Genomic DNA, 230,686 nt, shown 5'->3' with positions numbered 1-230,686 from the left:
ATTGGCAAAGTGCATCAAACCAAATACCCATTAAGAGTAACTCAGTCTGTTTCTACACTAAAACAATTTTTGCAATGTTTATTGTAGATGTCAAGTACCTGACATACTTTTTCTATATCAGCGTCCACCTGCCAAATGCTTTTTCAAGTCAGCAATTAGATTTCTGACTTTCTCCTCTACCTCGTCACTCAATTTATTACGGGCAAATTTTGCTGCTTCATCAGCATAGAGTGTCACATCGGGTACAAGAACAGGATAACGACTTTCTGTTTCTCCTTCATCAAAACCTGTTTGTGTATGTCCATGATCGCGTTCCCAACGTCCTGCCGCTAACCATGACAGCATCTTATCTAGTGTTTTTTGGTAAGTTTGTAAGTTTTGCTTTTCTAAATTAATAGCAACTTCAAGACGAGGAATTAAAAAGTGTCCACTTCCACCAGAATCACCATTAACTATTATTTCATAAGCAGAAGTAGGGGCAGCGTAACACATTAGTACACCTACTTTCTGACATATATAAATAAATGGTGTATAGTCATCTTCTTCTAGTCTATTTTCTTCGCCATTCGCTTTTTTTCTAGCAAGGCGTTGAGCAATAAAAGTTTGCCAGTCCTCTATATCATTTTCATTCAAAGGCTCAGGTTGCTCATCTTTTGAAATGATTATGGGTAATATATCATCTACAAAAGCAATATCTGAAAATCGTCTGAGAACTCGACAGCTTATAAAGTGTTTCTGTTTATTAAACTCACTAGAATGGTTAGCTAAACCTAGAAATAAAAGATGAGATACTGATGTATCGACAAAAGGCGCTTTATAAACATCATCGGCATTAACTATAAATTTACCCTGTTCCTGAATTTTTCTGTTATACAAATACCAAAATACTAAAGGTGATAACCATGAAAGCTCTGGATTTTTTACTGCCGAACCATAAACAATTTCACCAAGAGGATTTAACAGGGTATTATGAATAACTCCAGCAAATTCTGCGATTTGATTACGTACAATATCACCATATAAGCCATCAGCTTCATAGAAGTTAATTCTATGTACAACAGGAAACACACGACCATCTCGAAAAATGAGGGTTACTTTTGGATTAATCTCTAAATCCGGTAAATTACCCATAGGCCGCCATTCAGTAGTTCTGGTTGCAACACGGTAATCTTGATGATATTGACGCAGTTCTAAGGCCGCTGTTTGCGCTCTTTTAAAGGTGTCAGTACCAAGTGTTCGCATTAGATTTGGAGATAGTACTAAACCTTTAGCGGCAGCATTATATTCTTCATATTCCTGTAATCCATCAGGAGAAATATCAAAATCTAAATATTCCTGTTTTGTAGGATTATTGTCATCAACTACCATTGCAGCAGCAGAAGTAGTCACTATGACGGGATCTGGAGGAATAAAGCTACCGGAAGTGTGATTAAGAAAAATTTTTGCTATGGAAGCATCTGTTCCAACTGCTGCTTTATGTTGGTTTACCGGAGGAGTTGTTTCATCGATTAACCTATCACCTATAATTCGATTTTTTAATCTATCTCGTGCTGCTTTTTCATTAAATTGAGCGCGTATTCCATCACGGAAAAAATTTTTGGCTTGTGAAGGTAAGTCTAAAATGCCTTCTATTTCATCTCGTGAACGGTCAAGCCGCCAAAATTTTTGCAAATTGTTTCTTGCCCATGTTAATCTTTCATCTAATCTTCTAACCAAAACTTGAGCTTCTACTGTTTCTGATTTTTGCAATTTACATTCAATTTCTTCCCCTAACTGGTTAAGGTCATTAACTACCCAATGTGCCATGTTGACAACAAGCTCTACAGGGTTTTGTATAGCTATTTCTGATGCGTAATCAATAATTACTTTTGCATAAGTATCAGCTAGTAGATTATTAGCAGCGATTCTTTCTAAAACTGTCCGCCATTGCTTTTGACGTTCCCGTTCTTGTGGATTTATTTGCTCTTTTTCAATTTCTGTTTTAGCTACAAAGTGAGATTTGGCACTATCTACACCTGGTATATCCTGAAAAGGATTTACATATTGAGATACAGTTTTGAGGTTAAAGTATGCATAGGGTGGTTTCCCTCGTCCTTGACCTTGACGCTTGCGCTTGATCAGTTTTTCTCCCTTTACCAGTTGGTTTAAAAGGTTGCGTACACCTCTGGGAGAAATATCACTATCTTTTGCTTGTAAATGGTTGATTATTTCGTCAACCTCTAAACCTTCTGGTTGTTTTAGTAATAAATCTAAAATTTTCTGAGTTAAGATATCCTCTGCTGCCGCCATTTTTTCACTTCCTCTGCAATGTTCGGTGTTGGGGCACCTTCACGAGTTTCGCGTTTACGAATACGTATCTGTGCTGGATGGCGTATTATATCCATACTTGATGACATGATTGCTGTACCTTTTGGTAATTTAGGTATACGAGAAATCATTTCATCGGAAATACCCCCCAAAGTGCCAGATACTAACTTCATGTCATCTGGATCTAGGGCAAAAACTAGACGAGTATTGCAAGTTAATAATACTTGCTTATCCATAGATGCAGGACTTTGAGTAATTAATGTAACTCCAATTGCATCATGTCGAGCAGTACGAATCATCTCTCGGATTACTTGAGTTGATGCTGTTGTCTGTCCTCCTGCTGGTAAGAAAAAGTGCGCTTCATCCAGTACAAAGACAAAAGGTGGAATGCGATCGCGCTTTCTCAATGCTTGCAATAGTCTGACTGATGCCCCAACTATCAAATTTCGTTGCTGTTGGCTCAAATGTCCAACAAAAACATTAGTTATTGGTTGTTGAGCAAATTCCTCTAGCCAAGACTCTGTTCCGCTTGTCAGCAGTGGATTACGCTTGAATACCGTTGATACTTTACGTGCGGCTCTCCCTCCCACTGCTCCTTGTCCAAATTCAGTAGCAGCCCCTTGGATTTCCTCTAATAATTCTTCAATTTGGATATTTACTTTGCCACTTTTTTCTAGACTTTGAAGTGCTTCAGTAAATACAGAATCATAAGCCATAGATACTAATTCTGATTGATCAGATGTGAGATTAGGAACAAAGCCCAAAAACTCACTAAGCCCAATTACTGAGTAAGGAACACGGAAATTTACCCCCGCTCGAAAATTTAGACCCCCCAAATCTTCAGTAGCATGAATTACATCTCCCAAAACATCGAAAGCAATAATAGGTATGCCATGCCTAACTAACTCTTCTATCAAAACGCCTGTGGCATAACTTTTTCCTACACCTGTTTTTCCCACAACTGCCAAGTGTCGGGCGATCGCTTCCATTGGCAAAATAAAATTAGCACTTTTACCACCTGATTCTATTTCACCTAAGTAAAAACCATCTTCTTGCGTGTCAGGAGTATTAAGCAGCTGCGGTATTCTGTCAGCAGGTATTTCATATACTCCCTGACCGGTTTGTGCTAAAAGACTGGGTTCTTTAATAGTGATCTGATGATTACCATCAAGATGTATTTCACCCAAAACCTCAATAGTCATCACACGGGTAACATGTGGAGAGCGATCGCCTGGTCTAGTTTTATCTGAACCTACCTGATATGCCTGATTCTGTTGCAGTGTTGATGGGTTAGCACGAGGGTTATCCTCTGTTCCCTCGATAATACGTCCGTAATGAACTATCTCATCTTTATCTCGTTCGATAACTACGTAAGTTCCCAAAGCTGGCATACGTCCTTCACGTACATGAAAAGGTACTTCGTCAAACGTTGGTGAACCTAAAAATGGAGAGGAAGAGGTTGTTCCTAACCGAACATGATCAGTCAAGGAAAGGGCTTGTTTGATATTACTGCCCATATTTTATCCAAAAATATTTCAATAAATAATTAGTGTAGCAGTTTATTGAAATATTTAATAGCGATCGCACCCACAAACCAAAGGCGATCGCTCCTCTCACTTCATGCTTGCATTATGCTATCATTTTGATAAATTCTACTTTGAGGTAAAGCGATGGCTACCCTTTATGTAAGAAATTTACCTGATGATTTGTATGCAAAGCTGCAAGAGTTAGCGGCATCTGAACACCGTTCCATTAACGCCCAAGTTATAACTCTGTTAGACCAAGCTTTGAAGACTGAAGCACAGCAAGCAGAAGACGAAAAGCGGAAAAATGTCCCAAAACTTCTAGAGGAGATTCGTCTTCGCCGTGAACAGCTACCAGATGATATCGAATGGCCTGATAGCACTGCCATGATTAGAGAAGATCGGGACAGATGACAATTCCTCTTAGATGCGTCGTGGATGCGAGTGTGGCGGTTAAACAATTTATTCCCGATCCGCTAACAGGCAAGGTTAATCAACTGTTTGCTCACCTTACCTATCCCCAGACAGAAATCTTTGTACCTGACCTGTTTTACATTGAGTGTGCAAACGTTTTGTGGAAGTATGCTCGTGCAGGTAGTTACGATGTTTCTCTGATTCAAGGGAATTTAGCTAGTCTCAAAGCTTTTCCGTTGCGTGTTGTCTCCACAGCTGATTTGATGGCGGATGCAGTTGCGATCGCACTAAACTATGGAATCTCCGCCTATGATGGCTCTTATGTTGCACTTTCACAGCAGGTAGGTGCTACTTTGCTGACTCTCAACGGCAAGCTGGTGAAGGCTTTAGCCGCTTCGTCTTACAATGTTTGCTCGTTTAATGACTTCGAGGTTTCGCCGTTGGAGTCAACATAATTACTAATTCGTAATTCGTAATTCAACTATCAAAAATGTCTTTTACTTATAACCGCACGGTTCGCTTTCAAGATACTGATGCTGCTGGGGTAGTTTATTTTGCTAACGTTTTGGGTATTTGCCATGAAGCTTATGAAGAATCTTTAGAAGCATCAAGTATTAATCTCAAAGATTTTTTTACTAATCCGTCTGTGGGCTTTCCCATTGTTCATGCTAATGTTGATTTTTTGCGCCCTATGTTTGTAGGGGACAAGTTACTGATTAGTTTAATTCCCCAAAAGATAGGTGTTGAGAAGTTTGAAATTACTTACGAAATTACTGTGGGCGAGGTAGTAGTTGCTAAGGCTATTACTCGCCATGTTTGTATTGATGTAAGTAGTCGAAGTAAGCAGGAATTGCCTGATGAGATAGTTCAGTGGTTGGAGACGAACCGCAGAGACGCAGAGGACGCAGAGAGAAGAAGATCGAGAGAAGTTATTTGACGGAATTTTGCAGGAATTCTGTGGCGATTTGCTGTAACTGTTGACGGTTAATTTTACCTTGGGAGTTGCGGGGTAAGTTTTGCAGGGGAATCCAATATTTTGGAATTTTAAATTTACTGAGTTTGTCTTTGAGTAGGGTTTGGATTTTTAAGGCAGAGATATCTGATTTTTTGGGAATGTAAATCGCTGTTAAGGCTTGTCCCCAGTGTTTATCTGGAATGCCTATGACACAGATATCAGTAACCATTTGAGTTGATAGGATAGCTGATTCAATCTCTGATGGGTAAATATTTTCGCCACCTGTAATAATTTTGTCGCTGTTACGTCCGACAATATTTAAATGTCCTTGTTCGTCTAAAAAGCCTAAATCATCTACTTGAAAATAAGTTTGATATTCTCTATTTTTAGGATAGTAACCAAGGGCTAAAGATTGAGCATGAATGGTAATATTTCCGATTTGATTGGAATTTAAAATCTCGCCTTGCTGATTGCGAATAGTTACTTTTGCATGGGGAAGGATTTGACCACTGCTAATTTTACCGTTTAGAAAATTATCTGGTTTGAGGGTGGCAATTTGAGAGGCGGTTTCTGTCATGCCATAAGTAGGTGCTAATCGGATGCGATGAAATCTGGCTTTTTCTAGTAGTTCGTTCCATGCTGGCGCACCTCCTAAAAGTACTGTATTAAATTGGGATAGCCATTCAGTTAATTCTGGATTTTGCAGGAGGCGTTGTAACTGTGTTGGTACTAAAGATATGAAAAATTTTGATTGTTTAATATTGAATATTTGACCAGATTCTACTGCTTTGAATGGCAGAATAGCCAGTTTACCTCCGGTGGTGAAAGAGCGGATAAATTGCATTAAACCGCTAACGTGATGTAGCGGTAACACGCAAAAAGAATTGACTTGCTTTAGTTGGAAGTATTCTGTAAATCCTTGTACTGATGCTGTGAGAGTTTCCCAAGTATGAATAGCAAATTTAATCTGTCCCGATGAACCACCTGTTGGAATCATAATCAGTGGGCATGGGGCATTGGGAATTGAGCATTGGTAATTATCGTTATTTCTTATTTCCCATTGCCTATTCCCTATTCCCAAGATAATATTTGGCTGTACTAAATCAAAGGCTTGTTGCCATTCTTGTGTTCCCCAATCGGGGTTACAAAGAAAAACTGGACAATTAGCTGCACAAGCAGCAATAAAACTTGCTAGAAACCTTAATGGTTCACGTTCAGCTAAGATGATTTTTGGTGGTGTTCCACACGCTGATATTTGTGTTAATTCTAAATATAATTCTTCAAATATTTGATTAAATTGATGGCTGTTGTAACCGATAAGCCAATCATTTTGAGCTAGGTTATTAAGAAAGTCTAAAGGTCGTTCCATAAACTTTGAAACCACGTTTCTTCTTGTTCAAAAAAATGGTCGATGCCAAAACCAATTGCTCTGTTGTTTTGGGATAATTCGGCTGCTAGTTGGAGTGCTGCAAGTCTAGCGATCGCAGTTTCAAATACTGATGAGAATACAGTATCAATTTGATGCTGGTGGCAAAACTTTCTCAGGCGAGATGGCGATCCGGCTATCCCAGGCTTGATCACAAAAATCCCTCGCCAACCTTGTTGATAACAGGCAGCGAGTTGCCCAAGTGTGGCGACAGATTCATCTAAAGCGATCGCAGTTTTATAACTCGTACTCAATTCCAACATCTGCTGAAATTGCTCTACAGGTAGCGGCTGTTCGATAAATTCAATTTCTATGGGTAGTTCTGGATTTGCCTTGAGATTGTCGCAAGTCCGCAGCCATAAGTTAGCTTCTTCATAGCTGAGTCCACCGTTGGCATCTAATCGCAGTTTGCTAAAGGCTGGCAAGGTGTATATGAGTGACTCAAAAATTTCTAGCTCATCAGCGATCGCATACACACTAATTTTCCACTTAAATGTGTGATATCCCTGCTGCCACAACGTTTCCCATTCATTTAAAGCCGCTTCCCCAGCTGGTAATAAGGCACTGTAGAAGAGCGAATTAGGAGTTAGGAGTGAGGAGTTAGGGGTTATAAAATTATTTTCTTGATCTCCCTTATCTCCCTCATCCCCGCCACTCTCTACTCCCCACTCCCCACTCCCCCACTCGTAGGCTGACTCAAAGCCAAATTGACAAGCAGGTAAGTCATCTGGGATGGAGAAAATTATCTCGTCTGTGATTTCTCCTCGAAGTTGGCGACAAAAATCTAAGGCTTGTTCTAAAGTTTCGGAACCAAACCAGCTAATGGGGGCAATTTCTCCCCAGCCGATTTTACCTGATTCATCGGTAAGCCGGAGGATAATCCCCTCACGAATATCCCAATTGCCATGATTGGTAGTCAGCGATCGCACAAATCTTCGCTGATATGGACGAAATTCAAATCTGTATGTCACGACGCGAGAATCAAGCTTTATCATAATTGTCATTGGTCTTAGTCATTTAGCTTTTGTCAAGAATCATTAGTTTTTCTCCCTCTGCTCTAATGCCCCATAGTTCTCTACAGGAGGCTGCGCGACTAAGCTACTAGTACAGTACGGTTTAAATAAACCACCGATTCTAAATCAATAAAACTCTTACTCTGTATTCATTTTGACTTTTGACTTCAGCCTTACGGTACTAGTGCCCCATGCCCAAAAAAATGGTTGCTAAAGTATAAATCCCAGTCCAAAAAGCAAGCAAGCCCAGAAATGCACGGCTACGGCGATAAATTTACAGTTACTAACTTTGTCTGGCTGGTTGTGATTTTCTTGCACATGGCGGCATAATTTGACAGCAAAGGGTAAACTCACCCAACTCAATAACGTCCAGGGTGGAGAAATTTGCAATAGTACAAACAACAAAGTAAGGGCATAAATGCTACTAGTAAACCAAATTAAGAGTTGCGCCCCTTTTTGGGTTCCTAGACGGACGATAGGCGATCGCTTACCTGCGGCTATGTCATCCTTAACTTGGTGAAAGTGGGAGCAGAACAAAACTAAGGTTGTGGCAATCCCGACAATCACTGAGGCTGATAAACTTGTCATTGACCAAGTTTGGGTTTGGCTGTAATATGCTGCCTCAACTGCTAAGGGGCCAAAGGCAAAAAAGCAAAGAATCTCGCCTAAACCCTGATATCCTAAGCGAAAGGGAGGCCCTTGGTACGTATAGCCTAAACCGCAGCACAGCAGTATTATACCGATAACAGTTAGGTCTTGTTGCCAAAAGGCGATCGCTAATATGCCCAGCAACCCCAAACCTAAACACAAATTTCCTATCCAAAATATTAATGGCTTATTGTCTGTTAAATTCACCAGAGAATGGTGCTTATTTTTATCAATTCCTGTTTCGGAATCAAAGACATCATTACTGATATTTTCCCAGGCAAGAATTAAAATTGCGGCAGCTACAAAAGTAGAAAATACTGTTCCATTAAATATTTTAGTTTCTGCATAAGCTACTGCTGTTCCTACCCAAATGGGCATAATGGCAACGCTGTACATTGGCGGTTTAATTGCTGCCATCCATAACTTAGTGTTGGGATATAAAATTTGCTTGGTAGTCATCATTTGTGATTAATTAAATAACTGCAATATTACTCACACTTGAGATTTTATGATTTAAAGAGACGCACCGCTACGCGGAAGTCAAAATTAAAAATTCAAAAGTCAAAAAACTTATAATTTGGGCTTTCTAACTCTTGGAATGGTAGCTTTATTTACGTCATACTGTACTAGATATTCATTATCTAAAAACAACTGCTACTTTTACTATGGCTTGTTAACCTTGCGTTGTTAACACTCACCCTCACATTGTAGTCTCAAGCTGAAACTGTCTTATCATGGTTTGAGAACACCACGAACAAGGCAAACCCTACGCTGGTAAAATGGCAACTTAATATGTTACCTGTAGAAATACGACCACGATTAATTACACTTTAGGAAGTTAACTTAAAAAAAATTTACTATAGATCCATGACAGTTTCACCATGTCGTAGCAACTTGTTTGTAGAGCGCAAAGATTTATATCATTTTCTGTTATCAGTCCAAGAAAAGTGCCTCCAAAATAATGGCAAGCAAATTGTCAGTATTACTCAAGAGATCGATTTAGTTGATCCTTTACTTGTATTGGATAAACTAACACAAGCAAATGAAATAAATTTTTACTTTGAGGACAAAGCTAAAGGAGAAGCGATCGCAGCAATTGATTCTGTAGCAAAATTACAGATTGATGGTGCAGATCGTTTTGCTCAGGCTGAATATTTTATCAAATCTTGCCTAAAAAATATAATTAATTTTGGTAACGCTAATCAACCTTTTTCTGGGCCTCACTTTTTTTCTTATTTCAGCTTTTTTGATAAAAATGCCCAAGTAGATTACCCTTTTCCATCTGCTACCATCTTTCTTCCACGTTGGCAAGTAGCTGTGAAAAATCAGCGTTGTATATTAGTAACAAATATAATTATCAATGAAGATGCAAATATTCAAAGGTTGTTGGAAAATGTGCAAAATAAACTTGAATTTATCCAATCTTTAGAATATTACTCTGCTAATATTGATTGTTTTCCAGCAAACTTATATAAAAAATCTGTCACGAATGCTGCCCAATTTAAACGTTCAGTAGTATCTGTTTTAGAAAAGATTCGGTCTAGTCATTTAAGCAAAATTGTATTAGCAGATATATTAGATGTAAAGTCAAGCAACCACTTTGATTTAGTTAAATCATTAAATAATCTTCGACAAAATCATCCTAATTGTTATATTTTCTCTACAAGTAATGGCAAAGGACAAAACTTTATTGGTGCAAGTCCAGAAAGATTAATTAGTATTAATAATCAACAGTTAATCACTGATGCTTTAGCTGGTTCTGCACCACGAAGGTAAAACCCCTGCTGAAGATGCAGCTAATGCCAATCGTTTACTAAATAGTGAAAAAGAAAAGCATGAGCATTCACTAGTGCTTGATTTCATTACACAACGCTTATGCCAGCTAGGTTTATTACCGCAAATATTAGCACCCCGACTGCGACAATTATCTAATATCCAGCATTTATGGACACCAATAAGTGCTATGGTTCCCGCTAACATACATCCATTAAAGATTGTTGGGCAATTGCATCCTACACCAGCCGTTGCTGGTGCAGCACGAGATGTTGCTTGTGCCGAAATTCGTCGTTACGAAAGCTTTGAAAGGGGTTTGTATGCTGCGCCTCTAGGTTGGATAGATTCTCACGGTAACTGTGAGTTTATTGTGGGAATACGTTCAGCATTAATTGATGGCGATCGCGCGAGATTGTATGCTGGTGCTGGTATCGTCGCTGGTTCTGATCCTGACAAGGAGTTTGCAGAGGTGCAACTTAAGCTTCAGGCGTTACTCAAAGCATTAGTTTAAAGTTAACTACTTCAATTTTGATAGTACGGGGTAAAAGTAGCGAAAGTAATATGACACTCGATGTAACGGCAGGAAAGCATGATACGAAAAGGCTACAAAAATAAAATTGCTCTTTGGCCGGATCGCAAGGCTTTTAAGCGATTTACCTTCTGTAATATAGTTAGATTTATTTGTGCCTAACTACTTACACTAAATCTTGATGAGTAAAAGCTTTAGCATTAGCCCCAGCGTAAGTAGCTACAATATGACCATCGCCAGTCATTTGATATTTGTATGTGATTAATCCTTCTAAACCAACGGGGCCACGGGGAGGCATTTGTTGTGTACTAATCCCTACTTCTGCACCGAAACCATAGCGGAAACCATCAGCAAATCGGGTAGAACAATTGTGGAATATATTAGCTGAATTCACCAATCCAAAGAAAGTTTCAACAGAGTTTGAATCTTCAGTAATAATCGCGTCGGTATGACGAGAACCATATTCGTTAATATGCGCGATCGCATCTTCTATAGAGTCTACAATCTTTATCGACAAAATAAAATCGCTATATTCTGTTTGCCAGTCTATGTCTGTTGCCGTTGCAATGTTCGGTAAAATTTTTAAGGTGCGTTTATCACCTCTTAATTCTACATGGCGTTCTTGCAAAGCCTCAGCAACTTTGGGTAAAAATTCGTTAGCAATTGATTGGTGAACTAGCAAAGTTTCAATTGCATTACAAACAGCAGGATATTGGGCTTTGGCATCAACGGTAATTGGAACTGCTTTAGAAAGATCGGCGGCTTTATCTATATAAAGATGACAAATTCCATCGGCGTGACCTAATACCGGAATTCGCGTATTTTCTTGCACAAACCGCACAAAGGAATTAGAACCTCTAGGAATAATTAAATCTACATATTTATCTAACTTCAAAAGTTCTAAAGTTTCTTCTCTGGTTGTCAGCAACTGTACAGCATCAGGGTTAACAGCAGTATGAGATAATCCCTGCTTAATTGCTTTAACTATTGCCTCACAAGAACCTACAGCTTCTTTTCCACATTTGAGGATTACACCGTTTCCTGATTTGATTGCTAAAGAAACAATTTGAATCGCCGCCTCTGGACGGGCTTCAAAAATAATCCCCAAAACACCTAAAGGACAAGTAATTCGCTTGAGAATTAAACCAGTGTCGAGTTCGCGGTGAATCTGCACTTTACCAATTGGATCAGCTAGTTTACCAACATCTCGTACCCCAGCGATCGCATCTCTTAATTTATGTTCATCCAACTGCAAGCGTTTATAAAGTGGTTTGGGAATCCCTTCGGCATTCGCAGCTTCACAATCGGCAACATTTGCTTGTAAAATTTCATCTCTAGCTGATTCTAAAGCTTGAGCGATCGCAACAAGAGCCTGATTTTTTGCCTCAGTGGAGAGAATCGCTAGCTTACTTGCAGCTTGGCGGGTTTGTCCTGCGATCGCAATTAAGGGAGAAGCAATGTTAAAAATAGTCATAGTACAAATCTTTACCTTTTCCTCATCTTATCAATCTGAGGTTATGTTCATCATTCGTCTTCCTCCAATCGGGTGAACCATTTGGGTAATCAGCAATTACCCTGATTGGGTGAAGCAAGACTGGGTGCAAAACATTTATTCTCTAAATATCAAACACAGACAAAAAGGCATTAACTTTACAGCACCAAAAATATTGTAAGTATTATTACGGCTTTTATTTGTAAATCTTAAATATGATTTATGCGTTCCCCAGGCTAGAAAGACATAGTAATGTATGTTTTTCTAGCCTTTTACTTAAGTAAATAATTTATACTCTCATTATTTAATTTTTTACGAAATTGTAGTGACGATCGCTGGAGATATTGAGTATCTATAGATCAAATGCTACTCCTTCACTAGGGAGATCCTATGTCATTGCAATCTGGATTAGATGCCTTAAACCAAAAACGTTATCAAGAAGCGGTTGAATTACTCGAACAATTCTGCCGCGATTCTGTTGAACACAATTCCTCAGATTATCTTTCAGCACAGATGTGGCTGATGAAAGCCTATCAAGCCACAGGCGAAATCGAAAAAGCCAAGGCGCTGTGCCAAAAGTTAATGATGAGTGAAAACCCACAAGCTCGTAGTTGGGCAGAACAAGCTAGTCAATCCTTGCGCCAGCCATCTAATACCAGCCAAAAAGCTAGTCGCGCCGCTACCACTGGGATGAAATTAGCAATGGGGGGTGTGGGTGGTAGTTTAGCATTAGCTTCTGGTGTCACCATGACCTTGCTGTTTGGCATGGTCTTGGCTTTAGGTTTGAGCTTAGTATTTATTTTGGGTAGCGACGATCCACTCCAAGGGCTAGCGATCGCTATTGGTATTACGCTAGTTTTTAATATCGCCGCCTTTTTCCTCTCGCCATTCCTCATGGACTTAACCCAAAGCTGGCTTTACCAAACTCGTTGGGTAGAGTTAGCAGAAGTTGAAACCCTCAGTCCAGAGACAGCTAAAGTTATTCGCCAAGTCTGTGAACAGAAAAAGCTAAAAGCGCCTCGTTTGGGCATCATTAACGACCAAAACCCCACGGCTTTTACTTATGGTTCATTACCAAACAGCGCCCGTTTAGTAGTCAGTCAGGGACTTTTCACATACCTGGATGACGATGAAATTGCTACTGTCTACGCTCACGAACTGGGGCACATAGTCCACTGGGATTTTGCAGTCATGACAGTAGCTTCTACCTTGGTACAAATTTGCTACCTGATTTACAGCACAGCCAGAAGATTTGGGCGTGGTGGCGATAGCAAAATTAAAGATGCGATGCAAACTGCGGGTCTAGTTGCCTACGTGTTTTATATCATTGGTACTTATCTACTGCTGTACCTCTCCCGCACACGGGAATACTTTGCTGACCACTTTGCCGCCGAAAGTACAGGTAATCCCAATGGATTATCCCGCGCTTTGGTGAAGATTGCCTACGGAATATTAGAAGAAGGTTCGCGGACACAAGAACCCAGCCGTTTAATTGAAGGAACTCGCGCCTTGGGTATCTATGACCATAAAGCTGCCGCTTCCACAGGAACTGCTTACCGCATTACATCCGATACTCAAAAAGTTGGTCGCGTCTTTCTGTGGGATATGTTTAACCCTTGGGGCTGGTGGATGGAGTTAAATTCCACCCACCCCTTGACAGGCAAACGAGTTCGTGCATTAAGCAACTATGCCGAACAATTGGGTTTACCGACAGAGTTTGATATGGGGCGAGTGATGGCAGAAGGCAAAACTCTGAGTAAGAGTAGGCTTTACGGCAACTTCTTTTTAGATGTTGTATTGTACGGTGCTGAAACTATAGGTTTCTTCATTGGCTTGGTAATGGGTGTGATTCTGTGGTCAAGTTCCCCAAACACAGGTTTGGTAATTGGTGCGCCACTTATAGGCTTAGGGATCGGAATTGTGGTCAAAGCCTTGGTGATGTTCCCCGACTATAAGCAAGCACCAGAAACCGACATTCTCACCTTAATGTCAGACCCTTACGCCAGTCCGTTGCGTGGACAACCGACAAAACTTGAAGGTCAACTAATTGGTCGTGGCGACGCTGGTTATAAGTTTGGTTCCGACTTAAAAATTCAGGATCGTAGTGGAATGCTTTATTTGCATTACGCCTCACGCTTTGGCCCCATCGGCAATTTCTTGTTTGGAATGAAACGAGTTCAAAGCTTGATTGGTGAACAAGTTGGGGCTGTGGGTTGGTTCCGTCGAGGCGTTGCACCTTGGATGGATTTGATTCAACTCCAGAGTGAAAATGGCACTATTGTCAACAGTTATCATCGCTTTTGGTCATTCATTCTTGGTAGTGGATCGATTATCCTGGGAGTGGTCTTGACTATGTTTTTGAGCCGCTGATAGCTGAGTTTCTAGCTGGCTGTCAAAGCATTTCTCAGTCCATCCAAGCTTTAACAAACTTTGGGGGTTTAAGTCCCCTGCCTCTATAGGCAGCGCGTTTTGTGTCGGGGTCTAAATCCCCGTCACAAAACGTAATTGCGAATTGCGAATTGCGAATTGCGAATTGCGAATTGGTTTAATTTGTTAGGAGGTGGTTAATAACTGCCTCCGTTTTTTTTGGTTACTGATTAGATGTATAAATCTTGGTGTAGAGACGTTGCAATTGCAGCGTCTCTACAAAGCTTACTACTGTAAAACTACTACATCATGACAAAAGTTTTTTGCCACATCTTGCTCTACTTGATTAAAAATCATGAAAACAAATTTATCAAGGCTAAATGGTTTAAGTAAATATTTTTCAAACTCTACATCTGGAATTTGCTCATGAGTACCTGTGGTAGAGGTTGAAGTCACCATGATTGGGATATGATTGCCATTCTCTGCTTCCATTGCATTCAATTTATTTAGCAATGTATAAATACTCTCACCTAAAAACCTTATTTCACAGATCAAGATGTTGGGTATGAACCAACTCAGGATTTCTACAGCTTCTTTTACCGAACCAGCGGTAATCACATTTGCGCTCAGGTCTTGGAGTAAAAATGCGTACAAATCTCTAGTATCGCGATCGTTGTCTACAACAAGTACTTGTACACCTTTGAGTATCCCAATTGTCAAGCAAAAGTCATTGATTAAAATCATAATAAGACCTGCGATTAAGACTTGAAGTGCAAAGTGATCTGAAAAACCCGTAGTCTTAAGGAGACAAGACAACCACATAGGTGAAATAAAAAGTAGCAAACACCCACTTAATGGTTAAAATTATTAGATTTTGCTGTTGTACTATGAGCGAGTGTTGTTTGATTTGCTAAATGAGTTGATTAACTACGACACAAAACGTAGGAAAAATTTTTGATTACTAACTAAAAATAGCTACAAAGAGTTAACTAATAGAACTATTGCCATTCCCTATCCAAAGCAAGCAAATCTCAATAAAGGTATGATGCTCAACCAGACGGCCACTAAAAAACCGCCAAATCGGTTGTCTAGTCTTGAGGTTGACTTCCGCAGATAGATTGTCTTGTGTCCACCCCTTGCGAACAAATGCTCTTTTAGCCTCTTGAATCCCAGTGAGTGATGCTTGGAGCGATCGCTTGACCATAGGACAAAACTCTGCTACTCAAATCATTAATTTGAACTTTTATTAATATCTGCAATCTTATAGCTTTCTCTATGATAATAGCATTTTACTCATTTAAAGTTATACAAAACCCCAGAGTATACTCTTAATTTTTTAAATTTTTGTATCGAAATCCAACGTTATACATTTCAACCTTTTGGTAAGACCTGAATTCAAACACTTATCTGCAATGCTTAAGTAGAATTGGTTAAACAAGTAGTAGAGCTTATACCTCAAAATTATGCAGCCAGTTATATTATCGAAAAATCCCTTTTAGCAGCCTTGATTGCATCAACTAGGGTGCTAAAAAAGCCATCATTAACCGCACTATTAATGGTATCAGCCATTTATTTAACTTGGTTGTGTATAATTTACCAATTCTTTTCAGCATGACACATTAGCGTTAGAAATCATGTTTTAGTAAGCGGTTGATTAGGGTATAAGTTGTATGATTTTAGCCAAAAAATTAAATAATTAAAATATGGCAGAACTTAGGAGTTAGTTAAAAAATATAGTTAGCGAAAATTCAAAATTTTTTATCTGGTTTGCAGTGCATTGCACGATTCGTAACACATCATACACTGTATTAATAATTCTTATTAGCCCTGCAATCAATTGCAAGGCTAATGTAGTATAGGTTTTAGTTATTTCACTTTTTCAAAACTACATTGAAGGAATTTAAATATCCATTAATGGTTTTAACTAATGTCTTCTGCTGTTTTTTTGTAGTTATTGCCATTACTTGATATAGTCTGCCTTCAGCAACATACATTCTACTTTTAGTAATTTTCCCTCCAGAATTGATGTACTCAATTTCTTTGCCAGGATGATTATTGTAACTACGAATATTTCTTTGACTAATTAAATTACTTTTCGTAGTCTTTAAAGCCATATCCCGTGCATTATTCAGTACAGCTTGGGGATCAGTTATTTGACCATAACTATAAGGAAAATCATTGTAAGCAACTATGTATGCTACTTGCTGTTTTGGTGGTTGAGCAACAAATATTTCTAAAGTAATTTCCCCCATGTAAGTTTTTTGATATTGGGTATTTCTATTGGGGTTTCCCGGCATCAAAATAGTAAAGCGTCCATCTGGAGCGGTGTATAATTTCCATTGTGGCTGCACGGGTTGAGAAATCTTTGGTTTGACAACAGCCTTTGGAGGTTTGGGTTGACGCGCTTCCACCAGAACAGAACCACCACAGATAAAGGTGGCAGCGATGAATGGCAACAAAATTTTAACTGTCATAAGTTTTACCTTTCGAGATGCTAATCTCACTGATGATGCTAGCTGTTATAACCTAGCAGCACATAAAGCAGCACCTATTAACCCCACTTGTGGATTGAGGATAATATACACGGGTATTTCTTCCAGGAGGCGGCGCATCCTACCTTTTTGGGTGAAGTTTAATAAGAAACCACTGTTTTGGATTAAGGGCAAGATTTTGGGCGCAATTCCACCAGCGATGTATAAGCCACCATAAGGTAGGAGTTTCAGGGCGAGATTGCCGGCTTCTGCACCATAAGCCTCTATAAATAATTGCAAAGTTTGTTCTGAAAGGCGATCGCTACCTTGCAATGCAGCAGTACCAATGGCAGCACCGGGATCGACGCTTTTTTCTTCCTGTCCCGCTTCTTGTTCCCAAGTTCTGACGATTTGGGCAATGTGTGGTGATTCGGCGGCAAATTTGCGATCGCGCAGAAATTGGTAAATTGCCACAATTCCCATTCCAGAAACCACACGTTCTACAGAAATGCGCTGGATATCATGTTTACCCAACAGGTATCTCAACAGTTGAAACTCGATTTCGTTCCGAGGGGCAAAGTCAGCGTGTCCACCTTCTGAAGGAAAAACTTGATAGTGGTTTCCCTGTCTAATTAAAAATCCTTGTCCTAAGCCAGTACCAGCACCAATAATTCCAATAGGGGCTTCGGGTTGAGATTTGCCAACTTGCAACGTCAGCAAGTCTTGTTTTTCTAAACCTAAAATGCCGTAGCCAACGGCGGCAAAGTCGTTAATCAAAGAAATATGCGGGATACCCAATTCTTCTTCTAGACGTTCGGTATCTAGAAACCAGACTAAATTGGTCAGTTTGGCAGTATTTTTGACAATGGGGCCTGCGATCGCAAAACAAGCCTTTTCTGGTATTGGTGTATCGGCTTTCATCAAAAACTGCTGCACAATTGGTACTAAATCGGGAAAATCAGCACTTTGGTAACTTTCCTGATAAATAGTATGTGTTGATGAGTCTGATGTTTCAACCAATCGCAGAATAGTTTTCGTACCACCGATGTCTCCTGCTAGTAACAAAGTCATAGAACTTATTCGTGAATTAATTACTTTTTTTGTAGGATATAACCAACTTAACAGAAGCTATGAACCCAAATCTCTTTCAGAGGTTTAAGCAAATCGAATAACTTCTTCTATGTGAGTTAAATGGGAAGTATCCCCCGTTAGTTCTAATAACCATTCTGGTTCCTGGCGTACCACTTTTACCAGAGAACATAAAGAAGCCTTAACTTCTGTTTTGGCAATTTCCCCCACTAACCCCATTGCTGCGCCCAACACAGATGCACCATGTGCCACTAGCAGGATATCCTCTGGGAAGAATTCACTAGCTAAACATCTCGCAGTTTGCCCAGAACGTTCTCGCACTTTTTCGTGAGTTTCAGGATATTTAGCGGCGATGCGCGAAGTATAGCTAGTGTCAATTCTGGGGAATAACTTCGCTAAAGCTGGAGTTGACAGTCTTACGGGTTCTTCCGTCATCCAAACTGGATTTAGCCATTCACTCAAACCTGTTTCGAGTTTAATTGGTAACTTGAGCATTTCTGCAACTGCATTTGCCGTTTGTACGGTTCGCAGGAAAGGAGAAGCGAAAATATGGCCAATATTTTCTCCTTTTAATCGTTTAGCTAACTGCTGTGCCTGCACCATACCATCATCAGACAAAGGTGGATCGTAGCGTCGTTCGGCGGTGAGAAACCAATCAGGGTTTACGAAATCGAGGCGGTTAGCGTGTCTTGCTATCCAGACTATTTGACTCATGGGTTTAATGATTCCGGTGAATAGAATTCGCCGCTAAACAAATATAGATATCTGCAAGGAGGGCTGCAAATATTAATATAGGACAAAAATCGTAATAATATTTAATAATAATAAAGATTAGTAAAAGTTATAAATGCAGTCAATGTAGCTTTTCTTAAAGCTTTTTTAGCCATTTTTCTAAAGCTACATCAACTAATCCATTTAGAGAATCATAGTGATCAAATTTATATGTATTAAGTCTTCCACCTCCGATAACAAGAGTAAATTCATTTGCATCAATTTCTAGTAATTGCCTCTCCTCGTATGTTAAAGGTTCCGAGTTATTAAGTTTCTTAGCTATTCTATTTCTATCTTTATGATGTTGGTTCATGCTTTTATATCCTTTATGATCCTTAGAACCTTTATTTGCTACTATTTCATTCATTATTTTTACTCTATTTGAAAGTGTCTTTTTGGATAAATTCATCTTTACACCAATTCCACTTGGTACATATCCCTCTAACAAAGCATTGTCTTGCCAATCTGTCCAAATCCTTGCTCTACTTATGCGATCGCTACTATTATTTTTTAAACCTAACCATAAAAATATAATTGGTACTCCTTTACTATCAAAGTAAAACTCAGCGCAGAATTTACTTGTTTTACTATTACCATTTCCATATCGTAAACTAACAGCAGAAGAAATTTCTTCCATCCGTTTATCAAAATTAAGAACCTTTTGACGAATTTTTAATATTCCTTCTTGTTGTTCAGAAGAGCATTTATCTAGATGATTCAGCAGCCCTCTAGAAGGTGGAGGTATATCTTCATTTCTCTCTCTGTTCTGATGAGGAATTTCTATTTTTAAAATTTTTTCATTATCTAAATCTAAGTTTTTTATCTGGAAGTAATAGTTAAATTCATCTACTAAAATTGTAAATTCAAAAAAATCAATAGATAAATGATGATATTTTTTATCTATATAATTATCTCTATGAAAATTAGGCTTAATTGCTATTAAACCAATAGGTTGCTGATAATCTATTTCGTCTTCTAAAGGTTTTACTTCCTGTAAAGCGTCATAATATCGAGTTAGCTGCTGAACAATATATCTATCTTCAGCATTTTTCAATTCCAACACTACTAACTGTTTATTTTCCCTCAATGCTAAAATGTCGCAAATTTGACCATTAACATAATATTGTCGCTTTAGCGGAATTAACCCGAAAAGTTCCTTTAAATTTGCCCAGACAAAATCTTCTAAATCAGCTTCAGTCGCAAATTTCCAACTATTACCCGTTTTTATTAAATTCACGAAATCCATTATCTCGCTCTGACTTTAGTAAATTACTACCTTTATTATTCCCAAAGCTAGAGAAGAATTTATACAATTGATTACAACTTTAACCATCCAAATAGTTGCCCTACAGTTAATTGTAGATCGCTCACTAAATCGGGAACTGGTAATATTTATTGTTCTGCTTGTAAAAGTTCTGGTTGCTGCTTCGGTGGATAAACTAAAACAGAGCGATCACCTGGATCAATTAACCAACCTAAACGACTACCATGTTTTAAACAATGTAGAATATTTCCGGTTACTTTAGTCTGGCTTTGATCTGGCGAAAGAATCTCAATTGTCCAGTCTGAATATGTGTGAAAAACATTTGCCACCTCTCCACGTTCGTCTAAGGGAATCCGTTCCCAAGCAAACACAGCTATATCAGGGACAATTGAACGTCCGCCAAAAGTACACCGCAATTCTGGAAATGCAAGAGCAATTCTTTGAGGTTTGGTTACAGAATTGATATTACTGACTAGTTCACCCTGAAGAATACTATGTTTTCCCTGTGGCATTGGCTTTTGAATAATTTGACCGTTGATGTATTCTAAGCTAGGCTTTGTTTCTGGTAGTTTTAAAAACTCTTCTAAAGTTAGGGGTTTAGTTGGTGATTTTATCATCTGCTTGTACTTCCTAATTTTTTACATATAACAATCATATATCGTTTAAAATTTTAACTGGGTAAGCACGAATTGCATCATCGACAGTCACAATAATAAGGTCATGCTGCAAAGCTTGACAAATTAGCATTCGGTCAAACGGATCGCGATGGATATTAGGAAGCTTGCTAAGTTGTACAACACTATTCTCTGTTAAAGGAAGACTAGTAATCAAATGCCGCTCACGCTGTATCGGCAGATAAATCTCAGGTGATTGAGGTAAAGGTAATTTGCCTAATTGATACTTGATGGTTGCTTCCCAAATAGAAATTATACTTAGATATACATCATTATCAGTATTACGAATAATCTCTATAAACGTATTTGATAAACGGTGATCGCTACTAATAAACCAGAGGAAAATATGGGTATCTAGTAGGAGTTTCATTTACCCTCAAACTCACTTATAATATTATCTGGCAGTGGCTCATCAAAATCATCGGGTACAATAAACTCTCCTGCACAGAGTCCGAATGGTCTAGAGAGACCAGGTGCTTTTACCGTCGGTTTAATTTCAGCAATTGGCTTTCCACCACGTATAATTACAAGAGTTTCCCCAGCTTCAACGCGCTGAAGGTAGCCTAATAAGTCACGTTTTATTTCATCGACACTAATCCAGTTCATAAGAAATTTATTGGATTATTACTCTACTATAATCATCACCCTAAATAAGCTTTTTTAACTCGTTCATCACTAATCAATTCTGATGCAGCACCCGTTAAAGTAATAGAACCAGCTTCTAAAACATAACCGCGATCGGCAATTTGTAGCGCCAAATTTGCGTTTTGCTCAACTAATAGAATAGTCACGCCTGTAGCCCGGAGATTTTCAATAATAGAGAAGATTTCCCGGACGATCGCAGGTGCTAAACCTAAGCTAGGTTCGTCTAAAAGTAAGAGTTGTGGTTTACTCATTACAGCACGAGCGATCGCTAACATTTGTTGTTCACCACCACTGAGGGTTCCTGCTAGTTGATTGCGTCTTTGTGACAAGCGTGGAAATAGCTCAAATTGGCGTTGAATATCTGCTTTTATCTCTGCTTGATTAGAGCGAATATAAGCACCCAAAAGTAAATTATCCAATACTGTTTGCCGCGCTAATACTCTGCGTCCTTCAGGGCAATGGGCAATACCAAGTTGAACAACTTCGTGAATTTGGCGACGGTTAATATTATGTCCATTATAGATAATTACGCCATTCTTAGGATTAACTACTTTAGATATGGCACGGAGTGTAGTAGTTTTACCCGCACCATTAGCACCAATTAGAGTAACTACCTCGCCTTTTTGAATAATTAAATTAATCTTTTTTAAAGCTTGGATGCCGCCATAATTAACATCAAGTTCTTGAATTTCTAAAATTGTATAGTCTGGTCTGCTATCGGATTTCATCGGCGGCTTACATCCAGAAATGTTGATTCAAAACCTAAGATACATCAATCATACATTTCTTAAAACAGTGCGTAGACATTGCTGCAACTTAAAAACCAACACCAGAATACCGCAATCTTTATGATGTACCATTAATTACTGATAAAGATATCAAGCGTCCTGTGGCAAAAGTAGCAGATATTGGTAGCAAACGACTAATTAATTTAGCTCCCGATGCATGGGTAAAGTGGGTGACACAGCGTCCTGAAGTCATGGCGAAAGAAATTCTTGGCTCTGAGTTTCATTGGATTAGCCGGGAAACAGATGTGTTGGTGAAAGCATACAGTGCTACTCACGGAGATTTTCTGGTACTTAATGAACTACAGTTGCGTTACACGGCACAGATGCCTCTACGGATGAGAGCTTATGCTGCCTTAGCACAAGAACGCTATCAATTGCCAACTTACCCAGTACTGATCAACATTTTACCGCCCCCATCTACCTTAACTATTGTCAATAGTTACGAGCAGGAATTTTTGGGATTACGTGCTATCCAAGATTATCGCGTGATTAATTTGTGGGAAATCGATGCTGAAATAGTTTTTGGGCAACCACTCCCATCCTTATTACCCTTTGTGCCAATCCTGCGAGGAGGGGGAGAAGTATCAGTTGTAAAACGCGCATTGCAGGCGCTACGAGCAGATGCACAATTGAACGAGTTAGAATCATTGCTGGCATTTTTTGCTAGCTTTGTGTTAGATACGCCTTTAGTGCAACAAATCATGAGGTGGGATATGGCAGTATTGCGAGAATCGCCTTGGTATCACGAAATTGAACAAAGAGGTATTCAGCAAGGTATTCAGCAAGGTGTTCAACAGGGTGCGCGACAGCAGTTAATCCGAGTATTGCGACGACGCTTTGGCGAAATTCCCCAAGAGGTAGAAGTAAGGATTGAGGGCGAAAGTGTGGAACAATTAGAGAACTTAATGGATAGCGCGATCGCAGTGAATTCTTTAGACGAATTTGTGAGTATTTTGTCTACATAAATTCATTCATTTCCCAAATAAGCTTCAATTACAGCCGGATCATTTCTAACAACTGCTGGTTCACCCAATGCAATCAATTGCCCAAAATCTAACACCGCAATGCGATCGCACAAACCCATAACCAATGGTACATGGTGTTCTATAAGTATGATCGTCAAATTGAAGCGATCGCGCAGACTACGGATAAATTCACTCAATTGCTGCTTTTCATTGGGGTTCATCCCCGCCGCCGGTTCGTCGAGAAGTAAAATTTGCGGTTGTAATGCCAAAGCGCGGGCAATTTCTAGCCGACGCTGATCGCCGTAAGCGAAGTTTTTAGCTTTTTCGTGGGCGCGATCGCTTAATCCCACCAAATCCAATAAATCTAAAGCTTTATGCTTAGTTTTTAATTCTTCACTAGGCGCTGGTGGTAATCCTAAAACACCTGTAATCATATTACTTTTAGTGTGTAAATGTCGGGCGATTATCACATTTTCTAACGCCGATAATTCCCCAAACAAGCGGATATTTTGAAAGGTACGGGCGATACCTAAAGCAGCAATTTGATGAGGACGTAGTTGGGAAACTTCTGCACCTTGATAAATTAATTTTCCGCTAGAAAGGGGAATAAAAGCAGTAATCAAGTTAAACAGTGTTGTTTTACCAGCACCATTAGGGCCAATCAGTCCAAAAATCTCATGTTTGTTTACACTAAAAGATACATTATTTACTGCCACTAAACCACCAAAGCGGCGAGTCAATGCTCTTGCTTCTAAGACAATACTGCTGTTAGCTTCGGAAATACTATGTGACATTTTTGCATATTATTATGAATATATTACCCATGCAATAACTCTCTAAAACTTTCCTTACTTCGCGCCCTTTGCGTCCTTCGCGGTTCGTTTTTCCATAATTTTCCGTTTTTGAAAAATATCTGGAGTAATTAGCCCTTGAGGGAAAAAGATTGTACCTATTACTATTAGTAAGCCAAAAATAATTAATCTCCCATCGCGCAAAAACTGTGCTAGCCAACTAGGTAAACCACCAGTATCAGCAAGGCTTCGCAGAATCTCTGGTAAAGCAGTAAATACCATACCTCCAACTACCGGCCCTAAAAAACTTCTCGAACCACCAATTAAAACAAAAGTTAAATATATAATACTACTATCAAAAGTACCTTGGCGAGCATTCCAGGTATTAAGAAAGTGAGCGCTAATTGCACCTACCATCCCTGCAAGTATAGCCCCTAACGTAAAGGCTAAAACTTTGTAATAAGTGGGATCAATCCCCATTGCCCCCGCAGCTAATTCATCTTCGCGGATAGCAATAAAAGCCCTTCCCACGCGGATGCGTTCTAAACGGTAAAGCAGCACCATACTAATTAATAGTAATGGCAAAGCAATCCATAAATATTCAAGTTGTGTTTGGAAAGGTTGAGGAATGCCAAAAATTCCGACAGCACCGCCTGTAATGTCTAGATTGAGGGAGACGACACGCAGAACTTCCACAAAAGCGATAGTTGCGATCGCTAAATAAATTCCTCGCAATCTTAATGCTGGAATTCCCACTATTACACCCAATAAACCACAAATTACACCAGCAACTAACATTTCTAATAACAACAATGGAATGGGAAACAGACTACTGCTAGATGTTAAAATTGTTGTAGATAAAATTGCAGCAATATACCCACCTAAAGCATAAAATCCTGGACTAGCTAAAGACAATTGCCCTGTCATTAGGGGTAAGTAAAGCGATAACCCTAGTAGCGCCCCCAATACCATAGAAACAATTAGAGAACCATAAGTAGCAAAAAAGTCAGCCATTTTAATACATTGTGATTAAGCTTTATCAAACTATCACTTTTATCAACTATTAAGCTGTTAATATTTGGTCTGCTGTCAACGCCAGTTCAGGAAAAGTTCGTGACACAATCCGTTCTGAACCTCTAAAATGTGTGCATTGGTATTTACCCTCAGCATCTAATAAAAAAACAAATACAGCCGGAACTTTTGGATTTCCTAAATACTCTCTTAGCCCAATTGCCAAATAATCTACAATCCAATATTCTGTAATACCTAAACGTTGATATTCATCTAATTTATCAATGTAGTCATCTTCCCAATTAGTTGATGTCACTTCTACAGCTAACTGGATGGGTTCTTCGAGGGCAGCATAAGCAGAACGATTTGAGCGCCATTTATCTTTATCTATGACACTTGCATCAGGCTTGCGCCCTTGCTCTATTCGATTAGCAGTTATAGTTTTAAAGACTGCTGTGTTATTAACTACATAATTTAGGTTTTGTCGCTTAATTTCATCATTGAAACCAAACAATAGAAAATTAGCGACATCATCATGATTTCTCGTTACACGCACTTCTACAATTTCTCCATCTACAAGTTCATATAAACCTTCCTCTGGACACTCTTCCAAAAATTGCTCGAAAGTTAGTTTTTGCTTGGTGTATGTTTTCATAATGCTACGTCTCTTTAAACTTTCTGAATAAACCGTCGTCCTAGCAAACCTTGGGGTCTAACTAATAGCATGATAAACAAAATTCCAAAGGCTACCGCGTCTTTATATCCAGAATATTCGGCGGGTACAAATGCCTCCACTAATCCAATTACCAAGCCTCCCAACACTGCGCCGGGAATGCTACCTAAACCACCTAAAACAATTACTGCTAAACCACGCAAACCAAAAGTAATGCCGAAATATGGCCCTGCAATACTAACACTAGAGGCTACTAAAGTTCCTGCTAATCCTGCTAAAAAACTGCTGATGAAGAATGTTAAAATTATAAAGCGATCGCTATTAATTCCTAACAAACTAGCTGTAGTGGGATCTTCTGCGATCGCTTGCATTGCCTTACCATATTTAGTCTGATTGATAAAATAGGTAAGAATTGCCACAATCACAACTGATACAGCAAAAATTACCACCTGAACGCTGCGAATGGGAATTGGATTTTCTGGGCTACCAAAGTTAATCGCAGGCGGCAAATTACCATAAGTATTTGCAGGGTATGTGTAACTTTCTGCGCCTACTAAATACTGGATTAAATTCACAATTACCACTGCTACCCCCAAACTAGAAACAACAGTTAGTAAAGGGTCAGATCCTTGACGGCGTAGAGGTTGAAAAGCAACGCGTTCCATCACAACCCCTACTAATCCCGCCAAGATGCTTCCTAAAATCAAAGATATAGCAAAAGGTAATTTTATCGGTAGGGCTGCATTAGCTAACAAGCCATTAAATCCAAAGTTCCCACCCATAAGTGCGTAAGTGAAGTATGCACCCAAGGTAAAAATCGCGCCATGAGCTAAATTAATGATGCCCAAAATAGAATAAACCAAGGTATATCCTAATGCAAAAATTGCATATACGCTACCAATAGATAACCCATTTAATAATTGCTGCAAAAATAAATTTGTATTCATGTAGCAACTATTTTAAAAATGTAAATTTACCTTGACTTCCGTCTTTTTCCATCTTGATTTGAGCTACATAAAAATCTTTTTGTACAACTTCCCCTATGGGAGTAAAACCAATTTCGCCTAATGGTGTATTATAGGTTCCTGCAAGTATTTGTTTGTTTAACTGCGTCCGTAATTCTGGTAGCTGTAATTTGTTAACTTTGCTATTTTTATCTAAAGATTGGAGTGCTTCGACATAAACTTGCACGGCTGCAAAAGCTTGGGCGCTAAATTGTGGTGGTTCTTTTTTATATTCGTCAATATAGGCTTTACGAAACGCTGCGTTAATTTCGCTTGGATGTTCTGGACTGTAGGCTTGAGCAATCAATACGCCATTACAAAGTGCTTTACAAACTGACAATAAATTTGATGTATTTAAACCATTCCCACCGACAATTAAGCCTTTATAACCAAGTTCCCGCAATTGTCGTACTAAGTTACCGCCATCAGCAGCCAAGCCGGAAATAATTACTAAATCTGGCTTTAAATTAATCGCATTAGTAGCTTGGCTTTGAAAATCTGTATCACTTGTTTGAAACTTTTGTACTGTTACCAATTCCAGCCCTTGATCTTTAACTGTTTGTTGAAATATTTCTGTTTCTGACTTGCTAAATGCATCATTTTGAGCATAGAAAACGGCGACTTTTTTAAGTTGCGGGTTCTGTTTGAGTGCAGCTTTCACCGAATTGGGTGCAACAACAGAAACTGGTGCAGAAACACGAGCAACGTAATCACCAATTTCCGGAATATTTTTAGCAGTATTTGATGGGCCAATAATTGGTACTTTGGCACGTTCGGCAACCGGATCAGCACTGAAGGCTTGCTGTGATAAAGTTGGGCCGACAATACCAATAACTTTATCTTTGTTAATTAGAGTTTGAAAAGCGTTAATTGCCCCTGCTTCATCACCGCTAGTATCTTGAAATACCAATTTAATCGGTGTGCCATTAACACCACCTTTACTATTAAAATACTTTTCTGCAAGTTTAGCTCCAGCGACTTGCTCTTGCCCTAGTAATGCCACGTTACTAGTTTGGGCAACAGCAATACCGATGGGAATAGCACTTGACAATGTACCCGTTGTTGCTGTGGTATTGGTTGCAGTACTATTTGGACTATTAGTTGGAGAACTTGTCACTGTGCTAGTGCCACCACCACAACCTGTTAGTAGCAAAGTGCAAGTTGATAATAATGCTGAAGTCCGAGCGATCGCGTTGTTCATCGTTAGATAATCATGTAGTTATGAGATATTCGGCAAAAGCATCTATCTGCAAACAAAATGACGCAGATTGATACCTTTGCCCGAATTCTATTAAATCATTCTTATTTCACCATGCAAAGACAAATACTCAAAGTCTTTATAAATACAAATTTTTATAATTAGCAATGATCTTATCATTTCCAGGTAAAACTTGGGAATCGTTAAGCGTAAGCGCTGTCAGGTGTCAAATGTTCTAGTCTAACTTAGGTGTCTCAACTCGTCAGCCGATTAGCAGCGAGTATCCAACTAAGTTAATGTATGATTTGTCCAGATTTAAACTGTAAATATAAACAAACTTTTAGCTAAAACTTACTTTGATATAGTTTAATTTGATTAGTGTTGATGTAACAGCTGAGAGTAGCAGTTATATCACACGAAAATTATGAGTTGGAAATGGATATTGTAAAGGTTTGTAACTGTTTTCCGTAACTCTAGAACTGAAACTGATTCCCAATATGTGAGTGATTTCACTGTTCAATATCACTCAAACTGAAAGAAAAATTCAGGAATAAAACTTTACATCTGTCTAAATGTTTCCAACCAAACACAAAGCGGTATTACGGAGGAAGACATTAGATTTTATGAAAAGGAAATTTTCGATTTTAGCAGGCACAACATCGGTAATTTTATCCCTGGTAAGCCAGCCAGTTCTTGCCGTTTGGAATGGGCCTCAGAGTCTGGGAGGTATAGCTACCTCAAATCCTAGTTGTACTTCCTTAGGTACAAATCAGGTTATCTGTGCCGTCCGAGGAACCGATAATGCACTTTATGTGAATCGGTTTAATGGCGGTTCTTGGAGTGGGTATCAGAATCTGGGAGGTATAGCTACCTCAAATCCTAGTTGTACTTCCTTAGGTGCAAGTCAGGCTATCTGTGCCGTCCGAGGCACCGCTAATGCACTTTATGTGAATCGATTTAATGGCAGTTCTTGGAGTGGGTATCAGAATCTAGGAGGTATAGCTACCTCAGATCCTAGTTGTACTCGCTTAGGTACAAATCAGGCTATTTGTGCCGTCCGAGGAACCGATAATGCACTGTTTGTGAATCGGTTTAATGGCAGTTCCTGGAGTGGGTATCAGAGTCTGGGAGGTATAGTCACCTCAAATCCTAGTTGTACTTCTTTAGGTACAAGTCAGGCTATCTGTGCCGGTCTAGGAACTGATAATGGACTTTATGTGAATCGGTTTAATGGCAGTTCCTGGAGTGGGTATCAGAATCTGGGAGGTATAGCCACCTCAGATCCTAGCTGTAGTTCCTTAGGTGCAAGTGAGGCTATATGTACTGTCCGAGGAACCGATAATGCACTATTTGTGAATCGATTTAATGGCAGTTCTTGGAGTGGGTATCAGAGTCTGGGAGGTATAGTCACCTCAAATCCTAGTTGTACTTCTTTCGGTACAAGTCAGGCTATCTGTGCCGGTCTCGGAACTGATAATGCACTATTTGTGAATCGATTTAATGGCAGTTCCTGGAGTGGGTATCAGAGTCTGGGAGGTATATACACCTCAGATCCTAGTTGTACTCGCTTAGGTACAAGTCAAGTTATCTGTGCCGGTCTCGGAACCAATAATGCACTCTTTGTTAATACTGGCCCATAGTTAGGAATTTTCAGTCCTAGAGTTATAGGGGCGCAAGTCTTTGCGCCCCTATAAATAGACATCTCCAGAAATTAAATATGCATCATCCATAACCCTTGTAGAGACGTAGCACTGCTACGTCTCTACATTCATTTTCGGAGATGTCTAAATATAGAAATAATTATGGGATAATTTATTTTTTGCAAGTCCCTCATTAAGACCCTTTTTCACTACCAGCTAATTCTTTAGGTTCATAGTGACGGCAACCGTTACATGGGCCTTCAGGATTGACAGCACAACGCATATAACCAGATCGGGCATTAAATTTACAGCTGATATCGCCAATCAGATAACCCACCCCTTCTAAATAATAGCGATCGCTTTCAACCGGTCTAAGGTTTTGCTGTCTCTGCACTGGTGGAAAATTCATCGCTGCTTGTCTAAGCCGTAAGCGCGATCGCGCATGGGTTTTGCGGATCGCCCACAGGGAAATCAGGGACGGTAAAAAACCAACGGCAATTACTAAAAGTGTCTTTAACACCTTCTTTTTACCTCTTTTGTGCGCTGATTGATTGTCCCTGATGTTACACTCTGGTTTTACGGAAGTGCAAATATTAGGGCAGTTAACTGTGCCTCTTTGCAAACATAGTTGCTAGCAAAGAGACAATGGCAGTGTTGTATCTAGCAATTTTGAGGAAGAAGTTTTTTCTGCCACTTTAATCAGCATAACTGTTACAACCTCAAGGGTGAGATGCCGTTTAATGTTGATAATTTTAAGATTTGTTGACTAATACCTTTTTGAACAAATTTTTTGTGTCAGTCTTAGCACCACTCTCGTTTTTTCTCTGTTGCTGCGATACTAATCTTTTTTTAGTTTGCTGACGAAGTTGCTGTGCTAACAGTGCGGCTTCCCTTTCGGCTCGGAATAAATCAATTCTTCGCGTTGTCAAAATAAATGATTCGTCCGGCTTTCGTTTCACCCAAGGAACGCAAACTGCAAAATACTGACAAATATCTTTGCATGGCTCCTGATTGAGAGCCGGGTAACGTTTTTGAGTATTCAACGTGTTTGCGATCGCTTTCAACTCGAATATCGCTGCTTCTAACTCTCCTGCCATCTGATTTATGCGTTCGACTTGTGCCTTCAAACGCTCCCGTTCACTAATGTTTTTCTCCTCTTGGGGACGCAGTGGCACTATAGCAGCACTTACAGATGTAGGCTGCACCAGCGATTTCAGCAAAATAGGCTTTTTGTTCGTGTCTTGGATGTTTTTCATACTACCTCAAGTAAGGCTAGCTAACTTGTAAGGCATTTTAGCAGCAATATAGTATTTTTGTACTAATATTCCTGAATCCTTTTTGAATATCGGCCTTTCTTAAGCACCCCCACCATAATATTGATCAACCATTCAAAAATATGTATACTTGACAAATACACCCAATTGGGAGATATTTATTAGCCCGTGGTTCGGCAACGAGAATTTGATACAGACGAAGTTTTAGCGATCGTTATGGATTTGTTCTGGCAACGTGGTTATGCCAACACTTCCATGAAAGATATTGTGCAAGCGACAGGAATCCAGCCTGGAAGCTTATATTCTGCCTTTGGTGACAAAGAGAAGTTGTTTCAGCAAGCATTCAAGAAATACACGCAAGAATTCTTTCGTGCTTCTATGCCACGCCATTGTCCCCCCTTGGAATGTATTCAACAGTGGTTTGAACGTTTGGCGAAAGCGATGATCAACGACTCAAAACATAAGGGTTGTTTGATTATTAACACGGCGATAGAGCGCGAATCCCATTCAGCCAGCACGATCGCCATTATTGAAGATCGTTTAGATGAGATTGAGTCCTTCTTTCGGCAGAATCTGGCTCAGGCAATTCAAAATGGAGATTTGCCGAACTCATTTGCGATCGAAACGAATGCTAAAGCATTATTGGGATTAGTTGTGGGTATGTTAGCAGTTGCCCGAATCCGACGTGATGCTCAAACGCTTAAGAGCATTGCAGCAGGTGCTAATACACTGCTTCAAATAAATTAATTTTGACGTTTTCTCTTGACAATCCTTTTTTTTGGTTTTATCTTGAATGAGTATTCAAATTGAACGAATGTTCAAGAAACACTGCTAATACCTCAGGAGTAAACCAGATGTCCAATTTAGTTGTACATGGCTTTCCAGTGAGTCCTAATGTCCGCTCTGCTCGCATTGCTTTAATCGAGAAAGGAGTTGACTACCACTTCAACGAAATCGGGTTTGACTACTTAGGGACGGACGAATACGCAAAGCTTAACCCGTTTCGGAAGATGCCAGTATTAGAGCAAGGAGATTTCATCCTGTACGAAACTCCAGCAATTTTAGGCTATGTTGATGAAGCATTCGCTGGGCCGTCTTTACAGCCAGTTGATCCAAAAGCACGCGCCCAAGTACGGAAATGGATTGGCATTGCGGCAAATTATTTATATCCAGTCGGTGTAATGCAACTATTCTTGCAGCGAATTATGACTCCCATTATGGGTGGTATAAGTGATGAAATTGTGGTTGCGGACTCAGCAAACATTACTAGTCAGCATTTAGATGTCCTCGAACGTGAGTTGACAACATCATTTCTTGTGGGTGATGCATTGAGCTTGGCTGACATCATAGCTGGGTCAATGGTGTACTACGTCAATATGACCAAAGAAGGATCGGCACTAGTTAAAGCTAGACCCAAAACAGCAGCTTGGTTAGAGACTCTCAGCCAACGCAAGAGTTTTCATCAAACTCTGGCGGGACTGTTGGCAGGAAAGGCACAAAGTTAGATATCAGTGGTAAGCTGATCGCCTTGAAGTTGCATAGTTCGGATTGCTAAAAAGACGCAAAGATGCAATTTGAATGATGATTAGCTTCTCCATAAATTTTGTCAGACCATCTTAATAATTCAAAATTGTTCGTGCAGTCTCTCATAAAGAAGAGAATTTCAGACGGGGATTTAAACCCTGGCTGAAAGTGAAGCTAGGTCTAAATTAATGAGTGTTCGTTCAAATTACCAGAATAATCTGTTATCTAGGAGATTTAAGTAATGCAATTAGAAGGAAAGCATGTGGTTGTGGTTGGTGGTAGCCAGGGGATTGGCTATGAGACAGCGCGACTGGCAAAACAGTCGGGTGCAGAGGTAACAATTGCCAGCCGCTCATTAAGCAAGTTGGAAGAAGCATCTGAGCGATTAGGGAAAGTCTACACTGCTGTAGTAGACATCACCGACGAAGCAGCAGTAAATCGTTTATTTACCACAACAGGGCAGGTTGACCACGTTTATATTTCAGCCGGCAGTTTTGTCGGTGGAAAAATTCTAGATGGCTCTGTTGATCAATTTCGCCCTGCTATTGAAAGCCGTGTGTGGGGAAGTGTTTATGTCATTCGAGCAGCTGTGCCAAAAATGTTTTCTGGCGGCTCGATAACGCTCACTGGTGGCTTATCTACCGATCGCCCAGTTCCCGGTGCTTGGCCAACTGCGGTAGCAACGGCTGCGGCTGAACAAATGTCCCGTGCTTTGTCAATCGAATTAAACCCCATTCGAGTCAATGCTGTTGCCCCTGGTTGGACTGACACTCCTATGTGGGATGCAATTTTTGGGGAAGCCAAGCAAGATGCTTTTCAAGACGTTGCTTCAAAGATTCCAACTAGGCGGTTGGTAACGGCTGAAGAAGTTGCCAGCAGTGTGATTTTTTTAATGACTAATCCCTCGATTACAGGCGAAGTCATTCATATTGATGGTGGACATCGTTATGTGTAGGTCTTTGATTTTGTTTAGTTGAGAGTCACACAAATGCAGTATCGATTACTGGGACGGACGGGTTTATACGTTTCTGAAATCTGCCTTGGTACTATGACCTTCGGCGGTGCTGGCTTCTGGAAAGTTATCGGCGAGTTGGGTGTTGATGCCGCAACAGAACTCGTTAAAACTGCTTTCGATGGAGGCGTGAACTTTTTTGACACAGCAGATGTCTATTCAGAAGGGCAGTCTGAGGTCATTTTAGGAAAGGCACTTCAGCAGTCAGGATTGCCTCGCGATCAAGTAGTTATTGCCACTAAAGTACGTGAACGATTAGGAAACACCCCAAATCAAGTTGGATTATCTCGCCATCATATTCTGAATGGAGTCGAATCGCAGCTTGAAACGTCTCCAGGTAGACTACATCGATCTTTACCAAGTTCATGGTTTCGATCCTGTGACTCCAATTGAAGAAACTCTAAGTGTCCTAGATGATATAATTGCCACTGGTAAAGTGCGCTATATCGGATTATGCAACTTTTCTGCATGGCAGATTATGAAGGCATTAGCGATCGCAGATAAATACCAGTGGCATCGCTTCGAGTCAGTACAAGCATACTATTCTTTAGCTGGTCGTGATTTAGAGCGTGAGATTGTTCCTTTGGCTCAAGATCAACAGTTGAGCGTTTTACCCTGGAGTCCTTTAGCAGGTGGTTTACTGAGTGGTAAATTTAAACGCGAGAAAGACAATCCCACAGGTGCAAGACGCACTACATTTGACTTTCCTCCGGTTGATTTAGAACGAACCTACAAAATTATTGATGCTCTACAGCCGATCGCCCAAAGCCACAATTGCTCAATTGCTCGAATTGCCCTAGCATGGCTACTCAGTCATAACTATGTTACAAGCGTTCTCATTGGCGCGAAGTCTGTAGAACAGTTACAGGATAACTTGATGGCTGCTGAATTAACGCTCACAAAAGACGAACTTTCTGTTATTGATGAGGTTAAGCCGTTTACCCGTAGAGTATCCTCAATGGATGTTAAATTATCAAGCTCAAGAGCGATCGCCTGGAGGGAGTCGTCCAGCCTCATAATTTTGCAAGATGAAAATTCCTGCTGAAGACAGAATTCACAATACCCCAGCAGTCAAGTCAAGGCGAAGAGTCACCGAAAGAATTTAATATCACGCGCGTTTTTAGCTGCCTTAATTTTATCAGAATTTCAATCATCAAACTGCACCGACTATGAACCTGAAAATCTTTGCCTTAGTGCTGGCAACTTTGATGAGCATATCTGCAAAGACAATTGCCCAAACCTGGGATCGGTCTGCCCCTGGAGATTTTCAGGGTCGTTATCTTGTTTCGGTATCAGATGCAGATATGCTGGCTTCTGCCTACGTAGATGGAAAACTTGGATCTCGTGAAGGGAAGGATGCTATAAGTGTAATTCCTCTGACAGGGAAACAGATTCGAGACTTACGTGCTTACGAAACTGAGGCGAGTAATTCTGTCGCTGGGCCACCTGCGGCAGTCGCGGTTACACCCGATGGTCGTTATGCATTAGTAGTTGAAACTTTTGAGCAAAGACCGCCAGGGGATTGGCAAAATCAAACCTTTACCGATCTCAAGCATGGGAAACGCCTTTTGGTGTTTGACTTGAGCAACCCGACTCGACCAACTCAAGTGCAAGAATTAGTGATCGCCGAGCGTCCTACATCTGTTAGCATCAATCGTGATGGTTCCCTTGTATCAGTTACTTTTCATCCCAAAGGATCTGGGGCAAAAACTCCTTTAGCATTGATTCCCCTAAACAACGGAAGACTGGGGCAACCAATTTATCCTTCTGTGTCCCCCTTGCCACAGGGACATGAACTAATCCATACAACTTGGCATCCTACCGAAAATACTTTGGCACTCGTCAATACAAGCGCTGCCGAAATCTCCTTTACCAAGGTCGTGCGTCAGGCTAATAATCTTGAGCTTCAGCCCTGGGGAAATGTAGTAAAAATTGAAAAAGCTCCCTACATTGCCCGATTCACACCAGATGGCCGACATTTAATTGTGAATAATCTCTTCTGGGGAGCAGATGTACAGGGAACTTGGAATGAAGCGCCTCGTGGTAGCGTGGTGAGTATTAGGCTAAAGGCCGACACACAACCCGATGGTAGCCCGCGCCATGCTCTAGTATCACGAGCCATGACAAGTGTCAGTCCTGAAGGATTGACAGTTAGTCCCAACGGTCGATATGTCGTCACGACCAATCTAGAGCGAAGTTATTTACCCTACAACGATAATCGCATCACTTGGTTCTCATCGCTAACATTGATGACTTTAGACCCCCAGACCGGGCAACTCAAGCCGAGTAGCAGATTATCCTTATGATGGAATTTTACCCGAAGCTGCTGTATTTGATGCTTCCAGCCAGTATCTTGCAGTTGTTACCTATGACCATTTTGACGATCGCATCAAAGGTGGCTCTATTGATTTCTGGCGCATTGCTAGCGATCCACTTAATCCACAACCGCAATTGGTACAGACTCGTTATTCTATTCCAGTCACACGGGGGGCACATTCAATGGTGCTAGTTCCGTAGACAAAATACTATACTTCCGTAAGATAAACTCTTTTTAACCTCCCACGAATACCTTTCTCAACATCTTTAAAAAGGCAGGGTGGCTAATGCGAAGAAATAAAAATATCGAATTCTTATTTTTTAATCTGATACCTACTACCAAATAGTTAAAGAAGTACAAAACTTTAAGGCTTATATTTTTCTCTAACGAGAATGAAATAATTCTGACCAATATTTTTTAAAAAAAGTAATTTTTTTAACCTATTACTGACGAAACTTGCATAATATCTTAAACAATATCTGATAAGTTTGTAGCTGTTTAAGATATTAGGATTGCTGTATGTCAGCAAGAGAGTTTCTCAAAGCTAAGTTTGATTCCCTTTATCCTCATCTGAACGAGAGATCGCTACGTCTGTGGGCTGCCGCAGAAGCTATTGCATTCGGTAGAGGTGGAATTACGCAAGTTTCTCAAGCAACAGGTCTATCACCAAAAACGATTCGGGTGGGTATTCGTGAACTTGAAATTGAGCCAGATGCCCAAATCAAACACAGCCAATTTCAAGAGAAAGCTCGATGTAAAGGAGGTGGTAGAAAGCGTCTGCTAGATACTGACCAAACCTTAATTCCAGACTTGGAGACATTAATTAAACCAGTGAGTTGTGAAAATTCAGACCCACCTCTACGTTGGACTTGTGAAAGCACCACAAAAATAGCTGAAAAATTGCGAACCAAGGGTCACGCGATCAGCGCTAGAAAAGTTGCTTCTTTATTATGTCAACTTGGCTACAGTTTACAAAACAACTGTAAAACCAAAGATGGATACTCTAACTGCGATCGGGATGTTCAATTTCAATATATCTATGAGCAAGTGCAAAATTTTCAAGCCCGTGGTCAACTTATAATTTCACTTGATATCAAGAAAAAAGAGGCTGTTGAAAACTATAAAAATGATATAAAAACATATCAATCGGAAAAACAATTTATCAAGGATCAAACTCATTATTTTCCCGAACAAGAACTCTTAAATACTCTTCCGTATGAAGTTGATAATGCGGCTACAAGCCAGGAGTGGGTAAATGTAGGCATTAATAATGACACCGCAGAGGTCACTGTTGAGTCAATTCGTCGGTGGTGGCAAGATATGGGCAAAAAAATCTACAAGGATGCTACAGAGTTGTTGATTACAGCAGACTGTAGTGAGCCTGACAAGTATTGCTTGCAGTTATGGAAGAACCAACTCCAAAAACTTGCTAAGGAAACTGGACTTATGATTCAGTTTGCACATTTTCCACCTGCTACAAGTAAGTGGAACAATATAGAACATCGTATGTTCTGTCTGATTACAGAAAACTGGAGAGGTAAACCACTAACCATTAAAAAAGTAGCAATCAATTTGATAAGTACTGCTAGCATCAATAAAGGAATGATAATTAAAACTCCACCTAATGAAAATAACTATCAGATAGACATGAATATCACTGACCAAAAATTGCCAAAAGTCCGCCTACAAAAGCCTGAATTTTATGATAATTGGAACTACCGATTTTTACCTCAAAACTCTTTGGAATTATCATCTTCCTTAAACAATTGAGATTAATAGGGAATAAAAGGTATATGTATCACAATTAGTTAGAGTTACATAACTAATTAAGTAGGTCGGCGTAAATAATTATCATTGGGATAAGGTACGGAGAAAAGGGAGCATCGCAATTTTGCAAATTTACCAAATTAGAACTAGTCATTGCGAATGGAGCGTATCCCTTCGGGGAAGCAAGCTACGCGGTAGCGTCTCTAAGAGTTGCAGAATGAAGCAATCGCAAAGTCTAGCGGCTGCGATTGCTTCCCTTCATTTCATTACGCTCGCAATGACAAAATATGTTTTTACACATTTGGGATGCTCCCCGGAGAAAAGGGTTTGAGCCTTGTTTACTTTTCTTCTCACAATTTACTTTTATTATGCCGACTAACTTATACAAGTATAACTTTAACCAAGCCTATTCTCTTATACATAAGCGGCGATGTCTTCTAAAGTCGATAGTTTTGCCAAACAAATCTATAGCTCAATAGTAGCTAAGTAGAATCATAGCAAAAGTGCATATATAAAGAATGATGTCGGATTCATAACAAATAGACTTACAGCGTTTCAGTTTTGTGACACTTGAATAGATTTTTTTGATTTTAATTTTATTTTCTATAGGAGTTGATATAAGTCTTACTTTAACAGTCAGTGTCATTTTTAGCAATATAAACCAAATTAGAATCTAAAAATATTCTGCAAATCCCTAATCTGACATCATTTACAAAGGGTAACGAGCCTCTAAAAGAAGTAAGTTATTTATGCGCTATTCTTAATGGTCAAACCCTACTTGAATAGCGATGTTTAGTTATGCTACTGTAATTTTGTAAACATTAGTTTAGCCCTAGTAAACAAATGCTAAACAAGGGGTAAGCGAAAACTACACGGTTAGTATTGCTTATTGCTGTTCCTAACTTAGTTCTTTTTTTTAATCGAAATAGCGCAATTCCATGAAAGCAATTCTTAATTTAGTAGTGTTGCAAAGCTAGTATTTAGTTAACCATTAGCTATTACGAAGCAAAACTTATAAATATTGTTTTATAACTACTAAATTTGTCTATGCCAAGTGGAGCTTCATTATGTTCATTTTTTGTCTGTTACTATCAAAAACTACGCAGATAAAAGCTTCTATATTTTAGTGGCTTAGATGCGTCGTAAATTCTCATAAGTTGCAATAACAATCTATAAGAGGTAGAAGCAAAAGTGGTTAGAAAGCTCACTGTTGGTACTCAAGAAGATGATTCTATTTTATTGATAGCATCAGAAGATAATAATACTGTTATTGCCCTCGCTGGTGATGATGTAATCTCTACTGGGTCTGGGAATGACCTTATCAATGCAGGCAACGGTAATGATATTGTTACTTCTGGACAAGGAAACGACGTTATCAATGCAGGCAACGGTGATGATGTTGTTAGTGGACAAGAAGGTAACGATTTTATAGATGGTGGAGCCGGAGACGACCTCATTGAGGGCGGACTTGGCAACGATATCATCAAATCTGGAACTGGCAACAACAATATCAATGGTGGTTTTGGCGACGATATTATTTATCTTGCAGGACAATTGAACACCGTTTTTGCTGAAGCTGGCAATGACAAGATATTCGGTGGTGATAGCATTGATGCCATTGATGCCGGTGACGGTAACGACATTGTTCTTGCTGGTGCTGGGGATGACTTTTTGACTGGTGAAAGTGGTAACGATAGGCTCTATGGTGAAATTGGTAACGATCTAATAGATGGTGGTAGTGGAGATGACAAACTTTCTGGAGATGTCGGCAATGACCAACTATTCGGAAATGATGGTACAGACTCCCTGAATGGCGGTGCAGGGAATGATTTGCTTGATGGTGGTCAAGGCAATGACCTATTAACGGGTGGCACTGATAATGACACTCTGATTGGTGATAATGGCAATGATGAACTGCAAGGCAATAGTGGAAACGACAAACTGATTGGCGTTAATACTGATATTGGTACATCTAGCTTTGGACAAGGCGAGATTGATGTTCTCACAGGCGGTCAAGGTGCAGATACTTTTGTTTTAGGTGACAAGAACACTGCTTACTACAGTGATGGTAATCCAGGTTCTTTTGGGGATAAAGATTTCGCCATTATCAAAGATTTTCAATCTGGGATTGATACTATCCAACTTAAAGGTTCAGCATCAAATTACTCATTAGTTCGAGCTTTTGGCGATCTTCCAAGTGGGACATCCATATACTACAGTGACAGTTCAAATATTCTTGCTGAACTCATTGGTGTAATTGAAGGACAGACAGTAACAAATTTAAATCTCAATAATACCAGTCAGTTCTCTTTTACAGATACTACACTGACTGGCTCACTCACAAGCATACCCATTAAAAATGCTGGCTTTGAAGAGCCACTATTGGAAGATGGAACCTTTAATATTGCCGATGTGCCTGGTTGGGTGGTTTACGATCCGAAGGGTTTCATACCTGAAAATCCCAACGGAATTGATACTTCCAACTATGATGTGTTAGACCCCAACACTGAATACTTCATTAACGAAGCACCTGAAGGAGAAAATGTTGCTGATATTTATTTAGTTCAACCTCCTGGTAGTGATGGAGTTGTCGGTCTAGCCCAAACACTTGATAGTGTTTTAACAGCCAATACTGAATATACCCTACAGGTAGAAGTAGGTAATATCGGAGGAATTTATATAGGAATTGACTTAAGTGGTTTCCCTGGATATCGTGTGGAATTGCTAGCAGGGGATACGGTTTTGGCATCTGACAATAATAGCGTGTTTATAGCAGATAAAAACCTTTGAAACCTCCACAGTCAAATTCACTGCCACAGAGTCTAATCCTTACTTAGGACAGAATTTAGGAATCCGATTGGTTAATATCCTAGAAGGCCCAGGGCTGGTAGTTAATTTTGATGATGTCCGCTTAACGGCGCAAACGCTACCAGATTTATCTACATCAACTGGAATTAACCTGACCTAATCCTCGTCTGTTATTCCCAAAATTTACACATCAACAAGCTTCGACTCTAATCGTTTGTCTGCTTGTTTTAATGCACAATATGCTCTTTTCGTGCAGTGTAATAAGTCCATCCAGTAATACCAATTCCTGGATATGTACGTATTGACTCTACTGTTAATGCGTGAATCCTAATCCTTTGCAACAACAATTTACAAGAGGTAAAAAGCAGAAATGGCAAGCCAATTTGTTACCGGAACTCAAGAAAACGACTCTATCATACTCATAACCTCAGAGGATGATATCACCGTTATTGCCCTTGGCGGTGATGACATTATCTCGACTGGATCTGGAAACGACTTGATTATTGCAGGTAGTGGGAATGACATTATTCCTTCTCGAGAAGGGGACGACTCTATTGATGCCGGTGATGGTAATGATCTGGTTGATGGGCAAGAAGGTAATGATTTTATAGATGGTGGTGCAGGAAACGATCTTCTAGGAGGTGGGCCTGGCAACGATATTATCAAATCTGGCTCTGGTAACGATACTATAAATGGTGGTTCTGGCAACGACATTATTTATCTTGAAGGTGAAGTGAACGTAGTGTTTGCCGAATCTGACAATGACATCATCTATGGTGGTGATGGTGTTGACCTAATTGATGCTGGCGATGGTGACGACGTTGTTTTTGCTGGTGCTGGGGATGACTTTTTTACTGGTGAAGGTGGTAACGATAGGCTTAATGGTGGAATTGGCAACGATACGATAGTTGGGGGTAGAGGAGACGATCGCCTTTTTGGCGATGTAGGTAACGATATACTCTTTGGAAATGATGGCGTAGACTTTTTAAATGGTGATGCCGGAGATGATAATCTCGATGGTGGTAAAGGCAACGATCTGCTGGCTGGTGGTACTGGTAATGACATTTTGGCTGGTGCTGATGGCAATGATACCCTCGAAGGTGATGGTGGAAGTGACACCTTAAATGGTGGTGCGGGAGCAGACAGACTAATTGGGGTTAATCCCGTTGTTGCTAGTTTTGGCCTTGGAAAGGGTGAGATTGACGTTCTTACAGGCGGTCAAGGAAGAGATACTTTCGTTCTAGGCGATAAGAATGCTGTTTACTACGATAATGGCAATCCATCATCCATTGGAGATCAAGATTTCGCGCTTATCAAAGACTTTCAGTCTGGTTTGGATACTATCGAACTCAAAGGTTCGGCATCAGATTATTTATTGGTTCAATCTTTTGGCAGCCTTCCAAGTGGGACATCTATATACTTTAGTGGCAGTTCAAACATTCTTCCTGAACTTATAGGTTTAATTGAAGGACAAGTGGCTACAAATTTCAATCTCAATAATACTAGCCAATTCTCTTTTGTTTAACCTGATTTGAACAGATTGAAAAAGGTGCAAAAAAGCTGAGACTTTAATAAAATAAAAAAAGGGTGTCTCAGCAATATTCACTGTGGTATTTTGGCTTAATGTAACGGCGTTTTTGTAGCGATCGCATGGAAACTAGTAGTCTTTCAAGAAGTAATTGACGAATAAATTTTCTGTAGAGACGGCGATAAATCGCGTCTTTCTAACCGTCAAAATGAATTTGACAGACTACTAGCGCTAAGAACAAATCTTGAGCGTAAAGTCTGACGCTACATCAACGCCGCAACATTTCAAGATATCTAGTTGGAAGTGATCTTTATGATGGGCTTGATTTAGCAACGCCCTTCTTTTACATTAAAACTATCACATGCTCTTATTTCAAGTGTTTCACACCTTTTGTCAAACTTTCAGATCAGCAACTATTAGAAATTTATTTTTTAAATTGCATAATTTCCGAAATAAGCTCTGATGAATTGGTAGTAGTAAATAACAGAATTTATACAAGTAGATGATTAGTTTTTGAATTTGTATAAATTCTTAAAAAAGCTCTAACAACTTTGTAGTAAATCACAGAACTCATGAATAGCTTTATGCCGGAATCAAAGCTAAATTTAGAGACTTGCGATATTAAGAAAGCAGTTAACATTCTTGGCTTAGAAATTTCTGATAGAGAAGTGGATGAATTAAAATCTGGCAGTAACATTTCACTTAAAAATAGAGATTTAAGTGAGATTGGTTCGGTATTCATCCTTGCAGAAGCTGTTTTAAGAACCAAGCTAGTTAAAGTTAAAAGTGTTAACTTTGACGAATTACAAAAAGTAACAGCAGACTTTTCACAGCACTCTGGCATTCCAATTTACTGTTGGGACTCTGAAACTAGTGGTAAGAGCTGTCTTCTACTAACTCTAGTGGATGGTAAACCTAATATTCGATTGTCAAGTGGGAGGTCAATTTGATACCTGTAAAGTTATCTGCTTTAGGAGTTTACCTACCTACTCAGATCATGACAAACCATGAGATAGCTAAAATCGTGGATACGTCTGATGAGTGGATTCGTACTAGAACTGGGATAGTTGAACGGCGAATAGCTTCTCCTGAAGAAAGCACATCTACTTTAGCAACAGCTGCTGCAAAACAGGTGTTGGATAAACGCGGTATCGAATCATTAGAAGTAGAAATGATTCTAGTCGCAACTATGATGCCTGATACACCATTTCCATCAGTTGCTTGTCAAGTGCAGAATAATATAGGAGCTTGGAATGCCTTTGCTTTTGATATATCTGCGGCCTGTTCAGGATTTGTTTATGGTCTAGAAACAGCAGCACAGTTTATCAAAACTGGTACAGTTCGTAATGCCTTGGTTATAGGGGCAGAAGTTCTTTCCAGATGTATAGATTGGCAAGACCGTTCTACATGTGTGTTGTTTGGAGACGGTGCAGGAGCGGTTTTGCTTGAGTCAGGGCAAGAAGAAAATGGTTTTTTAGCTTCTGTGTTGCGTGCTGATGGTTCAGGTAAACATCTGTTGTATATGCCTGCTGGGGGTACTACGCTTCCAACTTCAATTCAAACTGTTGAAAATAGGCAGCATTTTCTAAAAATGAATGGAGGAGAACTATTTCAGGTTGTAGTACCGATGGTATGCGATACCATCATCGATACCTGCAATAAAGCAAATATTTCTGTTGAAGATATTGAGCTGATTATTCCTCATCAGGCTAACATTCACATTATTGAAGAAGTTGCTGTATATTTGGGAATTTCATTTGAACGTTTCATGTGCAACCTTCATAAATATGGAAATACCTCTGCTGCTTCAATTCCACTTGCTTTGTTTGATGCTGTTCAAGAAGGGAAAATTGTCACAGGCGATTATGTGATGATGGTTGGGTTTGGCGCAGGGCTGACTTGTGGAGCAAGTTTAATTCGCTGGGACAAATCGTTTGTTTGCTAGAGGGTAGTTTACACATCATAAAAATCAAATGTTTATAGAAGACAAAATTTGTGCGTCTTCTGCCCAGTCACCAATTCAAGTAAAAACTGGAATAGATTTTATCTCTATCAAAGATATAAAAGACTTAGCGGATGCACCGATAGGAGTTTGGTTGACAGAACAAGAATGGGAGGATGTTTTAACTCTTTCAAATGAGAATCATCAACTTCAACGATTAGCAGGAAAATTTGCTTGTAAAGAAGCAATTATAAAGGTTTTAGAAGGTGGAATTAGTCAAATTGAACTGGTTGACATAGAAATATTACACAATAGTTCTGGAAAACCAATTGTTTTTTTATATGAAACTGCTCTTCCTTTTTGGCAAAAGATTGCAGCTCATAATTTGGATGTAAGTATTAGCCATGACAAAGATTATGCAATGGCGATCGCAATTGCAATATGTCTGAAAAATTGAAATTTATAGCAGAAAAAATATGTCACACATGGAAGCATTTGTTTTTCAAAATAAGCGTGAGCAAAACCTTGTTGGTGTTGTGCATCACGGGCAAGGAAATAAACCCAGACCGTGTTTAATTGTATGTCATGGATTTGCAGGTACTAAGATTGGTGGAAGTCGGCGCTTTGTGGAATTTTCTCGCTATGCAGTGAAACATAATTTATCAGTATTTAGATTTGATTTTGCAGGTTCAGGTGATAGTGATGGTGATTTAGTAGACCTGACTTTAGATAGAGAATTAGAAGATTTGGAAGCTGCAATTAATTTAGTTAAGAAGATAGATGGTGTTGATCAAAACGCAATTGGATTAGTAGGACATTGCTTAGGTGCAGTAACTGTTATCCGAGAAAGTGCGAGAAATTCAGAGATATATAAGACCGTTGCATGGGCACCATTTACTGATTTGTCAGGCACTGTTATGCGATTGATTGGGGAAGATTCATTTTCTCTTTTAGAAGAGGGTGATGAATCAGAATTTCTTTACCACGGAGAACTTATGACCTGTGGCCCTGAAATTCTCAAGCAATCTTTTGAGCTTGATATGTTAAAAGAGGTTGAGCAAGCTAATCAGCCCTTGTTAATTATTCATGGAACTGAAGATGCAACAGTTCCATTACAAGAGGTAAAGCAATTAGTAGAGCAAGCACAAATGACTTCTAATAAACCACCGAAATTACAGATAATAGAAGGAGCTCATCATTCTTTTCCATTCCATCAACAAGAACTTTTTGAGCTAACAATTGAATGGTTTATTAACTAAATTAGCTCTATTGTTTACTCAAATACTGATTGAAAACTACTAATAGATTTAATAAACTCTCAAAATAGAGAAGGAGAAAAATATGGTTGCAATCAATGAAAAGGACTCTAAACTCGTTTCATTTGATGAATTTTGTAATGCTGTTGCCCAAAGGCTTAACATAGACCAAAATAAGCTTCTTCCTGATGCTTATTGGGTAGATGATGTAGGAATATCTTCCGTGGATATTGTCAAAATTGTGATGCTCATACGGCAAAAATTTGGTGTGAAGATATCTACAACTCAAGCCGGAAGAATTAAAACAGTACAAAATGCTTACCAATTATTGGAATCAGCATTAAATAATAGCTAGAAAAAGATTTTTATATCTTTAAAAGTTACGTCAAACCCTTTAGGTTCAAATATCTTGATATCAATGGAGGTTTCTTTAAGCTATGGAACGATTAACTTCAAATAATTACGCGTTAGTTTTTCCCGGACAAGGTTCTCAATATGTAGGAATGGGATTAGAAATTTCTAAAAAGTTTATCTCAGCAGACAAAGTTTTTGAGACTGCCGAACAAATTACAAATTTAAATATTCGGAATCTCTCATTTTTCGGCTTGGAAGAAAATTTAATGGAAACTTCCATTGCACAACCTTGTTTATTAACAACAAACATAGCTCTGTACAGTGTTTTTCAAGAACATTTTCCTATAAAACCAAAATTTATCTGTGGACATAGTGCTGGAGAATATGCTGCATTGGTTGCTGCTGGCGTACTCTCTTTTGCAGATGCTATACGCTTGATTGAAGTTAGAGGAGCCTTAATGTCAAAAACGCAGGAGGGTGGTATGTTGGCTCTAAAAGGAGTTACATTAAAACAAGCAGAAGAACTATGTAGAGAAAATGTACAACCAAATGGTGTGTTAGTTCCTGCTAACTTGAACTCACCAGAACAAATTGTTATATCCGGTGATAATGCTTCTATAGAAGAAGCTCTTTTTTATGCCTTTGAAAATAATCTAAAAGCTATTCCTTTAGCTGTCTCAGGGGCTTTTCATTCTCCTTTAATGCAAGAAGCTGCACAACAGTTGGCTCATATAGTTCGTAAGTTTCAATTCAATAATGCAACTATACCTGTAATCTCAAATGTTACAGCAGAACCAGTAGTCAAGGGTTATGAATGGAGGCAGTTATCAGAGCAACAAATAACTTCTGCTGTTCATTGGGAGGCTTCGATACGTTATATCCAACAACAAGGAATTGAAATTTTTGTTGAGGTCGGCCCAGGGCAAATTTTGTCTAAGTTAATTAAAAAGATTGTTCCGTCTGCTCTAGTTTTTAGTGTTGAAGACGTTAAATCTTTGCAGAAGACATCGATTGAGTTACAAGAAGTTTTAGAATCGCAACTAGTCTAATTAATCCATTGTAGATATGAGCGATATTTAAGACATTTCTAGCTAAAAATAATCAATAGCTAATCAAGGTAAAAGATTAATGGTTCATGTGCTGGTAACATTAACACCTAATCCTCATGCATCAGAAGCTGCTGAGAATTACAAAAAACGGGCTGTAGCAATTCGTGATGAATATGGAGCAGAAGTAGTTTTACGTATGCACACTAAGGAGCGATTGCTCGGTTCTTTTGAGGAAGAATCTATCCGAATATTAAAGTTCCCCTCAGTTGAGCATATACGAGGATGGTTAACAGATCCACGTTACTTGGAAGTTTTACCATTTCGAGATCAAGCTTATCGCAAAGTAACCATTACTGTCTTAGAAGATTAATATTCTTCAAATATGGCGTTTAGACTTTGTAGCATACTTGATAATCTCGTGATTTTTTAATTGGAAGTTGTCAAGATTATCAAGTTAAAGTTGCAAATCGCCGCAAGATGGCTTAGAGAACTGAATGACACTATCTCATAAACATAATTAGAGGTGAATGATGAATTTAAACACATACGCAGTTATTGGTAGTGGTGCTAGTGGTATTGCTACGGCTTACTATCTACGGCAACGTGGCTTCAATGTTGAATTAATTGAGCAAGATGATGCCATTGGTGGACGCATTCGCCCATTTTTATTAGGAGACAGACCAGTACAGTTAGGAGGAAAAAATATTGGTAGAACATACAATCTTTTTCGAGAGTTTACAACTGCAATGGGGAACAATCCCTATGAGTTTTTTGGGCTTAACTCTTCTCAAGTTCGTAACAATAAATTACTAACTTTAGATAACAGTCGCCGTGTGAAAGCAACCCTAGAATTTTTGAGCCAAGGGACTCCTAAAGATATCTGGCGGTTCTGGAATGTTTGTGGAGCCGTCATGCGAAACCTTCAAAATGGTCTTTTGGGTGGCCCTTACTTCACTGACTTTTGTCAACGTCTAGGAGATAAACCTCTGAGTGAATATTTCAGCCCCAATTTCTGTCAGGTTGTTATCCGACCTATGACCGTTCGGATGAATGGAGCAGAACCAGAAGAAGCTTATGTTGGAAATCTGGGGAGTAATCTCCGCATGGTTCTTGATACTTACGATCAGTTGACTCAAGGAATGCAACCTGTATTGGAACAGTTTGCTAAAACTGGGCCTGTACGATTGAATAGTCGCGTAGAGTCGTTGATGGTTCGCAATGGACGTGTTGTCGGTCTACGATTACGGGATTTATCTGGTGTGCAAGAATTAGAATATGCGGGTGTTATATTGGCAACTCCTGCATCGATATCTTCTAAAATAGTTGCACCTCAAAGCTCTGAGCTAGCTGAAACTTTAGACTCGGTTAACTACTATCCTGTAACTGTAGTTGTAGCAGAGTATGCCCGCGACATTTTTTCAAAGAAAGTAAGAGCTTTAGTATTTAATGACACATATCCTATTAGCAATGCCGGAGCTTACGGTATTAATGAGCGCAACGTTATTCGCTACACCTTTAGTGGTCGTACAGGTCGCCGCTATATGAAGGATGGGGCTACTTCTGAAGAACTGATTCGTTTAGCAGAAGAAGCTCTAAATAAATACATTCCCATTAGCGGATCTGATCGTATCCGATATGTTGCTAAATATCATCCAGTTGGGTTATGTGCATATACTAGCAATTACCCGCAATTTACCACCAATCTAAAAACTCAGCTTTCCCAACTCCCAGGGCTTTATCTAACAGGTGATTACATCAAAGGGGCATCTCTTGAAGCCTGTTTTGAAGCTGGTAAAGCCTGTGCTGATCAAGTAGTTCAATTTGAGGAATTGCAGGTTTCACAAAAATCTGAATTAGCTGCGATTAGCCCTTAGAACACCAATTCACTAATCCTGGAAGTCGATCTTGGGGTCAGCTTGTTGTTATGGACTAACAAAAAATAAATGATTCCAAATGATTTGTAGGAGCGCAAGGTCTTGCGCCCCTACGTACCCTGCGGAACGCTTACGCGATCGCGGAGCCTCCCGCAGGGATGGGATCTTTTTTTAACGAACTTTGGGGGTTTAAGTCCCCTGCCTCTATAGGCAGCGCGTTTTGTGTCGGGGTCTAAATCCCCGTCACAAAACGTAATTGCGAATTGCGAATTGCGAATTGCGAATTGCGAATTGGTTTAACTGTAAGTCCCTTGGCGATCGCATAACGCACAGAAATTAATTATAAAGGTGCATTATGTTACTAATGCACCTTTATAATTACTTATTAATCAACAAATGAAAATACTTAAAAAGTGGGTGACGAGGGAATCGAACCCGCAACCAATAGATTAAGAGTCTACTGCTCTACCGTTGAGCTAGTCACCCACACGAATCACAATCATAGCACAACTTTTGAGAATTTAGCTAGTGCTGCACCCAAAAACGAATTAAAAGGAGAATTTGACGGTGAAGGTGGTTTGACCTGCTGCACTCTGTACATAGATTGAGCCGCCTAAATGTCTGACCATTTTCTGCACTAATGCTAATTCCAGTCCAGTGCCACTATGTTTCCAAGGATCATGCTTGGAAAGATGATAGAAAGGCTCAAAAATCCGTGACAGTTCATCGCGGGTAAGCTCTATTCCAGAATTGGTAATATTAAGCTCTACTGCATCCCCTGTCAGGTGAGCAGAGACTGTGATAGATTCGCCTGCTGGGGTGTACTTGCAGGCATGGTTAAGCAGTTCGGTGACAATCCGCTCTAAATCAGTAATATCTGTTTCCAAAGGCGGCAGCCCATGATCAACTGTTAGATTTAACTGCTGTCGTTGGCAGTTGGTGAGGTCTCGAAAAGACTCGATAATGGGATGAAGCCAGCTTTGAAGGTCAATGGCAATCAATGTTGGGGCAGCGGGTTCGGCTTCAAGATATGTGAGTGTGAGGAGGTCGTTAATTAACTTACTTTCTCGCCCACACTCGTTATGGAGAATCTGCAAGAGTTGCGGAACTATTTCTATCTCTGATGTTTCTGCTGGCGTAAGGACACTTTCGAGTGTTTGCACTGCAAGGCTGATACTTGTTATTGGTGTCCGCAGTTCTTGGGACAGGTTTCTGAGAAATTGGTTTTTGAGCCGATCGCATTTTTCTAATTCTTTTACCTGTGCCTGGTTTTGTTTGTAAAGCTGGGCTTGACGAATGGCGATCGCACATTCATTTGCTACCTGCTGCACTAACTCGATTTCAAACTCATCAAAGCCTTCTTGTGATGGTCTTGTCAACCAAATATTTCCCAAAATCCCTTGAGTATCGAAAATTGGACAAGCCATCTGGGACATAACTAGCAACTTTGGCTGCCATCCCGGCACAATTTCCAAAAATTGCAATGGTTGTTTTTGTAATAACGGCTGATAAATTTCGGGACGGTTGGCAATCTGTCTAGTTAAACCTTGACATTGAGGTAGGTTAATGCTGCACTCGTAGGTAATAGTAACCAGAGTTTGGCAATTGCTGTAGAGTTCGATTTGGCAACGGTCAAGCTTTAGCAACTGTGCTAATTCTTGGGTAACAGTCTGCAAAACCTGAGTTTCATCCAGGCTGTCGCGGATTTGTTCTGTCATGCGTCGCACCAAGGCTTCAAAGTTTCGCACCTGCTGCAACTGATTAATATGCTTCTGTTTCTGTAACTCCATCTTGGCTTTGAGATCCTCAAGCTGCTGATGAAGTTCTGCGTGTTGGATAGCAATGCCGATTTGAGTTGCCAACTGTTTAAGCAAGTCCGTTTCCGTTTGCTGCCATTGACGCCCTTGGTGGTAATGCTGGGCAATTAATAGCCCCCACATATCTTGCTCTTTGAAAATCGGCACGACTAGATTGGCTCTTGTCTGCAAAGATGCCAGAAAATTTATATGGCAAGGATGTAAGTCGAGAGCATCAATATCTTCAATAACTTGAATACAACTTTGTCCGTAGTGTTCTGGATGTTTGCCACTCAAGCCGGGATCGGTGATGTTTTTTCCCAAAACGGGATCGCTTGCAGGTATATTTGATTCGGCAATGATTACTCCATTGCCATCAGCCTCAAAGCGATAAATGAAGACGCGATCGCAATTCAAAAACTGCCGCAGTTCAATTGCTGTCTGATGTACAATTGTCTCTAATTCTACAGATTGGTGAATTCGTCCAGCGATCGCTTCTAGCAGTTGCTCGCGTTCAGCCTGGAATTTGCTCTGTTGTTCTGCTTGCTTAACAGCAGTGATATTACTACTAGTACCAATCAATCGATAAATCTTGGAGTTAGCATCCTTTAGTGGCGTGAGAGTCGTACTCCACCAAGTGGGAATTCCCTGGAATTGCAAACATTGTTCATAAGAGATAGTTGTGCCAAAGCTTACACAGTCAGCATAGTGTTGACGCACCTTAGCAGCGTCGATGGCGGAGAGAATATCTTCTGGTTTTTTGCCCCGAAGATCATCTGAGCGAATGCCTATCCACCGTTCATGAGTGGGATTAAGTGCCACATATCGGAAATCTCCTTCTTTTAGAACATCAACTACAAATATTGATGCCTGCACAGAATCGTACATACTTAGTAGAAACTGTTCGCTACTACTTTTTTCATCTACTTCTGTGCCAAAGAGAATTTGCGGTGGTGATAATTTTGTCAACTCCATAGTTGATTCCACTGGATTTTTATTCATGCGAGAGTCCCACTCTTGTATTACTAACTCTTCTAGGCGCTCTCTTGTAGTTACGCTTGTAGTAGATGTTTAGCGCCTATGGCAAAGTATTGTCAGCTGTTGCTCATCAAAATTTGGATCTTTCTCTACTTCTTGTCAGAAATCTAGGAAAGCTAATAGGAGTCAGCTTAACAAATCCTGCTTTTTGAAGGCGAAAATACATTTGCAGGTGAAGGCAAATTTTCTGAAACTTTTTTTTAATAGTTTTTCAGCATTTTTGCATATATCTAAGTATAAACATCAGTATACATCAATTAAATTTATAATTCTTAATATGGAGAGTAGAAACTTGCGTAGGCGCATCACAATTTGTCAGCATTGATTCCTGTGAGGATGCCAACCAGTAGCCAAGTGACGGCTAATCCCATGACTTCGCCTAAAAATAGCTGCGTTATGCTGTGTAAAATCATCCCCACAGCAGAACCTACGGGGACAGCAATAGCCCAACTTACCGCAGAGACAAATATCCATCGCCACGCTACAGGCTGGGGAATTGCTAACCATTGTGCTAATCCAATCCCCAAGCCGCCAAGACCACCATAAACCGCCCCTGACAAGATTCTCAGGGGAAGAATCTGAGTGCTAGGTACAATCCAACCCACGGCACCAATACCGATCGCAGTGATTATACTCCAACCCAAAAGACTTGACCAAATCCACCTGATACAAAATATAGGTTGTTTGAGAAGGCAACCTTGAGGAAGTGCGATCGCAAATGCGCCAATAGCCGCCTCTACCACTCCAATATCTGGCTTTTCGCCGACTTCAATTAAGAGTAAACTTAATAAAAATCCGCCAAAAGTCGCTAAAGTCCACAGCAATGTAAAGCCAAATCTAAGGTTTTCAGGCGCGAATGACATCAAAGTTTCTTTGGTTGTAATATTCTGACAGTTTTAGCATTAAACATTTCAAAAAAACCTTTGCGTCGCTGTTGCGGTGATTCTGGTACGATGTAACCCCATAGACTCTCCCAATAGAAAAAAGAGATGCCATCAAAATTGCGATCGCGCACTGCTTTAACCTGTTCTCTAACTTGGGCGATTTTCACCGGATTACCTACCGTTCCCGTAGATATACCAATACCCACAGGGATAAGACTTTGAGCCAATTTTACAGGTGGTTGTTCGAGTTGAGCGATAAAAGAGTTTTGATCATTTCGATATACTTGCAAAATCAACTCACTAACTAAACCTTTTTTTACCCAATCTTCCCAATCTTGCAAATAGTATTTGTAGGCAAAAGCTTGATAGTTAGGAGACAAAGATATTTTAACTTTAGGTTTAACTGCCTTGACAGCTTGATAGATTTCTGCCATGAAATCAGTAATTTTGTCTGCCCGCCAACGCATCCATTCTGGGTTAAAAGGGTCGGTAGGGGGGCTTTTGCCTTGATGTTCTTGCTGGTAGAGTTCTATAGTGAAGCGATCGTAGCCGAACTGTACAGGCATCCCAAAATGGTCGTCAAGCTGAATACCATCCACATCGTAATCTCTGACTACTTCTAAAATTAGCCCTTGCATGAACTCTTGCACTTGTGGATGTAAGGGATTCAACCAAGCTTGTTTATTCACCAAAACATTGTCGATTTCTTCCGGTGGAGCGTCTTGAATAGAGTTTATACCTTCTTGTCCAATTGTCAACCAATCAGGATAACGCCTTGCTAATTGTGAATAATGCGGTGTCATGAACCCATATTCAAACCAGGGAATGACTCGCAAATCTTTATTTTTGGCAAGTGTAACTATCTTTGCTAAAACATCCTGTCCACCGTGCATGAAGTTGAGCAAAGGTTGAGTATCCGAACCTGTAGTCATTTTAGCTATAGTACTTTTATAAAAAGTATGCCCTCGGTTCCAGACTACAGGATAAATTGTATTAAAGTTGAGAGCGGATAATTGATTTATAGCACGGTTAATTCCCCAAGGAACAAATAGTACACCACTAGCAACATTAGTGATCCAAACGCCGCGAATTTCTGTAGTTAAAGGTCTTATTTTTTGAGAATAGACTGGCAATGAAGAGGGTGAAAAAACTGTGAAAGCAATTACTAATCCCAAACACAGTAAGTAAAAAATATAACGGCGAACAACCCGATTCATTTGTAATTGTGACCTAGTGCGATCAGAATATATAAGTAAGAATTTAGCACCTAGAAGTCAAAATTTAGAATTTATAAGTAATTGAGAATGATTGGTATATTCATTCATCAAACATTATCCTAATTCTTGAATTATTTTGACTCTTGAATTCTTACATGAATGATAATTTTATGCCAATATATAAATTAATAAATGTACCTTAGCGGACAATTCTCGCTATTTTCAATTAACTTAAACAGTTATACTACTTTAGCCTAAGCCTGTGGTGCTAAGTAGGTAGGCATAATTAAATATAAGATGTCATTGCGAGTGAAACGAAGCAATCCCAGAGACTTTGCGATTGCTTCGTTTTACTCGCAATGACAGAACATATTATATTTATTTACGCCCATTTACTTATATAGTCATTGTAGTGTGTGCTGTGAATTAATTGCCAAAATACTAAGGAATCATCGCCACCTTGATTACCTGTCGCGCCTTCATCTGAGAAAACACCTCTTCTAAATCCTTTAATGACCGCTGTTTACTAATAAGCAACTCAAAGGGATTTTTGCGACTTGCGATAAGTGCAAGTGCCGATCGCACATACTCTGGTGTATTATGAAACACGCCTTTTATAGTTAGTTCGCTATAGTGTAGCTGTTCTGTGTTGACGGTAATGCTGGTATCCCGTGGACATCCACCGAATAAGTTAACTGTTGCACCAGGACGGGCACAGGCGATCGCAGTTTCCCAAACGCTTGGTACACCAGTAGCTTCAATTACCACGTCTGCGCCCCATCCTTGGGTAAGTTCTTTCACCACACTAGGAATGTCTGAGATTTGATGATAATTAAAGGTCTGGGTTGCACCCAATTTTTGACCAATTTCTAGCCTGTGGTTATTACCTCCCCACAGCAAAACCTCAGCTTTCTCACTCAACGCCGCCACAAACATCAGCCCAATCGCCCCATCTCCTAAGACAACTACTTGATCTTTGGGCTTAATATTAGAACGCGCTACACCATGCAACACACAAGCTAGAGGTTCCGTCATGGCTGCCAATTCCCACGGCAACTCATCGGGAATCTGCAACAAATTATGCTGTACTATCGCTGCGGGAATTTTTAAGTATTCCGCAAAAGTCCCATTATTCCAGGTCAAATTTGGACATAAGGAATATTCTTGTCGTTGACAAAAAAAGCACTTCATACAGGGAGCAGAATTATTAGCGACAACGCGATCGCCCACTTGCCAATTTGTCACCCCTGCACCTAAAGCAACAATTCGTCCAGCAGCTTCGTGACCAAACAGCGTTGGCGGTATTAGCATCCTGGCATGACCACCACGCCGCCAGACTTTCAAATCTGTACCACAAGTTGTTGCTGCCCCCACCTGGATCACAACTTCACCAGCTGCCGGAGTGGGGTCAGGAACATCTTCTAGGCGTAAATCTTCTTGTCCATAAAGTAACGCTGCTAACAAAACTTTAAACCTATCAATTAGCTCCATCCGATTTTATCAGTTGGAGCTAATTGATAGGTCTAAATTAAATCAGTATTGATTTTTATCAAACAGAATTCAGGAGTCAGGAGTCAGAATTCAGCAATGTTTTCTGTGCGAGTGGCGGATAGCGTAGCGTTAGCGAGTATTCGAGCGTCGCGTCTGAATAACCGGGTTGAAGACCACCAAATCTACGATTTGGTGGTCTTCAATTCCTGCGCGGTCGGAATCCCCGACTGATAGCGTTCGCTTTTAGCGTCTCTAAGAGTTGCGTTAGCGAGTATTCGAGCGTCGCGTCTTGATTCTGACTCCTGTTAGCGGTAGCGGGGCGTTTAGCCCATTCTGACTTCTGAATTCTTCTTCAAATTATGTCGAAAAACTAGGTATTCACCGCAGCCTGGGGAAGCACTCCGGCGTTCCAGGTATCCACATTCGGCAGGCGAATAGCAGTTAATAGCGGTACTTCTAGTCGGCACGACAGGCAAAACCAATATAGTCCACCATGACGAGCATGACGCAGGAGGGAACCACCGCAGCATGGGCAAGTGTTGGCTCTCGTAGTCATACCAATGTCCTCCTTAAAAAAATTATTGTTTTAAGCTAAGTAAAAAAAACAGTTGATTAAAACTCGATATTAGCTGCATAAATGCGACCATTCGATTTTATGCGGTCTTTAATAATTTGTCTGTAAATAGCTTCATATCCGTTGACAATTTGGCGATCGCTAAACTTGTTCTCCAGATATTTTCAACAGATTTGACGATTGAGTTCCCAAGCTGGTGGAATCATTGCTGCCATTTCTGCACAACTTTTGTGAGAAAGTCTATGGAGTTGTCCTCAATATAATTGAGCTACATGATTATTTTATGAGTAAAGAGCATTTGTACTTACTGTTTTGACATTTAAATTAACCTAACAGGCTACTAAAAGCGCAATAAAGTTTAACAGTAAGGCAAATTTTCTCCCGACAAATCTAACAGACTATCGGCGAAAGCTAACTATCAGCTACACTTGTAAGCTATCGCTAATCTATTAATTCTTGCATCTGTCTTGGGGATCATAATGATGTAGAATATTTTGTAGCAGAACTTACAAAATTGAATATTTTGTAGCTGCAAATACTAAAATCATCAATAGGATCAAGTCATTTAAGCTTTGTTTAAACGTAATTGACAAATGGAACAGAAATTATAAATATTAAGTAATTGTATAATAATTACATAATTTGTAATTAGTAATTTATAGAAAATCTGATAATTAACTAATGAAAATCGCTACTTGGAACGTCAACTCAATTCGCACTCGCCTTGAACAGGTTATCGATTGGTTAAGCCTGAATCCTGTTGATGTTCTCTGCTTGCAAGAAACCAAAGTTGTGGATGCTGAATTTCCGCGATCGTCTTTTGAGCAGTTAGGCTATAACCTTTATATATCAGGACAAAAATCTTATAACGGCGTAGCCCTGATTAGCCGCCAGCCACTCGTAGATGTCAGTAGCGGGTTTAGGGCGATTTTACCAGATTTACACCACGAGTGGGACGAGCAAAAGCGTGTAATTACAGGTGTAATTGATGGTGTTCGGATTGTGAACTTATATGTTCCCAATGGTGCTGCGGTAGGAACTGAGAAATACGACTATAAATTACGCTGGTTGACAGCGCTACACGAGTATTTGCGATTGCTCGTGCTGTCACAACGGGCAATTTGTGTGTGCGGCGACTTCAACATCGCCTTAGAAGACAAAGATATTCACGAGCAAGTGAGTACAGAAAATCACATTATGGCAACAGAAGCAGAGCGCCAAGCTTTACGGGATATTCTGAAACTGGGATTTGCCGATGCTTTTCGCAAATTCACCACAGAAGGCGGAAATTATAGCTGGTGGGATTATCGCTCTGCTGCCTTCCGTCGCAACTTAGGTTGGCGAATTGACTATCACTATCTCACACCTATTTTGTATGAGCGTGCTAAAAGTTGCATTATCGATACCGCACCCAGAAAATTAACCCAACCCAGCGACCATGTACCGGTGATTGTGGAATTTTAAATTATAAATTTTAAATTGGGCATTGGGCATTGGGCATTGGGCATTGGGAAAAAACTTGCTGCAACTTCTTCTTTCTATACTCCCTTATCTCCCTGCCCCATGTCCCATGCCCCATGCCCCATGCCCAATCAATTTAAAGGCTTATATATATCCTCAGAACTGGGATTGAGATAAGGACGCTGCAAATCTATTAGATGTCGCGTAAAGTGTTGGTCAATAACTCCTATCCGTTCCTCCATCGCATTCTTACCTTTTTGCCAAGCTTCTAACAAAGCATTAGCAACGATTTGGCAACGGTTCATCCCAAAACTTTCTTGTGCCGCAAATTTTTGGGTTGGTTCTTCGGCTAAACCTAACCCTGGTGCTAAAAATTTGGTAAATAAGGGAATTTCGGGATGGAAATGGGATTGATTTTCTATATAAACAGCCTGAAGGATTGTGCGGATTGCTGGATAGTCGAGGAGTTCAAAGTACAGTAGCCCCGAATCATAGCGTCCGTATGCACAAGGGTTGTGGAGAACCTGGAAATTAAAGGGAATCGAGGCTGCGTTCAATTGCAGTGTCAAGCTTTCCATGAGAGCGATCGCACCAGATGGCGTAAAGTTAAAGTAGATTCGCCCTGCTCCTAAATCAGCATCTGGGTTACTCTGCTTTTCCTGTCCGACATTACTAACTGCTAAGTAACAGCCATTTTGCAGTCTATTTTTGGGCATCCAGATTGCTACCATATCACCGAGTTTGGTAGATTTTTTGCTGGATTTTAAATGGCACTCTGGCTCAACATAAAGTGTTAAACCGCCTTTAGTCACCGCCATAGTTCCATCAGGTTCTTTTCGCAAGACCTCCCATCGAGGGTCAAAGTAACCTATGCCGTGATTACTGGCGTGTAGCTGCTCGTAAAAGTCCCAATCAATCTCCGAAATGGAATTATCTGCTAAATTATGTTTTGGCGAGTGATTAGTACTATCAGTATTTACCGCTAAAGTACTTTGCAGAGAGCCATTATAATAGATTCCATAGAGAAAATTTCGTAGCAGTAAAGTGAGATACTTCTGTTGTAAATCTTGGGAATTGTGCTGAAATCTCTCGGCTATTTTAGTTGGTAGTGCAAAGGGCTGATAGTTGGGATGGTAAATACAAAAATTGGACTCAATCTGGATATTTTTAGCAATATCAAATAGAGGAGTTAGCGATTGATTGATAGAGTAATTTAGCATTAATCCATTCAGAACTCAAACTTTAACAAAATAGAATTCAGGAGTCAGGAGTCAGGAGTCAGGAGTCAGGAGTCAGGAGTTAGAATTCTCTGTTTTTGTTCCAATTGTTCTTCCCCCTACTACTAGCAACCACGAAGCTGAGTTTTTTCGTAATAAATGCGAAGTAACTGCTGCTCCCTTACAGGCTGAGTAAACTTGTGGATTTTGGCGACAGGATTCAGGATTTCTGACTCTGATATCCCGAAAATAGTCAGTACAGCTTGCTCCGGCATCATGAGTAAACTTTTAGCTACTTGGAGTATACAAATCTCAGTATTATGAAAGTATTTTCGGCAAGTAACCATATCCTGAATTTGATGAATTAGTGCCAGCCCAGCAAATTGCATAACGCGCAAAATAAAGTCACTGCGGTATTCTAAAATCATCGGGAAAGCATTCACATAAGCCCTAACTAGAGCAATAAGTGAAGGTTGTAAAATCTCTAAGGGTGTTAATGCCAAATGTAAAGATTCTTCTAACTCAATGGTGGGGTCTACGACGAGACTATTGAGCCAAATTCCTAAATAGCTTGCTAGCAAAGTTCCTAAATCAAAAGCTGGGTCTCCCCAAGAACAAGCTTCCCAGTCAGTTAGTCGTATTAGGCAATTGTCTAGTTGCTCCCACCTGGAATGAACCAAAATTTTGTTCAATTTCAAGTCGTTGTGAGTCAAGCAACAAGGATTCCAATCATAAGCCAAATCGGCGATCGCAGATTCTAAACTCTCCGATTGCTGGTATAGTAGATAAAATTTCAGTGCATCCGTGGGAACCGTCCCAAAAATCTCCGGCCCAATTGACCCTACCCCTTGCGCCGGATTGTAAAAGCCATAGCGAAACTCTCCTTGAGGAGCAGTTGCCATAAAATCCTTATATTCTCGGCGGTTGTACGTGGCGCGATGGAGTCCTGCCAAAGTACTGCCAATGGCAGTCGCAATTTCTTGTGGACAAATCTCATTGTTGTGATATAATGTCGCAAGTTCTACATATTCATTCAAGTAGTTGCAGACAAGAATGGAATTTTCTTCGTCAAAATGCACGACCAATGGTGCGATTGCTGAAGTATTACCTAGAACTGGAAACTGTTGGAGCAACTGATGAAACAGCCACTCCTGAAACAATTCATGAGGCGCTGCGTCATGATTGTTAACCTTACGTTCTTGTTTAATGAGCAGTTGGCGATTATCTGCTAAAGTCACTAGTAAATTGAAATTGTCCTTAGTATTTCCTGGCAACTCAGATTTGTCTGATGGGCCATCTTCTGAGCTACACAGACCCGCGTCTTGCAGATACTGGATAACGTTATGAGAAGACAGTGATAATACCATGTATTATTTCCTACTTCATTAAATTACTTAAACTTATCTGTGTCGAATTTGCTTGGTATTAACAGTTTTTAGTAGATAGGAACTAGTGCAAGAAGGCAAGAGGCAGAATAAATACAGCTTGTTTCACCGATTTTTTCGCCTTTTTGAACTGGATAGTTATTTCCGCCAAGCTGCACTAATGTGTGAATAACAATAAAGATTTGTACAATCTACTAATATCCCATCTTTTAGCTAAAAACCTGCCAAAGTGGCACCAAGTTTTTTACAATTACTTTAAAATTTGCTCCCAGATACGGTGACATCTTTACACTTTATCAGCATAGTTACTTAGATACATCTAGAGTAATTTGTGTGTTATAGCCGTTTTGATGTAACAAAGAAGCATCCCTAGATGTTTTTTGATGTTCAGTAGTTATCCTCAAAGCAGCGAAGAATTTCAGTAATCCTTCGCGTGACGAAGCATGACATTCAACGCTATTACTTTTATTTATCATCACAAAGCCAAAAAAACCGGACTTTTTAGGCGGTTAATAATTATTTTTTGATTTAATTTTTAGAATTGATGTCTGTAAGCCTTGCTATCAGGTCATTTGTGCTACCTACAAATTGTAGCTGACTATGGGCGATCGCAAACAAAGGCTACATGAGCGCTTCTTATGGAAGTCTACTTTTACCAAGGTTGCAACCGGGCATTTTCAAACATTTAATAGTAAACTACCTACACTGACGCTTCGCGTACAGTGTAGGCTTTTAGTAGCCCTGAACTATCTACACTGAGTTTACAGCACAAACAGTTCGAGCCTCTGGGCGAGTTTACAAGATTCGCCCCAATAGTAGCAATATTCTTTGCTCCGTTTAAATCAGCGTCACCACTCCAAGAACAAGCCTCATTAGTACATCTGAAACGCTTATCAGAACGCAGTCCAATATGTAGGCATTGATGACAAGTAAGACTAGTCCATGCTGGAGGAACAGCAATTACTTCTACTCCAAATTGGATGCCTTTGTATTCCAAAAAAGACCTTAATTGATAGAAAGACCAAGAATTTGAACGCCTACGCTCTGTTTTGTTTCTTGGCTTTTGATTAGTTCTTTCACGAATACCCGTTAAGTCTTCAATTGCCACTGCTGCATTATTTTTTAATGCGTCCTGAATAATGGACTTGCTAATGTTGTGGTTTAGCCATTGTTGAAATCTTCTCTCCTTCCCCGACAACCGTTTCAAAGTCTGTTTTGCTCTGCGGCGAGTAGACCTTGTGCCTTTCGTGGCTTTCCTTTGGAAAGAACTTCTCACTCTAGAAAATCTGTCTCTAATATCGTTAATTTGCTTTCCATCCCACTTATCATTATTGCTAGTTACAGCAATGTCTCTGCGCCCAAAATCAACACCAATTACATTAGTTGACTTGATTAGGGACTTGCAAGAAAATAAAGTACCAGCTAAACAGGGACAATAGTAATATCCCATTTGGGTAATGTTTCAGAACGCTGCCATTGGGGTTGGTATTGTTCTAACTCTTGCGAGAGAACCTTGATTCCTTTGTGATATGTGGTTTGAACCAGATGTACAATGGGAGCAATTCCTTTCCAAGTCATATTGGCGGCCCATTGTGCTGCGGCGGCAACAGAATCTAAAATCGCACCATTCCAATAGTTCTCCAAGGCAGCCCAACACCGCTCTATTGGATTGTACTTGCTATGGTAAGGGGGATAATAAATCAGTCGAATTTTTAAATTAATTGCACAAGACAACTCAACCATGCGTTTGATAAATTGTGTGCGGTTACTGCGAGTAGCGGCACCGCCATCAAGATCAATCACCCACTCATCAAGTTCCAGGTAATTGTGTTGATTCTCATGCCACCAAGCGGTTAAACAATCGACGATAAAATCACTGGTTTCCGCCGACTGACCCAAGTAAATCGATAGCTGGTCATTATGTGTATTGAGAATGCCAAAGGGAACTAAGACTGATGACCACTGTGTATCGTGGTCATCAGCAGCTTTCGCCTCCATTGTCCGAGCTTTACCGCCTCTAGAAAGGTTGCCAATCTTCACCTTAGCTTTAGTATCTATAGACACTCGCAACGATTTGGGGTTTTCATCTGATGCCTGATTCTCCCGGAACACATTCTCGAAAATGGCATCAGTTTGCGGAATCTTTTTCAAGGGTTTCGTTTTTTGTGTTTTTTTAGGCGATACCCTAAGCGATTGAGAATTTCTCCACAAGTTTGACGAGATGGCAATTCGCTCTCGTTATAGCCATGAACACTTACTAATGCTTCTCTTACTGCTCTGGCACTAATGCGGGCATACAGAAAGGTCGATTGAAATTTAGGGTCGGCTTGAGCTTGAGCATCCACCAATGAACGAATATCTGCTTCTAAGTTGGGCAATACCTCAATACTATTGTGTCGTCCCCTTGCCTGATAATTCTCTACACAGACTATCCCCGTCCGCCTTTCATGCAAGCCGAGTTGCACACTCTGGCGATTCCATCCCATAACGGTTTCTGCAATGCGTGCTGAACTATCGAAGTAATCTTCGGTAACTTTTGCCATGAAATCTCGTTTGCGATTGCTAGTCAGTTTCTGTGCTGCATCTTTAAAGGTCGATTTGATGGTGTCGGTGAGCATGAATTGAGGGATTCCCATTCTAGATATTTAAACTAGGCGCGGACAGTTCACCGCTTCTTCTCTTCTAGAATGGCTGGTATTTTATTTTCTTGCAAGTCCCTTAGTGTTGGTGGCTCATCCTTGATTTGGATGTGGATATAGTAGTTACCATCACGATGCTTGCATAGTTGTGCCGATGTTGGCTTTCTGCCTTTTAATTTACCTCTTTGGTAATTACCAGCATCAATTTTGATGTGTTCTCTACCATTCGTCAGAGTTAAGCTAACAGTCCAGTCTTTCTCTCTAAATGAGAAAATTCTGGCATCATAATCAGCCGATGTTGGCTTAAATGTTTTAACTGGCTTGTCTTTTTGTTTGGCAGTTTTGCGATTAGCTCCAACTCTGGCACAAGCACGAACAGCTAAATTTGCGCTTAACCCAAAAAAAGCGCGAATCTCGTTATAAACCAGATTTTGAATAGTCATCTTACTGGTTATTTGAGACTTAACTTTTTCGTTGGCGTAGTTACACGCATCAGCAAAAGCTTTTAGTACCAGTTCGATTTCTTCTGCCTGTCTTTGAGAGGGGTTGAGTTTGCAAACTAGCGTCAATACTTGTTCCATGACTTCGACCTAATCACATGTGAATATAATACATTCAAAATAGTCGTGTTGTACCAAACATTTGTTTGGGAAAAGCTCAACTATCCCTCTCCCTAACTTCGCTGACGCTCAGTATTGGTCAAGGGATGTTTCGCTTTTCCCCCGCAATTCCTCTCAACACTGAAACGGTACTCCGTTTCAGTGTGAGCCTCCTTGCGGAAATAGGTGAATTGGTAGTAAGGGCTGCCACCTCTCTTGCTACCGGCAGCAGCCCCAAGAGCAGCATTTCCAGCCCAGAGGCTAGGAAACGAGGTTTTAAATTTCTCGTAGGGGCATGGCATTGCCATGCCCTTATTAGCATATTTGTATCATTATTAAAGTGAAATAGTATAAGCCGTGCCCATCTGTTTGTGCAGCCGCGACTTTCAGTCATCCTAGTATAAGAGTTGTCTGTCTCTACTCATGTACCTGATTTACACAAAAATCACCATAACTCATCGAGAACGCTGGAAATTCTTAGGCAAGGGTAACAAGTCATAGTAATATAAATGTACTAGTACATTTCAAGACAGAGAAAGTCATGGCATATCAAAAAAAGGAGGGTGATTATTGCTAAAAGATTGATATTACCTAAAAGCCATCATTTGATTCACCATCACCGCTAATGCCAGCACACCTAAAATCGTCATTAATCCTGCTGGCATAAACTTACGTGTCTTTGCTAGTCTAAATGCAAAGAATACTACTAAAGCAGCAGTAACTAACACTGCTAAAGTTGAACCCCAGGTTTGCCCTTGGAGTTGAAAGAAAGCGGCAAGTAGTAGTAATAAACCGCTAATACTACCACTTAGCAGTGAAACTATACTTGTAGCCTGAACGTAACCAATAATGCCACCAACAATCGCTAATATACCGTAGGCAAAAGCAGCAATTATACCTAAATTCATTGTTAAAACCTATGTAGACTTTGACTTTACTGCCAGGGTCAGCAGACAATTTACCATAGCTATTTAGCTATACCACACAGTTGATTGATGGATAATCAAGCGATGCCAATGGCAAGTACTTCCTCATATACAAAGGTTCAACATCTCCAGCGCCAAGCAGCCTCACTTTTACTGTACCAGTCAGTTCTTCAAGGCGAAGTGGGGATAGCATTTCTAGAACTGTTACAAGCTATACGTTACACTGAAGCCGATGCACGGGGTTGTCTCCAAGCCTATGGCAATTACTTCTACGCTTTGGCTGCTAAAAACCAGAACTGGGAAGACTATTTAATTACTCAACTTCTCTTCTGTGAGAATCCCTTTACAAGGCTAGCCCAACAGCGAAAATTTGAAGATTTGTCTCCGGCTTTAATAGCAGCAGTTCAGCATGATTTACAAATACTACAAAATCTCTATGAATGTAGTAGCGCTTCTTTAAGCGAGTGGGTACAAAGCGTTGCTCAGATGCCGATTTCGCCAGTGGTGTGGTATAAAGAGCAAGAATTGGTAGGAGTAGAGACAAAGTTCGCTACATATCTACAAGAGTTAGACAATTGGGGTGATGTTGTAGAAGAGTTAGCAACTTATTATCGGCAATACGGCTCTGGTTTATTTGCAGAATATCGCGCTTTACGCTGGCAAGCTGGCCAGGTTTTATCGGTATTCGGTATTCTGACCCCATAAAGCTGAATGCGCTTGTCGGTTACGAGTCTCAAAGAGATGCTTTGCTAAAAAAATACAGAGTTTTTATTATCAGGAGAGATGGCACTGCACGTATTACTTTACGGTAGCCGTGGTTCAGGCAAATCTTCTTTGGTGAAATCTTTGTTGAATGAGTATAGTAATCGCAACCTCTGCTTGTTGGAAGTGGCAAATCTGATTTAAAAGACTTGCACAAATTGTAGAACATTTACGGGTGTGTCACAAAAATTTATTATCTTTGTCGATGACCTTCCTTTGAAGAAGATGATGACGCTTTTAAAGCCCTCAAGGTGGTTTTAGAAGGTAATTTAACCGCACGGCCGCAAAATGTAGTTGTGTACGCAACTTCTAATCGCCGCCACCTGATTCGGGAGTTTTTTGTGGATAGACCTGCACCCAAGGATAACGAAGAAATCCATGCCTGGGATACGATGCAGGAGAAGCTTTCGTTTAGCGATCGCTTTGGTTTAACCTTGACCTTTGAACCAGCCAATCAGAAAACTTATTTAAAAATTGTACAGCATCTAGCCGCACAAGCTGAAATTAATATTACCCAAGAAGATTTGGAATTTCAAGCATTACAATGGGCAACTCGCCACAACGGTCGGTCTGGACGTACAGCACGGCAGTTTATTGATTTTTTAAAAGCAGATTTAAAACTTTTTCATGCAAATAGCAATACATCCAATACCTAGCATTAACTATTTTACTATGTGTGTTTTAATTACGAATTATTTTAGTGAATCCTCTCTCAATGGGAGACACAAAGAGCAAACGAGCGCCCTTACAAATTAGGATGAGAAATACTTATTCTGATAATTTAAATTCGCTAAAAAATAGCAATATGCAATCAGTAATGATCAGCAATCGACTTATACTAATGATAGTTGCCTTTAGTGTGAGCTTTGGTCTTAGCCTTGTCCCAAGCTGGGATTTTAATAAAGCCTTTCTCACAGGTGTAATCACTGCCGCTACTATGTATACAGCAGCGCTATTCGTAGATAAGCGACGCAGAAATTATGAAATGTTTGTTTTAACTTCTATCCGCAAGCGAATTAAAGATATGGAGGGATTAAAGGCTCGTGTTGTTAGAGAAATAAATCAAATCGAAGAACACCATAATTTATTATATGCTGAATCCCAACAACTGCAAAATCAAGTTACAGAAAGCCGTAATCAAAGGGATAGTCTACATCGAGAACTAAGAACATTTGCAGGACAAAAAAAACAGTTAGAAACTGAAATAAATAGCCTGCAAGCTGAAATTAATAACTTGCAAAAAAATCAAGCAGAATTGAACAATACTTTTTCTGTTCTCACATCAGAAAAACGCCGTTTAGAGTCTAATTGTAATGTATCTCGTGCGGAAATAACCCAGTTGCAAAGTCAAATTTCCGAACTCCAGCAGGAGAAACAAGAAATTGAAAGCAATTTAACCCTTTTAGGCAGACTCAAACCCCAATTAGAAGAAAAACTATACGAACTGCGAATTGCAATTCAAGAGCTAGAAGTTGAGACAACCCAAAAAAATCAATTGCTGATAGCGACAAAAACCGAAAGAGAAAATATCCAAGCTATCCTTAATTCTTCACAAACCCAACTAGCAGAACAAAAAGCCGAATTACAGCAGTTACAAGGGCAAGTTTCGTTATTGCAAGAAGAACGAGACTCCTTGCAAAATCAAGTATGGGAACTACTACAACAAGTAGAAACATTCAATTCAGAGCCTTTGTCTAATAATTTACAAGAAGATGATATTGAATTGTTTCCATTTTCAGAAATACTTGAAACTTCAATAACCGTAGACATTTCTGATTCTCAAACATCGGAAAATCTACCCGAAGAATGGGCTAATTTTCTCGAAAATCTTCCAGGACATGAATTACAAGTATTAAAAGCGATAGTTGAACAAGATAATCCCAAAGGTGCTATTAAAAAAATTGCTGAAGCAAACATTACGATGCCGAATCTATTAATCGATTCTATAAATGAACGGGCAAATGATATTATTGGTGAATTAATAATTAATTCTGATTCGGAAACTCCAGAAGTTTACCCTGAGTACATAACCTATGTAAAAAAAATAATTGCAATTTATGAAGACATTATGGCTAGACATACTTCATCAAATTAAATTATTATTACCGTAGTCAGATTATTAGTAAGGTGAATATTTACCTTACTTACTGCGTTTAGAATTTCAAAGTGAAGTGTAATACATGGCAAAGCTCAAAATCTCGAAAAAAATCTCCACTGCTTTAATCAATTCCCTTGGTGCAGGCGTAGTACCAAGAGTAGGAGTTGAATATATAGCAGTAGGGCGAGAACAAGAACTAAAAAGCCTGTTACAAAATCTCGATGATATTGCAGAAGGTGTTGCAGCATTTCGCTTCATAATTGGTAACTATGGTTCCGGGAAAAGTTTTTTATTACAACTAATCCGTAACCGAGCGATGGAGCAAGGTTTTGTAGTAGCTGATGCTGATTTATCCCCTGAGCGCCGATTAGCTGGAAGCAACCATGAAGGTGTAGCTACCTATCGAGAATTAATGAGCCACCTAGCTACAAAAACTCGTCCTGATGGTGGTGCTTTAGTCTCGATTTTAGAAGGATGGATTAATAAAATTCAACAAGAAGTTGTCAAAGAAACTGAAATGCGTCCGAATGACGATGGTTTTGATGACAAAGTTGAATCGAAAATTAGGGAAGTAGTTCAGTATATTGAAGACTTAGTTCACGGTTTTGATTTTGGTAGCGTGATTATCGCTTATTGGCGTGGCTACCGAATGGATGATGATAATTTAAAAAATGCGGCGATGCGCTGGTTGCGGGGAGAATTTACGACTAAAGTTGAAGCGAAAGCAGCTTTAGGAGTGCGCGTGATTATTGATGATGATAGTTGGTATGACTATATAAAAATGTTTGCGAAATTTGTCGCTGAAATTGGTTATAAAGGACTGTTAATTTTAGTTGACGAAGCCGTACATTTATATCAAATATCGACTACAGTCACGCGGGAAAAGAATTATAATCGACTCCTCGCAATGTTTAACGATACCATGCAATGTAAAGCAGAACATCTTGGCATTGTTGTTGGTGGAACAACTAAATTTTTAGAAGACCCCAAACGCGGACTTTTTGCAGACCAAGCTTGGCAAAGACGCACAAAAGAAAGTCGTTTTGTTGCACAAGCCAATGTTCAGGAACATTTAGGGCCAGTGATTCGGCTAAATCCGTTGAGTGAAGGAGAAATATTGACGCTTCTGCAACGTTTAGCTGAGATTCATGCACTCAATTTTGGGTATGAACAGACTTTGACAAATCGTGAGTTGAAGGAGTTTGTGCAAGAAATTATTAATCGCTTGGGTGCAGAAGCATTACTGACACCAGGGGAAATTGTGCGAGATTTTATGAGTGTGCTGAATATTCTTCACCAAAATCCAGGGATTGTGTTTGGTGAATTAATTCATGGCTCTAAATTTAAACCTACTGCTATGGGTAAGGATGCAGATGTGGATGAAGATGGCGTAGCGGAATTTAGTTTGTAATTAATAATGAAGACACTGAATACAGAAGAACAAGCAGATTGAAAAATTCATCTGTTTTCAGGATTGGTTAAAATAGCTTTGGGTTGATTAGCATTAAATAAAGAAGCAGACAACAGAATAATCGGCTTGTTTGTTTGGTTTTCTCCATAATGAACCATTCCGGCAGATTCAACTAAAGAATCTCCCACTGTAAGCTGTATAGTTTTCCCTTTTTGAAGAATCAATTCTGTGCCGTTAGCTTTCGTTACTTTAGCTTCTCCTTGCACAACAGTATAAGTTAAACTTCCCGCCTCTACTCGTTCAATCTGCATTCCTGGATGAGTATGAGTAGGGAGTTTTGCTTTTGGTGCGATAGTATAGCGTACAAGCTCAAGAATCTGCTTTTTATCTTGAGTAGGATAACCACTCGCTAAAACTTCACGGGTAACAGATTGAGTGTAAGTATTGGGTGAGGAGATTTCTTGGCTCTTAACAACTACACTGCCAAAAGCTAGGATAGCTAATGGGAAAATCAGAGACAGTTTTTTCATATTAAAAGTTTTTTGTTTAGGCAATACCTTTAATTAAATCATTTTGTGTTTAGGTTTAACACTTCTTACCTAAGCGATCGCACCAACGAAATCATCCACTAGCATCCTTTGGGAACAACCGGCTTAAGTTTAATAATGCATCTTCAAATCCAGGAATTGCTACTGACTGATTCGATAAAGAAATCTGTTTGCTGAGATAGCTAAACTTATTTTGAGCATTTTGATACGGCTGGCTATAACGCTCAAGTTGACGAGCCGGCAAATTCACAATCCAGTAATGAGAAATTCCGGCTTCTGCGTACAATGACAGCTTAGTTATTTGGTCGTAATCTATTGTTTTATCCGAAATTTCAATCACTAATAAAATATCTTCGGGATAGGGATGATGAGCGAGATAATCTTCATCTTTTCCTCGTGCAATGACAACATCCGGTTCAGGTTCACTCTGGTTAGGAAGAGTGATCGGATCTTGCCCACGGATGACTACTTCATCACCTAGAAGCCGATCTAATTGACGGCATAGGATAGAACTACAAACTGTATGAGGCGTTCCCTTTGCTGTCATTTGAATCAGTTCCCCTCGAATCAATTCAATATGATTGGCCTCTGTGAGAAATCCGAGTTCAATCAATTGATGGTATTCTGCGATCGTAAATCGCTTAGGTGTCACAATATTCATGAGACATCTTTCCAATAGTACTTGTACACTAGCAGAGATTAAACTGACTGCGTTGTTTACCGCCGCAGGCATCACAATGCTTCAAATTGCTGCCAACAAAGGTACAATGCACGCGGTACGTGAAAACATCCTTTCCATTTGCCGCCTTTGAGGTTCAACAGGACTTCTCCACGCCGATTGAGATAGCCAAACCACTCACCGTATTCTGAATCAGCAAAGTGTGACCAGGCGTAATCGTGCATTTTTTGATACCATTCCCAACACACCTCACGCCCACTCAAGCGATAGCCCATCGCTAATGCAACTAAAGACTCTAGGTGAACCCACCACAGCTTTTGATCCCATTCCAATTGTTGTGGTGGATGACCGTCTGCATCCATAAAGTAATACAACCCCCCGTACTCGCTATCCCAAGCAAAATTCAGGATGTTTAGCACTACATCCACGGCTTGGTTAATAGTTTTGGTGTCGTTTTGGCGACGTGCGATGTCCATGATGAACCACATAGCTTCGATACCGTGACCTGGGTTAATTAGCCTTCCTTCAAAACAATCTATGTGGGAACCGTCAGGGGCAACGTTTTCGTACATTAGTCCCCGTTCTGGGTCGAGAAAATCGGTCATCACTTCGTGGACAGTTTCAGCTAGAACATTCTCTAGGGTTTCTCTTGGCAGCAACCATTCCATTTCTAGAGTCAGGTTAGCTAAAATCATCGGTACAGCCAATGATTTCATCGGGCGTGTGGCGGGATAGGTTTTATTATATTTGCCCTTCGGGTTGTCTTTGCGGCGTAATACGTTGTTATAAGCTTGCATTGCCACATCCTTTGCCCATTCTTCGCCGCTAGCGAGTGCATATTGACTAAATGCCATTGCTGCAAAGCAGTCAGAAAAAATATTGTAAGGCTGAACCAGTGGTTTTCCTTCACGAGTGAGGGCAAAGTACCAGTTACCATCGCTATCTCTGCCATGTTGGGCGAGAAAATTAGCGCCATTGCTAGCAATTTTTAACCAGTTTTCGCGTTTTTCTAACTGGTTGCAAAGCATCGAAAAAGTCCACACTTGGCGGTTTTGCAACCAGATGAATTTGTCGGTATCATAAATTTTGCCGTAGCGATCGAGGCAGGTGAAATAGCCGCCTTGCTGCCAATCGAGAGAATATTTTTCCCAAAATGGAAGGACATCGTTGAGGAGAGCGTTTTTGTAATGTTCAGCGAGCGCTTGAAAATTATACTCCATAAATTTCCTCCTCTTTGCTAAAAGTAACAGCTTAACAGTTATCACATTTTGGCTCTAACATGGAGCGTAGGCGTAGCCCGTCGTAGACATCGCGTCAGTTTTATACAAGATTTTGTCAGCAGCAGGTATACTTCTATCTTGTATCTTGCACCATTCTCAATAACTGTAGGGTAGTTTTTTAGATATGAGGTTGTTATGAGTCAGATTGAACGAGTTGCGATCGTTGGAGGAAACCACGGTAATGAGTTAACAGGAGTACATCTTGTCAAAAAGTTTCAGCAGTATCCAAATTTAATTGATAGATCAAGTTTTGAAACTCTGGCATTACTTGGCAATCTCAAAGCTATTGAAGAAGGCAAACGATACATTGACAAAGATTTAAATCGTTGCTTCACTAATCAAGGTTTACAAAATTCCCAACTCTCAAGTTACGAAGATAAGCGGGCGAAAGCAATCCAACAAATACTGCAACCGCAAAATCAGCCTTTTGTAGATGTAATTGTTGATTTGCATAGCACAACTGCCAACATGGGGTTAAGTCTGATTTTTTGTGATATGCATCCTTTATTACTTCGGTTAGGCGCTTATTTAAGTTCTATCAATCCGATGGTAAAGGTTTTTGTCAATCAACAATCTAGAGAAGGTGGTTTTCTCCGTTCTCTATGCGAATTGGGTTTTGTTATAGAAGTTGGCGCTGTGGCTCAGAATACCTTAAACGCCGAATTATTTCAGCAAACAGAACAGCTTATTTATGCAGTTTTAGATTATTTTGAAGGGTACAACAAAGGTAATATTCCGCAAAAAAATAGCACGCTTACACTCTATGAATACATTGAGACGATCGATTATCCTAGAAGCGATGTCTACGGGGGGTTGCACTTACGCGGGGAGATTCAAGCTATGATTCACCCCCACCTTCAGTTTAAGGATTATGAACCTTTGAATCCAGGCGATCCAATGTTTCTGACTTTTGAAGGAAAAGATATTTTATATGAGGGAGAGTCTACTGTTTATCCTATTTTTATTAATGAAGCAGCTTATTACGAGAAAGGAATTGCGATGTATCTAAGCAAAAAGCAGCAACAAGTAGTTTAATTTATTGCTAAATAAAAAAAAGTAAATCATATTTATGATGCAACCTTTGAGTGCATATTTATCAATTTTGCTCGAAATATAGTTCTCATTATCTAACTGAAAATTAAAGACTAAAACACAGCTTTTTGAGCTTAAGATTAACCTGGTGCTACTGCAATGTACTGAACCAGGTTTCTAAATCTGCGATCGCCTGAAAATCTAACAAAGCTTCACCGAGATTTTCTAATTTTTCTAGAGAGAGGGTTTCAATGCGCGATCGCACCTCTTGGGGTAATTCTCCTACACGGCGAGTTAGCAGTCGGAGAATGAGCGATCGTTCTCGTTGTTCTCCTCGTTGTTCGCCTTCTGCAAGAATTTCTTGATAAATTACTGACTCGCGCATCATACCCTCCCGAAATAATTGTCGAATTAAGTCCTTTTTGTATTTTAACCCCGCTAAGATTTGCGTGTAAGCAGAAATTTCTGGTCGTACTCCTGGCTCAAGTTGATTAACTTGTTCCACAACTCGTTGCAACAAGGTTTGGGGTTGCGTGGTTGCTGCCAGTGGTGCTAACGGTAACAAAGCTGGATCATTGAGAAATAGTTCGGGATTTTCTTCCCATAAGGAAATCACACAGATATTCGTGACGGGTGGTTTCGACACTGAAGACAGTTTCAATTACTGTATTTAGTGCAGGGGGAAGCAATAATACAACAACTTGCGTTATTGGGAGACGATACAACCGATATAACCTTACCCAGTAACTCGAGCATCCGCAGGGGTAGAGGGTGGTGTGGATTCTAGTTTAGTTTGAAATTCCAGGTGTAAAATGCGTCCTTGTAGCTGTAAAAATGTGACATAATCAGCACGAATCGGCTCAATACTCAATTCAGTTTTGAGGACTTTCACACTTGTTTGCGGTGTACCCAAAACCCAACTTGCAAAGGTAACGGGATGTTTTTCAGAAAGTAGTTTGCACAGGTTATCAAAGGACATTGATGAATTATGAATTATTAGAACTTACAGCACGGGTAATGGAAAACGAACCACAGAGGACGCAGAGGACACGGAGAAATAAGAGTTTGGGAGGGTTTTTGCGTAAGTCCTAATTATAAACTTCAGGGTTGACACAATTAGGCAAGCGATCGCCCCTCAATCCCGCAATTAAGTTTGCTATCGCCATTGCTGCCATTTTTGAACGCGTTTGACTGCTGGCACTGCCGATATGAGGTGCAATAATTAGATTGTTTAAGGTCAACAACAGGCTATCGCTGGGAATCGGTTCTGGTTCTTGAGTTTCCCTGAGTCGATGAGTTGCCGATCAATTTGGTCAGTCAGCAGACATAGTAAACCATCTATTTCCTTAACTTTTTCTAGTAAAATTTCGTAGGGAGGGGGTTGGCGTTCTGGCCAAACTTCCACAGTGGTGAGCGATCGCAGTTGCTCTAATTCGATGGGTAAGCGACGAGTAACGAAAACTTTAGCTTGAAGCATAATTATTGAACCTTTTATCTCTTCAAAAAGATATATTACTGGTTCATTTTGTCTTTGCTTCGTCTACGCTGAATATAGATGTTTATCCGTGGTGCTGTAGTACAAATTTATGACTAACTCAACTCCAATGGATGACGAGAAAAAGCTCCCCAAGAAGAAAGGCAAGTCGCTTCCTCCCAAGCTGATTATCTGGCTAGGAAAGTTTATCTGGACGAGTATGTGGCAGATAATGATGTCAAACCTTGCTCCTCGCAATCAGTCGGGAGCATATATTCGTCCTAATAGCCAGTTTCGCAAGTTTATCGGCACAGAATCAGGGAATCCACACCCACCAGCAACGGGGCGCTACAAACTCTATGTTGGGCTGGGCTGTCCTTGGGCACATCGAACTTTGGTTGTGCGATCGCTCAAAAAACTCGAAGCGGTAATATCAGTGGGTATCGTCTCTCCTTCTCCTATTGAAGGCGGTTGGATATTTAACCAAGAAGAAGAAGGTTGTCGCACACTGGCTGAATTTTATCAGAAGGCAGAACCCGGCTACAGTGGACGCTCTACAGTGCCAGTACTATGGGATAACCAAACAAAAGCGATCGTCAATAATGAGAGTTCAGAGATTATCGTCATGCTGAACTCTGAGTTTAACGAGTTCGCCAACAATCCGACGCTAAATCTTTACCCAGAAGAACTTAAAGAGAAAATTGACTGGTGGAATGAAAAGATTTATCACGCGGTAAATAACGGTGTGTATCGTTGCGGCTTTGCCCAAACTCAAGAAGCATACAATCAAGCTTGTAATGAACTGTTCGCAACTCTTGATGAAATTGAGCTTGCATTGCAGACTAACCGTTATCTCTGCGGAGAAAATCTGACACTCGCAGATGTGCGGTTATTCACGACATTATTTCGGTTTGATAGTGCCTACTATGGGCTGTTTAAATGCAATCGGCAGCGAATTCGAGACTATCAGAATCTCGGAGCTTATCTGCGTGACTTGTATCAGCTTCCAGGTGTGGCTGATACTTGCGATGTAGAAACGGTGAAGCGGGATTACTACGGGAATCTATTCCCACTCAATCCCGGCGGAATTATCCCCAATGGGCCAGATATGTCTTATCTTAATCAACCACACGATCGCGATCACATCGGCAAGGTTCAATGCTTCATGAACCAGATTAATCGAGTTGCAATTGTCGGTGGAACTCATGGCAATGAGTTTACAGGAGCCTACCTAATCCAAAAATTTGCCCAGTTTCCTAATTTAATTACAAGATCAAGTTTTGAGACAGTCACCCTATTAGCAAATCCTGATGCTTTTGCTGCCGGCAGGCGATATGTAGAGAAAGACTTAAATCGCTGTTTTCTCAAGCAAGATTTACAAGATCCGGCTCTAAAAACTTACGAAGAATTGCAAGCTAAGTTAATTCAGAATACCCTAGCCTCAAATGGGGATAAACAAGCAGATTTGATTTTAGACTTGCATAGCAGCACAGCTAATATGGGTCCTGACAATTATTTTGGTAAACAGCCATCCCTTAAACTTGAAATTGGCTGCTTATCTGAGCCAAGTTAATCCTTTAGTGAAGATTTATCGCTGCTCTTTTAAATCAGTTGCAGAAAACCCATTTGTAAATTCTCTGTGCGAATTAGGCTTTGCGATCGAGGTTGGCCCGATTGCCCAAGGTATCTTAAAAGCGATGCTGTTCCAACAAACTGAAGAACTTGTTCATACGGTTCTGGACTACCTAGAAAAGTTTAACCAGGGTGAAATATCGTCAAATAAAGAAACGTTGATTCTTTATGACCATTTATCAGTTGTGGACTACCCAACAAAACCGGATGGGACAATCTTTGGGATGATTCATCCAGAACTTCAAGACAAGGATTATCAAGCCTTAAATCCAGGAGATCCAATTTTTATAACCTTTGATGATAAAACAATTATTTATGATGGTGCATCTACCGTTTGGCCTATTTTTATTAATGAGGCAGCTTACTACGAAAAGGGAATTGCCATGTGTTTGACTCAGAGGCAGCAAATAAATTATATAGTATAAAGAAAAATTTTTTGTATAACCACTTTTTATGGTAGATAATGATAAGAATTTAGCATCCAAATCATTAATAACTATATTTAGTGCAATGTCTGCGACGGGCTAGACCTACGTTAAAACTTACTTGTATAAGTTTAAATATGCCTTAGTTATGATATATTGATTACCAATAATTAAGTATCAAGGTAAAAAGTTGTCTAAAAAACTGATTAAGTCAAGATTAAAGGAGCGCTGAAAACCCATTACCTTATTTGCCGGGAACATTTTTTACAAACATGGGACATTAATCTGGGCGATGCCTAAGACAGGCTACGCTTACGGGTGCTGCTTTTAAACTAAGTCTTGATTTTGAACATGAGGAACAGTAAACCTTCTGGCTTAAGGTTTTTCCTATCAGTCGAACGATGAAACTTGACCGATAAAACCCAAATCTAACACTATAATTTCCTTTTAAAATTGTCCAAATACTTAAACTCATAATGAAAACCAAGCAAAAAGGAAACAGACCAATCGCCAGTCTTTCTTTAGACTTGGATAATATTTGGTCTTATTTAAAAAATCAGGGCGCTCCAGGTTGGGAGACTTTTCCCTCTTACCTCGATATCGCAGTACCTCGCTTCCTAGATATTCTCCAACAATGGGATTTGACAATCACAGTATTCATTGTGGGTCAGGATGCAGCCCTAGAAAAGAATACTAAGGCAATACAAGCGATCGCTAACGCCGGTCACGAAATTGGCAATCATTCATTCTATCATGATCCTTGGCTACATCTGTATTCAGAGAATGAAATTGAAGAAGAGGTAGCTCTTGCCGAAAAACATATCAAGCGTGTCACTCATCAACATCCTATGGGCTTCCGGGGGCCAGGATACAGTTTTTCTCCAGCAGTATTGAAAGTTTTAGCACGACGCGGATACGAATATGATGCTTCGACTTTCCCCACATTTTTGGGGGCCTCTAGCACGAGCTTATTATTTAATGACCTGTAAATTGAGCAAGGAAGAACGTAAAAAACGGGAAGCCCTGTTTGGCGGTTTTAAAGAGGGTTTACAACCTTTAAAGCCTTACCAATGGAAGATGGGGAAAGATAAACTGACTGAGATTCCCGTTACTACCATGCCAATTTTCAAGGTGCCAATTCACTTCAGTTACATAATGTATATAAGTACATTTTCTTCAGAATTGGCGTTACTCTATCTGCGAATTGCCCTCTGGCTGTGTAAACTTACACGCGTCCAGCCTTCTTTGCTACTGCATCCTACAGACTTTGTAAGTCAAGAAGATGTGCCAGAACTATCATTCTTTCCTGGTATGAGTGTCCCTACTTACAAAAAGCTGGCAATAGTCAACAAAAGTTTAGAACTTATATCCAGTCAGTTTAATGTTTTGACTGTTGGACAACACGCCAAATTCGTAGGCGGCATCCGTGAACTGCCTGTATTAATACCTCAAAAAAGGTAAAAATATCATTTATTACCAATTACAAGAAGCAAACAAATTAGCGACAATCTCAACTAGTTCTCCTGGAGATACTGGTTTAGATACATGAGTATGAAAGCCAGCTTCCAAAGCGCGAATACGATCCTCGCTATCGTTATAAGCAGTTAAGGCAATAGCTGGAACTTGTCCACCCATATCTGGCTTAAGCGCTCGTATTTTTCGGATAAAAGTGTAGCCATCTTCCCCAGGCATACCTATATCACAAATTAAGACATCAGGTTGCAATTGCGGTAAAACTTCCCGTGCTGCCGGTGCAGATGGAACAGCTACAATGGTCGCTCCATCTGCTTCTAACACTGTAGTAATAAAAAAGCGAATATCATCATCATCTTCAACTACAAGAATATTTAAGCCAGCAAGAGGCAGAAGAGGTTGCATAACAAATTACACTATCTTGTCTAACAACAATGCCGACGTAAAATATAAAATACTGAAAGGTTTCATTTTACTTTAGGTCTAAACCCAACAATCTTGTAGCTAACAATAACTTTCAACTATTTTATATATTATCTCTATCATACATTATATAATGTTAACATTTGTATAGTGTTTGAGAAAGTGTTTGAGAATTTAAAAGATAGATAAGTAAGTAGACGCAATTAAATATAAGATGTCATTGCGATCGCAACGTTCGCGGTAGCGCCTCATAGAGAAGTGAAACGTGGCAATCCCAGTCTTTGCGATTGCAACTTTTAGAGACGCTCCGCAAACACTTCGTACCCTGCGGGAAGACTAACGCCAACGCAATGACGAACTATCTTATATTTATTTAGATGCACCTACTTAATGAAATAGCCCTGAATTTTATCCTAACTGTATTTTGATATTAACCATATTTATAAATAAGTAAATGGGCGTAAATAAATATAATATTTTCCGTCATTGCGAGTGAAGCGAAGCAATCCCAGAGACTTTGCGATTGCTTCGCTTCACTCGCAATGACATCTTATATTTAATCATGCCTACCTACTTAGTCAGGGATAATTTCTAATTATTGATAACCTTGACAAAATTTTTTAAGCTTTGTCTTAAATGCCTTGGGGTTTCAATCTGATTGCAAAAATTTTCGTTAGGCAATAGTTATTAGTGAGTTGTTTAAGTAATATCCAGCAATTAAATTGCATGAAGAAGAATTCAGAAGTCAGAATTCAGGAGTCAGAATAAATCAGTGGGGGATTCAGACCCACCACTGATAGCGTAGCGTTAGCAAATCGTCGAGCGTCTTTAAGACCACCAAATTGAAAATTTAGTGGGGGTTTTAAACCCGTTTATTCATCCACCACTCGTACAGAATTCATACTGAATTCTGACTTCTGATTCCTGAATTCTGTTTAGATAAAAATTATCAGGAATTTTACTGAACCGTCAAGACAATTAATATTACTAATATATAGATAAATATTGTCAGGATGCTGAATATGTCAGATTTATCGCTTCAGTGCCAAAATTTGCGAGAGCAAGTTGAGTCCATATTACAACTTTTACAACAAGAACCAACGCTACGTTCTCAAGATATTACACTCGTACAAACTTCTTTAAGCAAGGCAATTTCTCCGAAGTTTGAGATTGTCTTTGCGGGGGCATTTAGCGCTGGTAAATCAATGCTAATCAATGCACTATTAGAAAGAGAATTACTCTACAGTGCAGAGGGACACGCTACAGGTACAGAATGTAAAATCGAGTATGCAGATATAGATAAAGAACGTGTTGTTTTAACGTTTTTAAGTGAAGTAGAGATTCGAGAACAAGCAGTTTCTTTATGCCAACAACTAGGATTTAAGACAGTACCTAATATTAACCAACCTGATTTAATTAACTTGCTACGTCAAGGTTCTGAAACTATTATTCAGCAGGAGGGTGGTGAGAATAAATCAGAACGTGCAAAACAGGCGAAGGCGTTAATGTTGTTGCTAGAGGGATATATAGCAAACCGCGATCGCATCAACACGGTTAATAATGCTACATATTCAATGGAGCAATTTAACTTTTCTAATCTCAAAGAAGCGGCTGGATATGCGCGTCGTGGTAGCAATAGTGCAGTCTTGAAGCGAATAGAATATTACTGTAATCATCCTTTGTTACAAGATGGTAATGTAATTATTGACACGCCGGGTATAGATGCACCAGTAGAGAAAGATGCACAACTAACTTATACCAAAATTCAACATCTTGATACTTCGGCGGTAGTGTGTGTGCTAAAACCTGCCTCGGCGGGTGACATGACGAAAGAAGAAACACAACTTTTGGAACTAATGCGGGAGAATGGGGGAGTACGCGATCGCGTTTTCTATGTCTTCAATCGCATCGATGAAACTTGGTATAATACTCAGCTACGGCAACGATTAGAGGATTTAATTAGTGGGCAATTTGCCAATTCAAGCAAGGTTTATAAAACCAGTGGATTATTAGGATTTTACGGCAGTCAAATTAAACAGACAAACCAACGAGATAGATTTGGTTTAGATTCTGTTTTCGCAGAAAGTATTAAAGGTTTAGATGGAAAAGAAGAAACACCACAATTTGTCTATGCGTTTAACAACTACTGTGTAAATTCAGGAAAACTGTCTTCTACTAAATTCCGTGTCTCTGTTAACGGCTTTGAAACTCCAAATCAAAATTATGTAAGGATTTTGGGAGATTGGGGAAATGAACTTATAGAAAAGCTAATTCACGATAGTGGCACTGAAGAATTTCGCACCGCAATTACTCGCTATCTTACGGAAGAAAAGCGTCCCCAATTATTTAAAAATCTTGCTGATGATTTGGAAGATGTTTGTATTAACCTGAAGAAACATTATCAGAGTGTCCAACGCAATTTAGATAGTCAACCCCAAGAAATTGAGACGATGAAGGTGCAAGAGTTGCAACGTCTCAATCAGCAACTTCAGCAAATTGGTAGAGACTTTAATGAGCATATCACAGAAGAAGTTAACCAAATAATTAATAATTCTTGTGATGCTTTTGAAGCAGATTTTAAGCAATTGCAATCAAGAATGATTCGCCGTTTAGATGAATTGCTAGATACTTTTTCTGTAGCTTCTGCTTATCAACGTGCAACCATCAGCCATCCCCGTAACGCTACCGCACCTTTAATTGCGATTTTAGTAGAGGCATTTTATTACTTAGCAAATCAATTAGAAGATATTTTGGTTGAATCTTCTCACCAAGTTGTTACAAATTATTTTCAGAGGTTGATTGAAAAGATTCGCAAGTCAGAATATTATCGCCAGTTGTATCGGCTGTTAGATAATGATGGTGGGATTGAACAAGAGATCAGAATGTTAGAAAAAGGAGTTGCTAAAGCATTATTTAGTGCAGCTAGTGTAGAGTGCGATCGCTTCGTAAGAGAAAGCCCCAGATTTTACGATGAAGGCACTTTTTCTATATATCAATTTCGCCAAACTTTATCACAAACTTCTCAAGGTTATGACGCTGAAAGTATCGTAGAAGCAGAACCAGCAATTAGGCAATTATTGAAGCTAGATTTTGAACCAAAAGTTTCCCAAACTATTCGGAAATCGTTCCGTCAAACCATTAATCAAACACTGAAAACTCTTTTGTTACCAATGGCAGAACAGCAAGCAGATGAGATTTTGCAGCAATACCCACAGGCGCGGGCTTATTTAGAGAAAACACTGCAACAAGAAGCTGAAGAAAAAATTGCAACTAATCGCCGACTATTAAGTGTTGTTGAAGAAAATATTGCAGCATATAATTCAGCCGCTTTGAGTATTAATAGTTGTTTACAGTCTATGCATTTATATGACCATCTTTTGCCTGTAATTGGTGATTCGTTGGACACTGATGATAAGTTTGCTAATAATGGATTTGTGATTTCAGATATGGTACAAAAGGTTTAATTTTATATATCGCAATCCTCTTTTGCGAAAATTCGCGGTATCCACATCCCCGACTTCGTAAAAGTTGTCGGGGATATAACTTTTGAGAATACTAATCCCCAACTGAATAGTTATGAATATCAAGCGTCGGCAATTTCTTGCAACGTGTGGGCTGGCTACCTTAGCCACTCAAATACCAACACTTACCGCCCAAGGGAAGCCATCTCTAAACACCATCCGTAAGCCACCCCACCTGCAAGCAGGCGATACCGTAGGATTGATAGCCCCTGCGGGTATTGTTGACGCTAAAGACATTGAAGCAGCACAGAAAGCAGTTTCACAGTTAGGGTTAAAAGTCAAGCTGGGGAAGCATATTTTAGATCGTTACGGCTATTTAGCGGGTAAAGACAGCGATCGCGCCGATGATGTAAACTTGATGTTTAGCGATCGCACCATCAAAGCAATTATCCCCATGCGTGGCGGTTGGGGTTGTAATCGCATTCTACCCCTACTCAAATACACGCTAATCCGCTCCCATCCGAAAATTATCATCGGTTACAGCGATATTACAACGCTGTTGTTGGCAATTAATGCCCGTACTCAGGTGATTACTTTTCATGGGCCAGTTGCTACATCTACCTGGAATCAATTTACAGTCGATTACTTCAAGCGCATCCTATTTAATGCTGAAGCTGTGACTATGCAAAATCTCAACCCTAGCGAAGTGCGGGTGGAGACAATAGCACCGGGAAAGGCGAGAGGTAAACTTGTAGGTGGAAACTTATCAGTTCCTATCAGCGATGGTAGGTTCACCTTACCTACCTTCTTGGAACAAAAGCATCCTGTTTGTAGAAGAAGTTGGCGAGGATGTTTATCGTATAAGATAGGATGCTGACGCAGTTAAAAACTTCTGGGATACTTAATCAAATTGCTGGCTTTATCTTTGGGCAATGCACTAAATGTAGTCTTGGAGATGAACCGTCATTCACATTAATGCAAGTATTGCAACAACACATACTTCCTTTAGGTATTCCTGCTTGGTACGGTTCAATGATTGGTCATATTAAGGATAAATTTACTTTACCAATCGGTGTAGAAGTGGAAATAAATGCCGAACTTGGGACAATACGAATGTTAGAAGCGGGTGTTAGTCTTGTGTAAATGAGGCGGGAGGTTGGAATAAAAAATAGTGGCTCACATTTTATCTAAGCAGTAAATGTCAAAAAGCTAAAACTAGCTAAATCAATACATACAATCAAATCTAGCTAGTTTGATATGCTTATTAACACCTTACACTTAAATCAAATATCCTCACATTGTTAAAGGTTTATTTGCTTAAGTTGTAATACTTGCTCTATCACACTTATAGAAGACAAAATCTATGCCAAAAGATTGATGAGAAGGAAATTTAAAAATGCCTAAATATTATTAAAGTCTTAATAAATTTGCAAATAAATATTTAGCTGTGCCGCTAAGGAGTAATAAATCTAGTTGTAAAGCAAGTGTTGCCAAAATTTATCATAACAAAGTGTAAACTTTAAAACCGCTCTCATTGCAGAAAATCAGGAGATAATTATGGATACCGAATTACAGCAAGATCAGTATGTCAATACTGCTTCCCCAAACCAGATAGAAGCACTTAAAGGTTCAGAGTCTGGAAACTTGGCAATGTTGCCACCCGCCTCGAAAAATGAAGAACAATGGCAAAAAATTGGTAAGCAGATTTCTATATTTTTGGCAAAAATACCTGAGTACACAGGTAGATTTTACCAAGAATACAAATCGCTGATTGTCAGCTTTGCGTTGCTTGTGATAACAGTGACTGCACTAAGGATTTTTCTAGCGGTACTCAACGCCATAAATGATATTCCCCTACTTTCTCCATTTCTCGAATTAATTGGACTTGGTTACACAATTTGGTTTATTTTCCGCTATTTGCTCAAAGATTCCACTCGGCAAGAATTAGCAGCAGAAATTCGCTTGCTTAACAAACAAACTTTAGGCAGAGAATAATCACAGACTTTAAGCTAATTAAAGTATGGTGATATAGTCAACTTCTACATCTATATTCACCAGGTTATGGGAATTAACATTTCCCATAATCCAAATCAAAAGGAAACTAATGTTGCTCTTGATGAAAAATCTCTGGAACACTCAACTACCCAATTAAAAAGATATTATTACTCGTTGCAACTGCGTTGGGAAGGGGGTTAGCTTTTTCCATGACGTAAAAAAGTCATTGTTCAAGTAAAGTTTCGGCAGAAGGCAGATTCTCCCTGCCTCTTGCCCCCCTTGCTAATATCTTGATAGATAGTACGCATTTCTCCTCGCTATGTTACGACTAACAGAAGTAAGCTCCCGCTTGATCATGCTGAAGATGAGATCAAGACCGCCATCCTCAAAAAGCTGCAAATCACGGACGAAGAATTGATCAGCTATTCCATCTTCAAGCGTAGCTATGATGCCCGTAAGAAAGGAGAGATCGCTCTTGTTTATATTCTGGATGTAGAAACGACTCAGGAAACTCATCTACTCAAGCGCCTGAAAAAAGATCCTCATATAATGGTTACGCCAGACATGAGTTATTGCCCAGTGGCACAAGCACCAAGCAATTTGGCGATTCGCCCCATCGTGATTGGTACTGGGCCTTGTGGATTGTTTGCGGGTTTGATGCTGGCGCAAATGGGTTTTTGCCCAATCATTTTAGAACGTGGGAAACAAGTCCGCGATCGCACTGCTGATACTTTTGGCTTTTGGAAGAAAAAATCAGACTTCAACCCCGAATCAAATGCCCAGTTTGGCGAAGGTGGGGCGGGTACATTCTCTGATGGCAAACTCTACAGTCAAGTCAAAGATCCTCAGCATTATGGGCGTAAGGTACTAACCGAACTCGTCAACGCGGGAGCCTCACCAGAAATTCTTTATATTAACAAACCGCATATCGGTACTTTTAAACTGGTGGGAATTGTCCAAAGTATGCGTGCCAAAATTGAATCTCTCGGCGGCGAAATTCGCTTTCAAAGCCGGGTGGAAGATATCAACATCGAAAATGGACAGGTGCAAGGAGTCACCCTCGCCAGTGGGGAATATATCGCTAGCAATCATGTAGTTTTGGCAGTGGGGCACAGCGCCCGCGATACCTTCCAAATGCTATTTGAACGTGGGGTTTACATAGAGCCTAAACCTTTTTCCATCGGCTTTCGGGTCGAACATCCGCAGACTCTCATCGATAAATGTCGTTTCGGCACTCAAGCTGGTCATAAGCTTTTAGGTGCTGCCGATTACAAACTGGTTCACCACTGCCAAAATGGTCGTTCTGTTTATAGTTTCTGTATGTGTCCTGGGGGTTTAGTGGTTGCAGCCGCATCAGAACCGGGGCGACTTGTTACCAATGGGATGAGCCAATACTCTCGCAATGAACGCAATGCCAATAGTGCGATCGTTGTGGGCATCACCCCCGAAGATTATCCGGGAAATGCCTTGGCAGGAATTGACTTTCAACGGCGCTTGGAAGAACGAGCTTTTGAATTAGGCGGCGGAACTTATGAAGCTCCGGGGCAGTTGGTAGGTGACTTTCTCAACCATCGCGCCTCAACTGCATTGGGCACTGTTAAACCGTCTTATACACCTGGGGTACATTTGGGTGATTTGAGTGAGAGTTTACCAGATTATGCGATCGCAGCTATCCGCGAAGCCCTTCCGGCTTTTGAGAAACAAATTAAAGGATTTGCGATGAATGATGCTGTGTTAACTGGGGTAGAAACCCGCACATCATCACCGATTCGGATTAAACGCAATGAGTATTATCAGAGTTTAAATACAGTCGGTCTTTATCCGGCTGGTGAAGGCGCGGGATACGCCGGGGGAATTCTCTCAGCTGGTATCGATGGGATTAAGGTAGCGGAAGCGGTGGCTTTAAGTATTTTGCAAACCTTGACACTCCCCGCGATAAATCGACCGGGATTCTTGGTTCAACGAAACCACTTAATCTAGAGTCCTTGCGTCATCTAGACCATAGGTGGGATTCTCCCCAAGCGTTAACTTTCCGAGTGCCCCTCGGTAGTTGCATTTCTGCAAGTCCTGTTTTACTTGAAACAATTTGTTCCAAAATTCTGAGTCGTCTAGCCCCTATGAATCTTTTACCTACTGCTAGGAGGAAACTAGAAAAATGCAGTAGAACCGCATAGATGAGGCAGTGCGGTCTTGGGGTTTCCCCAAGTAGAGCAACTGCCGTTCAATTATCAAGGTTTAGTGCTTTGTCTTTTGACAGCTAGGTTTTTTAAGTGGTTGATTACCTTTCCACTATTATTAGCATAGTGTACTGGTACACTAATTAATTGAAAGCCGTCCTAGAAGGACGGGGCTTTAAACCCAATTTTTCGGTAAATCACAAAATCTAAGGCAGGGTAGCTCACTGAATGGTTGCTACTCTGCCTTCCTGCGATTAGTTGCTCACCATTAAGTGAGCCACCCGTTCTGCTAAGGCAGCGATAGTCATAGAAGGGTTGCGTCCAACAGCTTGAGGTAAAATTGCCCCATCCGCGACGTAAAGATTTTTGTAGCCAAAGACTTCGCCTTTATGATCGACAACGCCATCTTCAGCAGTTGTGCCCATTTTGCAACCCCCCAGAGGATGCACTGTCAACAAACTACGAAGAACCGACCAGTACAAAGGAATGTAAAGTTTACCCCCGTTAGCTTGGGAAAGTTGCTTTTGCAGATTCAGGATGGCATCAATTGCAGACTTTGAGCGCTGGATATTCCAGTCAAGTTTTAAGTCTGTTTCCCAAGGTTTGAGCCAGTTGCGACCGAGAGAAAGTTTTCCGTCGGCAGCATCAACACCCGCACCTAGCCAAACCATAACATTGCTTAAGGGATTTTTTTCGTCCAGTCCACGTTGCAAATGGTTGCGTAAAGCTAAGGCGAATAGGCTGAATTTGCCAGAATTAACTTTGCTGCTAATGGCATTCAGCAACATATTGGGAAAACCATCATCTTCAATAATAAAACTCTCACCTTCAAAGCTACCGTCGGTAAAGTCCATACCTGCGGTAATAGTTGGGCCAATAGACTGCTTAACCTCAACATCTTTACCGTAAAAGTCGGGGGTCAGAACGTTGGCATTAGCACTCCAATTTTTTACCGAGTTGCTGACTAATTTTAGGTAAAGTGCCGTACTTATCGCGGCTATTTAATAGCAACTCACTAGAACCAAGGGAACCTGCGGCGATGACAACTATTTTGGCCCTCTCTTCACCACGAATTAGTTTGCCGTCTTCGATGCGGTCGAAGATGACGCGATAGCCGCCTTCATCTGGTTGAATATAGCGTACCAAGTGGAGCGATCGCACTTCTGCACCTTTGTTTTCTCCAGCCGGGATATAGTTCAAATCAAGGGTGTTCTTGGCGTGAACATCACACCCTAAATCACAATTACCCAGATGGATACAAGTGCCTTGTTTTTGCCCTTGGGCATTGACAAATTGCCGCGAGTGCTTTTCATTCAAAGGGTCTTCCAGTTGGTAGTTCCAGTCTGAATCGAAGGAGATGGCTAAAGGCATACTTTGGAAGCGATCGCTATACCCCACCTTTTGCGCCGCTTGTTGCATCAATTTTGCCCGTTGGGTATGCTGTCCTGGAGGTATAGGACGCACACCCATCATTTTTCGCACGCGATCGTAGTAAGGCAGCAATTCACTGTAAGTAATTTCCCGTGGCCAGCCTTGCTCAAATCGCGTCGGATTTGCTTCTAAAACCACGCTGGAATAGCACAGAGAACCACCACCAACCCCCGCCCCCTGAGCTACGGCCATCCCCTTAAAGAAACGTAAATCGAGCCAGCCATTATATTTTTGCGGCTGGGTGTGTTCATAAATCCAGGCATCTTTGGCTTGACGTGGGTATTGGTCTTTAGTCCAACGCCGTCCGCGTTCTAACACCAAAACCCGCGCTCCTGATTCAGCCAAACGGCAGGTAACTACTGACCCACCAAAGCCGCTGCCAATAACGATGACATCAAATTGCTGGCTCATATAATTTACTTAATCACTACGGGATCTGCTGGACGGGCAAGGTTATCTCTTTCCGGTACTGGGATGTCGCGGGGAATCCAAAAATGTATCCGTTTATCGCAACCTTCACAGATGGAATAGTCATTGAATTCAATCACACCCAACTTCGTCCACTCTTTTTCGTTGAAGTTTTTAACGTTGATGGTATAAACCAATTTGTGGTCAGGATACTTTTCTAACCGCAGTTCATCGCGGAAGTCTTCTGCATCTATCTTGGCTGTACCTTGTGCCACCCTCAGCATAAATTGGTCTGGGGTGACAACTTTGCTTCCTGGTGCGACACCAAGGGTTGAGATTGGGAATAGCTGACGAAAACCGGGTCTTTTGTCCATCAGTCGGAAAATGATCCGGTTAACTAAGTTAGCTCCAATATCTAAACCGACAGAAGGAAAGTTAGTTAACTCAGTATCAGTAATATGCTTCGTCTTAATACCTGTTAGATAATCGACGGTAACAAAATTGCCTGGTTTTACCTTCTCATTCGGGTTGAGAGTAGGATAAACCTTACCCGCAATCCCAAAGGCGCGGCGATCGCCCCGTTTAATTCCAGCACCAGCAACCGAAAGGCGGGCAAACACTAAACCTTCTGAACCCTTAGCAAAGTAGCCTGTATAAGGGGAATCCTCAGTAATTCGCCAAACACCTGAGCAACAAATACCATTAGCGTGAATTAACTTGTCGTAATAAGGGCGGATATCCCGTTTATCGAACATATTCCGCGCCGAATCGTTGAGAAACTGCAAAAATTTTGTTAGTCCCAGACCCTCGTGATAAGGCAGTGGTTCACCATAAGGGCTACTAAAACCAACTTCTTTAACTTCGTTGTGGGTAGACCCGTCATACTCGAAAACATCTTTATCCGGTGTGGAAACTTGAGGTTTGTTGAGCATAGTCAGTATCAACAATGGGATTTGGAATAAGCACAAAACTAAGTCAATAATCCCGAAGGCAGGATAAATATTGGGGTAAAGAAAGAAAAAGAAGAGAACTCCAGGCGGGCGGGCGAGGGTCGCTAATACGGCGTTGGGAGTGTAACGGTAGGGGTCATTTGCTCCAGGAATGTAGAACAACGACAGCAGAACCACTAACAACCCAGCAAACGAAGTCCATACCGGGTCTTGGCTAGGTCTTTGGTGAAGTAATTCCAGCAACCAATTCGGTGCAAAGATCGCCGGCAAGCCAATCGCCCAATCTTGGATAATACCTAGCCAGACGATGCGGCAAAACCAAACAGCATATTTATTCATAGCTTGGTTATAAAGTTTTCAGATATTCGACTAATGCTTGTTTCTCTTTGGCGGGTAAATCAGTGCCATAGAGATGTCCTTGATTACTATTGCCGGGAACACTAATGTCGTATTTAAAACCTACACGTTGCGCTTCTTCTCCTTCGGAAATAAAGCCAACTTTTTTCTGGTCGTAGACATCAAATCCTCGGTAAAAAGATTGAGGACGATTCTCTGGTTTTTCTAACAAGTCTTGCAAGGATGGCACCGAACCGTTATGGAGATAAGGCGCTCTTAACCAAAGACCATCAAGTGAGACAGATACATAACCATTAGTCTTCCGCAACTCGCTGAAGTCCCAAGGATAACCATCACCAAATTTGTTGTAAGTATCTGCTGCTTGCTGCGTCCACATATCTAGACGGTGGCGGTCAGTTCCCACTTCTTCAACAGGAATCACCTTACCAGTTCTTTCGCCGCCAAATGCGTGACAAGATGCACAAGTGCTGCTAAAAATTCCTTTCCCTTGTGTAGCTAGTTGCTCATCAACTGCAAACGGATATTTAGGAGGTGGTAATTCCGAAATATAATCTTCTACCCGTTGGAGATCCTTTACTGGTAGAGACTCTTTAGTTGCACCGTCACCAATAGCGCCAGTCTGCACTGTTTCTCGCAGCGAAGTTTCTAAACCATCCCAATGCAGGGCAAAGTTTTGGTGTTGCTTCTGATTCCACAAAGGCATCATATCTGAGTTACCAATGGTGTCATCTTTAGGCAACCTTAAAGTAGTGAACTTCACAGGGTTAAACGGGTCAATTCTACCCGGCCCCCAATTGGGGCGAGAATCAGTCCAAGCAAAGTCAGCTTTTTGTTGTAGCAGTCCTTTCTTTGTTTGGGGAATAATTACAAAACGATAAAGCAGGTTTTCCCACCAGGGAAACTCATGGCTATATTTAATTTCATCAAGGATATAGTCAGCTTGAAATCTGGGGTCGCTAGCAGCGTTACCAAGAAAACGAATATAGCCTTGCGAATCAAATTTATTTGAAGGCCCAGCTGCAATGATTGTTGGCTTATCTTTGAGGTTTTCTCGATAAGTAGCATTATGACAAACAGCACAAGTTATGCCAACTCTCGGAAACCCAATGGTTTTTTTAGAAAAACCCACTGGTAGCTCTTTACCTTCTTCCCATGTAATCCCTAAAGAAGTATAACCGCCTGGCCCTGGTAACTTATCGGGAAATATACGCGGTAATACTAACCAAATCCAATACGGCACACCTTGCGCCTGTTCTGTACCAATAGAACCATATTTAAAATGATCCTCTGGTGACTTATAAACTTCGCTAGGCACTTCGCGGAAAAGGTTGTACCATCCCGCATAACCTACAACCCCAAAAAGAAGGACAATAACTACAGCAATTGAGGTGATTATTTTCCCTAATTTTGACTTAAGTATTGCCATAAACTTAGGTTTCTCCTTGCTAAAGTGTCCTTCAAAGTTTTTTCATGTACTCAACAATTGCATCTTTCTCTTCTGGGGAAAGATCAACGCCGTACAAATGACCGTTATTGCTATTACCTGCAAGTTTTGTATCAAACTTGAAGTATTTTTTACCATTTTCTTCGGCAACATCAGAGACAAAGCCAACTTTTGCTCTATCAATAACGTCATAGCCCCGATAGAATTCTTGTGGTCTATTCTCTGGTTTTTCTAACAAATCCCGCAGGGTGGGGACTGAACCATTATGCAAATAAGGGCCGCGTAACCAAACACCATCAAGGGGCATATTTGCATAGCCATTAGTCTTGCGGAAATTCTTAAAGCGCCACGGATAACCCGCGTACAGGGTATTTTGGTTAGAGATGGTTTCATAAGTAAATGAATCTAGGCGATGCCTGTCTGTTCCAATTTCTTGAATCGGAACAACTTTGCCTGTATAAGCACCACCAAAAGCGTGACAGCTAGCGCAATTACTTTCAAAAAGTGGTTTTCCTGTAGCTGCTAAAGTTTCCTTAACTTCATAGGGATATTTTGGTGCTGGTAGTTCCCAAAGCCAATCGGCAATTCGATCAATCCGAGGCAAATCAATCGTTGTCGGTGTGACTCCAGTCCCCAAAGCTGCACTCTTATTGCGTTCATCAACAGAACTATTATTACCATCCCAATGTAACTGCAATCCTTCGCGGGGTTTTTGATTCCAAACTGAGGGGAAATCAGAAGTACCAATCAGTTCATCCTCACGCAATTTATCCATTGGGAAATGGAATTGAATTGCTTTATAAGGATTAAAAGTATCTACTCTACCTGGCCCCCAATCTGGTTGTGTTTCAACAAACTTAAGTCGATATGCCTGATTAATTAGCGCATCTCTAGTTTGGGGAATTGCAATAAAACGATAAAGTAATTTTTCAATGGGATTCAAACCACCACTGATTTTTTCAATTTCTGGTAACATCCGGTTAGCAGTAAAGCGCTCATCCACACCAACTGCTGATAAAAACTTGATATATCCCTGTAAATTAAGCACATTAGCAGGCATTGCTGTAATGACTTGATGTTCGCTATTCGGGGTATCTCTCAGCGTTCCTGTATGACATACAGCACAATTCAACCCAATGCGATCAATAAGAACTCTCCGTTGCGAAAAACCTACAGGCAAATCTTTATCAGGTTCTTTGATAAATCCCAAAGAAGTATAACCTTTAGCAGGTAATTTATCTGGGAATAGTTCTGGTAAAACTTTCCAAATCCAGTAAGGGATGCCATTGATGGGTTCGCTGCCGATTGAACCATATTTAAAGTGGTTTTCAATATCAGCATAATCCACAGGGGAGTTAGAAAAAACAGGCCAAAGAAAAAATGCTGCTACTGCTACAACACCTACAATCACGACCCAAATCCGTCGGAAGACTCCCTTGATTGAGGTCGGTAGTACGGTAGGGTTTGTTTGTTCAGTCATAAAACACTCCCTATATTGTCGAGATTATCTGTAAGCGAAATTGCCAATGTGATGCCCATCGCTTTTTTATTTAGATGAATGTTCAAACTGAGTTGGATGAAAGACTGACATTACTTCTTTCATCATCTCTTCATAGCTATTAAAGCGATCTTGCTCATAACAACCTAAAGGATTCTCAGTTACATTTAATAGGCATTTATTGCAATAAGTACAGGGTTTATCTGCCAGGTCTTTACCTGCTTGAAAAGATTTAACTAAGTCATTATTAGCAATTAGGGTACGAGCCATTGTGACACCATCACAATACTTATCATTAATTGCCTGACGAATATAAGAAGCCTGTTGCAAACCACCAGTACATAGTACGGGAATATTAACGTGCTTTTTAATTTCTTTGGCATCGAGCAAGTTTCTGCCTTGGTTTTCTTCTAGTAATTTCTTAATTTTGGGGTCTTTTACATCATCACCACTAAATGCTTGAGGAGGCAATTGCTTTTTCACGCGGTTCCAGAAAATATTGAAAAGGGGATGTAAAAATGACTTACGAAATATAATATAGTTGCGTGTCGTCTCTACCCCACTCGACAACATGGTGTCATACGTTTTACTAATGACATCAAAATTAAAATCACCAATGGGATTGAGTGGGTGAGGGAATAAGCTACCAGTTGACACATGTACGCCATCAGCCCCAGCTTCTTCTGCCCATTTACAAATTTGGATAGAATCTTCTATGGTGTTACCTGGCTTTTCCCAAAAGGTGACGGCGTTATTATAGTCAACAGCACTAATTTTGAATTGTAGGTGAAAGTCGTTGCCTACTTCTTTGCGGATTGCTCTAATGACATCTAGCAAAAACCGCGCTCGATTCTCTAATGAACCACCATATTCATCTTGGCGGTCATTAATTCCAGAACTGAGGAATTGATTAAAAAGATATCCATTAGCACTATGTAATTCTATTCCATCTAGCCCTGCTTCACGGACACGTCTAGCACCATCGGCAAAGTATTGGATTGTTTCTTTAATTTCTGCTAGTGTCATCGCTTGACACAAAGAGCCGTGGAATGGCTCAGTTTGGCTGGTAGAACTTAACGCTTTTTTTCCTGAGTTTTCGATACCAGCAATATCCTGCTGTCGCCCAGAATGGCTTAACTGCAAGATAAATTTACAGTCGTATTCGTGGACTTTTTCTCCTACTTTTCGCCAAAAAGGAACGGTTTCATCGCTGTGAATTGTGGCGTAATTGGGCATAATTCTTCCCCGGATAGCAACTGGGACAAAGGAAGTAATAATAGCCCCTACACCACCACGAGCAAATTTTTATTCCCAGTTGATTCGGGCTTGAGTACCTGAACCATCGTAGTTATCCCACCTGCCGGAAATACTAGAGCGAAATACCCGATTTTTTACTGTGAGATTACGAAACCTCAATGGTTCAAAGATAATATCGTTTTCCATGTGTTCCTCTGTCTTTAACTTGTTATTTTCAGTAATAAAATTAGGTGGCAGAATTTTTTGTAGCACTAATTGCCTCGCCAGAGACTGATATTTTTATAGTCTCTGGGAGGGAAGTTTTTTATGTCTACAAATCCCCAGTGAAGGTTTTCGGATCAAACGCTAAGTATTAAGTTTTTGTTACTTAGTTTTACTTACCAAGCTTCAACATTGATATTTACCCTTATTGGTTTTTACAGTTATATAAAGACTTTTGCAATTTGTAAAGCTACGGTATTTACACAGAAATTCTTAAAAAAGATGGGGATTTTCGTTTTTTTATCTCTTTTAAAGGTTAAGGCAAGCTTAAAAGAAGCACTTAACAATCTGTTACAAAGATCACCAAATACGTAGGTAACGGATATAACAATAGCAAATTGGTTATTGAACACCATTGTAAATTTACAATTTTTTAATTTTTTGGTTTATAAATGTATAAAAGTTTATTGATGACGTTTTGCGAATTTGTGTAGTAAGTTCATATATAACGAGCCTCAGTAAGGTACATTTTAAATCATCAAAATATCCCAAGACTAAATCTGGAAAATGGGAAATTATTGATGGATTATTAGTGTGCCTCTGCAAACGCGAGGTGCAGTGGATAAGGTTTAGGTCTTACAACTAGAGAGTTTTATGAAAAAGACAAGTCTCATTTTTAAAGGCTGTCTGCTCCTGCTGTTCGTGACTATGTTTATAGTCTGCGGCTTTTATGGAACGGCTACAGCTCTAGCTGATGAGTATAGTGAGACACCTGCGCCCATAAGTAGTCAATACTCCAGTACTGATGTAAATGAATACCCGGATAATTGCGAGGGTATCGGTTATCTCCCAGAGTACACAAAGGAGAATTTGACAGATGCCGAGAAACGGGGCCGTTGCACTTGGTACTTATGGACTGGCGGTAATGCTAAGTACTATCGTGATTTAGCAAAGCGAACGCATGGCAGTGCTGACCTGTTAAAGCTGATTGACTCAAAAGATCATGACGAGCGATTCAAGTTATATGGCGCAATTAACGATCCTGGATGTGAAAAATCCACAGAAAAAGATGAATACGGATTGCGGCTAGATAAATGTAAAGACCCGCTTTCAACTGGCGTTATTGGGTTGCGTAAGTTCCCTAACCCCAATTTCGAACAGGCAAAGTGGAACCCTGATGAGTATTTCAAAACCTCACAAGTTGAGCCTCCTTACTTGATCGGGCAATCTTGTGCCATCTGTCACGTAGCGTTAGATCCTCTAAACCCACCCAAAGACAAGGAACACCCAAAATGGGAAAACCTAGTACCAGCATTGGGTAATCAGTACATCAAAGAAAGCGAATTCTTTGGAAGAAGTATCGCTGACAATAGTTTTGTTAAGCAAGTACTAAAATCTCAGAAACCGGGTACTTCTGATACTTCGCGGATTGCCACCGATCACATCAACAATCCGAATGCAATTAACGCCATTTTTAATTTAGGCGATCGCCCCACATATCCAGAGGTGATGAACGATGGTTCAACCAAGGATGTTAATCATATTCTCAAGGATGGTGCAGACTCTACAGGAGTAGCAACAGCCTCACTACGCGTCTACGTCAACATTGGGATGTGCGGCGATTACTGGACAAGTCTCCACGAGCCTTTATTAGGCAGAACTCCCCAAAAACCTTTTGATATCGAAAAAGCGCGGAAGGAGTGCAAAGACTGGAGAGAGACAGAAGCACGTATGGCTGATGCAGAGTCATTTCTGAAAACCATCGAGCCGATGCACTTGAAAGATGCGCCAGGTGGTGAAGAGTTCTTGACTAAAGACCAAGAAGTTCTCAAACGTGGCAAACTTGTTTTTGCCAGTACTTGTGCTGGTTGCCATTCCAGCAAAAAGCCAACTGCTGAGATTGCTGCTGACCCCGAACAGGCTCAAAAATGGTACGAAGAGTCTGTACTTAGCAGTAATTTCTTAGACCACAACTTCTTGTCTGATGACCAGCGTTATCCGGTAACACTAATTGGTACTAATGCGGCGCGATCGCTAGGGACAAATGCAACCAAGGGGCATATTTGGGATCAGTTCTCCTCGAAGACCTACAAAGAACTACCATCACCAGGTAATTTGACCCTGTATAACCCCTTCGATGAGAAAAAACCCATCGAATTTAAGATACCAAACGGTGGTTTGGGATATTACCGTACACCTTCACTAATAAGTATTTGGGCAACAGCACCACTTCTTCACAACAACACACTAGGACTTTACAACGAAGATCCTTCAGTGAAAGGGCGTGTAGCAGCCTATACGGATGCGATGGAGAAGCTATTGTGGCCTGAAAAGCGTGAAGGAATTATCAGCAGGACAGATCGAGATACCAAATTAGAGCTTCCCCCAGGAGATCCGAATCCGAGATTTAGACTTCCTGTTCCTAAAGGTACGCCTGTGAATTTGCTGGCAAGCATCAATATCAGAGAGGCGATTACATCTCTCAATCTGAGTAACCTTTTCCAAGACTTGAAACCAGGTGGTGGAATTAAAGGTAAGTTGGCACGCGTGCTTTTAAGAGCTAATAAGTCTCCTGACTTCGTTGAAGATGAAGGTCATTATTTTGGCTCGAATCTACCAGATGAAGATAAGAAAGCCTTAATTGAGTTTGTGAAAACTTTCTAATACTAATATGTCGGGGTTCATAATATTTGACCCCGGAATATCCCTCCAAGCTATGCCACTTGCTTGACTTCAAAAGCTACGGTGTACACACAATTTCTATCTAAGACAAATTTTCTTCATACTCTGCACTCGTTCTCAGTTAAATCTGGGAACGAGCAAAAATATTTATTAAATAGTGAGGATATATATGCAGTATTTACCAATCATCTTTGTTCGTGGATATGCAGGTACACAAAAAGACGTTGAGCAAACAGTTAATGATCCATTTTATGGATTCAATAATGGTTCAACCCATATTCGAGTGGATGAGAAGGAAAATCCCCAGAAGTTTTTTTTCGAGAGTCCATTGCTGCGGTTAATGACCGATCATGGTTATCAACCGATTGTTGACAATCAAAATGTGAGCAATCAAATTAAAAGATTGTCTAGCCAACTTCATAAAACTATTTGGATCTACCGATTTTATGATGTAACTACACCTAGTTTTGGTTCTTCAAGTGTAGTCCGGCAAGAGATGGAGGAGATAGCGAGTGGTTTAAGAAAACTGATTCAGAATGTGAAACAAACGACGGGTGCAGCCAAAGTTTACCTTGTGGCGCACTCAATGGGAGGACTTGTTTGCCGCAGCTTGATTCAAAAGATTTATCCAGAAAAAGGTGAGAAAGCCGTCGATCACATTGACAAATTATTTACCTACGCCACACCTCATGGTGGTATTTATTTTGAGGTTGGAAGTGGGATGCTTGAAGAACTCAGAGACAGGTTCCAATTGAATAATTCTGATGACTTTGGGCCTCAACGGATGTACCAGTACTTAACACCTCGTGTCCAACGAAACGATAAGTTACCCGATAAATTTCAGCTAGAAAAACTACAAAGCTTAGATAGTGCATTTTCGCCAAACCGCGTTTTTTCTTTAATCGGCACTAATGCACATGATTATGAAGATGCTTTTGGTCTTGCACGCAAGACTGTGGGGGTAAAAAGTGATGGTCTAGTTCAGATAGATAGAGCTTACGTTGCGGGATCTCATCGTGCTTATGTTCATCGTAGTCATGGTGGACGTTATGGCATATTGAATTCCGAAGAAGGTTATCAAAACCTGCAACGCTTTTTGTTTGGTGATATCCAAGTGAAACTATCTTTGAGCAATGTCCAGTTGAAAGACCGGGACAAGAATTTTTATCAATTGGAAACTAGAATTGCTTTGCGTGGTCTTCCTGTTCCTATATATGAGCAAGCGATCGCTCATTATTGTCCAATCACACAAGAGTTAACTAGAACAGATAAACCTGTTCCTCTATTTACAGCTTTTTTAATACCAAGAAACTCAGCCAGTGATAATAATGTCTGTAGATATGCTCTACGTTTAGCACTACATTCTTTCACAAAACAAGAGACGAATTGGTTGCGTGATAGTCATCTCGACCAAGTACCACTGTGGTCTGACTATCTAATTACTGATGTTGCCGAATCAAATAGCACTTATGAAGCTATATACAGTTGGAATTCCGATGCAAAAGAACCATTAATCAAGTTAAATCCCAATCGAGAATCCAGTTCTGATGTATATGTTGCGTATGTTCCTTTACCTGAACGTGGGCAAAAAGTTTTAGGAACAAATGCGTCAGTTCGCTTGGAAATTTCGCGCTGGCAATAAATGTGATTGTTAAGTACTGTGGAGAGTGCTTGTTATAGTGTAGTCAGTGATTAGTTATAGTTAATTAGTGCTTTTTACTTATTCTGAAGAGAGAATAAGTAAGGTTAAATAGCGTTAGGTTACTAATGACTAATGATTCATAAAACATCTCCGTAAGAGAGGAAAAATTATGCAGAGTAATCGCAAACAAACGGCTCTTATTACTGGTGCATCTGGCGGCATCGGTTATGAATTTGCTAAGTTATTTGCTCAGGATGGTTACAATCTTGTGTTGGTAGCTAGAAGCGTGGACAAGCTGAATAAAATTGCTGATGAATTTAAAAGTAAATTTGGCATTGCTGTCAAAGTTATTTCTAAGGATTTATCTAACCCATCAGCACCACAAGAAATTTTCACTGAGCTAGAACAAACATCTATCATAGTTGATGTGCTGATAAATAATGCTGGGTTTGCTACCTACGGATTATTTCACGAAATTGACCTTAATTCTGAACTGCAATTGCTACAGGTCAATATCTTATGTCTGACACATTTAACCAAGTTATTCCTCAAGGATATGGTTAAGCGGGGGTCTGGAAAAATATTAAATGTGGCTTCGACTGCTGCTTTTCAACCAGGGGCCACTGATGGCAGTTTACTACGCTAGTAAAGCTTATGTTTTATCATTTACGGAAGCGATCGCTAATGAATTAGAAGGTACTGGTGTCTCGGTGACAGCGCTTTGTCCAGGGCCTACAGAATCAGGTTTTCAACAAAGAGCCGCAATGGAAGACTCAAAGCTAGTAAGCGGTCAAAAAATTATGACTGCGGATACAGTAGCCCAAATCGGCTATCGTGGTCTATTAGAAAACAAAACTGTTGTTGTTCCTGGAATTAAAAATAAGCTCCTTGCGGAATCTGTAAGATTTACTCCTAGAAAGCTAGTGACTAAACTAGTGAGAAATATGCAGGAAAGCAAATAATTTACCATAGCAATCCTAAATCAAACGCGCAGAAACAAGATCCCAGACTTCTTTAAGAAGTCCGGGATCTGCGGGTTGCAATTCTCACGAGTCTTTAATTACGAATTACGAATTATTTTAATCCCCCTGTGGATGTTCATCCCACAAGGTTGTCACTTCCCGTAAACTCTGATGATTGCCATTGCCCAAAATCAGATGATCTAGTACGGGAATGCCCAAAAGCTGCGCCCCTGCTAACAACTGACGCGTCAATTCTATATCTTCCTGGCTGGGTTCAAGGTTCCCAGAAGGGTGGTTGTGGGCAACTATTACCCGCGTTGCACCTTGACGAATAACTTCTCGAAAAATATCACGGGGAGAGGCTAGGGTTTCGGTTGCGGTGCCAATAGTAATTACCTGCGTACCCAATAAGCGATTCTTGACATCTAACAGCACCACTGCAAAACGTTCTTGTATCTGCCACATTAAATCTTGGCTGAGGGTAGCAGCAGCAGCAAGGGGGCTATCAATTAATGTGCCATCATTGGGACGAGATTGAAAAGCGCGTTTGCCCAATTCTATTGCTGCTAAGATACTTGTCGCCTTCGCTGGGCCAACACCAGAAATTTGCATCAACTCAGCAGAGCTAACTTCTCGCAGAACTACCAAAGGATCGCGTTGGTGTTTGCCTAATTCGCTCAAAATATATTGTCCCAAACCTACAGCAGATAATTTTCCTGGCCCTTGACCAGTGCCTAGAAGAATTGCGATTAACTCTGCTGTGGCTAAAATTTTGGCACCATGCGTCATTAATCGCTCACGCGGACGCTCATTTGTAGGAAGGTCGGCAATTCTGAGGCAATAGGTCATAGAAAACTAAGAGAATCGTCATCAAAGATGTAACTATCTTTATTTATCCCTTGTTTGCTTTCAAAATCATCTTTATTTGAGAAAATCTTTAACCTTGGTAAGTTTCTATAGCGTTTCTCGCTTACGTAAGGTACATCCATAGGGGCACGGCATATTCCCTACACCTTGCGATATAATTTTGTACCGCATCTGAATGGGAACCGCTTTATAGGTAATTTCATTTGCAACTTTTAAAGGGAATACTAAAAAGATGATTTAGGGCGATCGCTATGTTCGATGATTTATTCAACAATCTCAAAGTTTTTATTGACTCTAAAATTCAATAAGTCGGTAACGAAGCTCAGTGACCACTGTAAACATCGCATAGTATAACAGCACAACACTGCAAGCGATCGCAAACTCGTTAAACCCCTCCATCTTCGTTGATTATTGATAAATTTGCGTTGCTTTCAGCATGTGGTAGGTAATAATTAACTGAGTCAAAGCGAGAGGATAACTTTGCAGTGTTTCTCCAGTTGTACCAGCAATTTTACCCAGTTCGGGATTACTTTCGCGATCGCAAATACTTCGTAAATGGGGCATATCAGAACAAATAATATGCTCTAGCTTATTCACCTGTTCTAAGGTGGCGTGTCCATCAACTTCTAAGACATCCACAGGTTTACTCATATCTCTGTCTAGTCCCAGGCGAATCGCTGAGTCAGAATTACCATAACCAGGGTTTATAATCTGGGTAAAATCTGGGTGGGGAATTGACGGACGTAGTACCAAACGCACATTTAAATGTCCATTGGTTTCATCATCTTCCCCAGTAGGTGGATAAAAACTAATGACTATATCAGACCATTGCCGTTGCGGACGAATAAATTGTGCTGAGTCTGGTTCGCGTTTTTCTAGTTCTGCTATTACCTGTTCAGCACTGTAACCCCGCTTTTGGGTATCCCGCTTGACTTTCCACTTAGTGCGTAGTTCTTCTGGAGGCGCAAGGTAAACTTTCACATCGTAAGAGTCACGGGCAACACGGGTAGAATAACCGAGTAATCCCTCAATAATTACGAATTTATTCGGCGTTGATATACTGCGGTGCTTCAAATGTGCCGGTTTTATGGCTGTAAACTGGTTGTGAGAATTGGCTGTCCTGTGCGTAGCAACGATAAATGTTGCTGCATAATATCTAAGTGGTTGCAGTCCGGGTGGAGAGCGGTGATGCCAATATCTGCACGTTGCTGGCGATCGTAACGGTGATAATCATCTGTGCAAATGAGCGTAACATTTTCTGGGCCGAGTACCTGAGCGATTCCTCGCGTTAGTGTTGTTTTCCCAGCAGCGCTGTCGCCTACAATACAAGAATTATTGGACGGCTCATTATACCTCCCAGAATAAAAGCAAGTTTAGTAATAAAATTTCCCTACAATAGTTTTTATTCTAGAAGGGTTTAGGCAAGTAACTCAAGCAAAGGCTTGGTATGCAATATCTCTACATATCTCTACATATAGAATGTCTCTGTGCTGGTTTATCGAGGAAGGCAGGAGGCAGAGGGCAGGAGGCTGGAGGGAACAAGGCAACACAAGACTTTGGGCTTATTTTAATGCCATTCGTCTATGGGGTTTAGACAAAAGAGGAACGCACGGTATGACAACTCAAACACTAGGACTCGAACAAAACCTCTATGACTATTTACTGTCAGTTTCTCTACGAGAACCAGAGATTTTAACCCAACTAAGACAAGAAACAGCCCAGTATCCAATAGGTAGAATGCAGATTGCTCCCGAACAGGGGCAGTTTATAGCGTTGCTGGTGCAGTTGTTGGGAGCTAAGAAAACTTTGGATATTGGGGTATTTACAGGTTATAGTTCCTTGGTGGTGGCATTGGCGTTACCAAGTGACGGTAAGGTGGTAGCCTGTGATGTGAGTGAAGAATTTACAACGATCGCTCGGCGCTATTGGCAGCAAGCAGGAGTGGCAGAGAAAATTCAATTACACATTGCCCCAGCTTTAGAGACTTTGGATGGGCTATTGGCAACAGGAGAAGCGGAAACATTTGATTTCGCCTTCATCGATGCAGATAAGAGCAACTATGATGGCTATTATGAGCGATCGCTGCAATTAGTGCGTCCGGGAGGATTGATTGCGATCGATAATGTTCTCTGGTCAGGCAGGGTTGCTGATCCCCAAGTGCAAGATAATAGAACTAAAAGAATTCGTGCTTTTAATCAAAAGCTGCATCAAGACGAGCGAGTTAATCTTAGTTTAATAGCGATCGCAGATGGCTTAACTCTGGCGCTGAAGAAGTAATCCCAAATAAATTACCCCAAGCTGAGGCAAAGCCAGCTTAGGGTTTCTACTTGTGGTAGAGAAGATATACTTATAGGTCAGAACTTCACCGTAGTAATTCCTCAACTTGATGTTGGCTCCATAAAGTTCTGTATAAACCCTGTTGTTGCAAAAGTTCCAAGTGATTGCCTACCTGGACAATTTTTCCCTTTTCCATCACAAAAATTCGGTCAGTAGCCGCCGCCGCCGATAATTGGTGCGTAATAAAAACTACTGTTTTTCGTCCAGTACCACCAGAGAGATTTTTGAGGATTTGCGTAGCTGTTTGATTATCTACACTAGAAAGAGCATCATCCAAAATTAACACTGGAGCATTTACCAGCATTGCTCTAGCCAAAGCAGTACGTTGCCGTTGACCGCCAGAAAGAGTAATACCGCGTTCACCAACAAGAGTTTCATATTGTTGGGGGAAATTGTGAATTTCTGATTCAATTTGAGCAAGTTTAGCAACAGATTCTATCTGCTCTTGTTCGCTCACAGGATCGCCGTAGCTGATATTATTTTTGATGGTGGTGCTAAATAAAAAGCTATCTTGAGGAACGTAGGCGATCGCACCTCGTAAATCTGTCAAAGCTATCTTGGTAATATCCACCCCATCTAAAAACAATTGTCCTGACTCAATATCCCAACAAGCGCGGCAAAGCATTGGCCAAAGTAGATTTCCCTGAACCAATCGCCCCAACAATGGCCACGGTTTCTCCCGGAGCAATGGTAAAGTTAATATTTGCTAAAGCTGGAGTCGTGGAACCAGGGTAATTGTAAGTGAGATTTTTAGCTGTCAGTTCTCCTTTAAGTTCAGCCACAGGCAAATGAATTGCATCGGCTGCATCTTTAATTTTCGGTGTGACAGAGAGAATAGATTCAAGGCGATCAATACTAACTTCACCCCGTTGATAGGCAGTAATTGTGAATCCTAAAAAGGCTGTGGGAAAAACTAAACGCTCTACATAAATTAGCAATACTAAAAAGTCGCCAACCTGAAGCGTCCCAGCAGATATCCGCGCCGCCCCTAGCCAGATGATTACCAGTGAACTGACGTTAGCTAGTCCGCCAATAAGCGAAAAAAGTGTATTGCGGATTTTTGCCAATTCCAGGTTAGCAGTCAATAGCTGCTGATTTTTCTTGGAGAAGGCTCGACGCTCGTTTGCTTCTTGAGCGTAGATTTTTATTAAGGCAATGCCACTAATATCCTCCTGAATAAGTTCGCTGATGTCAGAGAGTTGCTCTTGGACTTCTGCTTGTTGTTTGCGTAAGCGATCGCTAAACATACTTACTAACAAGAGCATAAAAGGGTAAACTGCCAGAGAAGATAGTGTGAGTTCCACACTAATCGTCAGCATGACTGGCAGTGTCAAGACGTAAGCAAAGAAGGTATTTGCCAAACTCAAATTGCAAAACCCAACAACCGCATTGATATTATCCACATCACTGGTAGCTCGATTAATCAAATCGCCAGCAGTATTACTAGCAAAATAAGCCGGCTCAAGCTTGAGTAAGTGTTCAAAAATCCGTTGTTTCAGGTCAAATTCCACCTGCCGTCCCACCCCAAATAGCCAAATACGGGATGCCATCCGCATTAGCCACATCGCCGAACTTAGTAATACGATGATCACTACGTCATGTATTATTTGGTTTAAGATGAAGGTTGTGGAGAGTTTGTCAACACTAGCACGAATCAACAAGGGGATATAAACGCCCAGTGCATTGACAGAAAACAAAGCGAGAATGCCTAAAGACGCTTCCCGCCAATGGGGTCGTAAGTAGGCACTGAGTTTAGCGATTCGTCGAGATTTTGCCATTAAAGCAATTTTGCAACTTTATCATCATAGATTAACTGCTAGTCCAAGAAGGCAGCTATTTAGGGGAATGAGGATTGGGGATTGGGAATTAAGGATTGGGTGCTGAATCCCTGTTTAAATTTTCCCAATCTCCAGTTTTTAGTTCAATGAAACCCTTGCAAATTCGTAATTTTGAATTTCGCGCAGTGTTCTCAAAACGTGCATCGCGGTCTTTTTAGTATTTTTTTTACTTTATTACCGCTGAACACGTAAGAACCTGTAAACTTCGGCGAGATAACTTTCCCAAGTTCTTGTTGTCAATAGCAACGTTTCGGCATTCGGTACAAAGTCTTCAAGTCTTAAACCGCGTGTGCGAATATCTTGAGGATTTCCTTGTAATAGATAGGGAGGCACTCTCAAATTATAAGAAAGAATGCTATCTCCCGTCACATCTGAGATGTTCGCTGCGATGGTTTGTTGCCCTGATGCCACCAGTGTCCCAGATATTGGTATAGCAGTTGCTACATAGGTTTCACTTACCATTGCTAGAGGTGCTCTATAAAGGAAATAGGCGACTGCTGGCGTACTTGCCAACAGTAAAATCGTCAGTGCCCAACCTATCAAGTATCCTCCTGGTTTGTCTATCCCGCCTCCTTTGATTCTCTGAGCTGCAAAAATCATCATTAAAATAGAAGCTCCCAGAGGCTTGAGTGGAAAAGACATCATTCTCCACAACGAGGCCACAGCTGGTTCAGTGGGGTTAATAAATGATAGGGCTACGATTACCAACATAACGACTAAGATTAATCGCCCTACAAAACTTCCAGAGGGATAAAATCGCTGGAACAGAGAATATACGATAGTGCCAATCAGCAGCCACAGCAGTACCCGGCTTAACAATAGAAACATACATTAACTCTCAAATTTTCTGGTGCGGTGAGCCAGTGTGGTGGTGAGGCAGCCCCCTTTAATCGGGGTTGCCATGCCACTTCTTCAACCGAGAGAACCCCGGTAACGAAGGCATTGGCTCCCCAGAAGGAAACGCCATCCATGATTTCCCTGCATGAAACCACTGGTGACTTCTTAGCTGTAGCGACACAAGAAGCGTCACCCGTAAGGGTCAACCTAGAGGTTGCGGGAAATAGATTTATTTTATTGTCAAATTGTAATCGCACCGTTTGACTTAAGATATCTCAAACCTCACACCCAAAGACTACCGTCGTAGTGATTTTAGTGCAATTTTTTGCCACTGCGTCTATTATTTATAATTTTCCAAAAGAGTAATCTGACACCGATAAACTAAATTAATTGAGTAATCCACTTAAAAGGAAAAATTATGTCGTCTGAAAAGCCTACCATTTTGGTCACGGGGGGAGCTGGATATATTGGTTCCCATACAGTGCTTGCTTTGAAGCAAGCGGGTTACAACGTTGTCATACTTGATAATCTAGTCTATGGTCATCGTGACTTAGTAGAAAAGGTTTTACAAGTAGAACTGATAGTCGGGGATACAAACGATCGCGCCTTGCTAGATCACCTATTTAAAACCCGTGATATTGCTGCTGTAATGCACTTTTCTGCTTATGCCTACGTAGGAGAGTCAGTGACTGACCCGGCTAAATATTACCGCAATAACGTTGTTGGTACTTTGACTCTGTTAGAAGCGATGCTGGCGGCATCTGTGAAGAAATTTGTCTTTTCTTCTACCTGTGCCACCTACGGAAGTGCCGGAATTTGTCCCCATTCCCGAAAACCATCCCCAAAATCCGATTAATCCTTATGGCGCAACAAAGCTAATGGTAGAGCGGATTCTCTCTGATTTTGATGTTGCTTACGGTTTCCAATCAGTGCGTTTCCGCTATTTTAATGCTGCTGGTGCTAATCCCAATAGCTTACTTGGCGAGGATCACAACCCAGAAACCCATTTAATTCCCTTGGTGCTGATGACAGCTTTAGGCAAGCGAGAATCCATCTCAATTTTCGGCACCGATTACCCGACGCCCGATGGTACTTGTGTTCGTGATTATATTCATGTTAACGATTTAGCAGATGCCCATATTCTGGGATTGGAATATTTATTAAAAGGTGGCGATAGCGAAGTTTTCAATTTGGGTAATGGCAACGGTTTTTCTGTTAGAGAAGTAATTGCCGCTGCCGAACAGGTGACAGGAGCTTCAATCCCAATAGAAGAACGCTCACGCCGTCCTGGCGATCCCCCAATTCTCATTGGCAGTGGTGAGAAAGCGAGAACAATTTTAGGCTGGCAACCTCAATATCCATCCATCCAAGATATTGTTGCCCATGCGTGGGAGTGGCATCAGAAGCGACATAAATAAGGGCATGGGGCATTGGGCATTGGGCATGGGGCATTGGGCATGGGGCATTGGGCATTAGTTCTTCCCCTGCTCCCCTGCTTCCCCTGCTTCCCCTGCCCCTCTGCTTCTTCCCTACTCCCCACTTCTCCTCATATTTTGCAGTACGACAACTAAGATGCCGATAAATGCGAGGATTGGCAGTGCGATCGCCCAAATTGGTAATTGTTGAGATTGACCCTCTACTAAATCACCATTGACATCCCGCAAGTTTCGTGAATTTTGGTTAGAACCACCTGCTACAGTCACTTCAAATTTGAACTCAAAGGGTTTGAATCTTGCCCCAGAGACTGGTTTACCATTTAGTTGCAACTCATAAATACCTGCTTTGGGAAAGACAACTTCTGCACCTGGGATGCCTTGATAACGTTCAGCTGCCACAGGTTCTAACTCTGGTTCTAAGAGTGGTGGCTCTCCAGCTGCATAAGGTTGGGCATAAACAGCCAACTGACAATTACACTGTGACAGGGGAATCACCCTTCCACCTCTGCGGGTGAGAGCAAACCAAGCTTGGCTTGGTTCTCCAGCACGGGGATTATCATTTGGTTCAATGTGGAGGGTACCGCCCACATCTCCAGATATCTCTACCTTATGAGCAGATGCAGGGTAAAGATTAGTTATTGATATAACTAAGCAACTCAGGAATAATAAATACTTGATTGATCCTTGATGCCAGAAAATGCCTTTGAGGGGGTAACGCCTCTGTTTTTGACTCTTTGACATAGAGCCAGAAATTAAAGATGATTTACCGCGATTTTGTTGGGGGAACATAAAACTTTTCTAAGGCTAACTTTGACCAAAAGAAGCGCGAACGTACTAGCAAGACACAGAGGGTAATAATTACCATTAGTACTGCCGCTAATTTATTTCCCCAAGTTGATTGCAAGGAACCCAGGTAATGGGAACCAATCAACACAGTATGAATGGCACTCAAGAGCAAGGCTGGCACACCCAATAGATGAATCTGTCGCCAACGCTTGCCCAAAGATTTCTGCAACGATTCCCAACTCGTTAAAGCGGCGGGGGACATTAATATCAATGCTACAGCACCCGCAGCCATACCCCACTGAAATTCTGGTGGCAGAAAAGAAAAGGCGGCAAAATTCCATTGCAATGAGTGTTCTATCATGTGGACGGTATGAACCACAGAAAGCACAAAAGATCCCACCCCCAAGCCGCGACGGTAACGCAATGGTGAAGCCCACAAGCCACTAATGGGACGCGCAATAAGTGCCAAGATTAAGCAGATTAACGCCGCGTGTCCGGTGTAATCTACCATTGTGTCACCAGTCCGCAGCAAAGTGATAATGCCAATGGTGAGCGTTACCCAACCACCTAATCGAAACAACTGACTGCGCCTGTCTTTAGTTACCAATGATGTGGAAACGCCTACACCTAGCATAGTCGGCAGAGTTCCCAAACCAAAAGCCAGCATAGTTGCCCCACCCATCCATAAATTGCCTGTTTCAGCAGCTTTAATTTGGGCAGCATACAGGAAACCACAAGGCATTAAACCCCAAGTCATCCCTAAAAGCATTGGTGTCCACCATTTGGGTTTTAAGGAAAGCTTAACCATTCCTGTGCTGAGGCGATCGTGTAGGCTACCTTGTAATAATGGGTGTAACACGGGAATGCGCGGCAGCAAATCGGGTTTTACTTGTCCTAAGCCAAACCAAATCAGCATCACGCCAGTTACAATTGCCATCCAGCGCCGGAAGTCGCTACCAACACCCGCTAGCTGTCCACCTTGCAGCAATACCGAACCTATCGCCCCAATACCAATACCGACTAGAGCATAGCTCAACATCCGCCCTAGATTGAGCAGGATATGAAATTTTAATTGCTGTTGCCAAGTGTCGGGCTTTTCTAAGGTTGATGTCCGTCCTAATGAAGCTGTGTGTGGTCTTTTTGGCTGATGAGACAGAGAAAAAGCCACTGTTAGGGGGCCACACATCCCAAAGCAATGCCCAAAACTCCCCAGGAACCCCAAGGTTGTGATCAGCAACAAATCTACCATAAAAAAATTCCTGAGTTCTGAGTCATGAGTCCTGAGTGTCAAAGTAAGGATTTTTGAAGAATTGGCAAGAAATTGTTTTCTCTTCCTCTTTGCTCAGTACTCAGTACTCAGCACTCCCCTAGTGCGGCACTTTAAGTCAAGTTGCGATCGCTGTCAAAAGACAAGCCGTCAAACTTAGCAATTCAACTAATGAAAATTTTCGCTTGATCTGATAAATTTGGCAGGATTAACGGTAGTAAAACTATGAATTTTGTGGAATTTTCAATAGTGGTAACTTCTATCGTGCCTTGAAGATATTCTACAAGCTTTTTAACTAATGCCAAGCCCAATCCTGTCCCGCCAATTTTCCAGAAATCGTTATAAGGAATCCGGTGAAATGGCTCAAAAATTCGAGATTGTTCTTTTTGAGGAATTATTACGCCAGAATTGCTAATTGTAATTTCAAAGAATGGTACTTGAGAATTAGCGATCGCACCAGATTGAGTATCTTCATTAATTACACTTTTTGGCAGGTAGATAATCTGGACATTTAATCTAATCTCTTCATCAGGAGGAGAATATTTACAGGCATTGTTGAGTAACTCGGAGACGATTTTGCTAACTACAGCTAAGTCTGAAACTATAGGTGGTAAATTTGCAGGAATATCAATTTGAAAAATCTGTTGCTGAGAACGAGCGCGTTTCTCGAAAATATAAGGCTATCTGAGGAAGCCAGTCTTGGAGTTGAAATGAAGTTAATTCTAATGGATAGACATCTGTATCAATCATTTGTAGAGACAGCAAATTGTTCACCAACTCTAACCCTTCTTCACTTTGTTGACGCAGAATAGTTAGGTAGCCAGCTACAGACTCAAATGGAGAAAGTAATTCTGAATTTAAAATTCCCTCTCGCTCCATCAGATTTTCTAACACAGAAATTGTCATTTGGATGTTCAATAAGGGGATTCGCATTTCATGAGAGGCGGTTCCTAAAAAATTCTTTTTCAACTGGTTGAGCCGTTGTAATTGTGACAATTGCTCACGTTGATAGCAGTTAAGTGCTGTTTGAATAGCAACATAAAGCTGTTGCTCTTTGACAGGTTTGAGGATGTAACCAAAAGCAAATGTCATTTTAGCCCGCTCTACAGTGCTTTTGTCAGAATGTCCGGTAATGTAGACGACAGGGATTTGCAGACGATTCCAGATTAGCTGCGCCGCCTCAATGCCATCCATTTCACCCCGCAACCTGATATCCATCAAAACTAAGTTGGGGAGTAGTTCAGCAGCTTTGTCAATTGCTGTTTCTGCCGAATCGGCAATATCTGAAACAGTGTATCCCAGCAATTCTAAACTTTCTTGTAAATTCAGAGCCAGGATATACTCATCCTCAACAATCAGAATCTTAACTTTCTCTGTTATCTCTTTGCTTGATAAAATATTGGTCACATTTCCTGCTTTTTGTAAAATAAATATTGATGTATATACAAGTAATAAAATACTATAATACTAGCTTTGACCACGAGAAAAAAAGCACTTAATGGTCAATATCACGGGTTCGCTCTATTTACTTATTAAACTAAGTTTTGCAAAAGGAAGATACTGGATATTTTAATTTTTTGGAGAAAATTTGGGAGGTAGTCTAATAGCATATTCTCAACTAATGTAACCTAAACCCATCACAGTTTTTGAAGAAAAAATAATATCTTGATGCACTCTTTAATTACAGCGTATTTCAGGTAAATGAAGTGTATGGGTAGGGGCACAGCCTAGGCTGTTGACTTTGATGAAATTTGGGCGTTTTTGACTCATACTATTTTTGTGTCATTGCGAGCTTTGCGAAGCAATCGCAAAATCTCTGGGATTGCTTCGCAAAGCTCGCAATGACTACACATATTTTGCATGATTTGTTAACTTCTAAAAAGGCACAGAGTCAACACCCTAGCCATGTTCCCTACGATTATCTGTACCTCACACCTGTTGCAATCTGCTGTATGTAGGCATCGCAGACATCCAGTAACTTGAAGCATACATAATTAAAGTTACTACAACTCGGATGAGCCAAGGATAGATGACATGAGAAAATGGATTTGGCTAATGCTGTTGCTGTTGATGGCAGTTGCCGTGGTAGGTAGTAGGGGTAGCACGTTTTTTGAAGAGCGTCCTTCACCGACAATTGTTGAGCGCATTCCAGTGGAAGCACCCCAACCACAGCCAGAGTTACAGCAAGTTGATATTGCCCCACGAGTATCTACTGAGAAGCTATTAAGCCATATCCAAAATCTGAACTTTCAGCGCTACACAACAAAAGAGCGATCGCTTACTCGCACTTATATCACAACTGAACTCACAAAATTAGGTTGGAAGCCCAAATTAGAAAAGTTCTCTGAAGGTGTGAATATTTTTGCCGAACGTGCAGGAACTAATAAAGCTGCTAAAGCAATTCTCGTAGGAGCGCATTATGACACTGTTGCCTTATCTCCTGGTGCTGATGATAATGCCAGTGGTGTAGCCGTGGTTCTGGAAGTAGCGCGGTTACTGGGTTCCCGTCCCACGCAACGGACGTTACAGCTAGCTTTTTTTGACCAAGAGGAAACAGGACTTTTAGGTAGTCAGGCTTTTGTAAGCAAGACACCACGCTTGCAAAATTTAGGCGGGGCGATCGTTATGGATATGGTAGGTTACGCTTGTTACACTACTGGCTGTCAAAAATACCCTGCTGGATTGCCTGTTACACCACCTAGCGACAAGGGCGACTTTTTGGCAGTAGTCGGTGATACAGAGCATTTACCTTTGCTGAATGCCTTTCAAAACCCCTCAACCGCCTTGGATAAACAGGAATCAAATTTGCCAGCAGTCTTAACACTGCCGATTCCTTTTAAAGGTTTGCTGACACCCGATACTCTACGCAGCGACCATGCACCGTTTTGGTATCAGGGGGTGGGTGCTGTGTTGGTGACAGATACCGCAAATTTACGCACTCCTTACTACCATAAACCTAGTGATATGCCGACGAATATCGAGCGATCGTTTTTCATAGGTGCAGCACAAATTGTAATTAATGCTACTACTAACTTGTTAGAAAAGACTGAAGTTTTGGAAACTCAATCACCAAGCTAAATAAGTCGATGAAAATAAATCAAGCTAGTAGTCTATCGCAAAAGTTTTGATAGGTAAATCAGCTTTAAATTCCTCTTCTCTAACTCTTAACTTTGCGTTCTTTGCGTCCTTCTCCCAAGGGGAGACGCTAACGCGAATGCGGTTCGTTTCTCAACCCCATCAAAATTAATGCGATAAACCACTAATGCTTCTTAACTTTCTGCTGTATTTGAGTTGTTATGCTGCATTTTTACTTTGGGTTAACCAGGACTAATCTACTACGGTAGTCGAAATAATGGCGATTTTATCTACCAGCCCTTAACACCTGTTCAGCCGTTAGTTTTAAATCTGGGAAAGTTTGAGAGACGATGGTCTGATTGCCTCGAAACTGTTGAATTTCATACTCCCCATTCACTAGCGTACAAATAGAGAGGGTGGGTTGTTTGGGCTTCCCAATGTGTCGAGTACCACCATTAGCTGCGTAGTCTGCAATCCAATATTCGGGAATGCCTAAAACCGCGTAGTCTTCAACCTTACGGGCATAATCATTTTGCCAGTTACTACTAACAACTTCCGCCACAAATTTAATCGAACTGCCCAGTGTCAAAATTGACTGGTCAGACCAAAGCGGTTCTTTGATAAGTTCATCTGGATCGACAACTGCAACATCAGGTCGAAATGCCGTCATACCAATATTAGAAGGGCGCAATAGTCCTCGCTGAAGGACAAACCAAGGTAAGCCTGCTCGGTCGATCTGGACACATATCTTTGTGGTAATGAAGGCTGCAACCTCTTCATGGAGACCTGTTGGTTCCAAGTCAAACACCTCTCCATCGATTAGTTCATAGCGGTTATCGCCACTATAACGGGCAAGAAACTCATCAAAGTTCAGTGGCTTCTGTTGTATTGGTTGGTTGATCGCAATAGTCATAAGTCAACTTAGCCCAATCAATGCCTTCAGTCTACCAAATGGAATATGTAAGCAACTCCACGGCTAAGGCTAAACAACAGACAGAAGGCTATAATTCTACGAATTATGTTGACTAACTTTTGGTTCCGGGAAAGTCAACGTCCAGTTCATGTTTATCATTGAGTTGGAAGTACAAACCTTGGAGAATGAGCCGCAAAGATGTTCGAGTTCTAATAAACTTTCTCAGCAGATAAGTTTCTGGTTCAGCAAAGATATTATCCAAAATTATTTTTATGACCGAACTGTTGGGAACAATAACTGCCAGCACCTTTAACTCTGACTACAAAAAATGGAGATTGTTTGTATTTATCAGGAATCATAAAGATTCCATATACATGGTGACGACCACGCCACGGCTGAACAACAACTTTAGTAGCATATACTTGGAATTTTGTAGTTTTTGATGCTAAAAAATCGTCGAGATTGACAATCAGAATCATTCACAGGCCACCACAGTGTAATAATACTCAGAGAGAGAAGCAAAATTAAAATATAGCGGAGTCTGTGACGCATAAAGCTAAGGAAGATTTTTGATGCGGCTGCTAGAATTTGATGAGTAATGATAGTGCAGCTACAACAGTAAGACTATCTACTGACAACACCTCTGCAACACGATCTAAAGGACAAAGACAAAACATGAAGCGATCGCTTAAACTTTTCTGTGATCAAAACTTACAATCACTCAATTTAGGATTTTAGATTTTAGATTTATCCCATACATAAAATCTGGTTGCGCTGGATAAAGAATTTTGGATTGTTGCTGTTACAGTATTAAACCTACCGGAGAAACAATCGGGTTTTTGTGGCTGTCAACACTGAATTTATGCTTAAATTTTTAGCTGTGATGAATTCTACAATTCGTCGCTTTTAATGTAACTTTATCGAACAGAATTCAGGAGTCAGGAGTCAGAATTCAGAATGAATTTTGTACGACTGGCGGATAGCGCCGGCGGAAGAGCGAGTCCGCGATAGCGAAGCATTAGCGACGCAGGAGCGTCGCGTCATTGCGAATTGCGAATTGCGAATTGCGAATTGGTTTTATTTCTGGGTAATTAACGGGGTAGTCAAATACACAAATATCCGTTATATTCCCGTAAGTAACACTTGGTATAAATATTTATGAGAATAAGTTGGGGAAGTCTTAAGGCAGTTGCGGGTTTCTTTAGCGCAATTATACTTACACAGTTCGGGGCAAATACTTCCGCCACTGCGGCTGACACAGTTGTTGTGCGTCTGGGTTTATTTACAGAATCCATCTCTCTTGCTGAGTTGCAAAAGGCTGCAAAAACTGGGGAATTGCCTCAAAGTTTGCAGTCTTACACTCAAGGATTATCTGAAGAACAACGACGCTCTTTTTTGGGGGCGTTGGGGATGAATATACCGATGAATGTTGTCACACTTGATAAGTTAATTAATACTCAGATTGGCACAACTATTCTCAATGATTTCGCTACTGCTTTAGCCCGAAAGGATAAAGCTGGGGTACAAGCACTGAGAGCAGGATTGGTATTAGGTTCTACTGCACCGCAGGGTCTTTCTATACTGAGTTTTATTGCTGCTTATCCCAGTAAACGCTTAGAAATTGATTTGCCAAAGGCTTTCGTTGTTGTAGGGAGTTTGAATACAGCTTTCTGGCGCACCCAACAATTTATGCTAGCGTTGACCCGTAACGGATTGTCGTCAGACATTGCTTCCCAACTTGACCCCAGAACACCGCAGATTGCTTTTCCTTTTGACCCCAGCCAACCGGGAGTAGCTCAAGTAAAAATACTCAACCTCAGCCTGAATGACCAAAAGCGCGACCGTAAAATTCCAGTTGATATTTACTGGTCAACTGCTGCAACTGCCGACAAACCCGTAATTGTCTTTTCTCACGGCTTCGGGTCAGTCCGCACAGACTTGCGTTACCTGGCTGAACATTTAGCATCCCACGGTTATGTAGTAGCAGCTTTAGAACATCCTGGTAGTAATGAGGCAAATACTAACTCAGCATTACAAGGCAAAACCAGAGTTATGAAGCCTCAGGAGTTTTTGTATCGCCCTCAAGATATTAGTTTTGTCCTCGACGAATTAGAAAAGCTCAACCAAACAGCTAATAATTCGTTGCAAGGGAAACTTGCAACCAATAAAGCGATGGTTATCGGCTATTCTTTGGGCGGTAGTACAGCTTTAGCACTTGCTGGAGCCGAGTTACAACTGGAACGTCTCAAACAACGCTGTAAAGAGAACTTAACTATCTTGAGTCTGGGAGAAAATATTCAGTGTATCGCTCAACAACTGCCAGAAAATAGCTATCAACTACGGGATACTAGAATCAAACAGGCGATCGCACTCAATCCTACAACATCTCTGATCTTTGGCGAAACTGGATTAACTAAGGTGCAAGTTCCTACCCTAGTGTTAGCAGGTTCCGCAGATAAAACCACCCCAGCTTTAACTGAACAAATTATGGGATTTGACAAAATCCCATCTCCAAAGTGGCTAGTTGGTATAGTTGGGGGTACTCATCTGAGTGTAAAAGACCCTAGTACAACTTTGGATCAGATAGGACAACCAAATACCCCCATTAGTGGCGGTGAAATTGTGGGTGAACAAGCTGCTGATGTTCGCAAGTACCTTAAAGCTATAGCTTTAGCTTTTGCTTTCCAGATGACTCCAGAAGCTAAAAACTATACTGTCTTTCTGACATCAGATTATGCCCAGTTTGCTTCAACTACTGCATTCCCATTCCGCTTAATTACGCAGATTCCTCCTGATGCTATGGCAGTGGTGAAAGAATTTGTTGGCAAATAAGGGACTTCCAATTAGAAAAAATATCCAATTTTTTTGTAGGGGGCCAGTGTATTGCCAAGAGTTTCCTGAAAATCAGTTTCCTCGGATAGTGTAGCCTCTTTTCTACCAGAGGCTGCGCCAAAAACTCTGCGTATCTCCTAGGCAAATACTGCTGAGATATTTTTTTTAACTGGAAGTCCCTAAGCGCTAAGTTTTTACGCGATTACGCCCCACCGTAGAATTCCCAAAGGGCTGTAGGGCGATCGCACTACGTGTCTGGTAAAATCTTCTTTAGACATCTTCAAAAATGAATATAGAGACGTAGCAGTGCTACGTCTCTATAAGGGTTATGGATAATGCATATTTAATTTCTGAAGATGTCTTTTATATTTAAAAATGCTTGCTTGACACCTTGTAAAGTTCTTTACTCTAGTTCTACTGATATCCTATATCCTTCTTAATAAATTATCAATTTTATATATATGCCTCGAAAAACCCCACCTCCATCCCACTCAACTAAAGCAACTCCACTAGCTCTTTCCCAATTACATATCCGCTTACAGTTTCTAGAAAAAGAACACCAATCGCTACTCAAACAAATTAAGAGAAAGCGCACAGAACTGAAGAATTTTGTTGAACAAACGCGAATTTTTGCAACAGAAATATTGCATAAAGCCAGCCCCAGTTTCCAAAAGATGGCTGAATTAGACCACGATATTCATGCTCTATTTGATGAAATTTTTACTACTAGAAAGTTTGGGAAACAAACCCTCAAAAATATAGAGGCAGTATATCTTAATCTTCAGTTGACAGGAATTATTAGTCTGAAACCGAGTCATAAACACTTCAATACAGAGCTAGACGAATTGTCTGACAATCCCGAATCTGATTTTTCAAGAGAAACTGCTGAAGAGGGCTATGAACATTGGCAAACACAAGAATCTGTAGAATCTCAGTCCGTAGCTAGAACAGAAGATAAAAGAAAAATTCGTGAAACATTTCTGAGGTTAGCTGAAATCTTTCACCCTGACAAGGTAAAAGACAACGAGACACAGAGATATTATACAGAAATCATGAAATCAATCAATCAAGCCTACCAAGAAGGTGATTTAGCAAGACTTTTAGAAATTGAGTTACTTCAGCAAGTCGGGGAAGTTATTGACAATAATAGCGAGGATGATTTAACTCGGAAATGTCGAACTCTTTCTCAACAAAACCAAATTCTCCTCACTCAATATGAAAACTTAAAACGGGAACTACCTTTGGCAAAAAATACTCCAGAAGGAGCGATGGTTTCCGATTCTCGTAAAGCTGCTAAAAAAGGCATTGACTCTATGGCTATTATGGTAGAAACCATAGACAATCAAATTAACGTTGTTTCTCAGATTCGGGATTTTGTCAAGGACTTTAGAGAGCAAAAGATTACTATCAAAGAATTCCTCGGTGGGCCACCAAGTTTGCACTCCTTAGACGAAGAAATTATGGAAGATATTCTTGAGCAGATGTTGTCAGAATTAATGAGATAAGCTAATTTTTATTGATTTTTCCAGATTGATTCGTTTGTAATAAGCGGCTATATAAGTAGGTGGGCGGGGAAACTTATCACTATGTCATTGCGTACCGCCAAGGGCGGAACCCGTAGGGTACGGAGCAACGCGGAGTGAAGCAATCGCAAGGCTTTTAAGCGATTTACCTTTTGTAATCTAGTTAGATTTATTTGTGCCTACCTACTTAGCGTCTAACAGGAATAAAATGAAAGCTTATATCTGAATCTTGCTTGAATAACTAGTCAACCCAAAAGAATTGCTTTTTCATACTTTTTCAGCAACCCCTAGTTAGATATTGAGTCTCTGACTCAATGAATGCATTCCCATGCTCCGCATGGGAACGAGGAAAGTTAATGATTGCATTCTTATGCGGAGCATGGGAACAAGGAAACGAGGAAAAACTTAATTACGAATTACGTTAGCGTAGCGGGTAGCGAGTCTTGCCTACGGCACGCCAAGGGCGATAGCGCAGCGTATACCCTTCGGGATGCTTCGCTTAGAGCGAGTCATCGAGCGTCACGAGCGTCATTACGAATTACGAATTATTTTAAAAGCGATCGCTTATCCTTATTTTGAGTTTTAATTACTCTACCAGGACTGATAAAAGAAATTCCTTGTTGAAAGTCAGTACCAATCATGACTGCCTCCACTATCGGTTCGGATATTTCTGTTTGGGCTACCCACTCGACAATAAAGTTTGCACCTAAACCTCCAGTGGTGTCATTTCTATTTACAAAAAAGTCTGTAGAAGCTAGGGCATCAAGTTGAATAGGACGCTCTAAATATTCTTTAACTAGTTTCCCTTCTGAGTTATAGTAGCGCACAGAAGTAATAGACGATCGCATTGGTCAAATCTGTATTCCGAATACTTAGCGTAACTGCTAACTCGAAAATCTCCTGCCGATTGTGATGATAGATATGAGAGTAGACTGGAACATAAACAGTTTGACTGCTTGCTATCTTAAAATTCTTATCCAGCGTCACGATTTTTTGCAATGGGGTTGCTGGAATGGCATCGGGTTGTGACTTTGGTGGAATTTCAGGTGATTGACAAGATACAAGAAGAATACAGCGATCGCTAAATAAATATATCGATACAGCTTCATCAAAACTATCTACACCAATTATTATATATAGCTAACTACGCTCAACATTTTTGTTCAATAAAATCAATGACTTGATGTAAACATCCTGGTTTAGTCACAATCAGCACAGTTGAATGAGGTTCCAGTATTGTACTACCGTTAGGAATCATCAAATCTTCGTGGGGATGGGGTTGATAGCCAATAATTAGCGAACCACTAGGAAATTGGGAATCCTGAGCAATTTCGGCAACGCTACGACCAGCCACATAACAATTGTTGGGGATGGAAAGTTTCAGAACCTCAATCTGTCCCTGCTCAAAATGCATCATTGATTCCACTTGTGGATATTCAATGGCATTCACCATTGTTGAAACTGATAGTTCAACAGTACTGATAACATGGTTAGCTCCAGCGATACGTAACGGTTCGGCAAAATCGGGGTGGCGCATCCGACTCAAAATATGGGTGACACCGTAATGTTTTGCAAGAGTCACCATTGCCAAGTTTAAGGCATCACTTCTCAGAACAGCTGCCAAGGAACCGGCTTTGCGAATCCCCGCTTCTAACAATACTTCTGTACTTACAGCACTGCCTTCAAAAGCCATTGCACCCACTTGTTCACGGGCATAGCGGCAAGCGATAGGGTCAATGTCAATTACGGCAACAGTATGTCCCAGTTCTACCAGTTTTTGCGCCAAATTTAAGCCCACTAAGCCTGCACCACCAATTAGTACGTACATGTATATTCTTGATACTCTCTTCGACTTCCTATTCCACTTTACAACTTCGCAAAGGAATGAAAGTCTAGCTTGTATGGGGATACTTTCAATTACTGGACAACCAGACTTGGCAATCAGGCAAACTACTTTTATGCTTTCAACAAGCTTTGGCGACGACTAGCCCACCAAGCAAATCCAGCGCCGGTTACAAACATTAGCAGACCATAAATTGCCCCAGGAATGGCCATTGTAGGACTATTTAGTAGCGTAGGCGTAGAAGCGATCGCGATCGCCAGAGTCCCATTTTGAATTCCTACTTCTATGGTAATTGCCGTAACGCGTTTTTCTCCTAATCTGGTTAAGGTTGCGATCGCAAAACCTAAAGCCATTGCAACCACATTCAAAATCAGAGTTGCCCAGCCCACATCTATTACATAAGAAATAAAATTATTCCGTTCTCGCAGCAGCACTCCAGTAATTACCACCGCCAGGAAAAATAAAGACAGCCACTTCACAGGTTTATCTGCCTTGTCTGCCAATCCGGGTGCATACCGCTTGGCTATCATCCCAATTGCTACAGGTAGAAGTGTAATCACCGCAATCTGCAAAACAGTATTTAAGAAAGGTAACTGTAGCGTTGTTCCTTCCCCCAAAAATCTCTGCATTGACAAATTTACTACCAAAGGAATCGTAAAAACAGTAATGAAACTACTAATAGCTGTTAGCGTCACAGAAAGAGCAACATCACCCCCAGCCAAAAACGTAATCATATTAGAAGTAGCGCCACCGGGACAGGCTGCTAAAATCATCACACCTACCGCTAATTGTGGGTCAAGGGGAAACACTGACGCAATGCCAAAGCCCACAATTGGCAACACAATTAACTGCGCCACCAAGCCAATCACCACCGCTTTGGGATAGGTTACAACTCGCTTAAAGTCTTCTAGGGTCAAGGTTAACCCCATACCTAACATGATAATAAATAGAGCTAGGGGTAGAAAAACAGCCGTCAGAAAATTTGCTTCCATCCTTAACCCGCGTTGGTAACAATAAAAGTGCCTCTGGATTGTACCGTGTTCCTGTTAGGGGATTGACGGCTGTTGCAAATTAAGCTCTTGGAATGCTTCAGAAGACTCTTCCAATTTGAAGCTACCAGCAGATTTACCGTTGATTTGTAGAGTGTATTTACCCTGTGGCAAGCCTTCTAAATAATAGACTCCAGCACCGTTGGTAACAGAAAAACGCCGAGTTCCCTGATCTGCTTGTATAGCTTCTATCCGTGCGCCTGCGATCGCTTGACCTTGAGCATCCGTGACTACTCCCGATCGCGTGTAAGAACGAATTAGGGGAATCATCACAGGGGTATAACTCCCAGCAATCACATCCACGGCAGAAGACTCGACCGCAGCCTGCCAATCAGGGGGTAAACCTGCTGGATCAAGGTCGAGGCGATAAATGCCAGGATACATTCGTACTAAAGTGCGACCACCCTGGATTTGTGGTGAAAATGACTTAAGTGGTTTATTGTTCAGAGTCAACAATAAATCAGCGTTATCTGTATAAACTTCTTCCCCTTCATCCTGTTTGCCGTTATTGTTCCGGTCAAAAAATGGCTTAATCAGCAGTCCGCCTTGTGTACGGAAGTAACTAGAACGGCGATCGCCTGGACTAACACCCCCTTGTAAATTTAGGCTAGAAGCTAAATCTATGCTGAAAGTTGCTTCATCGGAACTTGGCGATACACCTTGATAACGCGCCCGTAATAGCAAACCGGGTAAAACTGTTGTTGATAATGTGGCTAGTAGTCCGCTACCCTGAGAACCAATGCCATAACCCAACTGTGCTTCCCACCTATAATTACCATCAATCGCCTGTTGTTGTGAACGATAGCGCCAACTCACACTTAGCAAGCTGTCGCTACGATTTTGATTCTGTGTTTCATAATTTAACAGCAGTGCGCTGCCACCACTAGAAAAACTGTTTTTAGAAAATTTGTAAGTCAGTTCCGACAAACTGCCAATTTCGTTACCGCGTTGCGTTAATTCTAACCTCCCAAGACGTTGCAGCAAATTCCAGCGCAGGCGGTTTTTAGTATCTAAGCTGACACGGGCAAAGGTAAAGGCATCTTTGCCACTCAAGTTAATTTGCATTCCGCCAGATGTCGCATCAGCTGTGTCAGTACTAGTGAATAAGGTGAATTGAGGCAAAACTCGCCAATCTAGATTAAAACGGCTAGACAAGCGATCGCTAGTAAATGCAGCGCTCAAGTTGGATGATGGATTGTAGCGAATATCTGTATTCACATCCCACTTATTACCCGTCAGTGCTGAAACTGCTACCTGCAAAGGTAACTTTCCCGGACGCCAAAATAATTCTGCTAAGGCTCTAGGCGATTCGTCGTACACTCCACCTAAGCCTACTGTTAGATTTTCCGATAAACCCCAACGCCCTGCAATTCCCCCCCGAAAGTCAGAAAAGTTGCCCAACAGACTTTGATTTCCCAAAGAATTCCGTCGTAAGCCACCAGAAACGATCAATCCTGAAGCACCTGCTGGTAATTGCCCTGGGACTGTAGAAAAAGTAGCCTCTTGAATTTCTGGTTGGGCGGTGAGTCGCCCTTGGGGATACAGCAAGACGCGATAATTGTTGCCTAAAAATTGATTTTGACTTTTAATATTTTCAAAGCGGTAAATGCCAGAAGAATCAACTAAAATTTCGGCAATGACGCGATCGCCAAAACCTTGTACTAACCGCGCTAATGTACCTGGTTCAGTCTTACCAGAAATTGTGCGCCCAATAGCATCTGCTTGTAAACGTTGCCGAGGATCAGAAGAACCACCACCAAAGGGTTGAGGTGGTACAAATCCCTGCCGTTGAATGGATGTAAAACCCCAATAGTCTCCTGTTCCTTGAGTCTGCCAAAAAGTTGGCTGGGAACCCACAAAATAATCAGCTGAATTAGTTTGTCGAAGAAACTGCGCTTCGGCAATATTCCAAGTTTGCGGATTTTGTAAATTTGGTTGATCGGTGCGAATGAACCATGAACCACCGAAAGCACTACCAACAGCAAGGAAATCACCTCTATAATTTGTTGATCTGGTAGCACTACCACTAGCATTGACCTTTTGTTCAATTGCGGCAACACTAAAATTTTGAGGTGAAATGTGTGGTAATCCTTCTAGTTGAATCGGAGTTTCTATTTCTGCCAGGTTGCCACTAGATTGATCTAGCCCTGGAACATCCAAAACAATGGCATATTCATTGATATCAAATTTCGCCGTTACGCCAAAGAGAGTTTGTAAATCTTGAATTGTAAAGACTAATCCTAATTCTGGATCGGTGCGAAGTTTCGTTGGATCAATACGAGTTACAACACCAGGCGATCGCACTTCTAATTGCCCATCAGGTAAAGTGGTAACATTTAATTTCAACCCTTGAATTACAGCATCATAAGGTAACAGCCAATTTGCAAAATTAATTGCTTCGGAACCATCTTCTTGACCACGCACTAAAACGCTAGAATTGACATTACGGTTGCCTACATTCAATCCTACGGGAAAAACTTTAAATTCGGATTCCTTAGCTAATTGAGTACTTGTGGGCGTTTGTAGATTGGAAATAGTAGCCGTATCTGCCTTAGCTGGCGTGATAATAATTTGACAGATAAGAGCGATCGCAGCTAGCAGACATTTACTTTTCTTTACTAACCGAAGTTGCACAATTTTTTCATTTATCAGGAAATTCATTTATAAAAATAGAGACATTGCAATGCAACGTCTCTACAAACATATAATTCCCACATAGCAAGCGAAATTATCGAGATTACTGCTATATTTGGCAGCAATAAAATCTTTTGAAAATCAGTCTATAAATACGAACTTGAAAACCAATATTTAATCTAATAAACTTCGGTTCACGCAAGAGAGTGATAAATCATCGTCTCTATAAATAACTGATTATTCTAGTGTAAGAATGGCGATTTATCGTGTCTTTGTGATCTAGAATTTTCATCAAAAAACTTAAGCTAACCCGATTAGAATTTAATCTGAATTTCTTAATTAAGAATTATGAATTATAGTACAAGCTATTTATTTTGTGATGTAGCCGTTTGTGTAGGAATAGTAATATTTAGATTGAAAGGCAATTTACTTTTGTTACTGTCTTCACCCCAGAACAACTCACCACTTAGCTGATATTGACCGGGTTTTAGGGCTGGTTGGTCTTTGTTGGGGTAATTTAATAAAAAATTGCGATCGCTATTTGCCACTACAGCATTGGAATCTATTTGTCCAGTTTTTACAACAGTTGTTCCTTGGCGTAAAGTCCATTTTACACTAGGAAGAACAGTTGCTTGACCGCTATTTTTAACTAAGAGTTGAATTTGTTTTTGCTCTCGATTAAAGCTGGCGCTATCAATCGCTAGTTGGGGAGAAAGATTGCCTTTCCTCACATAAAATGTCACGCCAATTCGTGCTACCAAAGTAACGTTATTACCAGCAGCATCTTTGGATTCATTGAGAGTTTCATTAAACACTACCGCTCGATATTCCCCGTCAGGTAAATTAGGAGCCAAGCGACTAATGAGGCGCACCCGCCGTACTTCTCCAGGTTTGACAGTCAACTCACGCGGTGAGAATTGCAGATATTTTGTCAAGTCACTGGGACTAGAGGATAAGGTTTGAAATCCCGAATCGCGGCTATATGTGAAAGGTTGAGCATAGATCCGAATCCGAGAAGGGGTCTTACTGGTATTGGAAATTGTAATCATTCCTTGAGCTTGTCCGCGTTCCGCCTTAGCTTCAATCACCAGAGGAGAAACGCTCATTTGTGCTTTAGCAGCAACAGGAAACAAAACTAGTGCAAATAAGCCAGCACTAACAGCAGCTAGAGAGCGCCAATTATTATTGAGCATATTTATAAATGTGGCAGGATTGTAAATTTAATTCCTGATTTATAGTTCCCAAAAGCAGACTTATTTTATCTATGGGTAATGAGAAAAATATCTTGCCGCTTGAAGATTTACTCTCTAGCGACAAGATATTCAGCAACTATTTTTCTCAACTGATCTGAAGGTAAACTGGAAAAATTTTAGACTATGGCACGATAGTCAAGGTTGTTACATAGCTGTAGTTTCCAGGAGTAAGGGGACTGCCTTTATCTACGATCATGTCTATATCCAAAGGCAAACCGCTACCTCCTGGCAGGAACACAGGATTAGCATTCTGAGAATCTGTACTGCCAAAAGGTGAGTTGATTATTCCAACAGAAAACATGGGCGTAAACCCAGGGCCTCCGGTCTGCTGTGGCTTAGATATACTTACTCTGGCACCTTGGTTACAGCTAACAAAAACCTTACCAAATTGCCCTCCAGTATATCCTCCCGCTAGTGAAGTTGGGTTAGTCTGCTGGTTGAGTCCCAATTTACCAGGGATAATTTGATCGAAGTTGCAGACACCACCGACATTTGCTGTAAAGGGAACATCAGCCGTTTGTGCCATTGTTTTGGGTGCAAGAATAGCAGAACCAACAATGATTAAAGCGGCAGTTAATAAAGAACGACGAATCATTTTTAAATCCTTTTAAAATAGATAAGGGTTGGAGAAAACAGTTATGGTGCAATGGTTAAAGTAACAACGTAGGTATAAGTTCCTGGCGTAAAGGCTACTGGTCGCTCTACCAATAAACCCACCTCTAAATTGGTGTTACCTGGTGGCAAAATTCCACTCCCACTGCTAACATCACTGCGAAGGTTGGTCGAACCAAATTTTAAAAACCCAATGTGCGTTGTCCCAGATGGATCAACACTAGGCCCAGATACAAACCTCGCGGGTGAAACAGAGATGCTGGCGGATGTGCTGGTTTGCACAGCGATAGTGGCAGGAGTTTGCGATTCAAACTTTGTCGGAATTCCACCAGAATCGCTAGAAATAGTTGGTTCAGCAGTGCCAGGGGCAGGAGAACTAAAAGTAGCTTCAACTGGAACTATTCCACTGAAAGGAACATTTGCATTTTGAGCTAGTACAGCTTGATCTAGAGCGAATACTAACGCTAGGCTAGAAGTTAACGCTAGACGGTAAAGCATAAAAAAGTTAACTGATTACTCAGCTTTGTTCTGTATCAGTGTCTTGTTCATATATAATCGATAAAAAGCTACATTATCTACCGTAAAAATACGAAATTACCATCCCAGAATCAAATTGCGTTAAAATACTTAAAGTTGGACGTTTATAAATTTTAAGTTTTTTACATCTGTCGATTATCGATTCATGCGATCGCAACTTTATATATCAATACGCTAGGCTTTGTGAAAAATAGTAGGTTGGGTTTCGCTATTGCTCAACCCAACATTATCAAGTATTTTTAGTTTTTACCCTTAACTGAACTGTATTGCTTTATATATACAGAAAAAAATAATTAACTCAACAGAACAACCCCACGAATTTATCTGTGGGGTTGTGACTATTAGGGACTCCCAAATAAAAAATATACAACTATTTATTGTGGGGTGTGCATCTCGCCCGCCCACAGTCAAGGCGGGCAAGATGCCCACCCCACAAGAGGTGATTTTTTCAGCAATTTCATTGAAAGTTCTCACTCAAATCACCTTGTCCTCCAACCCTCCAGCTTTTAAAGAGGCTGTATCGGCAGCAAAGCTGATAAATCCAGAGAGGCGAGGTGTTGATAAGCTTGCTCGATGCATCGCTTGCCTCTGAGAAAGCCTGTATTTGCTCCAGGACAAATATACTGAAGAGTTTCTGGTGTAAAACGTTCTAACAATAATCGCAAACTTTGAATTTGCCTTGGCCAGTGAAAAGTTTTAGCTGTCCGTAATGGTACTGGTTGTCCCTGCTGGTTAGGGAGTAAATGACGACCAGAAAATAATATTCCTCCAAGTTCACTGTAGTAGAGACAAGATGAGCCGGGAGAATGACCTGGTGTCCAAATCACTTGCGTTGCAGCATCGAGACTAAATTCTTGCCTAAAGGTAGTTACAGTTAAGCCTGGTAATAAATAAGCTTCTTGCTCTTGAATCAGCACTTCGCTGCCAAAGGTTTGCTGAAATTCAACAGTCTTGCCAATCGCGCCTCGATGGGTGATAAATAACCAACGCACGCCTCCATGCGTCCCTAAAAAATCTTGATTTGTTTGGTCTAGGGCTGGGCAATCTATGAGGATATTGCCTTCATTTCTTACAATAAGATAAGAGGTTCCCCCTAATGTGTCCCGATTGGGTGGAAAGGCAAAAATTCTCTCTTGTGCGAAGTCCGATTGCAGAGAACCTCCGCGAGAAACTTCGTCAGGAAAGACAGCCCGTGGTGGCTTAGTTGTATGACTTGGCTGTTGAGGTAAAGGGCACATAAGCAAAGAACCGAAACTGAGGAGTTGTGGACAATCTGGTTACAGTGGGGAAATTCTCAAGAGTTGAAACATAAAATTGGGATTTGAGGTCTGCCTTGTAGTTAATGCTATGGTGCTGAAGCTACTGGTGCGGCGTTTTGTCAAAATTACTGAAGATAACATGGCATTTTGGTTTCTGTTTATCCTCCTGCTGGGGCTAGCTACTTATCTAATGGTGCAGCACAGCGTCGCTCACGTCACCCGAACACCAGTATGGTTGTTGTGGCTGGTTTTAATGACACCAGCATTTCTGTTGAGTGGATGGACGCTAATCTACGGGGCAAAACAACCTCCGCCACCAGGATTGATCATCTGGTCGATGTTTTTCTGCACACTTTTATACTGGACGTTATTTCACTGGGGGCGTCAAGTACCAAGAAATACACCGACCGAAGGTCAAGCCCAAGCCTCAGAATCACAACCGACTATCCAGCCTACCCCAGAACCAATGGTGCGTCCTATTGAGCCAACAGAAGAAACCTTACTACGAAATTGTTTTCCTTGGTCTGTTTACTACGTTCAAAATATTGAGTATCGACCCCAATCTGTAATTTGCCGTGGTCAGTTGCGAACTCAAGCCAGCAACGCTTACCAGCAGATTAAAACTAATATTGAAGCACAATTTGGCGATCGCTTCCTGCTGATCTTTCAAGAAGGTTTCAATGGCAAACCTTTCTTTGTGCTGGTTCCCAATACTCAAGCTGCTAAACAGACAAATACACCACGACGCAATCAGGAACGCTTGACTCGTCCAGGATTAGCACTTCTGCTGCTAGCAGCTACTTTGCTAACTACTACCTTGGTGGGAGTGGAAATTGCTGGTGTTTCTCTACCACCTATCTGGAAAATTGGCCCTTTGTTCAAAGTTCTATCTGACCCAGATGTTCTATTTAAGGGATTGCCTTATGCTTTAGGACTGATGACTATTTTGGGAATTCATGAACTTGGGCATTATTTGACAGCAAAGTTTTACCATATTCGCTCGACGTTGCCTTACTTTATTCCCGTGCCTTTCTTTTTGGGAACTTTTGGCGCATTTATTCAGATGCGTAGTCCTATTCCCAACCGTAAAGCTTTATTTGATATTAGTATCGCTGGGCCAATTGCAGGCTTTGTTGTTACCTTGCCATTACTAATATGGGGCTTGGCTCATTCTGATGTGGTTTCCATCACTGAAAAAACCCGAACTTTGAATCCTGATGCCCTCGATCCCAAGTATTCAATTTTATTGGCGCTACTTTCAAAGTTAGCTTTGGGAAGTGAGTTAACGGCAAAATCAGCCCTTGACTTGCACCCGTTGGCTGTAGCAGGTTTTCTCGGATTAATTGTTACAGCATTAAATTTAATGCCTGTGGGACAACTAGATGGAGGTCACATTATCCATGCGATGTTTGGACAACGAACTGCGCTTGTAATTGGTCAAATTGCTCGCGTGTTGTTGCTATTACTAGCTTTAATTCGGGAAGAATTTTTAGTGTGGGCGATTATCTTATTATTTATGCCGTTGATTGATGAGCCTGCACTGAATGATGTCAGTGAATTAGATAACAAACGTGACGTTTGGGGATTACTGGCAATGGCCTTGTTGATTGTAATTATTTTGCCATTACCGCAGGCGATCGCTAACTTTTTGCAAATTTAAAAAGTCGTGAAAGCTCCCCCGCTTTTTCATTGCGATCGCTCTTTGTCTACAGGCAAAAACTGAGGTAGCAAACGCAGCCAGTATTGCAGTAAACTGATTGGTAAACCGTAGTATTTGTACTACAGTACTGTACGAGTAAGCAACAATCAAGTTTTCGCCAATTAAAGTTAGAGATGATGAAAGAAATAACACGCCGCAAATTTATTGCAACTGCCACCTTAGCAACGGGTTTTGCCCTAGCGGTGCAACCCATTTCTGCCCAAGTTATCACCACCAATACTGAGGGGTTAGTAGCTGGTGCGGTGAAAATTCCCGTTAAAGGTGGCGAAATTCCTGCCTACAGAGCAGCACCTGCTACTGGTAAAAATTTCCCTATAGTTCTGGTAATCCAGGAAATATTTGGTGTACACGAGCATATTCAAGATGTCGCTCGTCGTTTTGCTCGACTAGGGTATTTAGCGATCGCACCGGAATTATTTGTGCGTCAAGGCGATGTCTCGAAGTTAAGCAGTATAGACGAAATTCGTCCAATTGTCGCCAAAGTACCAGATGCCCAAGTATTATCCGATCTTGATGCCACGGTAGACTGGGCGGTGAAATCAGCTAAGGGTAATGCTGATAAATTGGCAATTACAGGATTCTGCTGGGGCGGGCGCATTACCTGGTTATACGCAGCACACAATCCCCAAGTGAAGGCAGGTGTGGCTTGGTATGGGCGACTCGTAGGCGAGGCTAACGAACTTCAGCCAAAGTATCCCGTTGATATTGCATCATCCTTGAAAGCCCCCGTCCTCGGACTTTATGGCGGGAAGGATACGGGTATTCCCCTTGATACAGTAGAGCAAATGCGCGATCGCTTAAAGGAAAGCAGCAGCAAATCTGAAATCATCGTCTACCCAGATGCACCTCATGCATTTTTTGCTGATTATCGCCCCTCCTACCGCGAGGAAGATGCTAAGGACGGTTGGAAACGGCTTTTGGCATGGTTTAAGGAGAATGGCGTGTAAATCTGCCGAACATAGAAAAGCCTCCCACAGTGGGAGGCTGAAAAGTTAGCGGAGAAAACTTGTTAAACTACTGCGTAGCTACAGCAATCACTCCTCCTAATGCAGAGAAAATCGCGGAGACGGTTGCTGTGGCAAATAGCCACCAAGCTGCCGAAGCTGCGGCTTTGCGGGTTTCTTCCGCTTGCTTCTGTGCTTGATGCTTCACCTGTTCTAGGCGGCGTTGGGCTTCATGCTGTATGCGTTCTGCACGTTGCAATACTGTGTTGCGTGCCCGCTCAATTTGGTCAATGATCCGGTTGGCATCTTCCTCAGAGATGTCCTCACGAGAACTCATTATTGCCACTAAGGTATCACGGTCAAAAGAAGATAGGCGATCGCGCAGCGCATCAAACCCTGCCTGGGGATCGTCAAAAAATGTGCGAACATCGTGCTTGATATTATCGTAGTTAAGTTCCGGGCGATCCAGAGAGTTGAGATAGTTACGAATGCGGCCGAAAACCCCATCAATCGCATCTTGAATGCCTCGTTGGATATTCCGCACTTGTTCGACAAATTGATCCCTTACGGATACCATGTTATCGGCAATCCGCGCCGCTTCTTCGTCGGACATATCTTCCCGAATTTTCAGCAGGGCGATGATCGTAGAACGGTCAAAATGGGAAAGGCGATCGCTAAAACTTTCTACCCCAACTCGCGGATCGTGCAAGAGTAGTTGCAAGTCGCGTTTGATACCTTCAGGATTGAGTTCTTCTTTACCCGTTTGGCGCAGATACTCTTCTAGATAAGCTTTGAATGTTTCTGCTCGTTGCTGTGTACGAGTAGCTAAACGACGAGGCGCACGTATAAAGTTACGAATCGAAGTTTGTGTAGAATCAATGATTTCATTGACTTGTTGTTCGCTCAAATCTTGACGTTGACTGAGCAACTTCACCAATGTATCTCGGTCTACCTGCGACAACCGACGGCGCAGTGCGACGGCTCCCTCTTTGGGATTGTCAAACAATTTGGTCAAATCTCGCCCGATACCTTCTGGGTTCAATTCTTGTTTACCAGTATTCCGTAGATAATCTGCGATCGTCGAAGTAACAGAGTCGTATTGCTCTTTGGCTTTATCCACTACAGCTTGGGGTGTGTGGCGAATACTATGCCACGACTCTTCAGCAGAATTGATGATTTGATCAACTTGATCTTCACTCAAATCTTGCCGCTGATTCAACAATTGCACCAAGGTATCGCGGTCAAAGCGAGACAACCGCGCCCGAATTGAGCTAATTCCACCTTGGGGATCTTCCAGTAACTTTTTGAAGTCGGCGCGGATGGCATCAGGATTCAGTTCTGATTTCCCGGTGTTACGCAGATATGATTCTACATTCAGCCACAGGGTTTCTGCTTGATATTGCGCCTGTTCTGCTAATCCTTTGGATTCTACCAAAGCGCGATCGCGTTGTTTTTCCAACTCTTCGAGAATGCTGTCTACTTCATATAGCTGCACATCATTACGTTGCAGCAATATCGACCGAATTTCCTGACGATCAAGGTGGGCTAGTCGCAATGTCAGGGTTTCATAATCTACATCTGAGTCTTGCAACAGTGGTTTGAAGTTCTGCTCAATGCCTTCTGCTGTCAAATCGGCTTTTGGAGTAACTAGCAGATAACTTTCCACTGCCCGTTGCAAGTCTTGGACTATCTCGTCTTTCTTCAATACCTGTAACTATCACTAGCACATCTTTACGGACAGTTTCTAACTGATCTGCAATGCGCAGAATTTGGGCTTGGGTAAGCAGGTCCCGTTGTTGCAGTATATTGAACGAAATCGTTGCGAGATAATCGTTCTAGTTCCCTGCGGACTATTCCAGCGTCAGCTGCTGGGTCATAGAGGACATCACGAAATTCCTGGGCGATTCTTTCTGGACTTAGTTGCCAAGCATAAGTGTTATGCAGGTAATTTTCGATATCAGCCCGAATTGGGCTATAAGGTTGTGATGGTGTTGGCAACCCTAGCTTATCTGCTTGCTGTGTAACTTTACCTTTGGCAGTGGTGAGACTACCCAAAGATTTTTTCCACATCCAAATCAGGCAAATCTGCCCGTCCCATCACAGTGGCGGTTAAAGCAGATAGTGCTTGCTGGATTGTACTTTGCATTGGGCCTGGGGCTGCCTTTTGGTTTGGGTCAGCTTCTTTGGAACCACCCTGTTCTGCTAATAACCGATCCAGTTTGGCGTTGAGTTCATCTGTTTTGTTTTGTCCTGCTGGAAGTGATTTCAGATAATCCATCAACTCACCCAGACGGTCTTCGCTGGGTGATTGTTGACTCACGACTTGCTGCCAAACTTTATATAAGGTATCAGCAATGCGGGTAACATCTTTTTTGGAAAGGTCGGTGCGGCTGCTGACTAACTCGATAAACTTCTGGCGGTCGATGTTGCGAATATCTGGAGTCCCGGCGATCGCTTTTAGTTGCGGATCGTTGAGCAAATTTTCAAAGTCACCCCGAATCTTTGACAAATCTAGCTCTGGAGGACGGATCTTTTCTAAGTAATCCTCTATATTCTCTCGGATACTTCCTGGGTCGATGGCGCTTCCTAGTTCCCGGCGGATAGCGGCTGCGGCGGCTTCAGCTGTCGCTACAACTTGGTTATTGACAGCTTTTGCGCCCAGTGCGGCGGTGGCTGTCCCCATAATCGCCTGAAAACCGGAAGTTGCTGAATTAACGACTGAGCCAATTAAAGAACCCACGGTGGTGGAACTTACCCAAACGAGAAGCAAAAAGTAAGCACCCCAAATCACCAAGCCGAGAATCGCTCCTAATACTGGGTCTAAGATTACCAGGCTTAATTTAACTGCAAGAAAAGAAGCGATTAATAAGGCGATCGTCACAGTGACTAATGTCCAAATACCCACTGCGGTGCCAATTTTGCGAATGTTACCACCCAAACTTCCCGCTTCCCCACTATCTGAATCTGAATCCGAGTCAGATGAGTGCCCCAGGTAGGAAATACCGGCTGCAAGGGAAAGATTAGTTAGAACTAATTGGAAAGCAAAGGCTAAAATCACGCCGGAGATTAAAGCCACAAAAAAGCGCGGCCCGGAAATGAGAGCCGATGCCTGTGCTGGCGTGACATTTGAGGATTCTACTGGAACCTGTGCCAACCACAATAGTGGTTTGTAGAGTCCTAGCATAATTTCCGTACTTTGGAACATTGTATTTCCTTCTACTAGGGTTTCAATTTGGGGAATTAAGAATTTCTTGAGAAGCAACTCTTAGTATTTATGATTGGTACTTATGGTAATACCTAACTCTTTAAGCTCAGAATCGTGGAATTTAGCTGTTTAAAGCATCTCTCTAAAGATTGAAAGCTGTATCCAGCGAAAGATATAACTTTTACTATCGCTCGGTGAGAATCTGAATCAAATTGCCACCTACTATTAATTATGTATAGGTAGTTTTTAATTTTTAATTGCTTATTTGTAGCGATTGATTCTGTTTAAATTATAGTTTGCTGGCAACGCCTTTACATTTATTTACATATTCGCTCTTGCTCACCCTCTAAAGGTGGATTTGTCTAAAAAAATACCTTTGTGATAATCGTCCATAAGAAGTGCCTGTGGTTTGTACCCACAGACAGAAATAAGTTTAGTTATAAACAGCTACATTAAAGTTAACAAATCAATGGTTGATGTTCGTGACCTTTTGCGCCTAGTTGGCTACTAGAACATTAAACACTTGAAAAACTACTAAGTATTGGAGAAACAAATGGCAACTCAAGGAACTCGTCCATCTACAGATTTACCACCTGTTGCAGCAGAATACAACGGTGTAGATCGCAACGCATTTTTGTTTGGCTTGACACCTCAAGCCGAGATTTGGAATGGTCGCTTGGCAGCAATTGGTTTTCTAGCCTATTTTACTTTGGGATTTAGCAGGCTATAGCGTTGTTCGAGACGTTTTACATATAGTTGGCTACTAAAACAATAGAACATTAAAACGCTTGAAAAAACTACTAAATATTGGAGAAACAAATGGCTACTCAAGAAACTCGTCCATCTACAGATTTACCACCTATTGCAGCAGAATACAACGGCATAGATCGCAACGCATTTTTGTTTGGCTGGACTCCCCAAGCGGAAATTTGGAATGGTCGCTTGGCAGCAATTGGATTCCTTGCCTATTTACTTTGGGATTTAGCTGGTTATAGCGTCTTACGGGATGTGCTACACCTAATTGGATATTAGAAATAGCTTAGGATAGATAAGTATCTGAGTTTAAATAAAGAAAGTACTCAGAAACCCGACTTTTTGTAAGAAGTCGGGAATTTATCTCCTGAGCATTTTATATTTAATTAGGTTGGTGTTTCCTTACCTAAAGCAAAAAGCGAACTAACACATACAAAGCCGAAGCTACCAGTTGCAATACCATAACTGGGATACCGTAGTGTAGAAAAGTTTTAAACGATATACGCCCGTCCATGCTGCTCAGAAATACCGGCGGCTACAATGTTAGATGATGCTCCCACTAGTGTGCCATTACCTCCCAAAGTTGCACCAAACATCATTGCATAAAACAGTGGTAATACTTCTGGCGGAAACTGTCCTTGAAAGTCTTGGGCTAAAACTTCTGCGGGCGCTAATCCGACAGTAACAATGTATTGTTTGAGTAAGGGCACCATCCCCACCACTAAAGGAATATTAGGCACTACGCTGGATAATATCCCCACAGAAAATAACAAAACTAGGGAACCCAAGATTATATTTTTTCCTAAAATTGCTGCTAATACTCCTGATAAACCATTAATTACGCCTGTTTTTTCTAGACCTCCAATTAACACAAAAATACTCATAAAAAATATTAATGTACTCCAGTCTACATCGCGCAAAATGTTGTTAACTGAATCAATTTTGCTATGGTGAGATAAAAGCAACGCTAAAGCGGCTCCTAACAAAGCTGCGGCAGCAGGCGAGATAGGAACTGGTAAAGATTCTCCAATAACAAAAAATAGCAGGACGAAAAATACAATAACTGCACCAAGGGTTAAAGCTCGTGGGTGATTTATTTCTGGATGTGGCAGTTCTTCAAGATTGTCTAACTGTGTATTCCAAATTTTGCGGAATAAAAATGGTAGTGTTGCAATCACTATGACAATGGCAATTACTCCTCCTAAACTCAACTTTAATAAATAATCTGTAAAGCTGATATTCACAGCATCACCAACAATAAATGTCGCTGGATCTCCAACTAAAGTCAGAAGTCCGGCACTATTAGCAACAAACACCATTAAAATCAACAAGGGTACAAAATTTATCCCAACTTCCTGCGCTATTGGTGGAATTAAAGGTGCTAGTAACATTACTGTTGTGGCATTCGGCAATACTGCACAGATGGGCGTAACAATAGCCACAATACCAAGTAATAAACGCTTGCCTTGTCCTTTAGCTATGACTACTATTTGAGTAGCTAAATAATCAAATATCTTGGTAGGCTCAAAAGCCCGCACTAACACCATAACTCCAAAGAATAAACCGAGTGTTCCATGACTTCTGCCGATGTAACCAACAGCTTCTTGTAAAGACATGACGTTGGTAAAAACTAACAACAATGCTCCCAATAATGCTGCAATGGTGAGATGTACCCATTCTGTCATTACTAAAACAATGACGCTGATAAATGTAATAACGCTGAGGGTTGCTTGCCAGTTTTCCACATCTTAACTCCCGAAGTGTAGTTGGTTGCATAGTAGCGAAAAAAGCCACCTAGTTGTAGGTGACTTATCTATGATTACAATTAGGTAAAAATTACTGAAAGTCTTAACAGTGATTATTCATCAATACAACTGGGAATACCCAAAACGGCACAGGGAAAATTAGAATCTAGTGCCTCAATCATCGGATGATTGACAGAATTGCAACCCATAAACAGAATATCGGCAGCTTCTGATTCAACAACTTTGGTAAGTTCTGTCGAAATGCAGCCAAACCGTAAATGAGATTTGAAGCAACCTTGCCATTCTTCAGCCAGACTTCGGGCTTGCCAAAGAATTATATCTGCTTTTTGCAAGGGTGTTACCACTGTTTGCAATTGGGGTTGAGTTAATACCTGTGTAGTAGACTTTGATACTTCACTGACTTGACACTCCAATGGAGGTTGTTGTATTGGTAAGCTCAAAATGTTTGAATACTGGCTTTTTGAATTGTCTTCTAGCACATAAACGGCTTGAACTGTAACTTCTGCATTGGTGGCTAAACGCGTTTGGTGGGCAATCCAGAAAGCAATATCTAGCGCCGTATGACTGTTAGGAGATGCGTCATACGCAACGATTAAATTAACTGCTTTTGCTTTTTGAGGTTTTTTAGAAAAAGGTTTTTTTGGTTCTGGCAACAGTACCATTTGTTCAATTAAGTCATCTCGACCTGTGGCACTTTGCAGACGTGCTAACATTGGCTTTATTTGCACAGCTTTACTTCTCCCAATGAAATAAATTAACAATGAGAAGCAGGGCGATCAATTTGAGATTTTGGACTTCGGCTACGCTCAGTCGAACGATTTTGGATTTTAGATTGAGTGACGATAACCAAAAGTTCAAATCTTAAATCAATCAAGGAAACCCCAATAATAACTGTATTACAGCCAAAGTGTTGGGGGTTCCTTCCATTGCCTACGGAGTTAGCTGACGGGCTAAGACTGGAAGGTGTCTCTCATAAGATTAGCCCCAAACATTGGTTCCTCCGTTCCAAATTCAGCTTTCATGAATTTAAATTAGGCTACCCACTAAAAAAAATGATAATCTAAATTTACTCGTCTTGGGCAAAATATCGATCAAGAAAATTCAGGGCGTGGTTACGGAGTTCAAAATATTCTTTTGAGTTTCGCATTGCGGCGCGATCGCGTGGATGCTCAAAAGGAACTTCTAAAATTTCTCCTATACTAGCAGCTGGGCCATTGGTCATCAAGACGATGCGATCGGACATATAGATTGCTTCATCTACATCGTGGGTAATCATCATCACTGCCTGACGATTATTTTCCCAAATATCCAATACCTGCCGTTGCAATTTGCCACGAGTTAACGCATCTAGTGCCCCAAAAGGTTCATCCATCAGCAACATTTTAGGACGAATTGCTAAAGCTCTGGCAATACCTACTCGTTGTTTCATACCTCCAGAGATTTCATCAGGATATTTGTCAGCCGCCGCCGTCAAGTTTACCATTGCCAAGTGTTGATTTACAATGCTAATTTTCTCGGCACGATTAGCATTTTTTAGCACTTCATCTACAGCTAAACGGATATTCTCTCGCACGGTTAACCAAGGTAATAACGAATAGTTCTGAAATACCATCATCCGTTCGGCTCCTGGCTTATGAATTTCTTTCCCATCTAGCCTAACTGAGCCGGAAGTCGCTTTTTCTAAACCAGCTACTATCTTTAGTAGGGTTGATTTTCCACAACCAGAGTGACCAATTACAGAAATATATTCATCTTCACCAATCGTCAGATTAACTCCATCTAAAACGACAAAATTACCTTTATCAGGTGTCGGATAAGACTTGACTAAATTTTCAATTTCTAAAAACCCAGAGCGGGGAAGAACTTCGGTCTGGGTATTAATAGGTAATGAGGTATATTCCATCATCGAAATGCTCCAGAAATAATTTAGTCATCAAACAATTTTGGATTTTAGATTTGCAATTTTGGATTGTTCCCGATTAAAAGGATGCTGCGTTGCTGATAGCGCAGCGTCGGATTTTATGTTTATTCCATCCAAAAGCGACAGAGCATAAACCAAGGAAACAAAATCTAAAATCTAAAATCTAAAATCCCAAATTGGCAGGGATTTAAGACATGAAAAAGTTAGTGGGAGCGTTAGCCCTGATGGCAAAACTATTCAAATAGCCCACAGGATCGCTGGGGTCGAAGCCTTTTTTATCTATAAATACTTCTGGTGGTTCGACCTTGTAATCGTCTTTGGGACACTCGATGCCCATTTCAGACGCTATCTCCCGATATAAATCTGTTCTCCAGCCAAGTTCGGCTAGTTTTTCGGCATTTTTGGGGAATTCCTTAATTTGTCCCCACCGGGCTGCTTGTGTCATCATCCAGATACTTCTCGATCTCCATAAGAATGTGGAGTGTTCTCCTGGCTGTTTGGGAAGGTTGTCAGGAATATCGAAGAAAATCGTGGTGTCAGCAGCTTTGATGGTGCGGTCTTTACCGTCAAAGCCGCCATAGTTGTAGTTGCCGAGAATTCCCGGACTTGTAAATTTCGCAATTGGGGCATCTTTCTTTTTGGGTCTAGCACCTGTAAAGGAACGGTCTGTTATGAGTTCGGCAACTTCTTGGCGGTTTTCGTCTTTGCTGCAATACTGACAGGCTTCAATCATTGCCTTGACTAGGGAACGATAGGTTTTGGGATATTGGTCAATGAAAGATTGCATCACCCCCAAAAGCCGATCTGGGTGTCCCAACCAGACTTCTTTACCTTGTGCGAAGGTAAAGCCGATGTTCTCGTTGCCTGTAATTGCTCGTGTATTCCAAGGTTCCGCAACCATGTAAGCTTGCATCGCCCCAATTCGCACGTTTGTTACCATTTGGGGTGGCGGAACGATGATGACGCGAAACTCTTTAAGCGGATCAACTCCGGCGGCGGCGGATAAGTAACGAATAAAGTATTCGTAAATGGAGGAACTTAATACTACTGCCCAGACTTTGTTTTCTGGCGGTTGCTTGCCAAAGTAGTCTCGGAAATCGTGCCCAAAGGCTTGTAGCGCCCCATCGCCATATTTTTCTTGATACTCGTACCACGGACGCAGCCCAAAATCCCACATGGCTTTGTTCATTGTCATGGCGTTACCGTGGCAGTGTATGGTCATGGCTGCACACAAGGGGGCCTGGCGTGCGCCTTCAGCACCAATTCTGGCGTTGGTGACTGCACCGGATACCACGGGTGAAGCATCTAGGCGACCAAAATTAAACCGTCGCGGGAGGTGGCCCAACTGGCTTCGCGGTTGAGTGTAACGTTCAAACCATACTTGCGGAAGAAACCTTTTTTCCAGGCGATCGCAAATGGCGCACAATCATTAACGGGAACGTAACCAACTGTCAGAATCGGCTTTTTCTAGGTCGCCGCTTTTAACTAGTGGTTGCACAGCTAAGGCTTCTTCGGTCAATCCTTTGGCTGATCTATCTCCTGAAATCCCACAGGAAGACAGCGCCATTCCCGCCGTTGTTGCTCCTATTCCCTTGATAATATCTCGTCGAGTCCAGTTAATATCACCCATTTTTGTAGCTCTATTGGTGGATCAATTTTGGATTTTAGATTTGTTTGATTAGACGCTGCGCGAACAGATATTATTAAATTTTGGATTTTCAATTCTTCAATCCAAAATCTAAAATTTAAAATCTAAAATTCCCTTTAGTTAGTTAGAATTTCTAGGGCGATGGGTGACTAATTCTTCGATTTTGCCCACGCCATAATCCAGGATTAACCCAGTTACACCAATTACCAACACAGCTAAAAAGACTGAACTCAGGTTTAAGCGACTCCATTCATCCCAGACAAAGAAGCCGATACCAACACCGCCTGTAAGCATTTCCACGGCGACGATTACCAGCCAAGCTATCCCTAAACTAATTCGTAAACCTGTAAAAATATACGGCAAACTTGCAGGCCAAATGATTTTTGTAATCCGCCGCCAACGTGGCATTTCCAGTACTCGTGCCACATCTAAATAATCTTTGGGAACGCTAGAAACTCCTAAAGCGGTATTAATAATTGTCGGCCACAAGGAGGTAATAAAGATGACAAAAATCGCTGAAGGATCTGCCAAATTGAAAATTGCTAAGGCGATGGGCAGCCAAGCTAAGGGCGATACGGGTTTAAAAATTTGAATGATGGGATTGAGTGCTAGCATTGCCGGTCTGGACATCCCAATTAAAAACCCCAGAGGAATCGCTACTACCGCACCTAACAAAAAGCCTATTAATACCCGACGCAGACTTGCTATTAACAACCAACCAATTCCTAAGTTGCCTGGGCCTCGCTGATAGAAGGGATTTAAGATGTAGTCTAAATTAGCGATTAAGGCTTCTGGTGGGGTAGGCATCAATTCATGGTTGGCAAGGGCAATAATCCACCACAAGATAATTATTCCCAAGAACCCCAACACAGGTAGAAAGAATACATCTCTAACGACGACAGGTTTTGCCTTTTTCCAAGCGGCTTGTCCAGCGATCGCTGCGATCGCTGCTAAATTTAATTGAAATATCATTTACGACCCCAACAGATTTAAGTGCAGGTACAAAAAATCCGAGCAGTACCAGCCTTGGACACCGATGAGATCGGAACATTATAAAAATGCCGTCTCTTCAGTCTCCTCTCAATGCCTACGAAGTTAGCTGACGGGCTAGGGCTGAGAGATGCCCTTCTGAAGAAAGTTATGAGTTATGAGTTATAAGTTATGAGTTAAGTATTTAGTAACTTCTAACTCCTCACTCTCAACTCCTCACTTTCTATGAGATACGCCCCACAATTTGGTTCCTCCGCTCCAGCGTTATGCACTGTGACACGCTGAATTAGGCTGACTTACTCTAATGGATACTAAATTATGCACAATATAACATCGATGCTCAGTAAAAGCTATTGGTATTATGATGATTGCTGTTAACTTTAATACTATAGTTAAGTGTTTACTCGCAATTATTTTTAATAAATAAAACCTATGATTTTAGTCGTGTTGTGGTGAACTCCTTACACGGACTGCTAAATAATATAGTCGAGCCAAGCATCAAGAATGTTACGTGCTTGATTAATATTTTTGAATATAAAATAGATGATACTGAAAAATTTTAGATACAGTTAGTTAATCAGCAAACAAAAGAACATGGACAATGTACTCCTTTTGGTAGGTGAAGAAAATTAGTAAATATGGTATAAACTCCCTGCACTCGCTAAACTAATTGGATATGGAACTTTACTCATCTATCTCTTAGCTGATATTTAACATAATGGATTTTAGTCAAGCACTGGCTGAAAAAACGGACACCATCCTCGATAAATGGATTCTAGCAGTTCGCAAGGATAGACGAATTGAAAGTGCTGATGACCTATCTTACACAGCAGTAAAGGATCATGTCCCTGATGTTTTAAAAGCAATGGTGACAGTGCTTTCAAAATATCAGGATAATGATATTGAGTCAATAGTTACTGCCAGTCTTCAGCATGGAGCTATTCGAGCAGAACAAGGCTTTGATCCAGCAGAAATTGCCAGAGAATATCATTTGCTGCGAACAGCAATTTTTGATGCTTTACAACCAGATTTATTGGGGGGAACACCTGTAGAGATAATTCGTTCTATGCGTTTGATTGACGCTATCCTAGACGAAGCGATCGCTCGCTGTTTCAAGAGTTATGTTGAGGAGCGGTTGCGAGAATTACACCAGTTGCAGTTATCACTAACACTCCATAATGATGAACTCACACGCTTGATTAGTGTAAATAACGAGTATATTTCGCAACTAGCCCATGAATTGAAACATCCCTTAACTTCCATTATTGGTTACTCTGATCTATTTTTACGCCAACAACGAAAGACTGAGATAAAAGACAACTATACCAATCTAGAACATATTGAGCGCGTGTTACGCAACGGTAGACAGTTACTCCATATGATCAACGATGTATTAGAACTTTCGCGGCATGATGCAGGGCAAATAAAACTCCAACTAGCACCCACCGATGTGCTTGAATTAATTAATAATGTATGTGAAATGTTGGAACCTTTAGCTGCTGGGAAAAATTTAAAAGTCGTAGTCGATTGCGATCGCGCTCCCAAAGAAATAATCACAGACCCTTTTCAATGCCAACAAATTATTACAAATCTTATTAGTAATGCGATTCGTTATACAGAGTCGGGGACTATTATTATTATGTGTCAGGTGTTGGAGAATCAGACATGGACGATCGTAGTTTCTGACACTGGAGTTGGCATTGCACCCGAAAACCAAGCCCAGATATTTGAACCATACTTTCGCGTGACTTCTAGCAATCGCCCCTATCTTCCTGATAGTACAGGATTGGGGTTAGCGATCGTCTGTCGCTTAGTAGAACTATTACAAGGTCAAATTAACCTAGTATCAGAGGTAGGCATTGGTTCCACCTTCACCGTCATTTTTCCTTTAGCTTAACTCCCTGCCCCCCTGCCTACACCGCGATAGGATATTTTTTTAGTTGGAAGTTCCTTAGGGATGGTAGACACCATCCCCATTTTTATCAAGAAAGGCAGTCTTCAACTTTCTATTTCATCTACTGCTTTGGGAACCCCCGCAGTTAACACCTCATGTCCATCAGATGTAACTAACACATCATCCTCAATCCGAATGCCAATACCAACCCATCGCGGATCAGTCTGTGGCTGGTCTTCTGCTAGTTTCGTATCTGGCACAATATATAGTCCTGGTTCCACTGTCAAAATTTGACCTGGTTGCAAAATTTGCGGTTTGTCTTCACCGTGCTGGTAAACGCCCACATCATGGACATCTAAACCTAACCAATGACTAGTGCGATGCATATAATATGGCTTATATTTCTCTTCTTCAATTAACTTATCAATTTCACCTTTGAGAATGCCAAGTTCGACTAAACCTTCTGTGAGAACACGTACTGCTGTATCGTGAACTAATTTGAAGGGATTACCTGGTTGAATTTGAGCGATCGCTTGTTTTTGTGCTTCTAAAACAATTTCATACAGCGTCTTTTGTTCTGGCGTAAATTTGCCACCTACAGGAAATGTCCGCGTAATATCCGAGTTGTAATAACCGTAGGCACAACCGGCATCAATTAGTAGTAATTCTCCATCCTGCATTTGACGATTATTTTCAATGTAGTGGAGTACGCAAGCATTCGCGCCGGAAGCCACAATGGAAGGGTAAGCTGGCCCTAACCCACCCCGCACGCGAAAGATGCGTTCCATCTCCGCTTGTATTTCGTACTCATAACGTCCAGGTGCAGCAATTTCTTGGGCGTAATTGTGGGCTTCAGTGGCGATCGCCACTGCTTGACGCATCAATTCCAACTCAGCTTCACTTTTGATTAATCTCATGCTGCTGAGGACAGGGCCAGTATCTTCAATAGCGATCGGCCCTGTACCGCGCTTCGGATAAGTCCGCAGTAAACTTTGGTAATGTTTCAAGATTTGATCGTTAAAATTGCGATCGCGTCCTAAGTGATAGTAAATCCGGCTGGCTTTTTCCAAATACTGCGGCAATTTTTCATCTAACTCGCTAATGGGGTACGCTTCATCAGCACCATAAATTTCCTTCGCTGCATCTACCCCATTGAGATAACCAGTCCATACTTCCTTTTCACGATCCTTCGGTTGGACAAATAGCACAAATCGATGTTCTGCATGATGCGGTGCTAAAACTGCTACTGCCTGTGGTTCATTAAAACCAGTCAAGTAGAAAAAATCACTGTCTTGCCGATAAACATACTCGACATCGTTGTGCATCACTGCCATTGGCGCACTGCGAAAAATGGCTGTACCATCACCAATTTTTGCCATTAAATGCTCGCGGCGCTGCCGATATTCTGTTTGCATAGTTGATGTGTTTATGAAAGTATTGTGTTATTTTACACTTTTCACAACCAGAGGATGCACAGATGGTGCTTCTCGGTAGTTGCTAATCTAAGTTATTTTAACCAATATTTATTTTTACTTAAGTCATCAGAACTTGAATAAAAGAGAAAAACATAACCTAGTTTTATTTTTAAATCATCACACACATAAAACATTTTCTAATTGTTTAAAATGCTACTTGAAATATTTTAATAAATCATTTATAAGAAATAAAAGTTTGTGTTTAAAAACTAACATTAAGCAAAAAAAAATAGTTATAAAGAAATATTGAAAACCTACTAAATGTTATTTGGTTACAGAAAGAGGCTGCAAAATAAAGTTAAAAAAAGATAACAAACACAGTCATAAGAAAATACCATGTTTGAAAGTAAAAATCCTCAAAAGTCGGCTTTAAATACAAGTACATCTGGACAGCCATTAGAACCTTTACAACAACCAAGCAGCTTAGAATTTACTTCTTATGGTTCATCTTTTGGGGGTAGAAGTTCCTCACAATTGGAATCATCTGCGGTAGCATCAGCAAATCCTAATCCTAATCCTTACCTAACCAGTGCCGCAATTGTTCCTGACTTCAACGGTGATGGCAAAACAGACAAACTTTGGGTAAATAGCCAAACCGGTGAGATTATCGTTCGCCTAATGGATGGGACAAGAGTTGTCGAACAGGGTTCTTTAGGTCAATTTGACCTATCCGCCTATGATTACAAAATTGGCGAATTTAACAATGATGGCAAAACCGACTTCTTATTACGCAATAAGACAACCGGTGAGAATAACATTGTCCTCATGGATGGTACAAGAGTTGCTAATGCGGCTTCTCTAGCTAGCGTTGATGCAGCCTGGACTTCTCAGATTGGCGATTTCAACGGCGATCGCAAAACCGATATCTTCTGGCATAATGCTACAACCGGTGAGAACGCTATTTGGGAGATGGATGGCACTACAGTTGTGACGGCAACTGTTCTAGACACTACAGACACAGCACTAACTTCTACCATTGTTGATTTCGACGGCAATGGTAAGAGTGACATCTTCTGGCGCAATCAGACAACCGGCGATAACCTTGCTTGGTTTATGGATGGTACGCAAAAGACTGAATTTGCACTGCAATCACAAGATGCAGCCTGGACTTATAGTGTTGGCGATTTCAACGGCGATTTAAGCACTGACTTGCTGTGGAGAAACGCTGCAACAGGTGAGAACAAGATTTGGACAATGAGAGGTATCTTAGTCACAGAAGGTGCTTTGGGAACACTTGACTCATCCTGGACTTCCAAAATTGGTGATTTCAACGGTGATGGCAAGACTGATATCTTCTGGCGCAATGGAACCACAGGTGCGAACACCGCTTGGTTGATGGATGGTACAACAGTTGCTACTGAAGCTTTCTTACCAACTAATAACGCGGCCTTGACACCATCTCTTGGCGATTTTAACGGTGATGGTAAGACCGATGTCTACTGGCGCGATCAGACAGCAGGTGCAGACAATATTTGGACTATAAATGAGACGACAGCCGTTGAGACTCCCATCAGCGAAGCAGATAAGCTTGGCCCAGAATGGTATACATTCTAAAATCAGAATTCAGAATACAGAATCCTGAATTCAGGAGATGGAGGCAGGAGTCATTATTTCCCCCTGCTTCCTCTGCTTCTTTGCCAATCTCCTTTATTCAAAACTTGTAACTCAAAACCTGAATTTCGCTATTTTCCGGTAATTTACCAGGGTTAATGGAAATACTATCTCCATTACTACGCCGCACTGTCATACCTTGCATCAAGGTCAGAAAATCATCCAGTGGTGAAATATCGCACGCAGCAGCATCAGCCGCCTGTGTCCGGTAATGGGTCGGAATCACCAACTTAGGATTTAACACTTGAATAGCCTGCTTTGCTTCCTGGGCATTGTAGGCTTTTGCACTGCCTCCCACTGGAACAAATGCCACATCAGGCCGTCCCATCAGGATTTTTTGCTCAATGGAAATGGGTGCGGCTGCTCCCCCTAAGTGTAAAATATTAATTCCGCCTTGCTTCCAACTCCAAGCGGTATTTGAGCCAAACTGCTTACCACCTTTGCGATCGTGGTCTATAGCGATTCCTTGGAACTTAATGCCTTTGAACTCGTAAACTCCTGGTTCGTAGATGAGTTTTGCATTTCCTGGTAATACATCTACAGCACCTTCATCCAGCAGTTGACTGCTAATCAGCACTAAATCTGCTGCAACTTTTGGTGGGCGATACTTAGCAGTACAGCCGACCGTCCGAAATGGATTTACAAGAATTTTTGCACCACCACCAGTAAAAAGAAAGCAAGTATGACCCAACCACTGAACTGATAAACCGCTAGATTGTGCGTCAGCTTGAGATTCAGAACCCAAGGTAGTAAGCAAAGCTGTTACCAACCCCGCCCCAGCATAGCCCATCAACTGTCGTCGTTTCATTAATTACGCTCTCGACTTTAACTGTTTCAGAAAATTTTGCAATAACTGTTTTCCTGAAGATGTCAGGACACTCTCTGGATGAAATTGGACGCCCTGAATGTGAGGATAGTTCCGGTGTCGCACTCCCATAATGGTGTTATCTTCAACCCAAGCGGTGATTTCTAACACATCTGGGCAAGTCTCACGTTCGATGACCAAACTATGATACCTGGTGGCGGTTAAAGGATTTTCTAATCCCCGAAAAACCCCCACCCCAGTGTGAGACACTTGAGAGGTTTTGCCATGCATCAACTCTGGAGCAGGAATTATTTTACCACCGAATACTTGACCAATACTTTGATGTCCCAAACAAACACCCAAAATTGGTAACTCTTGTCCTAGCTGTTCAATCAATTCTAAAGAAATGCCAGCATCTTCCGGGCGACCAGGCCCAGGAGAAATAACTACGGCTTCCGGCTTTAATGCCCGAATCTCATCTATGGATATTTTGTCGTTACGAAAAACTTTAATATCATCTGCTACTGGGAATTCTGCTGCTAATTCTCCCAGATACTGCACTAAATTATATGTAAAACTGTCGTAATTGTCGATAACTATAATCAAAGCTTATCACTCCTAGTTTTTACCACTCATCAGTTGCAAAAAGCATAGACAAGTATCTCATGCTATTTGTTTGCTAGGTGTAAAAATAACGCTGACGTGAACGCGTAGATATAAAGTAGCTACTTTACGACCAGCCACTTCCTAAAAGATTACCAAATAACTAGGATCGCCCTACTTAAATTTTAAATGTGTTTTCCAAAAGGAATCGGACAGACGGTGATCCTCTTAGCGGCTCACTTGGCGTAGCCTACGCCAATCACCTCTACAAAGCCGATATAATTAACCTTACCAAAGGAGGCAGTAATAGGATACTAGCTACCAGCACTGCTACCAAAGCAGATACAAGCACTGCACCTGCTGCACAATCTTTAGCAATTTTTGCCAAATCGTGATATGTCTGCTTAACGGTTAAGTCCACAAGAGACTCGATCGCTGTATTTAGTAACTCTAATGCCAAAACTAAACCACTAGTTATCCCAATTACCGCTATTTCCACCGCTTGCAGATGCAAAAAAACGCTTAATGCGATCGCCATTGCACAAACACTTATGTGGATGCGAAAATTACGTTGAGTTTGAAAACTATAGCTGATTCCAGCCCAGGCATATTTAAAGCTAACAAATAAATTAGAGGCTACTTTCCAGGAGAATTCCCGTTCGTTAGACACCAGTGTTTGTAACGTGGTAGGTGTTGGTGATGGAGAAATTTTTTGGGACATAGACTTATAAAATACAAAAATAGAGTTGCTACAGTGGGAATATTCGCCAATCTTAAGGGCGTAATTAACTTTGAGGCAATCTTTAGGCAATTTTCCACAGAGGTATTATAAAAGTATTACCCAAAATTGACACTCAAGATACATAAGTTACTGCTATTCCATGTCAATAGCAATACCTATTCCTTTCAGCAATCTCACTTGCTGTTCTAACATTCGCTCCAAACTTTCTTCATCAGGATGATCCCAGCCCAGCAGGTGCAACAAACCGTGAGCAGTTAACCAGGCTAGCTCGGTTTGTAAACTATGTTCTTGTTGTTGAGATTGACGTTGTGCTGTATCTACAGACACTATGATATCACCTAGATATAATGGTATAGAGATCAGCATTTCTTCGCTTTGAGGAAAATCCGCCTCCAAAGCAGCAAAAGCTAAAACGTCTGTAGGCTTGTTTTGTTGTCGATACTGAGCATTCAGTTCTTGAATTTGCGAATCATCTGTCAAACGTAGCCCTATTTCATAGCTTGGCGCTGGCGGAATCTGCGGGTAAAGTATTTCTAACCACTGATTAAACCAGTTTTCCCAAGTTTCAGGAGTAATTCGGGCATCAGTATCCTCAATTTTTACGGATGTTGTCGGGGACAACTCATAAAAATACTCTTCTACATATAGTTCAACTCTCAGGGGCACAAAGTCTCCTAATCTGAGGTTTACGGTTTGTTGTTAGTGAGTTAAGTAAGCAAGACCAACAAGCAGGGCTAAAAGCCCTATAGCAGTCAACGCAAAATGCTTCAGGGAAGTTGCACCCTTCCGCACCATGTTTCGCATAGCGAGTTTTACGTAGCTAGGTTGAGGTTCTGTCGAAGGAGAGTTGCTCATAATTATTTGTCTACAGACTCTTTTATAACTGTAACAGTTGGACTGGAATAGAATTGCGATCCCCTGTATATTGCTAGGTATTTATCTGAAAAACCGCCATTAATATCGGCTGCTAGGCGATATCTACGACTAGCTACGCCTACGCGCTCATCTCAAAGACAAGGTACACAAAGGTAGGGGCGCACATCTATGCGCCCCTAGGATGGGATGTTTTCTCACTGGAAGTCCATAAAGTGAAAAAATTACCTAGTACCTCTTGCTAGCCCTTAATCATGCCGGAGTGTTTTCTACTAGTTTATTTTCTTGGCGCAGATAAGCTTGAATGAATGTATCAAGTTCGCCATTCATCACATCACCAATAGCTGTAGTTTCTGTATTTGTACGTAAATCCTTCACCATTTGGTAAGGGTGAAACACATAGTTACGGATTTGGTTTCCCCAGGAGGCTTCTACCATATCGCCACGAATTTCGGCAATTTCTTGGGCGCGTTGCTCTTTGGCGATGACCAACAGCTTTGCTTTGAGGCGATTTAGGGCTTTCTCTTTATTTTGCAGCTGCGATCGCTCTTCTGTACAGCGCACGGCAAGACCAGTAGGAAGGTGAACAATCCGCACCGCAGTTTCTACTTTGTTGACGTTTTGCCCACCTTTACCACCAGAACGAGTTGTGGTGATTTCCAAATCTTTATCTGGAATATCCAACTGCACAGAATTATCAATCTGTGGCATCACTTCCACCCCTGCAAAACTGGTTTGTCGTTTGCCATTGGCATTAAAAGGTGAAATCCGCACTAAGCGATGTGTACCCATTTCCGATCGCAAGTAACCATAAGCATAGCGACCAGTAATTTCTAGGGTTGCCGATTTAATTCCAGCTTCATCACCCTCCGACTCTTCAGCTAAAGTTACCTTATAACCGTGTGCTTCGCCCCAACGAGTGTACATCCGCATCAGCATAAATGCCCAGTCTTGAGCATCTGTGCCACCAGCACCAGCACTAATCGTCAGTACAGCACCTTCCGCATCGTATGGGCCGGAAAGTAACTGTTGTAACTCCCACTGGTCGAGGTCACGATTCAGCTTGGTGATGGTAGATTCTGCTTCTTGGAGTAGTGCCTCATCAGTTTCTAACTCCAACAATTCAACAACAGCCTTAGTATCTTCTAGATTGGCGTGCCAGCGATCGTATTGCTGAAGGTGGGCTTTCAGGTCGTTGAGTTCTTGCAGCGTTTGTTGCGCCTGGGTTTGCTCATTCCAAAATTCTGGTTGAGAAGATATTTTTTCGAGGTCTTGAATTTTGGCTGTTAGTGCAGGTACGTCAAAGATAGTCCTGGGTTTTACCCAGGCGGCCAGACAACGTTTCGATTTCGCGTTTGAGTTCTAGGACATCCATAATGCTTGCTGAATGATAGATAGAGCGCTTTGGATTAGAAAATTGCTCTTTTTATGTTTCTTGATTTTAGCTGTAGTTGGGCAAATTTTTTCTGCACAACTTGTATAGGTTACAAAAGTTACTTTAAATTATCAAGCACTTCCTTATCCCCTGAAGTAGTGAGATATAGCTGTTGCAGATAGGCTTTGATAAACAAATCAATTTTACCGTCTAAATACTTCTGTCGCAGCAGATGTTTCTAAATTAGTGCGTAAATCTTTCACCTGAGTGTAAGGATACAAGATATATTCACGGATGAGCTTGTTGGATAGGGATTTTATCTGTCCGGGTTGAATTTTGTCAATCTGGACACCTTGGGCTAGTGCGTAGGCGTAGCCAACCGTAGGCATCGCAAATAGTTTACTCTTCGAGAATAACTAAGGCTTTCTCTTTGTTTTGCATCTGACTGCGCTCTTGATCGCAAAATACACTAATCCCGGTAGGAATATGAAACACTCGCACCCATGTTTCTGGGCGGTTGACATTCCCCCGATGGCGCGGCAAAGTAATTTCTAAATGCTTCTCTGGAATCTCCCACTCAACAGACTCATCCAATATTGGGAGAACTTCTACACTAGCTAAACTCGTCCGCAAGCTGTTAGTAGCATCAAAGGGCGATATTTGCTGTAGTTGATGTGTGCCTGTTTCTGATTTGAGGTAGCCGTATGCATAACGTTTTGTAATTTCTAAGGTTGCATACTTAATTCCGGCTTCATTTCCCTCAGAAATCTCTACTACATCCAATGGATAATTGTGGCTTTTTCCCCAACGACAGTACATTTGTAGCAACATATATGCCCAGTATTGATCATCTGCATTATCAACCTCAGCAGCAATAGTGAGAAATGCACCTTTTTGGTCGTGGGGGTCAGAAAATAATTGTCGTATTTCTGCTGTTTCGAGTTCTTGTTGGAGTTGAATAAGGTTGCTTTGTACCTCTTGCCACAATTGTTCATCGGCTGATAATTCCAGCAATTCCAACGCAGCCTTGATATCTTCTAGAATCGAACACCAGCGCTGATATTTCTGATGCTTATAGAATATAGAGTATTCAATTTCTTGAAGTAGTTCATAAGCACGGGTTGGATTATTCCAAAAGTCCGGTTGAGCAATTACTTGATCTAAATATTGAATTCTTGCAGTCAAATATTGGAGGTCAAAGACAGTCCTCAGCCTTACCCAAGATATTAGACAATTTTTCTACTTCAATTTTTATATTTAAGAGTTCAAGCATAGTTTTGCTCACTTGAGGCTTAACTTAATATACATATTATACTGTTAAACAGATGAAAAAACCGTGGTTGCTAAAAATTTAACCACGGTTTTACTTTAGAAAATTTTACTTGTGTTAGTGCCTACAGAGAATTAATCGCGGCCATTGATGGCAATTAGCAACCGCAAGATAAAGACAAACAAGTTGATGTAAGTAAGGTACATCGACAAAGCAGCAGGCAGATATTGGTCATCGCTGTAAGTGCGGGGCAAGATGTAGAAATCGACAACAGAAACCCCAACAAACAGAAATACTCCTAAACCGGAAATGGCGATTTCTAACCAATTTGGCGTGTAAACACCAAACATGGCAAACCCAAATTGGGCAAGGCACACAACCACCAAGGCAATAACGCCGAGATTGATGGTTTTCGTCAAAGCCATCCCATCTTGTTCAGAAAGATTTGAACCAATTTGACGGGCAGCAATAAAGGTGACACCACAACCAAGGGCAGCCAACCCAATGCCTTGAATACCAACACCTTGGGATCTCAAAGCGACAAATATCAAACCACTGAGAGTATATCCAGACAAGAGGCTGTAGGTTGCCAACAGAGGTAGCGCAAGTCCCTTATTGCCTTTTTGGGCAACATTTTGGGCAACAAAGAACAAAATTAACTCTACAATCACCGCACCAATGAAGGTGGGAAAGAATATTTCGGGGTTAGTACGGATAACTCCCAAACCGCCGTAGGTTCCTAATGCCGTTAGCACCAATCCACCACCGACGTAGGGGAGGGCGTTGGCGATTACGTTTGGGCCAACAAGGGCGTGAGATTTAGCCTCACGGATAGCTTCACGAAAATTACTGGTATTGCTCATATTGAAAAACTGTTTTTTAGGAAAACGTTGTGCTTATTCCTATTGTTACCAATCTTTGCGATTAACAGCCAACGATTTAAGGCATAGTTTGCAACCAGCGTTGAACTATTGCTTTCTGACATGGTTGCATTCCGAGTTATTGACACAACTTTATCTAGGCTAGACCCTTGTTTATGGATGCTAAACCATTGTTGAAGTGCATCAAGAATTTTCTGGCGATGTTTGGTGATTTTCATTGTTCACCCTTGTGTCTAGCAGAAGTGTGACACCCACCAAACTTACATATCCATAACTTGTTTCTATGTTTTTACATTTATAAGTTTCCAAAGTTCCTGTTTTCTCAAAATTGAATGGAAATTTCACTCAATACTCAGCTAAGTATAAATCCTTATAAAAATGAGGTAAAATTCTGTTTTTTGTAGCTTGGATTTTGTTTTTCAACCCAACCGCCAATTTGGATTTCTGAGCTTTATTAATAACAGTGCGTACTCAGAGATAAAATTGCTCAGTCTCTTTTGCGATTAATTCAGTGCCGATCCACGTTGCTCTCAGTATGACAGATGGCTATTAGTCCAGTTATGCATTGTTCAGCATAAATAGCTAGTTTTTGTTGCAAAAGCTAAAGATTATGTGTCATTGAAGAGTTATGTAAAAAATAGAAACAACTTCCAACAGAGATGTTAGCAAAATCATGCGTACAAATACTGAATTATAGAGTTCGATCCTTCATAAGTTCAGTGAAACGACGATGGCTTATTCTTCCCTGACTAAGCAAAATAATAACAACTTAGAAAAAAATATACGCAACTCCATTTTCCCAGGAATAGGAGTTACAACAAAGGAATGTATATGGCAACAAGTGAGTCCTCTTTACGAACTGATGGTATAGAATTATTACACTTGTACCACCAGAATCCATCTATTAAACTTCGTAATAAACTTGTACAGTTACATACTGGCTTAGTGCGGAAGATGGCTCATAAGTTCAGCCATCAATGTAATGAACCTTATGAAGATTTAGAACAAATTGGGTATTTTGGTTTGATTAGGGCTATTGAACGTTTTGACCCTAGCCAAGGATATGCTTTTAGTTCCTTTGCAGTGCCATATATTCGCGGTGAGATGCTGCACTTCTTGCGCGATCGCAGTACTCTATTAAAAATCCCCCGTCGTTGGCAAGAATTATACAATGAAGGGCAAAAGATCCGCAAGGACTTGGCAATGTCTTTAGGTCGCCAGCCCAAGGATGCTGAAATTGCCAGCCACCTGAGGGTATCTGTGCAAGAATGGCAAGAAAACTAAGTTAGCCGCTCAAAATCGGATGCCTTTGAGTTTAGATGCAACCGCAGTTAACTATGTTGATTGCCAAATAACCTTGGGTGAAGCACTTCCTTGTCCTCGTTCTCATGTACTTCTGCAACAAGAAGAAGAACGCCAACAACTCCAAGGCGCAATCAATATGTTGGAAGAAAAGCCCCGCATGGCAGTAGAAATGGTATTCTTGAAGGAAACTTTCTCGCAAGGATGCCGCTAAAAATATTGGCACTAGTCCAATGACGGTAACACGCTATTTGCAAAAGGGAATTCAGGATTTGATTTGCTATTTACAACCACAGGTAATGCCCACTGGCTCGTAGTCATTAGTCAATGGTCAGTGATTAGTAGAAAAGCAACTGACAAATGACTAATGACAAATTATCTAGATTTTAAATCAGCGATCGCACCTTTGGTCATAGCAGCAATAGCTTGATCTGTCGCTTTTGGCAAATGATAATATTTACCGCCTGCTGTTTGCGATAATTCTTTAGCAAAGCCAGTAGACACAAATTTACTTTCCGTATCAATTACTAATAGTTGCATCCCCAAAGCACGAATTCTGGCAGCAATTTCTAATAATTCTCCTTTGATATCTGGCTTTTCTCCTGGTTCAAGCTGTTCACCCAAAGAACGCGCTAAGGGAATATTACCCCGCCCATCGGTGATTGCTACAAGGACAACTTGCCCAATATCTCCACTCATCTGAGCATTTAAGCCGACGCGCACAGCTTGAGTTAAACCATGCGCTAAGGGCGAACCCCCGCCACAGGGCAACCTTTCCAAACGGTTACGCGCTAAAGCAATAGAACGTGTGGGAGGCAATAATACCTCTGCCTGTTCTCCCCGGAAGGGAATTAATGCTATTTGATCGCGGTTTTGATAAGCTTCTGTCAACAGTTGCATCACCGCACCTTTAGCCGATTGCATTCGATTGAGGGCCATTGAGCCAGAAGCATCTACCACAAATACTACCAACGCCCCGGCTTTGCGTACCAAGCGTTTTGAGCGAATATCAGGCTGTTCGACAATAACTTTTCTATCTGGTTGTCTTTCTCTGCGTGCTTTTTGATAAGGAGCAGCTGCTCTCAAGGTAGCATCTACTGCAATGCGTCGCGCTTTTCCCTTGGGTAACATTGGCTTAATGTAGCGTCCCCTATCATCAGAAAAGATGACACTGCGACTACCAGATTTACCTTGCCGCTTCGCTGTTTGGGTAAAATACAACACGCTGTCATCAAGGATTACCCCTTCTGGATCAAAGATAAACTCTTCCGGGATGTCGGGGGGTTCTTGCTCTTGATTTTCTTCTTGTTCTTCTTGTTCCTCTTGTTCCTCTTCAGATTCGTCTTGGGGTTCTTCTTGATTCTGTTGTGGCGGTGGTGGAGGCGGTGGTGGTGCTTGATCTGGTGGCGGTGTCTGCACAACTGTGGCACGTGGTACAATTACCAGTTCTACAGCACGGCGCAAATCTTCGGCATTAACTGTTGTCCGTCCCTCCAAAGCCGCAGCAGCTTTAGCAACCCGCGTGGCGAATAACTCGGCGCGATGTCCCTGAACTCCGCCGCGAATAGCCTCATCCACTAAATAGGCAATTTGTTCATGGGTGATGATGACTTCTTTTAACCATTCCCGCGCCAAGATGATTTGGGTTTTCAGGGAGTCTAAATCTTCGTTGTACTGTTTGAGAAAATCTTGGGGAGATTTAGAATAAGCGATCGCTTGCTCTACTGCTTCTACTCTTTGATCTAAGCCAAGTACACCGTCAGCAGAAAGTGCGATCGCAATTCTATCTAATAAATGCTCCCGTAATCCGCCTTCTTCTGGATTGTAGGTGGCAATAAATAGGGATTTGCACGGATGCTGAAAACTAATCCCTTCTCGTTCTATCTGGTTGCGTCCGTCAGATAATACTGTTAGAAGCTGATTTGATATTTGGTCATCTAATAAATTAATTTCATCTACGTACAGTACACCCCGGTTTGCTGTAGCGAGTAAACCGGGCTGAAAAATGGTATCACCTTGTTTTACCGACTTTTCGACATCCACTGAACCGAGGAGTCGGTCTTCTGTAATACCTAGAGGAATTTGCAAAAAAGGCGCGGGGATAATTTCGACGGGCACATCTTGAATATCTTTATCTGCGTACTCCGCCAATAGTTGATCGTCCCATTCTTCTGGGTGATTGGGGTCACAATTGCTGATTGAGCCTTTGACAACTTCAATCGGCGGTAGTAGAGCATGGATAGCACGAGCCATTACAGATTTTGCCGTACCGCGACGACCTGCGATCGCTACTCCTCCCAAACCAGGATCAACGGCTGCTAACAGCAAGGCTAATTTAATTGCTTCTTGACCGACTACGGCAGTCAAGGGAAAGGCAGTGATCGTGGGGTTGATGGTAGGCGCAGGCATTGTTTGCTTTTATAGCGAGTCTCGGCCTTTAGCATACCAATTTCTGACACATTTAGAATAGGGATTATGGCAATGAGACAAAGGTAAGGTTATGAGTATTGCTCAAGCTAAACGCTTCACACTGGATGAATACCACAGGCTTGGAGAATTGGGCTTTTTCCATGAAGATGACCATATTGAATTAATTAACGGGGAAATTATTGAAATGGCATCCAAAGGTAAAGCCCATGAAACTTGCTTAAGAAAATTATGGAAGGAACTCCCCAAAATACTGGGAGACAAGGCTACTTTGCAATCACAAGCCCCGATTGCTTTGCCGCCTAATAGCGAACCTGAACCAGATTTTGCGATTGTTCAAAACCGTGCTGATGATTATCTGTCGGCTCACCCTAAACCTGCTGATGTTTTATTGGTGATGGAAGTTTCAGATTCTTCTTTGGCTTATGACCAAGATGTGAAAATCCCTCTCTATGCTAAAGCGGGTATCACTGATTATTGGATATTCAATTTATTCGATAATTATTTGGAAGCTTACAGTGAACCATATCAGGATAACCAAGGCAGATATGGTTATTCAAATAAGCGAATTTTCTTGTCAAATGAGGTAATAAATTTTCCCTGCTTCCCTGATTTATCTCTTGATTTAGCTAAGGTGTTTCTGCCAAAGCGAAATTTTTAAACTTTGTTATAGGATTCAGTCATAAGACAAAGGATTAAGTTTTATGGCTTATAGTGATTTTAAACTTGTTGAAGTTATCGATTCTTTTGGGTTGATTATCCACGAATCATCTGGACTATTTGCAAATGTCGAGGAGCAAGATTGTAGTGATTTATTATCTACTATTCTGAGGGAAAATGTTGACTTAGCAGTAGCGATAAGTTCTGAAAAAGCTCGGAGTGAAATGATAATCAGTCCAATTTTATTAGAAATTAGACGCAAATTTAATTATGAAATCAGCTTTTTTTCGGGAGTTGATTTTACCGTTGATAGTCAACGAGGATTAAATGGATTTTGTGATTTTATTTTGAGTCTTTCTTCAGAGCAGTTGCTTGTACGTAGTCCGGTGATTGTCTTAGTAGAAAGTAAAAATGAGAATTTGAGGTCTGGTTTAGCCCAATGTATTGCCGAAATGGTAGCTGCTCAGTTATTTAACGAAAGAGGTGGAAATCAAATTAAAGCTATATATGGTGCTGTTACTATCGGTACTATCTGGCAATTTCTCAAGCTTGAAGGTAATGTAGTTTCGATTGATTTGAGTGAATATTATATTAAGGATATTAAGAAAATTTTAGGTATTTTGTATAGTGCGATCGCACAAAGTAAACCGTAAATTATTTATTCACTAAAATATTTTAAAGTAATACATATAACATTTTTAAAGTTCATGAATATGGGTGAGCGCTTTTACGAAATCTTCATAAATAAGTATATTGACAATCCAGGGTCATCCATGTCACTCTGTACATAAGACAGAACAAACAACCGCACTCTAAAACGCAGGTTTTTGGTGTTGTCTCAGCAGCAGAATTCCTAGTTTTCTGCCAAGCTTCGTGTCATCCCTTCGGCTGATTATTTAGCTAAATGTCAAGTCAACTGATTGACTAGACTTTCAACAGGAAGACAAGATGTTTGGATGAATGCTCAGGGGAAAGGATGACGCGAAACTTGGTAGGAAGCCAGGAGTTCTACGGCTGAGACTTGAACCAAACGAAAGCGACAGTACAAAGCTTTATTGCAGGGTAGTACTTTTTAAGTATAAATTCCCAGTATAAAGCCCTCCTACTGCCAGATGTGTAATTTGTTGAAGCTGTCCAGTTTACCAAACAATAACTGGATACATTACGATGCCACACGCTAATCAATTTTCCAAAAAACAAGCAAGCCAGCAGCTACCTCTAATTTCCATATATTGGGATTATCAAAATGCTAAATTAAGTCCATCTCAGGCTAAATCATTGTTGGATTTAGCACAATCCAAAGGACGTGTAATTAGTGCAAAAGTTTACTACAATGCACAGTGTCAAGATCAAGTTTCTGTAAAGGATGATTTCGGTAATCTTTTTAACTGTCTTAATGTTCCTTGTCCTTTAAAAGATAGTGCAGATAACCAATTAATAGCTGATTGCTTAGGGGATATTCACAGCAATATGTCTCCAGATATAATTATGATCATATCAGGAGATGGAGACTTTATAAAATTAGTTCATAATCTGCAAAAATTAGGGAAACAAGCCATCATTCTTGCTCAAAAAGGTAATGTAAAACAAAAGCTGAAAGAATTGGCTGATGAATTTTACTTTTTAGATGATTTACCCAGATTAACTAACAATAAGACTCAAGCTCAAAACACGACTCTTATGTCTCAGATTAATTGCAAAGAGGCTATAGAGTATCTAATTGAAGCTATCAATACTCTTTCAAACCAAGGTAAACCTACCGTATTTGGTAGTATTGATAAATTGATGCGTCAACTTTGTGATAAATATCAAGGATGCTCATCTATTTCTACAGCTAATGGCAAGAGATTTAAGAATTTTAGCCAGTTTATTGATGTTGCTGTCAAGGATGGCAAAGTCAGAAAACAAAATCATGAGTTATTTTTAACTGAGTTAGATATGTTGGCTGCATAAAATAGCTTTGAAAAACCCAGTCAAATAAAAAACTGGGTTTTCCCAAAACACCGCAATTTGCGGTGTTTTCATGTCTGAACAAAAAACAATTGTCAATTTTCCCAACAGTCAATTTCTGCAACAAGACATAAGATAAAATGCACAAACTTCTAATATTTCATAATGAAAAACTTTTACGACAAGCACTTACCCACCGTTCTTATGTCCATGAAAACCCCGGAGAAGGCGAACACAATGAACGCTTAGAATTCCTCGGTGATGCTTTGCTGAATTTCTTAAGTGGTGAGTATCTATACAGTTGTCACCCAGAAATGGGAGAAGATGAATTAACACGGCGGCGTTCGGCGTTGGTAGATGAGAAACAATTAGCAAAGTTCGCCGAGGAGGTAGGTTTAGACTTTAGGATGCGGTTAGGAAAAGGCGCTATTCGAGACGGAGGCTTCCAAAATCCTAATTTGCTCAGTAGCACCTTTGAAGCTGTACTTGGTGCTTTCTATTTAGATAATGATTCCAATATTGAAGCAGTTCGCGCAATTATAGAACCGCTATTTGATTCTGTAGATCCTAAGCATATAGTTGTGTCTCGTTCTAATGTAGACTCAAAAAATCGCTTTCAAGAATGGGTGCAACGCAACATTACTCCGAATCCCCCCAAATATTTTACAGAACAAATAGGAGGCCCTTCTCACGCGCCAGAATTCATAGCCAAAGTATTGGTAGATGAAAAGATTTATGGAGAAGGTAGGGGACGCAATAAAAAGATGCAGAAAAAGCTGCTGCTGAAGATGCGCTAGCTAAGTTGAAAAAACAAGGTTTGTTATAGAGTTTATAGGTTCATAAATTTTGATAATTTTAAAATTAGAAACTTCCTAACACTGAAAAAACGCAAAAAATGAGGTTGGAGTATACCATCCTCATTTTATTTTTTGTCACTTTACTCATTTCCAGATAGTAGCCGGAAAGGAGTCAAATATTATAGTTGCGGTACGTACTGTTGCTTATCTGGGACTTCAGCGTACTCAGCCACAATCTGGCGGAATTCTTCGCCGTCAATTGTTTCTTTTTCGATGAGCAAATCGACTAAGCGATCGGTGACAGTGCGATGATCGCGGACAATCTTCTTGGCGTTTTCGTAGCATTCTTCCACGATCGCTCGCACTTGTCCATCAATGCGGGAAGCGATGGATTCAGAATACTCAGATCGGGTTGTCCAGTCACGACCTAAGAATACTTCTCCCTGCTGGCTTTCTAACGACAGTGGCCCTAAGTCAGACATTCCGAAACGAGTCACCATCTGCCGCGCCATTCCCGACAACTGTTGCAAGTCTCCACCAGCGCCAGTTGTGACTTCCGCAGCGCCAAAAATGACCTCTTCGGCGGCACGACCACCCAAAGCACCAGTAATTCTGGCTTTCAACTGGGAACGGGAAATTAACCCCTGTTCTTCGTTGGGCGTAAACCAAGTTAAACCCTGTGCTTGTCCCCGTGGGATTAAGGTAACTTTCTGCACTGGGTCATGGTCTTTTAACAAAGTCCCAACTAAGGCGTGTCCAATTTCATGGTAGGCAATTAAGCGCTTGCTCTTGCTATCTACCAATGGAGTACCTTCCATCCCTGCAACTACCCGATCCACCGCATCATCAACTTCGCGGAGGGTGATCGCTTCTTTGCGTCTTCTCGCAGTGAGAATTGCTGCTTCGTTGAGCAAGTTAGCTAAGTCAGCACCAGTAAATCCAGGAGTGCGACGAGCGATCGCATCCAAAGATACACTAGGATCTAATTTCTTGTTCCGCGCATGCACTTGTAAGATTTCCAAACGCCCTTTGATATCGGGTGCATCGACAGTTACCTGGCGGTCGAAACGGCCGGGACGCAGCAGCGCCGGGTCCAGCACGTCGGGACGGTTGGTCGCGGCGATCAGGATGATGTCTCTGGTACGCCTCGAAGCCGTCCATCTCGACCAGCAGCTGGTTCAGCGTCTGTTCGCGCTCGTCATTGCCGCCGCCGAGACCCGCGCCGCGATGACGACCAACGGCGTCGATTTCGTCGATGAAGATGATGCAGGGCGCATTCTTCTTGGCCTGTTCGAACATGTCGCGCACGCGGCTGGCGCCGACGCCGACGAACATCTCGACGAAGTCCGAACCCGAGATCGTGAAGAAGGGCACGCCCGCCTCCCCCGCGACCGCTTTTGCTAGTAAAGTTTTACCAGTTCCAGGAGGCCCAACTAACAGCACTCCTTTGGGAATCCGTGCGCCTACTGCGGTAAATCTTTCTGGCTGCTTCAGGAAGGTGACAACTTCTTGCAATTCTTCCTTAGCTTCTTCAATACCAGCTACGTCGTCAAATTTGACCCCGGTTTTCGCCTCCATTTGGAAACGCGCTTTAGATTTGCCGAAGTTCATCGCTTGACCTGGCCCGCCGGGGAGGTTGCTAGAACGCCGGAACAAAAAGAACAGCCCGGTAATCAATAAAACTGGGAATATGAGATTGCCCAACAATCCCCAAATTGCCCCATCATTCCGCATGGGGTGAGCATCAAAACTAATATCTTTTTCTTTGAGCTTGCTAATTAACTCAGGAGCGTTAACAGGCAAATCCACACGCCACCTTTGGACGCGATTTTCAATGTCTGGATCGCGGGCTTCTATAATTGCTGTCCTACCGCCTTCGTAAAGATCCACGCTGCTGACGCGATCGCCGTCCAAGTATTCTAGAAAGCGACCATAAGTCATGCGGGTATTGGCTGCATTCTTACTCATATCAGCAGGAGCGCCTGCAAAGGCCCCTTGCCAAAAGAAAAAGCCAATTACCAAAGCCGGCAATGTCCAGAGTACTAAGACTTTCCAAGAGAATTTCATGTTAATTTGCCTCTAGATGCCTATACAATTCATCAGCCTTAGTAACCGAATGTTCATCACTCTGCCACTATTAAGCTGTTTAAACGGATGTTTATAAATCCATTTTGTGTAATTTGATCTCTTATATGCACTGCCATAAAGCGGTTAGGGCATTATGGCAATGCCAACAAGAAGTCTTAATCAAAGTTAACTTAATTTTAATACAAAATCGCACGAGAAAAGGGAGCAAAACAGGATGCAAAGACATGGAGAATTTTTCCACAATGCTCCTCGTGCCGTTCCAGCCTCTCTCAATCATAATTGTGGGGGAGATGAGGGAGCAAGGAAGAAAGAATTTTTTCCTCAGTAAAAACAACACCCCTTTGTGCCTCTTTTCAATGCCCTACTTAACTTCTGTAATTTGTATCGTGTAAGGAAGATACTTGTCTTTTTTCGTAGGAACCAACCCAAACTTGGTAAGTTCCAGCCAGCCATTCACCAATAATGCCAGCATTTTTGCCTTCAAAATCGTCATTACACCAAGTACCACCGGGCCCCTTGATAATCAAGGTGGTGTCTTCAGGACTTTGCAGTTGCAACTTCAGGTAGTCGAATTTACTTGTTAGCGCTAATGTATGGTCTGGTGTTTCATCAACAAATCCGGTGCAAGGGCCAGTGGCTGTTTCACTTCTCCCACCTACTTGATTCCCAGATATTGAACCACCACTCATCCCGCGAACTGTCAGGGGATCTGGGGAAAACTGAGGGCCAATGGTGACATCTCCAAATATCGTTGGCACTTCCTCAGCATTAACTGTCGATGTGATCAACAGCGTAACTATCATGAACGATAATCTCATCCCTCTATTAAGCGCTTTTGTTGGCATTGTAATTACGTTTCGCTTCTAAGTGTTTTTGAAGACATGAATTTTACACACCAAGTTCCCAAAGTGAGGAGAATTGACTACCTATTTTAGATTTGAAATTGGGAATAATTCATTAGGAATTAGTCAATGATTTTTTGTTCTTATAGTTGCTCTATACTCGATCAACCCAATATTTCTGGGTGAAAGCAGGGAATAGGGAATGGGGAATGGGGGAAGAATTCTTATAATCCCTCACTCACCACTCCCCATTCCCAGACCTATCTAAAAATTGTTGTAATCGCTAATTAGCTTCTGTTATTGCCCTACTCAAGCGTGGCTTATCTAAACCAATCTGATTTAGTAGTAACCAAGATTGTATGAGGTCGGGGCCATGAACATCTCCAGTTAAGGCTGCTCTGAGCGATCGCATTACTAAGCCTTTTTTGACTTTTTGCTCTTTTACGACTTGCTTAATAATGTCCTGGGCAAAGGCTTCTGAGAGTTGAGGCTGATTTTCTAAGGCTGTGACAATCGCCTCAAGGACAGCAGTAGAACCTTCTTGCTTCAGTTGTGTACTACCTTCGTCGCTAAATTCAACTGTGTCAGTAAAAAACAGTTGGCTTTGAGGTACTGCATCTACTAAACGAGTCAAACTCTGGCTAATTAAAGTTACTAGCTGTTCTAACCAAGGGCGTTCTCTTCCATCATCAAATTTATACCCAGCTGCTTGCCAATAAGGTATGAGTAAATCTGTGAGTTTATCTACTGGCGTCTTGTGGATATACTGACTGTTCAACCAATCTAGTTTGTCCCAGTCAAACTTTGCACCTGCTTTATTTACACGCTCAAAACCAAATTCTTTCGCTGCTTCTTCTAAGGTAAATATTTCTTGTGTCGAGTCTGGTGGCGACCAACCCAACAATGTCATGTAATTTACTAAGCCTTCAGCAGTAAAGCCCATTTGCTGAAAGTCAGAAATAGAAGTGACACCATCTCGCTTAGAAAGCTTGCGCCCTTCCATGTTCAAAATCAGCGGCGTGTGGGAGAACTCTGGAATTTTTGCACCCATTGCTTCATACAGCAGAATTTGCTTGGCGGTATTGGCAATGTGGTCTTCTCCCCGAATGACATGGGTGATTTGCATATCGATGTCATCCACTACAACGACAAAGTTGTATAAAGGTTGACCGCTTCCTTCTTCTGAGGCACGGGCGATGACCATATCACCACCTAAATCGCTACCTCGCCAAGACATCTTTCCCCTTACTAGGTCGTTCCAGACAATTTCTCGCCCATCTTCGATTTTGAAGCGGATTACAAAGGAGCGACCTTCTGCTTCATAAGCGGCGCGTTGCTCTGGGGTGAGATTGCGGTGACGGTTGTCATAACGAGGAGCCTCACCTCTAGCTTTCTGAGCTTCTCTTAAAGTCTCTAGTTCTTCAGAAGTGGTGTAGCAGCGATAGGCTAATCCTTGATCTAGTAGTTTTTGGACTGCTTCTTTATAAAGATCCAGACGTTGGGATTGGAAAAATGGCCCTTCATCCCAGTTCAGTCCTAGCCAGCGCAATCCTTCCAGAATATTGTCGGTGTATTCGGGACGCGATCGCTCTAAATCTGTGTCTTCTATTCGCAGTATAAATTTCCCACCGTGGTGGCGGGCAAATAACCAGTTAAATACAGCCGTTCTAGCTGTACCAATATGCAAATTTCCGGTTGGACTCGGCGCAATACGGACTCTAACAGTCACAGTTAATTCTCTCTTTCGCAAAGCATGATAAATGTAGCTTATATTCAAATCTTGAATTCTGAGTCAATCCTTTTGGGGAATTCAAAATCAAAAATCACCGAAGTTCGGGTCGGTGATTTATTACTCTTGAAGAAGAATTCAGAAGTCAGAATTCAGGAGTCAGAATAAATTGGATGGGGATTCAGACCCCAACCAATTGTAGACACCGTGCAGACGATAGCGCCGGCGGCAAGCGAGTCAGACGCTCCTGCGTCGCTAACGCTGTGCTATCGAGCGTCTGGGGTTTTAAACCCGTTTATTCATCTACTAGTCGCATAGAATTCAATTCTGTTAGCGGTAGCGGGGCGTTTAGCCCATTCTGGCTCCTGACTCCTGAATTCTGTTTGATAAATTTAGAACGGGACTGACGGGGCTCGAACCCGCAACTTCCGCCGTGACAGGGCGGTGCTCTAACCAATTGAACTACAGTCCCTTGTTTGTCAACTTTGTTATTATCACTATTTTTTTTCTACTTGTCAAGCGTTTTGGAGTTGGGAATTAGAAATTATTTTTGACCCGTCTCTACCAAGGTGTAATTTTTTCGTTAAAACCTTGATAATACAACCTGTGGCTCTGATTCCAGATGCTGCAATATCCGGGATTGCATTTGTTTATACTGTTGCTTTAATAGCTGTTTGCTCAACTGGGGTTGAGAAGCGGGTGGTAGACTGTGGCTCTGCTGTACCCAGCTTTTCAACATTTGTCGCTGAGTTGGCTCGATGCGACTACTAAGAAGGTTGGTGCAGGAATGTGGTGCTTCTAAAGTAAAGAAAATCAAAGGATAGTGTTCATTTTCAGCCAGGAAACTTACCAGCTTAAGATTTTGGGGATTTTTGCATATCTAAGTAGCACGGTAGCCACTTAGGAGGTAATTGCCGATTGTAGAGTACAGTTACCCACAGCAACATTGGGTGAGGGGATGTTATGAACATAAATCGGTTGTAACGGGTAGAAACGGCATAATTTTTAATTTCTTGTTTAGACAACATCAACCATAATGCCGTTATGGCTCCTTGTGCGGTGTTTAGAAGCTGAGGAAAAACAATTTCTTGAATTGGTTTATTTTCAGGCCACAAAAGTTTACGGCAGCTTTGTTCTAATGTGATTGGTAAACCTGAATCAAAAGGACGGCTAAAGTTTGAACTAGAAGCTAGAGTTGTAGGTATACTGGGACAATTAGACTCTTCTAAACTGTTTAAGACTTGCAAAATTTGAGCGATATTTTGGGGGCGATCGCAAGGTTTTTTCGCCAGACAAGCCATGATTAAATCATTTAGCTTTTGAGGTATTTTAAGAGTGGGTTTAACATCTGCGATCGCTTTTGGTTGTTCAAATTGATGTGCTTTATACCAAGCACCAAAGTAATCAGTTTCTGGTTGCCAAGGTTTTTTACCTGTAAGCATCTCAAACATCATCACACCCAGACTATAAATATCAGAGCGACTATCTAATTTTTCTCCGTCTAGTTGTTCTGGAGAACAGTAGGGTAAAGTACCATTAAATCCACTACTTGTACTAGCTGTTGATGCATAATTTAAAAATCTAGCAATCCCGAAATCGAGAATTTTAACTAATTGACCCAATATCGGATCAGGAATAACTAATATATTAGCAGGCTTGATATCTCTATGTACTAACGGACAAATTTGCCCATCAATGTTAATACCTTGATGGGCACACTGTAAGCCCAAACAAATTTGGCGACAGAGAGTCAAAAATATATCCAGGGGTAGCGGAATTAAATCCTTTAAACTTTTACCGCATAGATATTCCATGACGTAATATGGTTTTCCTTTCTCATTCACGCCATAATCATACGCCCGCACTATATGTATGCTCTTTTGACTCAAAGCCGCACTCATTAAAGCTTCACGAGCAAAGTCTTGTTGCATCTTGTTATTGATAACAGTTTTAGTCAAAAACTTGACAGCAACTGGTATGCCTCCTAACAAAATATCATTTGCTAAAAAAACTTCACCCATACCACCGCTACCAATTAATTGCTTGAGTTGATAACGATTGGCAAGCAAGCCCGTACTACTTGAAGATGTAAATAAGCTCTGATTCACTTTGCTTACCTCTGCTTGCTGTTAAGCCTATTTAAATTTAGCAATATATACATAAAAATATCATTAGCTAATTGGACAAGCCATTTGAGAAAATACTTTTAAGGACATGATAAAAGTTTTAAAAAAACCTCAAAAAATTTATCCATCCAATTTTTTAAACTTTCTGTCTCAGTTTTTTTCTCTGCGGCTAACTTTTGTAATATGTCTAACTTAAGCTTTTCATAATCAGTTCTTAAAAGGTTTTTTGTTTGGCTAGATAGCATTGATTCATTTGAATATTGATTCATATCTAGGCAATCTATAAGTTTCTGGCGTTGTTTAGCCGTAAGGCTTAAAGTTTTTACATGAGAGCAACGGGTTGGATCTTCTATGGCAAAAAATAGTAGATGGTAATAACCTACTTCCGCTAAACTACGTGCTATATTTTGCCCTTTACTATCTTTCAAATCTAGAAAATAAGGCAGCCATTTACTCATAGAAGGTTGAGTATCGTATAATACTGTTAACCACAATAGCATCGGGTACATATTCGTTTTGCTAAGAAATTCAGTACCATGTATGTTATCTAAAAACTTTGTAATATCTTGTTTTGGCAACATTGCCCAAAAAGTCGGTATAGGTCTTTGAGTCGTATGTAGTAAATGGGGAAAACCAATTGGCGCAATTGGTTTATTTTTAGGCCATTTTTTTTGCAAACACTCTTTTTCTGATAATAAAGTTGCTGGGACTAATTGAACTGGAAACGAGTCTTTGCTAATGTCATCATTATTGCTAGGGATAGAACTATTAAATTGAATATTAACCTTTTGTAAATCCTCTAATATTTGGTTTATATTTTGAGGGCGTTCGCTTACTTCTTTCGCCAAACAACTCATCAATATTTTTTCTAATAACTGCGGTATTTTGACTTGCGGATTGACTTGTTCAACTGTAGGCGGCATTTGAAAGCGATGTGCTTGATACCAAGTACCAAAGGAGTTACTTTTTGTTTGAAATGGATGTTTACCTGCCAGCATCTCAAACATTAATACTCCCAAACTGTAAATATCGGAGCGGACATCTAGCAGTTTGCGTCCTTCCATGTGTTCTGGAGAACAATAAGGTAAACTGCCAATAAAAGAATCTGTGAGAGTCATCCCACTTCGCTCTGTAAGAAATTTGGCAATCCCAAAATCTAGTATTTTAACAATTTCTCCTTCTTTACTATCTTCAGCAATAAATATATTTTCTGGTTTAATATCCCTATGAACAATAGGAGAAATTTCTCCTTTAAGGCTGATACCTTCGTGGGCACATTGTAAGCCTAAACAAATCTGATTACAAATTTTCAAAAACTTCGATAATGTTAAAGGTTGAATTTTAAGAATTTGCTTGAGATTTTTTCCTTTGAGGTATTCCATGACATAAAATGGAGTTTTATCCTCAGTAACGCCATAACTTAAGATCCGAACAATATGTTTACTTTTGCGGCCCAATTGAGCGCCAATATAAATCTCTCTAGCAAAGCGTTGGGACATTTGTTGGTTTGCTAAACTAAGTGATAAGATTTTGATTGCGATCGGCATACCATCTTTAGCGGTATCTTCAGCTAGATAAACTCTGCCCATTCCCCCTTTGCCAATCAAATCTTTGATTAAATAACGATTATTTAAAAATTGTCCTATGTAATCGTCTACTTCTGCTTTTTGCCCTACCATACTCTCAATTTTATTTTCTAGCATAAAAATCATTTATGAAAAATATTTTTGGCAAAACATTTTAATAAGTCTCGCTAATTATTAAACTTAAATCTAAAAAATATCAGAATTTTGAGAAAATTAATTATCTTCTGTAATTGTGTTTGATCTCTCTGCAATAACTTCTAAATATTGTGTAACATATTTATTAAGGATTACGGCTGAGAAATTACACGGAAACTACAAACAGACTAGATAAACTTGCCTAGTAGATTCCGTGAATACACAGGAATAATCAGAAAAAAGTAAATAGCGGTGAAGGTACAATCGCCCCTTCACCTGTATACAGTTAAAAGTTAAGATTCGGAAGTAAACGACGTAATAATCTAATTAGCGGAGTTTCAATTTTAATTTTAAAGGCTAGTATCTGGGTGCGTTGTAGAGAGTTAAAATTGTTATCACTGATAAGAATTAATGATTGCTGCCCATCGGATAGTTTAGGGCCAAGAGTTAAGCCTTCGATGTTATCTAACAGTACATCTAGTTTTCTCAAATCTAACAGCAGTTTTTTTTGAACTGGTTTAATGTTTTTGGAATCAACTGCTAAAAGGCTGTCAATATTATGAATATCATTGGCTCCTTCTAAAGAAACCTGAAATAGCGAAATAGCAAATCCTAAACCAGTAAAAGAGCGTTCTAAACTTAGGAAGTGTCCTTGATTATCGAGAGCAATCAAATCGGGTAATCCACTAGCGAATTTGCCAGTTACATTCAAAAAGGGGGAAACTGGTTCAGTTTGGTAAAGAAATTCTTTTTCTGGCTGGTTATTGAGTAAGTTATATTGCAAAATGCGGCAAGGGCTGCCGACATTAGGTTTAGCTGTTACACCATCTTGAATTAGAGCATTTTCGGTAGCTGTAAATAGATGCTTGTTATCGGGCGTGATGGTGAGGCTTTCAAAAGCCAAATTGTTGCGGATACCTTGTTGACCAGTTTTATCTGGCAAAAATTTATTTGGTATGGGGAGTGTTACAATTTCTTTGCCAGAAGATAGCGAAAACTCTTTAATAAAAGGATTAATTAATCTTGCAGCATCACCTTCAGATGAAATAAACACAGTTTCTTTATTAGTTAACGCAATACCTTCTGTATCACTTTCACCAGCGCGAAATGTTTGACCATTTTCATTTAATAACGTGGTAACGCTGACAGGAACAACTTTACCCTTTTCTAGAGAACCTTTGCTTAAGTCAATTTTTAAAGTGTATAAACGAGCTGCCGCTTTTTGTCCACGATCATCGGAGATAGTGTAATAAAGGTTGTTTTTTGCATTATACGCAACTCCAGATAAACCTCCAATTTCAGTTTTTCGCAATATTAAACCTTTTGGTAAAGTTGCTTCCCCGATAAATTCTATGCTACTTACTTCAACAGCATTTGAGAGTAAATTTGTGAATACAAAGCTGATAACTATAATTGGCATCAAAAAGTAAATAATTCGTGGAAATACGAATATTTTTTTAATTATATGCATAGATTTTATTTGGTAAATCAACACGCGTTAGGGACGCACAGTTAGTTGTACGCCTCTAAAAATAATACTAATAAAAAGAATGTGACAGCTATAAGTCTGAAAACTCTTATTAAATCAGGCTTTCTTAATTTTTAATTTAAAAATCTGGAGAAAATACTAAATTATTTAAGCTCGTCGCAAACCATATTCATCTTGGAAAAAGTTAACAAGCCAATCTCTCACTCTGTGGGTGGCGCGGCAGTCATCTTCGTTGTAGCGTTGGATAATTTCTAGTAAGGTGCGATCGCCTGTTTCTAGCCATTGCTCATACCAATAAATACACTTAGCACCACTAGCTTCTTTGTCACGCCACTCAAATCCTACCCAACGAGCGATCGCTTTCAAGGCATAGCTTTCTACAGGCAATGCTACACTTTGGGTTAATTGCTCATACACATCCACAAATCGATTCAGTACAGGACGCACTAAGGAGTGTGGAGTGCCGTAAAGTTTTGCTAATCGTTTGACTGTATCAAACTCGTAGACACAAAAATGATAAATTGGCGCTTCGGGATATTGCCAAACCAAATCCAAAAATTGCTGCCAAACTAATTCTTCGTCTTCTGGTTTGTCTGCTAAAAACGAATAAAACTGTTCTGTATTAGCTTGTCTATCAACGACCAAAACCCCTAAGAGATAATCTAAATCTAAGTCTGGCTGCGCTTCAATATCAAAATAAAGCTCTATGGGCGCTGTGAATGTAATATCTTCTTTTGGTAGCGGGTAAGGTAAGATTAAGGGTCGTTCTTCTAATGCAGATTGAGCTTGCAATACCAACTTGGGCGCTATTCCACTATCAAAACCAATCAGATTTTCTAAGTTGCTGGGGCTGGTGTTAGCGAGAGATTCCAGGGTAGTAATGGCTAAGGCTTGCAGTTGAGTGTAGCGAATCGGTGTTACACCTGGCACTAGTGAGAGATGTTTTTCAGATTGAGCGATCGCATAACATTCACTATACCAATGGCAAAGATTGCACTTTTGTCGAGAAATAAACACCTCTGGCGGATTCGCTAATTCTAAAACTTGAATAAACTCCTCCAGAATCTGCTGCATTCGTGGCATCCATTTAAACAGATCCACCCCATAATTTGTATTTTTGGTTCGCAATATCAGTGAAGCAGTTTCAGGTGCAACTCCCTGCACTGCTGCCAGCCGCTTGGACATGAAATGCAGCCACAACCTGATATCTTGTTTAGTGCGCTTACCCAGTTCAATATTAGCCGGGACGTAGATCCAATCTCCAAAATCGGATTGTCCTGGTTGTTTTACGAGTAAATCTGGACGACTTAGCAGGGTGTATGCTTCAGAATAATTTGCTAACAGTACTCCTTTATAGATGTACTCAACCCCACGCTGCATCAATTCTAAAGTTTCCTTCTCTGCCCTTTCCCAGTTTCCATAAGAATATTCTGGTTGATGATAAGTCACATTTGCCAAAACACTCAACTGATGAGCGATTTTGTCCTGTTGCAGTTTCCGTAGCAACTCATTGGGAGCATCACGCTGACCTTTGTCACCGTGGATATCCAGAAAAGGCCGACGTTTACAACGTTGGTATTGCAGTAGGAGTTCAGCATTAATTAGCATCCTTTTAAGTTAACAAGAATTAGCACACTCTGGGAGTAACTCAGACAATTAATAATGGAGTGGGGGAGACGAGAGAGACGAATGACTTTTGACTAATCCAAAATCCAAAATCTAAAATCTAAAATTGGTATGACCAGTATTTCTGTCGCACAAACCAAGTTGCATAGCCATCGAGAGCAATTTCCGGCTTTAGCGAATAAGACTTATTTCAATTATGGGGGACAAGGGCCGATGCCCCAAAGGGCAATGGATGCGATCGCCCAAACTCAAGCTTATGTTCAGCAAATAGGCCCCTTTGGTAATGAGGCGTATCGCTGGATAGCGCCCCAGACTCAAGCCGCTAGAGAAGCGATCGCTTCGGAGTTATATGCACCAAGCGAAACAATTACTCTCACCCAGAATGTCACAGTTGGCTGTAATATCGCTATGTGGGGTATTGACTGGCATTCTGGCGACCATCTGCTGCTTTCAGACTGCGAACATCCAGGCGTAATTGCCACCACACAAGAAATCGCCCGGAGATTCGCGGTAGAAGTTACCACCTGTCCTCTCAAGGCAACTTTAAATGAGGGCGACCCTGTAACCATCATTGCCCAGCATTTACGCCCCAATACCCGTCTTGTGATATTGAGTCATGTTTTCTGGAATACTGGTCAAGTTTTACCTCTTGATAAAATTGCCGAAGTATGCAGGAATAATCATTCTTTTTTACTGATAGATGCTGCCCAATCTGCTGGTTTATTGCCTTTAAACTTGACTGAATTGGGAGTAGACTTTTATGCTTTTACTGGTCACAAATGGTTATGTGGCCCTGCGGGTGCGGGTGGTTTGTATGTTCGTCCAGAAGCACGAGAAAGCCTGAAACCTACATTTATTGGCTTGAATGGCATTGTTGTAGATAATCAATCTCAGCCTGTGGATTGGCTTCCAGATGGTCGACGATACGAGTGTCTACATTGGCTTATCCGTTGTATCTTGGGTTAAAGGAAGCGATCGCTATTCATCAGCAATGGGGAACGCCACAGGAACGTTACGAGCAAATTTGCCATAACAGTGAGTACCTCTGGCGACAATTGACGGCGTTACCCAATATTAAATGTTTGCGAACTTCTCCACCCAAAAGTGGTATTGTCTCCTTTCAACTTGAAAATAATCCACCTCAAACTCATTTGAAGTTGGTGCAATTTTTAGACTCACAAAGGATATTAACTCGGACAATTGCCGATCCTAGCTGTATCCGCGCCACCGTTCATTACTTTACTTTAGAATCTGAAATTGACCTATTGGTTGAGACGATTCAAAGTTTTTGCAAAACTAATTAGAAGTTAGGATTTATAAGTTATGGCAGTCCTATTTGATTCGTGAAAAATATAAAATTTGAAAACGAACCGCAAAGTACGCTAAGGGCGCAAAGGGAAGAAAGAAGAAAGAGATATATAATTTTCACAAATGATTTAGGACTGCTATATTAATTAGGGCTTACGCAAGAGTTACGGAATAACGAACCACAGAGGCGCAGAGTACACGGAGAAATCAGAGTTTGAGAGATATTTTGCGTAAGTCCTATTAATGTGAAAATTATAATTTTCAACCCTAACTCTGCCGATTTTAGATTTTGGATTGAAGTAAAAATCTAAAATCTAAAATCTAAAATCCAAAATTGAATGACTCTTAACTATAAAATGGAACGCCCAATCTTATATTTAGCCATCACTAACCACGGCTTTGGTCATGCTACTCGCACGGCTTCTGTTGCTGCAACAATTCAAAAGTTATGTCCAGAAGTTCTGCTAATTGTGGTGAGTACTGCCCCACGCTGGTTGCTTGAGTGCTACATAGAAGGCGATTTTATCTATCGTCCTCGTGCATTTGATTTGGGTGTAGTACAAAGGGATAGTTTGACAATGGATAAAGTAGCGACTTTAGAAAAGTTGCTGGATATTAAGAAGCAGCAAAATTCGCTGATTGCCTCAGAAGTGAATTTTATTCGTCAAAATCGCGTTAATCTTATTTTGGCAGATATACCCTTCCTCGCTCCTGGGTTTGCTAAAGCTGCAAATATTCCCTGCTGGATGATGAGTAACTTTGGCTGGGACTTTATCTACCGCGATTGGGGAGGTGAATTTACCGCAGTTGCAGATTGGATTAGTGATTGGTATTCAAAGTGCGAATCGCCTGTTTTCGTCTCCCTTTTCACGAACCAATGCCAGCTTTTAATAATATCACCGATGTCGGTCTAACAGGCGGTTCCCCCCGTTACTCTAGTGATGATTTACGTTCTCTTTGGGGAATAACTGCACCAGTGGAAAAAACTATTTTGTTGACCTTTGGCGGTTTGGGTTTACAGCAAATCCCTTATGATAACCTAGCGCGATTTCCAGATTGGCAATTTATCATCTTTGATCAATCTGCCCCTGATTTACCTAATTTAGTGAAAATTAATGACCACAAATACCGCCCTGTAGATTTTATGCCTATTTGTGGGCGAGTCGTTTCTAAACCTGGTTACAGTACTTTTTCGGAAGCCACAATACTAGGATTACCAATTGTCACCATACCGCGTGAAGATTTTGCCGAAGCAACATTTATACTAGAAGGCATAACTAATTACAACCAGCATCAAATCATTACCCCATCTGAGTTTTTTCAAGGGACTTGGGATTTTCTACATGAGTTACCCCAAATACCAAAGATATCTCAACCAATTGCTAAGGATGGTAATGAAGCGATCGCTAATGCTGTTCTCAATTATTTACAGACAAAATAAACTTATTCAAATAACATCAATTAATAATGGAATCTCTCACAATCATAGATAAAGATACTTTAGAATAAGACATATTCAGTCTAACGATCAATCAACAGCAAAAAAACAAATCACGCAGATTGAACTGTCATCAATAATTACTGTTTCAAATGACTCACTACCAAAAGTTACTAAAAATTTCTACCACTGGCAAATCTTTTTACAACATCACTGCAAAAATTGCAGCCGCAGTTGCAGAATCTGGCGTTGAAACTGGTCTTTGTACTTTATTTTTGCGTCATACTTCAGCCAGTTTAGTAATCCAAGAAAATGCCGATCCTGATGTTCTTATGGATCTAGCTAATTTTATGGCAAAACTCGTCCCCGAATCAGGTAAATACATCCACGATGCAGAAGGTGCTGATGATATGCCGGCACATATTCGTACCGCACTCACCCATACTTCTGAACATATCCCCATTAATCGTGGTCATTTGGTACTGGGAACTTGGCAGGGAATTTATATTTGGGAACACCGCCAACGTAGCCATTCCAGAGAATTAGTTGTTCACATTTCTGGATAGCCGATTTTCAAGTTTTATTGAAGGTGCGGTTTTGTAGAGTTTAAATAAATACTCTGGTTATACTCTCTACCTCTGGATATAATATTCTAAAATCATGGTGATATGTATTAAATAAATTTTGCATTGAGAAGTTTTTAATTACAATTATTGATGCAAAACTAACCAGACATATACAAAATAATTTGTGTACATTTGTAAATTAAAAAGTTAAGTTTATTTGTAAAGATTAAAAAATCAATTTGTTTGACTATATACTAATATTTAGTATAAGCTGTTGGGCTATTTCAATTACTATGAAGAAAAAACTAACGCCAACCCATACTTTTCAATTTATTGATGAAATACTTGCCCAGCAGTCTGTTAAATTATTGTCACTGAGTCCTCAAAAAACATTAATTACCAGCTTTACAGAATTGGAAAATTTAATTGGGGAAAAAAGCACTGACCCTCAAATTCTCACCGCTATTCAAGAAACCCTCGAAAATATAGTCCGTACTCAGTTACAAAACTTCCCAGAAAACATCTTCTGGGATTTTGATTTTCTTGTAAGTAGTATGCTTAGACAAGCTTTAAATGCAGATGAGGGTGCTGTTACTTTCTTGAAAGTTTTTGGTGAAAAGATGGTTTGTCTCACAGACATGTTCGGCAATAAAACGGACATCCGCTTTCGTTATGTTCATGATTTTATTTATGGGTTTGAGTGGGCAAGATGGGTGCAAAAAGAGCCGGAGAAGCGCGCACATATAGAGCCTTTTAGTCTGTTATTTTTGGATTATTTGCTCGTCAAAGGTAAGGAACTTTTACAACGTATTAAGCATGGTCAGGTCGTATCTTATAAACTGTGTGAGACGGGCTACCGTAACCCCTTCACCTTTTCTCGTGAACCCGAAGATGAATACCGTCTGCTAACTTATCTTGCTGAAGAACAACTGATTCCAGTAGCGGTATGGAACTGGAATGCTAGCCCTGTATGGAACAAACCTTTCCAAGAAATGCGCCAGCAATTAGCATTAAAATTAAATATTCAACCACAGAGACGGTGAGTAGCAATCAAAAATTGTTGAAGAAAATAATTATGAAAATTGCTGATTTAATTACTTGGTTTGAAGCATGGGCGAATCCCGCTTGGTGTGAAAGTTGGGATAATTGTGGCTGGCAGATTGAACCAGGAGTTTTGCAGGAAGAAACACGGGTTTTGGTATGTTTGACGCCGACTTTGGCGGTAATGCAGGAAGCGATCGCAAAAAATGCTAATCTAATATTCGCCCATCACCCCTTGATTTTTAATCCTCTCAAATCTTTACGCACTGGTGAAGCGATCGCCGAAATGGTACGGTTAGCTTTTACCCACAATATTGGTATTTACACTGCCCACACGAATTTCGACCAAGTGGAAGATGGGACTGCTGATGTTTTAGCTCAGATTTTAGAACTTAAAGAAGTCACTCCCATAGAATCTACACAAGCAGGATTAGGATATGGTCGTGTTGGTTTGCTAGAGCCATTTTTGACATTACAGGAATTACTAGCAACTATTCAAACCCGACTTGCGCCCCCTAATTTGATTTTTTCCCCAACTGCTGATTTACAGCAAACAATTTCACGAGTTGCCGTTTTAGGTGGTTCGGGGGCTAGTTACATTTCAGCCGTCGCCAAAACTGGTGCCCAAGCTTATCTCACTTCTGACTGTAAATTTCATCAGTTTCAAGAAAGCCGCGATTGCAATCTCATTTTAATTGATGCTGGACATTACGCTACCGAACGCCCGGCTTGCGATCGCTTGGTGCAAAAATTCCAGTCCTTAAATCTAGACTGGGCGCAATTAAGTCAAAAAGATGAGGATTTTCGCCAGTTTTTTGCTTGATTGCCGATGTTTCAGCATATTTTTTGGATGTTTGGGGAAAAATTTTTTATTAAGATTTTTGAACAAAAGTCAACACCCTGCCTCCTTAACTGTTGTTGTGACAAAAATCACTATATATGTGTAATGTTAATCACATAGTATTCATGTTCCATATCAACTAGTAATAGAAAAAAATGTTCCACACTAGAACTAATAAATTGCTCACTCTGCCCTAATCAAGATGATTCGCACAATCATTGCATCTGCTTTTCAAACTGGGTATCTTAGTGTTGAATCTGAGGGGTTACTCCAGCAAGTGCTAGCTACTAAATGCTATCAGTCAGAAGATTTGCCAGACCTGGCAGCCTTATACGATGCAGTTCGCGCAGGTCAAATCAAACGAGAAGCTTCCTCGTCAAGCGTGCTAATGGAATTTCCCCTACCGTATAAATCTTGCTGATATTCTCCTAGCATCAGCAGAGGGAAATTTTTCATAGTCTGTCCTCTCTGCCATTTTCTGAGTCATAATTAGGCAAAAACCTTAAAAACTCAAAACTATTTGGGTGTTGTTGTTGAAAAGCACCAAGGTCAGCGAGAGAATGAGTTAAGATCAGATACAAGTGGGTAAAACTAAAGCCAAGTCCCCAGACTTCTCAGTAATGCCAATGAGTAAAAGTAGGCAAGTTAAACAACCGCAATCAACGATTGTTTTGGAGTATTCTTTATTACATGATGGTAAGAATGAGTCACCAACAGATATAAACCTGGGTAGGACAGGTACCGAATTGTTTGACTTCTATGAAGCAAACATTCCCTAAAATGAGCCGGAGGGAGATTTAATGCATTGCTAGAGCAACTATTGACTGATGACCTAAGATTTCCTATATTTTGACAACTACGGGCAAGTTTTGGGATTGGGTCATGAAGCGTACTTGTTCTAAAAGGTGAAATTAATCTCTTAAAGGTGTAATCTAATGGGGTAGAACCCAGATTTTCACAGGTTTAACTACATTGTTTAAAAAGGCAGAAACAATACATGCTACACCGCAAGATTTATCAACTCTGTTGCGATGGGCGCGAGGTATGTGTTTTCTTGCGGGACCAGCAACGCTGGATTGAACGCGCCCGCATCATAGACATAGAGGGAGACTTAGTGACCCTACGCTATGAAACAGAAGAAGAGGACGAAGTTTGTTCTTGGGAAGAAATGGTTCGCCTCGAGAGCATTGGTGCTGTAACCCAAAAATTGGCTTCAGTACCACGCGGTAATGTGGAACCTCTGATGACTGAAGATTGTCCTGAAGCAGAGCGCATCCCCAACCGTTATACTGACTCGAATCCAGAATAATTGGTCATTAGTCATTAGTCATTAGTCATTCGTCATTAATTAAAAATGACCAAGGACATCGGATTAATGACTATTGGCTATCATTCAAACCTTCAAAAGCAGGACAGTAACCTTCTAGAGTTACCTTAAAGTTATACAACGGGGAAGCTGGATTCCAACACCGCTGCCCCCTTTGATGTCGGCACGTACCACAACAGTCTACATCTGTCCATGTATAGCGATCGCTATTTTGGTTGAGCAATTCTCGTTGAGACAATCCCCTTAATACTACTTCTTCCCCTTGCCAACGAGCTTCGATTAAACCAGTATCGGCAAATTGCCGCCAACGGGGATCAGCAGTAATCATATTGGGTAGGCTGATTGTGATTACTGTTTCCAACTCTGTCAGCTCACCTTCGTAGTTAGTCTCTGGCGCTGCTGGCTGTAAAAATGTATCGCCGATGGGTAATTCTACTAAGGTTTCAGCCGCCGGGGAATGTATATGGTAGCGATTTTGTAACTCCTCTAAGCTAGTCAGGTCTGCCAAGTAGGAGGGCGAACCGTGGACAAAAATGACGTGCTGGGGTCGCAAATTATGAATTAGCTGCGTAGTACCAGGGCCATCACTATGTTGAGCCAAGAGATAGGTTTCAATAGTGGTAGGTGCTAAATATTCTTTGTTAACTTTTATATCAATTTTTTCTGGTAGGAGAATTAGCCAAGGCCCGGTGTCTAGTTGGCAGTGTTCACCTAAATCAGATGTCGAGTCGGTGAGGACAATACAAGGGGACTTGCCCACGGTGGGACGATGTTCTGCTTGTAAACGACGCACACGGGGACGCACCCGTTCATCCCAAAATAAGGGTTGATGGCGGGCAAAGTTCTGTACGGATGGGGGGAGATGGGGTAGCAGTTCGAGGTACGCATCGCAGCCAGTAGCGACAGCACCATCTACCCAGATATCTAAATCTCGTCCGGTGAAGTGGTGATGCGATCGCAAGAGCATTAATAATTCTTGACCCAATCCTAAAGCAGGGGTGGGAAGGATTACAGAACAATGGTCAGCGATCGCGCGATTAATTCGTTCGGCTAGTTGATTTTCTTGGTTGCGGCGGTGAGGATGACGGGATGTGCCATAACTACCTTCAATGATTAGCACATCCAAGTCTAAGCCCCGCAATTCTTCTAAACGCAAACCTTCTACTAAGCGGGAGTTGGACAGGAAAAAGTCACCTGTATACAGTAACTTGTAAGTACGCTGCTTGGTGGTGTAGGTAAGGAGAATTGCAACTGCCCCTGGTAGATGCCCTGCGGGAAATAATTCTGCTACCAAACCATCTTGCAACTCTATAGGCGATCGCAACGGCAAGGCATGACAAAATTGAGAAATTTCTTCAGGGTTTTGGTCTAGCCAATTTAGCGGCAGTAACTTGCTAGTCACCTCACTACCATAAATAGGTAACTTGGGAAAAGCTTTATGCAGTGGCAGTAAGCCTTTAGCGTGATCTGGGTGGGCGTGACTAATTAAAACCAAATCTGCTGGTAGGGGCGAACTAGCTCCACGTATCGGCTTAGTAAGCCCCTTAGCCAGCGATGAAATATCCTCCAAACCGCAATCCAACAAAATGCGGTGTGGCCCCATCTTTACCAATAAACACACGCCCTCATTGTCATGTTGGACACTATAGGGCAAACATTCTAATTCACTACCCGCTTCCGCAGCATCTACGCTAGAAGATGCCGACAGATTATCCCTCATGTTCTCCTCCCCTCAAACCTCATCATCATGGACATATCCCAAAAGCCAAAAGTTACACAAATTTTGGTTTTGTGACTTAGGGGTAAGTTTTATCGTGCGCCCCTACACCCTGAGAATACAGATTTTTGATTGGGGAGGACGCCTCCGCCGAACCCGCACTGGTTCGGAAAGGTGGGCTAACGAAAAGCCATCAAGCTAGTAAGTTAAAGAGTCTGGCTCTTGTTTATTTTTCCTTGGCAAGTTCTGGAGCTATTTTAGTCAAGTTAGCCTACAGCAGGTTGCTAAAGGATCTACAGACTTATCTCAATGCGCGGAGCCATTGCCGTGATAGTTATCTGAATCATAGAATCCATTTTTCGTGCCAAAGAATAAGCACGAAAGCGTAAATATAACTGTTAATCCAGCTAGAATCAGCTTTACATCCATTTGTTTGCTGCCCTTTAATGAAGACTTTCCTATATTAATTTAGTGCTTCCGCAATCAAACGGAATCACTAGAAAATCTTTACTATGCTTATGTGGATTGGGCAATAAGTAAATTTACCGCAATCAGTCAGATTGTAGAACCTTTCGGTTCACCTGTCTATCTATCTAGATGTAAAGCAATATGACAGCAGAAGCAATTTTCTACAGCCCGTAAAAATCCTCATCTAGAATCTGCTCAATCGAAAAAGGACAAACGGTAGGATATTCACTTTCGTGGGGTATGCGAATTCCAAACTTAGCTAGCTTACCTTCCTTAATTGCTAGCTTACGAGCATCTGGGTAGGCTTTTTCCACCGCCTCTACTAGAAAACTTTTGAGAGAAGGGGTATCTGTCAAATTATTGATAACTCGCTGGCGATGTTCAAGTATGGAGCTATACCAGCTTCCTTTCATGCTATCGGGGACATCATACTGAACGCGTAACTTGAGTAAATGTGCTAACAAAATTGTCAGATTGCTTTTGAGCGCATTTTTTTCTGCTTTACCCAAATCAACTAGTTCCTCAATCAAATGCTCAATATCCAACGCCTCAAATTCATGATTTTGTAACTGTTGAATGGTTTGCTCAATCCATAATTGCAAATCTTGATCGTATAGCGGGTTAGGCATTTCTCAGATCAACTCCTAGTTACTTACTCGATCATAGGATCGCACCCGTGACGAAAAAACTGTTTTGTCCCATGCTCCTTTTACCTAGTTCGCAACAACTGCACGAAGGTATTACTCACGGTATTGTCTTTGGTGTCGGCGGCGTATTGAATCAATTCTTCCCGCAGTTCTTTGGCTGCATCTATCTCAAGTAGAGTTGCTAGCAAGAAATAAACACCACGAAAACGCGGATCGCCCATTCTATCAACTAATAGTCCTTCGGCGGCATTACTTTCGCCGAGAAAGTTTTGCACTAAGAAGAAATCCATGATTTTATCGTGGCGGAAGTACCATTCTTTCTTAGCTTCGCCTTTTTCATCTTGCCACTGACGGCTGACTACCATCTTGTATTTTTCGTCTTCCAAAGACATGGCAACTTGATAAAATTCGTCTGCGGGTAAGGCTCGTTTGTCTTGGAGTCGCATTTCGTAGACGGCGGCTGAAAATTTCTTTAAGGGAAATTCTTGATTCCATTCTTTGAGGTATTCTGTTGCCATTAAATTGTATTGCTGTTCTTGCAGGCGAAATAAGTTAGGGTGTTTGCCTTGTGATAACATGAGCGATACCACTGTTAGATCCATTGGATTGGAAAGAATTCGGCGGACAGCATTTAACTCTTCTTGGGCTTGCTGGTGATTCAGGACTTCTGTTAAATAATTGGTACAAGCTTTTTCGTAATCAGCACCTTGAAGTTGGGCATCGTTGGGGAGTCGCGGCTGACGGGAGATCAAAAACTCTTGAATTTGTTCTTCTTCAAGGGGCTGCAAGTAATAAGTTTTGGCTGTTGAGGGGGGTGTCCACTCTAGGGGCTGGGTTGTCATGATAATGTTGCCCCGGAAATAGCTTTCGACAAACTGGCAGATTTTGGCGCGGGTTTCGGCGGTGACTTCGTTGAGTCCGTCGATGCAGATATCTATCGCGCCACTGTAAATCAGGTTTTTTAGGAAGCCGGCGTCTTGGGCTTGGCCGTGTAGCTTGTCTTGGATGGCTTCAATTACGCCTTTATGACATTTCTGGGCGGGGAGATAAACGACAATGCGCTGGGAGTTTTGCAACAGATGACGGAGAAACATCGACTTGCCTAAGCCGGAATCTCCTTCTAAGATAATTTGTCCTTGAATACTGGGTAAGGCTGCGGTAATTGGCTGGATGTCTCCTGAAGTAGGAACTTTGACTTTTGATTCTGGGAAGTATGATTGGTCATAAAAATTATCTAAGCCGGCATCTGCTAATAGGGAAGGTTTGAAGGGTTCAAATAATTTGCGCCGGAAGGGGGGGAACCAGGTGAGGAGAAAGCCGACATAGCCGACGCCGAGAATCCGGCGTACCCACGGGTTCCAAAAGAAGATGGCTTGGATTTGGGGGAATTTGGGGTAGGCGAAGATGAGGGCAAGCCAAAAGGCGGCGTGAGACAGGATAGTGATTCTGGCTTTGAGAAACCACTGCCAATATTCCACATTATTGATGACTCGTTGCACCGTATCTGATTCTTTGTACTTGCCTTCATTGAGATTTTTATGGTGACTTTGAAGTAAGTTAATGTTGGTTGCTTTCCAAGAAACCATATCAGCAACGACAGCAATCTTTTGTGCTAGTTCTCTTTGCAGTTCTGGCAGAGAATCACAATGTTTCCAGGCTTTCTCGAAAACTTGCATTGTGTTCACTCCCTGGTCATAGTTCGGTTTTTCTGGCCGCATTTTAGGCTTACCAACCCATTGCATAAGAGTTTCTACTTCTGGTTTACCACCTGCCAAAAAATGAGCTAAAAACCTGAGTTGACTAATCTCAGAGGGATAATAGTGAACTGAATCTAGGACTTGGACAACAACTGGCAAATCTTGTTGCCCTAGTTTGATGAGTGCCTGTGCTGCTGCATTACGGACATTACTGTCAGAATCTGTGAGCAGTTTCGCAACTTGTGGAGCTAGTTCCTTGGCTTGCATCTGCCCTAGTGCCTCTGCTGCTGCATTACGGGCATTCCAGTCAGAATCTGTGAGCAGTTTTGCAACTTGTGGAGTTAGTTCCTTGGCTTGCATCTGCCCTAGTGCCTCTGCTGCTGCATTACGGACATCAGAGTCAGAATCTGTGAGCAGTTTCGCAACTTGTGGAGCTACTTCCTTGGCTTGCATCTGCCCTAGTGCCTGTGATGCTGCATAACGGACATTATTGTTAGAATCTGTGAGCAGTTTCGCAACTTGTGGAGCTACTTCCTTGGCTTGCATCTGCCCTAGTGCCTGTGCTGCTGCTCTACGGACATTCCAGTTAGAATCTGTGAGCAGTTTCGCAACTTGTGGAACTACTCCCTTGGCTTGCATCTGCCCTAGTGCCTGTGATGCTGCATAACGGACACTCCTGTTAGAATCTGTGAGCAGTTTCGCAACTTGTGGAGCTACTTCCTTGGCTTGCATCTGCCCTAGTGCCTCTGCTGCTGCATAACGGACACTACTGTTAGAATCTGTGAGCAGTTTCGCGACTTGTGGAACTACTTCCTTGGCTTGCATCTGCTTTAGTGCCTCTGCTGTTGCTCTACGGACATCAGAGTCAGAATCTGTGAGCAGTTTCGCAACTTGTGGAACTACTTCCTTGGCTTGCATCTGCCCTAGTGCCTCTGCTGCTGCATAACGGGCATTCCAGTCAGAATCTGTGAGCAGTTTCGCAACTTGTGGAGCTAGTTCCTTGGCTTGCATCTGCCCTAGTGCCTGTGCTGCTGCATTACGGACATTACTGTCAGAATCTGTGAGCAGTTTTGCAACTTGTGGAACTACTCCCTTGGCTTGCATCTGCCCTAGTGCCTGTGCTGCTGCATTACGGACATTACTGTCAGAATCTGTGAGCAGTTTTGCAACTTGTGGAACTACTCCCTTGGCTTGCATCTGCCCTAGTGCCTGTGCTGCTGCATTACGGACACTACTGTTAGAATCTGTGAGCAGTTTCGCAACTTGTGGAGCTACTTCCTTGGCTTGCATCTGCCCTAGTGCTTGTGCTGCTGCATTACGGGAAACTGCTGAATCTTTATCCTGCAACTGTTTAGCAAACTGTTTTACAAGCTCATCATAGTTTTTTATCTGCGTTTTAGGGTTATCTAGCTGATATTCCTTTAAGTTTTCTGTTGCTTTAGCCCTGACTTCAGGTATTAGGTCTGTTAGGGCTGCTACGATACCGTTAATTTGCCATACTTCCAGCTTAGGTTTTTCTTCAGCCTTTACCCAAGGTAGAGAGAGGAAGAAAATCAGGAGTAGGGTAAAACAGAAAAGGAAAAAGAGGGAAAGCTTGTTAGTGTGGCGGGGAGTTATGAGCATAAATCAGGGCAGGGTGGCAGATTACACGCGGCTATGGGTATAATACCAAGCTTGCAATTCCTAATTCCTGATTTAGAAGGTCAGATTTTATTTGAGTTTTTATTGTGGGAGCTTCCCAAATTTTGAAATTTACTATTATGGTGCGTTCAGATAGGAATAAGAGAATGAAGAAACGAACCGCAAAGGACGCAAAGAGCGCAAAGTAAGAGAACAGACTGGATGTTAATCTTTGCTCATGAGTATAAAAGACTCGCTCACGAGTATAAAAGACTCGCTCACGAGTATAAAAGACTCATTCACGAGTATGAAAGACTCATTTACGAGTATAAAAGACTCTCCCGCGAGTATCAAAGACTCATTCACGAGTATGAAAGACTCGCTCACGAGTATAAAAGACTCATTTACGAGTATCAAAGACTCGCTCATGAGTATCAAAGACTCATGAGCGAGTATTAAAGAACTTTCAAATAAAAAAATACTCAAATAATTCTTGTGGGGTGGGCGTTTCGCCCGCCCATAGCCAAAGGCGGGCAAGATGCCCGCCCCACAAGATTGAATAATTTATTTGTTGGAAATCCCTAAAGACTCTCCCGCAAGGTTTAAAGCTTATGAACCAGAAGTAGCTTTAGCAGGTTTACTTTTAATAGCTTTAAACCGTTCACCTAACTGTTCGGCAATCGTTTTTAACCCTGGAGTTTTTTTAGCGGCTGTCTTCACGTAGTCGTAAACAGTCAAACTGCTGCCCATTGCTTCGCTGCCGACTGCCATTAGGGTATCATCTACCTGTTCTGTCAGTTGTTGCAGTTTAATCAACAGTTCGGTGAGGGTTGCTGCTAATTGATAATCGCGCACAAACTCATCTACATTAAAGCTGGCTGGTAAAATGTCTCGGTTAGATTGGGCAGCAGTCAGGCTAGTGTTGACAAAGGCTAGGCTTTTATCGCCCATCTTAAATAACTTGCGTCGTTCTTCCACACTCAGCGTCACGAGAAAAGGCATCTTTGCTTGGATAGTCGCAAAGGCTGCTTTAATTTCTTGGATATCTGCTGGGGTAAGGGAGGCGGTAATGTTTTGGTAAGCCATTGGTTATTTACTCAGGTGAATCTGTTTGTTATGATTCCCATTGAGAAATGCGATCGCACAATATTTAAGGAAGGGGGAGTAGGGAAATTAATCTCTCTGGTGTACACATAAGTCGAAGACACTTCTACTAATCCGGCTAGCGATCGCATTGCGGACATCATTGGTGGCGCGATCGCTTATCTGTACCCAAAACTGCAACTCGTACTTTGTCGCCATCTTTGAGATATCCTGCACCATCAACGACGACGCGATCGCCTAACTGTAACCCACTGTTGATTTCCACCGTGTCGCCATTACCAGGATCTCCTAACTCTACTTTTTGACTACGGACTGTATTTTCAGCCGATAAGGTGAATACAATTACACTTGCATCTGCTTGGGATTGCACTGCTTTTTGTGGCACTACCATCCTCATCTCTGAGTTAGTAGTAATTGCAGCACTAGCAAACATCCCTGGTTTTAGTAAAGTTGTTGGCGGTAAGTCAATTTTGACTGTAGCCTCACGCCTTGGATCGTTGACTTGTGGTTGTATATCTTTGACTCGTCCTGGCGATCGCACATGGCGATCGACATCTGATGTAATTTGCACAGATGCACCAATTTTCACTTGATTGAGTTGAATTTCGGGAACCTTCGTCTGAAGTTCGAGTTTGTCATCTCGGATAATCGAAAATAGCTTTTGTGTGCCACCAATTACAGTACCCATCTGGGTTTGCGACGGCACACCAGTGACATCACCGACTCTAGCCAATTTTTCTGCGATCGTTCCAGAAACAGGGGCACGCACTACAGTTTGTCCCAACTGAGTTTGCAGTTGTTGCACCTTTGCAGCACTACTGCGGACATCAGCTTTGGCTTTATTGATGATCGCTTGGGCATTAACAATATTGGCTTGGGCGTTAACAATATGGCCTGGGCACTACGCACATTTTCTTGGGATAGGTTGACAACTTCGATGGCAGTTTTCACAGCATAAGAACGACTATCGAGTTCTTGCTTACTAATAGTTCTAGAGTCGGCGAGTTGTTGATAACGCTGATAATTTTTGGCTGCTTCTTCTAGCCTTGCTTTAACTTGAGCTAAATCTGCTTTTTTTTGCTGAACTATTGCTTTATTTGATGCTAAATCCGCCTGCCTTGATGCCAAATCTGCTTCTTTGGATTCCACATCTGCCTGTTTAGATTCCACATCTGCCTTTGCTTGGCTAATTTGGTTTTGCAGTATGGAACCATCTAACACCGCCAACACTTGACCTTTTTTGACAAAAGCTCCTTCTTTCACATTTTCGGGGATACTTTTGATTTGTAAGCCGTTTGTCTGTGGTAACACCGGAATTAAATCACGCGCTGCTACTGTCCCAGTAGTTTTAAGAGTACGGACAACACGGGCAGTTTCTACTGTGGCGATAGTGACTGTCATTGCTGGGTTAACTTTTTTATCCGCTACCGCGCTTTGTTGACGGGATGTGAAACGACTTAATACACCCATACCACCAAGAGCGATCGCAATTCCTAAGCCAGCGCCCAAGAATAATGGCTTCAACCATACCCTGCTTGGTTTTTGATCTGATTTGCTCAAAAAACTCCTATCTTCAGAGGTTATAGCTTCTTCCACCTCGATTTCTGAAAAACTTTCATCGCTCAAAGTCCCACCTCCACTTTCTGTCTATGCATCCCAATCTTGGTATTTTCTTAAAAAAACTTGAAGTTTATTTATTTCATCTCAACTATAGGACTCATATTTGATTTTTGAAAAAACTCCGTACACTCAAAAAGTCTTTTTTCCTACTCCCCACTCCCTATTCCCCACTCCCAGCCTACGCAAATAATTTCAGTAATCAAACCGGATTCCTATATGACGTATTCCATAGTAAATGTCCTTTAAATGCGCCAGTATCTAATAAAACTCCTAAGCCACGAGTAATTACTAAGAAAATTGCTTCAAAAGATTATGATAAAAAAAATTATCTTATCTCATCTAGCTGCTTTAGGTCACATATTATCTGTATTTAGATCACTGTCAATCAAGCGTTAGATATGAAAGACTGATAAAACTAATCTAGATTTATCTAATTAGAATTTGACAATAAGTGTACTTGAATATACAAAAAAATTGTTTCTTTACGCAACATAATAATTCCTCTCAAACCTAACGGCACTAAGTTAAGACACAGCCCTTGCCCTGCTTGCTTCCTAGCCTTCAGGCTCTTAACCGATCCTGCGAGACTCTGCCTCCAGTGGCTTAATCAGAGGCAGCAGCCCTCTGGGGAACGAGGCAACACAATACTTTGGACTTATCTTAGTGCCATTCCTCTAAAGCTTTTGTCTAGACAGAAAGCTATCCACATTTAAATCCAGGTATAGATCAAGCTAGCGTCTACAGCTATATGTGAGTTACAAAAGAGCAAACTCCATTGCGCTAATTCCAGTCAGAGGTTGTTTAAAAAGTCTCGCGGTGTATCAATATCCTCCAAACAACCCTAAAAAAGGGGAAATAACCTTCTCAAAGTCGTCCTTTTTTAGGAGAATCTAGAGTTTTGAATACCTCCGCCACCACTTTTCAAACATCTTCCAAGGCTAGCCCTGATTATGGAATTTTGAAATTAATCAATCAATAAAATCGATAAATAATTGGTATTTACCAGAGTCAACAGATATGTTCAATGCACTGAAATCTTAATTGATGCCTTTGTAAATGAAATTCGAGAAGGCTACCGTCGTACTTATGGCTGCTTCAAAAATGATTATCAGGATATTATCGCCTGGGCTGGTAACATGGCCTTTGGAAAACATTGCCAATAGTGACGCTCTTTATCACAATGATTGAGCATACCGTCTAGTCACCCTAGTGGGACAAGAAATCTTACGTGGTAAACACATTAGGGAAGGCGGTGTTTCTAGTGAAGACTGGTTGCATTGTATAATTTCCTTAGTGAGATCATGATATTGGCTACGTTAAGGGAGTTTGCCGACAAGACCGAGAAGGAGCAGGCTTATACTCCACAGGTAAAAATGGCAAAATGATTTCTGTCGCTCCGGGGGCTTCTGATGCCAGCCTAACGCCATATCATGTTGATAGAAGCCAAGCTTTTTATTGATGAGCGTTTTGGAGGGTCACAAGTTAATAGATTGCTGAGGCAATTAAGAGCAATATTGAATTGACTCGATTTACCGCGTACCTGCGGCAGAAGATCCATCAAGATACAAAGTGCTTTGCAGGGTTAGTACGTGCTGCTGAATTGATTGGTCAACTAAGTGACCCACGTTACTTAAAGAAAATTACTTCTTTATTTTACGAGTTTGAAGAAACTGGTGTAAATAAGGTTTTAGGCTATAAAACCCCTGCCGATTTACGCAATAACTACGCTAAGTTTTATTGGAATGGCGTATATCCCTATATCCAAGAGGGACTGCATTATCTATCATTGACACAACAGGGAAAACAAATTCTCGCTAATCTCTATTCAAACGTGTTTGTTGTGGAACACGAAAAACAACAAGAAGAACAGCAACGGTATTTAGAGAAGTTAGGAGTTGCGAATTAGAAGTTATTGAATTTGGGATTTTAGATTGTATCCTTCAGTCTAAAATCCCAAATTGACAGAACTGGTAGTTGAGAATTATTAATGATGGATTATGAATTAAGATAAAAACTTAATAACTCATAACTCATAACTTATAACCCCTAACTACTATGGATTGGTGGCGACGACTTAAGAAAAATCCTTTGGCAACGATTTGGGGCAATTTTGCTGTTACTTTTCTATATAGGAGTAATTGCAGCAGATTTCGTGGCTCCTTATGACCCCTATGCTTCACAGCCTAATGGTTCACTGCTGCCACCAACTAAGATACACTGGGTTTCTCAGTCAGGGCAATTTACCGGGCCGTATATTTACCCGACGACTCAGGGAGATACGAATTTAGAAACAGGCGATCGCCAAATCATTGTAGACTCAACAAAGCCCTCACCTTTGCGTCTATTTGTCTCCGGGCCAGAATACCGATTGTTGCAGATGACTTTGCCATTACCTCCAAAATGGGATGAAGTCACAATCTTTTCGGGTATTCCCTTAAATTGGCATTTATTTGGCACAACAACTGGGGCAAAATTCAACATTTTAGGTACTGATGACCAAGGCCGCGACCAATTTAGTCGCCTCCTGCATGGCGGTCGCATCAGTATGTTTATCGGCATTTTTGGCATTATTATTACCTATCCCCTCGGTTTGCTCATCGGGGGAATTTCTGGCTATTTCGGCGGTGTAACTGATAGTGTCATTATGCGCTTGGCAGAAGTACTAATGACTTTCCCTAGTATTTATCTTTTAGTGACTTTGGGAGCAGTATTACCAGCTGGCTTAAGCAGTACCCAGCGCTTTTTACTGATTGTGGTGATTACTTCGGTTATTAGCTGGGCTGGTTTAGCACGGGTGATTCGAGGACAGGTACTATCAATTAAAGAGCGAGAATTTGTGCAAGCGGCACGCGCGATGGGCGGGAACCCAATTTATATCATCCTTCGCCACGTTTTGCCACAAACGGCTAGTTATGTAATTATCTCTGCTACTCTGGCAATTCCTAGCTTTATTGGTGCAGAAGCGATAACTGAGTCTCCATCGGCTTGGGTATTCAACAACCAGACCCTTCTTGGGGAAATATGCTTTCTCTAGCTAGCAATGCTTCAATTTTGGTGTTGCAACCTTGGTTAATCTGGCCGCCTGCTGTGTTAATTATCCTCAACAGTGCTAGCATTCAACTTACTCGGTGATGGATTGAGAGATGCACTTGACCCCCGCAGTTTGAGGAGATAAGCAAGTAAGTTAGCACAGTTTTTATCGGTGTTAAAGGTATAAGTATATCTACATACTAGAAGCGATCGCACCAAGGGGTAAAGAAACCTTAAGCGATCGCTTCTCTTAAGAGCTAAATTTAAGTAAGTAGAGTTTTGGAGTTGATCATGCTTAAGCAACTCATCTTAGAAAACTGGAAAAGTTTTCGTTATGCGGAGCTTCCACTTGACCCATTGACCGTTCTGATTGGTACAAATGCAAGTGGTAAATCTAATGTGATTGAAGCTTTGGAATTTTTACAAAGAATTGCTAGAGGTGAAAATATTGAAGCAGCCTTAGCAGGAGATAAAACGCTTAGTTCTATTCGAGGTGGTGTAGAATGGGCAGCACTTAAACCAAGAAACTAAATTTACGCTCAACGTTTTAGTAAACGGAAAGTATGCTAGAACTGATTACCTCTACACTATTACTATTGAAACTAAACCGCATACGCAGCTTTTAAATGAGTCTTTAGTGCTAATTAAACATAGTTTGAACAATCATGAAGAAGTATATGAAGAAAAGTTATTCCAAACAGATAACCTATCATCTCATACTCCCAGTATTACTGTAAACCTCTATGATACAAATATCATAAAATCACAAGATTTTAGACGCAATCAGTCTGTACTGAGCCAGTTTTAATAGGACTTTCGATGAAAATGGTTGAAGCAATAAATGTTGTTTCTCAAAGTCTAGAAAGTATATTTATATTAGACTCTATTCCCTCTAAAATACGGAATTATTCACCACTATCTGACAGCTAGAAAGTGATGGATCTACATTGCTGGTGTGTTAGCAGCATTAACTGAAGAACAAAAAACTGAAGCTGAATCCACTCTATCTAACGATATCAAAGATTTACCTGAAGGTGATATTCAAAAAGTATGGACGGAAAAAGTAGGTAGGTTTGGTACTGATGCCATGCTTTAACTGTCAAGAACAGTGGAAACCTGGTCACATCACAGAGATTGATGCTAGAACTATGTCCGACGGAACTTTACGAGTTATAGCAATTATTACAGCATTATTAACTAGACCAGAAGATAGTCAACTAGTAATTGAAGAAATAGATTAATGGTCTTCATCCCTCGCGTGCAAAATTATTGATAAAAATACTACGTGAAATTGGTAGTAAAAGAAAAATTGATATTTTAGTAACTACCCATAACCCAGCTTTACTTGATGCTTTAGGCCCAGAGATAGTTCCTTTTATGGTTGTCGCACACCGCGATAAAGAAACTGGAGAAAGCAAACTTACTCTTTTAGAAGATATTGAAAATCTTCCTCTTTTATTAGCATCAGGCACTTTAGGCAGACTAGCGACTAAAGGCGCAATTGAAAATAGCCTTGCTGATAATAAGTAAAATTAAATATGAGAAAGGTTTTGATTATTGATACATCAATACTTTGCGTCTACTTGGGTGTTCCTGGTAAAGAGACTTGTGGTTCTGATAATGATAAATGGGATAAAAAAAGAGTTGAGACCCGTTTTCAATTAGAAGAAAAACAAGGTGCAAAGTTTATACTACCAATAGCAACAATTATAGAAACTGGTAATCACATTGCACAAGCTAACTCTAAGCGATATGAAATTGCTCAAGCTTTCGGTAATATTTTAGTGAAAGTAGCAGATGGAGTTATACCTTGGGGAGTTTTTGAAACTCAAGTGGGTGAACTTTGGAATTCAGAACAATTGAAACAGTTGGCTACTGAATGGCCTACTCTAGCATCTAGAAAGATTTCTATCGGAGATGCGACAATTAAGACTGTGGCTGAATATTACGCCAAAACCAGTAGTACATTTCAAGTAGAAATTTTTACGGGCGATGGGGGACTCAAGGCTTATGAACCAGCTACCCCAGCACCTACGCGTCGTAGTAGTCGAACAAAAAGGTAAAATATCCTTGAGCGATCGCAATTCACCCCTAACATCAAGCTATCATCGGATATTGGGGAATTTCCGTGCGTAACTCGATAGCATCTATGACCGCCTCTCACTCTGAAACTCCATCTACCAAGCCTGATGCAAGTACTTTTATTTCTGACCATCTACAGGTGGATCGCAGTAAGCTAAGTCAAATGTACTTACATTATGTCGAGACGAAGGATAAATATCCTCACGCAGTATTGCTGTATCGAGTAGGAGATTTCTTTGAATGCTATTTCCAAGATGCCGTAAAACTAGCGCAAGAGTTGGAATTAGTTCTCACTAGTAAGCAAGCTGGAGAGCAAGGACGAGTGGCGATGTCTGGTGTTCCGCATCACGCTTGGGAACGCTACGCGACAATGCTAGTAGAAAAAGGCTACGCAGTGGTAATTTGCGACCAAGTGGAAGATGCTTCTGAAGCTGCTGGGAGATTGGTACGGCGGGAAGTAACGCGCATTCTTACACCTGGCACTTTGCTAGAAGAAGGAATGCTCAAATCAAGCCGCAATAATTACTTAGCAGCAGTAGTAATTGCCGCCAATCATTGGGGTTTAGCCTATGCAGACATATCTACAGGCGAATTTCTCACCACTCAAGGTAGTGATTTAGAACATTTGACACAAGAATTAATGCGCTTGCAACCTTCAGAGGTGTTAGTTCCGACAAATGCGCCTGATTTGGGTAGTTTGCTGCGTCCAGGAGAAAGTTCGCCCCATCTCCCGGAGTGTTTGCCACCATCATTTTGTTATAGTTTGCGATCACAACTTCCCTTTTCCCAAGGTGAAGCTAGACCTAGATTATTGCAGAAATTTAAGGTGCGATCGCTCGAAGGACTCGGTTGCGATCATCTTCCCCTCGCCGTCCGTGCAGCCGGTGGTCTTCTGGAATACTTGGAAGATACTCAAAAAGAAAACCCTGTCACTCTTCAGAGACTCCGCAGCTATACTGTCACCGACTACTTAATAGTTGACAATCAAACCCGCCGTAACTTAGAAATTACCCAAACCGTCCGGGATGGCACTTTTCACGGTTCCCTACTTTGGGCGTTAGATAAAACTAGTACAGCGATGGGTGGGCGGGCTTTGCGGCGATGGTTGTTGCAACCGCTACTCGATATTAAAGGTATTCGCGCCCGCCTTGATACCATCCAAGAATTGATGGAAAATACGCCCCTGCGTCAAGATTTACGGCAGTTATTACGCCAAATTTATGACCTAGAACGCCTTACAGGAAGGGCGGGTTCTGGTACAGCGAATGCTAGAGATTTAGTGGCTTTGGCAGATTCCCTTTCACGCTTACCAGAATTATCCAATTTAGTAGTTGAAACGCGTTCTCCTTTCCTCAAAGCTTTGCAGAAAGTCCAAGTGTGTTGGAAGAATTAGCACAGAAGTTACACGCGCATCTTGTAGAGTCGCCACCCATACTAATTAAAGAAGGCGGATTAATTCGTCCTAGTATAAATCCCCTGTTGGATGAAAGAAAGGCGACCGTAGAGGCTGATCAACAATGGATTGCCAACTTGGAAGTTGATGAAAGAGCTAAGACAGGAATTTCCACACTGAAGGTAGGGTTTAACAAAACCTTCGGTTACTATATCAGTATTTCCCGCACCAAAGCTGACCAAGTACCCGCTCATTATATCCGTAAGCAAACCCTGACCAATGAGGAACGTTTACATCACCCCAGATTTAAAAGAACGAGAAGCCCGGATTCTCACGGCGCGAGATGATTTAAATCAGTTGGAATATGAGATTTTTACGGCGTTTGCGGGAAGAAGTAGCACAAGAGGCGGAAGTAATTCGCAATCTCTCTCGTGCAGTAGCGGCGGCAGATGTGTTGTGTGGTTTAGCTGAGTTGGCGGTGCATCAAGGTTACTGTCGTCCCGAAATGTTGCCGGGAAGGGAGATAACATTGTTGATGGTCGTCATCCGGTAGTGGAACAGTCTTTACCTGCGGGATTCTTTGTGCCGAATTCGACGCAATTGGGAAGTGAGGAAACGAACCGCAGAGGCGCAGAGGACGCAGAGGAGAAGGAGAGGAGTTTCCCCTCACCTGATTTAATTATTCTCACTGGGCCAAATGCCAGTGGCAAAAGTTGTTATTTGCGTCAGGTGGGATTGATTCAGTTAATGGCGCAGATTGGTAGTTTTGTACCAGCTAGATTTGCCAGATTGGGAATATGCGATCGCATTTTCACCCGTGTCGGTGCAGTAGATGATTTAGCAACTGGTCAATCTACCTTTATGGTGGAAATGAATGAAACCGCAAATATTCTCAACCATGCTACATCTAGGTCGCTGGTATTATTAGATGAAATTGGTCGCGGTACAGCAACATTTGATGGTCTTTCCATAGCTTGGGCAGTGGCGGAATATATAGCAGTAGATATTCGCTCACGGACAATTTTTGCCACCCATTACCACGAATTAAATGAACTGGCCAGCATTATACCGAATGTGGCTAACTATCAGGTGACGGTGAAAGAATTACCCGACCAAATTATCTTTTTGCACCAAGTTCAACCAGGAGGTGCTGATAAATCTTATGGAATTGAAGCGGGGAGATTAGCGGGTTTACCAGCCGTAGTGATTCAACGGGCAAAACAAGTGATGGGGCAAATTGAAAAACACAGTAAGATTGCGATGGGGCTGCAAAATCTCGATGGGTAAGCAAGTTTGTAATAAGGACTAAAGTCCTTACTACAAACCGAGGTGTTAATTACTGCCGAAAAATTTCTACTTTTTGTAACACCACTTCTTGATTCGGACGATCTCTAGTTGTAGGCACATTCGCGATCTTGTTGACTATATCTAGACCTTGGACAACTTCACCAAAAACACTGTGTTTGTTGTCAAGGTGAGGCGTTGGTGCTTCTGTAATGAACCATTGCGAACCATTAGTACCGCGTCCGGCATTAGCCATTGACAAGATACCTGCACCAGTGTGTCTCAATTCTGGATGAAACTCATCTTCAAATTGATATCCTGGGCCACCAGTACCCCATCGGTTGGCTGTATCTAGATAACGACTCAGAGGATCGCCACACTGAATCATAAAATCAGGGATGACTCGGTGAAAGCGAACGCCATCGTAAGCTGGAGTCCCCTTACCGGATTCACCAGTTTTAGGGTCTTTCCAGTCGATTGTTCCGGTTGCTAAACCGACAAAATTTTTGACGGTGTTGGGGGTTCGTTCTTCCTCTAAACGAACTACAATTTCACCCAAGGAAGTAATTAGACGAGCGTGCAGCTTGCCATCACCGGGAATATTAATTTCTGGAAAATTCATGAGGTATCCTATGAATGAAAACTAGCCAGTATTTGACCTAGGATAAGCTTATCAGCATTCAAGTTACAGGTTTACAGATTACGAAAAAACAGAACTAAGGAAACTTTAGAAAACGAATATTTTACTCTGGCAAATTTATCGCTGGATTACGGCTAAAGAATCCTCTAGGAATTAGCTGAAATCCACTCTGTGAACAGGCATCACCGGCCAATCCTCCCGATCGCGGAATATGAGTTACGCCCATTGTGTACCACAGTATGATATCTTCACCCAGCAAAGACTCATCATCTGCAATATATTTTGGTAAACCTTGTCCGGGTTGAGTTTGGTTGGGATAATCGCCGCCAGCATAGAGTTCAGCAGGTTTATATTTTGTTACCCAAAGGTGATGAGTCGCAAATTCTGCCCTTTGGCGGATTTTTGACCCTTCTACAGGGAAAAACATGGAGTTTCCTCCAGACATCAGCATATATCCAGGCGCAGCACCCAGAGCATTCTTTTTATCTGCATTAACAATCATCCATTGCCGACTGCTTTTCATATCCAAATCGCGCACAGCAACCGTTTCTTTTGCTAGTGGGGTTTCTGTAACTGCGATCGCATTTCCTAAAGGATTTTTCTCATCCATCGGCAAAGCTTTCACATTCATTTCCATCACAGAATTAGCCTGACCATCGACATCTAAATCTAAGCGATAGTTGAAAAAATGCTGGTGATTTACTCCGAAAATATTCTTAGCAATTAACCGACCATAAGAATCATCCTCAGATTGCTTTTGGGCAGCCGTTCCCTGCGCCAATACGATACCCGTTAACTCATTTTGGACTTCCAAAGTCCCATCCTGGTGAAAGATCCAATTGATGCTGTAATCATAGTTGTCAATAGCCACAGTCATCTTCATGACTAATTCTCGACTGCGACGGACATCATTACGCTGAGTATTATATTCATAGTGTTTCCACAGCATTCCGCGATCGCGCTCGTAGATACCGATAACCCCTGGTATTTTATAAGGTTCTCCCTGCTCATTAGCAAACACAGCATTTAGCAACACGCCATTTTCGGGAATTTCCTTACCTAATTCCATCGTATTTGCTAATACACCAAGGTTATATTCGCCAACATCAAAGGCATTCCTAAATGACCAATTAGGCTCAGGATCGCCATAAGGTACTACCATTTCTGAGAGGCTAGCGCGGTATAAAACTGGTCGAATATTTTCCCCATCATTGTACGCTACTTGGTACAGCATTAATCCATTACGAGGATGCATTGAATAGCGAAACTTCCAACCTTGCCAGCTAATTTCATTGTCTTGAATCTGGAAACTTTGACCATTAGGTTGGAAAATCTTTAATACTTTAAGTGGTGAAAGTAATTTGTCCAAGGATTTGACATCGTAGTTCCAATTTTCTTTAGAGAAAGGTACGTTTTTGCTATCAACCAAGCTAGCAACTTTACCCGTATTCAAATTGACTGTTGCTACCACTCCTTCAATCGGACTACCGTAATAGTTCCAGCCTTTGCCTTTGTAGTAAAATAAGCCGCGACAAAGACGATTACCTGTTGCTTCTTCCTTCTGGCTCAAGATTCCTGGCGCCCACCAACTAATTTTGACTTGATCAAAATCAGTAATTCCCCGCCTTTGCATCGCTTTCTGCCATCGGGAATCGGCTTTAACCACTTGAGTTGCTAATTCATATTCTGAGCTGACCAGCGCAGGTTGAACTGACGGTATTTCTTTCCAAGAACTTAAGGTTTTGCTTCTGAGATCAACGATACCTTCATAGGTTTTATTGAGCGATCGCTCATAGATTACCAAAAAAGCTTTTCGTTGAAAAGCTTTACCCGGTGTAAATTTCAAAACTTCTTCTTTATCTGGTTCTTGTAAAGCAATCAGTGGAAAAGCTGCCATTTCGCTCAAAGTTTTCTCACTTTTGATCGCTGAAACAGCTGTATTAATTTCTGCCTCAGTTAGCGAACTGAGAGGGTGGGAAATTGAAGGCTGTTGAGCCGTCAATTTTTCCATTAATCCGAGTGAGATAGAAATGACGAAAATAAGAGGAATAGATAACCATAAAAAACGCTTCAGCCGCTTAATCATCTTGTACATTTTTACAAAAGACTTATAGTTATCTATTTCCAAGCCTAAGATTGAAAACCGAGAAATTAAGAGGCTAAAGTTAAATTAATTTGTTAATATCTGGGGATTACGGACTGGCGACTAGAAAACATTGGCAAATCTTTCCTAATACCCAATCCCCAATCCCCACTTTATGCCGAAACCAACCGACGTAAAGATTCAGCACGACGTTTAGCAATAGGGTTATTTGGAGCTAATTTGAGTGCTTCTTCGTAACTTTGTAACGCCTGAGCAGTTAATTTTTTCTTTTCGTAGGCATGACCAAGATTATTTAATCCTGTCACGTAGTCTGGTTTAGATTTGAGAGCTTCTTTGTACTGACGAATTGCTAAGTCATATTGCTCTTGGGTAAAATAAATATAGCCTAACCCGTTGTAAATGGGGGCGATATTTTCTTCTCCCTCTTCTTCGGCAGTTTTGAGAGCTTTTTGAAATAGCACAATCGCTTGGGAATACAGTTTTTTATCTGAATAAATACTGCCTAACTCATAATATTCTTGAGTTGTACCCTTTTCTTTCTCTAACTTCTTTCGCAACTTTGCAAAAGAGCTTTCAACCTTGCGAGTTTTGAAAATCTGGCGAAACACAGCCACGGCTGCAATTGTGAGTACACCCACCAATATTGAGAGATAAACAACGGCTAGATTATTATCCATTGCTGCAAAGACAGATATTATAAAGTTGCTTCTGTAATCTATTATCAGTTTATTGTTATTTGTCCTTTGTCCTTGGTTATTCACTAATGACAAATGACTAATGACAAACTTACGGTAAACCCCAATATTGAGAGCGTTGCTGGAGCCAACCTTCTTCTAAGTAACGAGCGATCGCTTGATTAACGTTTCGTCTTAACTCATCATATTGCAATCCCTTGGGCATTACTACAGACAAAGGTTCAGTTGACAGCTTGGTTGGTAGTAGCCGATATTGGGGATATTGTTGCACCCAACCGCTCAAAACGCTAGTATCTGCGGCAAAGGCGACGACGGCATTATTTTCTATTCCCTCTCGCGCTTCTTCATAAGAATTAACGCCAACTAACTCGGCATTTGGCACATAGTACCGCACCTGAGCAATGGTGCTGGAACTGTTGAGTACGGCGATTTTTTGGTTTGCCAAATCACTCAACTTTTGCAAAGAGGTATCTTTTGTAACTAATACAGTGCCATCCAAATAGTAGGGAACGCTGAAACTAACTATACGAGAGCGTGACTCGGTTGCTGTGACTCTAGCGATCGCAAAATCAACTTTCTTGTCTAAGACTACAGATAAGCGATCGCGATTCGCTACAGGTTGGAATCTGACAGCCTCAGCTTTACCAACCAAGTCAACTGCCAAACGCTTTGCCAAGTCAATTTCTAAGCCTTGCAAATTACCTTTAGCATCTTTAAATCCCAAAGGACGCAAGTTATCTTTAACGGCAACAGTTAGATACCCCTGCTGCTGAATTTCTGACATTTCGGCAGCAGATGCAGTTAATCCTGTCCCCACTATGGAACAGCAAAAAATCCAAAAAACAGTGGCGGATAATACCAGATGTTAACCGAGTAATTACTTGCCATCTGTTACATCTGTTATACATCCCTTGCCACCTTTATCCTTTAGCTTGATTTGCGAGTTTCAGCAACTTTACCAAAGCTAGCTGGATCGAGGACTGCTAATTGTGCCAACATCATTGCGATTGAGTTGGATATCAGCTTTTTTCAAGTTACCGATCAACTGGCTATAGGCTCAAGCCGGTGTTGCCTAGAAGCAGCGTTGATGCGGGTGATCCAAAGGCGGCGAAATCGCGCTTCTTCTTTTTGCGATCGCGGTAGGCACTCCGTAGCGCCTTCATCACTTGTTGGTTAGCGTTCTAAACAGGGTTGAATTGGGAACCGCGAAAACCTTTAGCTAGTTTGAGAATTTTATTGCGGCGCTTCCGAGCTACATTACCGCGTTTTACCCGAGTCATAACTTATTTCCTTAAATACTTACAAATATGGGAGCATCAAGCGCACGTTAAGTTCATCGCGTTCATGTACAAGCGCACTCTGACGCATGCTACGCTTTTTGTCAGAAGATTTGTGTTCTAAAAGGTGGCTTTTGAACGCTTTCCGACGGACGATTTTGCCGGTACCGGTAGCACGGAATCGCTTTGCCGCGGCTTTACGAGTCTTTAGTTTAGGCATGGTCTAGCTTTGATTCGACACGATCCATTATTATATACTATTAAAATTGCTATAACTGCAATTAAATAAAAGCATTCTGAGTCAGCGCAAAGTTTACGAAGCTCTAAAACGCGATTTGGCGGCAAGTTTTCGTAGCGATCGCGAAGCTTATACTAATGGTAAAAACGACTATATCCGTGCTGTGATGGTTAAAGCACGGTGTGAGAAGATGGGAAAAAGCCAAAGCCATTGATATGAAAACAGAATTTAGGAGTCAGGAGCCAGAATGGGCTAAACGCCCCGCTACTGCTAACAGACTGGAATTTTTGCGACTGGTGGATAGTACAGCGTAAAGCCTTCTCTACGTGAGGCAAGCGCTGCGCTATCGAGCGTCTTGATTCTGATTCCTGAATTCTGACTCCTGAATTCTTCTTCAATTAATTTTTCTTAATGACGGTAACTTTGGGATCTAAAACAATTTGCGAACCAGATTTATTGACATGGTAAGTCCAAAATTGGCCTTTAACCTTGACAATTACTTCCCAGCCCTCAATGGGGTCGAATATCTGAATGCAAACTCACCAAAGCCAAATATGCAGGAATTTCCAAAGGTTCTTGGTGAGCTTTAGTAATTTTTAAATCAGCAATTGCAACCCCAGAACGGTTTGAAGCATCGGTCAAAATTGCATAAGAGATCGTTTTCGGCAATATCTGTAAAGCGCTCACCTTGGGATCTAAAACAATTTGTTTTCCAGATTTATCTACACGGTAAGTCCACGAATCTTGCCGAACTCTGACAACTACTTCCCAGCCTTGAATGGGGTTGTATTCCCTGGTGCAGATTTCGCCAAAATTGAACTCACAAGGATTGCCAAAAGTTTTCGATGTCACTTGAATAATCTGTAATTCTCGTCTAGGTACACCGGAACGTTTGGACGCATCCCATAAAATTTTATGGGCGATCGCTCTCGGCAAGTTACTTGATTGCGCCTGGAGTGTTTGGGACGATTGGGTGGTGTCTAAGCGAGAAACAGCCCCAGCAGAATTGTTTTCAGTAAGCCCAAATCCCCACGATACCAAGCTTGTCAACGCTAGCGCCAATACATATCTTTTCATAATCACGATTCCTTGCGATTTATGTAAATACCTGAAACCCTTATCCAGGCTTCATTTCTAGTCCAAAGAAATCTGTATAATTAATGACAATTAATTATACAGCATTAACCACCTTCTCAACTTGATCTATTTTTTGCAATGCGATCGCCTAAGTTGAAACTTCTGTAGGGCTTCTTCTGTTTTCAGCTAAAAAACCAGCATTCTGTCGGATAAAGAAAACTTAGTTGCTCATTTTAAATAAAGTCGAATTCACCACATATTCAGGAAACTGGCGTTTTAATGCTGGAAAAACTGGACAAGGCGCTTGTTCTTGTAAATTGTCTGGCTTACTCCAAGTAAAGGGGGCTTTCTGTGCCGCAGACATCCACAACAAAAGCTTTGCTCGTGTCATAGCAACATAGAGCAAACGATACTCTTCAGATGTTTTCAAATTCTTTGCCACCTCCCATGCCTGACTAACATCCGGGATGATAGATTCTTCGTGGAGGGTAGCGCGAATTTGGGCGCGGGCTACTTCTGATAAAGTAAAGTCGCCTAAGAATTGGCTTTGGGGAGGAACCCAAAATCTACCAGGAATCAAGTTTTCGTGGAGAAAGGGAAGAAATACATAGTCCCAATCTAGCCCTTTGGCTTTGTGCATGGTAATAATTGTCAGTTGACCGCGACGAGTGTAACGTTCTTCTGAATCCTCGGTTTCCACTGGTTCAAATCGTTCAGAACTGACGATTTCACTTAAAGCTGAAAGCATTCCCCCCATCGAACTATTGCCAGCTATCTGCTGGTTTACCCGTTCTGCGAGTTTGTCAGCAGTTGCTAATTCTGCTTGGTCGTAATTTAAGGTCAGGGCGAGAAAGGAAATTAGCTGGTATAAGGGCAATTCCAAGCGAGCGCGAAGTAAACTACGACATAATCGCGCGGCTTTTTGTACTGTTTCTGGCTGGGGTGCTGCTAGGGGGCCAGGATACAAAAACTCTTCTGGTAAACTAGCAAGGATGTTGAGGTCTTGAGTAGGAATTAATTGGCGCTGTACTAATGCTTCTAGGGCGGCTTTGATGTAATCGGGAGAGTGGGGGCGATCGCAAAATTGCAATAATGCCAAAATTTCTTGAGGGACATGGGAACGGCGATCGCGTTCTCCCACATCGTAGAGTATAATTTTATGCTCTTTGCACAAAGGTGTCAGAGCCTCCGCTAACCATCGTCCTTGGCGATTTTCTCGGACTAAAATCGCTGCACTATTTTGTGTTGGGTCTTCGCCAAATAACTCAATCACCCTTTGAGATAATAATTCAACGGTGTGATGAATATCACGCGGGGTATAAAGTTCTAGTCCTCGTCCGACTGGTGCGGGGTTGGCGTTAGGTTGAGGATCGCCAACTTCCACAGGGCGAATTGTCTGTAAGCGAAATGGTACTTGTCGGTTGTCAGGAATTTGTTGTTTGTTATTGGTTGTTGCTAACCACTGACTATTGATCCATTTGAGGGCAAAGTTAGCAGCTTCAATGATAATTCTAGTACTGCGACCAGCTTGATCCATCGTTGCCAATCGTTCGATGCGATCGCACTCTTCGCAAAATTGCCGAAAATAAATCGGATCGGCTGGGGTAAAGGTAGAGTTAATCGCCTGATTAGGGTCGCCAACTCGTACCAAGTTGAGTGTTGACTGATGACTGATGACTGATGATTGAGGAGTTATTATTCTCTCCCTGCCCCCTGCCTCTTCTCCCCCATCACTCGCTAAAATTTCTAACAACTGCGTCTGTAGGGGGCTAGAATCTTGGGCTTCGTCTTCAAAGACGGCGAATACTTGATTTTGCTCAATCCGACGGGCACTGTCATTTTCTAAAACGCGCAGTGCGGCTAAAATCATATCGTCGTAATCAATGAAGTCACGCGATCGCATTAAGTTTTGATATTGCTCATACAATCCCGCCGCTATGCTCAAAATTGCGTATTCGTCTGTGGTTTCTTTACTCCACTCCCGCAACAATTGTGGCGATATCCCAGAACTTTTTGCTTCATGAATTACTGTATTTGCCAATTCCGGCAATACTTCTGTTCGCAGTACCGATTGGCGACGCAACCTTTCTGTCTCTTCTCCGTCAAATTGATGACCTTCTAATAACCGCAAATATATATCTGGATTATTTACAATCCATTGTTCTACAGCATTTCTAATAAAACGGTGACTTTGGGTTGGTGTAATTAAGGTGACATTTTCTAATTGCAAACCTGATAAATCAGGATGGCGGCCGGCAATATTCAACGCTAAACCATGTAGAGTATAGACAAAAAAGCCGGTCTGAGGTAGAGACAATTTCTTTAAATCTTTGCGGATCTTCGCTTTAATATTGGCAGCAGCAGAGCGAGTAAAAGTAACGACTACCAGCTGACGGCGAAAGGATGAACGCTCATACTGACGGGCGATCGCGATCGCTGCCGCCGCCGCCATCCCCGTAGATTTGCCTGCACCAGGAACGGCAGAAATAGCCAAAGGGCCAGATTGCCAGTCAGCCATTTGTTGTTGTCCAGGGCGTAGACTGTTGCGGATTGCGAGAATCTTCTCGCGCAGAGAAAGAGTAGGCGATCGCTCCAACAATTCTGAGTGGAGTAATTCTTGAGCCACAGGAGCAGTAAATTTAGAGTCAGACATATTAAATTTTATATTTTAAATAGATGATAATCTTTTGTGATTTTTAATCCAAAATTCCTAGATTGTTGATATCCCAATCCTAAATGAGTTATGAACAAAAAGAACCCCGACTTCTTGAAGAAGTCGGGGTTCTAAGCTTCTCGGTGGAAAGCAAAAAATATCAAGCTAACTCGTACAGTTGAAAATGACTTTTAAACTAGCTCTTTGATGTTTTGCCGTTCGCCCACAGTTGATTCACTAAAGACGGCTACATATAACCATCCTGCTAAAATAGCCCCCAAAATCGGAGCTATCCAGAACAGCCAAACTTGTGAAAACATTTGTACACCTGCAAATAGAGCAACTCCAGTACTACGGGCCGGATTAACCGAGGTATTGGTTACAGGAATGCTAATCAGGTGAATCAAAGTAAGCCCAAAACCAATTGCTAGTGGTGCAAATCCTTTAGGAGCGCGGCTATCAGTCACACCCAGAATAATCAATAAAAACATGAAAGTCATGACAACTTCACTAAGGAAGCAAGCAAACAGGGTGTAACCACCTGGAGAGTGAGTCCCGTAGCCATTAGTGGCCAATGGGTTAGAGCCAGTCAGGGTAAATCCAGTTTTGCCGCTCGCAATTAGGTAGATAATGCCTGCACCAACAACTGCACCGATTACTTGAGAAGCAATATAAGGTAGTAAGTCAGACCCCGGAAAACGCTTACCTGCCCACAGTCCGAAGGAAACAGCTGGGTTGAAATGGCCACCAGAAATATGACCAAAAGCATAAGCCCCTGTGAGTACGGTAAGCCCGAACGCCAAAGATACGCCGACTAATCCAATACCTAGTGGAAAAGAAGTACTTTCGCTGATTTTTGCTGCATCTGCGGTGTAGGCTGCGGCTATAACAGCACTACCACAACCACCTAAGACAAGCCACAATGTACCAATGAATTCGGCCAAGCAACGTTTAGTTAGAGACATTTTTGGAAAACTCCTTGTTCAGCGACAAACGAGTGATAGAAATGTTGGACAATCTTTAAGTCATTTATATCAACAGAAATTCATTGGGTTTGTTTTCTTCCCATTAAATTTCCAATTAGTGATAGTTCTGAATCCCTCACTAATGAATTCTGACTTCGCAATTCTTCAAGAAACTAAATCAAAAAAAATAGTAACTCGTTTTTTTACCTAATAATTGTGGTAATAAAAGAGGATACCGGAAAAAATAAAATAACAAAAAAAATACTTAATTTCTTAAGCATTTTACTTGAATTATACATTTGTTAATATTCTTCTCGTGGATTATATTAAAAATGATTTGAAAATTTATTTAAATTTTATGATATTTTTATCTGAAAAAATACTGTTCTCTATCTTTGATGAAAAAGAAAGAGCTTAGACAAGGCATTGGGAAGCCAGTGCCTTGCTCTGCTTAAGAGAGTTAAAGTAACTGGCGGCATTGACCAAATAGAAAATTCAACTAATGCCTCGTCTACTATGCGCTATTTGGACAGTATTAATAGATCACATCACACAGTTAGCCCTGTCTAAAATTGAATTTATTCGTCAATCTGCCATGAATCCTTAGTTAATTCTTCATCCAGAATTTTTTTTAGGACGCACGATGATAATAATTTGTCCTAATAAGGGAATTTCTGGCTCAGTTTCAAACCATTGAAAATCTAATTGACCACTATTTTCAACAACAAAGTAGCTAGAGGCATCCCATTCTCGTTGGGCACGATCTATAACTACTACAACTGGCCCTATTTGGCTTTGGGTTTGGATAGGGAAGCGATCGCTATTCGCTAAAATCACTACTGGATCTTCAGCCGCCAACAACACTTGCCAACCTGGTAATGGTATCCAAGCTTGCTCTCCAGAAAACTTCACCATCCGAAATGGTTCAATTTCTGTCAGTATGGGCACAGCTTGCAAGTCTTGTCGTGACAATGGCAACTCGCCAACCACAGGTAAGATTCGCGGTAATTGTTCTTCAATTTCCAGGCGGTAAAAGGGTAAAATTGGCGCTGGACGCTGGGGAACAGTAGTAAAATCAGTCAGTAGCTGTTCGATTTTTTGCCTGGCTGCTGGCGTGTGAGCAAAACGTAAACCTTTAGCAATTAGGCGCGATCGCTGTTGTAAATCTGCATTTTGGCGTGCCAGTTTCCAAACTTGATGAGCAACAGCATCACCAGGATGGGCAGAAAATCCTTCTGGTAAAGTGCGGTAATAAGAGAACTCTTTCAGGGCTTTTGCTATATCCCGTGCCTCATCAGCATCAACATTGTGAACGAAGATGAGTTCGGCGGCGGCGGCGCGTTCTTCTTGGGTGAGCAAACGCAGTTCGTATAAAACATCACTGCCGCGTGTGGCATAGTGCGATCGCGTTGCTTCCGATACTCCAAATTTTTCCAAAGAATTGTAAACTTGAGAACCAACAACCACTTGATTTTGTTGAATCGGCTCAAATCCAGTCGCCTCAAAAATTTCTTGGGGGTTGTAACCAGTTTTTAGCAACGAGGCGATCGCGGCTCCCCATTCCACCCAGTTGCCTTGTTTTTGCCTCAGCCGTCGCAGTAACTCTTGTGCTACATCGTTGGTAACATTGTCTTCGGGATTCTGAGCGTTGGGTGGTAGATCAGTCATAATCGGAGTGCGAGCTTCAACTTGAGAGGTTAATTAACACCTCATGAGCAAGTATTATTCTAATCTATGAACTACCCAGACCTACTGTCTTGATTTCATCTGGGGAAACTTATAAGAGAAGCAGGAGGCAGGAGGAAAGAATTACGCGACAAATTTTCTCTGTAGCGCTCAATATTAACGTTTCTGAATATGCCAGATAACTCCGTATAAACCCTTGGTAGTTTTCAGCTATTCTCAACTAAACTTGGTATGGAATATAACAAGAGAGTGAATATTTAAAGGAAATATCTTATGAATAATCCCAGTGTTGAAAATGATAAAGTCCAATATCAAGTGATGACTCTCGAACGACCAAAAAAGCTGAAAATCTTGGTAGTTGACGATGAGCCAGATAATCTCGATCTACTTTATCGCACATTTCGACGCGACTTTAATGTTCTGAAAGCTGATAGTGGGGTGAACGCCCTAGAAGTTTTGGCAGCAGAAGGGGAGGTAGCGGTGATTATCTCCGATCAACGAATGCCAGAAATGAAAGGAACTGAGTTTCTCAGCAAGACAGTACCTCAGTTTCCCGATACGGTAAGAATAATTCTCACTGGATTTACTGATATTGAAGATTTGGTAGAAGCGATTAATGCGGGGCAAGTCTACAAATATATTACCAAGCCTTGGGATCCTGGGGAACTGAAGGCAGTAGTGCAAAGAGCAGCAGAAACCTACGACTTACTCAAACAGCGTACAGAAGAATTACGTCGTGCCCATGCTCAAATGGCGCTGCTGAGTGTTTTGGTACAGGTAACTCAAGCAGCTTCTAGCTTAGAGGAAACTCTTGCTCCAATTGCTAGGGCTGTGAGTGAGACTTTTGGGGCAGAAGGCTGTATCTTACAACTTACAGATGGAAATACTCTGATTGCGACTCAAGGAACTTACAGCGATACAGGTACAATAGATAATTGGTTATCTCAAGATCCACTGACAACAGAAGCGATCGCCACTAGGCAAATGCAAGTGTCCTTAAATGTACTTAAAGACACCAAATTAGTTGATGCTATTCACTACCAAAATACGGGTGTGCAAGCACACTTAGTGATCCCAATTAGCTACCGGAATCAACTTTTGGGTGTATTGTCGCTACAGTGGAAACAACCTTGCACTTTGCGGGAAGATGAATTAATGCTAATTAATTTATCAGCAGAACTAGTGGCGATCGCTCTTACTAGTTGTCATTAGTCATTTGTCAAAAACCAATGCCCAATGCCCAATGCCCCATGCCCCATACCCAATGACTAACGAAATTCAGTCCATTTTTAACCGTATTGCTCCAGTTTATGACCAATTAAACGATTGGTTGAGTCTGGGACAGCATCGAATCTGGAAGGAAATGGCAGTAAAATGGAGTGCAGGTAAACCGGGAGATACCGCATTAGATTTGTGTTGCGGTAGTGGTGATTTAGCCTTACGTTTGGCACGGCGCGTGGGAGCAACAGGCAAGGTGTACGGAGTGGATTTTTCCCCAAATCTGCTAGAAAAGGCTAAAGAACGCTCCCAAAAGCAGTACCCCCAACCTGCGATCATCTGGGTAGAAGCTGATGTACTCAACTTGCCCTTTGAAGACAACCAATTTGATGCCGCAACAATGGGCTATGGTTTAAGAAATGTTAAAGATATTTCTCGCAGTCTCCAAGAGTTATACCGGGTTTTGAAGCCGGGAGCTAAAGCCGCAATTTTAGACTTTCATCGACCGAGTAATCCTCAGCTACGTGCCTTTCAGCAGTTGTATCTGGACGGTTTCGTGGTTCCAGTTGCCAATTATTTAGGCTTAAAAGAAGAATATGCTTACATCAGCCCCAGCTTAGACCGCTTTCCCGTCGGGAGAGAGCAAATAGAGTTAGCGCGTCAAGTTGGTTTTGCAGTTGCCACACACTACCCCATTGTGAACGGTATGATGGGAGTGCTGGTAGTCAGCAAATTTTAGATTTTAGATTTGCAATTTTGGATTGGGGACTGCGGAATAGGTAATGCGTAATGGAGAATCCTTAGTGGTTAGTGAAAAAGCAACTAACAATTAATAACCGCCAAATACCAATTACCAATACTCAATCCCTAATTTATAATCTAGAATCCAAAATCCAAAATCCAAAATCCAAAATCCTGTGGACTGGTCTCATCTTTGGCTTTATGTGTCTCCCCCGGTACTGGGTGGAATTATTGGCTATTTCACAAATGATATAGCCATCAAAATGTTGTTCCGTCCTTACCGAGCAATTTATATCGCTGGACGAAGAGTACCCTTCACCCCTGGATTGATCCCCCGCAATCAGGAACGTTTGGCTAAGAATATTTCCAATACAATCATGGGGTCACTTTTGACACCACAAGAATTGCAAAATTTGGCACGGCGTTTGTTGCAAACAGAACGCGTGCAAGCAGCAATTCTCTGGTTGTTGCGGCTGGCGATTGAACAAATCAAAACAGATAAAAACGAGAAAAGTGCCAAAATTGTAGCGGGAATTTTGCGGGATTTACTAGGGGAATCCTTGCCACGATTACTCAAGGTTTTAGCGCGACGTGAAGATTTTTTGGAAGCGCAAATCAATCAAATTTTTGACCAGATATTGCTAGAATTTCAACTAACTGAAGAACAAGCTACGCGGCTAGCTGATTGGTTGTTGCAAGTAGTTTTACCGCCGGATCTTCTGCGCCAAACGATAGTTGATTTTTTGACCGATCGCACGATTCAAATTATTGATGAAGGCTTCCGGGAAAAAACCAGTGGTACTTATTGGGTAGTAGCAAATTTATTTGGCTTACGTAATACTCTCACCCGGCTACGAACTTTTTGTTTAGATGAAAAAGAGGCTGCTAATACTCGCTTGCAGGAATTGACTCAAGATTTGCAAATCCGCGATCGCATTCGGAAATTACTGCAAAATTTATCATTACAAAACTTGCCAATAGGTACGGTGCGCCAGCTACGAAAGACCACCCGCGAAAGTGTCCGCCATTACCTGCAAAACAGTGGCAGCGATTTTTTACAAGGATTAACTGATTCTGTTGATTGGGAAAATATTGCTGTAGTGCTGCTGAATCGTCTTAGTACTTCACCAGTTGTAAATACTTCTTTAGAAGTTATGAGTCAAGAGTTAGCTCTAATTTTAGAGAAGTATTTGGAAAAAGATTTAGAAGCAATTGTGGCCCAAGCAATCCCAATTTTATCCATAGATGAAGTGATAGTTGACCGTGTAAAATCAACTTCCCCGGCTGATTTAGAAGCTGCAATTGAAGGAATTGTCAAAAATGAATTGCAGGCGATTGTTACTTTAGGTGGTGTTTTGGGTTTTGTGATAGGTTTATTGCAGACTGTGTTTTTAATATTAAGTCAATATTAATTCTTAATTTTTGCCTGTCAACTTTTATCAAATTACTATAAACTGCCCAGATTTGGAAATGCGTGAAATTGTCTCTTTGTAAGACTTTTTGAGTTCACCTTTTCTTTAATACTAAACCAGTTAAAATTGCTGTTGTCGCAGCTATATTACTCTGCAAAGTTGGTCAGGAATACCGATAATTTTCTGTGCCGTGTAATATACTTGTAGGGTCATCTGTACCGCCCAACACCGCCAATGGAAATAAACTTGGATAGCGCAAAAATACTTACGTAGGCTGTTCCCATAGTCGAAGTATCTTGAACTCATGATGAGTACTACCAATAGTAAAACTATTTTGTTGCAGGATTTCTGAGGTACAACACAGTGCGTCTACCACTTAATCAACGAGTAGCTATCTTGCTACATGAAGGAACTACTGGAACTCAGGGAAAAACGGGGTTATCTATATTACGTTACAGCGAAGCCCCAATTGTAGCCGTAATTGATCGCGAGTGTGCTGGCAAATCCCTAACACAATTAACAGGTATCAAGCGTGATGTGCCGATTGTGGCATCTGTAGCCGCAGCCCTAGATTACCACCCGGAAGTTTTGGTAATTGGCATTGCCCCAGGAGGTGGTGCTGTACCAGATGATTACTGGCTGGAAATCAAAGAGGCTTTAGAAGCTGGAATATCTCTGGTGAATGGTTTACATACACCAATGGCAAGTATCCCAGAGTTAAATGCACTACTTAAACCAGGTCAATTAATTTGGGATGTGCGTAAAGAACCGTCTAATATAAGTGTTGCTAGTGGAATGGCACGCACCCTCCCATGTCGGCGAGTGTTGACAGTAGGAACGGATATGGCGATTGGTAAAATGTCAACTAGCCTAGAGTTACATTGGGCATCAAAACTACGAGGCTGGCGTTCCAAATTCCTGGCTACAGGGCAAACTGGGGTGATGTTAGAAGGCGACGGCGTGGCTTTAGATGCAGTGCGAGTAGACTTTGCCGGCGGTGCTGTGGAACAGATAGTTATGCGCTATGGCAAAGACTACGACATTTTGCACATTGAAGGACAAGGTTCCTTGCTACACCCTGGTTCAACAGCAACTCTACCTTTAATTCGTGGTTCGCAACCAACCCAATTGGTATTGGTACATCGGGCGGGACAAGTTCATATACGCAATCATCCTCATGTACTAATTCCACCTTTACCAGAGGTGATTCGGCTTTATGAAACCATTGCTAGCGCCGGTGGTGCATTTGGAACTGTTTCTGTAGTGGGTATAGCGCTGAACACAGCTCATCTAGATGAGTCTGCGGCCCAGGAAAGCATCGCTCAAACAATAGCAGAAACGGGGCTACCTTGTACTGATGTAGTACGCTTTAATGCCAATGTACTTGTGGATGCAGTGATGAAGAATTAGGTGGTGTAAAATGCTTCACTCTTAACACTTTTGAACTGGGGACTGGGACAGTGTTGATGGAGATTCAAACTTCAAGCAAATTGAAAAAAGACTCTTTCCCAGTCCCAGAGATTGCTAGTACAGCACAGCGTAAATAAAGCAACTATTTCAAATCGTTCAAAAGCCTGTCTTCTAAGCTTTTAGGATTTACGCATTGACAAGAAATAGTAAATATGTATAACGTGAAAAGCCACATCTTTCGTAAGGGTAAAGCATTGCTAAACCCCTACAGCATGGTCTATTTACGATCAAAGGATAATTAATCAAATCCTGAAACAACCTATTTTCGTTAAGCCACATCATGATTAATTTGTACAGTGCGTAAGTCCTAGCTTTTTAACTTTTGACTTGCAGTACTAATGCCTATTAGCCCAAATGTTATGGATCTTCAGGAAAAACCCATTTTGGCGGTTCCGTCACTTTTTTTCGCAAGCGTTCTTCTGCCAACTCCAGCATTTTGTCTAAGGGAGTGTCTTCAATAAATTTTGTCGCTGCCTCTCTAAACTCTATATTGGGGCATTTATCCCCTAAAACACACCCGTTAATACAGGCTTGGGCACAGTCAATTTTTTGCTCCATAATAAATTCCTCTCTAAAAATTATGAGTGTGAGCTATGATTTTCACCCCTAACTCTTCACCGGAGGCGGAGCATCTTTGGCTCCGCTCTTAACTTTTTACTATCAGGTATTATCCTCTAAGTAAATTTTACCTTGCCAATTGCCATCTCATTAGTCTAAATACTTACCATTTAGAAAGTTATGAGTTATGAGTTATGATTTTTACTCTTAAGGGAATTCCAGTAAAAAAACATCCTATCGTAGGGGCGCAAGGTCTTGCGCTCCTAAAAATTTACAAATAATTTTGGATAATTTATTTTTTATCAGTCCTTAATTTTTCACTCCTAACTCTTATAAAGGGCGCTCATGTCAGAACTCTTTGCTACTACTGGAACTATAGCCGCGATCGCCACTGCTGTTGTCCCCCAACAGGGTAGTGTTGGTATTGTGCGGGTGTCCGGTTCTCAAGCAATGGCAATTGCCCTAAGTCTTTTTCATGCACCAGGGCGACAAGTTTGGGAAAGTCACCGGATTCTCTATGGTTACATTCGCCATCCCCAGACGCAACAACTAGTAGATGAAGCCCTGTTGTTGATTATGAAAGCACCCCGTTCTTACACCCGTGAAGATGTAGTGGAATTCCATTGCCACGGGGGAATTATGGCAGTGCAGCAGGTGTTGCAGCTGTGTTTGGAAAATGGTGCTAGATTAGCGCAACCAGGAGAATTTACTCTCCGCGCCTTTTTGAATGGACGATTGGATTTAACTCAAGCCGAAGGTATTGCTGATTTAGTGGGAGCTAAATCACCCCAAGCTGCTCAAAGTGCCTTAGCTGGTTTACAAGGAAAATTAGCTCATCCGATCCGTCAGTTACGCGCTAACTGTTTGGATATTTTGGCAGAAATTGAAGCTCGGATCGATTTTGAAGAAGACCTTCCACCGTTGGATGATAAAGCAATCATATCAGAAATCGATAAAATTGCCGTAGAAATAACTAGGTTATTGGCAACCAAAGACAAAGGGGAGTTGCTACGCACTGGTTTAAAAGTGGCAATTGTTGGGTGTCCGAATGTAGGTAAATCGAGTTTATTGAATGCTTGGAGCCGGAGCGATCGCGCCATTGTGACTGATTTACCTGGTACAACCCGCGATGTTGTCGAATCGCAGTTAGTTGTGGGGGGAATTCCTGTACAAGTGCTAGATACTGCGGGGATTCGGGAAACAACAGACCAAGTGGAAAAAATTGGCGTGGAGCGATCGCGTCGTGCCGCCAATGCAGCTGATTTAGTCTTGCTTACCATCGATGCTTCCGCAGGTTGGACAGAAGGCGATCAAGAAATTTACGAACAGGTGCAACACCGTCCATTGATTATAGTAATTAACAAAATCGATTTAGTAGAAGAAGAGGATAGGAAAAATCTTCAATTTAAAATCGAAAATCCAAAATCCAAAATTGTCACAGCCGCAGCCCAAAATCAAGGTATTGATGCTTTAGAAACAGCAATTTTAGAGATAGTTCAATCGGGAAAAGTACAAGCTGCTGATATGGATTTAGCCATTAACCAAAGGCAAGCAGCAGCCTTAACTCAAGCTAAAATTTCTTTAGAACAGGTACAAGCAACCATTACCCAACAGTTTCCCCTTGATTTTTGGACAATTGACTTACGGGGTGCGATTCAAGCTTTAGGAGAAATTACTGGAGAAGAAGTAACAGAATCAGTTTTGGAGAGGATTTTTAGCAGGTTTTGTATTGGAAAATAAACTAAAAAATTATTTGTTTAAATATGAGTTATAAGTTATGAATTATAAATTTATAACTCATAACTTATAACTCATAACTCATAACTCATTTTCTATAGCGATCGCTCTTGGGATATTGTTAACACTTGCCAACTGCACTGTAAAGGTAGAACCTTCTGATAACTTACTTTTTACAGAAATAGATCCGCCACAACGCAGAAGCAATTGCTGTACTATTGTTAACCCCAACCCAGCACCACCATAATCTTCTGTTGAAGATGTACGCACACGATAAAAGCGGTCAAATATTTTGGGGATTTCGTTTTCGGCAATACCGATACCTGTGTCGCGGAATTCTAATTGGACATAATCGCCTTGAGTACGGGCACGCACCCATGCTTGACCCCCATTAGGAGTAAACTTAATGCTGTTGTGCAGCAGATTAATCACAATTTGCCTCAGACCACCACTCACGCACCAAACAGATGGGAGTTCAGTCGGTATAGTGTAGGCTAACATAATCCCTTTTTCTTGGGCTAGAGGTTGGTAGGTACTGACTACTCCAGGCACAATATCTGAGAGACGTACCGATTCCAAAGTTGTCCCATCTAAATTCCGTTCTAGCTGCACCAGTTCCAACAAACCCGTAATCAGGGAATTCTGATGATCGCACTGGGTATTTAACATCTGTAAATAACGTTGTCGCTGTGGGGGTTTGAGATTAGGGGAATTCAATAATGAGAGTGCTGTTTTCATGTGCGTTAGAGGTATACGCAATTCCTGACATACATTATTTAGATATTCATCTTTGAGTTGCTCTTTGTTGTAGAATTCTTGATTTTGCTGCTGCAACTTAGTAGTGCGTACTGTGATGATTTGACGATTAATTTCATCTTGTCGCAGGAGTTGTTTAGCCAACAGTTGATTCATCAGTGTGGCTTGGGGCACAGCTGGACAAATAAAACTAGTAGGTATTGGGGATAATTCTGGCGCGTAGACGCCTAGGGGCTTGTCGTTAGATATCGCTTGTTGGATACCATGTAATACTTGCTGAATTACTCTCCCCTCAACAGTAGTTATAATGAGCAATGGCTGGTTTTTATTAGTATTCACCTTGCCCGATGTCTGATTTTTGCGTTTTTTAAGTGGTCGATGAGCCAAAATTAAACTGCAAAACTGCGGCGATAACACCATCAAAAAGTTTTCCCGTCGCAGTTGGCTTTCTGGTGGTAGGTAAACGGGGACATGATAGGAAGATGAAGGGGTATTTTCTTCCCCTGCTTTTCCATCTCCCTCTTTCCCACTCTCGTTAATCTGGCAAGTATAAATTAAACTAGACCCACCTATCGAAGATTGATAACGGGCTAATTCTGATTGCCAAATTTTTTCTGGTGGTAACTTCACCCATAAAGTGGCTGCAATTTGCTGCTCAATTAGTAAGTCAATTTGCGCTCTCACTAGTGATAGTAGAGTAGCAGGACTGAGGGACAAAGGTTTAGGAGGCGCTTGCACTCCCATGACCAGTTGATAAACAGACAGATCCTTAGCCAGAGAAACATTCATGAGTCAAGCACAACAAGGATGAAGCAACAAGTAATTCTGTCTTCGATTTTCACCTTTATGTGTGCATTTTTTACAAAATCCCCACGGAAAAATACATTAAGTATAAAAACTCTCCCTACAAGGGGGTGGGGAGTGGGGGCAGGGAGCAGGGGAGGCAGGGGGGACAAGGTTGCAACAAGTCTTTCCCCTTGTCCCCAATGCCCAAATTAACTTTGTATTCTCGGTCTTTGGTGTAAAGCGTCGCGTGCGTGTTCTCGGTCATCAAAATGGATTTTTTCGGTGCCGAGAATTTGATAATCTTCGTGACCTTTACCAGCAAGCAACACTCCATCACCGGGTTGTGCTTGTAAAATAGCGGTACGAATTGCGATCGCCCGATTGCAAATTACAGTTGGTTGTACTGTATCAGCAATTCCCGCTAAAATATCTTCTAAAATCCTTTCTGGGTCTTCAGTCCGGGGATTATCTGATGTCACTACTGCCACATCAGCTAACTCAGCAGCAATTTTACCCATTTTTGGACGCTTAGTGCGATCGCGATCGCCTCCACAACCAAACACACAAATCACTTTTCCCGGTATAAAGGGACGCGCAGCTTTCAGCAGATTTTCTAAACTATCGGGTGTGTGGGCATAATCCACAATTACGCTAATATCTTGGTCAGCATCAATTTGTACCCGTTCCATCCGTCCCGGAACTCCGGGAAACTCAGGTATCACAGATACGAGTAACTGCAAATCTAGACCTAAGTGTAAAACTGCTCCTACGGCCGCGAGAAGATTTTCTAAATTATATTGTCCGACTAGAGGCGATCGAAAAGCCACGTCACCTTTTGGTGTATGTAATGTCCCACTAACACCATTCGGCTGGTAACTTAAATCACTCATCCATAAATCGGCGCTGTTATCGTTGACACTGTAACTCCAAACGCGCTCAGAATCTAACGAGGCAATTAACCGCTTACCGTAAGAATCATCAGCATTAATTATTGCCCGTCCCTTGAGATAATTGGGGCTAAATAACAACGCTTTGGCGGCAAAGTAATCTTCCATGTCGGTGTGATAATCGAGATGGTCTTGAGTAAGATTACTGAACACCGCCACATCAAATTCACAACCCAACACTCTACCTTGAGCTAAAGCGTGAGAACTTACTTCCATCACCCCGAACTCACTACCAGCCTTTACAGCCTCTGCCAACTGCTGTTGCAGTTCCACCGCAAAGGGTGTAGTGTGGGCAGCAGTTTGCTCAAAACCTGCCCAACGAGTGTAGAGAGTTCCCATCAAAGCTGTAGCTAGATTAGCTTTGATGAGCAGAAATTCAATCAGATGAGTTGTTGTAGTTTTGCCATTTGTACCAGTCACACCTACCAACTTGAGTTTTCGCCCCGGATAACCGTAAAAAGCACTGGCTATCTGGGCACAAGCTTGAGTTATGTTACTTGCACTAATGACCACAGCCTCATTCGTGGGAGGATTTTTTTGTGCAGCTTCGGGAGAAACGATCGCAGCTACAGCCCCGGATGCGATCGCACTTTGCCAAAATTCCCCACCATCAACCCGCGTTCCTGGCATCCCAATAAATAAATCTCCCGCACTACAAGCATGGGAATTCGTTTTTAAACCCCTAACTTCCACATCCTCCATCGGATGGCTAGGCAATTGTTCAACACTGTCTACCGCCGTTAGTAATTCCCGCAATTTCATTTTGTGAACCTCGTCACCTTCTTGATCTTGCGCTTATTCTGCATTATTTTTTTCTAATTGGCTAAATACTTACGCAACATTTGCTCCAACTGCTGCACACTAGCACGAGGAGAAGGACGCGGCAATAATTTCTCACTACCCTCTGCGTCCTCTGCGCCTCTGTGGTTCGATAAATAAAGTACCGGCACTTCATACTCATACGCAGCAAACCAATCTTCACGAGTCGTAATATCCCTAACTTCGAACTCGAAACTAAAATTTTGGATTTGTTCTAGCTTTTCTTGCAAGCCTTCACATAAATGACAGCCGGGTTTACTGTATAAAATTAATCGCATTTGTTAATTAATTACCATGAACACTATTTTACATATCACCAAAAGCGAACAGTGGACTCAATTACCGTTGCGAGAGGGTGATTGCGCTCTTTCTGCTCAAGCTTGTGCAATTACGGTATGGTTATCAAAACCGAATCCTTACGATTGGCGCTCAACTAGCATAGCTGTCATCAGGGCAAATCGATTATTTATTTAGGTAGTAAATTTAGCGTGCAAAAATCTCCAGATGAAATCAGGTCTAACTTAGTAAGATTAATTCAAGATTCTCAAGATACTTATCCAAATTTGGCATCAAGGCTAAGGGAAATGAGTAGATGGATTGCTGATAAAAAATCTGGACAACTGGTATCTAAAAAACACGTAATGCTTCTTTTGGAAGAGTTGATAGAAGATGCAACATTTTGGCTAGAACTACAATTAATACCTAAAGAGGACAAGGAGGCTGAACTGTCCTCACTGACACCAATAGAGATGTATTGGTACGAATATTTATTCCCCCTTTGGATTAATGAGAGAGATCCAAAAAAAGAAACCTGGAAAAAAGAATTAATGGCTGGTAAATTCCAAGGAAACGATAGTTCTTTAGTTGAGAAGATATGCCAAGTAATAGAATTTCTTGGAGGTGATACATTTCATTCTTATATTGCGGATCTATCAATGGCAACAGATTTATTCGCTTCTGGACTAACCAATTTACCTCTTTCTGTTCAAATAACTACTATTCAAGGTATACTTTCTCAACCAAAGCAGCAAAGATGGTTAGATACTTTACAATATTGGGGAATTGACCGGGGTTTGTTTGTAAGTTACAACCCGACAGTGTATCAAATTGAGTCAAAAATTGGACAAGAAGCATTCCAGTGTAGTGACGAAATCCCGAAAAACTGTTATTCTAAAATTGATATAGACAGATAAGCAGTTAAAGCCATGATGTCCTATCAAGTTGAAATTCCCAAAGAACAGAAAGTTACTAGAGCAAGAGTTGCTCTTGAGAGCGCCAGAGAGTTAAGACGCTCTAAAAGGCTTATGGGAGTTGATGCCATATACCAATTTGTTAAGGACGTTGATGGAGAGTGGCTAGAAAATTGGACGGATATATCGGATGCTGAGATAAAGGCAGAAAGGGTCAAAATAAGTTCTATCAAAATAGAACTCCTTGTTTTTGAGTTTATGCTGTATGTCGCAATGTTATACGCTTTTTATGTTTTGCTGCTAAACCAAATGGATTCGGTAAATTTTGCAAAAGCAAAGAACAGGGACTCAATTACATTGCTATGTTAGTCCAACAGACAATTTTTAAATCAAATAAATAATAAGAGACAAAAAGCTTTAAGGTATCTTAAAGCTTTTAGTTTTATACAGGTTTTTCTGAAATATTTAAGCTAAAAGGTGGAAGAAAATACAACAACATCTAGGTTCAGTAATTCAAGGACAGTTACTTTTACTATGAGTGAGTTACGATTGCCATACAAGAACTTCATATAATATCCCTAAAGTTCCTAATGACTAAGAGCTAACGCCTAAGAGATGATGAATTTTTTAGGTGTGTTATGAAAAGTTTGCTATTAGGTTTGATGATTGCTATGTCTGCGGCGTTGCCGGCAGCAGCAGAGTGGCAACATATCGGTGACAATGAAAGCGAAACGTCATTTTACATTGATGATGAATCAATAAGGGAAATAAATGGAGGATATCAATATTCAGAAATGTTGATTAGTGAAAGTCAGAATAAATATTTAGTTGTTCAAGAACAGATGTTATGCAGGGAAAGAGCAACTAGAATAACTGGATATGAGTCTTACACTCGCAACGGAAAACTAATTCAATCTCGTCAAATTCCTAATGATAAGTTTGGAAAGATTGTAATTGATACTGTGAAAGCTACTTTATGGGAAAAGCTTTGTAATTAGAAAAGGGCAGAGGCTAATCAGCTAGCCCCTAAACTAGGGTAACATTTCCTGAACTAAACTATTCTGATTTTTACTAGATTTTTAAATAGCAATAATTAAAAATTCTACTACCAGTCACCTGCTTGTTCAAGTGCATCAGAGAATATACTGAATGCAGAGGGGACGGAGGAGGAGAGATGAGAAGAGAAGGGTTTGATGTGGGTGAATATGTTGATCAAATGGCGTTGTTGTTGGATTTGCAGCTAAGGGATGAGTATCGTGATGGTGTGGTGGCAAATTTTGAGACAATTAGGGCGATCGCTAATCTTGTAAATTCTTTTCCTCTAGCCGAGGATATTGAAGTTGCACCAGTTTTTGAACCATGAATGATGCTGTATCAATAGCTGCTGCTGTGCGTGAAGGCAAAGTTAGCGCGGTGGAAGTTACCAAAGCTGCGATCGCACGAATAACAGCGCGGGATAATCAACTTAACTGTTTTACGGCTGTGACTGCTGAGACAGCTTTAACAGATGCAGCACGCATTGATAAGGAAATTGCCCAAGGTAATAATCCTGGTTTGCTTGCTGGTGTCCCTTTCGCAGTAAAAAATCTCTTTGATATCGCTGGTTTAACGACTCTCGCGGGGTCAAAAATCAATGCAGACAACCCAGCAGCAAGCCTTGATGCAACCGCAGTAGCGAAGCTGAAACAAGCGGGTGCGGTGCTGGTTGGTGCTTTGAATATGGATGAGTACGCTTATGGGTTTGTGACGGAAAACTCTCATTACGGTGTTACTCACAACCCTCATGATTTACAGCGAGTTGCTGGTGGTTCATCGGGAGGTTCGGCGGCGGCTGTTGCTGCGGGGTTAGTACCCCTAACGCTGGGTTCTGATACTAATGGTTCAATTCGCGTTCCGGCGGCGTTGTGTGGCGTTTTTGGTTTTAAGCCGACTTACGGGAGGTTATCTCGTGCTGGCGTAGCTTTATTTTCTAGTAGTTTTGACCATATTGGCCCTTTTGCGCGATCGCTGCAAGATATCGCTACGGTGTTTGATGTCCTTCAAGGAGAAGACGATCGCGATCCAATTTGTACAAAGCGTCCACCTCAATTGGTTTTACCACAACTTGAACAAGATATCTCTAATATCAAAATTGCGATCGCTGCTGATTATTTCACCAAAGGCGCAGAACCGGAAGCTTTAGCAGCAGTGCAAAAGATAGCTGATGCAATGAAAGTCACTGAATACGTAACCATACCAGAAGCACACCGCGCCCGTGCTGCGGCTTTTGTGATTACAGCTAGCGAGGGTGCAAATCTCCATTTGGATAAGTTACGATCGCGTCCTCAAGATTTTGATTCAGCAACACGCGATCGCTTTTTGGCTGGGGCATTAATTCCTAGTAGCTGGTATCTGCAAGCACAACGCTTTAGAAAATGGTATCGCGATCGCGTGCGGGAAGTTTTTCAAAATGTCGATCTAATTCTTGCCCCAACTACACCAATTTCTGCACCGCTAATTGGCCAACAAACTATGATTTTGGATGGTGAAGAAATTCTTGTTCGTCCTCATTTAGGGTTATTCACTCAACCATTATCTTTCATTGGTTTACCCGTTTTATCAGTACCAATTCAGCGCCCAAATAAATTACCTTTAGGTGTGCAACTAATAGCAGCACCATATAATGAAACGTTAATTTTACAGGTTGCGGCTGCGTTAGAGGTAAAGGGTGTAATTGGAGTAAAAATCTTAGTATGAAATACGTAAATATTGTTGTTTTTATAAACTTGAATTATACTCCCTGAAAAGCTTTTGGGTAAACCACTTTTCCCTTATATCTTTGGTGATAGTTTTGCAGTGGTTTGACCATGAAAACATCCTCCGGAACTGGAAACGGAGACTCAATATCATAAACAATAGAAGACTGAAAGCCAAAACGAGTATAGAAATGTGGATGACCTAATACAATGACTATAGGTTCTCTTCTTTTATCTGCTAATTCTAACCCTGCTTTTATGAGTGCGCTGCCAATACCTTGTCTTTGAAACTGTGGATGAACTGCTAAAGGTGCTAGACCAAGTACTTTTAGGGTTTCTTCACCCGCTAGGTTAATGTAGCTGAATAAAATATGACCGACTACAACATTTTCAACCTCTGCAACTAAAGAAAGTTCTGAAATATAGCAATCAGAACGGCGAATTTCCTCCACAAGTTTCGCCTCGTTTTCTTGACCAAAAGCTAATGTATTCACCTCAGCTATTGCTGTATGGTCTGACAGAGTTTCACAACGAATATGCATGCTTTGAAAAGCAATTCTCTAAAAATCCAGTTTGGTCGATATTCTACAGAAATCTTTATTTTTTACAAAAACGTTAAGAATGCGGCAATGCTAAGTCAATCGGTAAGCTTTGATGCAAGTAAAAAAATAATCCGTATTATGGTGAGGCGATTAGCACAAAATTTCACCCCTGAAAACTTTTTAAACAACATCTAATCGCCATTCCCAGTCTCTGACTGGGAACAAGACAATTATTCCTAACTCTTACACCTTCCCCGCCACCACCGAGTTTTTAACCAAAAGTTCCACGGCTGCTTGATATTGCAGATCCGCTTCGGTGCCAATCTGTTCGCGGTTAATAGCTGCTTGGGAAATCACCTGATCTGGCGTAATACCTAGTTTGTTAATATCCCGGTGTTGAGGAGTTTCATACTTAGCAATTGTGACTGCCAAACCAGAACCATCTGATAATTCAAACAAGGATTGAATTAAGCCTTTGCCAAAGGTGGTTTCGCCTACCAACTGGGCACGACCATTATCTTGGAGTGCGCCGGCGAGAATTTCACTTGCACTGGCAGTTCCTTGATTCACCAAAATCACCAGAGGATCTTTCGTCAGGGCTGGCCCAAGGGCTTCAAAACTACCCTGAATGCCTTGTCGGTTAACGGTGTAAACGATAGTGCCGGAATCTAACCACAGACGGGCGATTTCAATTCCTGATTGCAATAACCCCCCAGGATTATTTCGCAAATCTAAAATGTAGGCAGCAGCGCCTTTTTTTTCTAGACTAGAAATAGCGTGTGCCAATTCCGTTGAGGCGTTGGCATTAAATTGTGTAAGACGTAGGTAGCCAATAGGTGTCCCCTCAGTCGAAACACGCAAATCTGAAACCACAGGGTTAAGAGCAATGCGATCGCGTGTCAGTCTAATTTCTATTTCTGCTTCTCCCTCCCGTTCGATGAGGAGAGTAACAAGGCTGCCACTTGGCCCACGCATCCTGGTCGCAGCTTCATCAAGTGTAAGATTTTCTGTAGAAACGCCTTCAATTTTGAGAATGCGATCGCGTGGTCTAATCCCCGCTTTATCTGCTGGTGAACCTGCTATGGGAGCAACTACTTCCAACTTCCCATTCTCAGAATTCAAAGCAATTTGTAATCCCACTCCAGTCAGTTCGCCAGAAGTATTGACCTGTAAGCTGCGGTACTGTTCTGGATCTAAAAAGCGGGTAAAAGGATCGTCGAGGCTCTTGAGCATCTTACCAATAGCCGTATAAGTGGCATTTGAGTCTGCCAACGGCTTCTCCAGAACCTTTTGTCGGACTGCCGCCCAGTTTTGATGATTAAACGTCTCATCTAGATAAGTGCGATTAACAATTCGCCACACTTCCGAAACCAGCTTTTGTTCTCCCGTCAAAGCCATCGCCGGCTGAGTAAGCGTACCAAACGCCAACCAAAACGCCATTAACAATGAAAATCCAACTCGAAAGACTTGTTTGTTCATGAACCCCATTATCAATTCCACCTCAACCCAAATTGCCTAGATAATGCCCACTTGCTCTGTTGTTGATGAAATCTATCTCTCGATTATGTTACTTTTTTATAGAAGTGGTGCATTTTTCTCATCAAGTTGTTCAGTCAACTGATGCATCGTATCCACTCACCAAAGGATAAAATCTACTTTGTGTCCACTATTTTCTGTGTAGGGGCGTAAAGAGATCGCAATATATTCCATCTTTACAGAGTGTAAAGTTTCTGAAGTCTCTTAGCACGCCAAAAGCTGAAAAGCAAACAAAAAACTCCCCTTTACTAAAATCCCAAAATTGCTAATTGGGAGAGAAGTCTGAATGAAGCTTTTGCCGATTCAGAACTTCGGGATTTATCAACCGCAACCGACTTTTAGGAACTTGAGATTGTATGGCCAACGTTTCCGACTGGTTTGAGGAACGCCTAGAGATTCAGGCACTCGCTGAAGACGTCACTAGCAAGTACGTCCCTCCTCACGTCAATATCTTTTACTGCCTGGGTGGAATTACCCTGGTTTGCTTTCTCATCCAGTTTGCTACTGGATTTGCCATGACGTTCTACTATAGGCCAACAGTTACTGAAGCTTTCTCCTCAGTAGAGTACATTATGAATGAAGTCAACTTCGGTTGGCTAATTCGCTCCATCCATCGCTGGTCTGCCAGCATGATGGTATTGATGATGATTTTGCATACCTTCCGGGTTTATCTGACTGGTGGTTTCAAAAAGCCCCGCGAATTAACCTGGATAAGTGGTGTCATCCTAGCTGTAATTACAGTTTCCTTTGGAGTTACCGGCTATTCCTTACCTTGGGATCAAGTTGGCTACTGGGCTGTAAAAATCGTTAGCGGCGTACCAGAAGCAATTCCTGTAGTTGGCGTTCTGATTTCCGACTTGCTGCGCGGCGGTTCTAGTGTTGGTCAAGCAACACTAACTCGTTATTACAGCGCACACACCTTTGTCTTGCCTTGGTTGATTGCAGTCTTCATGCTGTTTCACTTCTTGATGATCCGCAAACAAGGCATTTCCGGGCCTTTGTAATCTCAGTTATTAGCCAAAGGCAATGTTTGTCAGTTTTCAGATGAAGTTGTTTGTTTTAAACTTATGAAGCAGGAAGAATTAATTGTACATAAGTTCCAAAAAAACAAACACTTGTATTTGAAGCCTAAAGCTGTAAAAAGTCTCCAGGCGGCTGACCGTAACAAACGCTTTTTGCCGCCTGCTAGATTTGCCTAGTAGCTGATAGCTTTCACAAATGCTTTAATTTAACTTAAGCAGGAGAGCACATTTCAAAATGTCAACACAAAAAAAACCTGACCTGAGCGATCCTCAGTTAAGAGCCAAACTAGCTAAAGGCATGGGTCACAACTACTATGGTGAACCCGCTTGGCCTAATGACCTACTTTACGTTTTTCCAATCGTGATCATGGGTTCCTTCGCTGCGATTGTGGCTCTAGCTGTGCTAGATCCCGCAATGACCGGTGAACCAGCAAATCCTTTCGCCACACCATTGGAAATTTTGCCAGAGTGGTATTTGTATCCAGTCTTCCAAATTTTGCGATCGCTTCCTAACAAACTTTTAGGAGTGTTAGCAATGGGTTCAGTACCAGTGGGGCTAATCCTCGTTCCCTTTATTGAGAACGTTAATAAGTTTCAAAACCCCTTCCGTCGTCCAGTTGCAACCACAGTGTTCCTCTTTGGCACCCTTGTAACCTTGTGGCTGGGTATTGGTGCTGCTTTACCATTGGATAAATCTTTGACTTTGGGATTATTCTAAGTTAATCACTACAAAGTGCTTTGACGCCTGTAAGTTTCAAGAGCATATTGTATGTAGATATGCTTTTGAAAACAATCAACAGGCGTCAATTTTAACAGTGATAATTCAAGAGGTCAGAATTCAGAATTCAACTAGGGACTCCGGACTGGGACAATTTTGGTGGGGATTCAAACCCCAACCAAATTGGAAAAAAGACTCTTTCCCAGTTCCCAGTCCCAAAGCTAACATTTTTCCCCAACAAGCTAAAGCTTGTTCGCGTAGCGTCTCTTAAAGAGCATCTAAATCTAAATAAACGGGTTGAAGTTACCCACGAAATATACTTTTTTTAGTGGTTAACAAAACAAGTGGTAGGTCTTAAACCTCGTTCAGATTGCATCTGGGATTTGTTTTGGATGTAAAAGCGATTTCAAAATCTCAAATCACCAAAAGTCAAGAAATACAAACATTTCTAACTTACTTAACGTAAGTTGCTAGTTACAACTCTCGAAATGCCAAAATCGTTCATGTTTTGTATTTTGGTACACAGAATATGTAAATTTAGATTTTTTTATGTCAGAGAAATTTTGCGAATAGGGCAAAATTTAATAACTAGCAACTTGAGTTTATTTACATTCAAGTCACAGTTAATGCTTCGTATAGTGCAGCAAGACCATCTGATGGTTAAGAGCGAACTCAGACTCTTAAACCATGTGCAAGAATGGTTTGAGCAATTTTGTCTGCAACATTTGTCTCGACTTGGCTGGTCAAAAACCCAACTTGATCGCCTCAATTTAGCATTAGCAGAAGGCTTTACTAACGCTGTTCGTCATGCTCATCATGCTTTACCGCCGGAAACAACCATTGAGATTAACGTTTATCTGTGGATTGACCGACTAGAGATTAGAATTTGGGATTATGGAAAACCTTTCAATCCTGATGCGATCGCAGAGCCAGCCCCAGGTACTCTGCAAGTAGGTGGGTATGGATGGTTTCTCCTCCGGCGGTTGGCTGACCGTGTTGTATACGAACGGGGTGCAGATGGTAGAAATTGCTTGCTCATTGTTAAATACTCTGTAGAAGCACAAAAGTAAAATAGTCAAAGCTAAAGGAACATAAGAACCTTCTTATAGCAACTTTGGCTTTTGAGTAGAGGCAAAGCGTAGGCAAGAAGTGCCAGTAGGGTTGAAGGGCTTGCTTGTGCAAGACGCAGTGTCTAGCTTGACTATACTTAGGAGTACAACAAACAAAACTTCTTCTATGGTCGTCGCTGCGCTAAGGGAGATTTTGCTTCAAGTTGAGCCACTCATTTTAAGGCAAAATCAACAGCAGAAAATTTGTTGCTCAAATCCATTGTTATTTGATTGATAAAAGTATACTTCTTTTTGAAAATTATTTGAGTTAGAGTAATATGTTTTTTACGTAAAATTGCTTACTAAGCATGATTTTTTTGTAAAGTCTTAAAGAATATTTTTGTATAAAAAAAATTAATGAATATAGTAAAGATAACATTCGAGTTACACTAACTTGCTTGTTAAAATTTGTCAGCAGTGTTGAGAATCTTAATTTTTGTTCTCCAACAAGTGCCATTTAGTGCTTAAAGAGATAGAGACAATAGGGGACAAAAGATGACTAAGACAGCCCTAATTACAGGAATTACTGGTCAAGATGGCTACTATCTCAGCCATTTGCTCCTCAACCGTGGTTATCGAGTTGTTGGATTAGTACCCCCACATCGACAACCTAATTTGACAAAACTGGGAACATTAGCAAATCAGGTAGAAATTTTTACAGTTGACTTGAGAGATAATGCGGCGCTGTTGACCGCAGTTGAACAATTGCGTCCCCAAGAAATTTACAATCTAGCGGCTCCCAGTTTTGTACCCGACTCCTGGAACGATCCATTGGGAACTCTGGATTTGATAACTGGCACGGCTACCAGGCTTTTGGAAGCAGTACGAAAAGTTGGTTTATCTACCAGATTTTATCAAGCCAGCAGTTCAGAAATGTTTGGCGATGTATTTATTTCACCTCAAGATGAGGAAACTCCTTTTCGCCCTAAAAATCCCTATGCTGCGGCCAAGATGCACGCCCACTGGACGATGGTGCATCATAGACAGCGCTATGGACTATTTGCCTGTAGTGGAATTTTATATAATCATGAGTCTCCTCTACGCGCACCCCAGTTTGTTACACGCAAAGTTTCTTTAGCGGCTGCATCGATTAAATTGGGTTTAACTGACACTTTAGAAATGGGTAATCTGGATGCTAAACGTGATTGGGGTTTTGCGGGTGATTATGCAGAAGCAATGTGGTTAATGTTGCAAGTTGATGAGCCAGAAGAATATGTGATTGGCACTGGTAAACTGCACAGTGTCAGAGATTTAGTTACCACAGCCTTTGAGTCTGTCGGATTGGATTGGACACAGTACGTAGTATTAAATACCAATTTATTGCGACAAGATGAGCATTTTCAACTAGTAGCTAACCCCAGTAAAGCTAAAAGAAACCTCGGCTGGGAACCCCAAGTCAGCTTTGAGGAACTTTTAGAAAAAATGGTAAAAACAGATTTGGAGCGGTTACAAAGCGGTGCAATCGCGCCCTTACCGCAAGTGTAAATAATTTAAGATGCACATCACTACAGTGACAGAAAACCTCAATTTAGGTGATAAAGTTAACAAAAGAACTAACCATGTCTTCGTGTTTTTAGAAATTTTTGCTCACGAAGGTGGTATTCAATCATATATAAAAGATATTTTTCGTGCGTATCTAGGATTAAACCAAGACTACAAAGCAGAAGTCTTTTTGCTGCGAGATAGTCCTGATAGCTTAAATCCGTTTGAAGCCGAGAACTTAAAATTTCATTACTTTAAAAATCAGTCCCCCTATTTTGGGAGATTGCAAATGGCAGCAGCTTTACTTAAGTGTCTGTTGCAAAGCCGTCCACAGCAAGTTTTTTGCGGTCATATTAACTTAGCAGTATTAATCCAAACTCTTTGCCAGCCCTTGGGGATTCCTTACACCGTGCTAACTTACGGTAAAGAAGTCTGGGAACCGCTAAAAAATCAAGAACGTCGCGCCCTGACATCAGCAGAGGGAATTTGGACAATTAGTCGTTACAGCCGCGATCGCGCTTGTATTGCTAATAGTCTAAACCCCAAAATGGTACAGATGATGCCTTGTGCAATTGATGGGGATAAATTTACACCTGGTTTTAAGCAGCCAGAATTAGTGCAGAAGTATGGCTTAACTGGTGCTAAGGTGTTAATGACAGTAGCGCGCTTATGGTCAGGAGACATTTACAAGGGTGTAGATGTCACAATTCGGGCATTACCACAAATCGCCCAAGTTTTCCCAGAAGTGAAATATTTGGTAATTGGTCGCGGTGATGACCAACCACGATTGGCACAGTTAGCCAAAGATTTAGGTGTGAGCGATCGCGTCGTATTTGCTGGTTTTGTTGCTACAGAAGCATTAATGGAACATTACCGCCTTGCTGATGCCTATATTATGCCTTCGCAAGAAGGCTTTGGCATTGTTTATCTGGAGGCAATGGCTTGTGGAGTGCCAGTGTTATCCGGTGATGACGATGGTTCTGCTGACCCCTTGCAGGATGGTAAACTAGGATGGCGAGTACCACACCGCAATCCTGATGCTGTAGCAGCAGCTTGTATAGATATGCTTCAAGGGGATGATCAGCGATGTGATGGAAAGTGGCTGCGAGAACAAGCGATCGCTCTGTTTGGCATAGATGCTTTCCAACAGCACTTACAAAAAATTCTTTTATCCCCAGTAATGAAGTCTATTTGAGTCCAAATGACAAATGACAAATGACCAATAACAAATGACTAAAATCGCTATCCTAGAAGGAGAGCAGGACGATATTTAAAAAATGAGCTTTAAGTCATTTCAATTGAATCTTTTAAATCTCCAGCCTTGGCTCACCTTGCTGGCAGTTGTTTGGTTGCTGGTATCACTGGGCTTGGGTTGGTTGGTTAATTCTTTGCTAATCATTGTCGGGTTGCTGTTTTTAGCACCCATTGTGGCTTTTTTTGGTTTTCGTTGGTGGCTGCAACGCAACTTGGTTGCCGATCAGTGTCCCGTCTGTAGATATGAATTTACGGGTTTAAATAACAGTCAGTTACAGTGTCCTAACTGTGGGGAGTCGTTGTTAGTACAAAATAGTCATTTTCAGCGCTTCACGCCAGAAGGCACAATTGATGTCACTGCTGTCGAAGTTCAGGCTAAATCACTTGAAGATTAGTAAAGAGTCATTAGTCATTAGTCATTAGTAAAAGACAAATGACTCATGACTATTTATTTTTTTGTGAGATTGAGAGGGTAGAAGTAAACTGTTGCTGGGATAGTTCGCCTATATACAGCGAGTATGTTCCTGGTGTCCAGAAACCAGAAAGTTCTGGCTTGCCTCCAGAGTAGCTATCTGCCATTACACAAAAGCGCCCTCCTGGCCCGTCGATTAACAGCGTTGGCTTCCCTGGACTCTCTACTGTTAATCGCAAATAAGGTAGTCGCTCTGTAATCTGGATGACTTGATTAGGTTCAGTGGTAATATTGCCACAATTACTTTTGAAAGTTCCCCCAGACTTTCCTTTCAAAACCAGTGGATCTGGTTGAAAATTGCGATTAATTTGGATTGTTGGTGTCTGTGCTAAATTCGCCTCAGTGAAAACCAAACTCATCGCCAAAGCTGTTGGAACAATTGCAAGTAGCCTAAGCGTCTTCATTTTAGTTAATGCTCCAGATTTTTTTAGAGCAATATTGTTATACTTTCTAATCTAATTGACGGCAGCAGTTCATCTTAGTTCCAAAAGCCGCCGTATAAAGCAATACCATTTAGTTAAGGATTGTTTGTGAAGATTTGATGTAGAGGCATTGCATTCCAACGTCTCCACATCATAAATACTCATGTCTGGAAGGCAAGCAAGAAAAAAAACAGCATTTTTCCCTGTTTAGACAGTTCTTGCACACACAGACATTAGCTAAAATCACTAAGACAACCACCAAAAATAGAATTTGGTTGGTCTGTTGTCTGTTCTTGAATAAGTATGCTAGCTGAGGTAGAAAAAATTGATGAATCCTCAACCAGAAGAAGACTTACAGCGTCGCCTCAATAAGCTAGAGGCAGAAATTAATTCCCCGCCTGGGGTAGTTTCACAAGAACCAAAACAAACGCCTCAGTCTGTTTTTGCCAGCTTCAACTTGCAACTGGAGCGATTTAAGATTTGGTTCAACAGCTTATCTGGGGCGAAAAAGCTGGTAGTTTTGGGTGTGACGGTGCTAGTAGGCTTGGCGATGCTGCAAGCAGTGTTTAAACTAGTTGCATCTGTAATCACTCTGGCGCTTTTGGCAGTGTTAGTGTATGTTGGATACAAATTTTTTGTGTCTGGTAGCTTTAAAGGTAAGCAATAAGCTGATATGCATTTATTTTGCATTCTGCTCGAAGCGATGAAAGTCAGGAGCCAGAGTACAAACTGCTTCTGACTTTCAGAGGATTTCAAGGAAGGGAAAGTACACAAGAACTGTCAAAGCCAGGTATAAAACCTGTTTTACTTCAGAATTCAGGAGTCAGAATTCTGAATTCTGCTGTATAACTCCTAAATCCTATTTCAATATGCTTTTCTTTTCGCTGATTAGCTGAGTCTATTTTAATTGTGCCGATCGCGGCGTAGATAGAAATAATATCAAAGGAAATTATACAATGACCTCACCAATTGTCAGGAGAAGTAATCAATCTGGTCAGTCAAAAAAACCGGAAAGAGCCAATTCAGTGTTGCTAGCAAGTAGGCGTTTTGCTGCTTGGGCGGCTGAAATCACACTAGTGGTTACTAGCGGGTTGATTCCCTTCGGCATTGGTGTCTATGCCAATTCTAGAAGCGATTTGAATCGAGTACCGCTAAACCCGGTGCTGGTAGTAACAGAAAGAGCGATCGCTAGACCCCTGGCTCTGCCTGTAAGCTATGGCATCCGTAACGTAGCATGGCCAACTAATATTTTGTGGACAATCGCCCTGTTAGCGCCTGTAACTCTCTCATGGTGGCAATTGTATTTACTAGCTAAGACTGGCAGCACACTTCCTAAACGTTGGTTAAAAGTGCGGGTTGTCAACGAGCAAGGGAAACCCCCCGGATTGGGGGCAGTTGTGATTAGAGAAGGATTTGGGCGTTGGACTGTACCAATTTCCATCGCCTATCTACTGTGGCGCTACAGCTTTGCTTTTCCGAATTTAGGATTATTCACATTTTTATCTTTATTAATGATTGTGGGTGAAGGGATAGGCTTACCGTCGCGCCGGGGGCGTCGCGCACTCCACGATCAACTCGCAGGTACTTATACAATAGATGCACTTTTAGCTAATAACAGACAAGCTCAGTCTGCTGGCAGTAATGATGAAGCAGAAGAATGGCAAGAGGGAGAAGAATTAGCAGCAGATCAAACCAACCAGTCGCCTAATCTGTGGCGACGAATACAGCAAAATCCTAATCTGACCATGTTTGGGATCGGGTTGACGAGTATGACTGCTGTGTTGGCAACCTTAATCGGTACTCAAGTTTATATCCAAATTCAACAATCCCAGCGAGCAACCCAGAAAATCAACAGGCAACAGTTCGATGAACTCCGCAACCAATTGACTCCTAACTCTGGGGTGACTAATGAGCAACGCCAAAGTGCAATTCTGGCTATGGGTGGTATTAATGATCCACAGTCCATTAAATATCTGGTGGATCTCTTAGTTAGCGAAACCAACCCCAGCGTCCTGGATACGATTCAACAAGCTTTAACAACTGTCGGGCCCCAAGCCATCCCAGAATTAAAAAATAAGAATCAGTTTTTGGTTAGCGAACTGGAGTCTATGGGTAGCAGTGCAGCCCAAGAGCGGGAATTACGGCAAGGGCGGCTACAAAGAAACCAACGGACAATCAATAAGATTCTCTCTGTTTACAGTGGGAAAATTCAGGGTATTGACCTGAGTAGCACCCAATTAGGTCAAAGTGGTACTCCGGGAAGTTCCTTCTTCAACTTGGTACTAGACAACCTTGATTTATCAGGGGTTAAGTTTAAATCTGCAAATCTTAACCAAGCCAGCTTTAAAGGTAGCCGCTTTCGAGGTGCAGGTGAAGATGGACGTTGGGATACTTACGACGATGTAATGGCTGATTTAAGCCAAGCTCAGTTGCAGCAAGCCAATCTGACTGATGCTAACCTCAGTCGCGTCTTGATGAACCGTACCGATTTGAGCCGCGCTACTCTCAACAGAGCCAATTTATCCAATGCGCGTCTATATGAGGCTAAACTCAATAGCACCCAACTAGTAGGAGCCGATCTACAAAACGCAGTTTTAGAAAGAGCCAGCTTGACTGGGGCTGACTTAGGCGATGCTAAATTGAACGAAGCCAATCTTTACGCTGCCCGTTTAGGTCGTGTCACTGCTATCGGAACGCAATTATCCTTTGCCAACTTAACTAACACTGATTGGCAAGGAGCAGATTTATCAGGAGCCTATTTGGATCGTGCTAATCTCAGCAATGCGAATCTGAGCGCCACTCGTTTAGCTGGTGCTGTTTTGCGTTCTGCCCAGATGGAAAACGCTAACTTGCAAAATGCCGACCTGAGTCTTGCAGATTTACGGGGGGCAAATATTGCCGGGGCAGATTTTAAAGGGGCAATTATCGCGCCTAGCAAACAAGATCCAGCAGATCAATTTGTCCAAACCCCAGATTTAGGCTCAGTATCTGCCGTAGTCCAAGGCGTTGATTTTTCTAAAGCCAAAAATTTAGATTCTAAGCAATTAGCGTACATTTGTACTCAAGGAGGCATTCATCCCCGTTGCCCGTAGAATGGAGAGCAGAGGGGCAGGGGGAGCAGGGGAGGCAGGGGAGGATGAGGGAGACAAGACGAATAACCAATGCCCAATGACTAATGACTAATGACTAATGACTAATGATTAATTGGTGTGAGGAGTCGGTTATGAAGTATATTCCACATTTGGTTTCAGTTTTGGGGGCAGGCTTGGTCTTGAGTCTGGCGAGTATTAAACCAGCACAAGCTCAAGTAGCTTATGGCAGTTATATTGGTATAGGCCCCACTGTTGGTTTTACCGATGGTATTCAATTGGGGGGCGTGATAGCGGGACGTTACAAGCTTTTGGAAGCGCCACTTTCACTCCGCGCCCAAGTGTTAATTGGTAATAATACGGCAGTTGTACCAACGGTTTCTTACGATTTTCCCCTTAACTGGCAAGCTGATGCCTACCTGGGTGCTGGGTTAGTGTTGGCTAGTGGTGGTGGTTCTTCTCCTGTGGGGGACAAAATTAGTTTTGCTTTACAACCAGGCATTGATTATATGATCCCAAATAGCAATACTGTGCTTTTTGGCAACGCCATTATTGCTTTTGATGCCTACCGTAATAGCGGTGGTACAGCTATCTCTGTACAAGGTGGTGTTGGTTTAAGATTTTAATCGATACTCCCGCTTGAAGCGATCGCTATCCCTAAGAAGCGTTAAACTTCATTGCAAATTAAGAAGTTAGTCCAAACAACGTGATAGTTTTTGGTCATGAAGAGAGACAGCATAGGATTAACATAGGAGAACACAGTGGCAATGGAATCAAATTTATTAAAAGATGCGGGCGTAGATGAAGTGAATCAAGATTTCAGTGAATATGTTGCCAACCTGCAACTTCACATGACTCTGCAAGCTCGCAATCTTGTTCCAACCCTGAAACAAACACTGGTAGATAGTCGCCAGCAATTACTCCATCAAACCCAAGCCCACTTTGAAAAGCTGGTTTCTCGACAAGGGCTATAAAATATATACAAATTTTAATCAAAATTCAAATAAAATAAGGGCAGATGTTGTTGGGTCAATGCCAATGGTGTTCTCACAAGGTCTGCTTTTTCTGATTTTTTAAGTATTAAGTTACTGAAATCACCCTTTTGGCACAATAGTAAAAAGCAGAAACTAGTTAAGATGATTGCAGCAGTTCCTTGCTTTGAAGAGCAGTTAGTTAAGGCTAAATGGCGGCTCGAATAAAAAATGACCTCATTACTTCCCAGAAACCTCAGCGTTGTTATCCGACCAGTCCAATACCGGGATCTGGACGGCATTGAGCGCATAACTCAAGAGTCATTCGCAGCTCTTTCTCCCAAGGGAGCAGGTTTTGCCATCAACCAGATGCTTATGCTGCGTCGCTGGTATGGATTACTCAAATTTTTGAGTTGGTTTCCTAACCCGCTCCAGTATCGCCTCTGTGCTTATATCGCAGAGCAAGGGCGGATGCTTTTAGGAATGATTCAAGTATCACCTTTTAACCGGACACGCAGTACTTGGCGGATTGATCAAGTGCTATTAGAGCGTGGTGTCGATAAACAAGGAATTGGATCGCAACTTTTGCGTCATTGCTTTGAATCGATTTTGGAAGCTCGTACCTGGCTACTGGAAGTTAACATCAACGACATTGAGGCGCTAGCACTATATCGACAAAATGGATTCCAGCGTCTGGCAGAAATGACATACTGGGAAATTGACCCAGAATTACTGGCTGAATTGGCACAAGCAGAGCCAGACTTGCCCAACCTGTTGCCAGTGAGTAATGCTGATGCCCAATTGTTGTATCAACTAGATACGGCATCGATGCCACCTTTGGTACGTCAAGTTTTTGACCGCAATACCCGCGACTTTAAAACCAGTTTGTTTGGCGCTTTAACTGATGCAGTCAAGCAATGGCTAACTAAAACAGAAGTAGTCAGTGGTTACGTATTTGAACCCCAGCGCAAAGCTGCGATCGGCTATTTTCAGGTGCAGCTTGACCGTAAGGGTGAAGTTCCCCATGCTGCAACGCTGACGGTTCATCCTGCTTACACTTGGCTATATCCAGAATTACTATCTCAACTAGCTCGTATTGCCCAAGATTTTCCCCAGCAAGGGTTACAGCTAGCCTCCTCAGACTATCAGGCAGAGCGAGAAGAGTATCTGGAGCGAATTGGAGCAAAACGCATAGAACATACGTTAGTTATGTCTCGCTCTGTGTGGCACAAGCTACGGGAGTCTAAATTTGTCTCCTTAGAAGGAATTCAGTGGACTGATATGTTGCAAGGTTTACAACCAGCACGTAAACCTATCCCCGGTGGGATGTCATGGATACAACCAGGACAACTGCCATCGTCGGATAAACCATTGCCAAGTAAGTCAGAACCAATTAACTTTTCGGTAAAAAACCCTAGCATCGAAGCATCGCCGATTTCTGAATCAGCAGATGCACAGCAGGAGAATTAATTGTGATATCCCCAGAGCAACCGAAACCTTTTATTTCAGCGTTGGGGCTAGATTTTGGTCGCAAACGGATTGGTGTAGCCGGGTGCGATCGCACGGGTTTAATTGCCACGGGAATCACCACAATTGAGCGTACATCTTTTGAGCGCGATGTGGAGCAAATCCGACAAATAGTTAATGAACGTGAAGTGCAAGTTCTCGTTATGGGCTTACCTTATTCAATGGATGGCTCACTAGGATTTCAGGCTCGTCAAGTTCAGAAATTTACTACAAGGCTTTCTAAAGCACTAAAACTGCCTGTGGAATATATGGATGAGCGATTAACTTCATATCAAGCAGAGCAACTGCTGATAGCTGAAAACCGCTCCCCATCACACCATAAAGGTTTGATTGACCGCAAGGCAGCCGCTTTGATTTTGCAACAATGGCTGGATGTTAAGCGTGCCAGTTCCCGCAGTTCAGTTGCGGCTATTGAATATTGATACCTTTTAACATGATATTCTGAAAACGATTAGCCAG

At 41.3% G+C, this 230,686-nt stretch carries 177 protein-coding genes, 2 tRNA genes, 35 pseudogenes and 2 riboswitches; of the genes and pseudogenes, 95 read left to right on the top strand and 119 right to left on the bottom strand.

Annotated features, from left to right (window positions below; translation table 11 throughout):
• Positions 1–117: 117 nt before the first annotated feature.
• Both ANSO36C_RS14525 and ANSO36C_RS14520 read right to left on the bottom strand, forming a co-directional pair.
• Positions 118–2,289, bottom strand: coding sequence for a helix-turn-helix domain-containing protein (locus ANSO36C_RS14525; RefSeq protein WP_251960102.1), 2,172 nt, complete (start codon positions 2,287–2,289; stop codon positions 118–120).
• Positions 2,265–3,824, bottom strand: a complete 1,560-nt coding sequence (locus ANSO36C_RS14520; RefSeq protein WP_251960101.1) for an ATP-binding protein — start codon at positions 3,822–3,824, stop codon at positions 2,265–2,267. Before ANSO36C_RS14520 ends, ANSO36C_RS14525 begins: the two co-directional genes overlap by 25 nt.
• A gap of 153 nt (positions 3,825–3,977) precedes the next feature.
• Between ANSO36C_RS14520 and ANSO36C_RS14515 the strand changes: the two genes are divergently transcribed.
• Genes ANSO36C_RS14515 through ANSO36C_RS14505 form a run of 3 tightly spaced genes read left to right on the top strand, consistent with a single transcriptional unit; the run spans position 3,978 to position 5,181 of the window.
• Positions 3,978–4,244, top strand: a complete 267-nt coding sequence (locus ANSO36C_RS14515) for a FitA-like ribbon-helix-helix domain-containing protein (protein WP_251960100.1) — start codon at positions 3,978–3,980, stop codon at positions 4,242–4,244.
• Positions 4,241–4,699, top strand: coding sequence for a type II toxin-antitoxin system VapC family toxin (locus ANSO36C_RS14510; protein WP_251960099.1), 459 nt, complete (start codon positions 4,241–4,243; stop codon positions 4,697–4,699). The genes ANSO36C_RS14515 and ANSO36C_RS14510 overlap by 4 nt, the downstream gene beginning before the upstream one ends.
• Before the next feature lie 35 nt (positions 4,700–4,734).
• A complete protein-coding gene (locus ANSO36C_RS14505) occupies positions 4,735–5,181 on the top strand; it encodes an acyl-CoA thioesterase (protein WP_251960098.1) in 447 nt (148 codons plus the stop codon).
• On the opposite strand, the gene ANSO36C_RS14500 is transcribed toward ANSO36C_RS14505, so the two are convergent.
• From ANSO36C_RS14500 to menA, 3 genes are all read right to left on the bottom strand, one after another.
• Entirely contained in the window at positions 5,174–6,568 is a 1,395-nt protein-coding gene (locus ANSO36C_RS14500) for a 2-succinylbenzoate--CoA ligase (RefSeq protein WP_251960097.1), read from the bottom strand. The genes ANSO36C_RS14505 and ANSO36C_RS14500 overlap by 8 nt on opposite strands.
• A complete protein-coding gene (locus ANSO36C_RS14495; protein ID WP_251960096.1) occupies positions 6,553–7,629 on the bottom strand; it encodes an o-succinylbenzoate synthase in 1,077 nt (358 codons plus the stop codon). The genes ANSO36C_RS14500 and ANSO36C_RS14495 overlap by 16 nt, the downstream gene beginning before the upstream one ends.
• Before the next feature lie 219 nt (positions 7,630–7,848).
• Positions 7,849–8,745, bottom strand: coding sequence for a 2-carboxy-1,4-naphthoquinone phytyltransferase (gene menA / locus ANSO36C_RS14490; RefSeq protein WP_251960335.1), 897 nt, complete (start codon positions 8,743–8,745; stop codon positions 7,849–7,851).
• A 408-nt stretch (positions 8,746–9,153) separates the two neighbouring features.
• Here menA and ANSO36C_RS14485 point away from each other — a divergent pair.
• Positions 9,154–10,570 (top strand): annotated as a pseudogene (locus ANSO36C_RS14485) (isochorismate synthase).
• Positions 10,571–10,754: 184 nt separating this feature from the next.
• On the opposite strand, the gene ANSO36C_RS14480 reads toward ANSO36C_RS14485, so the two are convergent.
• Entirely contained in the window at positions 10,755–12,062 is a 1,308-nt protein-coding gene (locus ANSO36C_RS14480) for a glutamate-5-semialdehyde dehydrogenase (protein WP_251960095.1), read from the bottom strand.
• A 408-nt stretch (positions 12,063–12,470) separates the two neighbouring features.
• Between ANSO36C_RS14480 and ANSO36C_RS14475 the strand changes: the two genes are divergently transcribed.
• Complete coding sequence (locus ANSO36C_RS14475) at positions 12,471–14,450, top strand: zinc metalloprotease HtpX (protein ID WP_251960094.1); 1,980 nt, start codon at positions 12,471–12,473, stop codon at positions 14,448–14,450.
• 285 nt (positions 14,451–14,735) lie between these two features.
• Here the strand turns inward: ANSO36C_RS14475 and ANSO36C_RS14470 are convergent, their stop codons facing one another.
• From ANSO36C_RS14470 to ANSO36C_RS14425, 10 genes and pseudogenes are all read right to left on the bottom strand, one after another.
• Complete coding sequence (locus ANSO36C_RS14470; protein WP_251960093.1) at positions 14,736–15,191, bottom strand: response regulator; 456 nt, start codon at positions 15,189–15,191, stop codon at positions 14,736–14,738.
• A 280-nt stretch (positions 15,192–15,471) separates the two neighbouring features.
• Positions 15,472–15,651 (bottom strand): annotated as a pseudogene (locus ANSO36C_RS14465) (hypothetical protein); the annotation flags it as partial.
• Positions 15,652–16,318: 667 nt separating this feature from the next.
• On the bottom strand, positions 16,319–16,921 hold the full coding sequence (locus ANSO36C_RS14460) for a hypothetical protein (protein ID WP_251960092.1): 603 nt from the start codon (positions 16,919–16,921) through the stop codon (positions 16,319–16,321).
• Positions 16,922–16,966: 45 nt separating this feature from the next.
• On the bottom strand, positions 16,967–17,989 hold the full coding sequence (locus ANSO36C_RS14455) for a glucokinase (protein ID WP_251960091.1): 1,023 nt from the start codon (positions 17,987–17,989) through the stop codon (positions 16,967–16,969).
• Between the two features lie 84 nt (positions 17,990–18,073).
• The gene (locus tag ANSO36C_RS14450; RefSeq protein WP_251960090.1) at positions 18,074–18,721 is read right to left on the bottom strand and encodes a histidine phosphatase family protein; all 648 of its coding nucleotides are present in this window, start codon (positions 18,719–18,721) and stop codon (positions 18,074–18,076) included.
• Between the two features lie 154 nt (positions 18,722–18,875).
• Positions 18,876–20,015, bottom strand: a complete 1,140-nt coding sequence (locus ANSO36C_RS14445; protein ID WP_251960089.1) for an endonuclease NucS domain-containing protein — start codon at positions 20,013–20,015, stop codon at positions 18,876–18,878.
• Positions 20,016–20,095: 80 nt separating this feature from the next.
• Positions 20,096–20,659 (bottom strand): annotated as a pseudogene (locus ANSO36C_RS14440) (Uma2 family endonuclease).
• Positions 20,660–20,693: 34 nt separating this feature from the next.
• Positions 20,694–21,086: a type II toxin-antitoxin system VapC family toxin gene (locus ANSO36C_RS14435; RefSeq protein WP_251960088.1), complete on the bottom strand. Its 393-nt coding sequence runs from the start codon at positions 21,084–21,086 to the stop codon at positions 20,694–20,696.
• A complete protein-coding gene (locus tag ANSO36C_RS14430; RefSeq protein WP_251960087.1) occupies positions 21,083–21,322 on the bottom strand; it encodes a type II toxin-antitoxin system Phd/YefM family antitoxin in 240 nt (79 codons plus the stop codon). The genes ANSO36C_RS14435 and ANSO36C_RS14430 overlap by 4 nt, the downstream gene beginning before the upstream one ends.
• Before the next feature lie 35 nt (positions 21,323–21,357).
• Entirely contained in the window at positions 21,358–22,089 is a 732-nt protein-coding gene (locus tag ANSO36C_RS14425; RefSeq protein WP_251960086.1) for an ABC transporter ATP-binding protein, read from the bottom strand.
• Positions 22,090–22,250: 161 nt separating this feature from the next.
• On the opposite strand from ANSO36C_RS14425, the gene ANSO36C_RS14420 reads away from it, so the two are divergent.
• Positions 22,251–23,114: a DUF4351 domain-containing protein gene (locus ANSO36C_RS14420; RefSeq protein ID WP_251960085.1), complete on the top strand. Its 864-nt coding sequence runs from the start codon at positions 22,251–22,253 to the stop codon at positions 23,112–23,114.
• Between the two features lie 2 nt (positions 23,115–23,116).
• Here ANSO36C_RS14420 and ANSO36C_RS14415 read toward each other — a convergent pair whose 3' ends face one another.
• From ANSO36C_RS14415 to ANSO36C_RS14395, 5 genes are read right to left on the bottom strand one after another with little or no spacing between them, the layout of a single operon-like run.
• Positions 23,117–23,908, bottom strand: coding sequence for an ABC transporter ATP-binding protein (locus tag ANSO36C_RS14415; protein ID WP_251960084.1), 792 nt, complete (start codon positions 23,906–23,908; stop codon positions 23,117–23,119).
• A 54-nt stretch (positions 23,909–23,962) separates the two neighbouring features.
• Positions 23,963–24,919 (bottom strand): branched-chain amino acid ABC transporter permease, encoded by a 957-nt coding sequence (locus ANSO36C_RS14410; RefSeq protein ID WP_251960083.1) that lies wholly within the window; start codon positions 24,917–24,919, stop codon positions 23,963–23,965.
• Positions 24,920–24,968: 49 nt separating this feature from the next.
• On the bottom strand, positions 24,969–25,571 hold the full coding sequence (locus tag ANSO36C_RS14405; RefSeq protein WP_251960082.1) for a Uma2 family endonuclease: 603 nt from the start codon (positions 25,569–25,571) through the stop codon (positions 24,969–24,971).
• Between the two features lie 14 nt (positions 25,572–25,585).
• A complete protein-coding gene (locus tag ANSO36C_RS14400; protein WP_251960081.1) occupies positions 25,586–26,536 on the bottom strand; it encodes a branched-chain amino acid ABC transporter permease in 951 nt (316 codons plus the stop codon).
• Between the two features lie 7 nt (positions 26,537–26,543).
• Positions 26,544–27,794: an ABC transporter substrate-binding protein gene (locus ANSO36C_RS14395; protein WP_251960080.1), complete on the bottom strand. Its 1,251-nt coding sequence runs from the start codon at positions 27,792–27,794 to the stop codon at positions 26,544–26,546.
• A 620-nt stretch (positions 27,795–28,414) separates the two neighbouring features.
• Here ANSO36C_RS14395 and ANSO36C_RS14390 point away from each other — a divergent pair.
• Entirely contained in the window at positions 28,415–29,431 is a 1,017-nt protein-coding gene (locus ANSO36C_RS14390) for a PLL family lectin (RefSeq protein ID WP_251960079.1), read from the top strand.
• 193 nt (positions 29,432–29,624) lie between these two features.
• Here the strand turns inward: ANSO36C_RS14390 and ANSO36C_RS14385 are convergent, their stop codons facing one another.
• Together ANSO36C_RS14385 and ANSO36C_RS14380 are read right to left on the bottom strand one after the other, a co-directional pair.
• On the bottom strand, positions 29,625–29,951 hold the full coding sequence (locus tag ANSO36C_RS14385) for a DUF6464 family protein (RefSeq protein WP_190939194.1): 327 nt from the start codon (positions 29,949–29,951) through the stop codon (positions 29,625–29,627).
• Between the two features lie 232 nt (positions 29,952–30,183).
• Positions 30,184–30,687, bottom strand: coding sequence for a hypothetical protein (locus ANSO36C_RS14380; protein ID WP_251960078.1), 504 nt, complete (start codon positions 30,685–30,687; stop codon positions 30,184–30,186).
• A 186-nt stretch (positions 30,688–30,873) separates the two neighbouring features.
• On the opposite strand from ANSO36C_RS14380, the gene ANSO36C_RS14375 reads away from it, so the two are divergent.
• The 18 genes and pseudogenes from ANSO36C_RS14375 to ANSO36C_RS14295 all read left to right on the top strand — a co-directional run bounded on the left by ANSO36C_RS14375 (position 30,874) and on the right by ANSO36C_RS14295 (position 48,136).
• Positions 30,874–31,452, top strand: coding sequence for a TetR/AcrR family transcriptional regulator (locus ANSO36C_RS14375; protein WP_251960077.1), 579 nt, complete (start codon positions 30,874–30,876; stop codon positions 31,450–31,452).
• Positions 31,453–31,559: 107 nt separating this feature from the next.
• The gene (locus tag ANSO36C_RS14370; protein ID WP_251960076.1) at positions 31,560–32,210 is read left to right on the top strand and encodes a glutathione S-transferase family protein; all 651 of its coding nucleotides are present in this window, start codon (positions 31,560–31,562) and stop codon (positions 32,208–32,210) included.
• 260 nt (positions 32,211–32,470) lie between these two features.
• Positions 32,471–33,184: an SDR family oxidoreductase gene (locus tag ANSO36C_RS14365; protein ID WP_251960075.1), complete on the top strand. Its 714-nt coding sequence runs from the start codon at positions 32,471–32,473 to the stop codon at positions 33,182–33,184.
• A 33-nt stretch (positions 33,185–33,217) separates the two neighbouring features.
• Positions 33,218–33,634, top strand: coding sequence for an aldo/keto reductase (locus tag ANSO36C_RS14360; RefSeq protein ID WP_251960074.1), 417 nt, complete (start codon positions 33,218–33,220; stop codon positions 33,632–33,634).
• Complete coding sequence (locus ANSO36C_RS14355; protein ID WP_251960073.1) at positions 33,564–34,286, top strand: aldo/keto reductase; 723 nt, start codon at positions 33,564–33,566, stop codon at positions 34,284–34,286. Before ANSO36C_RS14360 ends, ANSO36C_RS14355 begins: the two co-directional genes overlap by 71 nt.
• Before the next feature lie 124 nt (positions 34,287–34,410).
• Positions 34,411–35,547 (top strand): lactonase family protein, encoded by a 1,137-nt coding sequence (locus ANSO36C_RS14350; RefSeq protein ID WP_251960072.1) that lies wholly within the window; start codon positions 34,411–34,413, stop codon positions 35,545–35,547.
• A gap of 530 nt (positions 35,548–36,077) precedes the next feature.
• On the top strand, positions 36,078–37,328 hold the full coding sequence (locus ANSO36C_RS14345) for an ISAzo13 family transposase (protein WP_251960071.1): 1,251 nt from the start codon (positions 36,078–36,080) through the stop codon (positions 37,326–37,328).
• Between the two features lie 1,188 nt (positions 37,329–38,516).
• Positions 38,517–40,115, top strand: a complete 1,599-nt coding sequence (locus ANSO36C_RS14340; protein WP_251960070.1) for a calcium-binding protein — start codon at positions 38,517–38,519, stop codon at positions 40,113–40,115.
• A pseudogene (locus tag ANSO36C_RS34880) lies at positions 40,102–40,182 on the top strand (hypothetical protein); the annotation flags it as partial. The gene ANSO36C_RS14340 and the pseudogene ANSO36C_RS34880, both read left to right, overlap by 14 nt.
• Positions 40,183–40,503: 321 nt before the next feature.
• Positions 40,504–41,658: a calcium-binding protein gene (locus tag ANSO36C_RS14335; protein WP_251960069.1), complete on the top strand. Its 1,155-nt coding sequence runs from the start codon at positions 40,504–40,506 to the stop codon at positions 41,656–41,658.
• A gap of 575 nt (positions 41,659–42,233) precedes the next feature.
• Positions 42,234–42,611 carry a hypothetical protein gene (locus ANSO36C_RS14330; RefSeq protein ID WP_251960068.1) on the top strand — a complete coding sequence of 126 codons (378 nt, stop codon included), beginning with the start codon at positions 42,234–42,236 and terminating at the stop codon, positions 42,609–42,611.
• A gap of 47 nt (positions 42,612–42,658) precedes the next feature.
• Positions 42,659–43,606, top strand: coding sequence for a beta-ketoacyl-ACP synthase III (locus ANSO36C_RS14325; RefSeq protein WP_251960067.1), 948 nt, complete (start codon positions 42,659–42,661; stop codon positions 43,604–43,606).
• A 28-nt stretch (positions 43,607–43,634) separates the two neighbouring features.
• Entirely contained in the window at positions 43,635–44,060 is a 426-nt protein-coding gene (locus ANSO36C_RS14320; protein WP_251960066.1) for a holo-ACP synthase, read from the top strand.
• 28 nt (positions 44,061–44,088) lie between these two features.
• Positions 44,089–44,862 carry an alpha/beta hydrolase gene (locus ANSO36C_RS14315; RefSeq protein WP_251960065.1) on the top strand — a complete coding sequence of 258 codons (774 nt, stop codon included), beginning with the start codon at positions 44,089–44,091 and terminating at the stop codon, positions 44,860–44,862.
• An 82-nt stretch (positions 44,863–44,944) separates the two neighbouring features.
• Positions 44,945–45,214 carry an acyl carrier protein gene (locus ANSO36C_RS14310; RefSeq protein ID WP_251960064.1) on the top strand — a complete coding sequence of 90 codons (270 nt, stop codon included), beginning with the start codon at positions 44,945–44,947 and terminating at the stop codon, positions 45,212–45,214.
• A gap of 82 nt (positions 45,215–45,296) precedes the next feature.
• Positions 45,297–46,262, top strand: coding sequence for an ACP S-malonyltransferase (gene fabD, locus ANSO36C_RS14305; protein ID WP_251960063.1), 966 nt, complete (start codon positions 45,297–45,299; stop codon positions 46,260–46,262).
• Positions 46,263–46,341: 79 nt separating this feature from the next.
• Positions 46,342–46,632, top strand: a complete 291-nt coding sequence (locus ANSO36C_RS14300; RefSeq protein WP_251960062.1) for a DUF1330 domain-containing protein — start codon at positions 46,342–46,344, stop codon at positions 46,630–46,632.
• A 160-nt stretch (positions 46,633–46,792) separates the two neighbouring features.
• A complete protein-coding gene (locus tag ANSO36C_RS14295; RefSeq protein WP_251960061.1) occupies positions 46,793–48,136 on the top strand; it encodes a protoporphyrinogen/coproporphyrinogen oxidase in 1,344 nt (447 codons plus the stop codon).
• Positions 48,137–48,550: 414 nt separating this feature from the next.
• On the opposite strand, the gene ANSO36C_RS14290 is transcribed toward ANSO36C_RS14295, so the two are convergent.
• From ANSO36C_RS14290 to ANSO36C_RS14265, 6 genes are all read right to left on the bottom strand, one after another.
• A tRNA-Lys gene (locus tag ANSO36C_RS14290) sits at positions 48,551–48,622 on the bottom strand.
• Positions 48,623–48,684: 62 nt separating this feature from the next.
• Positions 48,685–50,934: a GAF domain-containing protein gene (locus ANSO36C_RS14285; RefSeq protein ID WP_251960060.1), complete on the bottom strand. Its 2,250-nt coding sequence runs from the start codon at positions 50,932–50,934 to the stop codon at positions 48,685–48,687.
• 341 nt (positions 50,935–51,275) lie between these two features.
• Positions 51,276–51,833 (bottom strand): hypothetical protein, encoded by a 558-nt coding sequence (locus ANSO36C_RS14280; RefSeq protein WP_251960059.1) that lies wholly within the window; start codon positions 51,831–51,833, stop codon positions 51,276–51,278.
• On the bottom strand, positions 51,833–53,071 hold the full coding sequence (locus ANSO36C_RS14275; protein ID WP_251960058.1) for a glycoside hydrolase family 10 protein: 1,239 nt from the start codon (positions 53,069–53,071) through the stop codon (positions 51,833–51,835). The genes ANSO36C_RS14280 and ANSO36C_RS14275 overlap by 1 nt, the downstream gene beginning before the upstream one ends.
• 441 nt (positions 53,072–53,512) lie before the next feature.
• Positions 53,513–54,535 (bottom strand): zinc-dependent alcohol dehydrogenase, encoded by a 1,023-nt coding sequence (locus tag ANSO36C_RS14270; RefSeq protein WP_251960334.1) that lies wholly within the window; start codon positions 54,533–54,535, stop codon positions 53,513–53,515.
• A 397-nt stretch (positions 54,536–54,932) separates the two neighbouring features.
• Positions 54,933–55,118 (bottom strand): hypothetical protein, encoded by a 186-nt coding sequence (locus ANSO36C_RS14265; RefSeq protein ID WP_251960057.1) that lies wholly within the window; start codon positions 55,116–55,118, stop codon positions 54,933–54,935.
• Positions 55,119–55,817: 699 nt separating this feature from the next.
• Between ANSO36C_RS14265 and xth the strand changes: the two genes are divergently transcribed.
• On the top strand, positions 55,818–56,600 hold the full coding sequence (gene xth / locus ANSO36C_RS14260; protein WP_251960056.1) for an exodeoxyribonuclease III: 783 nt from the start codon (positions 55,818–55,820) through the stop codon (positions 56,598–56,600).
• 128 nt (positions 56,601–56,728) lie between these two features.
• On the opposite strand, the gene ANSO36C_RS14255 is transcribed toward xth, so the two are convergent.
• From ANSO36C_RS14255 to ANSO36C_RS14225, 7 genes and pseudogenes are all read right to left on the bottom strand, one after another.
• The gene (locus ANSO36C_RS14255; RefSeq protein ID WP_251960055.1) at positions 56,729–57,817 is read right to left on the bottom strand and encodes a T3SS effector HopA1 family protein; all 1,089 of its coding nucleotides are present in this window, start codon (positions 57,815–57,817) and stop codon (positions 56,729–56,731) included.
• A 122-nt stretch (positions 57,818–57,939) separates the two neighbouring features.
• The gene (locus ANSO36C_RS14250) at positions 57,940–59,181 is read right to left on the bottom strand and encodes an aminoglycoside phosphotransferase family protein (protein ID WP_251960054.1); all 1,242 of its coding nucleotides are present in this window, start codon (positions 59,179–59,181) and stop codon (positions 57,940–57,942) included.
• A 718-nt stretch (positions 59,182–59,899) separates the two neighbouring features.
• Positions 59,900–60,649, bottom strand: a complete 750-nt coding sequence (locus tag ANSO36C_RS14245) for an RNA-guided endonuclease InsQ/TnpB family protein (RefSeq protein ID WP_251960053.1) — start codon at positions 60,647–60,649, stop codon at positions 59,900–59,902.
• Positions 60,622–61,685, bottom strand: a pseudogene (locus tag ANSO36C_RS14240) (ISAzo13 family transposase). The gene ANSO36C_RS14245 and the pseudogene ANSO36C_RS14240 overlap by 28 nt, the downstream one beginning before the upstream one ends.
• Positions 61,686–61,924: 239 nt before the next feature.
• Positions 61,925–62,419 (bottom strand): annotated as a pseudogene (locus tag ANSO36C_RS14235) (RNA-guided endonuclease TnpB family protein); the annotation flags it as partial.
• A 92-nt stretch (positions 62,420–62,511) separates the two neighbouring features.
• Positions 62,512–62,739 (bottom strand): hypothetical protein, encoded by a 228-nt coding sequence (locus ANSO36C_RS14230; RefSeq protein ID WP_251960051.1) that lies wholly within the window; start codon positions 62,737–62,739, stop codon positions 62,512–62,514.
• A 285-nt stretch (positions 62,740–63,024) separates the two neighbouring features.
• Entirely contained in the window at positions 63,025–63,345 is a 321-nt protein-coding gene (locus tag ANSO36C_RS14225) for a TMEM14 family protein (protein WP_251960050.1), read from the bottom strand.
• A gap of 87 nt (positions 63,346–63,432) precedes the next feature.
• On the opposite strand from ANSO36C_RS14225, the pseudogene ANSO36C_RS14220 reads away from it, so the two are divergent.
• From ANSO36C_RS14220 to ANSO36C_RS14210, 3 genes and pseudogenes are all read left to right on the top strand, one after another.
• A pseudogene (locus tag ANSO36C_RS14220) lies at positions 63,433–64,781 on the top strand (ATP-binding protein).
• Positions 64,782–64,930: 149 nt separating this feature from the next.
• Positions 64,931–66,220, top strand: coding sequence for a tellurite resistance TerB C-terminal domain-containing protein (locus ANSO36C_RS14215; RefSeq protein WP_251960049.1), 1,290 nt, complete (start codon positions 64,931–64,933; stop codon positions 66,218–66,220).
• 85 nt (positions 66,221–66,305) lie between these two features.
• The gene (locus ANSO36C_RS14210) at positions 66,306–67,634 is read left to right on the top strand and encodes an ATP-binding protein (RefSeq protein WP_251960048.1); all 1,329 of its coding nucleotides are present in this window, start codon (positions 66,306–66,308) and stop codon (positions 67,632–67,634) included.
• A gap of 47 nt (positions 67,635–67,681) precedes the next feature.
• Here the strand turns inward: ANSO36C_RS14210 and ANSO36C_RS14205 are convergent, their stop codons facing one another.
• The 3 genes from ANSO36C_RS14205 to ANSO36C_RS14195 form a co-directional block, all read right to left on the bottom strand.
• Positions 67,682–68,164 (bottom strand): cupin domain-containing protein, encoded by a 483-nt coding sequence (locus tag ANSO36C_RS14205; protein ID WP_251960047.1) that lies wholly within the window; start codon positions 68,162–68,164, stop codon positions 67,682–67,684.
• 91 nt (positions 68,165–68,255) lie between these two features.
• Entirely contained in the window at positions 68,256–68,843 is a 588-nt protein-coding gene (locus ANSO36C_RS14200; protein WP_251960046.1) for a Uma2 family endonuclease, read from the bottom strand.
• Positions 68,844–68,914: 71 nt separating this feature from the next.
• Entirely contained in the window at positions 68,915–70,081 is a 1,167-nt protein-coding gene (locus tag ANSO36C_RS14195) for a n-acyl-d-glucosamine 2-epimerase (RefSeq protein WP_251960045.1), read from the bottom strand.
• 195 nt (positions 70,082–70,276) lie between these two features.
• On the opposite strand from ANSO36C_RS14195, the gene ANSO36C_RS14190 reads away from it, so the two are divergent.
• Positions 70,277–71,176 carry an aspartoacylase gene (locus tag ANSO36C_RS14190; protein ID WP_251960044.1) on the top strand — a complete coding sequence of 300 codons (900 nt, stop codon included), beginning with the start codon at positions 70,277–70,279 and terminating at the stop codon, positions 71,174–71,176.
• Between the two features lie 148 nt (positions 71,177–71,324).
• On the opposite strand, the pseudogene ANSO36C_RS14185 reads toward ANSO36C_RS14190, so the two are convergent.
• From ANSO36C_RS14185 to ANSO36C_RS34225, 3 genes and pseudogenes are all read right to left on the bottom strand, one after another.
• A pseudogene (locus ANSO36C_RS14185) lies at positions 71,325–72,152 on the bottom strand (Rpn family recombination-promoting nuclease/putative transposase).
• A 109-nt stretch (positions 72,153–72,261) separates the two neighbouring features.
• Positions 72,262–72,414: a hypothetical protein gene (locus ANSO36C_RS34230; RefSeq protein ID WP_323374587.1), complete on the bottom strand. Its 153-nt coding sequence runs from the start codon at positions 72,412–72,414 to the stop codon at positions 72,262–72,264.
• Positions 72,411–72,650 (bottom strand): Rossmann-fold NAD(P)-binding domain-containing protein, encoded by a 240-nt coding sequence (locus ANSO36C_RS34225; RefSeq protein WP_323374586.1) that lies wholly within the window; start codon positions 72,648–72,650, stop codon positions 72,411–72,413. Before ANSO36C_RS34225 ends, ANSO36C_RS34230 begins: the two co-directional genes overlap by 4 nt.
• A 109-nt stretch (positions 72,651–72,759) precedes the next feature.
• On the opposite strand from ANSO36C_RS34225, the pseudogene ANSO36C_RS14175 reads away from it, so the two are divergent.
• The 4 genes and pseudogenes from ANSO36C_RS14175 to ANSO36C_RS14160 all read left to right on the top strand — a co-directional run.
• Positions 72,760–73,797 (top strand): annotated as a pseudogene (locus tag ANSO36C_RS14175) (glutathione S-transferase family protein); the annotation flags it as partial.
• 15 nt (positions 73,798–73,812) lie between these two features.
• Positions 73,813–74,704: pseudogene (locus tag ANSO36C_RS14170) on the top strand (aspartoacylase).
• A gap of 476 nt (positions 74,705–75,180) precedes the next feature.
• Positions 75,181–75,693, top strand: coding sequence for a polysaccharide deacetylase family protein (locus ANSO36C_RS14165; RefSeq protein WP_251960043.1), 513 nt, complete (start codon positions 75,181–75,183; stop codon positions 75,691–75,693).
• Positions 75,683–76,165: a polysaccharide deacetylase family protein gene (locus ANSO36C_RS14160; RefSeq protein ID WP_251960042.1), complete on the top strand. Its 483-nt coding sequence runs from the start codon at positions 75,683–75,685 to the stop codon at positions 76,163–76,165. Before ANSO36C_RS14165 ends, ANSO36C_RS14160 begins: the two co-directional genes overlap by 11 nt.
• Before the next feature lie 12 nt (positions 76,166–76,177).
• Here ANSO36C_RS14160 and ANSO36C_RS14155 read toward each other — a convergent pair whose 3' ends face one another.
• Complete coding sequence (locus tag ANSO36C_RS14155; RefSeq protein ID WP_251960041.1) at positions 76,178–76,582, bottom strand: response regulator; 405 nt, start codon at positions 76,580–76,582, stop codon at positions 76,178–76,180.
• 1,040 nt (positions 76,583–77,622) lie between these two features.
• On the opposite strand from ANSO36C_RS14155, the gene ANSO36C_RS14150 reads away from it, so the two are divergent.
• The 4 genes and pseudogenes from ANSO36C_RS14150 to ANSO36C_RS14135 all read left to right on the top strand — a co-directional run bounded on the left by ANSO36C_RS14150 (position 77,623) and on the right by ANSO36C_RS14135 (position 84,036).
• On the top strand, positions 77,623–80,064 hold the full coding sequence (locus ANSO36C_RS14150) for a dynamin-like GTPase family protein (RefSeq protein WP_251960040.1): 2,442 nt from the start codon (positions 77,623–77,625) through the stop codon (positions 80,062–80,064).
• A 112-nt stretch (positions 80,065–80,176) separates the two neighbouring features.
• A pseudogene (locus ANSO36C_RS14145) lies at positions 80,177–81,204 on the top strand (S66 peptidase family protein).
• Between the two features lie 414 nt (positions 81,205–81,618).
• Complete coding sequence (locus tag ANSO36C_RS14140; protein WP_251960039.1) at positions 81,619–82,056, top strand: CAAD domain-containing protein; 438 nt, start codon at positions 81,619–81,621, stop codon at positions 82,054–82,056.
• Positions 82,057–82,470: 414 nt separating this feature from the next.
• Entirely contained in the window at positions 82,471–84,036 is a 1,566-nt protein-coding gene (locus ANSO36C_RS14135) for an NAD(P)/FAD-dependent oxidoreductase (RefSeq protein ID WP_251960038.1), read from the top strand.
• Positions 84,037–84,487: 451 nt separating this feature from the next.
• On the opposite strand, the gene ANSO36C_RS14130 is transcribed toward ANSO36C_RS14135, so the two are convergent.
• The 7 genes from ANSO36C_RS14130 to ANSO36C_RS14100 form a co-directional block, all read right to left on the bottom strand.
• On the bottom strand, positions 84,488–85,087 hold the full coding sequence (locus ANSO36C_RS14130) for a GMC family oxidoreductase (RefSeq protein WP_251960037.1): 600 nt from the start codon (positions 85,085–85,087) through the stop codon (positions 84,488–84,490).
• A 79-nt stretch (positions 85,088–85,166) separates the two neighbouring features.
• Positions 85,167–86,075 (bottom strand): GMC family oxidoreductase N-terminal domain-containing protein, encoded by a 909-nt coding sequence (locus ANSO36C_RS14125; protein ID WP_251960036.1) that lies wholly within the window; start codon positions 86,073–86,075, stop codon positions 85,167–85,169.
• Positions 86,076–86,080: 5 nt separating this feature from the next.
• Entirely contained in the window at positions 86,081–87,361 is a 1,281-nt protein-coding gene (locus tag ANSO36C_RS14120) for a hypothetical protein (RefSeq protein WP_251960035.1), read from the bottom strand.
• Positions 87,362–87,368: 7 nt separating this feature from the next.
• Positions 87,369–88,805 (bottom strand): c-type cytochrome, encoded by a 1,437-nt coding sequence (locus ANSO36C_RS14115; protein ID WP_251960034.1) that lies wholly within the window; start codon positions 88,803–88,805, stop codon positions 87,369–87,371.
• A 31-nt stretch (positions 88,806–88,836) separates the two neighbouring features.
• The gene (locus tag ANSO36C_RS14110; RefSeq protein ID WP_251960033.1) at positions 88,837–90,303 is read right to left on the bottom strand and encodes a c-type cytochrome; all 1,467 of its coding nucleotides are present in this window, start codon (positions 90,301–90,303) and stop codon (positions 88,837–88,839) included.
• Positions 90,304–90,369: 66 nt separating this feature from the next.
• Positions 90,370–91,560: an NADH:flavin oxidoreductase gene (locus tag ANSO36C_RS14105; RefSeq protein WP_251960333.1), complete on the bottom strand. Its 1,191-nt coding sequence runs from the start codon at positions 91,558–91,560 to the stop codon at positions 90,370–90,372.
• A 66-nt stretch (positions 91,561–91,626) separates the two neighbouring features.
• Positions 91,627–91,830, bottom strand: a complete 204-nt coding sequence (locus ANSO36C_RS14100; RefSeq protein ID WP_251960032.1) for a hypothetical protein — start codon at positions 91,828–91,830, stop codon at positions 91,627–91,629.
• Between the two features lie 603 nt (positions 91,831–92,433).
• On the opposite strand from ANSO36C_RS14100, the gene ANSO36C_RS14095 reads away from it, so the two are divergent.
• The 3 genes and pseudogenes from ANSO36C_RS14095 (at position 92,434) to ANSO36C_RS14085 (ending at position 97,065) form a co-directional block, all read left to right on the top strand.
• Entirely contained in the window at positions 92,434–94,443 is a 2,010-nt protein-coding gene (locus ANSO36C_RS14095; RefSeq protein ID WP_251960031.1) for a hypothetical protein, read from the top strand.
• 187 nt (positions 94,444–94,630) lie between these two features.
• Entirely contained in the window at positions 94,631–96,103 is a 1,473-nt protein-coding gene (locus ANSO36C_RS14090) for a lipase family alpha/beta hydrolase (protein WP_251960030.1), read from the top strand.
• A gap of 169 nt (positions 96,104–96,272) precedes the next feature.
• Positions 96,273–97,065 (top strand): annotated as a pseudogene (locus ANSO36C_RS14085) (SDR family NAD(P)-dependent oxidoreductase).
• A gap of 117 nt (positions 97,066–97,182) precedes the next feature.
• Here ANSO36C_RS14085 and radC read toward each other — a convergent pair.
• Both radC and ANSO36C_RS14075 read right to left on the bottom strand, forming a co-directional pair.
• On the bottom strand, positions 97,183–97,914 hold the full coding sequence (radC, locus tag ANSO36C_RS14080) for a RadC family protein (RefSeq protein ID WP_251960029.1): 732 nt from the start codon (positions 97,912–97,914) through the stop codon (positions 97,183–97,185).
• Positions 97,915–98,340: 426 nt separating this feature from the next.
• A pseudogene (locus ANSO36C_RS14075) lies at positions 98,341–99,280 on the bottom strand (phosphoribulokinase).
• A 266-nt stretch (positions 99,281–99,546) separates the two neighbouring features.
• Here ANSO36C_RS14075 and ANSO36C_RS14070 point away from each other — a divergent pair.
• A complete protein-coding gene (locus ANSO36C_RS14070) occupies positions 99,547–100,209 on the top strand; it encodes a class I SAM-dependent methyltransferase (protein WP_251960028.1) in 663 nt (220 codons plus the stop codon).
• Positions 100,210–100,294: 85 nt separating this feature from the next.
• Here the strand turns inward: ANSO36C_RS14070 and ANSO36C_RS14065 are convergent.
• From ANSO36C_RS14065 to ANSO36C_RS14055, 3 genes and pseudogenes are all read right to left on the bottom strand, one after another.
• Positions 100,295–102,047 (bottom strand): annotated as a pseudogene (locus tag ANSO36C_RS14065) (ABC transporter ATP-binding protein).
• Between the two features lie 234 nt (positions 102,048–102,281).
• Positions 102,282–102,935, bottom strand: coding sequence for a hypothetical protein (locus tag ANSO36C_RS14060; RefSeq protein WP_251960027.1), 654 nt, complete (start codon positions 102,933–102,935; stop codon positions 102,282–102,284).
• On the bottom strand, positions 102,920–103,201 hold the full coding sequence (locus ANSO36C_RS14055) for a hypothetical protein (RefSeq protein ID WP_251960026.1): 282 nt from the start codon (positions 103,199–103,201) through the stop codon (positions 102,920–102,922). Before ANSO36C_RS14055 ends, ANSO36C_RS14060 begins: the two co-directional genes overlap by 16 nt.
• Before the next feature lie 161 nt (positions 103,202–103,362).
• On the opposite strand from ANSO36C_RS14055, the pseudogene galE reads away from it, so the two are divergent.
• Positions 103,363–104,362 (top strand): annotated as a pseudogene (gene galE, locus ANSO36C_RS14050) (UDP-glucose 4-epimerase GalE).
• A gap of 111 nt (positions 104,363–104,473) precedes the next feature.
• Here galE and ANSO36C_RS14045 read toward each other — a convergent pair.
• From ANSO36C_RS14045 to ANSO36C_RS14030, 4 genes are all read right to left on the bottom strand, one after another.
• A complete protein-coding gene (locus ANSO36C_RS14045) occupies positions 104,474–105,169 on the bottom strand; it encodes a hypothetical protein (protein ID WP_251960025.1) in 696 nt (231 codons plus the stop codon).
• Positions 105,144–106,415, bottom strand: coding sequence for an urease accessory protein UreH domain-containing protein (locus tag ANSO36C_RS14040; RefSeq protein WP_251960024.1), 1,272 nt, complete (start codon positions 106,413–106,415; stop codon positions 105,144–105,146). The genes ANSO36C_RS14045 and ANSO36C_RS14040 overlap by 26 nt, the downstream gene beginning before the upstream one ends.
• Positions 106,416–106,597: 182 nt before the next feature.
• A complete protein-coding gene (locus ANSO36C_RS14035) occupies positions 106,598–107,008 on the bottom strand; it encodes a sensor histidine kinase (protein WP_323374602.1) in 411 nt (136 codons plus the stop codon).
• Positions 107,009–107,060: 52 nt separating this feature from the next.
• Positions 107,061–107,840, bottom strand: a complete 780-nt coding sequence (locus ANSO36C_RS14030; RefSeq protein WP_251960023.1) for a hybrid sensor histidine kinase/response regulator — start codon at positions 107,838–107,840, stop codon at positions 107,061–107,063.
• Positions 107,841–108,467: 627 nt separating this feature from the next.
• Here ANSO36C_RS14030 and ANSO36C_RS14025 point away from each other — a divergent pair.
• Positions 108,468–109,511, top strand: a complete 1,044-nt coding sequence (locus ANSO36C_RS14025; protein WP_251960022.1) for a M28 family peptidase — start codon at positions 108,468–108,470, stop codon at positions 109,509–109,511.
• Between the two features lie 283 nt (positions 109,512–109,794).
• On the opposite strand, the gene ANSO36C_RS14020 is transcribed toward ANSO36C_RS14025, so the two are convergent.
• The 3 genes from ANSO36C_RS14020 to ANSO36C_RS34215 form a co-directional block, all read right to left on the bottom strand.
• Positions 109,795–110,421 carry a Uma2 family endonuclease gene (locus tag ANSO36C_RS14020; RefSeq protein ID WP_251960021.1) on the bottom strand — a complete coding sequence of 209 codons (627 nt, stop codon included), beginning with the start codon at positions 110,419–110,421 and terminating at the stop codon, positions 109,795–109,797.
• Between the two features lie 112 nt (positions 110,422–110,533).
• A complete protein-coding gene (locus ANSO36C_RS34220; protein WP_323374585.1) occupies positions 110,534–110,683 on the bottom strand; it encodes a hypothetical protein in 150 nt (49 codons plus the stop codon).
• Positions 110,676–110,900 (bottom strand): hypothetical protein, encoded by a 225-nt coding sequence (locus ANSO36C_RS34215; protein ID WP_323374584.1) that lies wholly within the window; start codon positions 110,898–110,900, stop codon positions 110,676–110,678. Before ANSO36C_RS34215 ends, ANSO36C_RS34220 begins: the two co-directional genes overlap by 8 nt.
• A 485-nt stretch (positions 110,901–111,385) precedes the next feature.
• Between ANSO36C_RS34215 and ANSO36C_RS14010 the strand changes: the two genes are divergently transcribed.
• From ANSO36C_RS14010 to ANSO36C_RS14000, 3 genes are all read left to right on the top strand, one after another.
• Positions 111,386–111,583: a hypothetical protein gene (locus tag ANSO36C_RS14010; RefSeq protein ID WP_251960020.1), complete on the top strand. Its 198-nt coding sequence runs from the start codon at positions 111,386–111,388 to the stop codon at positions 111,581–111,583.
• Positions 111,580–113,253, top strand: coding sequence for an alpha/beta hydrolase (locus ANSO36C_RS14005; RefSeq protein WP_251960019.1), 1,674 nt, complete (start codon positions 111,580–111,582; stop codon positions 113,251–113,253). Before ANSO36C_RS14010 ends, ANSO36C_RS14005 begins: the two co-directional genes overlap by 4 nt.
• 461 nt (positions 113,254–113,714) lie before the next feature.
• Positions 113,715–114,758, top strand: a complete 1,044-nt coding sequence (locus ANSO36C_RS14000) for a J domain-containing protein (RefSeq protein ID WP_251960018.1) — start codon at positions 113,715–113,717, stop codon at positions 114,756–114,758.
• A gap of 563 nt (positions 114,759–115,321) precedes the next feature.
• Here the strand turns inward: ANSO36C_RS14000 and ANSO36C_RS13995 are convergent.
• The 8 genes and pseudogenes from ANSO36C_RS13995 to ANSO36C_RS13960 all read right to left on the bottom strand — a co-directional run bounded on the left by ANSO36C_RS13995 (position 115,322) and on the right by ANSO36C_RS13960 (position 123,942).
• A pseudogene (locus ANSO36C_RS13995) lies at positions 115,322–115,885 on the bottom strand (DUF3124 domain-containing protein).
• A gap of 41 nt (positions 115,886–115,926) precedes the next feature.
• Positions 115,927–116,604, bottom strand: a complete 678-nt coding sequence (locus ANSO36C_RS13990; protein ID WP_251960017.1) for a potassium channel family protein — start codon at positions 116,602–116,604, stop codon at positions 115,927–115,929.
• Positions 116,605–116,732: 128 nt separating this feature from the next.
• On the bottom strand, positions 116,733–117,611 hold the full coding sequence (locus ANSO36C_RS13985) for a bile acid:sodium symporter family protein (RefSeq protein ID WP_251960016.1): 879 nt from the start codon (positions 117,609–117,611) through the stop codon (positions 116,733–116,735).
• 54 nt (positions 117,612–117,665) lie between these two features.
• Positions 117,666–120,302, bottom strand: coding sequence for a carboxypeptidase-like regulatory domain-containing protein (locus ANSO36C_RS13980; protein ID WP_251960015.1), 2,637 nt, complete (start codon positions 120,300–120,302; stop codon positions 117,666–117,668).
• A 365-nt stretch (positions 120,303–120,667) separates the two neighbouring features.
• Positions 120,668–121,495 (bottom strand): fimbrial biogenesis chaperone, encoded by an 828-nt coding sequence (locus ANSO36C_RS13975; protein ID WP_251960014.1) that lies wholly within the window; start codon positions 121,493–121,495, stop codon positions 120,668–120,670.
• A 181-nt stretch (positions 121,496–121,676) separates the two neighbouring features.
• On the bottom strand, positions 121,677–122,150 hold the full coding sequence (locus tag ANSO36C_RS13970) for a hypothetical protein (RefSeq protein WP_251960013.1): 474 nt from the start codon (positions 122,148–122,150) through the stop codon (positions 121,677–121,679).
• Positions 122,151–122,191: 41 nt separating this feature from the next.
• Positions 122,192–122,665: a hypothetical protein gene (locus ANSO36C_RS13965; protein ID WP_251960012.1), complete on the bottom strand. Its 474-nt coding sequence runs from the start codon at positions 122,663–122,665 to the stop codon at positions 122,192–122,194.
• A gap of 545 nt (positions 122,666–123,210) precedes the next feature.
• A complete protein-coding gene (locus tag ANSO36C_RS13960; RefSeq protein WP_251960011.1) occupies positions 123,211–123,942 on the bottom strand; it encodes an MBL fold metallo-hydrolase in 732 nt (243 codons plus the stop codon).
• 160 nt (positions 123,943–124,102) lie between these two features.
• On the opposite strand from ANSO36C_RS13960, the gene ANSO36C_RS13955 reads away from it, so the two are divergent.
• The gene (locus ANSO36C_RS13955) at positions 124,103–125,623 is read left to right on the top strand and encodes a site-2 protease family protein (protein WP_251960331.1); all 1,521 of its coding nucleotides are present in this window, start codon (positions 124,103–124,105) and stop codon (positions 125,621–125,623) included.
• Here the strand turns inward: ANSO36C_RS13955 and ANSO36C_RS13950 are convergent.
• Positions 125,588–125,815 (bottom strand): hypothetical protein, encoded by a 228-nt coding sequence (locus tag ANSO36C_RS13950; protein ID WP_251960010.1) that lies wholly within the window; start codon positions 125,813–125,815, stop codon positions 125,588–125,590. The genes ANSO36C_RS13955 and ANSO36C_RS13950 overlap by 36 nt on opposite strands.
• Here ANSO36C_RS13950 and ANSO36C_RS13945 point away from each other — a divergent pair.
• Positions 125,800–126,630: a dienelactone hydrolase family protein gene (locus ANSO36C_RS13945; protein ID WP_251960330.1), complete on the top strand. Its 831-nt coding sequence runs from the start codon at positions 125,800–125,802 to the stop codon at positions 126,628–126,630. The two genes, ANSO36C_RS13950 and ANSO36C_RS13945, sit on opposite strands and share 16 nt — an antisense overlap.
• 67 nt (positions 126,631–126,697) lie before the next feature.
• On the opposite strand, the pseudogene ANSO36C_RS13940 reads toward ANSO36C_RS13945, so the two are convergent.
• A pseudogene (locus tag ANSO36C_RS13940) lies at positions 126,698–129,832 on the bottom strand (MFS transporter).
• A 553-nt stretch (positions 129,833–130,385) separates the two neighbouring features.
• On the opposite strand from ANSO36C_RS13940, the pseudogene ANSO36C_RS13935 reads away from it, so the two are divergent.
• Both ANSO36C_RS13935 and ANSO36C_RS13930 read left to right on the top strand, forming a co-directional pair.
• Positions 130,386–130,599 (top strand): annotated as a pseudogene (locus ANSO36C_RS13935) (high light inducible protein).
• A 52-nt stretch (positions 130,600–130,651) separates the two neighbouring features.
• Positions 130,652–130,864: a high light inducible protein gene (locus ANSO36C_RS13930; protein ID WP_251960009.1), complete on the top strand. Its 213-nt coding sequence runs from the start codon at positions 130,652–130,654 to the stop codon at positions 130,862–130,864.
• A 127-nt stretch (positions 130,865–130,991) separates the two neighbouring features.
• Here ANSO36C_RS13930 and ANSO36C_RS13925 read toward each other — a convergent pair.
• The 5 genes and pseudogenes from ANSO36C_RS13925 to ntrB form a co-directional block, all read right to left on the bottom strand.
• A pseudogene (locus ANSO36C_RS13925) lies at positions 130,992–132,330 on the bottom strand (ArsB/NhaD family transporter).
• Between the two features lie 113 nt (positions 132,331–132,443).
• Positions 132,444–133,064: a universal stress protein gene (locus ANSO36C_RS13920; RefSeq protein ID WP_251960329.1), complete on the bottom strand. Its 621-nt coding sequence runs from the start codon at positions 133,062–133,064 to the stop codon at positions 132,444–132,446.
• Between the two features lie 199 nt (positions 133,065–133,263).
• Positions 133,264–133,378, bottom strand: a riboswitch (cyclic di-AMP (ydaO/yuaA leader).
• Between the two features lie 39 nt (positions 133,379–133,417).
• Complete coding sequence (locus ANSO36C_RS13915; RefSeq protein ID WP_251960328.1) at positions 133,418–134,254, bottom strand: ABC transporter ATP-binding protein; 837 nt, start codon at positions 134,252–134,254, stop codon at positions 133,418–133,420.
• A gap of 205 nt (positions 134,255–134,459) precedes the next feature.
• Positions 134,460–135,902: pseudogene (locus ANSO36C_RS13910) on the bottom strand (ABC transporter substrate-binding protein).
• 138 nt (positions 135,903–136,040) lie between these two features.
• Positions 136,041–136,892 (bottom strand): nitrate ABC transporter permease, encoded by an 852-nt coding sequence (gene ntrB / locus ANSO36C_RS13905; protein WP_251960008.1) that lies wholly within the window; start codon positions 136,890–136,892, stop codon positions 136,041–136,043.
• 97 nt (positions 136,893–136,989) lie between these two features.
• Positions 136,990–137,213, bottom strand: a riboswitch (cyclic di-AMP (ydaO/yuaA leader).
• 415 nt (positions 137,214–137,628) lie between these two features.
• On the opposite strand from ntrB, the gene ANSO36C_RS13900 reads away from it, so the two are divergent.
• Positions 137,629–138,807: a sensor histidine kinase gene (locus tag ANSO36C_RS13900; protein ID WP_251960007.1), complete on the top strand. Its 1,179-nt coding sequence runs from the start codon at positions 137,629–137,631 to the stop codon at positions 138,805–138,807.
• A 101-nt stretch (positions 138,808–138,908) separates the two neighbouring features.
• Here the strand turns inward: ANSO36C_RS13900 and ANSO36C_RS13895 are convergent, their stop codons facing one another.
• Positions 138,909–140,219 carry an aminopeptidase P N-terminal domain-containing protein gene (locus tag ANSO36C_RS13895; protein WP_251960006.1) on the bottom strand — a complete coding sequence of 437 codons (1,311 nt, stop codon included), beginning with the start codon at positions 140,217–140,219 and terminating at the stop codon, positions 138,909–138,911.
• A gap of 396 nt (positions 140,220–140,615) precedes the next feature.
• On the opposite strand from ANSO36C_RS13895, the gene ANSO36C_RS13890 reads away from it, so the two are divergent.
• A complete protein-coding gene (locus ANSO36C_RS13890; RefSeq protein WP_251960005.1) occupies positions 140,616–141,833 on the top strand; it encodes an FG-GAP repeat domain-containing protein in 1,218 nt (405 codons plus the stop codon).
• Positions 141,834–141,930: 97 nt separating this feature from the next.
• Here the strand turns inward: ANSO36C_RS13890 and ANSO36C_RS13885 are convergent, their stop codons facing one another.
• The 8 genes and pseudogenes from ANSO36C_RS13885 to ANSO36C_RS13850 all read right to left on the bottom strand — a co-directional run bounded on the left by ANSO36C_RS13885 (position 141,931) and on the right by ANSO36C_RS13850 (position 148,421).
• Entirely contained in the window at positions 141,931–142,698 is a 768-nt protein-coding gene (locus tag ANSO36C_RS13885; protein ID WP_251960004.1) for an MBL fold metallo-hydrolase, read from the bottom strand.
• Between the two features lie 3 nt (positions 142,699–142,701).
• Positions 142,702–143,301: an anthranilate synthase component II gene (locus ANSO36C_RS13880; protein ID WP_251960003.1), complete on the bottom strand. Its 600-nt coding sequence runs from the start codon at positions 143,299–143,301 to the stop codon at positions 142,702–142,704.
• Positions 143,302–143,563: 262 nt separating this feature from the next.
• Complete coding sequence (locus ANSO36C_RS13875) at positions 143,564–144,019, bottom strand: diacylglycerol kinase family protein (protein ID WP_251960002.1); 456 nt, start codon at positions 144,017–144,019, stop codon at positions 143,564–143,566.
• A 153-nt stretch (positions 144,020–144,172) separates the two neighbouring features.
• On the bottom strand, positions 144,173–144,700 hold the full coding sequence (gene ybeY / locus ANSO36C_RS13870; protein ID WP_251960327.1) for an rRNA maturation RNase YbeY: 528 nt from the start codon (positions 144,698–144,700) through the stop codon (positions 144,173–144,175).
• A 39-nt stretch (positions 144,701–144,739) separates the two neighbouring features.
• Positions 144,740–144,895: a DUF3285 domain-containing protein gene (locus ANSO36C_RS13865; RefSeq protein ID WP_251960001.1), complete on the bottom strand. Its 156-nt coding sequence runs from the start codon at positions 144,893–144,895 to the stop codon at positions 144,740–144,742.
• Between the two features lie 270 nt (positions 144,896–145,165).
• Positions 145,166–146,288 (bottom strand): peptide chain release factor 2 gene (gene prfB / locus ANSO36C_RS13860; RefSeq protein ID WP_251960000.1). Its coding sequence is split into 2 segments (ribosomal slippage): positions 145,166–146,215 and positions 146,217–146,288, totalling 1,122 coding nucleotides; the frame shifts between segments, so codons are not numbered across the junction.
• A 118-nt stretch (positions 146,289–146,406) separates the two neighbouring features.
• Positions 146,407–147,561 (bottom strand): annotated as a pseudogene (locus tag ANSO36C_RS13855) (PCRF domain-containing protein).
• Between the two features lie 131 nt (positions 147,562–147,692).
• Positions 147,693–148,421: a Bax inhibitor-1/YccA family protein gene (locus ANSO36C_RS13850; RefSeq protein ID WP_251959999.1), complete on the bottom strand. Its 729-nt coding sequence runs from the start codon at positions 148,419–148,421 to the stop codon at positions 147,693–147,695.
• An 849-nt stretch (positions 148,422–149,270) separates the two neighbouring features.
• On the opposite strand from ANSO36C_RS13850, the pseudogene ANSO36C_RS13845 reads away from it, so the two are divergent.
• Positions 149,271–150,058, top strand: a pseudogene (locus ANSO36C_RS13845) (RNA polymerase sigma factor SigF).
• A gap of 58 nt (positions 150,059–150,116) precedes the next feature.
• Here ANSO36C_RS13845 and bchD read toward each other — a convergent pair.
• Positions 150,117–152,150: a magnesium chelatase ATPase subunit D gene (bchD, locus tag ANSO36C_RS13840; RefSeq protein WP_251959998.1), complete on the bottom strand. Its 2,034-nt coding sequence runs from the start codon at positions 152,148–152,150 to the stop codon at positions 150,117–150,119.
• 91 nt (positions 152,151–152,241) lie between these two features.
• On the opposite strand from bchD, the gene ANSO36C_RS13835 reads away from it, so the two are divergent.
• From ANSO36C_RS13835 to rnc, 4 genes and pseudogenes are all read left to right on the top strand, one after another.
• Positions 152,242–152,829, top strand: a complete 588-nt coding sequence (locus ANSO36C_RS13835; RefSeq protein ID WP_251959997.1) for a Uma2 family endonuclease — start codon at positions 152,242–152,244, stop codon at positions 152,827–152,829.
• Between the two features lie 43 nt (positions 152,830–152,872).
• Entirely contained in the window at positions 152,873–153,481 is a 609-nt protein-coding gene (locus ANSO36C_RS13830; protein WP_251959996.1) for a hypothetical protein, read from the top strand.
• A gap of 514 nt (positions 153,482–153,995) precedes the next feature.
• Positions 153,996–154,781: an NYN domain-containing protein gene (locus tag ANSO36C_RS13825; protein WP_251959995.1), complete on the top strand. Its 786-nt coding sequence runs from the start codon at positions 153,996–153,998 to the stop codon at positions 154,779–154,781.
• A gap of 137 nt (positions 154,782–154,918) precedes the next feature.
• Positions 154,919–155,604 (top strand): annotated as a pseudogene (gene rnc, locus ANSO36C_RS13820) (ribonuclease III).
• Positions 155,605–155,754: 150 nt separating this feature from the next.
• Here rnc and ftsH2 read toward each other — a convergent pair.
• The 8 genes and pseudogenes from ftsH2 to ANSO36C_RS13780 form a co-directional block, all read right to left on the bottom strand.
• Positions 155,755–157,642 (bottom strand): annotated as a pseudogene (gene ftsH2 / locus ANSO36C_RS13815) (ATP-dependent zinc metalloprotease FtsH2).
• 382 nt (positions 157,643–158,024) lie between these two features.
• A pseudogene (locus tag ANSO36C_RS13810) lies at positions 158,025–158,508 on the bottom strand (hypothetical protein).
• Between the two features lie 280 nt (positions 158,509–158,788).
• On the bottom strand, positions 158,789–160,234 hold the full coding sequence (gltX, locus tag ANSO36C_RS13805) for a glutamate--tRNA ligase (RefSeq protein WP_251959994.1): 1,446 nt from the start codon (positions 160,232–160,234) through the stop codon (positions 158,789–158,791).
• 398 nt (positions 160,235–160,632) lie between these two features.
• Positions 160,633–160,706: transfer RNA gene (locus ANSO36C_RS13800), tRNA-Asp, on the bottom strand.
• Positions 160,707–160,817: 111 nt separating this feature from the next.
• Positions 160,818–162,342, bottom strand: a pseudogene (locus ANSO36C_RS13795) (serine/threonine protein kinase).
• Positions 162,343–162,440: 98 nt separating this feature from the next.
• Positions 162,441–164,063: a serine/threonine protein kinase gene (locus tag ANSO36C_RS13790; RefSeq protein ID WP_251959993.1), complete on the bottom strand. Its 1,623-nt coding sequence runs from the start codon at positions 164,061–164,063 to the stop codon at positions 162,441–162,443.
• Between the two features lie 304 nt (positions 164,064–164,367).
• Complete coding sequence (locus tag ANSO36C_RS13785) at positions 164,368–165,552, bottom strand: esterase-like activity of phytase family protein (RefSeq protein WP_251959992.1); 1,185 nt, start codon at positions 165,550–165,552, stop codon at positions 164,368–164,370.
• Between the two features lie 165 nt (positions 165,553–165,717).
• Positions 165,718–167,178: a TM0106 family RecB-like putative nuclease gene (locus tag ANSO36C_RS13780; protein ID WP_251959991.1), complete on the bottom strand. Its 1,461-nt coding sequence runs from the start codon at positions 167,176–167,178 to the stop codon at positions 165,718–165,720.
• 129 nt (positions 167,179–167,307) lie between these two features.
• Here ANSO36C_RS13780 and ANSO36C_RS13775 point away from each other — a divergent pair.
• From ANSO36C_RS13775 to ANSO36C_RS13745, 7 genes and pseudogenes are all read left to right on the top strand, one after another.
• Positions 167,308–168,500, top strand: a pseudogene (locus ANSO36C_RS13775) (aminotransferase class V-fold PLP-dependent enzyme).
• A gap of 360 nt (positions 168,501–168,860) precedes the next feature.
• Positions 168,861–169,945 (top strand): annotated as a pseudogene (locus ANSO36C_RS13770) (glycosyl transferase).
• Positions 169,946–170,094: 149 nt separating this feature from the next.
• Complete coding sequence (locus tag ANSO36C_RS13765; RefSeq protein ID WP_251959990.1) at positions 170,095–170,508, top strand: secondary thiamine-phosphate synthase enzyme YjbQ; 414 nt, start codon at positions 170,095–170,097, stop codon at positions 170,506–170,508.
• Between the two features lie 293 nt (positions 170,509–170,801).
• Positions 170,802–171,551 (top strand): hypothetical protein, encoded by a 750-nt coding sequence (locus ANSO36C_RS13760; RefSeq protein ID WP_251959989.1) that lies wholly within the window; start codon positions 170,802–170,804, stop codon positions 171,549–171,551.
• A 32-nt stretch (positions 171,552–171,583) separates the two neighbouring features.
• A complete protein-coding gene (locus tag ANSO36C_RS13755) occupies positions 171,584–172,372 on the top strand; it encodes a Nif3-like dinuclear metal center hexameric protein (RefSeq protein ID WP_251959988.1) in 789 nt (262 codons plus the stop codon).
• 220 nt (positions 172,373–172,592) lie between these two features.
• Positions 172,593–172,811 (top strand): hypothetical protein, encoded by a 219-nt coding sequence (locus ANSO36C_RS13750; RefSeq protein ID WP_190940997.1) that lies wholly within the window; start codon positions 172,593–172,595, stop codon positions 172,809–172,811.
• Positions 172,812–173,387: 576 nt separating this feature from the next.
• On the top strand, positions 173,388–173,699 hold the full coding sequence (locus ANSO36C_RS13745; RefSeq protein ID WP_185580559.1) for a DUF6679 family protein: 312 nt from the start codon (positions 173,388–173,390) through the stop codon (positions 173,697–173,699).
• 70 nt (positions 173,700–173,769) lie between these two features.
• Here ANSO36C_RS13745 and ANSO36C_RS13740 read toward each other — a convergent pair whose 3' ends face one another.
• Entirely contained in the window at positions 173,770–175,437 is a 1,668-nt protein-coding gene (locus ANSO36C_RS13740; RefSeq protein ID WP_251959987.1) for an MBL fold metallo-hydrolase, read from the bottom strand.
• On the opposite strand from ANSO36C_RS13740, the gene ANSO36C_RS13735 reads away from it, so the two are divergent.
• Positions 175,436–175,636, top strand: a complete 201-nt coding sequence (locus ANSO36C_RS13735; RefSeq protein ID WP_251959986.1) for a hypothetical protein — start codon at positions 175,436–175,438, stop codon at positions 175,634–175,636. The genes ANSO36C_RS13740 and ANSO36C_RS13735 overlap by 2 nt on opposite strands.
• A 427-nt stretch (positions 175,637–176,063) precedes the next feature.
• Here ANSO36C_RS13735 and ANSO36C_RS13730 read toward each other — a convergent pair whose 3' ends face one another.
• From ANSO36C_RS13730 to ANSO36C_RS34205, 6 genes are all read right to left on the bottom strand, one after another.
• Entirely contained in the window at positions 176,064–176,531 is a 468-nt protein-coding gene (locus ANSO36C_RS13730; RefSeq protein ID WP_251959985.1) for a DUF29 domain-containing protein, read from the bottom strand.
• 80 nt (positions 176,532–176,611) lie between these two features.
• Positions 176,612–179,869, bottom strand: coding sequence for a sister chromatid cohesion protein PDS5 (locus tag ANSO36C_RS13725; RefSeq protein ID WP_251959984.1), 3,258 nt, complete (start codon positions 179,867–179,869; stop codon positions 176,612–176,614).
• A gap of 606 nt (positions 179,870–180,475) precedes the next feature.
• Positions 180,476–180,952: a hypothetical protein gene (locus ANSO36C_RS13720; RefSeq protein ID WP_251959983.1), complete on the bottom strand. Its 477-nt coding sequence runs from the start codon at positions 180,950–180,952 to the stop codon at positions 180,476–180,478.
• An 11-nt stretch (positions 180,953–180,963) separates the two neighbouring features.
• Positions 180,964–181,113 carry a hypothetical protein gene (locus ANSO36C_RS13715; RefSeq protein WP_251959982.1) on the bottom strand — a complete coding sequence of 50 codons (150 nt, stop codon included), beginning with the start codon at positions 181,111–181,113 and terminating at the stop codon, positions 180,964–180,966.
• On the bottom strand, positions 181,110–181,817 hold the full coding sequence (locus tag ANSO36C_RS34210; RefSeq protein ID WP_323374600.1) for an efflux RND transporter periplasmic adaptor subunit: 708 nt from the start codon (positions 181,815–181,817) through the stop codon (positions 181,110–181,112). Before ANSO36C_RS34210 ends, ANSO36C_RS13715 begins: the two co-directional genes overlap by 4 nt.
• Complete coding sequence (locus tag ANSO36C_RS34205; RefSeq protein WP_323374583.1) at positions 181,739–182,596, bottom strand: HlyD family secretion protein; 858 nt, start codon at positions 182,594–182,596, stop codon at positions 181,739–181,741. Before ANSO36C_RS34205 ends, ANSO36C_RS34210 begins: the two co-directional genes overlap by 79 nt.
• A gap of 986 nt (positions 182,597–183,582) precedes the next feature.
• Here ANSO36C_RS34205 and ANSO36C_RS13705 point away from each other — a divergent pair.
• The 5 genes and pseudogenes from ANSO36C_RS13705 (at position 183,583) to mutS (ending at position 190,382) form a co-directional block, all read left to right on the top strand.
• Positions 183,583–184,496, top strand: a pseudogene (locus ANSO36C_RS13705) (Npun_R2479 family HD domain-containing metalloprotein).
• Between the two features lie 149 nt (positions 184,497–184,645).
• Positions 184,646–185,765 (top strand): annotated as a pseudogene (locus ANSO36C_RS13700) (ABC transporter permease).
• 146 nt (positions 185,766–185,911) lie between these two features.
• Positions 185,912–187,150 (top strand): annotated as a pseudogene (locus ANSO36C_RS34875) (AAA family ATPase).
• A gap of 8 nt (positions 187,151–187,158) precedes the next feature.
• Positions 187,159–187,683, top strand: coding sequence for a hypothetical protein (locus ANSO36C_RS13675; protein ID WP_251959977.1), 525 nt, complete (start codon positions 187,159–187,161; stop codon positions 187,681–187,683).
• Positions 187,684–187,769: 86 nt separating this feature from the next.
• Positions 187,770–190,382 (top strand): annotated as a pseudogene (gene mutS, locus ANSO36C_RS13670) (DNA mismatch repair protein MutS).
• A 49-nt stretch (positions 190,383–190,431) separates the two neighbouring features.
• On the opposite strand, the gene ANSO36C_RS13665 reads toward mutS, so the two are convergent.
• From ANSO36C_RS13665 to rpmI, 6 genes and pseudogenes are all read right to left on the bottom strand, one after another.
• The gene (locus tag ANSO36C_RS13665) at positions 190,432–191,001 is read right to left on the bottom strand and encodes a peptidylprolyl isomerase (RefSeq protein ID WP_251959976.1); all 570 of its coding nucleotides are present in this window, start codon (positions 190,999–191,001) and stop codon (positions 190,432–190,434) included.
• A gap of 121 nt (positions 191,002–191,122) precedes the next feature.
• Positions 191,123–193,105, bottom strand: coding sequence for a primary-amine oxidase (locus ANSO36C_RS13660; RefSeq protein WP_251959975.1), 1,983 nt, complete (start codon positions 193,103–193,105; stop codon positions 191,123–191,125).
• Positions 193,106–193,275: 170 nt separating this feature from the next.
• Positions 193,276–193,800 carry a tetratricopeptide repeat protein gene (locus ANSO36C_RS13655; protein WP_251959974.1) on the bottom strand — a complete coding sequence of 175 codons (525 nt, stop codon included), beginning with the start codon at positions 193,798–193,800 and terminating at the stop codon, positions 193,276–193,278.
• A 109-nt stretch (positions 193,801–193,909) separates the two neighbouring features.
• Positions 193,910–194,726 (bottom strand): annotated as a pseudogene (locus tag ANSO36C_RS13650) (transporter substrate-binding domain-containing protein).
• A gap of 12 nt (positions 194,727–194,738) precedes the next feature.
• A pseudogene (rplT, locus tag ANSO36C_RS13645) lies at positions 194,739–195,098 on the bottom strand (50S ribosomal protein L20).
• Positions 195,099–195,117: 19 nt separating this feature from the next.
• Positions 195,118–195,315: a 50S ribosomal protein L35 gene (gene rpmI, locus ANSO36C_RS13640; protein ID WP_109007939.1), complete on the bottom strand. Its 198-nt coding sequence runs from the start codon at positions 195,313–195,315 to the stop codon at positions 195,118–195,120.
• A gap of 115 nt (positions 195,316–195,430) precedes the next feature.
• Between rpmI and ANSO36C_RS34870 the strand changes: the two genes are divergently transcribed.
• Entirely contained in the window at positions 195,431–195,547 is a 117-nt protein-coding gene (locus ANSO36C_RS34870) for a hypothetical protein (protein ID WP_410174698.1), read from the top strand.
• Positions 195,548–195,843: 296 nt separating this feature from the next.
• Here the strand turns inward: ANSO36C_RS34870 and ANSO36C_RS13635 are convergent, their stop codons facing one another.
• The 4 genes and pseudogenes from ANSO36C_RS13635 to ANSO36C_RS13620 form a co-directional block, all read right to left on the bottom strand.
• On the bottom strand, positions 195,844–196,410 hold the full coding sequence (locus tag ANSO36C_RS13635; RefSeq protein ID WP_251959973.1) for a hypothetical protein: 567 nt from the start codon (positions 196,408–196,410) through the stop codon (positions 195,844–195,846).
• A 220-nt stretch (positions 196,411–196,630) separates the two neighbouring features.
• On the bottom strand, positions 196,631–199,063 hold the full coding sequence (locus tag ANSO36C_RS13630) for an ATP-dependent helicase (protein WP_251959972.1): 2,433 nt from the start codon (positions 199,061–199,063) through the stop codon (positions 196,631–196,633).
• Positions 199,064–199,254: 191 nt separating this feature from the next.
• On the bottom strand, positions 199,255–200,028 hold the full coding sequence (aqpZ, locus tag ANSO36C_RS13625) for an aquaporin Z (protein ID WP_251959971.1): 774 nt from the start codon (positions 200,026–200,028) through the stop codon (positions 199,255–199,257).
• A gap of 578 nt (positions 200,029–200,606) precedes the next feature.
• Positions 200,607–201,696: pseudogene (locus ANSO36C_RS13620) on the bottom strand (RuBisCO accumulation factor 1).
• Positions 201,697–201,987: 291 nt separating this feature from the next.
• On the opposite strand from ANSO36C_RS13620, the gene ANSO36C_RS13615 reads away from it, so the two are divergent.
• The 4 genes from ANSO36C_RS13615 (at position 201,988) to ANSO36C_RS13600 (ending at position 206,495) form a co-directional block, all read left to right on the top strand.
• Positions 201,988–202,926: a response regulator gene (locus tag ANSO36C_RS13615; protein ID WP_251959970.1), complete on the top strand. Its 939-nt coding sequence runs from the start codon at positions 201,988–201,990 to the stop codon at positions 202,924–202,926.
• 52 nt (positions 202,927–202,978) lie between these two features.
• Entirely contained in the window at positions 202,979–203,671 is a 693-nt protein-coding gene (gene ubiE / locus ANSO36C_RS13610; RefSeq protein ID WP_251960326.1) for a bifunctional demethylmenaquinone methyltransferase/2-methoxy-6-polyprenyl-1,4-benzoquinol methylase UbiE, read from the top strand.
• Positions 203,672–203,849: 178 nt separating this feature from the next.
• The gene (locus ANSO36C_RS13605; RefSeq protein ID WP_251959969.1) at positions 203,850–205,085 is read left to right on the top strand and encodes a DUF445 domain-containing protein; all 1,236 of its coding nucleotides are present in this window, start codon (positions 203,850–203,852) and stop codon (positions 205,083–205,085) included.
• Between the two features lie 363 nt (positions 205,086–205,448).
• Positions 205,449–206,495 carry a DUF1611 domain-containing protein gene (locus ANSO36C_RS13600; RefSeq protein ID WP_251959968.1) on the top strand — a complete coding sequence of 349 codons (1,047 nt, stop codon included), beginning with the start codon at positions 205,449–205,451 and terminating at the stop codon, positions 206,493–206,495.
• Positions 206,496–206,912: 417 nt separating this feature from the next.
• On the opposite strand, the gene ANSO36C_RS13595 is transcribed toward ANSO36C_RS13600, so the two are convergent.
• Positions 206,913–207,113, bottom strand: coding sequence for a hypothetical protein (locus ANSO36C_RS13595; protein WP_251959967.1), 201 nt, complete (start codon positions 207,111–207,113; stop codon positions 206,913–206,915).
• 345 nt (positions 207,114–207,458) lie between these two features.
• Between ANSO36C_RS13595 and mnmE the strand changes: the two genes are divergently transcribed.
• Positions 207,459–208,853, top strand: coding sequence for a tRNA uridine-5-carboxymethylaminomethyl(34) synthesis GTPase MnmE (gene mnmE, locus ANSO36C_RS13590; protein WP_251959966.1), 1,395 nt, complete (start codon positions 207,459–207,461; stop codon positions 208,851–208,853).
• Positions 208,854–208,931: 78 nt separating this feature from the next.
• Here the strand turns inward: mnmE and ANSO36C_RS13585 are convergent, their stop codons facing one another.
• From ANSO36C_RS13585 to ANSO36C_RS13575, 3 genes are all read right to left on the bottom strand, one after another.
• Positions 208,932–210,395, bottom strand: coding sequence for a DICT sensory domain-containing protein (locus ANSO36C_RS13585; RefSeq protein WP_251959965.1), 1,464 nt, complete (start codon positions 210,393–210,395; stop codon positions 208,932–208,934).
• Between the two features lie 206 nt (positions 210,396–210,601).
• Entirely contained in the window at positions 210,602–212,101 is a 1,500-nt protein-coding gene (locus ANSO36C_RS13580) for a UDP-N-acetylmuramoyl-L-alanyl-D-glutamate--2,6-diaminopimelate ligase (protein ID WP_251959964.1), read from the bottom strand.
• A 53-nt stretch (positions 212,102–212,154) separates the two neighbouring features.
• Positions 212,155–212,436: a glutaredoxin family protein gene (locus tag ANSO36C_RS13575; protein WP_251959963.1), complete on the bottom strand. Its 282-nt coding sequence runs from the start codon at positions 212,434–212,436 to the stop codon at positions 212,155–212,157.
• A gap of 16 nt (positions 212,437–212,452) precedes the next feature.
• Between ANSO36C_RS13575 and ANSO36C_RS13570 the strand changes: the two genes are divergently transcribed.
• From ANSO36C_RS13570 to ANSO36C_RS13545, 6 genes are all read left to right on the top strand, one after another.
• Entirely contained in the window at positions 212,453–212,632 is a 180-nt protein-coding gene (locus tag ANSO36C_RS13570) for a hypothetical protein (protein WP_251959962.1), read from the top strand.
• Between the two features lie 14 nt (positions 212,633–212,646).
• Complete coding sequence (locus ANSO36C_RS13565; protein ID WP_251959961.1) at positions 212,647–213,351, top strand: hypothetical protein; 705 nt, start codon at positions 212,647–212,649, stop codon at positions 213,349–213,351.
• 12 nt (positions 213,352–213,363) lie between these two features.
• Complete coding sequence (locus tag ANSO36C_RS13560; RefSeq protein WP_251959960.1) at positions 213,364–213,717, top strand: hypothetical protein; 354 nt, start codon at positions 213,364–213,366, stop codon at positions 213,715–213,717.
• 269 nt (positions 213,718–213,986) lie between these two features.
• Positions 213,987–214,346: a surface-adhesin E family protein gene (locus tag ANSO36C_RS13555; RefSeq protein ID WP_251959959.1), complete on the top strand. Its 360-nt coding sequence runs from the start codon at positions 213,987–213,989 to the stop codon at positions 214,344–214,346.
• A 176-nt stretch (positions 214,347–214,522) separates the two neighbouring features.
• Positions 214,523–214,711 (top strand): DUF4089 domain-containing protein, encoded by a 189-nt coding sequence (locus ANSO36C_RS13550; protein ID WP_251959958.1) that lies wholly within the window; start codon positions 214,523–214,525, stop codon positions 214,709–214,711.
• On the top strand, positions 214,708–216,084 hold the full coding sequence (locus ANSO36C_RS13545) for an AtzE family amidohydrolase (protein WP_251959957.1): 1,377 nt from the start codon (positions 214,708–214,710) through the stop codon (positions 216,082–216,084). Before ANSO36C_RS13550 ends, ANSO36C_RS13545 begins: the two co-directional genes overlap by 4 nt.
• 34 nt (positions 216,085–216,118) lie before the next feature.
• Here ANSO36C_RS13545 and ANSO36C_RS13540 read toward each other — a convergent pair whose 3' ends face one another.
• Positions 216,119–216,625, bottom strand: coding sequence for a GNAT family N-acetyltransferase (locus tag ANSO36C_RS13540; protein WP_251959956.1), 507 nt, complete (start codon positions 216,623–216,625; stop codon positions 216,119–216,121).
• 243 nt (positions 216,626–216,868) lie between these two features.
• Complete coding sequence (gene ctpA, locus ANSO36C_RS13535) at positions 216,869–218,113, bottom strand: carboxyl-terminal processing protease CtpA (protein WP_251959955.1); 1,245 nt, start codon at positions 218,111–218,113, stop codon at positions 216,869–216,871.
• Positions 218,114–218,517: 404 nt separating this feature from the next.
• Between ctpA and petB the strand changes: the two genes are divergently transcribed.
• The 6 genes from petB (at position 218,518) to ANSO36C_RS13505 (ending at position 224,141) form a co-directional block, all read left to right on the top strand.
• Positions 218,518–219,165 (top strand): cytochrome b6, encoded by a 648-nt coding sequence (gene petB / locus ANSO36C_RS13530; protein ID WP_094332660.1) that lies wholly within the window; start codon positions 218,518–218,520, stop codon positions 219,163–219,165.
• Between the two features lie 253 nt (positions 219,166–219,418).
• On the top strand, positions 219,419–219,901 hold the full coding sequence (gene petD, locus ANSO36C_RS13525; protein WP_069068452.1) for a cytochrome b6-f complex subunit IV: 483 nt from the start codon (positions 219,419–219,421) through the stop codon (positions 219,899–219,901).
• 626 nt (positions 219,902–220,527) lie between these two features.
• Complete coding sequence (locus ANSO36C_RS13520) at positions 220,528–220,971, top strand: ATP-binding protein (protein ID WP_251959954.1); 444 nt, start codon at positions 220,528–220,530, stop codon at positions 220,969–220,971.
• A gap of 534 nt (positions 220,972–221,505) precedes the next feature.
• Entirely contained in the window at positions 221,506–222,495 is a 990-nt protein-coding gene (locus ANSO36C_RS13515; protein WP_251959953.1) for a GDP-mannose 4,6-dehydratase, read from the top strand.
• A gap of 10 nt (positions 222,496–222,505) precedes the next feature.
• Positions 222,506–223,687 carry a glycosyltransferase family 4 protein gene (locus ANSO36C_RS13510; RefSeq protein WP_251959952.1) on the top strand — a complete coding sequence of 394 codons (1,182 nt, stop codon included), beginning with the start codon at positions 222,506–222,508 and terminating at the stop codon, positions 223,685–223,687.
• 82 nt (positions 223,688–223,769) lie between these two features.
• Positions 223,770–224,141, top strand: a complete 372-nt coding sequence (locus tag ANSO36C_RS13505; protein ID WP_251959951.1) for a hypothetical protein — start codon at positions 223,770–223,772, stop codon at positions 224,139–224,141.
• 49 nt (positions 224,142–224,190) lie between these two features.
• Here ANSO36C_RS13505 and ANSO36C_RS13500 read toward each other — a convergent pair whose 3' ends face one another.
• The gene (locus ANSO36C_RS13500) at positions 224,191–224,622 is read right to left on the bottom strand and encodes a hypothetical protein (RefSeq protein ID WP_251959950.1); all 432 of its coding nucleotides are present in this window, start codon (positions 224,620–224,622) and stop codon (positions 224,191–224,193) included.
• Between the two features lie 346 nt (positions 224,623–224,968).
• Here ANSO36C_RS13500 and ANSO36C_RS13495 point away from each other — a divergent pair, with 346 nt between their 5' ends.
• The 6 genes from ANSO36C_RS13495 to ruvX all read left to right on the top strand — a co-directional run bounded on the left by ANSO36C_RS13495 (position 224,969) and on the right by ruvX (position 230,649).
• Positions 224,969–225,307: a hypothetical protein gene (locus tag ANSO36C_RS13495; protein WP_251959949.1), complete on the top strand. Its 339-nt coding sequence runs from the start codon at positions 224,969–224,971 to the stop codon at positions 225,305–225,307.
• A gap of 289 nt (positions 225,308–225,596) precedes the next feature.
• Positions 225,597–227,732, top strand: a complete 2,136-nt coding sequence (locus ANSO36C_RS13490; protein WP_251959948.1) for a pentapeptide repeat-containing protein — start codon at positions 225,597–225,599, stop codon at positions 227,730–227,732.
• Between the two features lie 131 nt (positions 227,733–227,863).
• Positions 227,864–228,355, top strand: coding sequence for a hypothetical protein (locus ANSO36C_RS13485; protein WP_251959947.1), 492 nt, complete (start codon positions 227,864–227,866; stop codon positions 228,353–228,355).
• A 141-nt stretch (positions 228,356–228,496) separates the two neighbouring features.
• On the top strand, positions 228,497–228,703 hold the full coding sequence (locus ANSO36C_RS13480) for a hypothetical protein (protein ID WP_251959946.1): 207 nt from the start codon (positions 228,497–228,499) through the stop codon (positions 228,701–228,703).
• A gap of 228 nt (positions 228,704–228,931) precedes the next feature.
• Positions 228,932–230,170 carry a GNAT family N-acetyltransferase gene (locus ANSO36C_RS13475; protein ID WP_251959945.1) on the top strand — a complete coding sequence of 413 codons (1,239 nt, stop codon included), beginning with the start codon at positions 228,932–228,934 and terminating at the stop codon, positions 230,168–230,170.
• A 2-nt stretch (positions 230,171–230,172) separates the two neighbouring features.
• On the top strand, positions 230,173–230,649 hold the full coding sequence (gene ruvX, locus ANSO36C_RS13470) for a Holliday junction resolvase RuvX (RefSeq protein ID WP_251959944.1): 477 nt from the start codon (positions 230,173–230,175) through the stop codon (positions 230,647–230,649).
• The last annotated feature ends 37 nt before the right edge of the window (positions 230,650–230,686 follow it).

It is taken from the genome of Nostoc cf. commune SO-36, from assembly GCF_023734775.1.
GTDB lineage: Bacteria > Cyanobacteriota > Cyanobacteriia > Cyanobacteriales > Nostocaceae > Nostoc > Nostoc commune_A.
The sequence above is the reverse complement of the archived record's forward strand: the minus strand, read 5'-3'. Positions and strand labels throughout refer to the sequence as shown.

What these genes read in the sequence shown, in the direction of transcription:
- ANSO36C_RS14525 (WP_251960102.1), bottom strand. Translation starts at nt 2,289, where the DNA reads ATGGCGGCAGCAGAGGATATCTTAACTCAGAAAATTTTAGATTTATTA.
- ANSO36C_RS14520 (WP_251960101.1), bottom strand. Translation starts at nt 3,824, where the DNA reads ATGGGCAGTAATATCAAACAAGCCCTTTCCTTGACTGATCATGTTCGG.
- ANSO36C_RS14515 (WP_251960100.1), top strand. Translation starts at nt 3,978, where the DNA reads ATGGCTACCCTTTATGTAAGAAATTTACCTGATGATTTGTATGCAAAG.
- ANSO36C_RS14510 (WP_251960099.1), top strand. Translation starts at nt 4,241, where the DNA reads ATGACAATTCCTCTTAGATGCGTCGTGGATGCGAGTGTGGCGGTTAAA.
- ANSO36C_RS14505 (WP_251960098.1), top strand. Translation starts at nt 4,735, where the DNA reads ATGTCTTTTACTTATAACCGCACGGTTCGCTTTCAAGATACTGATGCT.
- ANSO36C_RS14500 (WP_251960097.1), bottom strand. Translation starts at nt 6,568, where the DNA reads ATGGAACGACCTTTAGACTTTCTTAATAACCTAGCTCAAAATGATTGG.
- ANSO36C_RS14495 (WP_251960096.1), bottom strand. Translation starts at nt 7,629, where the DNA reads ATGACAATTATGATAAAGCTTGATTCTCGCGTCGTGACATACAGATTT.
- menA (WP_251960335.1), bottom strand. Translation starts at nt 8,745, where the DNA reads ATGACTACCAAGCAAATTTTATATCCCAACACTAAGTTATGGATGGCA.
- ANSO36C_RS14480 (WP_251960095.1), bottom strand. Translation starts at nt 12,062, where the DNA reads ATGACTATTTTTAACATTGCTTCTCCCTTAATTGCGATCGCAGGACAA.
- ANSO36C_RS14475 (WP_251960094.1), top strand. Translation starts at nt 12,471, where the DNA reads ATGTCATTGCAATCTGGATTAGATGCCTTAAACCAAAAACGTTATCAA.
- ANSO36C_RS14470 (WP_251960093.1), bottom strand. Translation starts at nt 15,191, where the DNA reads ATGATTTTAATCAATGACTTTTGCTTGACAATTGGGATACTCAAAGGT.
- ANSO36C_RS14460 (WP_251960092.1), bottom strand. Translation starts at nt 16,921, where the DNA reads ATGACAGTTAAAATTTTGTTGCCATTCATCGCTGCCACCTTTATCTGT.
- ANSO36C_RS14455 (WP_251960091.1), bottom strand. Translation starts at nt 17,989, where the DNA reads ATGACTTTGTTACTAGCAGGAGACATCGGTGGTACGAAAACTATTCTG.
- ANSO36C_RS14450 (WP_251960090.1), bottom strand. Translation starts at nt 18,721, where the DNA reads ATGAGTCAAATAGTCTGGATAGCAAGACACGCTAACCGCCTCGATTTC.
- ANSO36C_RS14435 (WP_251960088.1), bottom strand. Translation starts at nt 21,086, where the DNA reads ATGAAACTCCTACTAGATACCCATATTTTCCTCTGGTTTATTAGTAGC.
- ANSO36C_RS14430 (WP_251960087.1), bottom strand. Translation starts at nt 21,322, where the DNA reads ATGAACTGGATTAGTGTCGATGAAATAAAACGTGACTTATTAGGCTAC.
- ANSO36C_RS14425 (WP_251960086.1), bottom strand. Translation starts at nt 22,089, where the DNA reads ATGAAATCCGATAGCAGACCAGACTATACAATTTTAGAAATTCAAGAA.
- ANSO36C_RS14415 (WP_251960084.1), bottom strand. Translation starts at nt 23,908, where the DNA reads ATGTCACATAGTATTTCCGAAGCTAACAGCAGTATTGTCTTAGAAGCA.
- ANSO36C_RS14410 (WP_251960083.1), bottom strand. Translation starts at nt 24,919, where the DNA reads ATGGCTGACTTTTTTGCTACTTATGGTTCTCTAATTGTTTCTATGGTA.
- ANSO36C_RS14405 (WP_251960082.1), bottom strand. Translation starts at nt 25,571, where the DNA reads ATGAAAACATACACCAAGCAAAAACTAACTTTCGAGCAATTTTTGGAA.
- ANSO36C_RS14400 (WP_251960081.1), bottom strand. Translation starts at nt 26,536, where the DNA reads ATGAATACAAATTTATTTTTGCAGCAATTATTAAATGGGTTATCTATT.
- ANSO36C_RS14395 (WP_251960080.1), bottom strand. Translation starts at nt 27,794, where the DNA reads ATGAACAACGCGATCGCTCGGACTTCAGCATTATTATCAACTTGCACT.
- ANSO36C_RS14390 (WP_251960079.1), top strand. Translation starts at nt 28,415, where the DNA reads ATGAAAAGGAAATTTTCGATTTTAGCAGGCACAACATCGGTAATTTTA.
- ANSO36C_RS14380 (WP_251960078.1), bottom strand. Translation starts at nt 30,687, where the DNA reads ATGAAAAACATCCAAGACACGAACAAAAAGCCTATTTTGCTGAAATCG.
- ANSO36C_RS14370 (WP_251960076.1), top strand. Translation starts at nt 31,560, where the DNA reads ATGTCCAATTTAGTTGTACATGGCTTTCCAGTGAGTCCTAATGTCCGC.
- ANSO36C_RS14365 (WP_251960075.1), top strand. Translation starts at nt 32,471, where the DNA reads ATGCAATTAGAAGGAAAGCATGTGGTTGTGGTTGGTGGTAGCCAGGGG.
- ANSO36C_RS14360 (WP_251960074.1), top strand. Translation starts at nt 33,218, where the DNA reads ATGCAGTATCGATTACTGGGACGGACGGGTTTATACGTTTCTGAAATC.
- ANSO36C_RS14350 (WP_251960072.1), top strand. Translation starts at nt 34,411, where the DNA reads ATGAACCTGAAAATCTTTGCCTTAGTGCTGGCAACTTTGATGAGCATA.
- ANSO36C_RS14345 (WP_251960071.1), top strand. Translation starts at nt 36,078, where the DNA reads ATGTCAGCAAGAGAGTTTCTCAAAGCTAAGTTTGATTCCCTTTATCCT.
- ANSO36C_RS14335 (WP_251960069.1), top strand. Translation starts at nt 40,504, where the DNA reads ATGGCAAGCCAATTTGTTACCGGAACTCAAGAAAACGACTCTATCATA.
- ANSO36C_RS14330 (WP_251960068.1), top strand. Translation starts at nt 42,234, where the DNA reads ATGAATAGCTTTATGCCGGAATCAAAGCTAAATTTAGAGACTTGCGAT.
- ANSO36C_RS14325 (WP_251960067.1), top strand. Translation starts at nt 42,659, where the DNA reads ATGACAAACCATGAGATAGCTAAAATCGTGGATACGTCTGATGAGTGG.
- ANSO36C_RS14320 (WP_251960066.1), top strand. Translation starts at nt 43,635, where the DNA reads ATGTTTATAGAAGACAAAATTTGTGCGTCTTCTGCCCAGTCACCAATT.
- ANSO36C_RS14315 (WP_251960065.1), top strand. Translation starts at nt 44,089, where the DNA reads ATGGAAGCATTTGTTTTTCAAAATAAGCGTGAGCAAAACCTTGTTGGT.
- ANSO36C_RS14310 (WP_251960064.1), top strand. Translation starts at nt 44,945, where the DNA reads ATGGTTGCAATCAATGAAAAGGACTCTAAACTCGTTTCATTTGATGAA.
- fabD (WP_251960063.1), top strand. Translation starts at nt 45,297, where the DNA reads ATGGAACGATTAACTTCAAATAATTACGCGTTAGTTTTTCCCGGACAA.
- ANSO36C_RS14300 (WP_251960062.1), top strand. Translation starts at nt 46,342, where the DNA reads ATGGTTCATGTGCTGGTAACATTAACACCTAATCCTCATGCATCAGAA.
- ANSO36C_RS14295 (WP_251960061.1), top strand. Translation starts at nt 46,793, where the DNA reads ATGAATTTAAACACATACGCAGTTATTGGTAGTGGTGCTAGTGGTATT.
- ANSO36C_RS14285 (WP_251960060.1), bottom strand. Translation starts at nt 50,934, where the DNA reads ATGAATAAAAATCCAGTGGAATCAACTATGGAGTTGACAAAATTATCA.
- ANSO36C_RS14280 (WP_251960059.1), bottom strand. Translation starts at nt 51,833, where the DNA reads ATGTCATTCGCGCCTGAAAACCTTAGATTTGGCTTTACATTGCTGTGG.
- ANSO36C_RS14275 (WP_251960058.1), bottom strand. Translation starts at nt 53,071, where the DNA reads ATGAATCGGGTTGTTCGCCGTTATATTTTTTACTTACTGTGTTTGGGA.
- ANSO36C_RS14265 (WP_251960057.1), bottom strand. Translation starts at nt 55,118, where the DNA reads ATGACTACGAGAGCCAACACTTGCCCATGCTGCGGTGGTTCCCTCCTG.
- xth (WP_251960056.1), top strand. Translation starts at nt 55,818, where the DNA reads ATGAAAATCGCTACTTGGAACGTCAACTCAATTCGCACTCGCCTTGAA.
- ANSO36C_RS14255 (WP_251960055.1), bottom strand. Translation starts at nt 57,817, where the DNA reads ATGCTAAATTACTCTATCAATCAATCGCTAACTCCTCTATTTGATATT.
- ANSO36C_RS14250 (WP_251960054.1), bottom strand. Translation starts at nt 59,181, where the DNA reads ATGGTATTATCACTGTCTTCTCATAACGTTATCCAGTATCTGCAAGAC.
- ANSO36C_RS14245 (WP_251960053.1), bottom strand. Translation starts at nt 60,649, where the DNA reads ATGGGATATTACTATTGTCCCTGTTTAGCTGGTACTTTATTTTCTTGC.
- ANSO36C_RS14230 (WP_251960051.1), bottom strand. Translation starts at nt 62,739, where the DNA reads ATGCCATGCCCCTACGAGAAATTTAAAACCTCGTTTCCTAGCCTCTGG.
- ANSO36C_RS14225 (WP_251960050.1), bottom strand. Translation starts at nt 63,345, where the DNA reads ATGAATTTAGGTATAATTGCTGCTTTTGCCTACGGTATATTAGCGATT.
- ANSO36C_RS14215 (WP_251960049.1), top strand. Translation starts at nt 64,931, where the DNA reads ATGCAATCAGTAATGATCAGCAATCGACTTATACTAATGATAGTTGCC.
- ANSO36C_RS14210 (WP_251960048.1), top strand. Translation starts at nt 66,306, where the DNA reads ATGGCAAAGCTCAAAATCTCGAAAAAAATCTCCACTGCTTTAATCAAT.
- ANSO36C_RS14205 (WP_251960047.1), bottom strand. Translation starts at nt 68,164, where the DNA reads ATGAAAAAACTGTCTCTGATTTTCCCATTAGCTATCCTAGCTTTTGGC.
- ANSO36C_RS14200 (WP_251960046.1), bottom strand. Translation starts at nt 68,843, where the DNA reads ATGAATATTGTGACACCTAAGCGATTTACGATCGCAGAATACCATCAA.
- ANSO36C_RS14195 (WP_251960045.1), bottom strand. Translation starts at nt 70,081, where the DNA reads ATGGAGTATAATTTTCAAGCGCTCGCTGAACATTACAAAAACGCTCTC.
- ANSO36C_RS14190 (WP_251960044.1), top strand. Translation starts at nt 70,277, where the DNA reads ATGAGTCAGATTGAACGAGTTGCGATCGTTGGAGGAAACCACGGTAAT.
- ANSO36C_RS34225 (WP_323374586.1), bottom strand. Translation starts at nt 72,650, where the DNA reads ATGCTTCAAGCTAAAGTTTTCGTTACTCGTCGCTTACCCATCGAATTA.
- ANSO36C_RS14165 (WP_251960043.1), top strand. Translation starts at nt 75,181, where the DNA reads ATGAAAACCAAGCAAAAAGGAAACAGACCAATCGCCAGTCTTTCTTTA.
- ANSO36C_RS14160 (WP_251960042.1), top strand. Translation starts at nt 75,683, where the DNA reads ATGACCTGTAAATTGAGCAAGGAAGAACGTAAAAAACGGGAAGCCCTG.
- ANSO36C_RS14155 (WP_251960041.1), bottom strand. Translation starts at nt 76,582, where the DNA reads ATGCAACCTCTTCTGCCTCTTGCTGGCTTAAATATTCTTGTAGTTGAA.
- ANSO36C_RS14150 (WP_251960040.1), top strand. Translation starts at nt 77,623, where the DNA reads ATGTCAGATTTATCGCTTCAGTGCCAAAATTTGCGAGAGCAAGTTGAG.
- ANSO36C_RS14140 (WP_251960039.1), top strand. Translation starts at nt 81,619, where the DNA reads ATGGATACCGAATTACAGCAAGATCAGTATGTCAATACTGCTTCCCCA.
- ANSO36C_RS14130 (WP_251960037.1), bottom strand. Translation starts at nt 85,087, where the DNA reads ATGGACTTTACCGACGGTAGCTTTGAAGGTGAGAGTTTTATTATTGAA.
- ANSO36C_RS14125 (WP_251960036.1), bottom strand. Translation starts at nt 86,075, where the DNA reads ATGAGCCAGCAATTTGATGTCATCGTTATTGGCAGCGGCTTTGGTGGG.
- ANSO36C_RS14120 (WP_251960035.1), bottom strand. Translation starts at nt 87,361, where the DNA reads ATGAATAAATATGCTGTTTGGTTTTGCCGCATCGTCTGGCTAGGTATT.
- ANSO36C_RS14115 (WP_251960034.1), bottom strand. Translation starts at nt 88,805, where the DNA reads ATGGCAATACTTAAGTCAAAATTAGGGAAAATAATCACCTCAATTGCT.
- ANSO36C_RS14110 (WP_251960033.1), bottom strand. Translation starts at nt 90,303, where the DNA reads ATGACTGAACAAACAAACCCTACCGTACTACCGACCTCAATCAAGGGA.
- ANSO36C_RS14095 (WP_251960031.1), top strand. Translation starts at nt 92,434, where the DNA reads ATGAAAAAGACAAGTCTCATTTTTAAAGGCTGTCTGCTCCTGCTGTTC.
- ANSO36C_RS14090 (WP_251960030.1), top strand. Translation starts at nt 94,631, where the DNA reads ATGCAGTATTTACCAATCATCTTTGTTCGTGGATATGCAGGTACACAA.
- radC (WP_251960029.1), bottom strand. Translation starts at nt 97,914, where the DNA reads ATGACCTATTGCCTCAGAATTGCCGACCTTCCTACAAATGAGCGTCCG.
- ANSO36C_RS14070 (WP_251960028.1), top strand. Translation starts at nt 99,547, where the DNA reads ATGACAACTCAAACACTAGGACTCGAACAAAACCTCTATGACTATTTA.
- ANSO36C_RS14060 (WP_251960027.1), bottom strand. Translation starts at nt 102,935, where the DNA reads ATGTTTCTATTGTTAAGCCGGGTACTGCTGTGGCTGCTGATTGGCACT.
- ANSO36C_RS14045 (WP_251960025.1), bottom strand. Translation starts at nt 105,169, where the DNA reads ATGTTCCCCCAACAAAATCGCGGTAAATCATCTTTAATTTCTGGCTCT.
- ANSO36C_RS14040 (WP_251960024.1), bottom strand. Translation starts at nt 106,415, where the DNA reads ATGGTAGATTTGTTGCTGATCACAACCTTGGGGTTCCTGGGGAGTTTT.
- ANSO36C_RS14025 (WP_251960022.1), top strand. Translation starts at nt 108,468, where the DNA reads ATGAGAAAATGGATTTGGCTAATGCTGTTGCTGTTGATGGCAGTTGCC.
- ANSO36C_RS14020 (WP_251960021.1), bottom strand. Translation starts at nt 110,421, where the DNA reads ATGACTATTGCGATCAACCAACCAATACAACAGAAGCCACTGAACTTT.
- ANSO36C_RS34215 (WP_323374584.1), bottom strand. Translation starts at nt 110,900, where the DNA reads ATGATTCTGATTGTCAATCTCGACGATTTTTTAGCATCAAAAACTACA.
- ANSO36C_RS14005 (WP_251960019.1), top strand. Translation starts at nt 111,580, where the DNA reads ATGAGAATAAGTTGGGGAAGTCTTAAGGCAGTTGCGGGTTTCTTTAGC.
- ANSO36C_RS14000 (WP_251960018.1), top strand. Translation starts at nt 113,715, where the DNA reads ATGCCTCGAAAAACCCCACCTCCATCCCACTCAACTAAAGCAACTCCA.
- ANSO36C_RS13990 (WP_251960017.1), bottom strand. Translation starts at nt 116,604, where the DNA reads ATGTACGTACTAATTGGTGGTGCAGGCTTAGTGGGCTTAAATTTGGCG.
- ANSO36C_RS13985 (WP_251960016.1), bottom strand. Translation starts at nt 117,611, where the DNA reads ATGGAAGCAAATTTTCTGACGGCTGTTTTTCTACCCCTAGCTCTATTT.
- ANSO36C_RS13975 (WP_251960014.1), bottom strand. Translation starts at nt 121,495, where the DNA reads ATGCTCAATAATAATTGGCGCTCTCTAGCTGCTGTTAGTGCTGGCTTA.
- ANSO36C_RS13970 (WP_251960013.1), bottom strand. Translation starts at nt 122,150, where the DNA reads ATGATTCGTCGTTCTTTATTAACTGCCGCTTTAATCATTGTTGGTTCT.
- ANSO36C_RS13965 (WP_251960012.1), bottom strand. Translation starts at nt 122,665, where the DNA reads ATGCTTTACCGTCTAGCGTTAACTTCTAGCCTAGCGTTAGTATTCGCT.
- ANSO36C_RS13960 (WP_251960011.1), bottom strand. Translation starts at nt 123,942, where the DNA reads ATGTGCCCTTTACCTCAACAGCCAAGTCATACAACTAAGCCACCACGG.
- ANSO36C_RS13955 (WP_251960331.1), top strand. Translation starts at nt 124,103, where the DNA reads ATGGCATTTTGGTTTCTGTTTATCCTCCTGCTGGGGCTAGCTACTTAT.
- ANSO36C_RS13945 (WP_251960330.1), top strand. Translation starts at nt 125,800, where the DNA reads ATGAAAGAAATAACACGCCGCAAATTTATTGCAACTGCCACCTTAGCA.
- ANSO36C_RS13930 (WP_251960009.1), top strand. Translation starts at nt 130,652, where the DNA reads ATGGCTACTCAAGAAACTCGTCCATCTACAGATTTACCACCTATTGCA.
- ANSO36C_RS13920 (WP_251960329.1), bottom strand. Translation starts at nt 133,064, where the DNA reads ATGTTAGCACGTCTGCAAAGTGCCACAGGTCGAGATGACTTAATTGAA.
- ANSO36C_RS13915 (WP_251960328.1), bottom strand. Translation starts at nt 134,254, where the DNA reads ATGGAATATACCTCATTACCTATTAATACCCAGACCGAAGTTCTTCCC.
- ntrB (WP_251960008.1), bottom strand. Translation starts at nt 136,892, where the DNA reads ATGATATTTCAATTAAATTTAGCAGCGATCGCAGCGATCGCTGGACAA.
- ANSO36C_RS13900 (WP_251960007.1), top strand. Translation starts at nt 137,629, where the DNA reads ATGGATTTTAGTCAAGCACTGGCTGAAAAAACGGACACCATCCTCGAT.
- ANSO36C_RS13895 (WP_251960006.1), bottom strand. Translation starts at nt 140,219, where the DNA reads ATGCAAACAGAATATCGGCAGCGCCGCGAGCATTTAATGGCAAAAATT.
- ANSO36C_RS13890 (WP_251960005.1), top strand. Translation starts at nt 140,616, where the DNA reads ATGTTTGAAAGTAAAAATCCTCAAAAGTCGGCTTTAAATACAAGTACA.
- ANSO36C_RS13885 (WP_251960004.1), bottom strand. Translation starts at nt 142,698, where the DNA reads ATGAAACGACGACAGTTGATGGGCTATGCTGGGGCGGGGTTGGTAACA.
- ANSO36C_RS13875 (WP_251960002.1), bottom strand. Translation starts at nt 144,019, where the DNA reads ATGTCCCAAAAAATTTCTCCATCACCAACACCTACCACGTTACAAACA.
- ANSO36C_RS13865 (WP_251960001.1), bottom strand. Translation starts at nt 144,895, where the DNA reads ATGAGCAACTCTCCTTCGACAGAACCTCAACCTAGCTACGTAAAACTC.
- ANSO36C_RS13850 (WP_251959999.1), bottom strand. Translation starts at nt 148,421, where the DNA reads ATGAGCAATACCAGTAATTTTCGTGAAGCTATCCGTGAGGCTAAATCT.
- bchD (WP_251959998.1), bottom strand. Translation starts at nt 152,150, where the DNA reads ATGCCTGCGCCTACCATCAACCCCACGATCACTGCCTTTCCCTTGACT.
- ANSO36C_RS13835 (WP_251959997.1), top strand. Translation starts at nt 152,242, where the DNA reads ATGAGTATTGCTCAAGCTAAACGCTTCACACTGGATGAATACCACAGG.
- ANSO36C_RS13830 (WP_251959996.1), top strand. Translation starts at nt 152,873, where the DNA reads ATGGCTTATAGTGATTTTAAACTTGTTGAAGTTATCGATTCTTTTGGG.
- ANSO36C_RS13825 (WP_251959995.1), top strand. Translation starts at nt 153,996, where the DNA reads ATGCCACACGCTAATCAATTTTCCAAAAAACAAGCAAGCCAGCAGCTA.
- ANSO36C_RS13790 (WP_251959993.1), bottom strand. Translation starts at nt 164,063, where the DNA reads ATGCTAGAAAATAAAATTGAGAGTATGGTAGGGCAAAAAGCAGAAGTA.
- ANSO36C_RS13785 (WP_251959992.1), bottom strand. Translation starts at nt 165,552, where the DNA reads ATGCATATAATTAAAAAAATATTCGTATTTCCACGAATTATTTACTTT.
- ANSO36C_RS13780 (WP_251959991.1), bottom strand. Translation starts at nt 167,178, where the DNA reads ATGCTAATTAATGCTGAACTCCTACTGCAATACCAACGTTGTAAACGT.
- ANSO36C_RS13765 (WP_251959990.1), top strand. Translation starts at nt 170,095, where the DNA reads ATGACTCACTACCAAAAGTTACTAAAAATTTCTACCACTGGCAAATCT.
- ANSO36C_RS13760 (WP_251959989.1), top strand. Translation starts at nt 170,802, where the DNA reads ATGAAGAAAAAACTAACGCCAACCCATACTTTTCAATTTATTGATGAA.
- ANSO36C_RS13755 (WP_251959988.1), top strand. Translation starts at nt 171,584, where the DNA reads ATGAAAATTGCTGATTTAATTACTTGGTTTGAAGCATGGGCGAATCCC.
- ANSO36C_RS13750 (WP_190940997.1), top strand. Translation starts at nt 172,593, where the DNA reads ATGATTCGCACAATCATTGCATCTGCTTTTCAAACTGGGTATCTTAGT.
- ANSO36C_RS13745 (WP_185580559.1), top strand. Translation starts at nt 173,388, where the DNA reads ATGCTACACCGCAAGATTTATCAACTCTGTTGCGATGGGCGCGAGGTA.
- ANSO36C_RS13735 (WP_251959986.1), top strand. Translation starts at nt 175,436, where the DNA reads ATGTTCTCCTCCCCTCAAACCTCATCATCATGGACATATCCCAAAAGC.
- ANSO36C_RS13740 (WP_251959987.1), bottom strand. Translation starts at nt 175,437, where the DNA reads ATGAGGGATAATCTGTCGGCATCTTCTAGCGTAGATGCTGCGGAAGCG.
- ANSO36C_RS13730 (WP_251959985.1), bottom strand. Translation starts at nt 176,531, where the DNA reads ATGCCTAACCCGCTATACGATCAAGATTTGCAATTATGGATTGAGCAA.
- ANSO36C_RS13725 (WP_251959984.1), bottom strand. Translation starts at nt 179,869, where the DNA reads ATGCTCATAACTCCCCGCCACACTAACAAGCTTTCCCTCTTTTTCCTT.
- ANSO36C_RS13720 (WP_251959983.1), bottom strand. Translation starts at nt 180,952, where the DNA reads ATGGCTTACCAAAACATTACCGCCTCCCTTACCCCAGCAGATATCCAA.
- ANSO36C_RS13715 (WP_251959982.1), bottom strand. Translation starts at nt 181,113, where the DNA reads ATGATGTCCGCAATGCGATCGCTAGCCGGATTAGTAGAAGTGTCTTCG.
- ANSO36C_RS13675 (WP_251959977.1), top strand. Translation starts at nt 187,159, where the DNA reads ATGAGAAAGGTTTTGATTATTGATACATCAATACTTTGCGTCTACTTG.
- ANSO36C_RS13665 (WP_251959976.1), bottom strand. Translation starts at nt 191,001, where the DNA reads ATGAATTTTCCAGAAATTAATATTCCCGGTGATGGCAAGCTGCACGCT.
- ANSO36C_RS13660 (WP_251959975.1), bottom strand. Translation starts at nt 193,105, where the DNA reads ATGATTAAGCGGCTGAAGCGTTTTTTATGGTTATCTATTCCTCTTATT.
- ANSO36C_RS13655 (WP_251959974.1), bottom strand. Translation starts at nt 193,800, where the DNA reads ATGGATAATAATCTAGCCGTTGTTTATCTCTCAATATTGGTGGGTGTA.
- rpmI (WP_109007939.1), bottom strand. Translation starts at nt 195,315, where the DNA reads ATGCCTAAACTAAAGACTCGTAAAGCCGCGGCAAAGCGATTCCGTGCT.
- ANSO36C_RS13635 (WP_251959973.1), bottom strand. Translation starts at nt 196,410, where the DNA reads ATGAAAAGATATGTATTGGCGCTAGCGTTGACAAGCTTGGTATCGTGG.
- ANSO36C_RS13630 (WP_251959972.1), bottom strand. Translation starts at nt 199,063, where the DNA reads ATGTCTGACTCTAAATTTACTGCTCCTGTGGCTCAAGAATTACTCCAC.
- aqpZ (WP_251959971.1), bottom strand. Translation starts at nt 200,028, where the DNA reads ATGTCTCTAACTAAACGTTGCTTGGCCGAATTCATTGGTACATTGTGG.
- ANSO36C_RS13615 (WP_251959970.1), top strand. Translation starts at nt 201,988, where the DNA reads ATGAATAATCCCAGTGTTGAAAATGATAAAGTCCAATATCAAGTGATG.
- ubiE (WP_251960326.1), top strand. Translation starts at nt 202,979, where the DNA reads ATGACTAACGAAATTCAGTCCATTTTTAACCGTATTGCTCCAGTTTAT.
- ANSO36C_RS13595 (WP_251959967.1), bottom strand. Translation starts at nt 207,113, where the DNA reads ATGGAGCAAAAAATTGACTGTGCCCAAGCCTGTATTAACGGGTGTGTT.
- mnmE (WP_251959966.1), top strand. Translation starts at nt 207,459, where the DNA reads ATGTCAGAACTCTTTGCTACTACTGGAACTATAGCCGCGATCGCCACT.
- ANSO36C_RS13585 (WP_251959965.1), bottom strand. Translation starts at nt 210,395, where the DNA reads ATGAATGTTTCTCTGGCTAAGGATCTGTCTGTTTATCAACTGGTCATG.
- ANSO36C_RS13580 (WP_251959964.1), bottom strand. Translation starts at nt 212,101, where the DNA reads ATGAAATTGCGGGAATTACTAACGGCGGTAGACAGTGTTGAACAATTG.
- ANSO36C_RS13575 (WP_251959963.1), bottom strand. Translation starts at nt 212,436, where the DNA reads ATGCGATTAATTTTATACAGTAAACCCGGCTGTCATTTATGTGAAGGC.
- ANSO36C_RS13570 (WP_251959962.1), top strand. Translation starts at nt 212,453, where the DNA reads ATGAACACTATTTTACATATCACCAAAAGCGAACAGTGGACTCAATTA.
- ANSO36C_RS13560 (WP_251959960.1), top strand. Translation starts at nt 213,364, where the DNA reads ATGATGTCCTATCAAGTTGAAATTCCCAAAGAACAGAAAGTTACTAGA.
- ANSO36C_RS13555 (WP_251959959.1), top strand. Translation starts at nt 213,987, where the DNA reads ATGAAAAGTTTGCTATTAGGTTTGATGATTGCTATGTCTGCGGCGTTG.
- ANSO36C_RS13550 (WP_251959958.1), top strand. Translation starts at nt 214,523, where the DNA reads ATGAGAAGAGAAGGGTTTGATGTGGGTGAATATGTTGATCAAATGGCG.
- ANSO36C_RS13545 (WP_251959957.1), top strand. Translation starts at nt 214,708, where the DNA reads ATGAATGATGCTGTATCAATAGCTGCTGCTGTGCGTGAAGGCAAAGTT.
- ANSO36C_RS13540 (WP_251959956.1), bottom strand. Translation starts at nt 216,625, where the DNA reads ATGCATATTCGTTGTGAAACTCTGTCAGACCATACAGCAATAGCTGAG.
- ctpA (WP_251959955.1), bottom strand. Translation starts at nt 218,113, where the DNA reads ATGGGGTTCATGAACAAACAAGTCTTTCGAGTTGGATTTTCATTGTTA.
- petB (WP_094332660.1), top strand. Translation starts at nt 218,518, where the DNA reads ATGGCCAACGTTTCCGACTGGTTTGAGGAACGCCTAGAGATTCAGGCA.
- petD (WP_069068452.1), top strand. Translation starts at nt 219,419, where the DNA reads ATGTCAACACAAAAAAAACCTGACCTGAGCGATCCTCAGTTAAGAGCC.
- ANSO36C_RS13520 (WP_251959954.1), top strand. Translation starts at nt 220,528, where the DNA reads ATGCTTCGTATAGTGCAGCAAGACCATCTGATGGTTAAGAGCGAACTC.
- ANSO36C_RS13515 (WP_251959953.1), top strand. Translation starts at nt 221,506, where the DNA reads ATGACTAAGACAGCCCTAATTACAGGAATTACTGGTCAAGATGGCTAC.
- ANSO36C_RS13510 (WP_251959952.1), top strand. Translation starts at nt 222,506, where the DNA reads ATGCACATCACTACAGTGACAGAAAACCTCAATTTAGGTGATAAAGTT.
- ANSO36C_RS13505 (WP_251959951.1), top strand. Translation starts at nt 223,770, where the DNA reads ATGAGCTTTAAGTCATTTCAATTGAATCTTTTAAATCTCCAGCCTTGG.
- ANSO36C_RS13500 (WP_251959950.1), bottom strand. Translation starts at nt 224,622, where the DNA reads ATGAAGACGCTTAGGCTACTTGCAATTGTTCCAACAGCTTTGGCGATG.
- ANSO36C_RS13495 (WP_251959949.1), top strand. Translation starts at nt 224,969, where the DNA reads ATGAATCCTCAACCAGAAGAAGACTTACAGCGTCGCCTCAATAAGCTA.
- ANSO36C_RS13490 (WP_251959948.1), top strand. Translation starts at nt 225,597, where the DNA reads ATGACCTCACCAATTGTCAGGAGAAGTAATCAATCTGGTCAGTCAAAA.
- ANSO36C_RS13485 (WP_251959947.1), top strand. Translation starts at nt 227,864, where the DNA reads ATGAAGTATATTCCACATTTGGTTTCAGTTTTGGGGGCAGGCTTGGTC.
- ANSO36C_RS13480 (WP_251959946.1), top strand. Translation starts at nt 228,497, where the DNA reads ATGGAATCAAATTTATTAAAAGATGCGGGCGTAGATGAAGTGAATCAA.
- ANSO36C_RS13475 (WP_251959945.1), top strand. Translation starts at nt 228,932, where the DNA reads ATGACCTCATTACTTCCCAGAAACCTCAGCGTTGTTATCCGACCAGTC.